Annotated in this window: 179 protein-coding genes, 2 tRNA genes, 2 pseudogenes and 1 riboswitch (1 of these 184 only partly in view); of the genes and pseudogenes, 50 read left to right on the forward strand and 133 right to left on the reverse strand. The window is 71.1% G+C overall.

Annotated features, from left to right (window positions below):
• Window positions 1–1,211, forward strand: the 3' portion of a protein-coding gene (locus QRN30_RS11895; protein WP_017886709.1) for a beta-ketoacyl-[acyl-carrier-protein] synthase family protein. The gene continues 34 nt to the left of window position 1, outside the view; only the last 1,211 of its 1,245 coding nucleotides appear in the window; the start codon falls outside the window, past its left edge; it ends in the stop codon at window positions 1,209–1,211.
• A 222-nt stretch (window positions 1,212–1,433) separates the two neighbouring features.
• On the opposite strand, the gene QRN30_RS11900 is transcribed toward QRN30_RS11895, so the two are convergent.
• The 6 genes from QRN30_RS11900 to QRN30_RS11925 all read right to left on the reverse strand — a co-directional run bounded on the left by QRN30_RS11900 (window position 1,434) and on the right by QRN30_RS11925 (window position 6,412).
• Window positions 1,434–1,934 carry a DUF3145 domain-containing protein gene (locus QRN30_RS11900; protein ID WP_031259468.1) on the reverse strand — a complete coding sequence of 167 codons (501 nt, stop codon included), beginning with the start codon at window positions 1,932–1,934 and terminating at the stop codon, window positions 1,434–1,436.
• 158 nt (window positions 1,935–2,092) lie between these two features.
• Complete coding sequence (locus tag QRN30_RS11905) at window positions 2,093–2,938, reverse strand: DUF1684 domain-containing protein (RefSeq protein ID WP_284761131.1); 846 nt, start codon at window positions 2,936–2,938, stop codon at window positions 2,093–2,095.
• On the reverse strand, window positions 2,935–4,059 hold the full coding sequence (locus QRN30_RS11910; protein WP_017886706.1) for an AI-2E family transporter: 1,125 nt from the start codon (window positions 4,057–4,059) through the stop codon (window positions 2,935–2,937). Before QRN30_RS11910 ends, QRN30_RS11905 begins: the two co-directional genes overlap by 4 nt.
• Before the next feature lie 7 nt (window positions 4,060–4,066).
• Window positions 4,067–4,141 (reverse strand) — tRNA-Ile (locus tag QRN30_RS11915).
• A gap of 13 nt (window positions 4,142–4,154) precedes the next feature.
• Window positions 4,155–5,366 (reverse strand): glycosyltransferase, encoded by a 1,212-nt coding sequence (locus tag QRN30_RS11920; RefSeq protein ID WP_284761132.1) that lies wholly within the window; start codon window positions 5,364–5,366, stop codon window positions 4,155–4,157.
• A gap of 131 nt (window positions 5,367–5,497) precedes the next feature.
• The gene (locus tag QRN30_RS11925; RefSeq protein ID WP_017886704.1) at window positions 5,498–6,412 is read right to left on the reverse strand and encodes a DMT family protein; all 915 of its coding nucleotides are present in this window, start codon (window positions 6,410–6,412) and stop codon (window positions 5,498–5,500) included.
• 39 nt (window positions 6,413–6,451) lie between these two features.
• Here QRN30_RS11925 and def point away from each other — a divergent pair, with 39 nt between their 5' ends.
• Window positions 6,452–7,027 (forward strand): peptide deformylase, encoded by a 576-nt coding sequence (def, locus tag QRN30_RS11930; protein ID WP_017886703.1) that lies wholly within the window; start codon window positions 6,452–6,454, stop codon window positions 7,025–7,027.
• Between the two features lie 58 nt (window positions 7,028–7,085).
• Here def and QRN30_RS11935 read toward each other — a convergent pair whose 3' ends face one another.
• The 13 genes from QRN30_RS11935 to dusB all read right to left on the reverse strand — a co-directional run bounded on the left by QRN30_RS11935 (window position 7,086) and on the right by dusB (window position 22,884).
• Window positions 7,086–7,574 carry a hypothetical protein gene (locus QRN30_RS11935; RefSeq protein WP_140447958.1) on the reverse strand — a complete coding sequence of 163 codons (489 nt, stop codon included), beginning with the start codon at window positions 7,572–7,574 and terminating at the stop codon, window positions 7,086–7,088.
• A gap of 51 nt (window positions 7,575–7,625) precedes the next feature.
• Window positions 7,626–8,336 carry a pentapeptide repeat-containing protein gene (locus QRN30_RS11940; protein ID WP_259552371.1) on the reverse strand — a complete coding sequence of 237 codons (711 nt, stop codon included), beginning with the start codon at window positions 8,334–8,336 and terminating at the stop codon, window positions 7,626–7,628.
• Window positions 8,333–9,865: a hypothetical protein gene (locus tag QRN30_RS11945; protein ID WP_017886700.1), complete on the reverse strand. Its 1,533-nt coding sequence runs from the start codon at window positions 9,863–9,865 to the stop codon at window positions 8,333–8,335. The genes QRN30_RS11940 and QRN30_RS11945 overlap by 4 nt, the downstream gene beginning before the upstream one ends.
• A 129-nt stretch (window positions 9,866–9,994) precedes the next feature.
• Window positions 9,995–10,067 (reverse strand) — tRNA-Asn (locus tag QRN30_RS11950).
• A 115-nt stretch (window positions 10,068–10,182) separates the two neighbouring features.
• Complete coding sequence (locus QRN30_RS11955) at window positions 10,183–11,193, reverse strand: D-isomer specific 2-hydroxyacid dehydrogenase family protein (RefSeq protein ID WP_254783322.1); 1,011 nt, start codon at window positions 11,191–11,193, stop codon at window positions 10,183–10,185.
• Window positions 11,190–12,119: an ATP-binding cassette domain-containing protein gene (locus QRN30_RS11960; RefSeq protein WP_017886698.1), complete on the reverse strand. Its 930-nt coding sequence runs from the start codon at window positions 12,117–12,119 to the stop codon at window positions 11,190–11,192. The genes QRN30_RS11955 and QRN30_RS11960 overlap by 4 nt, the downstream gene beginning before the upstream one ends.
• A 148-nt stretch (window positions 12,120–12,267) precedes the next feature.
• Window positions 12,268–13,965, reverse strand: coding sequence for an ABC transporter ATP-binding protein (locus tag QRN30_RS11965; protein WP_284761133.1), 1,698 nt, complete (start codon window positions 13,963–13,965; stop codon window positions 12,268–12,270).
• On the reverse strand, window positions 13,962–15,041 hold the full coding sequence (locus QRN30_RS11970) for an ABC transporter permease (RefSeq protein ID WP_042539014.1): 1,080 nt from the start codon (window positions 15,039–15,041) through the stop codon (window positions 13,962–13,964). Before QRN30_RS11970 ends, QRN30_RS11965 begins: the two co-directional genes overlap by 4 nt.
• 2 nt (window positions 15,042–15,043) lie before the next feature.
• Window positions 15,044–16,120, reverse strand: coding sequence for an ABC transporter permease (locus QRN30_RS11975; RefSeq protein WP_082046916.1), 1,077 nt, complete (start codon window positions 16,118–16,120; stop codon window positions 15,044–15,046).
• Between the two features lie 117 nt (window positions 16,121–16,237).
• A complete protein-coding gene (locus QRN30_RS11980) occupies window positions 16,238–17,854 on the reverse strand; it encodes an ABC transporter substrate-binding protein (protein WP_194590594.1) in 1,617 nt (538 codons plus the stop codon).
• A 614-nt stretch (window positions 17,855–18,468) separates the two neighbouring features.
• A complete protein-coding gene (gene dnaG / locus QRN30_RS11985) occupies window positions 18,469–20,385 on the reverse strand; it encodes a DNA primase (RefSeq protein ID WP_017886693.1) in 1,917 nt (638 codons plus the stop codon).
• Between the two features lie 40 nt (window positions 20,386–20,425).
• The gene (locus QRN30_RS11990; RefSeq protein ID WP_017886692.1) at window positions 20,426–21,721 is read right to left on the reverse strand and encodes a deoxyguanosinetriphosphate triphosphohydrolase; all 1,296 of its coding nucleotides are present in this window, start codon (window positions 21,719–21,721) and stop codon (window positions 20,426–20,428) included.
• On the reverse strand, window positions 21,718–22,884 hold the full coding sequence (gene dusB / locus QRN30_RS11995) for a tRNA dihydrouridine synthase DusB (protein WP_017886691.1): 1,167 nt from the start codon (window positions 22,882–22,884) through the stop codon (window positions 21,718–21,720). Before dusB ends, QRN30_RS11990 begins: the two co-directional genes overlap by 4 nt.
• A gap of 47 nt (window positions 22,885–22,931) precedes the next feature.
• On the opposite strand from dusB, the gene QRN30_RS12000 reads away from it, so the two are divergent.
• Window positions 22,932–23,417, forward strand: a complete 486-nt coding sequence (locus QRN30_RS12000) for an aminoacyl-tRNA deacylase (RefSeq protein WP_071251408.1) — start codon at window positions 22,932–22,934, stop codon at window positions 23,415–23,417.
• 119 nt (window positions 23,418–23,536) lie between these two features.
• On the opposite strand, the gene QRN30_RS12005 is transcribed toward QRN30_RS12000, so the two are convergent.
• The 4 genes from QRN30_RS12005 to QRN30_RS12020 form a co-directional block, all read right to left on the reverse strand.
• Complete coding sequence (locus QRN30_RS12005) at window positions 23,537–23,746, reverse strand: hypothetical protein (protein WP_071251407.1); 210 nt, start codon at window positions 23,744–23,746, stop codon at window positions 23,537–23,539.
• On the reverse strand, window positions 23,743–24,477 hold the full coding sequence (locus QRN30_RS12010) for a DsbA family oxidoreductase (protein ID WP_071251406.1): 735 nt from the start codon (window positions 24,475–24,477) through the stop codon (window positions 23,743–23,745). Before QRN30_RS12010 ends, QRN30_RS12005 begins: the two co-directional genes overlap by 4 nt.
• A 149-nt stretch (window positions 24,478–24,626) precedes the next feature.
• Window positions 24,627–26,012, reverse strand: coding sequence for a glycine--tRNA ligase (locus tag QRN30_RS12015; protein ID WP_017886687.1), 1,386 nt, complete (start codon window positions 26,010–26,012; stop codon window positions 24,627–24,629).
• Window positions 26,013–26,119: 107 nt separating this feature from the next.
• Window positions 26,120–27,187, reverse strand: a complete 1,068-nt coding sequence (locus QRN30_RS12020) for an aminotransferase class V-fold PLP-dependent enzyme (RefSeq protein ID WP_071251403.1) — start codon at window positions 27,185–27,187, stop codon at window positions 26,120–26,122.
• Window positions 27,188–27,257: 70 nt separating this feature from the next.
• On the opposite strand from QRN30_RS12020, the gene QRN30_RS12025 reads away from it, so the two are divergent.
• A complete protein-coding gene (locus tag QRN30_RS12025; RefSeq protein WP_284761134.1) occupies window positions 27,258–28,205 on the forward strand; it encodes a LysR family transcriptional regulator in 948 nt (315 codons plus the stop codon).
• A 113-nt stretch (window positions 28,206–28,318) separates the two neighbouring features.
• Here the strand turns inward: QRN30_RS12025 and QRN30_RS12030 are convergent, their stop codons facing one another.
• The 15 genes from QRN30_RS12030 to hrcA all read right to left on the reverse strand — a co-directional run bounded on the left by QRN30_RS12030 (window position 28,319) and on the right by hrcA (window position 43,926).
• Window positions 28,319–29,116 carry an isoprenyl transferase gene (locus tag QRN30_RS12030; RefSeq protein ID WP_017886684.1) on the reverse strand — a complete coding sequence of 266 codons (798 nt, stop codon included), beginning with the start codon at window positions 29,114–29,116 and terminating at the stop codon, window positions 28,319–28,321.
• A complete protein-coding gene (recO, locus tag QRN30_RS12035) occupies window positions 29,113–29,961 on the reverse strand; it encodes a DNA repair protein RecO (RefSeq protein WP_042540155.1) in 849 nt (282 codons plus the stop codon). Before recO ends, QRN30_RS12030 begins: the two co-directional genes overlap by 4 nt.
• A gap of 288 nt (window positions 29,962–30,249) precedes the next feature.
• The gene (gene leuA, locus QRN30_RS12040; RefSeq protein WP_284761135.1) at window positions 30,250–32,025 is read right to left on the reverse strand and encodes a 2-isopropylmalate synthase; all 1,776 of its coding nucleotides are present in this window, start codon (window positions 32,023–32,025) and stop codon (window positions 30,250–30,252) included.
• A gap of 498 nt (window positions 32,026–32,523) precedes the next feature.
• On the reverse strand, window positions 32,524–33,924 hold the full coding sequence (locus QRN30_RS12045) for an ABC transporter permease (protein WP_284761136.1): 1,401 nt from the start codon (window positions 33,922–33,924) through the stop codon (window positions 32,524–32,526).
• Complete coding sequence (locus QRN30_RS12050) at window positions 33,921–34,673, reverse strand: ABC transporter ATP-binding protein (RefSeq protein ID WP_259552365.1); 753 nt, start codon at window positions 34,671–34,673, stop codon at window positions 33,921–33,923. Before QRN30_RS12050 ends, QRN30_RS12045 begins: the two co-directional genes overlap by 4 nt.
• A 112-nt stretch (window positions 34,674–34,785) precedes the next feature.
• On the reverse strand, window positions 34,786–35,475 hold the full coding sequence (locus QRN30_RS12055; protein ID WP_017886679.1) for a response regulator: 690 nt from the start codon (window positions 35,473–35,475) through the stop codon (window positions 34,786–34,788).
• Window positions 35,472–36,710, reverse strand: a complete 1,239-nt coding sequence (locus tag QRN30_RS12060; protein WP_214563133.1) for a sensor histidine kinase — start codon at window positions 36,708–36,710, stop codon at window positions 35,472–35,474. The genes QRN30_RS12055 and QRN30_RS12060 overlap by 4 nt, the downstream gene beginning before the upstream one ends.
• 73 nt (window positions 36,711–36,783) lie before the next feature.
• Entirely contained in the window at window positions 36,784–37,722 is a 939-nt protein-coding gene (gene era, locus QRN30_RS12065) for a GTPase Era (RefSeq protein ID WP_214533367.1), read from the reverse strand.
• Window positions 37,719–39,041: a hemolysin family protein gene (locus tag QRN30_RS12070; protein ID WP_017886676.1), complete on the reverse strand. Its 1,323-nt coding sequence runs from the start codon at window positions 39,039–39,041 to the stop codon at window positions 37,719–37,721. The genes era and QRN30_RS12070 overlap by 4 nt, the downstream gene beginning before the upstream one ends.
• A gap of 3 nt (window positions 39,042–39,044) precedes the next feature.
• Window positions 39,045–39,506, reverse strand: a complete 462-nt coding sequence (gene ybeY / locus QRN30_RS12075; protein WP_017886675.1) for an rRNA maturation RNase YbeY — start codon at window positions 39,504–39,506, stop codon at window positions 39,045–39,047.
• Window positions 39,503–40,645 carry a PhoH family protein gene (locus tag QRN30_RS12080; protein ID WP_042540165.1) on the reverse strand — a complete coding sequence of 381 codons (1,143 nt, stop codon included), beginning with the start codon at window positions 40,643–40,645 and terminating at the stop codon, window positions 39,503–39,505. Before QRN30_RS12080 ends, ybeY begins: the two co-directional genes overlap by 4 nt.
• A complete protein-coding gene (locus tag QRN30_RS12085) occupies window positions 40,635–40,988 on the reverse strand; it encodes a histidine triad nucleotide-binding protein (protein WP_017886673.1) in 354 nt (117 codons plus the stop codon). Before QRN30_RS12085 ends, QRN30_RS12080 begins: the two co-directional genes overlap by 11 nt.
• A gap of 38 nt (window positions 40,989–41,026) precedes the next feature.
• A complete protein-coding gene (locus QRN30_RS12090; protein WP_284761137.1) occupies window positions 41,027–41,761 on the reverse strand; it encodes a 16S rRNA (uracil(1498)-N(3))-methyltransferase in 735 nt (244 codons plus the stop codon).
• Window positions 41,761–42,873, reverse strand: coding sequence for a molecular chaperone DnaJ (dnaJ, locus tag QRN30_RS12095; RefSeq protein ID WP_017886671.1), 1,113 nt, complete (start codon window positions 42,871–42,873; stop codon window positions 41,761–41,763). Before dnaJ ends, QRN30_RS12090 begins: the two co-directional genes overlap by 1 nt.
• A gap of 33 nt (window positions 42,874–42,906) precedes the next feature.
• On the reverse strand, window positions 42,907–43,926 hold the full coding sequence (gene hrcA / locus QRN30_RS12100; protein ID WP_017886670.1) for a heat-inducible transcriptional repressor HrcA: 1,020 nt from the start codon (window positions 43,924–43,926) through the stop codon (window positions 42,907–42,909).
• 109 nt (window positions 43,927–44,035) lie between these two features.
• Between hrcA and QRN30_RS17650 the strand changes: the two genes are divergently transcribed.
• Window positions 44,036–44,563 (forward strand): DUF4870 domain-containing protein, encoded by a 528-nt coding sequence (locus QRN30_RS17650; protein WP_017886669.1) that lies wholly within the window; start codon window positions 44,036–44,038, stop codon window positions 44,561–44,563.
• Between the two features lie 37 nt (window positions 44,564–44,600).
• On the opposite strand, the gene hemW is transcribed toward QRN30_RS17650, so the two are convergent.
• A complete protein-coding gene (gene hemW / locus QRN30_RS12110; RefSeq protein WP_284761138.1) occupies window positions 44,601–45,854 on the reverse strand; it encodes a radical SAM family heme chaperone HemW in 1,254 nt (417 codons plus the stop codon).
• Between the two features lie 29 nt (window positions 45,855–45,883).
• Here hemW and QRN30_RS12115 point away from each other — a divergent pair, with 29 nt between their 5' ends.
• Window positions 45,884–46,576 (forward strand): HAD family hydrolase, encoded by a 693-nt coding sequence (locus QRN30_RS12115; protein WP_284761139.1) that lies wholly within the window; start codon window positions 45,884–45,886, stop codon window positions 46,574–46,576.
• Window positions 46,577–46,674: 98 nt separating this feature from the next.
• On the opposite strand, the gene QRN30_RS12120 is transcribed toward QRN30_RS12115, so the two are convergent.
• Entirely contained in the window at window positions 46,675–47,322 is a 648-nt protein-coding gene (locus QRN30_RS12120) for a DUF1990 domain-containing protein (protein WP_017886666.1), read from the reverse strand.
• Between the two features lie 131 nt (window positions 47,323–47,453).
• Between QRN30_RS12120 and QRN30_RS12125 the strand changes: the two genes are divergently transcribed.
• Window positions 47,454–47,951 carry a hypothetical protein gene (locus tag QRN30_RS12125; protein WP_284761140.1) on the forward strand — a complete coding sequence of 166 codons (498 nt, stop codon included), beginning with the start codon at window positions 47,454–47,456 and terminating at the stop codon, window positions 47,949–47,951.
• A gap of 7 nt (window positions 47,952–47,958) precedes the next feature.
• Here the strand turns inward: QRN30_RS12125 and lepA are convergent, their stop codons facing one another.
• Both lepA and QRN30_RS12135 read right to left on the reverse strand, forming a co-directional pair.
• A complete protein-coding gene (gene lepA / locus QRN30_RS12130) occupies window positions 47,959–49,806 on the reverse strand; it encodes a translation elongation factor 4 (RefSeq protein WP_056068283.1) in 1,848 nt (615 codons plus the stop codon).
• Window positions 49,807–50,095: 289 nt separating this feature from the next.
• Window positions 50,096–51,262, reverse strand: a complete 1,167-nt coding sequence (locus tag QRN30_RS12135) for a pyridoxal phosphate-dependent aminotransferase (protein ID WP_274007238.1) — start codon at window positions 51,260–51,262, stop codon at window positions 50,096–50,098.
• A 222-nt stretch (window positions 51,263–51,484) separates the two neighbouring features.
• Between QRN30_RS12135 and rpsT the strand changes: the two genes are divergently transcribed.
• Window positions 51,485–51,745 (forward strand): 30S ribosomal protein S20, encoded by a 261-nt coding sequence (gene rpsT / locus QRN30_RS12140; protein ID WP_017886662.1) that lies wholly within the window; start codon window positions 51,485–51,487, stop codon window positions 51,743–51,745.
• Window positions 51,746–51,956: 211 nt separating this feature from the next.
• Here rpsT and holA read toward each other — a convergent pair whose 3' ends face one another.
• Both holA and QRN30_RS17655 read right to left on the reverse strand, forming a co-directional pair.
• Complete coding sequence (gene holA, locus QRN30_RS12145) at window positions 51,957–52,976, reverse strand: DNA polymerase III subunit delta (protein WP_214563136.1); 1,020 nt, start codon at window positions 52,974–52,976, stop codon at window positions 51,957–51,959.
• Between the two features lie 301 nt (window positions 52,977–53,277).
• A pseudogene (locus QRN30_RS17655) lies at window positions 53,278–54,672 on the reverse strand (ComEC/Rec2 family competence protein); the annotation flags it as partial.
• A gap of 201 nt (window positions 54,673–54,873) precedes the next feature.
• Here QRN30_RS17655 and QRN30_RS12155 point away from each other — a divergent pair.
• On the forward strand, window positions 54,874–55,158 hold the full coding sequence (locus tag QRN30_RS12155; RefSeq protein WP_284761141.1) for a hypothetical protein: 285 nt from the start codon (window positions 54,874–54,876) through the stop codon (window positions 55,156–55,158).
• 233 nt (window positions 55,159–55,391) lie between these two features.
• Here the strand turns inward: QRN30_RS12155 and QRN30_RS12160 are convergent, their stop codons facing one another.
• The 11 genes from QRN30_RS12160 to QRN30_RS12210 all read right to left on the reverse strand — a co-directional run bounded on the left by QRN30_RS12160 (window position 55,392) and on the right by QRN30_RS12210 (window position 69,012).
• Window positions 55,392–56,144 carry a ComEA family DNA-binding protein gene (locus tag QRN30_RS12160; protein ID WP_042540177.1) on the reverse strand — a complete coding sequence of 251 codons (753 nt, stop codon included), beginning with the start codon at window positions 56,142–56,144 and terminating at the stop codon, window positions 55,392–55,394.
• A 107-nt stretch (window positions 56,145–56,251) separates the two neighbouring features.
• Window positions 56,252–58,813: a leucine--tRNA ligase gene (gene leuS, locus QRN30_RS12165; protein WP_284761142.1), complete on the reverse strand. Its 2,562-nt coding sequence runs from the start codon at window positions 58,811–58,813 to the stop codon at window positions 56,252–56,254.
• A gap of 50 nt (window positions 58,814–58,863) precedes the next feature.
• Entirely contained in the window at window positions 58,864–60,552 is a 1,689-nt protein-coding gene (cydC, locus tag QRN30_RS12170; protein ID WP_284761143.1) for a thiol reductant ABC exporter subunit CydC, read from the reverse strand.
• A complete protein-coding gene (cydD, locus tag QRN30_RS12175; RefSeq protein ID WP_284761144.1) occupies window positions 60,549–62,249 on the reverse strand; it encodes a thiol reductant ABC exporter subunit CydD in 1,701 nt (566 codons plus the stop codon). Before cydD ends, cydC begins: the two co-directional genes overlap by 4 nt.
• Window positions 62,250–62,259: 10 nt before the next feature.
• Window positions 62,260–63,264: a cytochrome d ubiquinol oxidase subunit II gene (cydB, locus tag QRN30_RS12180; RefSeq protein ID WP_017886655.1), complete on the reverse strand. Its 1,005-nt coding sequence runs from the start codon at window positions 63,262–63,264 to the stop codon at window positions 62,260–62,262.
• A gap of 16 nt (window positions 63,265–63,280) precedes the next feature.
• A complete protein-coding gene (locus QRN30_RS12185) occupies window positions 63,281–64,693 on the reverse strand; it encodes a cytochrome ubiquinol oxidase subunit I (protein WP_017886654.1) in 1,413 nt (470 codons plus the stop codon).
• Between the two features lie 273 nt (window positions 64,694–64,966).
• Window positions 64,967–65,890, reverse strand: coding sequence for an ABC transporter substrate-binding protein (locus QRN30_RS12190; RefSeq protein ID WP_017886653.1), 924 nt, complete (start codon window positions 65,888–65,890; stop codon window positions 64,967–64,969).
• A complete protein-coding gene (locus QRN30_RS12195) occupies window positions 65,887–66,615 on the reverse strand; it encodes an ABC transporter permease (RefSeq protein WP_017886652.1) in 729 nt (242 codons plus the stop codon). Before QRN30_RS12195 ends, QRN30_RS12190 begins: the two co-directional genes overlap by 4 nt.
• Entirely contained in the window at window positions 66,612–67,328 is a 717-nt protein-coding gene (locus QRN30_RS12200) for an ABC transporter permease (protein ID WP_017886651.1), read from the reverse strand. Before QRN30_RS12200 ends, QRN30_RS12195 begins: the two co-directional genes overlap by 4 nt.
• Window positions 67,325–68,251, reverse strand: a complete 927-nt coding sequence (locus tag QRN30_RS12205; protein ID WP_017886650.1) for an ABC transporter ATP-binding protein — start codon at window positions 68,249–68,251, stop codon at window positions 67,325–67,327. Before QRN30_RS12205 ends, QRN30_RS12200 begins: the two co-directional genes overlap by 4 nt.
• A 230-nt stretch (window positions 68,252–68,481) precedes the next feature.
• The gene (locus tag QRN30_RS12210; RefSeq protein ID WP_052481628.1) at window positions 68,482–69,012 is read right to left on the reverse strand and encodes a TetR/AcrR family transcriptional regulator; all 531 of its coding nucleotides are present in this window, start codon (window positions 69,010–69,012) and stop codon (window positions 68,482–68,484) included.
• Window positions 69,013–69,282: 270 nt separating this feature from the next.
• Between QRN30_RS12210 and QRN30_RS12215 the strand changes: the two genes are divergently transcribed.
• The gene (locus QRN30_RS12215) at window positions 69,283–70,347 is read left to right on the forward strand and encodes an App1 family protein phosphatidate phosphatase (RefSeq protein ID WP_194590608.1); all 1,065 of its coding nucleotides are present in this window, start codon (window positions 69,283–69,285) and stop codon (window positions 70,345–70,347) included.
• A gap of 78 nt (window positions 70,348–70,425) precedes the next feature.
• Window positions 70,426–72,327: a glycoside hydrolase family 15 protein gene (locus QRN30_RS12220; RefSeq protein ID WP_017886647.1), complete on the forward strand. Its 1,902-nt coding sequence runs from the start codon at window positions 70,426–70,428 to the stop codon at window positions 72,325–72,327.
• Between the two features lie 210 nt (window positions 72,328–72,537).
• Here QRN30_RS12220 and QRN30_RS12225 read toward each other — a convergent pair whose 3' ends face one another.
• The 6 genes from QRN30_RS12225 to QRN30_RS12250 all read right to left on the reverse strand — a co-directional run bounded on the left by QRN30_RS12225 (window position 72,538) and on the right by QRN30_RS12250 (window position 79,313).
• Window positions 72,538–73,911, reverse strand: coding sequence for a glucose-6-phosphate dehydrogenase (locus QRN30_RS12225; RefSeq protein ID WP_017886646.1), 1,374 nt, complete (start codon window positions 73,909–73,911; stop codon window positions 72,538–72,540).
• 158 nt (window positions 73,912–74,069) lie between these two features.
• Window positions 74,070–74,486, reverse strand: a complete 417-nt coding sequence (locus QRN30_RS12230) for a cytochrome c oxidase subunit 4 (RefSeq protein ID WP_017886645.1) — start codon at window positions 74,484–74,486, stop codon at window positions 74,070–74,072.
• 4 nt (window positions 74,487–74,490) lie between these two features.
• Window positions 74,491–76,227: an aa3-type cytochrome oxidase subunit I gene (gene ctaD, locus QRN30_RS12235; RefSeq protein WP_017886644.1), complete on the reverse strand. Its 1,737-nt coding sequence runs from the start codon at window positions 76,225–76,227 to the stop codon at window positions 74,491–74,493.
• A gap of 11 nt (window positions 76,228–76,238) precedes the next feature.
• On the reverse strand, window positions 76,239–77,141 hold the full coding sequence (gene ctaC / locus QRN30_RS12240) for an aa3-type cytochrome oxidase subunit II (RefSeq protein ID WP_031259441.1): 903 nt from the start codon (window positions 77,139–77,141) through the stop codon (window positions 76,239–76,241).
• Window positions 77,142–77,434: 293 nt separating this feature from the next.
• Window positions 77,435–77,803 carry a HesB/IscA family protein gene (locus QRN30_RS12245; RefSeq protein ID WP_017886642.1) on the reverse strand — a complete coding sequence of 123 codons (369 nt, stop codon included), beginning with the start codon at window positions 77,801–77,803 and terminating at the stop codon, window positions 77,435–77,437.
• A gap of 58 nt (window positions 77,804–77,861) precedes the next feature.
• Window positions 77,862–79,313, reverse strand: coding sequence for a dipeptidase (locus QRN30_RS12250; RefSeq protein ID WP_284761145.1), 1,452 nt, complete (start codon window positions 79,311–79,313; stop codon window positions 77,862–77,864).
• 52 nt (window positions 79,314–79,365) lie between these two features.
• On the opposite strand from QRN30_RS12250, the gene QRN30_RS12255 reads away from it, so the two are divergent.
• Window positions 79,366–79,941 carry a DUF3043 domain-containing protein gene (locus QRN30_RS12255; RefSeq protein WP_284761146.1) on the forward strand — a complete coding sequence of 192 codons (576 nt, stop codon included), beginning with the start codon at window positions 79,366–79,368 and terminating at the stop codon, window positions 79,939–79,941.
• 234 nt (window positions 79,942–80,175) lie between these two features.
• Here the strand turns inward: QRN30_RS12255 and QRN30_RS12260 are convergent, their stop codons facing one another.
• The 25 genes from QRN30_RS12260 to QRN30_RS12380 form a co-directional block, all read right to left on the reverse strand.
• A complete protein-coding gene (locus tag QRN30_RS12260; protein ID WP_082046807.1) occupies window positions 80,176–81,252 on the reverse strand; it encodes a quinone-dependent dihydroorotate dehydrogenase in 1,077 nt (358 codons plus the stop codon).
• Complete coding sequence (nrdR, locus tag QRN30_RS12265; RefSeq protein WP_017886638.1) at window positions 81,249–81,749, reverse strand: transcriptional regulator NrdR; 501 nt, start codon at window positions 81,747–81,749, stop codon at window positions 81,249–81,251. The genes QRN30_RS12260 and nrdR overlap by 4 nt, the downstream gene beginning before the upstream one ends.
• Before the next feature lie 13 nt (window positions 81,750–81,762).
• Window positions 81,763–83,070 (reverse strand): histidinol dehydrogenase, encoded by a 1,308-nt coding sequence (gene hisD / locus QRN30_RS12270; protein WP_056068266.1) that lies wholly within the window; start codon window positions 83,068–83,070, stop codon window positions 81,763–81,765.
• Entirely contained in the window at window positions 83,067–83,909 is an 843-nt protein-coding gene (locus tag QRN30_RS12275; RefSeq protein WP_056068265.1) for a hypothetical protein, read from the reverse strand. The genes hisD and QRN30_RS12275 overlap by 4 nt, the downstream gene beginning before the upstream one ends.
• Before the next feature lie 10 nt (window positions 83,910–83,919).
• Entirely contained in the window at window positions 83,920–87,399 is a 3,480-nt protein-coding gene (gene dnaE / locus QRN30_RS12280; RefSeq protein WP_042537439.1) for a DNA polymerase III subunit alpha, read from the reverse strand.
• Between the two features lie 687 nt (window positions 87,400–88,086).
• A complete protein-coding gene (locus QRN30_RS12285; RefSeq protein WP_031259437.1) occupies window positions 88,087–89,016 on the reverse strand; it encodes an RluA family pseudouridine synthase in 930 nt (309 codons plus the stop codon).
• Window positions 89,013–89,624 (reverse strand): signal peptidase II, encoded by a 612-nt coding sequence (gene lspA / locus QRN30_RS12290; RefSeq protein ID WP_284761147.1) that lies wholly within the window; start codon window positions 89,622–89,624, stop codon window positions 89,013–89,015. Before lspA ends, QRN30_RS12285 begins: the two co-directional genes overlap by 4 nt.
• A gap of 77 nt (window positions 89,625–89,701) precedes the next feature.
• A complete protein-coding gene (locus QRN30_RS12295) occupies window positions 89,702–90,382 on the reverse strand; it encodes a DivIVA domain-containing protein (protein WP_031259434.1) in 681 nt (226 codons plus the stop codon).
• 185 nt (window positions 90,383–90,567) lie between these two features.
• Window positions 90,568–90,864 (reverse strand): YggT family protein, encoded by a 297-nt coding sequence (locus QRN30_RS12300; RefSeq protein WP_017886631.1) that lies wholly within the window; start codon window positions 90,862–90,864, stop codon window positions 90,568–90,570.
• A 68-nt stretch (window positions 90,865–90,932) separates the two neighbouring features.
• Complete coding sequence (locus QRN30_RS12305; protein ID WP_056068260.1) at window positions 90,933–91,517, reverse strand: cell division protein SepF; 585 nt, start codon at window positions 91,515–91,517, stop codon at window positions 90,933–90,935.
• A 41-nt stretch (window positions 91,518–91,558) separates the two neighbouring features.
• Window positions 91,559–92,281, reverse strand: a complete 723-nt coding sequence (locus tag QRN30_RS12310; protein WP_284761148.1) for a YggS family pyridoxal phosphate-dependent enzyme — start codon at window positions 92,279–92,281, stop codon at window positions 91,559–91,561.
• Window positions 92,282–92,288: 7 nt separating this feature from the next.
• A complete protein-coding gene (gene ftsZ / locus QRN30_RS12315) occupies window positions 92,289–93,449 on the reverse strand; it encodes a cell division protein FtsZ (RefSeq protein WP_017886628.1) in 1,161 nt (386 codons plus the stop codon).
• A 145-nt stretch (window positions 93,450–93,594) separates the two neighbouring features.
• Window positions 93,595–94,983 carry a cell division protein FtsQ/DivIB gene (locus QRN30_RS12320; protein WP_284761149.1) on the reverse strand — a complete coding sequence of 463 codons (1,389 nt, stop codon included), beginning with the start codon at window positions 94,981–94,983 and terminating at the stop codon, window positions 93,595–93,597.
• The gene (gene murC, locus QRN30_RS12325) at window positions 94,980–96,401 is read right to left on the reverse strand and encodes a UDP-N-acetylmuramate--L-alanine ligase (RefSeq protein ID WP_017886626.1); all 1,422 of its coding nucleotides are present in this window, start codon (window positions 96,399–96,401) and stop codon (window positions 94,980–94,982) included. The genes QRN30_RS12320 and murC overlap by 4 nt, the downstream gene beginning before the upstream one ends.
• Window positions 96,398–97,495 carry an undecaprenyldiphospho-muramoylpentapeptide beta-N-acetylglucosaminyltransferase gene (gene murG / locus QRN30_RS12330; RefSeq protein ID WP_017886625.1) on the reverse strand — a complete coding sequence of 366 codons (1,098 nt, stop codon included), beginning with the start codon at window positions 97,493–97,495 and terminating at the stop codon, window positions 96,398–96,400. Before murG ends, murC begins: the two co-directional genes overlap by 4 nt.
• Window positions 97,492–98,757, reverse strand: coding sequence for a putative lipid II flippase FtsW (ftsW, locus tag QRN30_RS12335; protein WP_017886624.1), 1,266 nt, complete (start codon window positions 98,755–98,757; stop codon window positions 97,492–97,494). The genes murG and ftsW overlap by 4 nt, the downstream gene beginning before the upstream one ends.
• A complete protein-coding gene (gene murD / locus QRN30_RS12340) occupies window positions 98,720–100,255 on the reverse strand; it encodes a UDP-N-acetylmuramoyl-L-alanine--D-glutamate ligase (protein ID WP_274008378.1) in 1,536 nt (511 codons plus the stop codon). Before murD ends, ftsW begins: the two co-directional genes overlap by 38 nt.
• 4 nt (window positions 100,256–100,259) lie before the next feature.
• Window positions 100,260–101,363: a phospho-N-acetylmuramoyl-pentapeptide-transferase gene (gene mraY, locus QRN30_RS12345; protein ID WP_017886622.1), complete on the reverse strand. Its 1,104-nt coding sequence runs from the start codon at window positions 101,361–101,363 to the stop codon at window positions 100,260–100,262.
• Entirely contained in the window at window positions 101,360–102,868 is a 1,509-nt protein-coding gene (locus QRN30_RS12350; RefSeq protein WP_042537340.1) for a UDP-N-acetylmuramoyl-tripeptide--D-alanyl-D-alanine ligase, read from the reverse strand. Before QRN30_RS12350 ends, mraY begins: the two co-directional genes overlap by 4 nt.
• A complete protein-coding gene (locus QRN30_RS12355) occupies window positions 102,865–104,517 on the reverse strand; it encodes a Mur ligase family protein (RefSeq protein ID WP_017886620.1) in 1,653 nt (550 codons plus the stop codon). Before QRN30_RS12355 ends, QRN30_RS12350 begins: the two co-directional genes overlap by 4 nt.
• Window positions 104,518–104,531: 14 nt before the next feature.
• A complete protein-coding gene (locus tag QRN30_RS12360; protein WP_017886619.1) occupies window positions 104,532–106,301 on the reverse strand; it encodes a peptidoglycan D,D-transpeptidase FtsI family protein in 1,770 nt (589 codons plus the stop codon).
• A 49-nt stretch (window positions 106,302–106,350) separates the two neighbouring features.
• Entirely contained in the window at window positions 106,351–107,043 is a 693-nt protein-coding gene (ftsL, locus tag QRN30_RS12365) for a cell division protein FtsL (RefSeq protein WP_284761150.1), read from the reverse strand.
• A gap of 1 nt (window position 107,044) precedes the next feature.
• Window positions 107,045–108,010, reverse strand: a complete 966-nt coding sequence (gene rsmH, locus QRN30_RS12370; protein WP_017886617.1) for a 16S rRNA (cytosine(1402)-N(4))-methyltransferase RsmH — start codon at window positions 108,008–108,010, stop codon at window positions 107,045–107,047.
• Between the two features lie 106 nt (window positions 108,011–108,116).
• Complete coding sequence (gene mraZ / locus QRN30_RS12375) at window positions 108,117–108,548, reverse strand: division/cell wall cluster transcriptional repressor MraZ (RefSeq protein WP_017886616.1); 432 nt, start codon at window positions 108,546–108,548, stop codon at window positions 108,117–108,119.
• 811 nt (window positions 108,549–109,359) lie between these two features.
• Window positions 109,360–109,761 carry an SCO2097 family morphological protein gene (locus QRN30_RS12380; RefSeq protein WP_140447939.1) on the reverse strand — a complete coding sequence of 134 codons (402 nt, stop codon included), beginning with the start codon at window positions 109,759–109,761 and terminating at the stop codon, window positions 109,360–109,362.
• A gap of 96 nt (window positions 109,762–109,857) precedes the next feature.
• Here QRN30_RS12380 and QRN30_RS12385 point away from each other — a divergent pair, with 96 nt between their 5' ends.
• A complete protein-coding gene (locus QRN30_RS12385; RefSeq protein ID WP_031259426.1) occupies window positions 109,858–110,976 on the forward strand; it encodes a polyprenyl synthetase family protein in 1,119 nt (372 codons plus the stop codon).
• A gap of 133 nt (window positions 110,977–111,109) precedes the next feature.
• Here QRN30_RS12385 and QRN30_RS12390 read toward each other — a convergent pair whose 3' ends face one another.
• On the reverse strand, window positions 111,110–111,466 hold the full coding sequence (locus tag QRN30_RS12390) for an Rv2175c family DNA-binding protein (RefSeq protein WP_017886613.1): 357 nt from the start codon (window positions 111,464–111,466) through the stop codon (window positions 111,110–111,112).
• Between the two features lie 172 nt (window positions 111,467–111,638).
• Here QRN30_RS12390 and QRN30_RS12395 point away from each other — a divergent pair, with 172 nt between their 5' ends.
• Window positions 111,639–112,925 (forward strand): LysM peptidoglycan-binding domain-containing protein, encoded by a 1,287-nt coding sequence (locus QRN30_RS12395; protein WP_056068240.1) that lies wholly within the window; start codon window positions 111,639–111,641, stop codon window positions 112,923–112,925.
• Between the two features lie 82 nt (window positions 112,926–113,007).
• Entirely contained in the window at window positions 113,008–115,083 is a 2,076-nt protein-coding gene (pknB, locus tag QRN30_RS12400) for a Stk1 family PASTA domain-containing Ser/Thr kinase (protein ID WP_284761151.1), read from the forward strand.
• Window positions 115,084–115,312: 229 nt separating this feature from the next.
• On the opposite strand, the gene QRN30_RS12405 is transcribed toward pknB, so the two are convergent.
• The 3 genes from QRN30_RS12405 to QRN30_RS12415 form a co-directional block, all read right to left on the reverse strand.
• Window positions 115,313–116,698 (reverse strand): class II 3-deoxy-7-phosphoheptulonate synthase, encoded by a 1,386-nt coding sequence (locus tag QRN30_RS12405; RefSeq protein WP_042537455.1) that lies wholly within the window; start codon window positions 116,696–116,698, stop codon window positions 115,313–115,315.
• Between the two features lie 104 nt (window positions 116,699–116,802).
• Window positions 116,803–117,528, reverse strand: coding sequence for a lysophospholipid acyltransferase family protein (locus tag QRN30_RS12410; RefSeq protein ID WP_017886609.1), 726 nt, complete (start codon window positions 117,526–117,528; stop codon window positions 116,803–116,805).
• Between the two features lie 105 nt (window positions 117,529–117,633).
• Window positions 117,634–118,587 (reverse strand): ROK family glucokinase, encoded by a 954-nt coding sequence (locus QRN30_RS12415; RefSeq protein ID WP_017886608.1) that lies wholly within the window; start codon window positions 118,585–118,587, stop codon window positions 117,634–117,636.
• A gap of 121 nt (window positions 118,588–118,708) precedes the next feature.
• Here QRN30_RS12415 and QRN30_RS12420 point away from each other — a divergent pair, with 121 nt between their 5' ends.
• Window positions 118,709–120,646: an AMP-dependent synthetase/ligase gene (locus QRN30_RS12420; protein WP_159556505.1), complete on the forward strand. Its 1,938-nt coding sequence runs from the start codon at window positions 118,709–118,711 to the stop codon at window positions 120,644–120,646.
• A 178-nt stretch (window positions 120,647–120,824) separates the two neighbouring features.
• Here QRN30_RS12420 and QRN30_RS12425 read toward each other — a convergent pair whose 3' ends face one another.
• The 3 genes from QRN30_RS12425 to QRN30_RS12435 form a co-directional block, all read right to left on the reverse strand.
• On the reverse strand, window positions 120,825–120,956 hold the full coding sequence (locus QRN30_RS12425) for a hypothetical protein (protein WP_017886606.1): 132 nt from the start codon (window positions 120,954–120,956) through the stop codon (window positions 120,825–120,827).
• Between the two features lie 143 nt (window positions 120,957–121,099).
• Entirely contained in the window at window positions 121,100–121,603 is a 504-nt protein-coding gene (locus QRN30_RS12430) for a peptide deformylase (RefSeq protein WP_017886605.1), read from the reverse strand.
• Between the two features lies 1 nt (window position 121,604).
• Complete coding sequence (locus QRN30_RS12435) at window positions 121,605–125,015, reverse strand: pyruvate carboxylase (protein ID WP_071251042.1); 3,411 nt, start codon at window positions 125,013–125,015, stop codon at window positions 121,605–121,607.
• Between the two features lie 60 nt (window positions 125,016–125,075).
• Here QRN30_RS12435 and QRN30_RS12440 point away from each other — a divergent pair, with 60 nt between their 5' ends.
• Window positions 125,076–125,888 carry a ParA family protein gene (locus tag QRN30_RS12440; RefSeq protein WP_027465232.1) on the forward strand — a complete coding sequence of 271 codons (813 nt, stop codon included), beginning with the start codon at window positions 125,076–125,078 and terminating at the stop codon, window positions 125,886–125,888.
• A gap of 675 nt (window positions 125,889–126,563) precedes the next feature.
• On the opposite strand, the gene QRN30_RS12445 is transcribed toward QRN30_RS12440, so the two are convergent.
• The 5 genes from QRN30_RS12445 to QRN30_RS12465 all read right to left on the reverse strand — a co-directional run bounded on the left by QRN30_RS12445 (window position 126,564) and on the right by QRN30_RS12465 (window position 130,726).
• Window positions 126,564–127,124, reverse strand: a complete 561-nt coding sequence (locus tag QRN30_RS12445) for a MerR family transcriptional regulator (RefSeq protein ID WP_027465231.1) — start codon at window positions 127,122–127,124, stop codon at window positions 126,564–126,566.
• Between the two features lie 184 nt (window positions 127,125–127,308).
• A complete protein-coding gene (gene ftsR / locus QRN30_RS12450; protein ID WP_017886601.1) occupies window positions 127,309–128,013 on the reverse strand; it encodes a transcriptional regulator FtsR in 705 nt (234 codons plus the stop codon).
• Complete coding sequence (locus QRN30_RS12455) at window positions 128,013–128,492, reverse strand: FHA domain-containing protein (RefSeq protein WP_042537353.1); 480 nt, start codon at window positions 128,490–128,492, stop codon at window positions 128,013–128,015. Before QRN30_RS12455 ends, ftsR begins: the two co-directional genes overlap by 1 nt.
• 204 nt (window positions 128,493–128,696) lie before the next feature.
• Window positions 128,697–129,695, reverse strand: coding sequence for a FecCD family ABC transporter permease (locus QRN30_RS12460; protein WP_017886599.1), 999 nt, complete (start codon window positions 129,693–129,695; stop codon window positions 128,697–128,699).
• On the reverse strand, window positions 129,692–130,726 hold the full coding sequence (locus QRN30_RS12465) for a FecCD family ABC transporter permease (protein ID WP_140447937.1): 1,035 nt from the start codon (window positions 130,724–130,726) through the stop codon (window positions 129,692–129,694). Before QRN30_RS12465 ends, QRN30_RS12460 begins: the two co-directional genes overlap by 4 nt.
• A gap of 159 nt (window positions 130,727–130,885) precedes the next feature.
• Between QRN30_RS12465 and QRN30_RS12470 the strand changes: the two genes are divergently transcribed.
• Window positions 130,886–132,427, forward strand: a complete 1,542-nt coding sequence (locus tag QRN30_RS12470) for a S1C family serine protease (protein ID WP_284761152.1) — start codon at window positions 130,886–130,888, stop codon at window positions 132,425–132,427.
• A gap of 19 nt (window positions 132,428–132,446) precedes the next feature.
• On the opposite strand, the gene QRN30_RS12475 is transcribed toward QRN30_RS12470, so the two are convergent.
• Together QRN30_RS12475 and QRN30_RS12480 are read right to left on the reverse strand one after the other, a co-directional pair.
• Window positions 132,447–133,604 carry a hypothetical protein gene (locus QRN30_RS12475; protein ID WP_071251031.1) on the reverse strand — a complete coding sequence of 386 codons (1,158 nt, stop codon included), beginning with the start codon at window positions 133,602–133,604 and terminating at the stop codon, window positions 132,447–132,449.
• A gap of 369 nt (window positions 133,605–133,973) precedes the next feature.
• Complete coding sequence (locus tag QRN30_RS12480) at window positions 133,974–134,231, reverse strand: hypothetical protein (RefSeq protein ID WP_017886595.1); 258 nt, start codon at window positions 134,229–134,231, stop codon at window positions 133,974–133,976.
• 33 nt (window positions 134,232–134,264) lie between these two features.
• Here QRN30_RS12480 and QRN30_RS12485 point away from each other — a divergent pair, with 33 nt between their 5' ends.
• Window positions 134,265–134,627: an RNA-binding S4 domain-containing protein gene (locus QRN30_RS12485; RefSeq protein WP_017886594.1), complete on the forward strand. Its 363-nt coding sequence runs from the start codon at window positions 134,265–134,267 to the stop codon at window positions 134,625–134,627.
• Here QRN30_RS12485 and QRN30_RS12490 read toward each other — a convergent pair.
• The 4 genes from QRN30_RS12490 to QRN30_RS12505 all read right to left on the reverse strand — a co-directional run bounded on the left by QRN30_RS12490 (window position 134,621) and on the right by QRN30_RS12505 (window position 137,962).
• On the reverse strand, window positions 134,621–134,998 hold the full coding sequence (locus QRN30_RS12490) for a hypothetical protein (protein ID WP_214533379.1): 378 nt from the start codon (window positions 134,996–134,998) through the stop codon (window positions 134,621–134,623). The two genes, QRN30_RS12485 and QRN30_RS12490, sit on opposite strands and share 7 nt — an antisense overlap.
• A 66-nt stretch (window positions 134,999–135,064) precedes the next feature.
• Window positions 135,065–136,003 carry a J domain-containing protein gene (locus QRN30_RS12495; RefSeq protein WP_017886592.1) on the reverse strand — a complete coding sequence of 313 codons (939 nt, stop codon included), beginning with the start codon at window positions 136,001–136,003 and terminating at the stop codon, window positions 135,065–135,067.
• 119 nt (window positions 136,004–136,122) lie between these two features.
• The gene (locus tag QRN30_RS12500; RefSeq protein WP_284761153.1) at window positions 136,123–136,869 is read right to left on the reverse strand and encodes a phosphotransferase enzyme family protein; all 747 of its coding nucleotides are present in this window, start codon (window positions 136,867–136,869) and stop codon (window positions 136,123–136,125) included.
• Between the two features lie 118 nt (window positions 136,870–136,987).
• Window positions 136,988–137,962, reverse strand: a complete 975-nt coding sequence (locus QRN30_RS12505; protein WP_284761154.1) for an NUDIX domain-containing protein — start codon at window positions 137,960–137,962, stop codon at window positions 136,988–136,990.
• A gap of 68 nt (window positions 137,963–138,030) precedes the next feature.
• Window positions 138,031–138,126, forward strand: a riboswitch (TPP riboswitch).
• Here QRN30_RS12505 and thiM point away from each other — a divergent pair.
• The 3 genes from thiM to thiD all read left to right on the forward strand — a co-directional run bounded on the left by thiM (window position 138,115) and on the right by thiD (window position 141,214).
• A complete protein-coding gene (gene thiM, locus QRN30_RS12510; protein ID WP_042537461.1) occupies window positions 138,115–138,981 on the forward strand; it encodes a hydroxyethylthiazole kinase in 867 nt (288 codons plus the stop codon). It overlaps the preceding riboswitch by 12 nt.
• Window positions 138,978–139,724: a thiamine phosphate synthase gene (thiE, locus tag QRN30_RS12515; protein ID WP_284761155.1), complete on the forward strand. Its 747-nt coding sequence runs from the start codon at window positions 138,978–138,980 to the stop codon at window positions 139,722–139,724. Before thiM ends, thiE begins: the two co-directional genes overlap by 4 nt.
• Complete coding sequence (gene thiD / locus QRN30_RS12520) at window positions 139,721–141,214, forward strand: bifunctional hydroxymethylpyrimidine kinase/phosphomethylpyrimidine kinase (protein WP_284761156.1); 1,494 nt, start codon at window positions 139,721–139,723, stop codon at window positions 141,212–141,214. The genes thiE and thiD overlap by 4 nt, the downstream gene beginning before the upstream one ends.
• Before the next feature lie 59 nt (window positions 141,215–141,273).
• On the opposite strand, the gene QRN30_RS12525 is transcribed toward thiD, so the two are convergent.
• The 4 genes from QRN30_RS12525 to QRN30_RS12540 all read right to left on the reverse strand — a co-directional run bounded on the left by QRN30_RS12525 (window position 141,274) and on the right by QRN30_RS12540 (window position 143,113).
• Entirely contained in the window at window positions 141,274–141,783 is a 510-nt protein-coding gene (locus QRN30_RS12525) for a metallophosphoesterase family protein (protein ID WP_284761157.1), read from the reverse strand.
• Complete coding sequence (locus tag QRN30_RS12530; protein WP_284761158.1) at window positions 141,780–142,250, reverse strand: MarR family winged helix-turn-helix transcriptional regulator; 471 nt, start codon at window positions 142,248–142,250, stop codon at window positions 141,780–141,782. The genes QRN30_RS12525 and QRN30_RS12530 overlap by 4 nt, the downstream gene beginning before the upstream one ends.
• An 83-nt stretch (window positions 142,251–142,333) precedes the next feature.
• Window positions 142,334–142,795: a VOC family protein gene (locus QRN30_RS12535; protein ID WP_194590624.1), complete on the reverse strand. Its 462-nt coding sequence runs from the start codon at window positions 142,793–142,795 to the stop codon at window positions 142,334–142,336.
• 21 nt (window positions 142,796–142,816) lie between these two features.
• Entirely contained in the window at window positions 142,817–143,113 is a 297-nt protein-coding gene (locus QRN30_RS12540) for a GNAT family N-acetyltransferase (RefSeq protein WP_042537463.1), read from the reverse strand.
• 77 nt (window positions 143,114–143,190) lie between these two features.
• Here QRN30_RS12540 and QRN30_RS12545 point away from each other — a divergent pair, with 77 nt between their 5' ends.
• Window positions 143,191–143,826, forward strand: a complete 636-nt coding sequence (locus QRN30_RS12545) for an NADPH-dependent F420 reductase (protein WP_017886582.1) — start codon at window positions 143,191–143,193, stop codon at window positions 143,824–143,826.
• A 172-nt stretch (window positions 143,827–143,998) separates the two neighbouring features.
• On the opposite strand, the gene QRN30_RS12550 is transcribed toward QRN30_RS12545, so the two are convergent.
• A complete protein-coding gene (locus QRN30_RS12550) occupies window positions 143,999–144,967 on the reverse strand; it encodes an aldo/keto reductase (RefSeq protein ID WP_284761159.1) in 969 nt (322 codons plus the stop codon).
• A gap of 525 nt (window positions 144,968–145,492) precedes the next feature.
• Here QRN30_RS12550 and QRN30_RS12555 point away from each other — a divergent pair.
• Window positions 145,493–145,849: a hypothetical protein gene (locus tag QRN30_RS12555; protein WP_152427211.1), complete on the forward strand. Its 357-nt coding sequence runs from the start codon at window positions 145,493–145,495 to the stop codon at window positions 145,847–145,849.
• Window positions 145,850–146,028: 179 nt separating this feature from the next.
• Here QRN30_RS12555 and QRN30_RS12560 read toward each other — a convergent pair whose 3' ends face one another.
• Window positions 146,029–146,886: a LysR substrate-binding domain-containing protein gene (locus QRN30_RS12560; protein WP_017886578.1), complete on the reverse strand. Its 858-nt coding sequence runs from the start codon at window positions 146,884–146,886 to the stop codon at window positions 146,029–146,031.
• A gap of 184 nt (window positions 146,887–147,070) precedes the next feature.
• Between QRN30_RS12560 and QRN30_RS12565 the strand changes: the two genes are divergently transcribed.
• The gene (locus tag QRN30_RS12565) at window positions 147,071–148,393 is read left to right on the forward strand and encodes an MFS transporter (RefSeq protein WP_017886577.1); all 1,323 of its coding nucleotides are present in this window, start codon (window positions 147,071–147,073) and stop codon (window positions 148,391–148,393) included.
• A 177-nt stretch (window positions 148,394–148,570) separates the two neighbouring features.
• Here the strand turns inward: QRN30_RS12565 and QRN30_RS12570 are convergent, their stop codons facing one another.
• The gene (locus tag QRN30_RS12570; protein WP_250891750.1) at window positions 148,571–149,218 is read right to left on the reverse strand and encodes an NAD(P)-dependent oxidoreductase; all 648 of its coding nucleotides are present in this window, start codon (window positions 149,216–149,218) and stop codon (window positions 148,571–148,573) included.
• Window positions 149,219–149,326: 108 nt separating this feature from the next.
• On the opposite strand from QRN30_RS12570, the gene QRN30_RS12575 reads away from it, so the two are divergent.
• Window positions 149,327–149,689, forward strand: coding sequence for a winged helix-turn-helix transcriptional regulator (locus QRN30_RS12575; RefSeq protein WP_017886575.1), 363 nt, complete (start codon window positions 149,327–149,329; stop codon window positions 149,687–149,689).
• A 67-nt stretch (window positions 149,690–149,756) separates the two neighbouring features.
• The gene (locus QRN30_RS12580) at window positions 149,757–150,788 is read left to right on the forward strand and encodes an NADPH:quinone reductase (RefSeq protein ID WP_263137322.1); all 1,032 of its coding nucleotides are present in this window, start codon (window positions 149,757–149,759) and stop codon (window positions 150,786–150,788) included.
• A gap of 103 nt (window positions 150,789–150,891) precedes the next feature.
• On the opposite strand, the gene QRN30_RS12585 is transcribed toward QRN30_RS12580, so the two are convergent.
• Together QRN30_RS12585 and QRN30_RS12590 are read right to left on the reverse strand one after the other, a co-directional pair.
• On the reverse strand, window positions 150,892–151,077 hold the full coding sequence (locus QRN30_RS12585) for a hypothetical protein (RefSeq protein WP_017886573.1): 186 nt from the start codon (window positions 151,075–151,077) through the stop codon (window positions 150,892–150,894).
• Between the two features lie 41 nt (window positions 151,078–151,118).
• Window positions 151,119–151,928, reverse strand: a complete 810-nt coding sequence (locus QRN30_RS12590; RefSeq protein ID WP_284761160.1) for a hypothetical protein — start codon at window positions 151,926–151,928, stop codon at window positions 151,119–151,121.
• Window positions 151,929–152,041: 113 nt separating this feature from the next.
• Between QRN30_RS12590 and QRN30_RS12595 the strand changes: the two genes are divergently transcribed.
• Entirely contained in the window at window positions 152,042–152,938 is an 897-nt protein-coding gene (locus QRN30_RS12595) for a patatin-like phospholipase family protein (RefSeq protein ID WP_284761161.1), read from the forward strand.
• On the forward strand, window positions 152,935–154,968 hold the full coding sequence (locus tag QRN30_RS12600) for a S9 family peptidase (protein ID WP_284761162.1): 2,034 nt from the start codon (window positions 152,935–152,937) through the stop codon (window positions 154,966–154,968). Before QRN30_RS12595 ends, QRN30_RS12600 begins: the two co-directional genes overlap by 4 nt.
• A 61-nt stretch (window positions 154,969–155,029) precedes the next feature.
• Here the strand turns inward: QRN30_RS12600 and QRN30_RS12605 are convergent, their stop codons facing one another.
• Window positions 155,030–156,235, reverse strand: a complete 1,206-nt coding sequence (locus tag QRN30_RS12605; RefSeq protein WP_284761163.1) for a glycosyltransferase — start codon at window positions 156,233–156,235, stop codon at window positions 155,030–155,032.
• 62 nt (window positions 156,236–156,297) lie between these two features.
• Between QRN30_RS12605 and QRN30_RS12610 the strand changes: the two genes are divergently transcribed.
• Together QRN30_RS12610 and QRN30_RS12615 are read left to right on the forward strand one after the other, a co-directional pair.
• The gene (locus QRN30_RS12610; RefSeq protein ID WP_017886568.1) at window positions 156,298–157,194 is read left to right on the forward strand and encodes a UbiA family prenyltransferase; all 897 of its coding nucleotides are present in this window, start codon (window positions 156,298–156,300) and stop codon (window positions 157,192–157,194) included.
• A complete protein-coding gene (locus QRN30_RS12615; RefSeq protein WP_284761164.1) occupies window positions 157,191–158,630 on the forward strand; it encodes a phytoene desaturase family protein in 1,440 nt (479 codons plus the stop codon). The genes QRN30_RS12610 and QRN30_RS12615 overlap by 4 nt, the downstream gene beginning before the upstream one ends.
• 60 nt (window positions 158,631–158,690) lie before the next feature.
• Here QRN30_RS12615 and QRN30_RS12620 read toward each other — a convergent pair whose 3' ends face one another.
• On the reverse strand, window positions 158,691–159,884 hold the full coding sequence (locus QRN30_RS12620; RefSeq protein ID WP_420920895.1) for an acyl-CoA dehydrogenase family protein: 1,194 nt from the start codon (window positions 159,882–159,884) through the stop codon (window positions 158,691–158,693).
• 47 nt (window positions 159,885–159,931) lie between these two features.
• On the opposite strand from QRN30_RS12620, the gene QRN30_RS12625 reads away from it, so the two are divergent.
• Both QRN30_RS12625 and QRN30_RS12630 read left to right on the forward strand, forming a co-directional pair.
• Window positions 159,932–160,540, forward strand: a complete 609-nt coding sequence (locus QRN30_RS12625) for a QsdR family transcriptional regulator (RefSeq protein WP_017886565.1) — start codon at window positions 159,932–159,934, stop codon at window positions 160,538–160,540.
• The gene (locus QRN30_RS12630; protein WP_017886564.1) at window positions 160,537–160,980 is read left to right on the forward strand and encodes an acyl-CoA thioesterase; all 444 of its coding nucleotides are present in this window, start codon (window positions 160,537–160,539) and stop codon (window positions 160,978–160,980) included. The genes QRN30_RS12625 and QRN30_RS12630 overlap by 4 nt, the downstream gene beginning before the upstream one ends.
• Window positions 160,981–160,985: 5 nt before the next feature.
• Here QRN30_RS12630 and QRN30_RS12635 read toward each other — a convergent pair whose 3' ends face one another.
• Both QRN30_RS12635 and QRN30_RS12640 read right to left on the reverse strand, forming a co-directional pair.
• Window positions 160,986–161,426, reverse strand: a complete 441-nt coding sequence (locus tag QRN30_RS12635; protein WP_017886563.1) for a VOC family protein — start codon at window positions 161,424–161,426, stop codon at window positions 160,986–160,988.
• 753 nt (window positions 161,427–162,179) lie between these two features.
• Window positions 162,180–162,359, reverse strand: a complete 180-nt coding sequence (locus QRN30_RS12640; RefSeq protein WP_284761165.1) for a hypothetical protein — start codon at window positions 162,357–162,359, stop codon at window positions 162,180–162,182.
• Window positions 162,360–162,444: 85 nt separating this feature from the next.
• Here QRN30_RS12640 and QRN30_RS12645 point away from each other — a divergent pair, with 85 nt between their 5' ends.
• Window positions 162,445–163,008, forward strand: a complete 564-nt coding sequence (locus QRN30_RS12645) for a hypothetical protein (protein ID WP_284761166.1) — start codon at window positions 162,445–162,447, stop codon at window positions 163,006–163,008.
• Window positions 163,009–163,130: 122 nt separating this feature from the next.
• On the opposite strand, the gene QRN30_RS12650 is transcribed toward QRN30_RS12645, so the two are convergent.
• From QRN30_RS12650 to QRN30_RS12665, 4 genes are all read right to left on the reverse strand, one after another.
• On the reverse strand, window positions 163,131–163,277 hold the full coding sequence (locus QRN30_RS12650; protein WP_284761167.1) for a hypothetical protein: 147 nt from the start codon (window positions 163,275–163,277) through the stop codon (window positions 163,131–163,133).
• A gap of 87 nt (window positions 163,278–163,364) precedes the next feature.
• Complete coding sequence (locus tag QRN30_RS12655; protein WP_284761168.1) at window positions 163,365–164,021, reverse strand: MAE_28990/MAE_18760 family HEPN-like nuclease; 657 nt, start codon at window positions 164,019–164,021, stop codon at window positions 163,365–163,367.
• A gap of 1 nt (window position 164,022) precedes the next feature.
• Complete coding sequence (locus QRN30_RS12660; RefSeq protein ID WP_284761169.1) at window positions 164,023–165,123, reverse strand: DUF262 domain-containing protein; 1,101 nt, start codon at window positions 165,121–165,123, stop codon at window positions 164,023–164,025.
• Between the two features lie 100 nt (window positions 165,124–165,223).
• The gene (locus QRN30_RS12665) at window positions 165,224–168,700 is read right to left on the reverse strand and encodes a proline dehydrogenase family protein (RefSeq protein ID WP_284761170.1); all 3,477 of its coding nucleotides are present in this window, start codon (window positions 168,698–168,700) and stop codon (window positions 165,224–165,226) included.
• 105 nt (window positions 168,701–168,805) lie between these two features.
• On the opposite strand from QRN30_RS12665, the gene QRN30_RS12670 reads away from it, so the two are divergent.
• From QRN30_RS12670 to QRN30_RS12690, 5 genes are all read left to right on the forward strand, one after another.
• Window positions 168,806–169,708, forward strand: coding sequence for a LysR substrate-binding domain-containing protein (locus QRN30_RS12670; protein WP_017886561.1), 903 nt, complete (start codon window positions 168,806–168,808; stop codon window positions 169,706–169,708).
• Window positions 169,709–169,874: 166 nt separating this feature from the next.
• Complete coding sequence (locus QRN30_RS12675; RefSeq protein WP_284761171.1) at window positions 169,875–171,299, forward strand: hypothetical protein; 1,425 nt, start codon at window positions 169,875–169,877, stop codon at window positions 171,297–171,299.
• A 227-nt stretch (window positions 171,300–171,526) separates the two neighbouring features.
• Window positions 171,527–172,858, forward strand: a complete 1,332-nt coding sequence (locus QRN30_RS12680) for a hypothetical protein (RefSeq protein ID WP_284761172.1) — start codon at window positions 171,527–171,529, stop codon at window positions 172,856–172,858.
• A 255-nt stretch (window positions 172,859–173,113) separates the two neighbouring features.
• On the forward strand, window positions 173,114–174,691 hold the full coding sequence (locus QRN30_RS12685; protein ID WP_017886559.1) for a hypothetical protein: 1,578 nt from the start codon (window positions 173,114–173,116) through the stop codon (window positions 174,689–174,691).
• Between the two features lie 140 nt (window positions 174,692–174,831).
• Complete coding sequence (locus QRN30_RS12690) at window positions 174,832–175,464, forward strand: FMN-dependent NADH-azoreductase (RefSeq protein ID WP_017886558.1); 633 nt, start codon at window positions 174,832–174,834, stop codon at window positions 175,462–175,464.
• Between the two features lie 25 nt (window positions 175,465–175,489).
• Here QRN30_RS12690 and QRN30_RS12695 read toward each other — a convergent pair whose 3' ends face one another.
• The gene (locus tag QRN30_RS12695; protein WP_175470748.1) at window positions 175,490–176,533 is read right to left on the reverse strand and encodes an MBL fold metallo-hydrolase; all 1,044 of its coding nucleotides are present in this window, start codon (window positions 176,531–176,533) and stop codon (window positions 175,490–175,492) included.
• Window positions 176,534–176,742: 209 nt separating this feature from the next.
• Between QRN30_RS12695 and QRN30_RS12700 the strand changes: the two genes are divergently transcribed.
• The 3 genes from QRN30_RS12700 to QRN30_RS12710 all read left to right on the forward strand — a co-directional run bounded on the left by QRN30_RS12700 (window position 176,743) and on the right by QRN30_RS12710 (window position 178,274).
• Window positions 176,743–177,786 carry an ATP-dependent DNA ligase gene (locus QRN30_RS12700; RefSeq protein WP_284761173.1) on the forward strand — a complete coding sequence of 348 codons (1,044 nt, stop codon included), beginning with the start codon at window positions 176,743–176,745 and terminating at the stop codon, window positions 177,784–177,786.
• A 186-nt stretch (window positions 177,787–177,972) separates the two neighbouring features.
• Window positions 177,973–178,134, forward strand: coding sequence for a hypothetical protein (locus QRN30_RS12705; protein WP_156155271.1), 162 nt, complete (start codon window positions 177,973–177,975; stop codon window positions 178,132–178,134).
• Entirely contained in the window at window positions 178,131–178,274 is a 144-nt protein-coding gene (locus tag QRN30_RS12710) for a hypothetical protein (RefSeq protein ID WP_017886554.1), read from the forward strand. The genes QRN30_RS12705 and QRN30_RS12710 overlap by 4 nt, the downstream gene beginning before the upstream one ends.
• Window positions 178,275–178,314: 40 nt before the next feature.
• On the opposite strand, the gene ligD is transcribed toward QRN30_RS12710, so the two are convergent.
• Window positions 178,315–179,337 (reverse strand): non-homologous end-joining DNA ligase, encoded by a 1,023-nt coding sequence (gene ligD, locus QRN30_RS12715; protein ID WP_284761174.1) that lies wholly within the window; start codon window positions 179,335–179,337, stop codon window positions 178,315–178,317.
• Between the two features lie 409 nt (window positions 179,338–179,746).
• Window positions 179,747–179,869, reverse strand: coding sequence for a hypothetical protein (locus tag QRN30_RS12720; RefSeq protein WP_284761175.1), 123 nt, complete (start codon window positions 179,867–179,869; stop codon window positions 179,747–179,749).
• Between the two features lie 467 nt (window positions 179,870–180,336).
• On the opposite strand from QRN30_RS12720, the gene QRN30_RS12725 reads away from it, so the two are divergent.
• Window positions 180,337–181,539, forward strand: coding sequence for a glycosyltransferase (locus QRN30_RS12725; RefSeq protein ID WP_017886551.1), 1,203 nt, complete (start codon window positions 180,337–180,339; stop codon window positions 181,537–181,539).
• Window positions 181,536–182,162 (forward strand): uracil-DNA glycosylase, encoded by a 627-nt coding sequence (locus QRN30_RS12730; RefSeq protein WP_214519840.1) that lies wholly within the window; start codon window positions 181,536–181,538, stop codon window positions 182,160–182,162. Before QRN30_RS12725 ends, QRN30_RS12730 begins: the two co-directional genes overlap by 4 nt.
• Before the next feature lie 39 nt (window positions 182,163–182,201).
• On the opposite strand, the gene QRN30_RS12735 is transcribed toward QRN30_RS12730, so the two are convergent.
• Window positions 182,202–182,630, reverse strand: a complete 429-nt coding sequence (locus tag QRN30_RS12735) for a DUF6892 domain-containing protein (protein WP_052481637.1) — start codon at window positions 182,628–182,630, stop codon at window positions 182,202–182,204.
• Window positions 182,631–182,728: 98 nt separating this feature from the next.
• On the opposite strand from QRN30_RS12735, the gene QRN30_RS12740 reads away from it, so the two are divergent.
• The 3 genes from QRN30_RS12740 (at window position 182,729) to QRN30_RS12750 (ending at window position 185,225) form a co-directional block, all read left to right on the forward strand.
• A complete protein-coding gene (locus QRN30_RS12740) occupies window positions 182,729–184,183 on the forward strand; it encodes an APC family permease (protein ID WP_017886548.1) in 1,455 nt (484 codons plus the stop codon).
• The gene (locus tag QRN30_RS12745) at window positions 184,183–184,311 is read left to right on the forward strand and encodes a hypothetical protein (RefSeq protein ID WP_263137313.1); all 129 of its coding nucleotides are present in this window, start codon (window positions 184,183–184,185) and stop codon (window positions 184,309–184,311) included. Before QRN30_RS12740 ends, QRN30_RS12745 begins: the two co-directional genes overlap by 1 nt.
• Before the next feature lie 293 nt (window positions 184,312–184,604).
• Window positions 184,605–185,225, forward strand: a complete 621-nt coding sequence (locus QRN30_RS12750) for a hypothetical protein (RefSeq protein WP_017886546.1) — start codon at window positions 184,605–184,607, stop codon at window positions 185,223–185,225.
• A gap of 4 nt (window positions 185,226–185,229) precedes the next feature.
• Here QRN30_RS12750 and QRN30_RS12755 read toward each other — a convergent pair whose 3' ends face one another.
• The 3 genes and pseudogenes from QRN30_RS12755 to QRN30_RS12765 all read right to left on the reverse strand — a co-directional run bounded on the left by QRN30_RS12755 (window position 185,230) and on the right by QRN30_RS12765 (window position 186,610).
• Window positions 185,230–185,664, reverse strand: a complete 435-nt coding sequence (locus tag QRN30_RS12755) for a hypothetical protein (protein WP_259575433.1) — start codon at window positions 185,662–185,664, stop codon at window positions 185,230–185,232.
• 95 nt (window positions 185,665–185,759) lie between these two features.
• Window positions 185,760–186,260, reverse strand: a pseudogene (locus QRN30_RS12760) (DUF6264 family protein); the annotation flags it as partial.
• Window positions 186,230–186,610 (reverse strand): DoxX family protein, encoded by a 381-nt coding sequence (locus tag QRN30_RS12765; protein ID WP_056068184.1) that lies wholly within the window; start codon window positions 186,608–186,610, stop codon window positions 186,230–186,232. The gene QRN30_RS12765 and the pseudogene QRN30_RS12760, both read right to left, overlap by 31 nt.
• 90 nt (window positions 186,611–186,700) lie before the next feature.
• Here QRN30_RS12765 and QRN30_RS12770 point away from each other — a divergent pair, with 90 nt between their 5' ends.
• Window positions 186,701–187,033 carry a hypothetical protein gene (locus QRN30_RS12770; protein ID WP_017886542.1) on the forward strand — a complete coding sequence of 111 codons (333 nt, stop codon included), beginning with the start codon at window positions 186,701–186,703 and terminating at the stop codon, window positions 187,031–187,033.
• A gap of 93 nt (window positions 187,034–187,126) precedes the next feature.
• Here QRN30_RS12770 and QRN30_RS12775 read toward each other — a convergent pair whose 3' ends face one another.
• Window positions 187,127–187,627 (reverse strand): DUF427 domain-containing protein, encoded by a 501-nt coding sequence (locus QRN30_RS12775; protein WP_042537405.1) that lies wholly within the window; start codon window positions 187,625–187,627, stop codon window positions 187,127–187,129.
• A 76-nt stretch (window positions 187,628–187,703) separates the two neighbouring features.
• Between QRN30_RS12775 and QRN30_RS12780 the strand changes: the two genes are divergently transcribed.
• Window positions 187,704–189,116, forward strand: coding sequence for an amino acid permease (locus tag QRN30_RS12780; protein WP_017886540.1), 1,413 nt, complete (start codon window positions 187,704–187,706; stop codon window positions 189,114–189,116).
• 18 nt (window positions 189,117–189,134) lie between these two features.
• Here QRN30_RS12780 and QRN30_RS12785 read toward each other — a convergent pair whose 3' ends face one another.
• The 4 genes from QRN30_RS12785 to QRN30_RS12800 all read right to left on the reverse strand — a co-directional run bounded on the left by QRN30_RS12785 (window position 189,135) and on the right by QRN30_RS12800 (window position 190,681).
• Complete coding sequence (locus QRN30_RS12785; RefSeq protein WP_056068179.1) at window positions 189,135–189,320, reverse strand: hypothetical protein; 186 nt, start codon at window positions 189,318–189,320, stop codon at window positions 189,135–189,137.
• A 116-nt stretch (window positions 189,321–189,436) separates the two neighbouring features.
• Complete coding sequence (locus QRN30_RS12790) at window positions 189,437–189,616, reverse strand: helix-turn-helix domain-containing protein (RefSeq protein WP_284761176.1); 180 nt, start codon at window positions 189,614–189,616, stop codon at window positions 189,437–189,439.
• Window positions 189,613–190,437: an AraC-like ligand-binding domain-containing protein gene (locus QRN30_RS12795; RefSeq protein WP_284761177.1), complete on the reverse strand. Its 825-nt coding sequence runs from the start codon at window positions 190,435–190,437 to the stop codon at window positions 189,613–189,615. The genes QRN30_RS12790 and QRN30_RS12795 overlap by 4 nt, the downstream gene beginning before the upstream one ends.
• Before the next feature lie 115 nt (window positions 190,438–190,552).
• On the reverse strand, window positions 190,553–190,681 hold the full coding sequence (locus QRN30_RS12800; RefSeq protein ID WP_258375068.1) for a hypothetical protein: 129 nt from the start codon (window positions 190,679–190,681) through the stop codon (window positions 190,553–190,555).
• Window positions 190,682–190,872: 191 nt separating this feature from the next.
• Here QRN30_RS12800 and QRN30_RS12805 point away from each other — a divergent pair, with 191 nt between their 5' ends.
• A complete protein-coding gene (locus QRN30_RS12805) occupies window positions 190,873–194,304 on the forward strand; it encodes a DEAD/DEAH box helicase (protein ID WP_284761178.1) in 3,432 nt (1,143 codons plus the stop codon).
• Window positions 194,305–194,642 lie beyond the last annotated feature (338 nt).

Raw genomic sequence — 194,642 nt, forward strand, 5'->3', positions numbered from 1 at the left:
GTGCGATCTCACCCCTCGCCGCGACCGCCCCGGACACCTGGGACGCGCTGCTCGCCGGCAAGTCCGGCATCACCCGCATCGAGGACCCCCGCTACGCCGACCTCGAACTCCCCGTGGAGTTCGCCGGCCAGGCGCGCACCTTCCTCACCGACCAGCTCACCCGCCCCGAGTCGAAGCGCCTCGACCCCTCGTCGCAGCTGTCGCTCGTCGCAGCGCGCGAAGCATGGGCCGACGCCGGCATCGACGACGAGTCGGTCGTCCCCGAGCGCTTGATCGTCGACTGGGCAACGGGCATCGGTGGCGTGAACACGCTGCTCGACGCCTGGGACACCCTGCGCGAGAAGGGCCCGCGTCGCGTCCTGCCGATGACGGTCCCGATGCTCATGGCGAACGGTCCCGCCGCCGCCATCGAGATGGAGTTCGGCGCCCGTGGCGGCGCCCGCACCTACCTGTCGGCGTGCGCCTCGTCGACCGAGTCGCTGGCCGAGGCCTACCGGCACATCGCCGACGGCGACGCCGACATCGTCATCACCGGTGGCGCCGAGGCCGCGCTGCACCCGCTCCCGCTGGCCGCGTTCGCCGCCATGCAGGCCCTGTCGCGCCGCAACGACTCCCCCGAGACCGCGTCGCGCCCCTACGACGTCACGCGTGACGGCTTCGTCCTCGGTGACGGCGCCGCGGCGCTCATCCTCGAGTCGAAGGAGCACGCCGAGGCCCGCGGCGCGACCATCTACGCCGAGGTCGCCGGCTCCGGCATCACCTCGGACGCCTTCCACATCACCGCGCCGGACCCCGAGGGCAGCGCCGCCGCCCGTGCGGTCCTGCAGGCCCTCGAGCACGCCGACGCGAGCATCGAGGACGTCGTGCACGTCAACGCGCACGCCACCTCGACCCCCGTCGGGGACGTCGCCGAGTACCACGCGATGCGTCGGGTCTTCGGCGACCACCTGGACAACGTCGTGGTGTCGGCCACCAAGGCGTCCACGGGCCACCTGCTCGGTGGTGCCGGTGCGATCGAGGCGGTCTTCACCGTCCTCGCGCTGCACAACCGCGTCGCGCCGCCGACGATCAACCTGCACGACCAGGACCCGGAGATCGTCATGGACGTCGCCCGCGAACCGCGTGCGCTGCCCGAAGGCGACCTGCTCGCCGTCAGCAACTCGTTCGGCTTCGGCGGACACAACGCCGTGGTCGCGTTCCGCAGCGTCTAGTCACGGCAGCACCTGCCAGGAGGCCCGTCCCGCGTCATCGGGGCGGGCTTCCGTCGTTCCGGTGCCCGGGTCAGCCCCCCGTCCACACGCCGTCGTGTCGCTGCCGCGCCCTGGGAACGACGAGACGCCGCCGTATTCGGCGGCGTCTCGAGTCTGTGGCGGTGTCCGGGCGACACGCCGGCGTCCGGCGCACCCGACACGCCGGCGTGTGGCGAGTCCGGGTCAGCCGACGCGGTGCAGCCAGACGACCGGGTTGCCCTCGGCGGCGTGGCGGAAGGGCTCGAGCTCGTCGTCCCAGGCCTGCCCGAGGGCCAGTCGCAACTCACGGTGCAGTTCGAGGGCGTTGCTGCCCGCGACCTCCATCGCGTAGCGCACCCGGTCCTCGGGGATGACCATGTTGCCCGTGACGTCGGTCTGCGCGTAGAACACCCCGAGGTCGGGCGTGTGCATCCAGCGACCACCGTCCGAGGCGCTCGTCGGCTCCTCGGTGACCTCGTACCGCAGGTGCTCCCACCCGCGCAGGGCAGAGGCGATCGCGGCACCGGCACCGACCGCACCGGTCCACGTGAACTCGGTCCGACGCGCACCGTCCTGTGCGGGCTGGTCGAGCCACGAGAAGTTCACGGCGCGGTTCATCGCGCGACCTGCTGCCCATTCGACGTGCGGGCAGAGCGCGCGGGGTGAGGAGTGCACGTAGAGCACTCCTGTCGTCGTTCCGTTCACGGTTCCTCCGATACGTCAGGTGCGACTTCCCCATCGACCTGGTGCGGAGGATCCTGACCCGAGGGGCCACGGAACCATCGGTATGCGATTGTGATGTCCCGACGGGACACGCCCATTATGCAGCGCCACGCCTGGGAACGGCAAGGACCCGACCGGGTTCAGTGCAGGACGGCACCGCTCGCGTCGACCGGGTGCCGCTCCCCCGCCGTGATCGGCACGGGGACACGGTTCTCCTCCGGAGGGATCGGGCAGGCGTACTGGTACGAGAACGCGCACGGCGGCAGGACCAGCAGGTTCCAGTCGAGCTCGACCGTGGACTCGGCGCCGGGGTCGTCGAGGTACAGGAACCGACCCATCGAGTAGCTGCTGCTCGGGTCGTCCTCGGCCAGGGCACTCGTGGCGTCCTGCACGATGAGCTGCAGTCTCGCGACTCCGCGGAACGCGGCCGACCGGACAGCGACGAACCGCACCGTGGCGCCGTCCACGACGGTCTCGACGTGTCCGGCAACCGGCAGGGCGTCGCCGGCGGCGTCGCGGACGCTGCCACGGGCCTCCTGACCGTCGTCCACCAGCGGGACGTACGTGCCGGACGTCACCCGGTCGCCGGACCGCGCGAAGCGGGCGATGTGCGCGAAGCGGGCGATCGCCTCGGACGACGGGTCCCAGACACGCAGGGTGTCGCCGGTGACGGTGCCGGCGAAGCCGTCCGGCAACGCGACGGTGGACGGGACGACGGCGGTGTCCCCCGCGACCAGGACCGTCCCGTCGACCGGCACGCCGTCCACGATGACGCCGTCGGACGCCTCGGCCGTGACGGTGAGTCCGCCGGGCGCCGGAGCCCAGGTGCCGGGGACCGGCCAGACCGGCTGCGGGTGGTCGACGTGTTGCGCGTTCACCAGGGCGAGCGGTCCGCGAGCACTGCGCGCCCAGCGGTCACGTTCGTCGACGTGCTCGGCGAAGGCGGCGACCGCGGCGTCGGCGGTCGCGCCGTCGCCGCGCGTCACGACTGTTCCTGGCGGGGGTAGATGACCTTCTGCACGATGATGATGACCGACGCCGCGACGGGCAGGGCCACGAGTGCGCCGAGCACACCGCCGATGGTGCCGCCCGCGACGGCGGCGATGACCACGAGCGCACCGGGTACCTGGACCGCTCGCGACATGATGCGCGGCGAGATCAGGTAGGCCTCGACCTGCATGTACACCAGGTAGTAGATCGCCGCGGCGAGGGCGGTCGCCGGTGACGCGAAGAAGCAGAGCAACGAGATCACGATCGCGGCGGCCAACGTGCCGACGAGCGGGATGAGCGAACCGAGGAACGCGAACGACGCGAGCAGCACCGGCAGCGGCGCCCCGATGATGAGCAGGAAGAAGAAGCTGAGGATGCCGTTGATGAGCGCCTGGGACACCTGCCCGACGACGTAGCGACCGACCGCCTGCGTGATCTGCTCGCTCACGTCGATGAAGTTCTGACGACGCGACGCCGGGACGAACCGGTACGCCGCACGCTTCATGCCCCGCATCGACGCGAGGAAGTAGAGCATCAGGATGATGACGATGAGCGCCCCGGTGACCCCGGACAGGATCCCGCTGCCGACCGCCAGGATCCCGCCGCCGACACTGAGCAGGTTGCCCGGCTTCTCGACGAAGGACTGCAGCGACTGCAGCGCGTGGTCGATGTCGAACGATCCGGCGAACTGCTTCGACAGGTCCTGCACCCACTGCTGCTGCGAGATGTCCTGCACGATCTCGGGGAAGTTCTGGATCAGGTTCGACGCCTGGTCCACCAGGATCGGCACCACGGCGAACACGATGCCGGCGAAGGCCCCGAGCACCCCGACCACGACGATCGTGATGGCCGCCCACCGCGGGATGATCCGCTCGAGGAACGACACGAGCGGGTCGATGCCGAGCGCCAGGAACAGCGCGACCCCGATGTAGACCAGGACCGTGCTCAGCTCGTTGATGATCGACCCGGCGAGCAGGGCGACGAGGACCCCGATGGCGCCCATGAACCCCAGGCGGAAGGCGTTCACGCGCACGCCGGTACCGCCACGGGTCACCTCGAAGGTGACGTTCGGTGTCGGTGCGTGGTCGTCCTGCGACGTGTCGCGCTTCCTTGGCATGTGCACGTAGGGCGGGCGGGACTCGAACCCGCGGATCGTTCGGTTATGAGCCGACTGCCTTGACCAGCTTGGCTACCGCCCCTCGCCGGAGGCCCTCAGGCCACCGGCTCACCACGATACAGCGACTCGAACGTCGACAGCGTGCGGTTGATGTCGTGCGCCTCGATCATGGCCAGACTGCGTTCCCGCATCGCGACGTAGTCGGACTCCGGGGCGGTGAGCACCGTCGTGAGCTTCGCCGCCAGGTCGTCCACGTCACCCGGGGTGAACAGGTACCCGTTGCCGTCGATCAGGTGCGGGAGCGCCATCGAGTCGGCGGCGACCACGGGGAGCCCGGACGCCATCCCCTCGAGCGAGGAGATGCTCTGCAGCTCGGCCGTCGACGGCATCGCGAACACCGTCGCGTTGGTCAGGGCCTCCTGCTTGCGCTCGTCCGAGACGAAGCCCAGGAACCGCACGCGGTCCTCGAGCCCGAGCTCCTTCGCCAGTGCGCTGAGCTTCGGGATCATCTCGCCGTCGCCGACGATGGTCAGGGTCGTGGCCAGCTCGGCCGGCAGCAGCGCCACGGCACGGACCAGGACGTCGAGGTTCTTCTCCGGGGCGACCCGGCCCACGAAGACGATGTCGTTGTTGACCGGGCGCCCCTCGCGCGCGACGTAGCGGGACGCGTCGATGCCGCACGAGATCGCCAGGACCTGCTGGCCGGCGATGGCCTTCCGCAGGTAGTCGGCGGCCAGGTTGGTCGGCGTCGTGATCGTGTCGGCCAGCCGGTAGGTCTTGGCGGCGTCGCTCCACGCGATCTTCAGCGCGAGGGGCAGCGTCCACTTGCCGAACGGCGTGTACTCGAGCAGGTTCTCCGGCATGAAGTGGTTCGTCGCGATGACCCGGATGCCGCGGTCGTTCGCCTCGTGCACGATGCCACGACCGATGACCACGTGCGACTGGATGTGCAGCACGTCGGGCTTGACCGCGTCGAGGATCGGGGCGGTCCACTTCCGGACGCTCCACGGCCACACGAAGCGCAGCCACGGGTGCAGCGGCCACTTGTACGACTTCAGGCGGTGCACGACGAGGGTGACGCCGTGGTGCTCCTCGTCGAAGGTGCCGTAGTGGCGGCTCGACGCCGGGGCCACGATGTGCACCTCGTGCCCGCGCTCGGCCAGTCCGACGGCGAGCTGCTCGGCGAAGGTCGCGGCGCCGTTGACGTCGGGGGCGAAGGTGTCCGCTGCGATCAGCACGCGCAGCGGTCGGTGACCGCCCGTCGCACCCGTCGGTCCGGCGGTGGCGGTGGTGGCGTCTCCTGACACGGCTGAGTTCGTCCTCTCGTGGGCGATGGCTGGTCGGCTGTGACGCTATCGCACCAGGATCGACGGTCGCGTCAGCCGCGCGGATGAGCGCCGCGACCACCGGGCGCCGAGCGCCGAGCGCGCCGCGGCCGTCAGGTCCGGGTCTGGGGGTGGTGCTTGGCGAGCAGGAACACCCCGGTGATGGCGATGCCCGCGGCGACCACGAACCCCGCCACCGCGAACCACGGCGCCCCCGTTGCCTCGCCGAGCACGATCACGCCGATGCCGACCGCGACGATCGGGTCGATGACGGTCAGCCCCGCGATCACCAGGTCGGCCGAGCCGCTGGAGTACGCGTTCTGCACGAAGTACCCGCCGAGCGACGCCGCGACGACCACGCCGACGATGGCGAGCACGGTCAACCAGTCGAAGGTGTGGTTCACGAACCGGTTCAGCACCACCTTGGCCAGCGTCGCCACGAAGCCGTAGAGCACGCCGGCGCCGACGATGTAGTACAGGGCGTTCCGGCGCTTGGCGACCAGGCGGAACGACACGAGCACCAGCACCAGCACGACCGCCAGGATCACCAGCACGGTGACGAGCTGCTGGCGGGTGATCGCGCTCTCGTGCCCGACGAACGCCGCGATCCCGACGAAGATGCCGACACCGATGATGCACGTCCACACGGCACGACGAGCACGACGTCCGAGCGGGATCCCCGACGCACGCGACGAGAACCACGTCGTGATCACCAGCGCCACGGCACCCAGCGGCTGCACGACGATCAGCGGCGCGAACGTGATGCTGATGAGCTGCAGCACCACCGCGATGCCGAGCATGAGCGTGCCGAGCACCCAGTAGCCGCTCGAGACGAGCCCCACCACGTGGCGGACGCTCAGCCCCTTCGACTGCCGACCGAGACGCGCTTCGACCCGCTGCACCCCACGGCTCTGGAACTGCGCCCCGAGCGACAGGAACACGGCACCGACCAGGGCCACCGGGATCATCAGCGCCTGGAACGGCGTGAGGTTGCTCACGGCGTCGGGCAGCTGGAGGTCCGTCGTCACGCGTCGAGGCTACCGTCCCCCGCCGGATAACCTGGGTGAATGGCCGTTCTCCCGATCCGCATCACCGGCGAACCCGTCCTGCACGAGCGTGCAGCCGAGGTCACCGCGTTCGATGACGACCTCCGTTCCCTCGTCGCCGACATGCTCGAGACCATGGACCTGGCACCGGGCGTCGGCCTGGCCGGACCGCAGGTGGGCGTCGGCAAGCGCCTGTTCGTGTACTCCTACACCGACGACGACGACGTGCTGCACCGGGGCGCCGCCGTGAACCCCGTCCTGTGGACCACGCCCCCGGTCCCCGAGTCCGTCGAGGAGCTCGACGAGGACGAGGAGTCCGAGGGCTGCCTGTCGATCCCGGGCGAGCGCTTCCCGCTCCGCCGCTCCGAGGGCGCCCTGCTGCGCGCCTCCGACGAGCACGGCACCCCGTTCGAGGTCGAGGCGCACGGCTGGCTGGCCCGCATCTTCCAGCACGAGTACGACCACCTGGACGGCTGGCTCTACGCCGACCGTCTCGTGCACCCCTACGGCAAGCAGGTCGCCAAGGCGATCCGCAAGAGCAGCTGGGGCGGCCCCGGCCAGTCCTGGCTGCCCGGTCGCGACCACCCCGAGGGCTGACGCCCGTCCCGCGGCCGTCGGTCGGTCGCGGGTCAGGCGGTCGGCCTGGAGGCCCGGGTCAGCCCCGGTACGCCGCCAGCGCGTCCCGCAGGCGGTCGGTCTCCGGGTGGCCCGGGCAGTACCGCAGGAGCCCCTCGGCCACGTGGGCACCGCGCTCGTCGGCGACCGCCGACGTCCACGGCGCCGAGTCCCGCACCGCGCAGGCGCTCGCGAGCTCGACCAGGGTCGCGTCACCGCGCGCCGCCGTCACCGCGGACTGCTGCTGGCTCGACGGCACCGAGCCGGTCAGCCGCTTCGCCGAGCAGTCGGCACGCGCGGCTTCCCACACCGCTGCGTAGGTCGTGTAGCTCGCGCGGTCAGCGCCGTCCCCGCCGCAGACGAACGCGAAGACGACCGGTGACGCGCCTGAACCCAGCCCGGTGTCCGAGCTCGTCGGGTCCTCGGACGCATCGGTGTCAGGGCCGACGCTGCTGCAGCCGGTGAGCACCGCCGTCACCGCCACGACGACGCCCAGCAGGGCGGATCGAGGGGAACGAGAACGGTGCACCTGTGAACGCTAACAGCATCCGCCGGGTACCAGCCGCACGAGCGACGTCGGTCAGGGTGTCGGGCCGGTGACCGTGATCGTCGCGCGCTGGTCGAGCCGACCACCGCGGTCGGCATCGGTGCTCATCCGGCAGCGCACCTGGGTGGTGCCGACCGGAGCCTGCACGTCCTGTCGGACGCAGCTCGTCGACGACACCCCGCGCGGCAGGTCGAGCCGGATGGGCACGGTCACCGGGTTGCCGTCGGGGCTCTGCAGCGTCCGGTCGGCGAGTTCCAGTGGCGTCCCCGTGACGGTCAGACCGGCCAGCTTCGCCTTGCTCAGGTCGATGCCGTCGATCTGCGCCCCGCTGATGTCGGCGACCGTCAGGTCCGCGCTGCCCAGGTCGGCGTCACGCAGGTCCGCCCCCCGCAGGTCCGCGCTGTACAGGTCGACACCACGCAGGTCCGCTCCGCGCAGGTTCGCCCCCTGCAGGTCGGCGCCGTAGAGCACGCTGTCACGCAGGTCCGAACCGCGCAGGTCCGCGCCGTGCAGGTCGGCCAGACGCAGGTCGACGGTGGCGAAGCGCACACCGGCGAGGTCCTGTTCCGGGCAGGTCGTGACGGCACCCGGCTCGGGCGCCGTGCGGACCGTGCACGAACCGATCTGGCGTTCCCCGGCGCTGGTCCCCCCGGTGCGCGCGAAGGCCGCGACGCCGATGACGACGAAGAACAGGATGGTCAGGGCAGCCACGACGACGCCGCGGAACCGTGCGGCGCGGTTCACGAGCGCACCCCCGTGAGCCACTGGGGCAGGACGTCGCGGGCCCAGCTCGAGTACCAGGCCGCCGAGTTGGCGTACGGGAAGAAGGCGCTGATCGGGTTGTAGAAGACGAAGAGCACGACACCCACCACGATCACGACGACCCACGCCACGGTGGCTGCGCGTCCGTGCAGCCGTCGGATCCACGAGGCGAGACCGAGCAGCACCACGGCCGCGATCATCGGCAGCACCGGCAACAGGTAGCGGCCCGAGAACGCGAAGTCCTGCCGGAGGTTCACCGCGGTCGCGGCGTTGAAGCACAGCACCGCCACCGTGTAGGCGACGGGGACGGCTGCCAGCCACCACATGGCCGCGTTCCGGAGCACCCGGCGCATCTGGGTCACCGCGATCGCCACGGCACCGACGCTGGCGACGGCGCCGAACAGCACGACGGCGGTGTTCGGGCGCCAGGGCAGCGACGGACCCCAGAAGAAGAAGAGCGACCGGAAGTAGGTGGTGATCCACATCCAGAGGAAGGAGACCGGCCGGAACGGTTCGAGCGTGCCGGCGGCGACCTCGAGGTCGTGGGTCCGGACCGCGTTGTAGTTCCGACGGAAGATGCCGAAGTTCATGCACGCGTCGCGGCTGTGGATCTCGGCGCAGTCGGGGTTGAGTGCCCGGTAGACGAGCAGGTTCACACCGAAGCGCTCGAGCACCAGGGCGAGCAACGCGCCGCCGATCACCACCAGGACGACGGACCGCCACGGCCGCTCGCGGAAGCCCGAGACGGCTCGACGCACGGGGTGCCGGAGCCACGAGAAACCGTCGACGCGGTACCGGAACAGCACGGCGAAGAAGGCTCCGGCCAGCACGAGCGGCGCCTGGGAGTACTTGAACATGAGCGCCAGCATCGCGGTGACGACCAGCCACGCGAGCGTTCGCAGTCCACCGCCACGGGCGACCTTGACCGCGACGGCGGCGAAGAGGAAGAAGGCGGCCATCGACGGCGCGTCGTAACTGATGGTGGCGGCCTGCCAGGCGTAGCGGCCGGTGGAAGCGGTCACCACGGTGGCGAGCAGGCCGATCGCCGTCGGGACCCCGGCGTTCCGGAACATCGCACGGAGGGCGTACAGACCGGCCCCGGCAGCCAGGACGTCGATGCTCCGCAGCACCATCACGGTCTGTTCCAGGTGGAGCCCGAGCGCCTGCGTCCCCTTCGCCGGGAACGACATCAGGTAGTAGTAGAGGTACGCCGGGAACCGCGTGACCTCGCCGAGCCACAGCTTCGACGCGTCGACGTCCTGCAGGAACGGGCCGGCGTTCCACGGGCGAGCCGCGTAGAGCATGATGTTGCCGATGTGCCGACGCTCGTCCGGGGCCGCCGAAGCAGGGACGTGGATCGTGACGGCGAACAGGAAGCCGACGAGCAGGAACGCCACGAGCACGACCACGAACGCGGTGCGGGAGGAGAGCACGCGGTTGGCCCGGTCCAGCAGACCCGTGGACCGGTCACCGGTCACACGTCCGGTGGCGGACTCGTGGGTCAACGACATCGAACAGTGGCCTTCCGTGGTTCTGGGTGCGCCCGCCCAGGCTAGCAGCGCGCCCCGCTGGGCCCGACGAGGGCATTCGGACCGTCGGGAACACAAAAGGTCCTCACCCCGAGGGGTGAGGACCTGTCGCTCCCCGAGTTGGACTCGAACCAACAACCTGCCGGTTAACAGCCGGCTGCTCTGCCAATTGAGCTATCGAGGATCACTGTCCGCTGGCGAATGACGTGCGAACAACGGGTAACAGCATAGCAGGACCCTGAGGCCCGCCACCGCATCGGACACGCCGCCCGGGCGCGCCGCGCGGCCGACCCCCGGAGTCAGTACCCGGCGACCGGGTCGACGACGCCGACGAAGCCCTCGCCGGCACCCCCGAGGAAGGCGGTGGTGTTGAGCCGGACGCGCTCGGCGAGCAGGGGCGCGACCATCTCCGGGGTGTCGGCCTGGTGCGGGGTGATGACCGCGCCGGGCTCGGACCAGAGCGGGTGGCCGTCGGGCAGCGGCTCCGGGTCGGTGACGTCGAGTCCCGCCGCGGCGATCTCCCCGGCACGCAACGCGGCGACCAGGGCATCGGTGTCGACGAGTCCGCCGCGCGCGATGTTCACGAGCCGAGCGGACGGCTTCATGATCCGGAATTGCCGCTCGCCGAAGAGCTTCGCGGTGCCCGAGGTCATCGCCGCCGCGATCATCACGACGTCGGCGTCGGGCAGGACCTGGTCGAGTTCGTCGGTGGTGACGGTCCGAGCGGCTCCCGGTACGGGGTCGGGCGAGCGACGCACCACGGTGGCCTCGACGTCGAACGGCGCGAGCAGCCGGAGGTACTCGAGCGCGATCCCGCCGGCACCGATGACGACGACGTTCCGCCCGTACAGCGAGACGCCCTCGGGCTCGGTCGCCCACGACGACGCACGGGCACGCTGCTGCAGGACCCGGAGCGTGCCGAGGGTCAGTGCCAGTGCGTGCTCGGCGACGGGCTCCGCGTAGGCGCCCTTCGCCGAGGTGAACAGCACGCGGTCGCCGTGCTCCTGGATCAGGTGCGCGAAGGCGTCGACGCCGGCGAACGGCAGCTGGACCCAACCGACCCCGGGCACGGACGACAGGGCGTCGGCCAGGCCGGACGGGTCGTGGGGGTCGAGCCAGACGATCCCGCGGGTGTCGGCGTCGAGCGGCGCGACGGTCCCACCGGCCGCGGTGACGGCGTCCACGTGCAGGTCGGTCGGCTCGGGCAGCACGGCGACGGGACCGGCCTGCGGGGCCTCGACCGGCAGCGGCGCACCCGAGGTGGGGACGACGGCACGGTGGCCGCGCGGGCCCTGGGTCGGGGTGCTCATGCGTTCTCCTGACGGTCGGTGCGCGGGCCGGTGCCGGCGGCGAGCGGACGGCGCGGCGCGGACGAGCGGCGGGCCGTCGTCGGCGCCGGACGGCGCTTCACACCACGCGCCGCGGTCGACGCGAGGGTCTTCACGTAGGGGTCGACGGGGTTGTCGAGGACCTCGTCGAAGGTGCCGAGCCCGACGAGCCGGGCATCGGCCATCACGGCGACGCGGTCGGCCAGCGCACGGGCCTCGCGCAGGTCGCTCGACACGACGACGGCGGAGAACTGTCGTCCGCGCTGCAGGGTCGCCAGGGCCTCGAGCACCGACTGCCGCACCAGGACGTCGACGCCGCGCGCGGGCTCGTCGGCGACCAGCAGCTGGGGTTCGAGCACGAGCGCCTTCGCCAGCGCCACCCGCTGGCGCTGACCGCTCGAGAGCTCCCACGTGTTCAGGCGCATCGTCCCGAGCGGCAGGTGCACGGCGTCGAGCAGCCGAGCCACGATGAGCCCTGCTTCACGCCGGTCGAACCGGCGGTCGCGTGCGTAGATCGGTTCGGCGACGGCCTCGCCGACGGTGAGGTCCGGGCTGAGCCGGTCTGCGCCGTCCTGCGGCAGGTAGCCGATCCGGCCGCTCAGCCGTTCGAGCTTGCGCGACGAGGGACGCAGGCCCCGGGTCTTCTGCCCGAGCACGGTCAGCTCGCCGCCGACGATGTGTCGGCGCAGCGCACCCTCGCCCTCGCCGTGGGATCCGAGCTGACCGGCGATGGCGGCGGCGAAGGTCGACTTGCCCGACCCCGACTCGCCGAGCAGGGCGAGGATCTCCCCCTGCCGCACCGATAGGCTCACGCCGTCGACGGCCCGGATGGACTCGCCCCCGCGTCCGCCCCGGTACTCGATCGACACGTCGTCCGCGACGACCGCCGGTCCGTTGACCGCGATCATGGGTCCCCTTCCACGCCGCCCCCTGGCGACGGTTCGCGACGGGCCGCCCTGGCAGGCCCGTCGTGCGTACAGCAGTGGAGGTGACCACCCTGGAGGCACGGCGTGCGTCGACGACGTCGGCCGGGCCTCCGGGGTGGGTCACGTCGGGTCAGGACCCGACGTTCTCCAGTCGCTCCAGCGTACGCCGTCGCTCCGCCTGCTCCGCTGGGTCGGGCACCGGCAGCGACGCGAGGAGTCGCTGCGTGTACGGGTGCTGCGGGGCGCCGAGGACCTCGGCCGTCGTGCCCGTCTCGACAAGGTCACCGCGGTAGAGCACGGCGATCCGGTCGGACAGCGCGCCCACGACCGCGAGGTCGTGGCTGATGAACAGCGACGCGAAGCCGAGGTCCTGCTGCAGTTCGAGGAAGAGCTCGAGCACCCGAGCCTGCACCGAGACGTCGAGCGCGCTCGTCGGCTCGTCGGCGATGAGCAGCTTCGGCCGGAGCGCCAGCGACCGGGCGAGCGACGCGCGCTGGCGCTGCCCACCGGAGAGCTCGTGCGGGTAGCGGTCGCCGTACGCTGCCGGCAGCTGGACGGCCTCGAGCAGCTCGTCGACCCGCTTGCGCGCGGCGCGGGGGCTCGAGACCTCCTTGTGCACGACCAGCGGCTCGGCGACGCACTCGGCGATCGTCAGCAGCGGGTTGAACGAGGTCGCCGGGTCCTGGAACACGAACCCGATGTCCTTGCGCAGGTGCTTGAAGTCGCGTTCGCGGTACCCGAGCATCTCCGCGCCGAGGACCGTGAGCGAGCCGCCCGTGACCTTCGTCAGACCGGCCATGGCGCGGCCGATGGTGGTCTTGCCCGAACCGGACTCCCCCACCAGGCCGAGGACCTCACCGGGACGGATCGCCAGGTCGACGCCCTTGACGGCCTTGAACGCCGGCGAGCCGAGCCGGCCGGGGTACTCGATCTCGAGCCCCTTCGCCTCGACCAGGGGCGTGACGTCCTCGGAGATCGCGGCACGCCGGGCCACCCCGGTCGACGCTTCGAGCCGCGGCACCGCTGCGAGCAGCCGCTTGGTGTAGTCGGCCTGCGGCGTCGCGAAGAGCGCCGTCGCCGTCGCCTCCTCGACGATCTCGCCCTGGTACATCACGGCGACGCGGTCGGCCAGGTCGGCGACGACGCCCATGTTGTGCGTGATGACGACGATCGCCGTGCCGAACTCGTCGCGGCACCGGCGCAGCAGGTCGAGGATCTCGGCCTGCACCGTGACGTCGAGCGCGGTCGTGGGCTCGTCGGCGATGATGACGCTCGGCTCGAGGGCCAGTGCGCTCGCGATGACCACGCGCTGCTTCTGCCCGCCGGAGAACTGGTGCGGGTAGTGGTCGACGCGGGTCTCGGGGTCCGGGATGCCGACGCGGCCGAGGTAGTCGATGGCCTTCGCCCGTGCTTCCTTCTTGGACACGCCGCCGTGGGCACGGAGCCCCTCGGCGATCTGCCACCCGACGGTGAAGACCGGGTTGAGCGCGGTCGACGGCTCCTGGAACACCATCGCCCCGGCCGTTCCGCGCAGGCTGCGGAGCTTCTGCGCGCCGACGCTCACCACGTCGGTGCCGTCGAGCAGCACCGCGCCGCCGAGTGTCGCCGTCTCCGGCATGAGCCGCAGCATGCTGCGGGCCGTGACGGACTTGCCGGAGCCGGACTCGCCGACCAGGGCGAGGACCTCGCCGGGGCGGACGTCGAGGCTGACGCCCTTGACCGCGTCGACGGCGCCGCCGTCGGTCGCGAAGGTGACGGTCAGGTCGTCGACGACGACGACCGGCTCGGTGGTGGTGTCGCCCGGTTGCAGGCGGGTGGTCGGTGTCATGCGCCCGTCCCTTCCGTGTCGTTCCGCGTGTCGGGCGCTGCGTCGGCGTCGGGCGATGCCTTGCCGTCGGGGGTGTGGCGCGCGTCGCGCGCTGCCTCGGTGCCGCGCGCGTCGCTCGTCGACACCAGCTGCTTCAGCCGTCGGCGTGCACGCAGGCGGGGGTCGGAGATGTCGTTCAGGCTCTCGCCGATGAAGGTCACGCCGAGCACGAGCACCACGATCGCGACACCCGGGTACACCCCGGTCCACCAGACGCCGCTCGCGACGTCGGAGAGCGCGCGGCTGAGGTCGTAGCCCCACTCGGCGCCGGACGTCGGGCCGATGCCGAACCCCAGGAAGCCGAGCCCGGCCAGGGTCAGGATCGCGTCGCTCGCGTTGAGCGTCAGGATGAGCGGCAGGGAACGCGTCGAGTTCCGCAGGACGTGGCGCGTCATGATGCGCCACGGGTTCGTGCCCATCACGCGCGCCGACTCGACGAAGGCGTCGTTCTTCAGCCGGACGGCCTCGGCACGGACCACGCGGAAGTACTGCGGCACGTAGACGACGGTGATCGAGATCGCCGCGGCGATGATGCCGCCCGAGTAGCTCGAGTTGCCGCCGGAGATCACGATGGACACGATGATCGCGAGCAGCAGCGACGGGAACGCGTAGATGGCGTCGGCCACGACCACCAGGACGCGGTCGAGCCAGCCGCCCAGGTACCCGGAGACCATGCCGAGCAGGACGCCGACGATGATCGAGACGATCACGGCGACGATGACGACGAGTACGGCCGTGCGGGCGCCGTAGAGCACGCGGCTGAACACGTCGAAGCCGCCGACCGTGGTGCCCCAGATGTGCTCGGCGCTCGGTTCGCCAGTGCGGGGGAAGCTCTCGCCGTCCGCGCCCTGCAGCTGGCCGAAGCCGTACGGGGCGAGGAGCGGGGCGAACACCGCGACGAGCAGGTACAGGGCGCAGATGACGACGCCGACGATGAGCATCGCGCGCTGCCAACCGGTGCTCTTGCGGAGCTGGACCACCACCGGGAGCCGCTTCCAGAGCGGCTCGTGGCGGTCGACGAGGGTGGTGTCGGCCATCGTCAGAACCTCACTCTCGGGTCGATCAGGGCGGCGACGACGTCGACGATGAAGTTGGTCACCGCGACGATCACCGCCAGCATCGCGACGATGCCCTGCACCGCGACGAAGTCACGGGCCGACAGGTACTGGTTGAGTTCGAAGCCCAGGCCGCGCCACCCGAAGGTCGTCTCCGTGAGCACCGAGCCGCCCAGGAGCATCGCGATCTGCAGCCCCATCACGGTGATGATCGGCACGAGCGCCGGACGGAACGCGTGGGTGCGCACCAAGCGCGACTCGCGCACACCGCGGGACCGGGCGGCGTCGACGTACTCGGAGCCGAGCGACCCGATCATGTTCGCGCGCACCAGGCGCAGGAAGATGCCGGCGGTGAGCAGGCCGAGCGTCAGCGCGGGCAGGACGGCGTGCTGGAGCACGTCCCCGATGACCTCGGCGTTGCCGGTGCGGAGCGCGTCGACGATGTAGATCCCGCTCGCGCCGGGGATGCCGTCGAGGATGAGCGACACCCGGGTCGACGCGCGGTCGCCCAGGGGCAACCAGTCGAGCCACACCGAGAAGACGAGCTTGAGCAGCAGGCCGCCGAAGAACACCGGGGTGGCGTAGGTCAGGATCGCCAGCGCACGGAGCAGCACGTCCGGCCACTTGTCGCGGGTGTACGCGGCGAGCATGCCGAGCGGGATGCCGAGCACCAGCGCGACGATGAGCGCGTAGAACACGAGCTCCGCGGTCGCGCCGCCGTACGTGACGATGATGTCGGTGATCGGACGGTTGTCCGTCGACGAGGTGCCGAAGTCACCGCGCAGGATGTTGCCGAGGTACTCGAAGTACTGCACGAGCACCGGTCGGTCGTACCCGGCGGCGTGCAGGCGTTCCTGCAGCTGGCTCGGCGTGAGCCGGCCGCCGACCGACGCGGTGATCGGGTTCCCGATGACGCGCATCAGGAAGAACACGAGCGTCACCAGGATGAAGACGGTCGGGATGATGAGGAGGAACCTGACGAGGATGTACCGGCCGAGTCCGCCGCCACTGTTCTTGGCACTGCGTTGTGCCTGTGGCTTGGTGGGATCGGTGCCGTTCACGTCCTGCGTTGCCTCGGGAGTGCTGAGGGTCACGGGGTGGGTGCCTTTCGTCGCCGTTGCACAGGCACGCGGGCGTCCCTCGTGGGAACGCCCGCGGCCTGCACGTGGGGCTTGGTGCTACTTGCTCAGGGTGGCGTACCGGAACTTGAACGAGGCGTCGAGGGTCAGGCCCTTGACGTCCTTGCCGGCGACCGCGACGGACTTGCCCTGCAGCAGCGGCAGCGTCGAGATCTGGGTGGCCTCGCGTTCCTGGGCCTGCTCGATCAGGTCAGCACGCTTGTCCGGGTCGGACTCGGCCTGCTCCTTCGCGATGAGGTCCTGGATCTCCGGGTCGTCGTAGTGGTTCTGGACGAAGTTCTCCTTGGTGAAGAACGGCGACAGGTAGTTGTCGGCGTCGGAGAAGTCCGGGAACCAGCCGAGCTGGTAGACGGGGTAGGCGTCCTTGGTGCGCTCCTGGGCGTAGGTCGTGTAGACCGTGGACTGGATGTTGACGGTGAACAGGCCGGAGTCCTCGAGCTGCTGCTTGAGCAGCGCGTACTCGTCGTCCGACGCCGAACCGTAGTGGTCGGGCGCGTACTGGATGTCGAGCTGCACCTTGCCCGTGACACCGGCGTCCGACAGCGTCTTCTTCGCCTTGGACACGTCTGCGCCGCCGTCGCCGTCGCCGTACATCTCCTTGAACGGCTGGACCGCGCCGGTCAGGCCGTCCGGGACCATCGAGTACAGCGGGGTGAAGGTGTCGTTGTAGACCTCCTTCGCGAGCTGGGCACGGTCGACGACGTCGGCAGCGGCCTGACGCACGGCCAGGGCCTTCGCCTCGTCGGCGTCGTCCTGCCCGGTGCCGAACGGCTGCGTCTTGAAGTTGAAGACCACGTAGCGGATCTCGCCGCCGGGGCCGTCGGTGACCTTGAGGGAGTCGTCTCCCCGCAGGTCAGAGATGTCGGTCGGCGTCAGGGAGCGGTACGCCACGTCGACGTCGCCCTTCTGCACGGCGAGCTTGAGGTCGGTCTCCTTGGTGTAGTAGCTGGCGGTGACCTCGTCGGTCTTCGCCTTGCCGAGCAGGCCGTCGTACTTCGGGTTCGTCTTGTACTGGATCGTGTCGTTCTCCTTGTAGGAGCTGATCTGGTACTGCCCGGCGAAGGCCTTGCCCTTGACGATGTCGTCGGCGCTGGTGAGCTTCGTGGCGCTGAAGACGTCCTCGTCGACGATCGGACCCGCGGGGCTCGAGAGCACCTGCGGCCAGGTCTGGTCGGCGTGGTCGAGGGTGAACACCACGGTGGTGTCGTCCGGGGTGTCGATGCTCTTGAGGTTGGCCAGCAGCGACTGCGGACCGTTCTCGTTGTTGATCTTCAGTTCGCGGTCGAACGAGAACTTCACGTCGCTCGACGTGAGCTTGTTGCCGTTGGCGAACTCGAGCCCGTCCTTGAGGGTGACCTCGTAGGTGGTCGGGTTCGTGAACTCCGCCTTCGTGGCGATGTCCGGCTCGACGTCCGGGCTCCCCACGGGTGTGTTCATCAGGAACGGGAACACCTGGTTCTGCACGGCGAAGGAGCCGTTGTCGTAGGAACCGGCCGGGTCGAGGGACGTGATCTTGTCCGTCGTCCCGATGCTCAGGCCGTTCAGTTCGGTGTCACTCACGCTGCTGCTCGCGCAGCCGGTCAGTACCAGCGCCGTCGCTGCTGCACCGGCGCCGAGCGCGATGCCGCGCTTGCCCCACTTGGTCACGGATGCCATGTCCGCTGCCTCTCTGGTCATGATTGCAAGAGTCCTGTGCCGGAGGGTGGAACGTCTGTGTGCCCGGCCAGGAACGCTCATTGGTATCACCCTGTCACGGAACAGAACGAACCGGGGGCGATTTGTTTACACCGCTGTAATGCACGGGCTGATCGCGTGATGCATGATTCCGCCGGAGTCGAGCGGCGCGTCACGCACGAAAGTTGCGTGGTGCAACCTGGGTGTTCGGGCGATCGAGGTCGCACGGACTGCCGGTTGTTGGTCCGTCGTGCACCGGTTCGCGCGACCTCGTCGAGGTGCCCGCCCCGCCCGGAGGCTCGTCCCCCTCCCGCCACGCCCCGCATCCCCGCCAACCGGTCACGACTCGCCACCCGCCCCGCCCCGCGCGGTCACGTCCCGTCGGCCGGACCCCGCCCAGCCGACGGTCTGCGACCACTCGACGCCTCACGCACGGCACGTCCTGACCACGCGCGGACCCCCCGGGGCCGCACGGACCGCCGCCCGCGGGCCCGCCGCACGACAGTTCACGCGCCCCCGGCGACGCACGCGCGGCGTGTCGTGCGCCGGACGCGGGCACGCCCGCTCACCCCGGCCACAAGCGGCACGACGAGCGGCTAGGACGCCTCGGCGTCAGCGCGCAACCGCATCCGCTGCCCGTCGATGTCGACGAGCTGCCGCTGGATCTCGGCGCGACGCTCGGCCTGCTCGTGCGGGTCGGCACGCTGCAGCTGCCCCAGCAACGAGGCCTTGCGGGCGAGCAGGTCGCGCTCGACCAGGGCCACGACGATGCTCCGGCAGTAGGCCGCCAGGTCCTCCGCGTTGCGCGCAGGGATCGGCGCGAGAGCGAGCTCGTGGGTCAGGGTGCGCAGCGGCGCCGGCACGTCGGCGAGCAGCCGGTCGAGCCAGTCCCCCGCACCGATGACGTCGACGTTCGCGACGACGGCGTCCCGCACCGCGGCGAGCATCGGGGTCGAGAACGTGGCCGACGCGGCGAGTCCGAGCATCGGTGCCCCGACGGACGTGGGCTGCTGCACCATCGCCATCACGGCGTCGCGCTCCATGCGGCTGATGGGGTCGTTCGGCAGCGAGCGGATCCCGGCGACGGGCTCGTCGGGGGTGTCGGCTGCGTCGGTGCCGGTTCCGGCACGGCCGTCGCGCCCCGAGCCTGCGGACCGGTCGTCCTGCCCGGACCCCGCACGGCGTCGGGCGGTCTCGACCGACCGACGGACCTCGGGGATCTCCATGCCGAGCCACCCGGCGAGTTCGCGCACGTAGCCCTGCGTCAGCGAGCGGTCACGGATACCGGCGAGCACGGGCGCGGCCGCACGCAGGGCACCGACGCGCCCCTCGACGGTCTCGAGGTCGTGGCCGTCCAGGGTGCGGCGGATCATGAACTCGAACATCGGGCGCTTGTTCGTGACCAGTCGGCGGATGGCGTCGTCACCGCGCGCCAACCGGAGGTCGCACGGGTCGAGTCCGCCGGGCGCGACGGCGACGTAGGTCTGCGCCGCGAAGCGCTGTTCCTCCGCGAAGGCACGCGAGGCGGCACGCTGCCCGGCTTCGTCCGGGTCGAACGTGAACACGACCTCGCCGTTGGCGTTCGGGTCGGCGCCCGCCAGGTCACCGAGCATCGGCCGCAGCACCTTGATGTGGTCGACCCCGAACGACGTGCCGCAGGTGGCGACCGCGGTCGTGACGCCCGCGACGTGGCAGGCCATCACGTCGGTGTAGCCCTCGACGATGACGACCTGTTTCTGCTTCGAGATGTCGCGGCGGGCGAGGTCGAGCCCGTAGAGCACCTGGCTCTTGTGGTAGATCGGGGTTTCGGGCGTGTTGAGGTACTTGGGGCCCTTGTCGTCCTCGAGCAGGCGGCGCGCGCCGAACCCGATGGTGGCTCCGGTGACGTCGCGGATCGGCCACATCAGGCGCCCGCGGAACCGGTCGTACGGCGAGCGGTCGCCCTGGCTGACGAGACCGCCGGAGACGAGTTCTTCCATCGTGAAGCCGCGCCCGCGCAGGTGGTCCTTGAGCATGTCGTAGGACTTCGGGGCGAAGCCGACGCCGAAGTGCTGGGCGGCCGAGGGGTCGAACCCGCGCTCCCCCAGGAACCGGCGGGCGGGGTCGGCGGCAGCCGTGGTGAGCTGCCCCGTGAAGTACTCGAGCGCGGCTTCGTTCGCGGCGATCAGCCGTGCGCGGGTGTTGTAGTCGGTGCGCGGCCCGTCGCCCTCTTCGTAGTGCAGGGTGTAGCCGATCTTCGCGGCCATGCGCTCGACGGCCTCGGCGAAGGTGGTGTGGTCCTGCGCCATGATGAAGCTGAAGACGTCGCCGTCCTCGCCACAACCGAAGCAGTGGTAGCGGCCGACCTGGGGCCGGACGTGGAACGACGGGGAGCGTTCGTCGTGGAAGGGGCAGAGGCCCTTCATCGACCCGACGCCCGCGTGCTTCAGCGTGACGTAGTCGCCCACGACGTCGGCGATGTTGACACGCGAGCGGACCTCGTCGATGTCGTTCCGCGCGATCCTGCCAGCCACCCCTCGATCCTAGTTCGTGGGACCGACGTCGGCGGACCGGTCAGACGGCGATGTGGACCGGTTCACGGTCACCCACCACCAGACGTCGGTGCCAGGCGAAGGCGCCCTGGTCGGTCAGGCTCGCGACCTGGTCGACGACGGCGCGCAGTCGGCCGGCGTCGTCGTCCGCGGCGTGCCAGTCGGCGGCGAACCCCGGCTCCAGGTCGGACGCACCGGTGGCCGCCAGTGCGTCGAGCAGTTCGGTGAGCACGCGGCGCTGGTCCTCGTACACGGGCTGACGGTCGCCCTGGGTCATCACGAAGGCCGCGACGATGCCCTTGAGCACCGCGATCTCCCCGATGATCTCGGGTGGGGTGACGACCGACGCGGCGAAGCGCACGAGCGACCCCGAGGCGTAGGACTCGCGGGTGGCGGCCGTCGCGGTGCGCGCGAAGCGTCCGATCAGCTGCGACGTCAGGTTCTTCAGGCGTGCGGCGTCACGGCGGGAGCCGTCGTACGCGGTCATCCACAGGGGCAACGCACGCAGGCGGTCGAACGCCTCGAGCAGCTCGTCGCGGCTCAGGTCGTCGCCGACCCAGGCGTGCATGGCGGTCACGATGTCGTTCTCGCCGACGCGGTCCCCCAGGGCCGCGACGTCGATGAACCCGGCGACGACGGCGTCCTCGAAGTCGTGCACGGAGTACGCGATGTCGTCGGCGAGGTCCATGACCTGCGCCTCGATGCACCGCTGACGACGCGGAGCACCGGCGCGGAGCCACTCGAAGGCGTCGTGGTCGTCGTCGTAGAAGCCGAACTTGGTGCGCCCGGACGACGACTCCGACACCCCCTGCGCAGCGGGCCACGGGTACTTGCAGCTGGCGTCCAACGATGCGCGGGTCAGGTTGAGCCCGAACGGACGGTCGACGTCGGCGCCGGGCCGGACGCCGTAGACCTTCGGCTCGAGCCGCGTGAGCAACCGGAGCGTCTGCGCGTTGCCCTCGAACCCACCGATGCCGCTCGCCCAGGCGTTCACCGCGGTCTCGCCGTTGTGCCCGAAGGGCGGGTGCCCGATGTCGTGCGCCAGGCAGGCGGTGTCGACCACGTCGGGGTCGAGCCCGAGCGAGTCGGCGAGCTCGCGGCCGACCTGCGCGACCTCGAGCGAGTGGGTCAGCCGGTTGCGGGCGAAGTCGAGCCCCGCGGTCGGGCTGAGCACCTGGGTCTTGGCGGCCAGACGCCGGAGCGCGCTGGAGTGCAGCAGTCGGGCGCGGTCACGGGCGAAGTCCGAGCGGCGGTTGCCGTGCTCCTCGGGGAGCCAGCGCTCCGCGTCGGCCGGGCCGTACGAGGCGGTGGCGCTCATCCGCCGCTGTGGTGCAGTTCGGCGGCGGCCAGGACCTTGCGGAACTCGGAGTCGACGTCGCGGCTCTCGAGCCAGCGGTCGGGCAGGGCGGTGCGCTTGGGGTGACCGGCACGACCGCGCGGCCCCTCGGCGTCGGCACCCGGGTACGGCGCGTCGTGGTCGAGCTGGCCGAGGAAGTCGTCGATCTCCTGCAGGCTCGACGCCATCGCCAGGCCGGACCGGACGTCGCTGCCGATCGGGTACCCCTTGAAGTACCAGGCCACGTGCTTGCGGATGTCGCGGCAGGCGTGCTCTTCGTCGCCGAAGAACTCGACGAGCAGCTCGGCGTGCCGGCGGAACCCGTCGGCGACCTCGCCCAGGGACGGCATGTAGCGCAGGCCCTCGCCACGGAACGCCGCGGCCAGGTCGCCGAACAGCCACGGGCGGCCGAGGCAGCCACGCCCGACGACCACGCCGTCGGCGCCGGTCTCGTCGATCATCCGGAGGGCGTCGGCGGCCGACCAGATGTCCCCGTTGCCGAGGATCGGGATGTCGGTCACCGTCTCCTTCAGCGTGGCGATCGCCGACCAGTCGGCGTGCCCGGAGTAGTGCTCGTTCGCGGTGCGGGCGTGCAGCGAGACCGCGGCGACCCCGGCGTCACGCGCGATGCGGGCGGCGTCGAGGTAGGTCAGGTGGTCCTCGTCGATGCCCTTGCGCATCTTGACGGTGACGGGGACGTCGCCCGCGGCGCGCACGGTCTTGGTGACGAGTTCGCGGAACAGGTCGAGCTTCCAGGGCAGGGCCGCGCCGCCGCCCTTGCGGGTGACCTTGGGCACCGGGCACCCGAAGTTCAGGTCGATGTGGTCGGCACGGTCCTCGCCCACCAGGATCGACGCCGCTTCGGCCACGGTGTTCGGCTCGACGCCGTACAGCTGGATCGACCGCGGAGTCTCGGACTCGTGGTGCTGGATGAGCTGCATCGACACGGGGGTGCGTTCGACGAGCGCCCGCGAGGTGATCATCTCGCACACGTAGAGCCCGGCGCCGTACTCGCGGCACAGCCGGCGGTACGCCATGTTCGTGATCCCGGCCATCGGCGCGAGCACGACCGGCACGTCGACCTCGATCGGGCCGATGCGCAGGGGGCCGCCGACTCGCGAGGCGGGTGCTTGTGTGATCGTCATACCTGACCCATCTTCCCACGTCGGTGCGCGCCGGTAGCGTTCTCCACATGACGACCGACGCCAGCACCCGGTTCGACGCCGACGCCCAGGCCCGCCGCCTGCCGGTCGAGGTGGTCGAGCGACCGGCCGCGGACTCCCTGCACCAGGCCGCCGAACTGCTCGGCATCGAACCCGGCGACATCGTCAAGACCCTGGTGGTGAAGCGCCACGACGGCGGGTTCCTGCTCGCCCTGGTGCCGGGCGGGCGCAGCATCGCCTGGAAGAAGCTGCGCACCGTCGTCGGGGTCAACAAGCTCTCGATGCCCGACGCTGCCACCGCGCTCGGCGCGTCCGGCTACGAACGCGGGACCATCACGCCGATCGGCGCCACGGGTGACCTGCCGGTGTACGCCGACGAGCGCATCGTCGGACGCAGGGTCGCCCTGGGCGCCGGACGCCACGGCGCGAGCGCCTTCGTGGACGCGGACGCACTCGTCGCCGCCTACGGCGCAACCGTCGCCGACATCACCGACGAAGAACCGCAGCGCGACTGATCGGCCTGGCGACCGACGGATCGCGCCCCCGCACAGCCGTCGCGCCCCGCAGGGTCGGGTCGCAACGACCGCACGGGGGCGCGGGACCACCGGCGCGCGACGCGCGACCGACGGAAGCGTCAGTCCGGCACCTCGGTCCAGTCGCCCTCGGCACCGGCGAACGATCCGGCGTCGATCAGGCACGAATCACCGTCGCAGACCGGCGCACCGCCGGCCGTGACCAGCGTGAGCAGGCCGGGGCGCGCCTCCAGACCGGAGATCGCATCCGGGACCGACGGGGCGGACGGGAGGCCCGCCCCACCCCCGACGGTGGCCGTCGCGTCCGTCATCGGGTCGCCGCCACGTCCGCGCTCGCGTCGTCCGCAGCGCGCTCGGCCGCCGAGGCGACCTCCTCCGGCGTGGTCTCGCGGAGCGCGACCACCTGGCGGAGCACCTGCTCGAACGCCGAGGGGTCCTGGGCACCGGAGACGCCGTACTTGCCGTCGATCACGAAGAACGGCACGCCGTTGATCCCGTAGGCCTGCGCCTGGGCCTGGTCGGCACGGACGGCGGCGAGCTGGGCGTCGTCGCGCAGGGTGCTGAGGACCTCGTCGCGGTCCAGGCCGATCTCCGCCGCCAGGTCGGCCAGCGAGGACTCCTGGCCGACGTGCTCGCCGCGCTCGAAGTAGGCGGTGAACAGGCGCTCGACCATCTCGAGCTGCTTGCCGTGCTGCTTGGCGAGGTGGATGACCTGGTGGGCCTTCACGGTGTTGGTGTGGTGCATCGCCTCGAAGTCGTAGTCGAGCCCCACGCCTGCGGCGATGCCCGTGACCTGGTCGAGCATCTGCTGCGCCTGGTCGACGGGCATGCCCTTGTGGCCGGACAGGAACTCGGCCTCGGTCCCCTCGAAGTCGACGGGGGTGTCCGGACTCAGCTCGAAGGAGTGGTACTCGACCTCGACCGGACGGCCCTCGGTCGAGGCGCCGAACGCGGCCACACCGGCCTCGAACTTGCGCTTGCCGATGTAGCACCAGGGGCAGGCGATGTCCGACCAGACATCGACCTTCACGGAGTCGTTCATGCTGACCCCAACGCGCTCGTGCGCCGCGCATTCCCGTCGCCGGCAGCAGAACACCGGTGTTCGCAGGTCGAACACCCGATTGCGGGTGTGCAACGCACGAACACCGGTGTCGTGCGGAACCGGAACCCCTCCGCGCGGAACCGGAACCCCTACGCGCCGAGCAACCGCTGCGCCAGGTAGCCCTGCAGCTGGTCGAGCGAGACGCGCTCCTGGCCCATGGTGTCGCGCTCGCGCACCGTGACGGCCTTGTCCTCGAGCGTGTCGAAGTCGACCGTGATGCAGAACGGCGTGCCGATCTCGTCGTGGCGACGGTAGCGACGGCCGATCGCGCCGGCGTCGTCGAAGTCCACGTTCCAGTTCTTGCGCAGGTCGTCGGCCAGGCCGCGGGCGACGGGCGAGAGCTGCTCGTTGCGCGACAGCGGCAGGACGGCGGCCTTCACCGGGGCCAGGCGCGGGTCGAGGCGCAGGACGGTGCGCTTGTCGACGCCGCCCTTCGCGTTGGGCGCTTCGTCCTCGTGGTAGGAGTCGAGCAGGAACGCCATGAGCGCACGGGTCAGGCCGAACGACGGCTCGATGACGTAGGGCACGTACTTCTCGTTGGCGGCCTGGTCGAAGAACCGGAGGTCCTGGCCGGACGACTCGATGTGGTTGTTCAGGTCGAAGTCGGTGCGGTTCGCGACGCCCATCAGCTCACCCCACTCCGAGCCGGTGAAGCCGAAGCGGTACTCGATGTCGGCGGTGGCGTCGGAGTAGTGCGCCCGCTCGCCGTCCGGCACGTCGAAGCGACGCAGGTTCTCGGGGTCGATGCCGAGGTCGGTGTAGAACGCGACCGAGTCGGCGATCCACTGCTCGTAGTGCTCCCCCGCCTCGGCCGGCGGCACGAAGTACTCGATCTCCATCTGCTCGAACTCCCGCGTGCGGAAGATGAAGTTGCCGGGCGTGATCTCGTTGCGGAACGCCTTGCCGACCTGGCCGATGCCGAACGGGGGCTTCATGCGGCTGGTCGTGACGACCTGCGCGAAGTCGACGAAGATGCCCTGGGCGGTCTCGGGGCGCAGGAAGTTCAGGCCCTCTTCGGACTCGACCGGGCCGAGGTAGGTCTTGAGCATCCCGGAGAACTCGCGGGGCTCGGTCCACTCGCCGCGGGTGCCGCAGTTCGGGCAGGCGATCTCGGCCATGCGGCCCTCGGGGTCGCGGCCCTTCTTGGCGACGAACGCCTCGATCAGGTGGTCCTCGCGGAACCGGTGGTGGCAGTGCAGGCACTCCACCAGCGGGTCGGTGAAGGTCGCGACGTGGCCGGAGGCCTCCCACACCTTGCGGGGCAGGATCACCGCGGAGTCGAGGCCGACCATGTCCCCGCGGCCGCGGACGAACCGCTGCCACCACTGGCGCTTGATGTTCTCCTTGAGCTCCACACCGAGGGGCCCGTAGTCCCACGCGGAGCGGGAGCCTCCGTAGATCTCACCCGACTGGAAGACGAAGCCGCGGCGCTTGGCCAGGGCGATGACGCTGTCGAGACGGGAGGGCTGTGCCAAAGGGTGCTCCAGAGGTCGCCGAGCTGGGTGCTCGGTGCGGAAACGGTCCGGGCAAGACTACCGGCGATCGTCGGCCGGGAGGCCCGCCCCGCGTCCGCCCGCCGCGCTCACCTGGCCGACGTGGTCGGCCCCACGCCGCCGAGCGCGGCCGCGACGTCGGTCACGTCCGACTCGTCGTTCCACAGGTGGAACGCGATGCGCAGCCGACCGGCACGCCCCGAGGCGGTGAGCCCGGCGGCGGTGAGGGCCCGCAGGGCCGACCCGTCGGCGTCCGCGAACGTCACGATCGCCTGCCCGTCGCCCTGCCCGTCGCCCTGCCGAGGCGACCCGAGGGCGTCGCACAGCCGATCCGCGAGACCGGTGGCGTGCCTCCAGACCGCATGCTGGTCGAGCGCGACCGCGTGCTCGAGCGCGGCCACGGCGCCGGGCCAAGCTTGCCAGGCCGGGGAGACGTCGAAGCGGCGGGCGTCGTCGGCCAGGTGCATGGCGGGTCCGTAGCAGGAGGACCACACGTCCGCTCCCGCGTACCAGCCGGCCTGCACCGGGCGGAGCCGACCGAGGGCGGTGTCGGAGAGCGTCATGAAGGCGACGCCGCGCGGTGCGCAGAGCCACTTGTAGGTGTGCGTGAGCGTCACGTCGAACGGTGCGGCGTCGACGGGCAGGACGCCGGCGGCCTGCGTGAGGTCGCAGAGGGTCAGGGCACCGACGCGTCGCGCGGCGGCGACGACCGGGTCGGGGTCCGTGACCACACCGGTGGCGGACTGCACCGCGGACCACGCGACCAGGGCCGTGTCGGGTCCGACCGAGGCGGCGAGCCGGTCCAGCGGGACGCTCCGGACCCGGATGCCGCGGTGCGCCTGCGCGAGGAACGGGAAGACGACCGAGCTGAAGTCGCCGTCGGGGACGACCACCTCGGCACCGTCCGGCAGCGCGTCGGCGACGACGGCGGCCATCACCGAGGTCTGCGAACCGGTCGCGACGCGCTCCGCGGGGACGCCGACCAGCGCGGCGAAGAGCGTGCGGCCTTCCTCGACCAGGGCCCCGTACCGGGCCGGTGAGGTCTCCGCACGGGACCACGCGTCGAGGTCGGCTCGCTGGGCGGCGAGGGTGCCGCGGGTCGGCAGGCCAGCGGTGCACGCCGCCAGGTAGCCACGGCCGGCCGGGAAGGAGTCCATGCGGACAGCGTCCCGGTTCCCGCCCCATCACACCAGGGCCGGCTCGTTGTGCCACCGATAACATTGCGTGATGGACGAGATCGATCCCCAGCTGCTCCGGATCCTGCGCGCCGTGGCCGACGGCGGGTCGATCACCCGCGCCGCCGCCGCGATCGGGTCGAGTCAGCCCGCCGTCAGCCAGCTAGTGGCCCGGGCCGAGCAACGCCTCGGGCACGCGCTGGTGCTGCGGGGCGGACGCGGGGCCACACTCACCCACGCCGGCCAGGTGCTCGCGGACCACGCCCTGCACGTCCAGGCCGCACTCACCGCCGCGCGCGAGGACCTGGACGCCGTCGGCGGGCTCAGCCGCGGTCGGGTGCGCCTCGCCGGGTTCCCGAGCGCGTCCTCGGCGCTCGTGCCCGCCGTGCTCGCCCGGCTGGCGGCGACGGCACCGGGCGTGACGACCTCGTACGTCGAGGTCGAACCGCCCGAGGCGCTCGACCTGCTGCGCGGCGGTGCGGTCGACGTCGCCCTCACGTTCACCTACGTCGGGGACGAGATCGGGTCGGCGCCGGACCCCGGGCTCGTCACCCGGGCGCTCGGGCGCGATCCGCTCGCCCTGGTGACGCCGGTCGAGCCGGGAGGCGCGGAACGACGCCGCCCCGTCGGCTCCACCGTCGTGGACCTCGCGTCCCACCACGACGCCCGGTGGATCGGGGGCTGCCCGCGCTGCCGAGGCCACCTGCTCGCCTCGTGTGCGAGCGCGGGGTTCACGCCGGACATCGTGCTCGAGACGGACAACGCGGCCGCGGTGGTGGGACTCGTCGCCGCGGGGCTCGGGGTGGCGCTGCTCCCCCGGCTGGCACTCGCGACGACGGTCATCCCCGCGGGTGTCGCGATCGATCCGGTGGACGACGACCTGGCCCGACGCGTCGAGGTCGTCGTGGCGCGCGGGGCCGAGCGGGTCCCCAGCGTGCTGGCCGCGCTGGACGCCGTGCGGTCGGCGGCGCACCTGCTCGACGGGCCGTTGCCGGGTTGAGGAGTGGCGCGCAGCCGAGTCTCGGCTGCGCGGACATTCCGCGCCGCTCAGACGGCGCAGCCTGTCCGCGGATCCGAGACTCGGCCCCGGCCCGGCGTCCGCCTCGGCTCGGACTACGCCGTCGGGGCGTCGACCGCGCCGCCGTAGCGGCGGTCGCGGCTGGCGTACTCCTCGATCGCACCCCACAGGTCGGTGCGGCGGAAGTCCGGCCAGAGCCGGTCGAGGAACACCATCTCGGCGTAGGCGGACTGCCAGAGCAGGAAGTTGCTCGTGCGCTGCTCGCCGGAGCTCCGGAGGAACAGGTCGACGTCGGGCATCTCGGGCACGTAGAGCCGCTTCGCCAGGGCCTTCTCGGTGACCTGGCTCGGCTTCAGGCGCCCGGCGGCGACGTCCTCGGCCATGCCCCGCACCGCGTCGACGATCTCGTTCCGGCCGCCGTAGTTCACGCACATCGTCAGCGTCAGGACGTCGTTGCCCGCGGTCATCCGCTCGGCGGTCTCGAGCTCGTCGATGACGCTCCGCCACAGTCGCGGACGCCGACCGGCCCACCGCACCTTGACGCCCCACTGGTGCAGTTGGTCGCGGCGCCGACGGATGACGTCGCGGTTGAAGCCCATCAAGAACCGGACCTCTTCCGGGGAGCGCTTCCAGTTCTCCGTCGAGAACGCGTACGCCGACACGTGCCCGACGCCGATCTGGATGGCGCCCGCGACGACGTCGAGCAACGACGCCTCGCCCGCCTTGTGCCCCTCGATCCGCGTCAGACCGCGGCCGTTCGCCCACCGGCCGTTGCCGTCCATGACGATGGCCACGTGCTCCGGCACGAACCGGGCCGGGATCGCCGGGGGCGTCTCGCCGGTCCAGTCGATCGGGCGGAACGGTTCGACGTCGTCGGGGCGGCGTGGGCTCATGCGGTGGGGGCTCCTTCGACAGCGGGATCGGGGTCGGGCACGGCGGGTGCCGGGGTCGAGGCCACCGCGCGCGCTGTCGCCTCAGGTCCGCCGTGGGTCTGGGGCACGGGCATCGGGTGCTCGGAGCGGTCGACGTGCGGCAGGGACCGGAGCGATCGTTCCAGGTGCCACTGGGCGTAGGCCGCGACCACGCCGGAGGCCCGCGAACGCGTCCGCTCGTCGGTGGCGTCCACCGTCGCCCAGTCACCCGCCAGCAGGGAGCCGAGCACACCGAGCGTCGCCGGGTCGAGCCGGGGAGTCCCCGGGGGCGCCGCACGGTCGGCGACGACACCACCGAGCTGCACCACGAAGGCCGAGTGCGGGCCGGGCTCCCCCGTCACCGCACAGTCGCTGAACGAGGGCGCCCACCCTGCGATGCTCATCGCGCGGAGCAGGTACGAGTCGAGGGTCGCGCTGGACTGGTGTTCGCCGCGGGACAACGAGCGGAGCGCCCCGACGAGCAACAGGTACTGCTGCAGCCCGGCGTCGGCCTCGCTCAGTCGGTCGGCGGTCTCGACCATGGCGCTGGCCGCCGTGTACGCGCCGTAGTCGGCGACGATCTGGGCCCCGTACGCACCGAGGGACTCCGCCTGGGTGACGATGTCGAGCGACCGGCCCTCGTAGAACTGGGCGTCCACGACCATGAACGGCTCGAGCCGGCTGCCGAACTTCGACGCCGTCCGCCGCACGCCCTTGGCCACCGCGCGGATCTTGCCGTGCTGCCGCGAGAGCATCGTGACGATGCGGTCGGCTTCACCGAGCTTGTGGGTGCGCAACACGACGCACTCGTCCCGGTACAGCGGCATGACCCCAGTATCCCCCGCCCCGCCGACAGCCGCGTGCGGTGCGGGGCGGGGGCACTGCGACAAGACGCCGTCGTCTTCGCCGGACGCCGCGCACTCGTCGAGACGCCGCGACTTTCGGAGGCGCCTCGGCAACACGACGGCGTCTTGCGTCAGGCAGTGAACGTGCGCACAGACGGGAGGCGCGGTGCGGGACGGACCCACACCTGGGCCCACACCGGCCGGTACCTGGTCGACGCGCCAGCGGCGATCAGGCCGTGCCCGGTGGGGAGCCTCCTGTCTGGTTGCGTCTCAGGCGGAGACGAGCTCCGGCGCATCTGCTCCGGCCGCGGCACCCGCGCGCACCGCGCGGTTCACCGCGGACACGATCGCCTTGAGCGACGCCGTCGAGATGTCGGCGTCGATGCCGACGCCCCACAGGCGCACGCCGTCGACGTCGAGCTCGACGTAGGACGCGGCCTTGGCGTCACCGGAGGCGCTCATCGTGTGCTCGGAGTAGTCGTACAGGGTGACCTGGACGCCCTGCTCGGCGAGCACCTTCAGGAACGCGTCGATGGGACCGGTGCCGACGGCCTCGGCCGTGACCGCGCCCTCGTCGACCCGGAGAGCCACGGACAGCGAGGTCGTGCCCTCGAAGTCGCTCGACGTCGCCGTCTTGGTGAGCTCGTAGCGGCCCCACTTCTCGTCGTCGATCGACGCGGGCAGGTACTCGTCCTGGAACACGTCCCAGATGCGCTGCGACGAGAACTCGCCACCCTCGGTGTCGGTGTGCCGCTGGACGACGCCGGAGAACTCGATCTGCAGCTTGCGGGGCAGGTCGAGGGCGTGGTCGGTCTTGAGCAGGTACGCCACACCGCCCTTGCCGGACTGCGAGTTGACGCGGATGACGGCCTCGTACGACCGGCCGATGTCCTTCGGGTCGACGGGCAGGTACGGCACCGCCCACGCGATCTCGTCGATGTCCTTGCCCGCGGCGGCGGCCTTCGCCTTCATCGCCTCGAAGCCCTTGTTGATGGCGTCCTGGTGCGAGCCGCTGAACGCCGTGTACACCAGGTCACCCGCCCACGGCTGGCGCTCGGGCACCGGCAGCTGGTTGCAGTACTCGACGGTGCGCTTCACCTGGTCGATGTCGGCGAACGAGATCTCCGGGTCGATGCCCTGCGTGAACAGGTTCATCCCGAGGGCGACCAGGTCCACGTTGCCGGTGCGCTCACCGTTGCCGAACAGGCAGCCCTCGATCCGGTCGGCGCCGGCCAGGTAGCCGAGCTCGGCGGCGGCGACCGCGGTGCCGCGGTCGTTGTGCGGGTGCAGCGACAGGATGACGTCCTGGCGGTGGGCGAGGCGGCGCGACATCCACTCGATCGAGTCGGCGTAGACGTTCGGCGTGGCCATCTCGACGGTGGCGGGCAGGTTGATGATGACCTTGCGCTCGGGCGTCGGCTCGAAGACCTCGAGCACGGCGTTGCAGATCTCCAGCGCGACCTCGAGCTCGGTGCCCGTGTAGGACTCCGGCGAGTACTCGTAGTAGATCGCCGTGTCGTGCTGCAGCGTCGCCTCGGCCGCCTTGCAGAGCTTCGCACCGGCGACCGCGATGTCCACGACACCCTGCACGTCGGTGCGGAAGACGACCTCGCGCTGCACGATGCTAGTGGAGTTGTACAGGTGGACGATGGCCTGCTTCGCGCCGTCGATCGCCTCGTAGGTGCGCTGGATGAGGTGCTCGCGCGCCTGGGTCAGCACCTGGATCGTGACGTCGTCGGGGATCGCGCCCTCGTCGATCAGCGACCGGACGAAGTCGAAGTCGGTCTGCGAGGCGCTCGGGAACCCGACCTCGATCTCCTTGTAGCCCATCCGGACGAGGAGGTCGAACATCGCCCGCTTGCGCTCGGCGTCCATCGGGTCGATGAGCGCCTGGTTGCCGTCACGCAGGTCGACGGCACACCAGCGCGGCGCCTTGTCGATGCGCTTCGTGGGCCACGTGCGGTCCGGCAGCTCGACGGCGATCTGCTCGTGGAAGGGGACGTACTTGTGGATCGGCATCCCGGAGGGCTGCTGCGTGTTCTGCATCGTTCTTCGCTTTCGTCGCGTGTTCGTGAGCCGGTGTTCGTGGGCTCTGGTCAGTGCGGCCACGACGGACTCCGCGACGAGGTGGGCCGGAGTGTCAGGCCTCGTCGCGGCAGCGAAGGAGGAGCAGTGCGGAGTACATCGGGACCCACGGTAGCACCGGATCAGCGGGCTGGCGCAAGCGTGTGACGCAGGACCTCGGCGCGCTCGAGCGGGGATGCAGGCTGGCGTGCCGAGCGGGGTGCCGAGCGGCTCCGAGCGGCCCCGAGAAGCTCCGAGCGGCTCCGAGCGGTCACGACATGCCGCGGGTCGGTCGCCGAGTGGTCACGTTCTGTCGCCCGGACCGCGTTCAGACGACAGATCGAGACCACTCGGCGGACGTGAGCGGCGTGGCCGCGCCGTGCAGAGGACGTCGGCGTGACGCCACGACGACACGGGAGGCCCGGTGCCAGCTGGCACCGGGCCTCCCGTCTCGTCGTGTGGTGCGCCGAGGGCGCCGGGTCAGTCGACCGCGAGCGCCTCGGTCGGCGGGACGCGCATCGCGCGGCGCACCGGGGCGATGGTCGCGACGACCGCCAGGACCAGCGCGCCGACCACCACGATGCCGATCGTCAGCGGCGGGAGCACCGGCGACACGGGGGTCCCGAGCGACCCGAGGAGCGTCTGCCCGCCGACCCAGCCGTACAGGGTGCCGAGCGCGAGACCCGAGACGACTGCCGCGACGACCATCTGCACCGCCTCGGTGACGATCATCCGGCGCACCTGGGCACCGGTCAGGCCGAGCACGCGGAGCAGCCCGAGTTCGCGTCGACGCTGGAGCACCCCGAGTGCCAGGGCGTTCACGACCCCGACGGCCGCGATCACGGCGGAGAACCCGACGATCACGCTGACGACGGCGTTGATCTGCACGAACAGGTCACGCTGCGCCTCGATCATCGCCGGTGTGGCACTCCCCTCGCTCAACGCGCGCATCTGGGTCTCGAGCACGTGCTGCATGATCCCGAGCGCCACCGCGAAGGTGACGAGCAGGGTGACACCGATGACGAGCCCGATGGTCGCCCGCGAGGACCGCCCCGGCGCCCGCATCGCGTTGCGCCCGGCGAGCAGGACCACCGGGTCGTGCGAGCCGATGCGCCCGATGAGCTGCAGCACGGGCGGCATCACGATCGTCGCCCCGACCGCGACCCCGGCGAAGGAGACGAACCCGCCCAGCGCCGCCGGCAGGACCGCGACCGGGGACACCGAGCTGACGGCGAACCCGAGCGCCATCAGCAGCGCACCGCCGGCCATGAGCACGATCGCCCAGACCTTGCGGGCGGTACCGGACCGGACGTCGTCGTGGCTGGGCTCGACGGACGACGAGAGCGCTTCGAGCGGGGTGACGGTGAGCACGCGACGCGACCCGGAGGCGAAGGCGCCCCAGGTGGCGAGGACGACGGCAACGACCGGCAGGACGAGCTCCCACGGCACGTACGTGTACTCGGTGTCGGGCAGGACACCGTTGCCCCGCAGGACGGCGACGAAGAGTGCCGAGAGTGCGGTCCCGACGACGGCACCGATGACCCCGCCGAGCACGCCGACGACCAGACCGGTCCGGGTGATCCGCGCACGGAGCGTGGCTCCGGTCGCCCCGATGAGCCGCTGCAGCGCGATGATCCGGGTCTGCCCGGCGATCAGGGTGGCGCAGGTGTTCGCGGTGACGATCGCGCCGACGTAGAGCGCGATGCCGAGGAACAACCACCCGACCACGGACAGGATCGCCTTGATCGGCCCGAGGTCGGCGACGCCGGCTGCTCGGAGCGCTTCGGTGACGATGCCCGGTGCGATGACCAGGGCGGAACCGAACGTGGTGCCGAGGGCGGCGACCAGGACGGTGGGAGCGAAGGAGCGGACGCCGTTCACGCTGCCGCCTCCATCCCGAGCATCGTGGTGGAGATCGCGCCGGCGTCCATCGCCGGGCGGTCGGCGACGATCCGGCCGTCGGCCAGGAACAGGATGCGGTCGGCGTTCGCGGCGGCCACCGGGTCGTGCGTGACCATGACGACGCTCTGGCCCCATTCCTGCACGGCACCGCGCAGGATCGACAGGACGTCGCGACCCGTGCGGGAGTCGAGGGCACCGGTCGGCTCGTCGGCGACGACCACCGCCGGTCGCGAGGCGAGGGCCCGCGCGATGGCGACGCGCTGCTGCTGCCCGCCGGAGAGCTGGTGCGGCCGGTGGGTCAGCCGGTTGCCGAGTCCGAGCATCTCGACCAGACGGTCGATCCAGGCGGTCTCCTCGCGCGAGGGCTTGTGCCCACCGAGCAGGAACGGCAGCCGGATGTTCTCGCTGACGTCGAGCGTCGGGACGAGGTTGAACGACTGGAAGACGAAGCCCAGTCGGCGACGGCGCAGCTCGGTGAGGTCCTTGTCGCCCAGCGCCGTGATGTCGACGCCGTCGATGTGGATCCGGCCGGTGGTCACGGCGTCGAGGCCGGCCGCGACGTGCATGAGCGTCGACTTGCCGGACCCGGACGGCCCCATCACCGCGGTGAACTCCCCCACGCCGATGTCGACGCTGACGTCGTCGAGCGCGGTGACGCGTCGGGCGTCGTCGCCGTAGTGCTTGGACACGTGGTCGAGGCGGATGATCGGAGCGTGGCTGGTGGTCATGCATCCACGATGGCCGCCGCCGGCCCCGTCACGCGTCGCTCGGACGGCTCCTGTGGATCGTCCGCTCGGCTCGGTTGTCTGTGGAGGGGTCATCCGTCGGGATGACCCGGCGTCACTCGGCCTTGGTGACGAGCCCGTGTTCGTGGGCGAAGACGACGAGACGGACCCGGTCGCGGAGCTCGAGCTTCGTCAGGACCCGCGAGATGTGCGTCTTCACGGTCGCCTCGCTGACGTACTCGTGCTGGGCGATCTCGCTGTTGCTGAATCCGCGGGCGGCCAGGTCGAAGATCTCGCGCTCACGCGGGGTGAGGTCGGAGAAGGCTGCGGGCACCGCAGCGGCGCGTCCGACCGAGTCGTCGTACCGTCGCAGGAGCTCACGGGTCGCCGAGGCGGCGAACACCGCGGTGCCGGCGTGCACGGTGCGGACCGCGGCGAGCAGGAACTCGGGGTCGGCGTCCTTGAGCACGAACCCGCTCGCTCCGGCACGGATGGCCTTGGCGGCGGCTTCGTCGAAGTCGAACGTCGTCAGCACGAGGACCTTCGCGCCGTCGGTGCCGGACTGCTCGACGATGTGGCCGGTCGCCGTGATGCCGTCCATCACGGGCATCCGGACGTCCATCAGCACCACGTCGGGGCGGGTCCGGCGGACGAGCTCGACCCCCTCGGCCCCGTCGCCGGCCTCGCCGACGAACCGCAGGTCGGGCTGCGAGTCGATGAGCATCCGGATGCCGGTGCGGAAGAGCGCTTGGTCGTCGACGAGGGCGACGCGGATCGCATGATCGTCGGTCGGGGTCGTGGTCATCGGGCGCTGCGCTCCTGCTCGGTGGGGGTGATGCGACCGCGGGGCATCTGCCCACTGGCCGGGACGGTCGGCATCCGGACGGCGACCGCGAAGTCGTCGCCCCGGGCTCCTGCGGTCATCGTGCCACCGGTCATCACGGCGCGCTCGCGCATGCCGACCAGTCCGTGGCCCGTGCCCGGGCCGCGGACACCGTCGTCGGCTCGGCGGTTCACGACGGCGATCTCGACCGTGTCCGGTCGGTAGGTCAGGGCGGCGTGCACCGGACAGCCCGGCTCGCCGTGCTTGTACGCGTTCGTCAGGCTCTCCTGCACGATCCGGTACACCGCGAGCTGCGTGGTGGTCGGCAACCCGCCGGGGTCGCCCTCGCGCTCCACCCGGACGTCGAGCCCGAGTTGGCGCATCTCGTCGACGAGCCGGTCGATGTCGTCGATCTCGGGCGTCGGCGCGGTCCCCTGCTCGTGCCGGAGCGCGCCGAGGAGTTCACGGACGTCACCGAGCGCCCGCCGGGCCGTCGTCGAGATGGTGCTGAGCGCTTGATCGGCGACGGCGGGGTCGGCCTTCAGCGCGTACCGGGCGCCGTCGGACTGCGCGATGACGACCGCGAGCGAGTGGGCGACGATGTCGTGCATGTCGCGGGCGATCCGGACACGCTCCTGCTCGACGGCCACGGCCCGGTCGGCCCGCGCGGCGTCACGCTCGGCGAGCAGCTGGGCTTCGCGGCTCATGCTCGCCGACCGACGGGTCCGGACCACGAGCCCGGCGAGCCAGGGCAACAGGAGCAGGAGCAGGACGACGGCGAAGAACGAGAACGTGACCTGCAGCGACTCCTGCAGCGGGGTCGAGGCGGTCTCGTACGTGAGCCGGTTCTGGTAGTCGTCGAAGCCCAGGTAGGCCGCCGCGGTCACCGAACCGACGATCGCCGACACGAGTCCGGCCAGCCGCACACGACGGCTGCCGTACGCACTCGTCGTGTACATCACGCCCGCGACGAACGCGTTCGAGACGTCCGGCACCTGCAGCGTGACCATCTCGAAGACCGCGAACACCCACGCCACGGCCAGTGCCAGCCCCGGTGACGACCGACGGAGCGCCAGGGCGGCGGTCATGCCGACGACCGTGATCACCGACAGCGGACCATCGATGCCGCGCCCGCTGGCGATCAGCACGAGGCCGCCGAGCAGCACGGCGATCACCAGGTCGGTGATGACCTGCGCACGGAGCATCGGACGGAACACCCGTCCACGGTACGGCGGACCGCTCACCAGCGCGTCCCTCGCCCGGATGACCCGGGCTGCAGGGGTCCGACGATCAGAAGCCGAGGCGTCCGAGCTGCTTCGGGTCACGCTGCCACTCCTTGGCCACCTTCACGCGGATGTTCAGGTAGACGTGCCGGCCACCGAGCAGCGACTCGATCTCGACGCGGGCCCGCGAGCCGACGTCCTTGAGACGCTCGCCCTTGTGCCCGATGACGATCGCCTTCTGACTGTCGCGCTCGACGAACAGGTTCGCGAAGATGCGCAGTGGCCCGTCGGCGTCGTCGTCCTCGTCGGGTTCGACGACGTCCTCGATGACGACGGCCAGCGAGTGCGGCAGCTCGTCACGGACACCTTCGAGCGCCGCCTCACGGATGAGTTCGCCGATGCGCTCCTCGTCGGTCTCCTCGGTCACCGCGCTCGAGTCGTACAGCTGCGGAGACTCGGGCAAGAGGCTCGTGACGACGCCCAGCAGGTCTTCGAGCTGCATGCCCCGTGTGCCCGAGGTCGGCACCACGGCGTCCCAGTCGCGGAGCTTCGAGACGGCCAGCAGCTGCTCGCCGACGCGGTCCTTCGAGGTGCTGTCGATCTTGGTGACGATCGCGATCTTCTTGGCGCGCGGGTACTGGTCGAGCGTGTCGTTGATGAACCGGTCGCCGGGACCGACGGGTTCGTTCGCCGGCACGCAGAACCCGATCACGTCCACGTCGCCCAGCGTGGACTGGACGAGGTCGTTCAGCCGTTCGCCGAGCAGCGTGCGCGGACGGTGCACGCCCGGCGTGTCCACGATGATGACCTGCCCGTCGGGCCGGTGCACGATCCCGCGGATGGCACGCCTGGTGGTCTGCGGCTTCGACGACGTGATCGCGACCTTCTCGCCCACCAGGGCGTTGGTCAGCGTCGACTTGCCGACGTTCGGACGGCCGACGAACGAGACGAAGCCCGCGCGGTAGGGCTTGTCCGAGCCGGCTGGGGTGGTGTCGGGGTCGGTCATGCGTGCGTGGTTCCCGTCGTGGTGGTTTCGGCGTCGTCGAAGGCGTCCTCGACGTCGGCCAGGGCATGGGTGCGCTCGGCGAGCACGGTGATCAGGTGGCGGCGCTTGCCCTCGACACGGTCGGCGGTCAGGACGACGCCGGACACGGTGACGGTCTCGCCGGAGACGGCCAGGTGTCCGAGCTCCTTGGTGAGCAGCCCACCGGCGGTGTCGACGTCGTCGTCGTCGAGCTCGATGCCGAACAGGTCGCCGAGCTCGTCGACCGGCAGTCGGGCGGAGATCCGCCACACACCCGGTTCGACCTCGGTGCGGTCGACGACGGCGCGGTCGTACTCGTCGGAGATGTCGCCGACGAGCTCCTCGATGAGGTCCTCCATGGTCACGAGTCCGGCGACTCCGCCGTACTCGTCGACCACCAGCACCAGGTGGTTCTTGGCGAGCTGCATGTGCCGCAGGGTGTCGTCGGCGTGCTTCGACTCCGGCACGAACTCGGCGGGGCGGAGCAGCCGGCTGACCCGCTCGCCACGGGACGCGGGCCGCTCGTACAGCGACCGCGCGACGTCGCGGAGGTACAGGACACCGCGCACGTCGTCGCTGTCCTTGCCCGTGACCGGCATGCGGGAGACACCGGCGGCGAGGAACTGCTCCATGGCCACACCGAGTGTGTCCGCGCCGTCGACGGTGAGCATGTCCGTCCGCGGCACCATGACCTCACGCACCAGGGTGTCGCTGAACTCGAACACCGAGTGGATGAGCTCGCGGTCCTCGTCCTCGAGCACGTTGCTCTCGGTGGCCTCGTCGACCAGGGAGAGCAGCTGTTCCTCGCTCGACACCGTGGACGCGCTCCGGCCTCGGCCGGGGGTGACCCGGTCGCCGATGTGGACGAGCAGCCCGGCGAGCGGTCCGAGCACGATGCGCACCCCGCGGACGATGCCGCCGGTGGCACCGATGAGCCGCTCGGCGTGGGCCCGCCCGACACTCCGCGGGCTCGACCCGACCAGCACGAACGACACCGCGGTCATGATCGCGGCGGAGACGACGAGCGCCACCCACCAGCTGTCGAAGGCACGCACCAGGGCGATCGTGACGAGCACAGCGGCGGCCGTCTCGGCCAGCACCCGGAAGAAGTTCAGCGCGTTCACGTGCGCGCCGACGTCGTCCGCGATCGCCTCGATCGACCGACGGCGCTTGTTGCCCCTGGCGATCTCCTCGAGGTCGGCACGGGACACCACGGAGAGCGCGGCGTCGCTCGCGGCGAGGAGCCCGCCGAGCACGACGAGCCCCAGCGCCACCGCGAGGAGTCCGGCGACGACGACCATCGGCTACCGCCCTCGGTGCTGGGCGGCGAACGCGGTGAGGATCTCGCCCTGGATGCCGAACATCTCGGCCTTCTCGTCGGGTTCGGCGTGGTCGAAGCCGAGCAGGTGCAGGATGCCGTGGCAGGTGAGCAGGAGCATCTCGTCGGTGCTCGAGTGCCCGGCGGTCTTCGCCTGCTCCTCGGCCACCTGCGGGCAGAGCACGATGTCGCCGAGCAGTCCGGCCGGCGTCGGGTCGTCCTCGGTGCCGGGCCGCAGTTCGTCCATCGGGAAGCTCAGGACGTCCGTCGGGCCGGGCTCGTCCATCCACCGCACGTGCAACTGCTCCATCGCGCCCTCGTCGACCAGCACGATCGCGAGCTCCGCGTCGGCGTGGACGTGCATGGCGTCCAGGGCGAACGCGGCGAGCCGCTGGATCGCGGCCTCGTCCACCTCGACGCCGGACTCGTTGTTGAGCTCGATGCTCACCGGTTGCCTCCTCGGGCATCGTTCTGGGGGTACGGGGGCCGTGCGCGGTCCTGCGGCGGGCGCCCACGACGCTCGGCGCGGTTGGCGCCGTCGGGGTTGCCGACCGGAGCGGTTCCGCGGCCGCCGGGGCGCTGGCCGGCCTGCTCGGCGAGGCGCTCTTCGTCGTAGACCGTGTAGGCGTCGACGATCCGACCGACGAGGGTGTGGCGGACCACGTCCTCGCTGCCGAGACGGGCGAAGTGGATGTCCTCGACCTGGTCGAGGATGCGGGTCACGAGCCGGAGACCGGACACGTTGCCCGGCAGGTCGACCTGGGTGATGTCACCCGTGATGACCATCTTCGAACCGAACCCGAGACGGGTCAGGAACATCTTCATCTGCTCGGGCGTGGTGTTCTGCGCCTCGTCGAGCACGACGAACGAGTCGTTCAGGGTCCGACCACGCATGTACGCCAGCGGGGCGACCTCGACGGTGCCGGCCGCCAGGAGCTTCGGGACGAGCTCCGGGTCCATCATCTCGTTCAGGGCGTCGTAGAGCGGCCGCAGGTAGGGGTCGATCTTGTCGGTGAGCGTGCCCGGCAGGAAGCCGAGCCGCTCGCCGGCCTCGACCGCGGGACGCGTCAGGATGATCCTGTTGACCTCGCGCCGCTGCAGCGCCTGCACGGCCTTCGCCATCGCCAGGTAGGTCTTGCCGGTCCCGGCCGGGCCGATGCCGAACGTGATCGTGTGCTCGTCGATGGCGTCGACGTAGGCACGCTGCCCGTCGGTCTTCGGCCGGACGGACTTGCCGCGGCTCGAGACGATGGGGGTGCCGAAGGTGTCGGACGGCTTGCGGTCGTCGTCGAGGATCCGTGCGGACATCGGGATGTCGGACGGGCCGATCTCCTGCCCGCGCTTGACCATGCCGACGAGCTCGTCGACGAGCGCCTTCGCGCGGGCGACGTCGCGTTCGGGGCCGGTCAGCGTCACCTCGTTGCCACGGACGACCACCCGGACACCCGGGTACTGGCGCTCGACGGTCTTGAGCAGTCGGTCCTGGGGGCCGAGCAGCTGCACCATGGCGATGCCGTCGACCTGGAGCGAGACGGAGACGGGCTGTTCGTCGGCGGCGGTGGGCTGTGCTGGTTCGTTATCCGGCAAGGGTGCCTTCCTGCAGTTCACCTGCGAGTACGTGCGCGTGCACGTGGAACACGGTCTGACCGGCGGCTTCGCCGGTGTTGAAGACGAGTCGGAACTGGCCGTCGGCGCGCTCGTCGGCGATGCGCTGCGCCGTGGCGACCACGTGGGCCAGGAGGTCGGGGTCCCCCGCGGCGAGCTCCGCGACGTTCGCGTACTGCTCCGTCTTGGGCACGACGAGCACGTGGACGGGGGCCTTGGGGGCGATGTCCTCGATCGCGATGACACGGTCGTCCTCGGCGACGATGGTCGCCGGGATCTCGCGCGCGATGATCTTGGAGAAGACGCTGGGCGTGCTGGTGCTCATGGCTCCATCGTAGGACGCGTCCGACGGCGGGGTCCGGCTCACCAGCGACCCAGTCGCGCCTGCAGGACAGCGAGTGCCGCCGGTCCTGCGGTGGAGGTGCGGAGCACGCTGTCGCCGAGTCGGACACGCACCGCACCGGCGGCCTCGAGCCGGTCGAGCTCGGCACCGTCGATGCCGCCTTCGGGTCCGACGACGAGCGCGATGTCCTCGGCGTCCGTCGGTGGTTCCCAGGTGGCGAGCCGCACGGTCGCGGTGGGGTCGAGCACGACGAGTGCGGTCCCTGCTCCGAGAGCCGACACGAGCTGGCCCGTCGTCGCGAGCGGTGCCACCACAGGGACGCGCGGACGGATCGCCTGCTTCGCCGCCTCGTGCGCGATGGCGGCCCACCGCGCACGACCCTTCTCGACCTTCGCGCCGTCCCACCGGGAGACACTGCGCGCAGCCGACCACGGCACCACCCGGTCGACACCGATCTCGGTCGCCGCCTGCACGGCCATCTCATCGCGGCCGCCCTTCGCCAGTGCCTGCACCAGCGTCAGCGACGGACGCGGTGCGTCGTGGTGCTCGAGGGTCTCGACCGCGAGCTCCAGCGTGTCCTTGCCGAGTGCCGTGACCGGCCCGGACACCACGGTGCCCCGACCGTCGGCGATCCGCAGGACCTCGCCGACCCGGACCCGCGCGACGGAGACCGCGTGCCGGCCCTCGGCGCCGTCGAGCGACACCGTGTCGCCGACGACGACGTCGAGCGAGTCGACGAGGTACAGCGACGCCATCAGTGGTTGAAGAACCGGTCGCGGAGCTTGCCGAACATGCCCTGCTGGAACCGGGCGAGCTGCGGAGCCGTCGTCTTGTGCGACTTCGCCAGCTGCTCGACCAGCTGCCGTTCCTTGTGGGACAGCTTGGTCGGGGTGACGACCTGCACGCCGACCCGCAGGTCGCCGCGCCCGTTCCCGCGCAGCTTCGTGATGCCGCGGTCCTTGATGACGAGGACGTCGGCGCTCTGCACACCGGGTCGGATCTCGAGCTCGACCGGACCGTCGAGGCCGTCGATGGTGGTGGTCGTGCCGAGGACGGCGTCGGTCATGCCGACCTCGAGCGTGGCCAGCAGGTCGTCACCGTCGCGGCTGAAGACGTCGTCGTGGCGCACGCGGATCTCGAGGTACAGGTCACCGGACGGGCCACCGGCCGGACCGACCTCGCCCTGGCCCGGCATCTGCAGCCGCAGTCCGGAGTCGACGCCGGCGGGGACGTCCACCGGTACGGTGCGACGGGCGCGGACGCGGCCCTGGCCCTGGCAGGTCGGGCAGGGGCTCGGGATGACGGTGCCGTACCCGCGGCAGGTGCCGCACGGGGCGCTCGTCACGACGTTGCCGAGGAGCGACCGGACCTGGCGCTGGATGTGCCCGGACCCGCCGCAGATGTCGCACGTGCGCGGGCTGGTGCCCGGTGCGCAGCAGGAGCCGTGGCACGTCTCGCACAACACGGCCGTGTCGACCTCGACGTCCTTGTGGGTGCCGAAGACGACCTCGTCGAGGTCGACCTCGATGCGGAGCAGGGCGTCCTGCCCCCGTTCGGCACGGCTGCGGGGGCCGGAGCCACGTCCGCCGCCACCGCCACCACCGAAGAAGGCGTCGAAGATGTCGCTGAAGCCGCCAGCACCGCCTCCGAAGGGGCTGTCGGCCTGCGGTCCGGCGTCGTACCGGCGTCGCTGCTCGGGGTCGCTCAGCACGTCGTACGCGTGCGTCACGTCCTTGAAGCGCTCGGCGGCGTCGGGTGCCGGGTTCACGTCCGGGTGGAGCTCACGCGCCAGGCGGCGGTAGGCCTTCTTGATGTCGGCATCGGAGGCGTCTCGCTGGACGCCGAGGACGTCGTAGTGGTCTGCCACGTATCCCTCAGTCGGTTGGGTTCGGTCGGTTGGTCAATGTTCGCCCAGGAGTTTGGACAGGTACCGGGCGACGGCCCGGACGGCCGCCATGTTCGTGCCGTAGTCCATCCGGGTCGGTCCGAGGACGCCCAGTCGGGCCACCTCGCCACCGGCCAGGTAGCCGCCGGCGACGATGCTCGTGGCGTCGAGCCCGTACTCGGCGTTCTCGACGCCGATGCTGGCCGCCACCGCGATGTCGTCCACCTGCATCTCCCCGAACAAGCGGAGCAGGGTGACTTGTTCCTCGATCGCTTCGAGCACGGGGAAGAGGCCGCCGGAGAAGTCCTGCTCGCTCTTCGCCAGGTTCGCCGCACCGGCCATCAGCAGGCGGTCCTGCCGGTTCGCAGCGACCTGCTCGATGAGCGTGGCGACGACGACCCCGCCGAGCGTCTGGGCGTCGGGGCGGAGCTGCTGCGGCACGGCCCGGAGTGCGGTCGGGACGTCCTGCAGCAGGAGCCCCACCGTCGCGCCGTTCACCACGGTGCGGAGTTCGCCGAGCGAGTCCTCGTCGAGCGCGACGTCGGTCTCGACCACGCGCTGCTCGACCCGGGCGGTGTCGGTGATGAGCACCACCATCAGCCGGGCGTCACCGAGCCGCACCAGCTCGACGTGCTGCACCCGGGCGCGCACCATCGACGGGTACTGCACCAGGGCGACCTGGTTCGTGAGCTGGCTGAGCAACCGGACGGTGCGCCCGAGGACTTCGTCGAGGTCGTTCGGGGCGCCGAGGAAGGTCTCGATGGCGTGCCGCTGCGCGCTGGAGAGCGGACGGGCACCGGCGAGGTGGTCCACGAAGAGGCGGTAGCCCTTGTCGGTCGGCACGCGACCGGACGAGGTGTGCGGGGCCGCGATGAGCTGTTCGTCCTCGAGCAGGGCCATGTCGTTGCGGATCGTCGCGGCGCTGACCCCGAAGGCGTGCCGCTCGACGATGGTCTTCGACCCGACGGGTTCACGCGACGCCACGTAGTCGCGCACGATGGCCTTGAGGACCTCGAGGCTGCGTTCACTGACCACGAGCGTCTCCTTCCCGATCGACCTGGCACTCGGACGTGTCGACTGCTGATCCTACGCCCGACCGCTGACGGCCCGGGACTTCCGGGCGGCCGGCCGATACGCTTCCGCCATGACCTACGGACAGCAGCCCGGCGGCCCTTCCGACCAGCAGCCCGGCGGGCCGCAGCAGCCCGGCGGGCCCCAGCAGCCCAGTGGCCCCCAGCAGCCCGGGGGCCAGTACGGCCCCGGCCCCGGCGGGCCGCAGCAGCCCGGCGGCCCCCAGTACCCCGGCGGGCCCCAGTACCCCTCCGGGTACACCCCGCCCCAGCCGATGAGCCCCGAGGACCAGCGCCTCTGGGCGACGCTGACGCACATCGGCGGCATCTTCTTCACCGTGGTCGCACCGCTGGTGGCCTACCTGGTCCTGCGCGACCGCGGCGGCTTTATCCGCGAGCACACCCGGGTCGCCCTGAACTTCCACATCACGATGGCGATCGCCTACGTGGTCGGTTCCCTCACCTCGGTGTTCGGGGTCGGGCTCCTGATCATCTTCGCCGCGGGCATCGTGTCGCTGATCTTCAGCATCATGGCCGCGATCGCCGCGAACCAGGGCCAGTTCTACCGCTACCCGCTCTCGATCGAGTTCATCAAGCAGTAAGCGGCACGCACTCGGCAGCAAGCAGTGCGCACGCCCCTCAGTCGAGCAGCTCCCGCACCACCGCGTCGGCGAGCAGCCGACCCTGCAGGGTCAGGTCGATGCGTCCCCGCACCGCGGCCGACCCGTCCACGAGCCCGCGTGCGATGAGGCCGGCGACCCGGCCACGGGCCTCCTGGCGGATCTCGCTCGTGGCGAGCTCCCCGCGGACCCGCGCGGCGAGCAGCAGGCGCTCGACGTACCGCGTCTCGTCGTCGATGGTCTCGCGGCCGGCGGCCGGCGACTCCCCCGACAGCACCCGGTTCGCGTAGGCGGCCGGGTGCTTGACGTTCCACCAGCGGGTACCGGCGACGGCGGAGTGCGCACCGGGGCCGACGCCCCACCAGTCGTGGCCCTTCCAGTAGGACAGGTTGTGGCGACTCGCGTGCCCGTCGCCGCGCGCCCAGTTCGAGACCTCGTACCAGGAGTAGCCGGCGTCGCCGAGCACCTGGTCGGCGAGCTCGTACATGTCGGCGGCCAGGTCGTCGTCGGGGGCGGGGAGCTCACCGCGGGCGACCATGCGGCCCATCGCGGTGCCGTCCTCGACGATGAGCGAGTAGGCCGACACGTGGTCGGGCTCGCACGCGATCGCGGCGTCGAGCGAGATCCGCCAGTCGGCGAGCGACTCCCCCGGCGTGGAGTAGATCAGGTCGAGCGAGACGTCGAGCCCCTGCTGCTTCGCGAGGTCGACGACGACGGGGACCCGCAGGGGGTCGTGCGTTCGGTCGAGCGTGGCGAGCACGTGCGGCACCGCGGACTGCATCCCGTAGCTGATCCGGTTGAACCCGCCAGCCCGCAGGGTCTCGAGCGACGCCGCGTCGACGGAGTCGGGGTTCGCCTCGGTGGTGACCTCGGCCCCGGGCAGGATGCCCCACGTGTCGTCGATCGCCCGCAGGATCATCGCCAGGTCGGACGCCGGCAGCATGGTCGGGGTCCCGCCGCCGAAGAACACGGTCGACACAGGGCGCCGCGGCACGCCGGAACGGTCGAGCACGGTCGCGGCCCACTCGATCTCGCGCACGGCGTGGCCGGCGTAGTCGTCGCGACGGACGCCGCGGAGCTCGGAGGCCGTGTAGGTGTTGAAGTCGCAGTAGCCACAGCGCACACGGCAGAACGGGACGTGCACGTAGACGCCGAACGGGACGTCACCGGCGGCGGGAGCAGCGCCGGGGCCGGTGGCGGGGCCCGCTGCCGCCCACGGCGTGATCAGGCCGTCCGCGGGTGCTGGATCGGCGATCGGGAGAGCACTCGGCATGGAGTCCATTGTCCGTCATGATGGGAGCCATGGAGCACCATCCCGTCCCCACCACGGTCCTGTGGGACATCGACGGCACCCTCGTGATGAACGCGTCGTCCCCGGGCAACCTCTACCACCTGGCCCTCGAGCGGGCGGTGGGCCGCGACCTCACCCTGCGGGTGGGGCACCAGCACGGCCGGACCGACGCCGGACTCATCGCCGAGCACGTGCGCGCCCACGCGTTCGAGGACACCCTGATCCCCACGGTCAGTCGGCACCTGCACGACCTGACCGCCGAACGGCACGCCTCCGGCGACCACCGCAGCCCCGTCCCCGGAGCGAAGGCGCTCCTGACCCGGTTCGCCGAGCTCGGGTGGCGCAACGGGCTGCTCACCGGCAACTCGGAGTACCGCGCCCGGGTGAAGCTCACCGGCGCCGGGTTCGACCCCGACGGCTTCGACTGGGAGCACTCGTACTTCGGCGACACCGAGGTCGAGCGGGCGGGGGTCACCCACCGTGCCGCCGCCGACCTGGTCGGCACCCGGGCGGTGATCGTCGGCGACACCCCGCGTGACGGCGAGGCCGCGGACGCCGCGGGCATCCCCTTCCTGGCCGTGGCGACGGGTGTCTACGACGTCGATGCGCTGCGGCACACGAACGCCGTGACCGTCGCACGCGACTGCCAGCAGGACGCCGCCCTCATCGAGGACGCGATCGCCGCGCTCCCACCGCTGCGCTGAGCAGTGGCCGGACGCGCCCGGCGCGACGGCCACGACCCACGCGCGTCGCGCCCGGCGCGACGGCGACGACCCCCGCGCGACAGGCGCGGCCCCGGCGCCTAGTCGCCCCGCAGCGCCGCCAGGTACTTCTCCGCCATGACCTTCTGCTGCCGGCGCACGAACGGCGCGACGAAACGCCACTTCGCGCTCGACGGCTGCGAGAACTGCCGGATCTGCAGCCACACCGAGCCGTCCTGGGTGCGCTCGACGACGAACGACTCCTCGCCGGAGAGGGGATGCCCCTCGAGCGTGCCGTACGCGAAGCCCTTGCGGTCGTGCTCGTCGATGATCGACACGACCCGCACCGGTGCCAGCACGGTCTGCCCGAAGGCGTGGATCGTCAGGGTCGCGCTCGTGCCCGCCGTCAGCAGCGGTGTGCCGTCCGGTGCGAACTTCTCGACCCGGGGCGTCCCGATGGACGCCGGAGCGATCGGCACGCCGTCGTCGTCGAAGGTCACCGGGTTGTACCGGACCTCGTCGTCGTCGGGCTGCTCCTCGACGCGGACCCGCACGCCGCTGCGCTCCTGGATCTGCCACGTCAGTGCCTGCACCACGGCGGTCTCGAACCGCTGGTCGCCGTGTCCGATCCGCGCGCGCGACTCGGCCGGGGTGAAGCCCTCGGGCGGGTAGGTCATGAGGTCCGACGCCTGGGTCGCCCCCACCGCGCCGTACGTCAGGGCGGTCCGGTAGCTCCCGCGGATGCTCATGCCGCCATGCTACTTGGGCGGGCCGCCCCGGATCGAACCGATCCCCTCTCAGCTCCGCCCGACCGGCGCGGCGCCGGTGCGCCCCGAACTGGAGGCCCGACAAGCGCCCGCCACGCGGCTATCGTCAGCAGGTGCCCCACACCACCCCCGCCCGCCCGCGGTCCGTCGACCGCCGGACCGCTGCCCTCGCCGTGCTCACGCTCGTCGCGTTCGGCCTGGCGGCCGCCGCCCGGGTGCTGGTGGACGTGACGACCTCGGCTGCGGCGTCCCCCGCCCGGTACGCCGCCGTCGCACTCGCCCCCGAGGCGTGGACCGGCTTCGACACCGCGAACCTCATCGCCGCCGTCGGGGCCAGCTGTGCCGGCGCCGGGGTGCTGCTGTTCGGTGCCGCACTGGTGTCCGCGGTGCGTCGTCACCCCGGGCGACGGCTCCCGCTCGCCCTCGCGGTGGTGACCCTCGCGATGGTGGTCGGCGCCGTGGCCGCCGGGGTCGCCTCGGGCCGACAGACCGACTTCGACGCGGCTGCCCACTGGGCCATCCTGCGGACCGCACTGGCGGGACTGGCTGCGGCGAGCCTCCCGGCTCTCGGCCTGGCCGCCCTGCGGGCCCGCGCCCGCCGCACCGGCTGAACCGGCGCTACTTCTTCTTCTCTTCGACGTCGCCGGAGAGCGCCGCGATGAAGGCTTCCTGCGGGACCTCGACCCGACCGATGGTCTTCATGCGCTTCTTGCCCTCCTTCTGCTTCTCGAGGAGCTTGCGCTTGCGGGTGATGTCACCGCCGTAGCACTTGGCCAGGACGTCCTTGCGCATGGCGCGGATGCTCTCGCGGGCGATGATGCGGGCGCCGATGGCGGCCTGGATCGGCACCTCGAACTGCTGGCGCGGGATGAGCTTGCGCAGCCGCTCGGTCATGAGCGTGCCGTAGGCGTACGCCTTGTCGCGGTGCACGATCGCACTGAACGCGTCGACCTGGTCGCCCTGCAGCAGGATGTCGACCTTGACGAGGTCGGCGGCCTGGTCGCCGGTGGGCTCGTAGTCGAGCGATGCGTACCCCTGCGTCTTGCTCTTCAGCTGGTCGAAGAAGTCGAAGACGATCTCGCCGAGGGGCATCTCGTAGCGGATCTCGACGCGGTCCTCGCCGAGGTACTCCATGCCGAGCAGGGAGCCACGGCGCTGCTGGCAGAGCTCCATGATCGCGCCGACGTAGTCCTTCGGTGCCAGGATCGCGGCGCGCACCATCGGCTCGCGGACCTCGACGATGCGCCCGGTCGGGAACTCCGAGGGGTTCGTGACCTCGGTCACGGCGTTGTCCTCGGTCGTGACCTCGTAGATCACGCTCGGGGCGGTGGTGATGAGGTCGAGGCCGAACTCGCGGGACAGCCGCTCGGTGATGATCTCGAGGTGCAGCAGCCCGAGGAACCCGCAGCGGAACCCGAAGCCGAGCGCGACCGAGGTCTCCGGCTCGTAGACCAGTGCGGCGTCGGAGAGCTTGAGCTTGTCGAGCGCTTCACGGAGCACCGGGTAGTCGCTGCCGTCGATCGGGTACAGGCCCGAGAACACCATCGGCTTCGGGTCGGTGTAGCCGGGCAGTGCCTGGGTCGCCGGCTTCTGCGCGCTGGTGACGGTGTCGCCGACCTTCGACTGGCGGACGTCCTTCACGCCGGTGATCAGGTAGCCGACCTCGCCGACCGACAGGCCCTTGGTGGGCTTCGGCTCCGGGCTCGAGACGCCGATCTCCAGGATCTCGTGCGTCGACTTGGTCGACATCATCTGGACCTTCTCGCGGGGCGAGATGGTGCCGTCGATCATGCGGACGTATGTGACGACGCCGCGGTAGCTGTCGTAGACCGAGTCGAAGATCATCGCGCGGGGCGCGGCCTCGGCGTCGCCGACGGGGGCCGGCACGCGGCGGACCACCAGGTCGAGGAGCTCGGACACGCCGACGCCCGTCTTGCCGGAGACCCGGAGGACGTCCTCGGGCTTGCCACCGATGAGCTGCGCGAGCTCGGCGGCGTACTTGTCCGGCTCGGCCGCGGGCAGGTCGATCTTGTTGAGGACCGGGATGATCTCGAGGTCGTTCTCGAGCGCCAGGTACAGGTTCGCGAGCGTCTGCGCCTCGATGCCCTGCGCGGCGTCGACGAGCAGGATCGCGCCCTCGCACGCCGCCAGGGACCGCGAGACCTCGTACGAGAAGTCGACGTGCCCCGGGGTGTCGATCATGTTCAACGCGAAGGTCTCACCGTCGAGTTCCCACGGCATGCGGACGGCCTGCGACTTGATCGTGATGCCGCGCTCGCGCTCGATGTCCATGCGGTCGAGGTACTGCGCACGCATCGCGCGGTCCTCGACGATGCCGGTGATCGACAGCATGCGGTCGGCCAGCGTCGACTTGCCGTGGTCGATGTGCGCGATGATGCAGAAGTTGCGGATCGCGTCGGCCGGGGTCGCTGCGGGCTCCAGCGGAGCGGATGCTTGTGGGCTCACGGTTCCTCAGGTGGGTCGGACGGTCGCAACAGTCTCCCACGCTTCACCCGCCCTGGAGGCACGGCGCGCATCCGCCACGCACGGTGCGCGGTTGATCCGCTTCCGGTGCGCTCTCGCGTCGGCGTGCTGGACCCCGCACGGTGCGAGGTCGGCGGGTCCGTGCGCCGTTGACCGCCCGGTGACCGGATGCTGCTCGGCACGGGGCGAGCATCCTCGCACCAGGTGGAGGACCGCGCACCGTGCGCCGACCTGCCGACCGGCACCGGGCCTCCCCGCCGCGTGAACCGCGTCAGACGGCCGCGTGCGCCGGAGCCGGCAGCGCGCCCAGGCCGCGCCGCAGGTCGTCCGCGGTGGCGGCGAGGCAGACGCGGATCCACCCCTCGCCGGAGCGTCCGAAGGCGCTGCCCGGCGCGACGGCGACCCGTGCACGCTGCAGGAACCCGAGCGCCCACTCCGCGATGTCGCCGTCGGAGGCGTGCGACATGTCGATCCACAGGTAGAACGCCCCGCGCGGGTCGAGGTACCGGATGCCCGCGGCGTCGAGCGTCTCCTTCGCGACCTCGAGGTTCGCGCGGTAGTGCTCCCGGGCGTCGCGCACCGCGGAGTGGTCCCCCACGATCGCCGCGAGGGCCGCGTACTGGTCGGGTTCGGCGACGCAGCTGATCATCGCTTCCTGCGTGGTCCGCATCGTCGCGCCGAGGCCCTTCGGGGTGACGAGGTACCCGACACGGACACCGGTCATCGCGTACGTCTTGCTCAGCGAGAACGCCGAGAACACGCGGTCGTCCTCGTCGAGTGCGGCCAGGCTAACGTGGCGGGTGCCGTAGGTGAAGTACTCGTAGACCTCGTCGCTGATCACCCACAGGTCGTGCCGCTTCGCGAAGGCGAGGAGCGCACGGAGGGTCTCTTCGCCGAACACCGAACCGAGCGGGTTCGAGGGCGAGTTCACGACGAGCACCCGGGTGCGTTCGGTGACGCTCGCCTCGAGGGCCGGCAGGTCGGGCTCGAACCCGTGCTGCGGCTCCAGCCGGTACGGCACCGGCGTCGCCCCGATGATGTGGGCGTTCATCGTGAACGTCGTGTAGCCGGGCTCCGGCACGAGCACCTCGTCACCCGGGCTCAGGGTCAGCGTCATCGCCTGGAACAGCGCCTGCGTCGCGCCGATCGTCATCCAGATCTGCTCGAGGTCGGCCTCGATCCGGTTCTCACGGCGGAGCTTGTCGCGGACGGCCTCGCGGAGCGGCGCGATCCCGCCGTTCGGGGTGTACCCGGTGCGGTCCTCGGTCCACGCACGACGGGCCGCCTCGCCGATGTGCGGCGCCACCGGGACGTCCGGCTCGCCGATCACGAGCATCGTGACGTCGGTGCCGCTCGACTGCAGCAGGGCCGCCTGCTCGAAGACCCTCCGGATGCCGGAGGCGGGCACGGTGTCGATGCGCGGTGCGAGGGAGGGCATGTCCGTCACGCTATCCGCTGCGTGTTGCCACGGCGTTTCGGCGCGGTCGGCCGCGGGCTTCCGCCGATCCGGCGGTGTTTCGTGCTTTGGTGGCGGCCCCGCGGCCTGGTAGTGTTGGTGGCTGGCTTCCGCGTTCCCCGCCCACGGGTGGAACGCGATGCGACCAAGGGCCCCTCTACCCTGCGGTCGCGCCCACCCGTACGAGACGAGCAGGAGCAATTCATGGCGAACATCAAGTCGCAGATCAAGCGCATCAAGACCAACCTCAAGGCCACCGAGCGCAACAAGGCGTACAAGTCGGAGCTCAAGACGCACATCCGTCGTGCCAACGACGCCGTCGCCGCCGGTGACAAGGACAAGGCCGTCGCGGCCCTGGCCCTGGCGTCGAAGAAGCTCGACAAGGCCGTGAGCAAGGGTGTCATCCACAAGAACCAGGCCGCGAACCGCAAGTCGGCCATCGCGAAGAAGGTCTCGTCGCTCTGACGCCCTGACCCTTCTGGTCCGAAGGCCCCGCACCGTTGGTGCGGGGCCTTCGTCGTGCGTGGGGCGCTGTGCGTTGGGTGCGTGCGCGGTGTGGGGTGCGTTGGGTTCGTTTCGTGAGCAGAAAGGGTCGGGTCGCGATGGCGGACCCGACCCCTTCTGCTCACGAAACGCCGGCTGATCGGCGCGGGAAATCCGGGAGGCGCGACTCGCCTCAGCGGGGCTCGCCGCGTCGCGCGATGGTGCGGACCATGACCTCGAGCGCGTAGTGCGCGTCGCGCGAGCCGCCCTTCACCGCGGTGTCCGCCTCGGCGATGCTGATGATCGCGTTCGCCAACCCGGACTCGCTCCAGCCGGCGACGTCACGCTGTGCGCGCTGCACCTGCCACGGCGCCATGCCGAGCGCCGAGGCCGCCTGCCCACTCGGGCCCCGGAACGCGCTGACCTTCGCCATCGTGCGGATCTTGCTCGCGAACGCGGCGACGATCGGCACGGGGGCTTCGCCGGTGGCCAGGGCGTGTCGCAGCTCGACGATCGCCGGTGCCGAACGACCCGCGAGCGCGATGTCGGCGACCTTGAACGCGTTCGTCTCGACGCGGCCGCCGTAGTACTTGTCGACGACCTTGTCGGTGATCTCCTCGGCCTCGTCCGCCAGGAGCTGCCGGCACGCCGCGGCCAGTTCGGCGAGGTCGTCGGCGAACGCGGTCACCAGGGTACGGACGGCGGACAGGGCGATCCGGCGTCGTGCGGCCCGGAACTCGGCGTTCACGAAGTCGATGCGGTCGGTCTCGCGCTTGAGCTCGTCGCAGAGCACCTCGACCCCGCCGCCGACGCCGCTGCGGATCGTGTCGAGGAGCTTCTTGCCGCGCATGCCGCCGCCGTGCCGGAGCACCAGGGTGACGTCGTCGGCGGGGGCCTGCAGGTACGAGATCGTCTCGGTGATGAAGGCGTCGGTGCACTTCTCGACGTTGGTCACCTGCACCAGTCGCGGCTCGCCGAACAGCGACGGGCTGGCGAGGGTGGCGAGCAGCCCGGGGGCGTACTGGTCGGCTTCGAGGTCGTGCACCTCGAGCGCGGGGTCCTCGCCCTGCAGCAGGTCCTTCAGCACACCGCGGGCGCGGTCGGCGAGGAACGCTTCGGGCCCGGTGATGAGCACGACCGGCGCCGGACGGATCCCCGACCAGGGCACCTGGTCGATCTTCGCTGCGGCGCGCGCGGGCTTCTTGGCGGCCATGTGGTCCTTCCGGTGGTGCCGGCCCGGACGGTGCCGGGTCGAGTGGTGCACCGTCGATCCTACGGGCGGCCGCCGACGGCGAGCGTTCCGTCCACACCCGCACCTCGTTGGTGCCGGACCGAGCGAGCACGACGGTTCCGCGCTGATCGGTGCGGAGCGGCAGCGTGCCGGCGGCATCGAGCACGTCGAGGGCCGACGCGGTCGGGTGCCCGTACGTGTTGTCCGCACCGACCCCGATCAGCCCGACGCGCGCGGCGAGCCCCCGGTAGAGCTGCGGGTCCTGGTCCGCCGAGCCGTGGTGCGCCACCTTCACGACGTCGATCGGCCCCGCCGGCAGTCCCCCGGAGCTCCGGAGCCGGCGTTGCGACGACTCCCCCAGGTCACCGAGGAAGACCCCGGTCAGACACACGGCGCAGGCACTGCCGTCCGCCGGCCCGGTGACCAGCACGATGCTCGCGTCGTTGCCGGCGTCACGGCTGCCGGCCAGGGGCCAGGCGACCCGCCAGACGAGCGGCCCGAGGGTGCCGGAGACCCGGTCGTCGGCGGACCGGACGTCCACACCCGCGCGCCGCAGGTCGTCGACCACCCGGCCGTCCGACGCGCGTCCGACGGGTCCGACCAGGGCAGTCTCGACCGTGTCCGCCACGGCTCCCACCGCGCCGACGTGGTCGCGGTCGAAGTGCGTCAGGACGAGCAGGTCGATCCGGCTGATCCCGAGCAGGTCCAGGCACGCCAGGAGCCGTTCCTCGTCGTCGCCGGTGTCCACGAGGGCAACGGCGTCGTCGCCGCGGAGCAGCACGGCGTCGCCCTGCCCGACGTCGCACGCGGCCACCGACCAGTCGCCGGGGACGGAGCCGCGCACCACGAGCACCGGGACGGTGACCGCTGCGACACCGACCACGAGCACGGACCCTGCGGCGAGCAGCAACCGGGAGCCGATCCGGCCCCGGACCAGCACGGCCGTCGCGATGCAGCCGCACACCAGCACGGCGGCGGCCACGCCGAGCACTCCGGCCGGCCACGGCGCCGAGGCGTGCGGCAGGGCGGCCGCCCCGTGCGCGATGCCCCCGACGGCAGCAGCGGGCACCCACGCGACGGCCGCGAGCGCCTGGGCACCCGCCGGCCACACCGGTGCGACGGTGCACGCGGCGAGTCCGATCACCGTGACGACCGGCGCGAACGGCTCCGCCAGCAGGTTCGCCGGCACCGCGTAGGTCGGGAGCGCCGCCGACAGTGGGATCGTCGCGGGCCAGCACGCCACCTGGGCCGCCACCGGGATCGCCAGTGCGGCGGCGACCGGCGGCCACACACGACGCGCCAGCAGCTCGGTGAGCGGTGGGCCGAGCACCACGATGCCGCTCGTGGCGAGCACGGACAGGGCGAACGCGAACGACCGCGCGAACCAAGGGTCCGCCACGAGCATGCCGATCGCGGCGAGTGCGATGAGCGGCACGCCCCGCACGGGTCTGCCGGCGAGGTGCACGACCAGCACCACGATCGCCATCACCGTCGCCCGGACGATCGAGGGGTCGGGCCGCACCAGGACGACGAACGCCAGGAGCACCACGACGGCCACCGCGGCCCGGAGCCCGCGCGGCAGCCCGCAGGCGCGGCCGAGGACGACCACCAGCCCGACCACCACGGCGCAGTTCGCCCCGGACACCGCCGTCAGGTGCGTCAGCGCCGAGGTCTCCATCGCCGCCTCGGTCCCCGGGTCGAGGCCGGAGCGGTCGCCGATCGCCAGCCCCCGCAGCAGTGCCGCCCCCGGCTGCGGCAGATCGGCCGTGGCCCGGACGAACGCCTGTCGGGCGGTGTCGGTGGCGCCGAGCAGCCCGGTGGGGGGCTCCGATGACGGTGTCCCGCGCAGGAACGCCACGAAGGCGGTCGCCGATCCCGGTTGGTCGGGCTGCACGGCGGCGGACCCGGTGACCCGAGCCCCGGCCGCCAGCACGGCACCGGGTGCGTCACCGTGCAGGTCGGGCACGAGCCGGACGGGCGCTCGGAGTCCGTCGAGCCCGTCGGCACGCACGAGCGTCGCGGTGACGGAGCGGTCCCCCGGCACGAGGTCGCGGGACAGCACCGCCTCGACCTCGACGTGCCCGGCGTCCGGACCGGCGACGAGGGCACGCAGTCCCTCCGGAGCCCGACGGGACTCCCCCACGGTGACCGACACCGCGAGTAGCGTGGCCAGCGCCCCGGCGACGAGCACCAGCCCGGCGACGACCCGCACGGCCCCGCCGCAGCGTCGCGTGCGGAGCACGATGCCGCTCACACCGGTCACGAGCACGGCGACCCCGGCGGCCACCGGGGCGACGTGGGGCGCTCCGGTGAGCAAGGGCGGTCACGATCCACACGACGGCGACGGGCGCCGCGACCCGCAGGTCGATCGCGCTCGGTGCGAGCTGCACGCGCGCCTCAGACCCGCACGCGATCGCGCAGCTCGGCGAACCGCACGTCACCGATCCCGCTGACGTCGAGCAGGTCCTCGACCGAACCGAACAGACCGTGCTCGTCCCGCCAGGCGATGATCCGTCCGGCCAGCCCGGGGCCGATGCCGGGCAGGGTCTCGAGGGCGGCCTGGTCGGCGGTGTTCAGATCGACGACCGACCCCTCGGCCCCGGTCTCGCCAGCCCCGGTGGCGGCGTCGGCGTCACCTGCTGACCCGGCGGCGCCACCGCCCGTCACCGGTCCGAGCGCCTCGGGCACCTCCTGCTGGCCGACCCGCGGAACGTACAACCGCTCGCCGTCCGTCAGCACCCGGGCCAGGTTGAGGCGGTCGAGGTCGGCGTCGTCCGTCGCCCCACCGGCACGTCGGACGGCGTCACCGACACGACTCGCTGCCGGCAGCTCGACCACACCGCTCCGCCGCACCGCACCGAGCACGTGCACCACGACGCGCCCGGCACCCGGAGCGGACGGAGCAGCACCGGCAGACGCACCGGCAGACGGTGACGGCGCGCCTGACTCCCCACCCGCGTCGGCCGTCTGCGCCCCACGCACGACGACCCCACCGGTTCCCCCGGTCCCCTCGCCGCCACCCGACACCAGCGCCCCGACGAGCACCACGACGACGGCGACCACCACCACGACCGCCGCCAACACCACGGCTGCCCGTGGTGACAGCGCAAGGCGGGACCACCAGGGTCCGGAGGGCGACGGGGACGACATGCCCCGAACGCTACGGAGCCCGGCCGGTCGGCCGGGCTCCGGAGGTCACACCCGTGGACGGGTGCCGCGAACGCCCCTGCTGTGAGGGACGACGCCAGCGACGGTCGCTACCCCTTGATGGCGATGTTCACGAGCTTCGGAGCCCGGACGATCACCTTCACGATCTCGCGGTCGCCGATGTACCGCTGCACGTTCGCCGAGGACCGCGCCAGCTGCTCGAGCTCGTCCGCCTCGATCGACTTCGACACCTCGAACGAGTCACGCACCTTGCCGTTGACCTGCACGACGGCCGTCAGGGTCTCCTGCACGAGCAGCGTCGGGTCGGCCTTCCGCCAGCCGTACGTGGCGACGGTGGCCTCGTAGCCCAGCCGCTCCCACATCTCTTCGCCGGTGTAGGGCGCGAAGACGCTCAACGCGAGGGCGATGGTCTCGACGGCCTCACGCACGGCGGGGTCACCGGCGCCGGGGCCGCTGTCGATCGCCTTGCGGGTGACGTTCACCAGGTCCATCAGTCGTGCGATCACGACGTTGAACTTGAACGCCTCCATCATGCCGGGGGCGTCGGCGAGGAACCGGTGGGTGACCTGGCGGAGTGCCCGGTCCCCGTCGGCCCACACGGCGTCGCGCGACGACGTGACGTCGAGCGCCAGCCGGTACGCGCGCGCCAGGAACCGTGCCGATGCGGACGGGGAGACGTCCTCCCAGTTGATGTCGTCCTCGGGCGGACCGGCGAAGCCCATCACGAGGCGGATCGCGTCGACGCCGTTCGTGTCGAGCTCGTCACCGAGCGAGACGCCACCCTTCGACTTCGACATCTTCGAGCCGCCGGACAGCACCATGCCCTGGTTGAGGAGCGCCGAGAACGGCTCGGTGAAGTCGAGGTACCCGAGGTCGAACAGGACCTTCGTGACGAAGCGGGCGTAGAGCAGGTGCAGGATCGCGTGCTCGATGCCGCCGATGTACTGGTCGACCGGGGCCCAGCGCCGCGCGGCAGCCGGGTCGAACGCCTGGGTGTCGTCCTGCGCCGACAGGAACCGCAGGAAGTACCACGACGAGTCGACGAAGGTGTCCATCGTGTCGGTGTCGCGGAGGGCCGGGGTGCCGTCGACGGGGTTCGGGACGTTCACCCAGTCGGTCGCGCCGCCGAGGGGCGAGGTGCCCTTCGGCTTGAGGTCGAGGCCCTCGGTGTCGGGCAACACGATCGGCAGCTGGTCCTCGGGCACCGGGTGCTCCGTGCCGTCGGCGCCGTGGATGATCGGGATCGGGGTGCCCCAGAAACGCTGGCGCGAGATGAGCCAGTCGCGCAGGCGGTAGGTCTTGGCGGCACGGCCGGTGCCGCGCTCCTCGAGCAGGGCGATGGCCGCGGTGATGGCGTGCTGCTTCGACATGCCGTCGAGCGGCCCGGAGTTGATCATCCGGCCCTGGCCGGTCAGCGCTTCGCCGGTGGCGACCGGGTCGAGGGTCGGCACGTCGAAGTCGTCGAGCGTCGCACCCTCGGGGATGACCGGGATCGCGCCGGTGACGGCGGCGTTGGTGTCGACGACGACCTTGACGGGCAGGTCGAACGCCCGCGCGAAGTCGAGGTCGCGCTGGTCGTGTGCGGGCACGGCCATCACGGCGCCGTGCCCGTAGTCGGCGAGCACGTAGTCGGCGGCCCAGATCGGCAGGCGCTCCCCCGTCAGCGGGTGGACCGCGGAACGGCCGAGCGGCACACCGGTCTTCGGGCGGTCGGCGTTCTGCCGGTCGATCTCGGACGTCTTCTGCGTCGCCGTCAGGTAGGCGTCGAAGTCGTCACGGACGGAGGACGGCACCGACGGGTCGGCGACCAGCTCAGCCGCCAGGTCGGAGTCCGGTGCGACGACCAGGAACGTGGCCCCGTGGATCGTGTCCGGGCGGGTGGTGAAGACCGTGACCGGCTCGTCACGGCCCTCGATCACGAAGTCGACGTCCGCGCCGACCGAGCGTCCGATCCAGTTGCGCTGCTGCGCGATGACCTTCGCCGGCCACCGCCCCTCGAGCTGGTTCAGGTCGTCGAGCAGCCGGTCGGCGTACTCGGTGATCTTGAAGTACCACTGCGTGAGCTTCTTCTTGACGACGACGGCGCCGGAGCGGTCCGAGGTGCCGTCGGCGAGGACCTGCTCGTTCGCGAGCACGGTCTGGTCCACCGGGTCCCAGTTGACCCAGCTGTCCTTGCGGTAGGCCAGGCCCTTCTCGTACATCTTCAGGAACAGCCACTGGTTCCACTTGTAGTACTCGGGGTCCGAGGTGTGGATCTCGGTGGTCCAGTCGAACGACGGCGCGTAGCGCTTGAAGGACGCCTTCTGCTGCTCGATGTTCGCGTAGGTCCAGTCCTTCGGGTCCACCCCGCGCTTGATCGCCGCGTTCTCGGCGGGCAGCCCGAACGAGTCCCATCCGATCGGGTGCAGCACGTTGAAGCCCTGCTGGCGCCAGTAGCGCGCAACGAAGTCACCGAGCGCCCAGTTCTCGGCGTGCCCCATGTGCAGGTCGCCGGACGGGTACGGGAACATCTCGAGGATGTACTTGCGCGGACGGGTGTCGTCGAGGTCCGTGGTGAAGAGCCCGAGCGCTTCCCAGCGGGGCTGCCACTTCTCCTGGATACGACGGAAGTCGTAGGCGTTCGGGTCCTCGGCGTGCTGGTCGGTGGTCACGGTCGTCAACGATACAAGCCGGGAGGCCCGTCCCGCGTCCGCCCGTCGGCTCACCCGGCGAGCAGGCGTCCGTCCCGCATCCGCAGGGTGCGGTCGACCAGGTCCGGCGCCACCGGGACGTGCGACACGATGACGACCGACCGACCCGCTGCACGGGCGGTGGTGACGAGGTCGCGGAGCACCGAGTCGCCGAGGTCGGGGTCGACGTCGGCGGTCGGTTCGTCGAGCACCAGCACCGGGAACGCGTGCAGCAGTGCTCGGGCCAGGGCGAGCCGGTGCGCCTGCCCGCCGGACACGAGCACGCCGCGTTCCCCCACCGAGGCGTCGAGCCCACCCCGTCGGACGACCCAGTCCCCCAGGCCGACCCGGTCGAGCACGGCGAGGAGCTCGTCGTCGGTGGCGGTCTCGCGGGCGAAGAGCAGGTTCTGCCGCACCGACTGGTCGAACACGAACGGGTCCTGTTCGATCAGGCCGACACGGGCCCGCACGGCGTCCGGGTGCATCGTCCGCGCCTCGACGCCGTCGAGCGTGTAGGAGCCGTCGTGCTCCACGAACCGGACGAGCGCGTCGACGAGCGTGGACTTGCCGGCGCCGCTCGGCCCCTGCAGGACGACGACCTCGCCGGGGGTGAGCGTGAACGAGACCCCGTCGACCGCCGGCTCGGCGGCCCCGGGCCAGCGGACGGTCAGGTCCTGCACGGCGAGCGTGACCGACCCCTCGACCACGAGCGACGCCGGGTCGGCGTCCTCGTCGGGCTCGGGGACGATGCCGGCGGGCACCTCGGCGGGCACCACCTGCTCGACCCGGTCGGCGGCAGCACGCACCCGGCGGAGCGTCAGGACGGCGAGCGGGACGGTCCCGACGACCTCGAAGAGCGCGAGCGGCACGAAGACCGCCAGGGCCCAGAGCGGACCGTCGAGCGCACCCGACACGACGGCAGGGGCACCGACGGCGAGGATCCCGATCACCGCACCGCCACCGACCAGTCCGACCAGGGCACCGACGAGCGACTCGACCGTGCCGCGGCGCCGGACGGCCCGGGTGACGCCGGCATCGAGCCGGGCGATGTGCGCGAGCCGTTCGTCGAGCGTGCCGTAGGCGGCGAAGACGTCGAGCGTGCGGACGGTGTCGAGCACGAGGTCGGCGACACGACCACGATCGGCGGCGGTCTCGCGGTCCGAGCGCTCGGCGATCGACCGGGTGACGATCGTGCCGACCAGGGCAGCGACCGCCAGCGCGAGGACGAGCACGAGCGCGGCCGGCACCGACACGAGCGCCACGGCGACGACCGACAGCACCGCGACGACCCCGGCGGACACGAGCGGGCCGACGACGCGGATCGGCAGGTCCTGCAGCCGGTCGGTGTCGGTCACCAGGCGCGTCATGAGGTCTCCGCGACCGGTGCGGCCGAGCCCGGCGGGCGCGATCGACGCGAGCCGCCGGTACATCTCGGTCCGCACCACGGCCAGTTGCCGGAACGAGGCGTCGTGCCCGGCGAGCCGGTCGACGTAGCGCAGCACGGCGCGCCCCAGCGCGAACGCACGCACGCCGACCATCACGAGCGTCAGGTACAGGATCGGCGGGTGCTCGGCGGCGCGCGTGATCAGGTAGCCACTGGCGGCGAGGAGCGCGACGGCGCAGACGGCGCTGAGCGAGCCGGCGGCGACCGCCTTCGCCCAACCCGACCCGTGCGGCATCGCGAGCCGCAGGACGGAGCCGCCACGGGCCTCCCGGCTCATGCGCGCACCCCCCTGCGGACCGTCACGGATCCGCCGACCGCGATGTCGACGCGGACGTCGGCCGCGGCGACGACCGCCGGTCGGTGGCTGGCGACCACGACGACGGCGCCGCCGGCCGCCAGGCCACGGACGGCGGCGACGACGCGCGCCTCGGCCTCGGCGTCCAGTGCGGACGTCGGCTCGTCGAGCAGCACGAGGGGTGTGGCGGCGCGGCGTACGCGGTACAGCGCGCGGGCGACGGCGACGCGCTGCGCCTGGCCACCGGACAGTCCGCTGCCACCGGCGCCGACCGGGAGGCCCGGGTCGAGTCCCAGCCCCGCGTCGCCCAGGGCGGTGCGCACGTCGGCGTCGTCCGGGGTCGCGCTGAGCGCGACGTTCTCGGCGATCGTCCCGCGCACGAGACGTGGCCGCTGGTCGGCCCAGGTGGTGCGCTCGGCGACGGATGCGCTGGCCTGGCCGGGCACGGTGACGGTGCCGTCGTGGGGCAGGACACCGCGGAGTGCGGCGATGATGCTGGACTTGCCGGAGCCGCTCGGGCCGGCGAGCACGACGACGGTGCCCGGTTCGGCGTGCAGGTCGAACGGCCCGATCACGACGTCGGGGCGGCGGACGGTGAGCCCGCGGACGTCCAGGGCGGTGGCGGCTTCGGCGCCGTCGGTGTCGGTCTCGCTCCCGCCGCTGTGCACCCGGATGCTGCGGCCCGGGGCCGGGGCCGGGGCGTCACCGTCGTCGGCGTCGTCCGCCAGGACGTCGAGCACCGCGGCCGACGCCTCGACGCCGTCCTGGGCGGCGTGGAAGTCGGCGCCGACCTGGCGGATGGGGGCGAAGGCCTCGGGTGCCAGGACGAGCACGAACATCGCGGCGCCGAGGCCGAGCGAGCCGTCCACCAGGCGGATGCCGATCGAGACGGCGACCAGTGCGACGGACAGGCTCGCGGCGAGCTCGAGCGCGAAGCCGCTCACGAACGACAGCCGGAGCACGCCGATCGTGCCGCGGCGGTACTCGTCGGTGACCGCCCCGATGCGACCGACCTGGCGGCGCGCACGACCGAAGACCTTGAGCGTGGCGAGTCCCTCGACCGCCTCGGTGAAGGCGCCACCCAGCTTCGCGAGGGCGTCCGACTGCTTCCGCTGCAGCGACTGCGTGGCCAGGCCGATCAGGATCATGAAGACCGGGATCACCGGCAGGGCGAACAGGATGATGAGCCCGCTGGTCAGGTCGCCCACGCCGATCGCGACCAGGAGCACCGGCGTCGCGATCGCGGTGAGCGCGAGCTGCGGCAGGTACCGGCCGAAGTAGGCGTCGAGGGCGTCGAGTCCGGGGCCGAGCGTGGTGGCGAAGCCAGCGCTCGACCGGCCGGCGAGCCACGACGGACCGCGCTCGGCGGCACGGGCGAGCACCGTCGTGCGCATCTCGCTCTTCACCTTCGCCGCGGCGCGGGCTGCCAGGTCGTCGGTGGCCCACGCCGCCACTGCCCGCAGGACGAACGCCCCGCCGAGCAGGGCGAGTGCCTGCCCGAACGCGGCCGGCACCGTGCCGTCGTGCACGGCGTCGACCCCGAGGGTGACGGCCGCGGCGATCCCCCACGCGATCCCGATGGTCGCGAGCGTGCGCAGGACCCCCGTGCCGGCGGCCGCGACGATGAAGCCGCGCGCGGTCCGGGACAGCCGCAGGAGTCGGGGGTCGAGGGGCTTCATCGTCGGATGCCTAGTGCGCTGCCGCGGTGATCTGGGCGCGGGAGACGCGCTTGCGGAAGATCCAGTAGGTCCAGGCCTGGTAGGCGAAGACCAGCGGCACGAAGATCAGCGCGACCCAGCTCATCACGCTCAGCGTGTACGACCCGGACGAGGCGTTGTACACGTTCAGGCTGTTCGCGACGTCGTTCGAAGCGGGCATCACGTCGGGGAAGATCGCCGTGAACATCGCGAGCACGATCGCGGCGATGGTGACCGCCATCAGGGTGAAGGCGCGTCCCTCCTTGCCCCAGGCGTTGCAGAGCACCGCGAGCACCAGGGCCAGGGCGGCGACCACGGAGAGCACCAGCGAGGCCGGGGTGGCGCGGACGAAGGCCATCGACACCAGGAACGTGGCGCCGACGACGATCGTGACGATGCCGGCCCGGGTCGCCAGGCGCTTGGCGCGTTCGCGGATCTCGCCCTCGGTCTTCAGCGCGACGAAGACGACACCGTGGGTGAAGAACACCAGCAGCGTCGCGGCACCGGTCAGCAGGGCGAACGGGTTGAGCAGGTCGAAGAACGTGCCGGTGTAGTTGTGCCCGGCGTCCATCGGGATGCCACGGACGACGTTGCCGAACGCGACGCCCCACAGGAACGACGGCACGGCGCTGCCGACGATGATCATCAGGTCGAAGCGGCGCTTCCACTCGAGGTGCTTGTTCTGGTGCCGGTACTCGAACGACACCCCTCGGGCGATGAGCGCGGCGAGGATGAGCAACAGCGCCAGGTAGAACCCGGAGAACATCGTGGCGTACCACTCCGGGAACGCCGCGAACAGGCAGGCGCCGGCCACGATGACCCAGGTCTCGTTGAGGTCCCAGACCGGGCCGATGGTGTTGATCAGGACCCGACGGTCGGTGTCGTCCTTGCCGAGGAACGGCAGGGACATGCCGACACCGAAGTCGAATCCGTCGAGGACGAAGTAGCCGACGAAGAAGACGCCGACGATCGCGAACCAGAGAACGGGGAGATCCATCAGGCAGCGTCCATTTCTAGTAGACCGTCACTTCGTGCTTGACCTCGCCGGTCTCCTCGTCGACCTCGTCCGGGTCGGCGGGGCCTTCTTGCGCGACCTTCTTGATGAGCTTGAACTCGACGACGGCCAGCGTGCCGTAGATCGCGGTGAAGACCAGCAGCGAGATGAGGACCTCGAGTCCGGTCACGTTCGGGGAGACGCCGTCCTTCGTCCGGAGCAGCCCGAACACGAGCCACGGCTGGCGGCCCATCTCCGTGAAGACCCAGCCGACGATCATCGCGGCCATCGGCAGCGGCGCCGTCCAGGTGGCGATGCGCCACACCCAGCGCTGCGTCGGGAACCGGCCCTTGCGGGTCAGCCAGAGTCCGACGAGCGAGACCATGACCGCACCGACGCCCAGGGCGATCATCCAGCGGAACGACCAGTAGGTGACCCAGATGATCGGCTTGTAGTCGCCGGGGCCGTAGACCTGGGTGTACTGCGCCTGCAGGTCGTTGATGCCCTCGACCGTGCCGTTGAACGTGTGCGTCGACAGGAACGACAGCAGGTACGGCACCCGGATCGAGAACAGCTCGTGGACGCCGTCGGGGGTGCCCAGCGTGAAGATCGAGAACGATGCGTCCTTGCCGGTGGCCGTGTTGTACAGCGCCTCGGCCGACGCCATCTTCATCGGCTGCGTGTCGACCATGGTCAGACCGAGCTGGTCGCCGGTCAGGACGGTGAGCGCCCCGGCCGCGAGCATGGTCCACATGCCGAACTTCAGCGCCGGCATCATCGTCTCGAGGTTCTGGTTGCGGGCCAGGTGGTAGGCAGCGACCGAGATGATGACCGCCGCGGCGACCATGAAGCAGGCGAAGAGCGTGTGCGGGAACGCGGCCAGCGCGACCTTGTTGCCGAGCACCGCCCAGATGTCGGTGAGCTCGGCGCGCCCCTTGGCCTCGTTCATCGCGAAGCCGACCGGGTGCTGCATGAACGCGTTCGCCGCGATGATGAAGTACGCCGACATGATCGTGCCCGCGCTGACGCACCAGATGCTGGCCAGGTGCAGGGCCTTCGGCAGGCGGTCCCAACCGAAGATCCAGATGCCGATGAACGCCGCCTCGAAGAAGAACGCCAGGATGCCCTCGAGCGCGAGCGGTGCGCCGAAGACGTCACCGACGAAGCGCGAGTAGTTCGACCAGTTCATGCCGAACTGGAACTCCTGCACGATGCCCGTCACGACGCCCATGGCGAAGTTGATGAGGAAGATCCGCCCGAAGAACCGCGTGAGCTGCAGGTAGTGCGCACGGCCGGTGCGGTACCAGGCGGTCTGGAACACGGCCACCACGGCCGCCATGCCGATCGTCAACGGGACGAAGAGGAAGTGGTAGATGGTCGTCAGACCGAACTGCCACCGCGACAAGAGGAGCGGATCGAGGAGGTCGTTCATGCGGCGTTTCCGAGACGGGTGGCCGCGCGCTGTTCGTGCACGTCAGTTGCTTCCTGTGGAACGGATACATCAGGTGTCACAGCCCTTGGGACACCCCAACGCTATCGCGACGTCCGTCGATTCGACAACTTGTAGAACCCTCGCGTGCACAAACGTGCAAAGCCCCTGCACGGCACAACCGTGCGGCACGGATGTTCGCTTCGCCCGGTCCGGAAACGACGACAGGCGCCGGGTGGACACCCGACGCCTGTCGCTTCGTTCGTGGAGCTGTGGCTACAGCAGACCCTCGGCCTTGAGCCAGTCCTCGGCGATGGTGGACGCCTTCTCCTTGTCGGCCGTGCTCTTGGTGTTGAGCTCGATCAGGGCATCCGTCGTGAGCTTCTCGTTGACCGAGTCGATCGCGTCGGCAGCCTTCTCGTTGACCTTCTTCGAGACGACCGGCACCACGTTCTGCGGCAGGATCAGGTTCTCCGGGTCCTTCAGCGTGACGAAGCCGTTCGCCTTGATGCTCGGGTCGGCCGTGTAGATGTCAGCCAGCTGGACGGTGTCGTCCTTGAGCGCCTTGACGGTCAGGGCGCCACCGCCGTCCTCGATCGCCTTGAAGTCGACGTCGACGCCGTAGACCGACTTGAGCCCCTTCGGCCCGTACGGCCGGGTCTGGTTCTCAGAGTTGGCACCCACGGTGAGCTTCTCGTCGACGTTCTTCAGGTCGGCCAGGCTCGTGACGTCGTTGTCCTCGGAGAACTTCTTCGTGACGGTGTAGCTGTCCTGGTCGGTCGCCTCGGCCTCGTCGAGGACGCGGAGGCCCTTCGGCAGGGCCTTGTCGAGTCCGTCGTCGATCTGGTCGGCGGTCTTCGCGTCGGAGTCCTTGTCGAAGTACTGCAGCAGGTTGCCGCTGTACTCGGGCATGACGTCGATGGCGCCCTTCTCGAGCTGCGGGATGTAGACCTCGCGCTGCCCGATGTTGAAGTTGCGCTTGACCTCGAAGCCGTCCTTCTCGAGGACCTGGGCGTAGAGCTCGGCGATGATCTCGTTCGAGTAGTACTGCTGCGAGCCGACGACGATGGTCTTCGAGTCGGACGAGTTGCTGGAGCCGCTGTCGAGCGGGTCGCTCGACGCGCAGCCGGCGAGGGCGGCGACGACGCCCACCGCCATCGCGGCGGCGACTCCGGCGCGGATCTTGGGTGCTGTGATCACGAGGGATTTCCTTCCGGGAGTGGATTGCGGGCTCGCTCTCGCGACCCCTGACGCTGTCGGGCCGACGGGTCCGCGGTGCCCTTCGGCACCGCCGCCCGCTGCAGCACGGCGAACACGATCTCGAACGCGATCGCGAGGGCGATCACGAGGATGGAGGCGCCGAGCATCTCGGCGTAGTCCTGGGTCTTCAGGCCGAGGAAGAAGTAGCCGCCGAGGCCACCGGCCCCGACGTACGCGGCGAGCGTGGCGGTCGCGACGACCTGCAGCACCGCTGCGCGGATCCCACCGATCAGGAGCGGGAGCCCGAGTGGGATCTCGACCTTCCACAGGATCTGCCACCCGGTCATGCCCTGGGCCTTCGCGGCGTCGACGACACCGGGGTCGACGGACTCGATGCCGGAGTAGGCACCGGCGAGCACCGACGGGATCGCCAGGATGACGAGCGCGAGCAAGGGTGCCTGCAGCCCGATGCCGAGCAGCAGGCCGAAGAGCGAGAGCACACCGAGCGTCGGGAGCGCACGCACCCCGCCGGAGACGGCGATCGAGACGCCGCGTGCTCGGCGGGTGTGCCCGATCGCGTAGCCGACCGGCACCGCGATGACCGCCGCGATGAGCACCGCGAGCAGGGTGATCCACACGTGCTCCCACACGCGCGTGGGGATGCCGTTGTAGCCGCCGTAGTTCGTGGGGTCGAACACCCACGCGAAGGCCTGTCCGATGATCACGAGGAGACCTCCGCTGCTTGCAGGACCCGACGGGACTGACGACGCGACACCGAGCTCGTGCGGGTCCACGGCATCACCAGTCGCCCGAGCAGCACCAGCAGGCCGTCGATGGCGAACGCGAGCACGAGCACCATGACGATGCCGGAGAGGATCTCTTCGTAGATCCCGCGCCCCAGGCCGTCGGTGAAGAGCAGGCCGAGGCTCGGGATCCCGAGGACCGCGCCGACCGTGGTCAGCGAGATCGTGGAGACCGCGACGACCCGGAGCCCGGCCAGCAGCACCGGACCGGCGAGCGGGAGTTCCACCCGGAAGAAGCGCTGCGCCGGCGAGTAGCCCATGGCGGTCGAGGCGGACTTGGTCTCGGCGTCGACCGAGGTCAGCCCGTCGACCGTGGACCGCACCATGAGTGCGAGGCCGTACAGGGTCAGGCCGATGACGACGTTGATCGGGCTCTGCAGGCCGGTGCCGATGATGCCCGGCAGCGCCACGAACAGGGCGAGCGACGGGATCGCGTACAGCAGACCGGCGAGGGTCACGATGCTGCTCCCCACCCCGGACGCGAAGCGCGACCCACCGGGCCGCTGCAGTCGGACGACCAGCCACCCGATGGGGATCGACAGCAGGAACGCCACGATGATCGGCGGGATCGCGATCGCGAGGTGGGAGACCGTGTTGTCCCAGATCGTGTCGAGGTTCGCCAGCACCCACTTCACCGGGTGCCCCCACCCTGCGCCGGAGCACCCGGTGCGTCGTGCGACGCTCCGGCCTCTGCTGCTCGGGTGTCGGACTGGGGCACGGCCTGGGCGGCGTCGACGACCCCGACGGGGCCCGTCAGCACACCGGCTGCACGCCCTTCGCCGTCGACGACGATCGGACCGGTCGGGGTCTGCTCGACCCGCAGCGCACGGCGCCCGCGGCCTGCGCCGATGAACGTCGCGACGAAGTCGTCAGCGGGTGCGGCGAGGATCTCGGCCGGCGTCCCCTGCTGGGCGATCTCGCCGCCCTTCTTGAGGATGACGACCTGGTCGCCGAGCTTGAACGCCTCGTCGATGTCGTGCGTCACGAACACGACGGTCTTGCCGAGCTCGCGCTGCAGCCGGATGAGTTCGTCCTGCAGGTCGTTGCGCACCAGGGGGTCGACGGCCCCGAACGGCTCGTCCATGAGCAGGATGTTCGGGTCGACGGCGAGCCCGCGGGCGACCCCGACGCGCTGCTGCTGGCCGCCGGAGAGCTGCGACGGGTAGCGGTCGGCGAACGCGCGGTCGAGTCCGACGGTGTCCATGAGTTCGAGGGCACGCTTGCGGGCATCGGCCTTGGAGACGCCGGTCAGCAGCGGGACCGTCGCGATGTTGTCGACGACCTTGCGGTGCGGCAGCAGTCCGGAGTTCTGCATGACGTACCCGATGTGGCGACGGAGCTCGACGGGGTTGATCCCGGCGACGTCCGACCCGTCGATCTCGACGGTGCCGGAGGTGGGGTCGACCATGCGGTTGATCATGCGGAGCAGCGTGGTCTTGCCACAGCCGCTGGATCCGACGAAGACGGTGGTGGTCCGGGACGGGATGACCAGATCGAAGTGCTCGACCGCAGTCGTGCCGTCCGGGTAGGTCTTGCGCACCGAGCGGAACTCGATCATGGGGTGCCCTTCTGTTCGGAGGTAGCCCGACTTCGGATGAGAGTACCCGGGGGTGCCGACATCGGTTCGGTCACGACGCCGCGTGACGGGTTCCGGACGACCGGGAGATCGTGGGACCACCACCGGTTCAGCGCGATGTGTCGGGGGACGACGACGCCCGCGCCTCCTGTTCGGAGGACACGGGCGGGTCGGTTCGGTCACCGGCGTGTCGCGCCGGTTCGACGGGGTCGTCAGGAGGCGGCGATCACCGATTCGAGGTGGGCGCGGTTCATCCGGCGGTACTCCTCGATCAGCTCGGTGTCGGGGTGCTCACGGTCGCGGTGTGCCCGCGCCAGCACCGCGTGACCGGACTCGGCGAGGACGACCCAGGCACGGGTGACGTGCTCGTCGTCCGGCAGACCGAAACGGTCGCGCATGATCTGGCCCACGGCTGCGCCGAGCGCACCCATGCGGTCTTCCGCGTCACCGGTCCCGGTGTCCGCCGGGTCGCCGAACCGGATCGCCCGGAAGCCGGGCTCGGTGCGGTACATCTCGGCGGTCAGGTCGATGAGCGCGTCGTTGGCGTCCTGCCAGGTCTCGGCGCCGCTGGCGTCGAGCGCCTCGACGAAGCGGGCGGCGAGCCGCTGGGTGCAGCGGATCGCGAGCGCCTCGACCACGGCGATGCGGTCCGGGAAGTACCGGTAGACGGTGCCGATCGACGCCCCCGCGCGCTCGGCCACCATGGCGGTCGTGAGCCGCTCGAACCCGATCTCGTCGATCACCGCGGCAGCGGCATCGAGGAGGCCGGCGAGGCGCGCCGAACTGCGGGCTTGGACCGGCTCGTTCCTGAGCAGTGATGATCCCCCCGGCAGAGCGTTCGTTACCTCGGTGACGAGCACGTGTTCTCCTCTTGCGCTCCAGCGCGGTTCGTTGGCGTGACGGGGACAACTTTCGCAGAACGGACCTGGAACGTGGCTGCGACTCACCAGTTGCGACGCACCAGTTCTGTCCAGCGCGCGGGTTTCGTCAGCCGCCCGTGGGAGGATGACGCCATGCCCGACCCGACGCCCCACGAGCCGTCGTTGGCCGAGCCGCTCCTGCACCGCGCGGCCCGCATCGAGGACGCCGTCCAGGAGTTCCGCGAGCACCGTGCACGCCGCCGCGGCCTGGTCCCCACGGTGGTCCCGTACACCGGCTACGGCGCACCCGGATGGGTCCGCATCCTCTGCCGCGTGCTGCTGACGCGCCGCGGTCTCGCCTCCGACGTCTCCTACGCCGGCGTCCGCGGCTGGAAGAGCTTCACGAGCGTCGCCGTCGACCACGCCGAGGTCACCGTCACCGCCGGCGGGGTTTCGCACGTGGTGCAGACCGACCGTGGCGGCGTCGTCGACACTATCGTCCCGATCGACCTCGAGCCCGGCTGGCGCACGGTGCGACTCTCGGCGGGTGGCGGGCGTGACGTCGAGGCCGACGTGTTCGTGGTGCACCCGGACACCCGCTTCGGGCTGCTGTCCGACATCGACGACACCGTGATGGTCACCTCGCTCCCCCGCCCCATGCTGGCCGCCTGGAACTCCTTCGTGCTCACCGAGCACGCCCGCCGCCCGGTACCCGGCATGTCCGTGCTCTACGAGCGGATCCTGGCGCAGCACCCCGGTTCGCCGACCGTGTACCTGTCGACCGGGGCGTGGAACGTCGCGCCGACGCTGCAGCGCTTCCTGTCGCGCAACATGTACCCGTCCGGCACGCTGCTGCTCACCGACTGGGGCCCCACCCACGACCGGTTCTTCCGCAGCGGCCAGCTGCACAAGCAGCAGAACCTCCGGCGGCTCGCCCAGGACTTCCCGGACATCCGCTGGCTCCTGGTCGGCGACGACGGGCAGCACGACGAGAGCCTCTACGGCGACTTCTCGCGGGAGCACCCGCACAACGTCGCGGGCGTCGCCATCCGGCAGCTGTCCACGAGCGAAGCGGTCCTGGCCGGTGGTCGTTCGCGGGCGCAGGAACGCTCCCGCGACTCCTCGGCGCCGTGGGTCTACGCCCCGGACGGCGCCGGACTCTGGAGCGAGCTCGCACGCATCGGCATCATCGATTCCGACGCCTCCGAACCGGCCTGAGCGACCCCTCACAACGGTCTCGGCCAGGGCCACCCGTCGCGGACCGCGGCGCACGGCCAGCGGGTGTTCGATCGGTCCATGAGCACCGAGCCGGAAGCACCGCCCACCCCGCCGAACCGCATCGAGGACCACGCCCTGATCGGCGACACCGGGACCGCTGCCCTGGTCGGCCGGGACGGCACGATCGACTGGGCCTGCCTGCCGCGCTTCGACAGCTCGTCCACGTTCGCCTCGCTGCTCGGCACCGAGGACCACGGACACTGGACCCTGCGCCCCGTCGACGGTGACGCCACCGCGCGGTGGCGGTACCGCGGGGACACGCTCGTGCTCTCCACCGTCTGGACCACCCGTGACGGCGTGGTCGAGGTCACCGAGTTCATGCCCGTCGGGGCGCACCGGCCGTCGATCGTGCGCCGCGTCCGCGGCCTCCGCGGCACCGTCGAGATGCGCCAGACCCTGCGCATCCGGTTCGACTACTCACGCGCCCTGCCGTGGATCCGGCAGATCGGGGACGACGACGAACCGGCGCTCCTCGCGACGGCCGGCCCCGGCTCGGTGATCGTGCGCGGGCCGCGGTTCCGTGCCGACGACCACCGGCACACCGCCGTCACGACGATCCACGACGGCGAGGTGCTCGACACCGTGCTCACCTGGTACCCGTCGCACCGCGAACCGCCGGAACCCCTCGACGTCGACGCGGCCCTCGCCCACACCCTGTCGTGGTGGACGGGATGGACCGCGCCCGCACAGACCACCGGCCGGTACGCGGCCGCCACCCGCCGGTCGCTGGTGTTCCTCCGCGCGATGACCCACGGTGAGACCGGTGGCGTCGTCGCCGCAGCGACCACGGGCCTGCCCGAGGACCCCGGCGGCGAACGCAACTGGGACTACCGCTACGTGTGGCTCCGCGACGCGTCCCTCGCGCTCGCCTCGCTCATCGCCCACGGGTACCGGGACGAGGCCACGCACTGGCGGGGCTGGCTGCTGCGGGCCATCGCGGGCGACCCCGCGGACGTGCAGATCATGTACGGGATCGCCGGCGAACGCGAACTGCCCGAACGCGAGATCCCCGAGTTGCCCGGGTACCTCGGGTCGACCCCGGTCCGCATCGGCAACGGCGCCTCGACGCAGTACCAGGGCGACGTCTTCGGCGAGGTCCTGTCCGCGCTGCACGACGCCCGCGAGCTCGGGGTCGAGGAGAACGCCGACTCGTGGGCGCTGCAGCGGGCCCTGCTCGGCTACGTCGAGGAGCACTGGCAGGAGCCGGACAACGGCATCTGGGAGATGCGCGGTCCGCGCCGCAGCTTCACACACTCACGGGTGATGATCTGGGCCGCCTTCGACCGTGGGGTCGCCGCGGTCGAGGAGTTCGGCCTCGAGGGTCCCGTCGACCGTTGGCGGACGTTGCGCGACACGGTGCGCGCCGAGATCGAGGAGCACGGCTGGAACGCCGAGCGCGGATCGTTCCGCCAGCACTACGACACCGACGAGGTCGACGCCAGCCTGCTCGTCCTGCCGCAGGTCGGCTTCTGCCGCGCCGACGACCCCCGGATGACCGGCACGGTGCGCGCGATCGAGGAGGACCTGCGGGTCGGGGACGACGGCCTCGTGCTCCGCTACCGCACGACCGCGGGCTTCGACGGCCTGTCGGGCGCTGAGCACCCGTTCCTGGCGTGCTCGTTCTGGCTGGTTGAGCAGTACGCCGCCTCGGGCCGCGTGGACGACGCCGAGCGCCTGATGGACGTGCTGGTCGGGTACGCGAACGACGTCGGCATGCTCTCCGAGGAGATCGACGTCGCCACGGGCCACCACATCGGCAACACCCCGCAGGTGCTGTCGCACCTCACCCTGGTGTCGGCGGCCGACGCCATCGAGCGCGCCCGGGGAGCCGCCGTCGGACACCGCACACGGTTGTCCGTGCACGACGGGGGCACCCGCTCGTGGACCGGCGAGGGTGAGCGAGCCGGCTCCCCCGCGTGACGCCTCGCTCCACCCCGCGAAGACGCCGTCGTCTTCGCACCACGCCTCGACAACGTCGAGACGCCGCCGGATCTGGCGGCGTCTCGCCGACACGACGGCGTCTCGCGGTGCTCTGCACGCGACCCACAGACGGACGGGAGGCCCGGTGCCAGCTGGCACCGGGCCTCCCGTCCGTCAGGGCGTCCGTTCAGGACGTCGAGAACGCATCCGTCAGGACGACGACTCCCAGTCCGCCGGGCCGCGCGAACCGGCGCGGTACTCCTCGAGCGGGACCTCGTCGGCCTTCCAGGCGGCGACGACCGGCTCGACGATCTCCCAGCAGCGCTCGGCCACGTCGCCGCGGATGGAGAGCAGCGGGTCGTCGTGGAAGATGCCGTTCAGGACCTCGCCGTACGGGGTGAGCTCGCCGTCGCTGAACGACGACGACAGGGTGACCTGCCCCATCTCGAACGGGTTGCCGCCACCGTTGGCCGACACCGTCAGCTCGATCTCGTCCGGGTTCAGGACGATGCGGAGCGTGTCGGTCTTCGGGCGACCACTCAGGCCGGAGGGCAGGCGCGTGACCGGCTTGAAGGTGATCAGCACCTCCTTGCGGCTGGCGCCGAGGGCCTTGCCGGAGCGCAGCGTGAAGGGGACGCCGGCCCAGCGGGCGGTGTCGACCTCGACCGAGATCTCGGCGAGGGTCTCCGTCTGGCGCGACGGGTCGACGCCGTCCTCTTCCTGGTACGAGGGCAGTTCCTTGCCGTCGATGGTGCCGGCCGTGTAGACCGCACGGCGGGACGCGATCTTCGCGTCGTCGCCCTTCAGACGCGTGGAGCGCAGGACCCGGGCGAGCGACGAGCGGAACTCGACCGCGTCGATCGCGGACGGGGCGTCCATCGTGACCAGGCCGAGGATCTGCAGCAGGTGCGACTGGATCATGTCGACCATCGCGCCGGCCTCGTCGTAGTACTGGGCGCGGTTCTCGAGACCGAGGGTCTCGTCGTAGAAGACGTCGACCTTCTCGATGTTCTCGGCGTTCCAGATCGGCTCGAACAGGCGGTTCGCGAAGCGCAGGCCGATGATGTTCAGCACCGTGGTGCGGCCGAGGAAGTGGTCGGTGCGGTGCACGCGGTCCTCGGGGACGAGCTTGAGCACCGTCTCGTTGAGGGCCTGGGCACTCGCGACGTCGGTGCCGAAGGGCTTCTCGAAGGCCAGGGTCGTGCCCTCGGGGAGCTCGACGTGCTGGAGCGCCTCGCAGATGTCGGAGGCGATCTGCGGCGGGAGCGCGAAGTACAGGATCGGCTCGGAGTCGGCCGCGGCCAACAGCGCCTCGAGGTGCTTCGGGTCGGTGGGGTCGCCCTGGATGAACTGCGTCGACTCGATGGTCGCGTCGACCTCCGGCCCCTTGACGTCCTGCGACGCGAAGGACTGCGTGACGATGTCCTTCCACTTCTCGGGGCTGCGCTCGCTGCGGCCCGTGCCGATCAGCTGCACGGGGACGGCACGGCCGCTCTGCAGGAACGTGCCGAGGCCCGGCAGGAGCAGGCGGGAGGCGAGGTCGCCCGTCGCGCCGAAGATGATGAGGGTGCGCTTGTCGGTCACCTGAGGTGACTCCTTTCGCTGTGGTGGGAGGTCCGCTCCAGTCAAGTCGCGGGCGGGCCCGTTTGTTCCGGATCCGAACCGGAGATCTGTGCCCGGACGCACTTCGGGCGGCACCGTTCTGGTGCCGCCCGAAGTGTCAGGTGCGCTGCAGCGCCGGGTCAGTGCCCGAAGTTGCCGCGGTAGTACTCGTAGACCCAGCCGACCAGGGTGATCGCCACGAGGACGAGACCGATCGGGACGATCCAGAGGCCGGCTGCCACGCCGAGGAAGCACACGGCGACCGCGGCGGCCAGCAGGATGGGCCACCAAGACCAGGGGCTGAAGTGCCCGAGTTCGGCGTCGCCGTCCTCGATGTTGGCGTCCGGGCGGTCCTCGGGCAGGACGCCGCCCTGCGACGACATCACCTTGCCGAGGTAGAAGGCGATGAACGCCGACATGATGCCCGTCAGGCCGATCGCCACGGTGCCGACCCACTCCGGGTGACCGTAGTAGAGCATCGCCCAGATCGTGTACGCGGCGTCCGCGAGGATGAAGAACCCGAAGAGGATCCAGAACAGGTTGGTGTTCGCGCGCATAGCGTTACTTCACCTCGCCCTTCGCGGCGTCGTAGGTCGGGGCATCGGGGGCGTCCTTCGCGGGACCGACACCGATCGGCACACCGGCCTCGGGGTGGTTCAGGTCGAACGCCGGGGACTCCGAACGGATGCGCGGGATCGACGTGAAGTTGTGGCGCGGCGGCGGGCAGGAGGTCGCCCACTCGAGCGAGCGGCCGTAGCCCCACGGGTCGTTCACAGCGACCTTCGGTGCGTTCCGAGCGGTCACGTAGACGTTGAAGATGAACGGCAGGAACGAGATCGCGAGGATCATCGAGCCGATCGTCGACAGCTGGTTCATCCACGTGAAGCCGTCGTTCGGCAGGTAGGTCGCGTACCGACGTGGCATGCCGATGACGCCCAGCCAGTGCTGGATGAGGAACGTGGTGTGGAACCCGATGAACAGGAGCCAGAAGTGGATCTTGCCGAGACGCTCGTTGAGCATCTTGCCGGTCCACTTCGGCCACCAGAAGTAGAAGCCGGAGAACATCGCGAACACGACGGTGCCGAAGACCACGTAGTGGAAGTGCGCGACGACGAAGTACGAGTCGGACACGTGGAAGTCGAGCGGCGGCGACGCCAGGATGACACCGGTCAGACCACCGAACGTGAAGGTGATCAGGAACCCGAGGGCCCAGAGCAGCGGGGTCTCGAACGTGACAGAACCGCGCCACATCGTGCCGACCCAGTTGAAGATCTTCACGCCGGTCGGGACCGCGATGAGCATCGTCATGAGCGAGAACCACGGAAGCAGGACGCCACCGGTGACGTACATGTGGTGTGCCCACACCGTGACCGACAGGGCCGCGATCGAGATGGTCGCGTACACCAGGGTCTTGTAGCCGAAGATCGGCTTGCGGCTGAACACCGGGAAGACCTCGGACACGATGCCGAAGAACGGCAGCGCGATGATGTACACCTCGGGGTGCCCGAAGAACCAGAACAGGTGCTGCCAGAGCAGGGCCCCGCCGTTGGCCGGGTTGAAGATCTGGGCGTTGAACACACGGTCGAGACCGAGGCCGAAGAGCGCCGTCGCGAGGACCGGGAAGGCCATCAGGACGAGGAGCGCGGTCACGAGGGTGTTCCACGTGAAGATCGACATGCGGAACATGGTCAGACCCGGGGCACGCATCGTGATGATCGTGGTGATGAAGTTCACCGCACCGAGGATCGTCGAGAAGCCGGTCATGCCCAGGCCGAAGACCCAGAGTGTCCCGCCGAGCCCTGGTGTGAACGTCGTGTCACTCAGTGGCGCGTAGGCGAACCAGCCGAACGAGGCAGCGCCCTGCGGGGTGAGGAAGCCACCGACCGCGATGAGCGAACCGAACAGGTAGAGCCAGAAGGCGAACCCGTTGAGTCGCGGGAAGGCGACGTCGGGCGCACCGATCTGGAGCGGCATGATCGCGTTCGCGAAGCCCGAGAACAGCGGCGTCGCGAACATCAGCAGCATGATCGTGCCGTGCATCGTGAACAGCTGGTTGTACTGCTCCTTCGTCGCGACCACGTGCAGGCCGGGTTCGAAGAGCTGGGCACGGATCACGAGGGCCATCACACCTGCGAGCAGGAAGAAGACGAACGACGCGATCAGGTACATGTACCCGATGGTCTTGTGGTCGGTGGAGGTGATCCACCGGACGACGATGTTGCCCTTCCGGCCCACCTTCGACGCCTGGAAGTCCGGCGAAGCGGTCTGGGTCGGTTGGCCGACGAGTGACGTTGTCATCTGACGAGCCCCTACTTGTTCTCGCTGGACGCCTCGACCGGCGCCTTGTTGTTCGGTTCGTTGGTGTTGGTGTTGTACTCGTTGCCGAGCAGGCCGACCTTGCCCTGGTCCTTCAGGGTGCCGAGGTACGCCTCGTACTGGGCCGGCGTGACGACCTTCACCTGGAAGAGCATCAGCGAGTGGTACTCACCGCAGAGCTCCGCGCACTTGCCCTGGTACGTGCCGAGCTTCTCCGGGATGAAGTACTCCCAGTTGGTCTTGCCCGGGAGCATGTCCTTCTTGTACAGGAAGTCGATGACCCAGAAGGAGTGGTCGACGTCGCGCGACGAGAGCTCGATCGCGACCTTCTTGCCCTTGGGCAGGTAGAGGGTCGGCAGCTGCGACTCGTCGATCGCCCCCTTGGCGTTCTCTTCTTCCTGGGCCTGGATGCCCTGGTAGTAGACGCTCTCTTCGGGGTTGTCCTTGTTGATGTAGTTGAAGTCCCACGCCCAGCGCTTGCCGTACACGTGCACGGTGGCGTCGGGGTCGGCGAAGGGCTTCTCGATCGCGGCCTGGTCCTTCGCGGTGAAGGCGAAGAAGCCGAGCACCAGGATCAGCGGCACGATCGTGTAGAAGATCTCGAGCGGCATGTTGTACCGCATCTGCACGGGCAGGCCGGTCTGGCCCTTCCGGCGGCGGTAGACGATCGCGGCCCAGATGATCAGGCCCCACACGATCAGACCGACGGCGAGGAGCACGACCCAGCTGGTGGTCCACAGGCCGACGATGCGGCTCGTGTGGTTGGTGACGTTCTTCGTCTCCTCCGTGCCGGGGAGCCATCCGTTCATCTGCTGCTGCGTGCAGCCAGCCAGTGCGATGACCAGACCGACGGCCACCGGGACGGCCGCCCAACGTATACGGCGATTCGAACGCACTGTTACCTCTCGCAAAAGACGTGAGCTTCGGAAGGTCAGCCCGTCGTGTCCGACGGCGAGCCGCACGAAGGCGGCGCTTGGCTGGCTCCCAGCTTGATTGGAACACTCCTAGCTTACTCGCAGCTCGCCACCGCTCGCGCACACACGCCACGGTTCTGGCCTCGATCCGCACGTCGGCGGGCACGATTCCCCCCGGCTCCGCCGCGCCCCGGCGCGCCACGTCCGGTCACACGAACGCGAACGGGGAGCGACCGTTCCGGTCGCTCCCCGCTCGCGTGTCGGATCGCTGGCGATCAGTGGAAGCTGTCACCGCAGGCGCAGCTGCCCTGCGCGTTCGGGTTGTCGATCGTGAAGCCCTGCTTCTGGATCGTGTCCTCGAAGTCGATCGTCGCGCCGTCGAGGTACGGGACGCTCATCTTGTCGACGACGACCTCGACCCCGTCGAACTCGGCGGTGACGTCACCGTCGAGCATGCGCTCGTCGAAGTACAGCTGGTAGATCAGGCCCGAGCAGCCACCGGGCTGGACGGCGAGGCGCAGGCGCAGGTCGTCGCGGCCCTCTTGCTCGAGCAGGCTCGCCACCTTGCCGGCAGCGGCGTCGCTCAGGAGGACGCCGTGCGACGGGGTCTCGGTCGCCGGTGCTTCGGTGATGGTGTCGCTCATCGCGCGTCTCCCTCCGGGCGGTGCTGGTCACCGCGCCTGGCCTCGATTGTAAGCACCCTCAGCTGCGCGTCGCGAGCCTGGCGAGCAGGATCGTCTCCGACGCGATGGCACGGTGCAGGACGCCGAGGTGCTGCGACTCGTTCGGGCTGTGCGCGCGGGTGTCCGGGTCCTCGACGCCGGTGACCAGGATCTGCGCCTCCGGGAACTCCGCAGCCAGGTCCGACACGAACGGGATCGACCCGCCGATGCCCTGCTCGACCGCCTCGGCACCCCAGCCCTCGCGCATGGCCGTGCGGGCCTCCTGCACGGCCCAGCCGGCGGTGTCGACGAGGAACCCGTCGCCGCTGTCCGGCTCGGTGACCTCCATCCGTGCGCCGAACGGGACGTGCTCGCGCAGGTGCCGTTCGACGGCAGCGGCGGCCTCGCGGGCGTCCTGGCCGGGGGCGACGCGGACCGAGACCCGTGCCGAGACCGTGGGCAGCAGGGTGTTCGAGGCGTTCGCGACGCTCGGCACGTCCATGCCCGTCACCGTGATCGACGGCTGGAACCACATGCGGGACAGCACGGCGCCGGTGCCGATCGGGCGCACACCGGGAACGAGTGCGGCGTCGACGGCGAGTTCGTCCTCGGTGCGCTCCGGCACGTCGGCTTCGTACGAGGCCAGCCCCTCGACGGCGACCGACCCGTCGGCGTCGTGCAGCGAGGCGAGCAGCCGCACCATCGGGATCATCGCGTCCGGGGCCGCTCCCCCGAACATGCCGCTGTGGCTGGCGTGCTCGAGCGTGGTCAGGGTGAGCTTGAAGGTGACGTTGCCGCGCAGCGACACCGTGATCGACGGCACCTCGGTCGACCAGTTGTCGCTGTCCGCCACGACGATGACGTCGGCGGCCAGGTGCTCCTTCTGCTCGCGCAGGAAGGTGCGGAACGAGCGGGAGCCGAACTCCTCCTCGCCCTCGACGAACAACACGATCCCGAGGTCGAGGTCATCGCCGAACTGGGCGTGCACCGCGCGGAGCGAGGCGATGTGGGTCATCACGCCGGCCTTGTCGTCCGAGGCGCCGCGACCGTACAGGCGGTCACCGCGGAGCGTCGGCTCGAACGGCGGGGTCTCCCACAGGACCTCGTCGCCCTGCGGCTGCACGTCGTGGTGGGCGTAGAGCATCACCGTCGGCTTGCCGTTCCGCGCCGGGCGCACCGCGAGCACCGCCGGCTGGCCGAGCTCGGTCTCGGCGTCCGCCTCGGCGACGTCGGCGGTCGAGCCGGACACTGCCGACCGCACGATCCGGACGTCGTCCGGGCCGAAGACCCCGGTCGACCGCGCCAGGTCCGCGACGGCCTCGGCGCTCGCGCGCACGTTCGACGGGTCGAAGGCCGACCAGGAGACCGACGGCAGGCGCACCAGGGCGGACAGGTCGGCGATCGTCGTGGGCAGGGCCCCCTGGACGTGTTCGCGCAGGGCGTCGAGGAGCGCGGGGTCGGTCGCGGGGCTGTGCTGTTGGCTGTCGGTCATGCCCGGTAATCTAGAGGAGATCCCGCACGCACACCGCCGTTAGGAACGCACCGTGGCGAAGGCAGCCCCCAAGACCAACACGACCGTCAACCCGACCGAGGCCGAGCTCTTCGAGCAGGGCAAGGGCCGCCCGACGCCGTCCCGCCGCGAGCGAGAGGCAGCGAACCGCCGCCCCCTCGTCGGCAACACGCCGGTCGACAAGAAGGCAGCCCGCGCACGCCTCAACTCCGAGCGCGAGCGTGCCCGGGTCGGCATGGCCAACGGCGAGGAGCGCTACCTGCCGGCGAAGGACCGCGGTGAGCAGCGACGCTTCGTCCGCGACTGGATCGACGCCCGCTGGAACGTCGGCGAGGTCATGATGCCCGTGCTCGTGCTGTTCCTCATCGTCGGGTTCGCCGCCGCGCAGACCGTGGTCGCGTCCTACTCGCTCCTGCTGGTGTGGGCGTTCGTGGCGCTGTTCGTCATCGACTGCGTGGTGCTCTGGCTGTCGCTCCGCCGCAAGCTCACCACCAAGTTCGGCGAGTTCCAGCGCGGCACGTTCCTCTACATCCTGACGCGGGCGTGGCAGCTGCGGTTCCTGCGGCTGCCGAAGCCCCAGGTCCGGCGCGGCGAGTACCCCACGCTCTAGCCACACGCACACGAACGAAGCGCCGCCCGGCCTGCCGGGCGGCGCTTCGTTCGTTCCCGCTCCCCTGTTCCCCGCTCCCCCGCTCCCCATCGGTGATCGAGTGAGCAGAACACGACGGGTCGACTGGCGAGCCACAGCGTGTTCTGCTCACCCGATGGCGCAGGCGCGCCCCAGGACGGACGGGAGGCCCGTGGCGGCGTCGCCACGGGCCTTCCGTCCGGATGGTGGTCGCGACTAGCGCGCCGCGCGACGCAGCCGACGTCGGCGCAGCCGGTTGATGCGCGCCGCCCAGGTCGGCCCCTCGTAGAGGAACGCCGTGTAGCCCTGCACGAGCGTCGCCCCGGCGTCGATGCGGTCCTGCACGTCCTGCTCGGTGGTCACGCCACCGACGGCGATGACGCAGAAGTCCGCCGGCACGGCGGCGCGGACCCGACGCAGGACCTCGAGCGAACGCGCGGCGACCGGCGCACCGGAGAGTCCACCGGCACCCATCGCCTCGACGTCGGACGGGTCGGCCGTCAGTCCCTCGCGCGCGGTGGTCGTGTTGTTCGCGATCACGCCGGACAGGCCGAGCTCGACCGCCAGGCCCGCGATCGCGTCGATCTGCTCGTCGGTCAGGTCCGGTGCGATCTTGACGAGCACCGGGGTGCGCCCCGCGCCGTCGCGCACCGCGGAGAGCAGCGGTCGGAGCTGGTCGAGTTCCTGCAGTCCGCGCAGACCGGGCGTGTTCGGCGAGCTGACGTTGACCGCCAGGTAGTCCGCGAACGTCGCCAGGCGGCGGGTGGACTCGAGGTAGTCGTCGATGGCGTCCTCGACCGAGACGACCCGGCTCTTGCCGATGTTCACGCCGATCACGGGCCGGCCCGGGTTGCGGCGGGCGCGCTCGAGACGTCGGGCGGCCGCAGCCGCGCCGTGGTTGTTGAAGCCCATGCGGTTGATCAGGGCGCGGTCGCCGATCAGTCGGAACAGGCGCGGGCGCTCGTTGCCGGGCTGCGGCTTGGCGGTGATGGTGCCGACCTCGACGTGGCCGAAGCCGAGCAGGCCGAGCCCGGCGATGCCGCGGGCGTCCTTGTCGAAGCCCGCCGCCAGGCCGAAGCGCGACGGGAAGTGGATGCCCATCGTGGTGATGCCGTCGGCTGCCGACGGGCGGCAGTACCGCTCGACGACCCCGCTCAGGAACGGCACGCGAGGCAGCCCAGCGATGACGGCGAAGGCCAGGTGGTGGGCGCGTTCCGGGTCCATGTTCGCGAACACGGAGCGGAACACGACGCGGTACCCGCCGCGCACGATCCGTTCGGCGATGCCGCTCACGCGCGTGTGCCGGACGGTGCGGACGAGCCGGCGGCGCTGTCGGCCGTCCCGTGGTGGTCGCGACGGAGCTGGCCGATGGCGTCCTCGAAGTCCTCGAGCGAGTCGAACGCCTGGTAGACGCTCGCGAAGCGCAGGTACGCGACCTCGTCGAGCTCCCGCAGGGGCGCGAGGATCGCGAGGCCGATGTCGTTCGCGTCGATCTGGCTGGACCCGGAGGAACGCACGGTCTCCTCGACGCGCTGCGCGAGGACGGCCAGGTCGCCGTCGGTGACCGGGCGCCCCTGGCACGCCTTGCGCACACCGGAGACGATCTTGTCGCGGCTGAACGGCTCGGTGACGCCGTTGCGCTTCACGACGTTGAGCGATGCGGTCTCGGTGGTCGAGAACCGTCGACCGCAGTTGGGGCACTGTCGACGGCGGCGGATGGAGGTTCCGTCGTCGCTCGTCCGTGAGTCGACGACGCGGGAGTCCGGGTGGCGGCAGAAGGGGCAGAACATGTCGTTCCCCAGGCTATCGGTTCGTGCGCTCCGTCACGGCGGCCCCGTGCGCGGGGAGCTGCTCCTCGGTGGACAGGGCGACGATGTGCGGCGCCACCTCGGCCAGGGCCTCGGGCGTGTACCGGACGATCTGCTGGGGTCGCAGGAACGTCGACGCGGACAGTCCGGACCCGAAGCGGGCCTGGCCGCCGGTCGGCAGCACGTGGTTCGACCCGGCCAGGTAGTCCCCCAGGCTCACCGGCGTGCTCGGTCCGACGAACACCGCACCGGCGGCGTCGATGTCGGCCAGCACGGCGTCGTCGTCGACCGTCTGGATCTCCAGGTGCTCCGGACCGTAGGCGTTGCTCACGGTCGCGGCGTCGGTCAGCGAGTCCACCAGGACGATCGCGGACTGCGGCCCGTCCAGGGCGGTCTGGAGGCGCGCAGCCGTCCCGAGCACCGCCGTGCGTTCCGGGATGACGGCTTCCACCGCGTCGGCGAACGCCGCGGACGTCGTCACCAGCACGCTGCCGGCCTGCTCGTCGTGCTCGGCCTGGCTGATCAGGTCGGCGGCCACGAACCCCGCGTCGGCGGTGTCGTCCGCGATCACGAGGATCTCGGTCGCCCCGGCCTCGGAGTCGATGCCCACCACACCGCGCACCAGGCGCTTGGCGGCGGCGACGTAGTTGTTGCCCGGCCCGGTGACCAGGTCGACGGGCTCGAGGTCGAGCTCGGCGACGCCGTACGCCAGCGCGCCGACGGCTCCGGCACCACCCATCGCGTAGACCTCGTCGATGCCGAGCAGCCCCGCCGCGGCGAGGATCGTCGGGTGCACCGCGCCGCCGTGGTCGCGCTGCGGCGGCGACACGAGGGCGATCGAGGGCACGCCCGCGACCTGGGCGGCGACCACGTTCATCACGACGCTGGACGGGTAGACGGCCTTGCCGCCGGGCACGTAGAGCCCGACACGGCGCATCGGCTGCCAGCGCTGGTGGACCTCGGCGCCGTCGGCCAGGGTCGTCACGGACGGAGCGGGGATCTGCGCGGCACTCGCGGCACGGACGCGGCGGATCGCCTCGTCGAGGGCCGCCCGGACCTCGGGGGTGAGCCCGGCCACCGCGGCGGTGATCTCGGCGGTGGGCACCCGTACGTTCGCGGGGGCCCCACCGTCGAAGCGCTCGGCCTGGTCGCGCAGGGCCGCGGCCCCACGGTGTCGGACGTCCTCGATCAACTCGCGCGCGGCGTCGACCGCGTGCGACACGTCACCCGCGGCACGGGGCATGAGTCGGAGGAGTTCGGCACGGGCGGGGAGGCCGCCGCGGAGGTCGATTCGCTGCATCATGAGGCCTCCAGCGTACCGGCGGCGTGCTGCACGACCGCGTCGACCACGGGCCGGTGGTGGGCGACCTGGTCGGTGTCCCACGCGTCGAGCAGGTGCAGCGTGGCGATCCGGAACGCCAGCGCACGGACGAGCAGCTGCGGCCACTCCGGCACGCCGGTCCCGAGCACGCCGAGCCGGCCGACGGCGACCCGGTGCCAGGTCACGGCGTCGACCGCCGCGATCGCGGCACCGAGGCCCGCCGGACGCCAGTACGGCGCCCAGTCGAACACCGTGGGTGGCTCCCCCGGCGTGAAGAGCACGTTGCCGAGCAGGTCACCGTGGACGAGCTGGGACGGGGACGTCACCGGCCGGAACGTCGCCGCCAGGCGGTCCAGCGTCGGATCGTCCGGCAGGGGTGCGTTGCCCCAGACCATCCGGTCCGCCCGGCTCCAGGGGTCCTCACGCTGATCGAGGACTTCGGGACGCGGCAGGTCCGCGACGGCCCGGTGGAAGGCAGCGCCCGCGGCGATGACGTCGTCCACGCGGGTCGGGTCGGTCGAGCCGTCGACCCATCCCCAGGCCTCCCACCCGCCGTCGCCGGTGCCGGTGCCGGAGCCCACGATCCAGTCCCCGGACTCGGCGGCGACCGGACGCGGGGTCCGGAACCCGGCCGTGTGGACGAGCCGGGCCAGCGTGGCGGACCGCCACCGGGCCTCCAGGGGGTCGCCGGACGGCCGGAGCACGACGTCCCCGGCGCGCCACGTCAGCCCGCGGCCGCCGCCGAGCCGCTCGAGCGGGCGGTCGTGCACGCCGAACGCCCGCAGCACGTCCGGGCCCGGCGGCAGCGGCGGACCAGCCATCGCGACGCTCCTAGACCAGGCAGCGGGGTCCGAGCAGGCTCTTCAGCTCGCCGAACAGGTCCGGGGTGAGGTTCACCGGGAACGGCAGCTCGAAGGTGCGCGCCACGTCGTCCTTCAGCAGCTTCAGCCGGACCTCGGTGTCGCCCTGGTGACGGCCGAGCACGGCGGCGAGTTCCGTCACCGTGGTCGTCGTGGCCTGCCGTTCGGGCAGTGACAGGGTGAGCGGGCCGGAACCCATCGCGTCGCCGACGTTCGGCTGGAACATGCTCACCGCGTGCAGGGCCTTGCCGTCGTCGCGGACGTTGACGCGGCCGCGCAGGACGACGATCGAGTCGGCCACCAGGGACGGGCCGAACTCCTGGTACGTCTTGCCCAGGAACATCACCCCGATCTGCCCGCCGAAGTCCTCGATGTCGACGATGCCGTACGGGTTGCCGCTCGTCTTCGCCACCCGGTGCTGCACGCTCGTCAGCAGGCCGGCGACGGTGACCGTCTCACCCTCGATCGAGTCGTCGGCGGTCAGCAGGTCGGCGATGGTGATCGACTGGTGCTTCGCGAGTTCGATCTCGAGCCCGGCGAGCGGGTGGTCGGACACGTAGAGCCCGAGCATGTCCCGCTCGAACGCCAGCTTGTCGCGCTTGGACCACTCCGGCCGGTCCGGCACCTGGGACACCGCGGCGCTCGGGGTGTCCTCGGCGGCCTCGGCGAAGAGCGAGTCGAAGTCGAACCCGACGTTGCCGTGGGCCTCGTCACGCTTGACCTTCACCGCGCCCTCGACGGCGCCCTCGTGGATCTCCACCAGGGCACGGCGGGTGTCCCCGAACTCGTCGAACGCACCGGCCTTGATGAGCGACTCGACCGTGCGCTTGTTCGCCGACGAGATCGGGATCTTGCGCAGGAAGTCGTGGAAGGACTCGAACGCGCCCTTCTCGGTCCGGGCCTTGACGATGTCGTCGACCACGTTGAACCCGACGTTGCGGATGGCACCCATGCCGAAGCGGATGTCGTCACCGACTGCAGCGAAGAAGCCGATCGACTCGTTGACGTCCGGCGGCATGACCTTGATGCCCATGCGCCGGCACTCGTTCAGGTACAGGGCGAGCTTGTCACGGGCGTCACCGACGCTCGTCAGCAGGGCCGCCATGTACTCAGCCGGGTAGTGCGCCTTGAGGTACGCGGTCCAGAAGGACACCACACCGTAGGCCGCCGAGTGCGCCTTGTTGAACGCGTAGTCGGAGAAGGGCAGCAGGATGTCCCACAGCGTCTTGATCGCCGCGTCGGAGTAGCCGTTGTCCTTCATGCCCTGCTGGAAGCCCGCGTACTGCTTGTCGAGCTCGGACTTCTTCTTCTTGCCCATCGCGCGGCGGAGGATGTCCGCCTGGCCGAGGGAGAACCCGGCGACCTTCTGCGCGATGGCCATGACCTGCTCCTGGTAGATGATCAGGCCGTAGGTCGTGCCGATGATGTCCTTCAGGGGCTCTTCGAGCTCCGGGTGGATCGGGGTGATCGGCTGCTCGCCGTTCTTGCGGAGCGCGTAGTTCGTGTGCGAGTTCGCACCCATGGGCCCCGGACGGTACAGGGCGATGAGCGCGGAGATGTCCTCGAAGTTGTCGGGCTTCATCAGCCGCAGCAGGCCGCGCATGGGCCCGCCGTCGAGCTGGAACACGCCGAGGGTGTCACCGCGCTGCAGGAGCGCGTACGCCTCGGGGTCCTCGAGCCCCATGTTCTCGAGGTCGAGCTCGGTCCCCCGGTTCGTCTTGATGTTGTCGAGGGCGTCGCTGATGATCGTGAGGTTGCGGAGCCCCAGGAAGTCCATCTTGATCAGGCCGAGCGACTCCGCCGCCGGGTAGTCGAACTGCGTGACGATCTGGCCGTCCTGCTCCCGCTTCATGATCGGGATGATGTCGATCAGCGGGTCGCTCGACATGATGACGCCGGCCGCGTGCACGCCCCACTGGCGCTTCAGCCCCTCGAGCCCGAGCGCCGTGTCGAAGACGGTCTTCGCCTCGGGGTCGGTCTCGACCACGGTGCGGACGTCGACGGCTTCCTTGTAGCGCGGGTGGTCCTTGTCGAAGATCCCGGTGAGCGGGATGTCCTTGCCCATCACGGGCGGTGGCATCGCCTTGGTGAGCTTCTCGCCCATGCCGAACGGGAACCCGAGGACGCGCGAGGAGTCCTTGAGCGCCTGCTTCGCCTTGATCGTGCCGTACGTGACGATCTGCGCCACGCGCTCCGACCCGTACTTCTCGGTGACGTACTTGATCGCCTCACCGCGGCGCCGGTCGTCGAAGTCGACGTCGAAGTCGGGCATCGAGACGCGGTCCGGGTTGAGGAACCGCTCGAAGATCAGACCGTGCCGGATCGGATCGAGGTCGGTGATGCGCATCGCGTACGCCACCATCGAGCCGGCACCGGAGCCACGCCCCGGACCGACGCGGATGCCGTTGTTCTTGGACCAGTTGATGAAGTCCGCGACCACCAGGAAGTAGCCAGGGAACCCCATCTGGTTGATGATGCCGACCTCGTAGTCGGCGCGGTCCTGGACCTCTTTCGAGATGCCGCCCGGGTACCGGTACTCCAGCCCCTTCGCGACCTCTTTCTCGAACCAGGAGTGCTCGGTCTCGCCCTCGGGCACCGGGAACTTCGGCATGTAGTTCGCCGAGGTGTCGAACTCGACGTTGCAGCGTTCGGCGATGAGCAGCGTGTTGTCACAGGCCTCGAGGTTGTCGCGGAAGACGTGTCGCATCTGCGCCGGGGTCTTCAGGTAGAACTCGTCGGCATCGAACTTGAAGCGGTTCGGGTCGTTCAGGGTCGAACCGGACTGCACGCAGAGCAGTGCCGCGTGCGACTTGGCGTCGTGGGCGTGCGTGTAGTGCAGGTCGTTCGTGCCGACCAGCGGGATGTCGAGGTCCTTCGCCAGGCGGATCAGGTCGCTCATGATCCGGCGCTCGATCTCGAGCCCGTGGTCCATGACCTCGGCGAAGTAGTTCTCCTTGCCGAAGATGTCGCGGTAGTCGGCGGCGGCCTGCACCGCTTCGTCGTACTGGCCGAGGCGCAGGCGCGTCTGGATCTCCCCCGAGGGGCAGCCCGTCGTGGCGATGATGCCCTGGTGGTACTCCTGCAGGAGTTCGATGTCCATGCGGGGCTTGAAGTAGTAGCCCTCGAGCGACGCCTTGGACGACAACCGGAACAGGTTGTGCATGCCGGTGGTGTTCTCGGCGAACATCGTCATGTGCGTGTACGAGCCCGCACCGGACACGTCGTCGCCGCCGCCGTCACCCCAGCGGACACGGGTCTTGTCGGAGCGGTGCGTGCGGGGCGTGATGTACGCCTCGGTCCCGATGATGGGCTTGACGCCACCGGCCTTGGCGGCCTTCCAGAACTCGAAGGCGCCGAACATGTTGCCGTGGTCGGTCACCGCCACGGCGGGCATCCCCTGCGCGGCGGTCTCCGCCACGAGGTCGGAGAGCCTGGCGGCACCGTCGAGCATCGAGTACTCGCTGTGCACGTGCAGGTGGACGAAGGAGTCGGAATCCGACACGGAACCTCCGGTTCGTACGGTGTGCTGCGGGGTGGGAACAGCCTAACTGCGGCCGCCCACATTCCCGCGCGCGTCGTGGCGGACGGGAGGCTCGGGGCGGGGCCGCACCGCGCCTCCAGACCGGCATCCGGTCGCGACACGCACGGCGGGGGCCGCCGAGGGCGCAGGACACGCCGCACGCGCGCCGCCGCGGGTGCAGAACGCGTCGCCTGGCGGCGCCGCAGCCGACAGTTCGCGACCCCTCGGCGAAAGAGACCGGGCGGGGCGTACGGGAGGCTCGGGGCGGGCCCGCACCGCGCCTCCAGACCGGCATCGGGTCGCGACACGCACGGCGCGCGCCGCCGCAGGCGCAAGACACGCCGCACGCGAGCCGCCGCGGGTGCAGCAGGCGTCGCCTGGCGACTCCGCAGCCCACACTTCGTGACCCCGCGGCGAAAGAGACCGGGCGGGGCGGACGGGAGGCTCGGGGCGGGCCCGCACCGCGCCTCCAGACCGGCATCGGATCGCGACACACGCGGCGCGCGCCGCCGAGCGGGCAGGACACGCCGCACGCGGGCCGCCGCGGGTGCAGAACGCGTCGCCTGACGGCTCCGCAGCCGACAGTTCGTGACCCCTCGGAACGAGCGGCCGGGTGTGTCAGAGCGACGCGCTCCGGATCTGCTCCAGCGCTGCCTGCAGGTCGTCCGGGTACTGCGCCTCGAACGACACCCACTCGCCCGTGCGGGGGTGGTCGAAGCCCAGCCGGACGGCGTCGAGCCACTGGCGGGTCAGCCCGAGCTCGGCCGCCAGCACCGGGTCGGCACCGTACATCGTGTCGCCGACGAGCGGGTGGCGGGTCGCGGCCATGTGCACCCGGATCTGGTGCGTGCGCCCGGTCTCCAGGTGCACCTCGAGCAGGGTCGCGGAGCGGAAGGCCTCGAGCGTCTCGTAGTGGGTGACGCTCGGCTTGCCCTCCGACGTGACCGCGAACTTCCAGTCGCTCGACGGGTGCCGACCGATCGGGGCGTCGATCGTGCCGGAGGTCGGGTCGGGGTGGCCCTGCGCGAGCGCGTGGTAGACCTTCTCGACCGTGCGCTCCTTGAACGCCCGCTTGAGGTGTGTGTACGCCAGCTCGGTCTTCGCGACGACCATCAGGCCCGAGGTCCCGACGTCCAGCCGGTGCACGATCCCGGCGCGTTCGGCGGCCCCGGAGGTCGCGATGGTGAACCCGGCGGCGGCGAGGCCCCCGGGCACGGTCGGCCCGTCCCACCCCGGCGAGGGGTGCGCGGCGACCCCGACGGGCTTGTCCACGACGACGATGTCCTCGTCGTCGTGCACGATCGTCATGCCCGGCACGGCTGCCGGCACGATGCGCGGCGGCTCCTTCGGGGTCCACTCGACCTCGAGCCAGGAGTCGGCGTGCAGCCGGTCCGACTTGTCGACGGGAACACCGTCGACGCGGACGCCGCCCGCGGCGACGACGTCGGCCGCGAACGAACGGCTGAAGCCGAGGAGCTTCGCGATGGCGGCGTCGACGCGCTCACCGGCGAGCCCGTCGGGCACGGGAAGAGAACGCGATTCGGTCACGTGGCGTCGTGGCCCAGCGTGTCGCGACGGTCGCCGTCGTTCGGCCTGGAGGCGCGGGTCGGCTCGTCGAGAGCAGCGTCGGTCGACGACAACGCGGCCCCACCGTCGAGCGGCTGCGCCGGGTCGGCCGGCTCCGCCGCGTCGAGCTGCGCCTGGCGTTTGGCCGAGAGCGTACGGGTGCCGTCGAGGTTCACCCCGAGGATCACCAGCAGCACGAAGACCACCATGCTGATGCAGATGAAGGAGTCGGCGACGTTGTAGATCGCCGGCATCATCCAGGGGGTCGAGATGAAGTCGACCACGTGCCCCCGACCGAAGCCGGGTTCACGGAAGAGCCGGTCGAGCAGGTTGCCCAGCGCGCCGCCGAGCAGCATGCCGAGCACGATCGCCCACCACATCGACCGGATGCGACGCGAGTACACGATGATCGCGACGACGACCGCGGCCGAGATGACCGAGAACACCCAGGTCATGTTCACCGCGAACGAGAACGCGGCCCCCGGATTCCGGACGTACAAGAACTGCAACGCCCCGCCCAGGACCGGCACGGGGGTGCCGTACGGCAGGTTCGCGACGACCAGCGTCTTGGCGACCTGATCGAACGCCACCACCACGACAGCGGCGAAGGCCAGTGCCGCGATAGCGCGGACACTGACCTTCGCTCGTGATGCTGGTCGCGACAACGTCAGTTGCCGAAGCCCTGCGCCGAAGCCGGCGCCGGGGTGAGACCGGACTGCTCGCCCGAGGAGTCGAGCTCGGAGAGCTGCCCCTGGATGTAGCTCTTGAGCTGCGCACGGTAGTCGCGCTCGAAGGTCCGGAGCTCGTCGATCTTGCCCTCGAGCTGGCGCTGCTCCTGCTCGAGCACCGCGACACGCTGACGGTTCGTGTTCTCGGTGTCGGCGATGATCTGGCGCTGCTTCGCCTCGGCCTCGGAGACCAGGCGAGCCGCCTGGGCGGTGCCCTCGGCGATGAGCGCGTCGCGCTTCTCGATGCCCTCGCGCACGTGCTCCTCGTGGAGGCGACGCGCCAGGGTCAGGAGGTTCGTGGTGCCCTCGGTGTCCTCGTCGGCGGGGACCGTCGTGACCGGAGCGGCCGCGGCGACCGGAGCGGGCTCCGGTGCTGCCTCGACCGGTGCCGGCGTGGGCTCCGGTTCCGCTGCGGGAGCGGGCTGCTCGGCCTGCGCCGACTGCGGGGCCGACTCGGCCGCCTGCAGGCGCTGGCGGAGCTCGTCGTTCTCCGCGGTCAGGCGACGGAGCTCGACCACGACCTCGTCGAGGAAGTCATCGACCTCGTCCTGGTCGTAGCCCTCGCGGAACTTCGTCGGCTGGAACCGCTTGTTGACTACGTCTTCCGGCGTCAAAGCCATTGCCGTCACCTCAATAGAACTGCTGAACGTGTGGAACCGCATGCGGTGCGACCGAACTTACCAGTCGTACCGTGCGGTGCGGATGCGCCACCGGAGCGGGCATCGATCCCGACCACCGTACACCGACGATGGGGCGGAACCGTGCCGCGCGCCTGGCGTGGCGCGTGTCGCGGACGGGATTCCGCTCAGATACCGCGTGCCAGAGCGGCGACCACGAACCGGGCGATGATGACGACGAGCATCACGATCGTCCAGCCGAAGTCGAGCGCGACCGGCCCCAGGCGGAGCGGCGGGAGGACCCGTCGCACCGCTCGGATGGGCGGATCCGTGATCGTGTAGACGAACTCGGACACCACGAGCATGCCCCCGCGCGGACGCCAGGATCGGTTGAAGCTCTGCACGAGGTCGAGCGCGAAGCGCCCCCACATCACGAAGAAGTACAGGAGCAACGCGAGGGAGATGATCCCTAGGATCACGGACACGATGGGGCTCGCTCGTCTCGGGCGAGCGTCGTCAGACGACGCTCAGGGGCGGGTGTGCCGGGTACGGCTCAGGACTGGGCGAAGAAGTTCGCCTCGATGTCGGACTCTACCTCAGCAGGCTCACCGCTCACTGCGACGTGCGCCGGCGACAGGAGGAAGACCTTGTTGGTGACGCGCTCGATCTTGCCGAACAGCCCGAGCGACAGACCGGAGGCGAAGTCGATCATGCGTCGAGCGTCACCCTCGGTCATCTGCGAGAGGTTGATGATGACGGGGATGCCGTCGCGGAAGCTCTCGGCGATGGACTGGGCGTCCTTGTACTCGCGCGGGTGGACGGTGAGGATCTCGTTCATTTCCTGGACCGGGGTCGCCTTCTGTGCGGTCGTGTGCGAGCGGCGGAGCGGAGTGACCTGGGCGCCGCGCTGGTGGGTGTGCGTCTTGGTGGGAGCCGGCGCCGCTGCGGGAACGGCCACCGGGGCTGCTGCCGCGGCGGGGGTCTCCTGCGGTTCGGCGGCCGCCGGAGCAGCCGCTGCGGCCTGGCGAGCAGGGGCTGCCTGCTGGCGCGCGGGCTCGGCCTGCTGCTCGTCCTCGTAGTCGAGTTCCTCGTCGGCGAGGCCGAGGTAGACCATCGTCTTCTTCAGCGGGTTGGCCATGGTTCCTCCGGGGTTCGTGCTCGTGGTGCCCTGCAACGAGGCTAGGGTGCGAGCGGCCGGTTTCCCGTGATTGCGGTGCCGATCCGCAGGTGTGTCGCGCCCTCGAGGATCGCCTCGGCGTAGTCCCCGCTCATGCCGGCCGAGATGTCGGTGGCACCGGGCTCGAGCGCCACGACCCGCTCGGAGATCGAACGGAGCCGGGCGAAGGCTGGACGGGGTTCCTCGTCGAGGGGTGCGACGGCCATCACACCCCGCAACCGGATCGTCCCGGTGGCCAGCACGCGCTCCACCATCGCCTCGACGTCGTCCGGCTGCACCCCACCACGGCCGGGGTCGTCGGTCAGGTTCACCTGCACGAACCCGTCGATGACCGGCGGTTCCGGCTCGGCCTCGGTCGGGGCGAACGCGTCGACGACGGACCCGCGGTCGAGCGACTGCACGACGTGGGCGTACCGCCGGGCCTGCCGGGCCTTCTTCGACTGCAGCTGCCCGATGAAGTGCCAGGTCAGGTCGAGGTCGGCGAGTTCCGCAGCCTTGGCCTGTGCCTCCTGGTGGCGGTTCTCCCCCACGTCCGTCACGCCGAGTGCGGCCAGCTCGCGCACGAGGGACGCCGGGCGGTACTTCGTGACGACGACGAGCGTGAGTTCGTCGGGCGAGCGCCCTGCGGCTCGCGCCGCGTCGGCGATGCCCCTCCGGACGGACGCAACGCGCGCCTCCGGTCCGTCGTCGTGAGACGAGGCCTGGAGGCGCGTGTCGGCTACCACGGGTGGGTTACTTCAGGAAGTCGGGGACGTCGAGCTCGTCGTCGTCGTCGAACGCCGGGTCGGCGGCGCGCTGCACCGGCGGCTGGTGTTCCTGCGAGGCCCAGGACGGGCTCGACGTGGTGGAGTCCTCGATCGCGCCGGTCGAAGCGGCGACGGGTGCCGAGACACTCGACTCCGGGTCGACGTAGCTGGAGCGACGCTCCTTCTGCTGCTGCGCCGGCTCGCCACCGTCGAAGCCCGCGGCGATGACGGTGACGCGGACCTCGTCACCCAGGGTGTCGTCGATGACCGCACCGAAGATGATGTTCGCCTCGGGGTGCACGGCTTCCTGCACCAGACGAGCGGCGTCGTTGATCTCGAAGATGCCGAGGTTCGAGCCGCCCTGGATCGAGAGCAACACGCCGTGCGCACCGTCGATCGAGGCCTCGAGCAGCGGCGACGCGACGGCGAGCTCGGCCGCCTTGATCGCACGGTCGGCACCGCGCGACGAACCGATGCCCATGAGCGCGGAACCCGCACCCTGCATGACGCTCTTCACGTCGGCGAAGTCGAGGTTGATCAGGCCGGGGGTGGTGATGAGGTCGGTGATGCCCTGCACGCCGGCCAGGAGCACCTGGTCGGCCGTGGCGAACGCCTCGACCATGGAGATGCCACGGTCGCTGATCTCGAGCAAGCGGTCGTTCGGCACGACGATGAGCGTGTCGACCTCGTCCTTGAGGCCAGCGACGCCGTTCTCGGCCTGGGACTGGCGGCGCTTGCCCTCGAAGCTGAACGGCTTCGTGACGACACCGATGGTCAGTGCGCCGATGGACTTCGCGATGCGCGCGACGACCGGAGCACCACCGGTGCCGGTGCCGCCGCCCTCGCCCGCGGTGACGAACACCATGTCGGCGCCGGCCAGGGCCTCTTCGATCTCCTCGGCGTGGTCCTCGGCGGCACGACGGCCGACCTCGGGGTCCGCGCCGGCGCCGAGCCCGCGGGTGATCTCGCGGCCGACGTCGAGCTTGACGTCGGCGTCGCTGAGCAGCAGTGCCTGGGCGTCGGTGTTGATCGCGATGAACTCGACCCCACGGAGACCGAGCTCGATCATGCGGTTGACGGCGTTGACGCCGCCGCCGCCGACACCGACGACCTTGATGACGGCGAGGTAGTTGTGGTTCGTGGTCACGTCAGTCAGGCCTCCGGTAGAACCCTCAACCTCTACTTGAAGTTCAGGGGCAATGCTGGTAGATGTGGTGCTGGCTTCGACGCTACGGGTGCGTTCGGCGCACTGTCGCCCCGCCACGCCGCGTGTCGCCGATCAGGTCGGCAATTCAGTCCTTCGCGCGGATCACGCCGTTGTCCGGTGCCGACACGTCGTACTCGACGACGACGCCCGGGTTCCGCGCCTCGTGGTCCTTGACCAACGCGGCGAGCAGCGCGGCCTTCGCGTCCGAGTCGTCCGGGCTCCCCCACACGACGGTCGAGCCGTCCTTGAGGGTCAGGGTGACGTCGTCGGCGGTGGACCCGGCGACGCGGGTGACCTGGGACCGGACCGTCGACGGCAACGCCAGCACGACCTCGGTCATCGTGCGGAAGCTCGAGGAGCCCAGGCGTGCACGGGCGATGTCGGCGAGCGGCATCGTGGCCGGACGCTTCGGCGACGACTGCACGACGATGCCGGCGGGGTCGACGAGGTCGAACGTGCTGCCGGACCGCACGGCGACCACCGGCGTGCGCTCGGTGACCGTGACGACGAGCGTGTGCGGCGGCGCCTCTTCGGTCACGTAGCTCTCGATCAGCGGGAACCCGGCGACGTCGCGCTTGATCGCGTCGAAGTCGAGCCGGGCCAGGGGGGTGCCGATCTGGTCGGACAGCGCCTGGCGCAGGGCCGTCTCGTCGACGCGGTTGGTCCCCTTGACCTCGATCGTGCGGAGCGCCATCAGCGGCGAGAACACCGCGACCAGGATCGAGACCCCGAGCACCAGGACGACGCTCGCCGCCGTGATCCAGGCGGCGCGACGGTGCCGGCTGCGCCGGGTGAACCGGCGGACCTCGGCACGCTCGAGCAGGCGACGGCGACGCTTCGCGATGCGCGCCTCGCGGGCGGTCTCCGCGGCGCGCACCCGCGCCCCGATGGGCGCCTCGGCGTGCTGCTCCGTCCGGGAGGCACCGCTCGCGTCGAGGACGTCGGTCACGGTCGCGTCGTGGTCGCGTGCACTGCCCGCCGCGCCCCCGGACGGTCGTCGCGCCCCGTCTCCTCGGGGCGCGTTGCCCGCGTCGGGGCGCGGGTCGCGGTGGTCCTCGTCCGGTGTGTACTCGCGCAGGCGGTCGGCGACGGCCCCGAAGCCGGCGCCGACGCGGCGGCCGGCCGCGCCCGCGAGGGCGCCGACGCGGTCGCGCGTCGAGTCGGCGGCAGCGGTGGTCGGATCTGCGCCCGCGGACGGCCGTCGCGCCCCGACACTCGGGGGCGCACCGACCGCTGGGGGGCGCGTGCCGGAGGCACCGGGTGCCGGAGTGCTGCCCGGGGTGGTGGGGGCGGGGGTTTCGACGGCCGCAGCCGACTCGTCGGACGCGGGACGGGCCTCCCGGGCGTCGGCGACGCGGCCGCGGAACGGCAGCCGCGGCTTCGAGGGACCACGACGCTGCCGGGGCGCTTCCGCAGCCTCGGCCGGGGCGTCCTGGCGGGCGTCCCCCTCGTCGAACCCCTCGGGGCGCTTCACCGGGACGACGCTCCGTCGGTGCCCAGGGCGTCGAGCACCTGCGGGATGATCCGGTACACGTCGCCGCAGCTGAGCGTCATGATGATGTCGCCGTCCCGGGCGACCGCGGCCGCACGGGCCGCAGCGTCGTCCCAGTCGGGCAGGAACTCGACGCGCGACTGGTCGGCGAAGCGCTCCTGCACCAGGGCACCGGTCACGCCGGGCTCCGGGTCCTCGCGGGCGCCGTAGACGTCGAGCACGACCGTGTGGTCGGCGAGTTCCTCGTACACCTTGGCGAAGTCGCCGGCCATCAGACGGGTGCGGGAGTACAGGTGCGGCTGGTGGATCGCGATGATGCGGCCGTCCCCGACCACGTTGCGGGCGGCCTTGAGCGCGGCGGCCACCTCGGTCGGGTGGTGCGCGTAGTCGTCGTAGACCGAGACCCCGCGCTCGACCCCGTGCAGCTCGAAGCGGCGCTGGGTGCCGCCGAACGCCTCGAGCCCGCGGATCGCGTCGACCGGGGCGACGCCGAGACCGGTCAGCACCGCGAAGGCACCGACGGCGTTGATCGCGTTGTGCCGGCCGGGCACGCGGAGGGTCAGGTGGTATGCCTGACCACCGGCGCGGAAGTCGACCTCGACGCCGGCGGACTCGGTGATGCCCTCGATGCGGACGTCCGCGTCGGCGGCCTCGCCGAAGGTGACGATCTCGGGGGCGTCCGGGCGCTGGCGGATGCCGGCCGTGACCGTCTTCGCACCGGCGTCGTCGCTCGAGATGACGACGCGCTGGCTCGCCTTCGCGGCGAACTCGACGAAGGCCTCGGTGAAGGCCTCTTCGCTGCCGTAGTGGTCCAGGTGGTCGGCGTCGACGTTCGTGACGAGGGCCACCGCGACGTCGTAGAGCAGGAACGAGCCGTCGGACTCGTCGGCCTCGACGACGAACAGGTCGCTGGACCCCGGGGCCGAGCTGGTGCCGAGGGACTGGATGACGCCGCCGTTGACGAAGCTCGGGTCGAGACCGAGCTCGACCATGGCGGTGACGATCATGCCGGTCGAGGTGGTCTTGCCGTGCGCACCGGCGACCGCGACCAGGCGGTGCTCGGCGATCAGGGCGGCGAGGGCCTGCGACCGGTGCAGGACCGGCAGGCCGCGGCGCTGGGCCTCGAGGAGCTCGGGGTTGTCCGGCCACAGTGCGCTCGTGACGACGATGCTGTCCGCCTCGCCGACGTTCGCGGCGTCGTGCCCGATGTGCACCGTCGCACCGAGGTCGCGCATCGTGCCGGTGGTCTCCGTCTCGCGGGAGTCACTGCCGGTCACGCGGTGGCCGGCCGCGAGGAACATCCGGGCGATCCCGCTCATGCCCGAGCCGCCGATGCCGACGAAGTGCACCGTGCCGAGGTCGTCCGGGATCGGCTGGGTCAGGTCCGGCTTGATGGTCATCGTTCCTCCGTGGTGCTGGGGGCCGCCTTCGCGGCGTCGAGGACCAGGTCCGTCATCCGGTCGGCGCCGTCGCGGTGGCCCACGCTGCCCGCCCGCACGGTCATGTCCGCGATGCGGGAGCGGTCCTGCAGGATGCTCAGCAACTGGAACGTCACCCAGTCGCGGTCGAATTCCCCGTCGGCCACCAGGACGGCTCCCCCGGCGTCGACGACGTCCTTCGCGTTGTGACGCTGCTCGCCGTTGCCCACCGGGTACGGCACGAGCACGCTCGGCAGTCCGACGGCCGTGAGCTCGCAGACCATGCCGGCGCCGGCGCGCGACACGACGAAGTCGCTCGCCGCGTAGGCCAGGTCCATCCGGTCGCAGTACGGCAGCACGTGGTAGCCCTCGAGGTCGCTCGGGCCGATGTCCGACGCGGCGCCCACGACGTGCAGGACCTGCCAGCCGGCACCGACGATCGCGGCGGCCGACTGGTTGATCGTCCGGTTGATGCTCCGCGCGCCCGAGGACCCACCGGTGACGAGCAGGACCGGCCGGTCCGGGTCCAGCCCGAACTCGGCGAGCCCCTCGGCACGGGAGGCACGGCGGTCGAGTGACTCGATCTCGCGACGGAGCGGCATGCCCACGACGCGGCCGTGGCGCAGGCGCGTGTTCGAGAAGGTCAGGCCGACGTGCTCGGTGAGGAACGCGGCGAGGCGGTTCGCCAGCCCGGGCTTCGCGTTCTGCTCGTGCACGACGATCGGGGTGCCGGTGCGGCGGGCGGCGATGTACGCCGGAGCGGCCGCGTAGCCACCCACACCGAGCACCACCTCGATCTCGTGGTCGCGGATGATCTGCTCGGTCCGCTTGACCGCCGCCGCGAAGCGCTGCGGGAAGCGCAGGGCCGCACTGTTCAGCTTCCGCGGGAACGGCAGGCGCGGGATCGTCAGCAGCTCGTAGCCGCGCATCGGGACGAGGCGGGACTCCAGGCCCTCGGCGGTGCCCAGCACGAGGACCTCGGCGCCGGGCTCCCGCTCGGTCAGCCGGTCGGCGACCGCGAGCAGGGGGTTGACGTGGCCGGCGGTGCCGCCGCCGGCGAAGAGGTACTTGCTCACCGCAGTGATCCGTTCGTGGAGGTCCGGCCGAGTGGGGCGTTCGTCAGGCCGGGGTCGTTCTTGCCGGGCAGGTCGCGGGCGAAGGAGAGCACGACGCCGATCGCCACCAGGGTCATGATGAGGGCCGAACCACCGGCCGAGATGAGTGGCAGGGGCACACCGAGCACCGGCAGCAGGCCGAGCACGACCGCGATGTTGATGAGTGCCTGGCCGATGATCCACGCGAGGATGCCGCCGGTGACCGTCTTGACGAAGGGGTCGCGGGACTGCCGGATGATCTTGATCATGCCGACGGCGAGCACGACGAACAGGCTCAGCACCACGACGGCACCGATCAGGCCGAGCTCCTCGCCGATGATCGCGAAGATGTAGTCGTTGTCCGCCTCGGGCAGCCACGACCACTTGGCCTTCGAGTTGCCGAGGCCCACGCCGAACACCCCGCCGGACGCGAGCGCCCACATGCCGTGCACGGGCTGCCAGCAGATGTCCTGGTACTGGCTGGAGTCGGTGCACCCGGACAGCCATGCGCTGATGCGCGTCGACCGCGAGGCCGACGCCATCGTGACGAAGGGCAGCATCACGGCGAACGCGGCCAGGCCGACGAGCAGGTGCCGGGCGCGGACGCCGCCGATGTACAGGGCGCCGAAGACCAGGATGAGCATGACCATCGCCGTGCCCTGGTCGCCACCCAGGACCACGAGCCCGAGCGACAGCATCGAGGCGATCCCGATCGGGATGAAGACCTCTTTCCAGTCGTCGAGCTTCTCCCGCTTGACGTAGAGGATCGCGCCGATGCCGAGCACCAGGCCGAGCTTGACGACCTCGGACGGCTGCGCGGTGAACGACCCGAGCTTGATCCAGTTCCGGTTGCCCTGGATGTCGAGACCGAGCGGGGTGAACACGAGCAGCTGCAGCACGAGCGCCGCGCCGAGCAGCCGCATCGCCCACTTCCGCCAGATCCTGGTCGGGACCCGGCTCGCGATGAGCATGAGCGGCACGCCGAGCACGGCGTACAGGCCCTGGCGGGAAGCCGCCCCGAAGAAGTCGTGGGTCGCCGCGTACTCCTCGACGCTCGACGAGGACAGCACCATGACGACGCCGAAGACGACGAGGAACAGCGTGACGCCGAGGATCGTGTAGAAGGTGCTGGACTCCGCGACGAAGACGTTCTTGACGGCGACGATCGCGCCGTTCGTCCGTCGTGGGGTCGACGCGGTCCGGCCGTTACGGCTGTTCGGAAGATCCGTCGGTGTCGTCGCCATCGACTTCTCCTCCCAGGTGTTCGTTGACCGCGGCAGCGAAACGCTGCCCCCGGTCGGCGTAGGAGCCGAACTGGTCGAACGACGCCGCCGCCGGGGCGAGGAGGACCGTGTCGCCCGGCCTCGCGACCGATGCGGCATGCCGGACCGCCTCGCGCATGACCTGATCAGTGTCCGTCGTCTCGACCTGGAGCACGGGGACCGCGGACGCGTGTCGCGCGAATGCCTCGAGCACCGGGGCCCGGTCGGTCCCGATGACGACGACGGCGCGGACGTCCGGACCGAAGCGCTCGACCAGGCCGTCGATGTCGACGCCCTTGAACAGGCCCCCGACGATCCACACGACGGTGTCGAAGGACGCCAGGGACGCGGTGGCGGCGTGCGGGTTCGTGGCCTTGGAGTCGTCGACCCAGGCGATGCCCGCGGACTCTGCGACGAGCTCGGTGCGGTGGTGGTCGGCACGGAAGGCCCGGACGGCCGTCTGGATGGCGCTCGGCTGGACGGTGCCGGCACGCGCCAGCGCAGCGGCGGCCAGGACGTTCATGGTCATGTGCGGGCTGGCGAGCCCGGCGGCCTCGAGGTCGGCGACCGTCGAGAGCTCGAGTGCGCTGTTGCGGCGGTCCTCGTTGAAGGCCCGGTCGCACAGGACGTCCTCGACGATGCCGACGTCACCGGGGGCGGGGACACCGGGGGTGAAGCCGACCGCTCGGCAGCCCTCCACCACGTCGGCCTCCTGCACCATCTGCCGGGTGACCTCGTCCGAGGTGTTGTAGACGCACGCCATCACGGTGCGCTCGTAGACCTTGGCCTTCGCCGCGCGGTACGCCTCGGCGGAACCGTGCCACTCCAGGTGGTCGTCGGCGATGTTCAGGCAGGCACTCGCGAGGGGCACCACGGCACCGTCGCCGGATGTCGCCATGTAGTGCAGCTGGTGACTCGACAGCTCGACGACGAGCACGTCGTACCCGACCGGGTCGCGGACGACATCGAGCACCGGCACGCCGATGTTCCCGCACGCCACGGCCCGCAGTCCGCCGGCCTCGTACATCGCGGTCGTCAGCTGCGTCGTCGTGGTCTTGCCGTTCGTGCCGGTGATCGTGATCCACGGGGCCGCGACCGGGCCGCGGACGACCTTGTCGCGGACACGCCAGGCGAGCTCGATGTCACCCCAGACGGTGCTGTTCACCACCGACCACTGCACGGTGGCGTTGTGCGGGGGCAGCCCCGGCGACACGACCACGACGTCGGGCGCCTGCGCGACGAGCGCGTCCGGCACGGTGTCGAGCGGCGTCTGCAGGAACCGGGCACCGATGACGTCGAGCAGCTCGACGCTGTCGGCCGGGGCGTCGGACGAGTAGACCGTCACCTCGCTGCCGAGCTCGACGAGGGTGTCGGCGACCGAGAACCCGGTGGCACCCAGGCCGAGGACGGCGACGTTCAGCCCCTTCCACCCTTCGGCGTGCCAGCTGTCGAGGGACTCGAGACGGGACGACGAGGACACCGGGTCAACCAACGCTTGCGATCCATTCGAGGTAGAAGAGCCCGACCCCCGCCGCGACGAAGAGTCCGGCGATGATCCAGAAGCGGACGACGACCGTCACCTCGGCCCACCCCTTCAGTTCGAAGTGGTGGTGCAGCGGACTCATCAGGAAGATGCGCTTGCCGTGGGTGATCTTGAAGTACGCACGCTGCAGGATGACCGAACCGGTGACGATGAAGAACAGGCCACCGATGAGGACCAGCAGCAGCTCGGTGCGGCTGAGGATCGCGAGGCCGGCCAGGGCACCGCCGAGGCCGAGCGAACCGGTGTCGCCGAGGAAGATCTGTGCCGGCGAGGTGTTGTACCAGAGGAACCCGATGAGCCCACCGCAGACCGCGGCCGCGACCACGGCGAGGTCGAGCGGGTTCGCGACGGTGTAGCAGGCGTGTGCGGTGTCCGAGTCGAGCCGGGTCCCGCCGCAGATCTGGTTCGACTGCCAGAAACCGATGATGACGTACGAGCCGATCGCCAGGATGCTCGATCCCGTCGCCAGGCCGTCGAGGCCGTCGGCGACGTTCACGCCGTTCGACGTGGACACCGTCAGCAGGACGATCCAGCCGAGGAACAGCACCGTGCCGATGACGGTGCCGAGCGCCATGAAGTCGAGCCACGGCACGTCGCGGACGGCCGAGATCATCGTGGATGCCGGGGGCTTGCCGTTCGACGTGGGCACGACCAGTGCGATCGTGGCGAAGATGACGCCGACGATGACCTGGCCGAGGATCTTCGCCCAGCCACCGAGCCCGAGGCTCCGCTGACGCCGGACCTTGAGGAAGTCGTCGATGAAGCCGACGAACCCGAGCCCGACCATCAGGAACAGCACGAGCAGGCCGGACAGCGTGATCGAGTCGCCTCCGATCAGGTGGCCCACGAAGTACCCGATCACCGCACCGATGATGAGGACGATGCCACCCATCGTGGCGGTGCCGCGCTTGGTGTGGTGGGACTGTGGGCCGTCGTCACGGATGAACTGCCCCCACCCGAGACGGTGGAAGAGCTTGATGAAGAACGGGGTGAGCAGCAACGTGAACACCAGCGACGTGGCGCCGGCGATGAGGAGCGCGATCATTCGGTGACACCTCCGAGGCGGTCGCCGAGGAATCGCAGTTCGGCAGACTTCGAGGACTTGACGAGGACGACGTCGCCGGGGCGGAGCATCTCCTGCATGGCACGGACGGCGTCGTCGACGTCCTCGATGTACACGGACTCGCCGTCCCACGATCCCTCGAGGGTGGCGGCCTGGTGGATGGGCATCGCGCCGCGGCCGACGACCACGAGCTGTCCGATGCCGAGGCGGACGACGAGCCGACCGATGCGGTCGTGCTCCTCGACGGAGAACTCACCGAGCTCGGCCATCTCACCGAGCACGGCGACGGTCCGCTCGCCCGGGCGCACGATCTGCGCCAGGGTCCGCAGCGCCGCCGCGGTGGAGTCGGGCGACGCGTTGTACGCGTCGTTGATCACGGTGACGCCCTCGGGGCCGCCCTGGAGCAGCTCCATGCGCCAGCGCTCGGCGCGCGTCATCGACGCGAGCGCCGCGGCGCCGTCGGCGAGCGGGACGCCCCACAGGTGGGCGACGGTGAGCGCGGCGGACGCGTTCATCGCGTGGTGCTCACCCAGGATCGCGAGGCGCACGTCGACGTGATCCGGGCCTCCAGACAGGGTTGCGTCCGTCGGACGGTCGCCTTCGGGGCGGACGGGAGGAACGGTGAGGGTGAAGCGGGTGCCGCTGCGGTCCGTCTCGATGCCGGTGATGCGGTAGTCGGCCTCGGCCGACGTGCCGAAGCCCACCACGCGCGCGGCCGTCAGGTCGCGCATCGACGCGACGCGGTCGTCGTCGACGTTGAGCAGGGCCGTGGCGGTCTCGGGCAGGTCGGTGACCATCTCGGACTTCGCGCGCTGCGTCGCCTCGATGCCGCCGAACTCGCCGGCGTGCGCGAGGCCCACCTTGAGGACGACACCGAGGTCGGGCTCGGCGATCGACACGAGCTTGGCGATGTGGCCGACGCCGCTCGCGCCCATCTCGACCACCAGGTACCGGGTGTCGTACGTGACGCGGAGCATCGAGATCGGTGCGCCGACGTGGTTGTTGAACGAGCCCTCGGGTGCGATCGTCGCGCCGTGCTGCTCGAGGATCGTGCGGAGCATGTTCTTCGTGCTCGTCTTGCCGTTCGAGCCGGTGATGCCGACGACCCGCAGGGGTGCCGGGCGACCGTCGGCATCGACGCGGTCCGCGCCGCTCATGCGGACACGGGTGACGACCTCGTGCGCGAGCGCAGCGAGGGCCTCGTAGCCGTCCGTGACGACGATCTGCGGCGCGGTGGTGTCGACACGCTCCGGCGTGATCACCAGGACGGCACCGGCGTCGACCGCGGCGGGCACGAAGCGCCGGCCGTCGGTGACCTCGCCGGGCAGGGCGAAGAAGACGCTGCCGGGACGGACCAGGCGGGAGTCGGTCTCGACCGAGCCCTCGACGACCAGGTCGCCGGGCTCGGCGACGTCGGTTGCCTGGGCGCCGCCGATCAGCTCGCCGCTGACCGCGGTGGCGATCTCGGCGAGGGTCATGGCGATCATCGGACGTCCTCCGCCGGACCGGAGTTCGGCTCCCAGCCGGCCTCGCGGAGGGCCGCACGGGCCTCGTCGCGGGCGGAGTACGGCGTTCGGACACCCTGGATGTCGCGGTAGTCCTGGTGGCCCGGGCCGGCCCAGAGGATCGAGTCCCCTTCACCGAGCAGGCCCACCGCGGTGCGGATCGCGGCCTCGGGCGGGCTGACCTCGTGGATCTCGTGGTCCGGGTAGGCGGCGCGTGCGGCGTCGACCAGGGTCTTCCGGATCGACGCGGCGTCCTCGAAGCGGGGGTGGTGGTCGGTGACGACGAGGATGTCGCTGCCGGCGGCGGCCACGCGGGCCATGTCGCCACGCTTCGTGGTGTCGCGGTCACCGTCGGCGCCGAACAGCATCAGCACCTTGCCGGCGGTGAACTGCCGGACCGCGGCGAGCGTGTTCTCGAAGGCGTCGGCGCTGTGGCCGAAGTCGACGTAGACGCTCGGCCCGTGCTCGCCGGAGACCCGCTCGGTGCGACCGGGCAGGTAGCACTCGATGGCGGAGACGCGCTCGGACGCACCGTCACGCTCACGGTCGCCCGATCCGTCCTCGTCGGGGTAACGGCGGTGGTTGCTCTCGAGCGCGTGCGCGATGGCACCGAGCTCGAAGCCGCCCTCGACCAGCATGACGATCGCCAGTGCGGCGTTCGCGGCCATGTGCCAGCCGATCAGGGGCACACGGGTCGTGAGCTCGCGACCCTCGGGACCCGTCAGGCGGAACTCGGTGTAGGCGGCGTGTGCCTCGACGATGTCGACGTGCCACTCGGCCTCGACGTCGGGGTGCACCGTGATGGTGGTGACCGGGATGCGGGAGTCCTGCACCACGCGGTGGCCCCAGTCGGTGTCCAGCGAGACGACGCCGCGGCGGGCGTGCTCGGGCTGGAACAGCGGGAGCTTCGCCTGGTAGTACTCCTCCATGTCGGCGTAGTCGTCGAGGTGGTCGTGCGACAGGTTCGTGAAGGCCGCGACGTCGAAGACGATGCCGTCGACGCGGTGACGGCTCAGGGCCTGGGCACTGACCTCGACGGCGACGGCGCGGACCTCGCTCTCGCGCATGCGGGCGAGGAGCGCGTGCATCTCGCTGGCCTCGGGCGTGGTCAGGCGGCTCGTCACGCTGAGCGAACCGATGTGGCGCTCGGCGGTCGAGCTCAGGCCGGTCACCAGGCCGAGCTGCTTGAGGATGCCCTCGAGGATGTAGGACGTGCTCGTCTTGCCGTTCGTGCCGGTGACGGCGAACAGCTGCGGCAGGTCGGTGGCCTCGTCGGGGTGGGTGCGGTAGACCCACGCGGCGACGTCGCCCAGGGCTGCGCGGGGATCGTCGACGACGAGCACCGGCAGGCCGGACGGCTCGACGAGTGCGACGCCGTCCTGGTCGGTCAGGACGGCGACCGCGCCGCGCTCGGCGGCCTCGGTCGCGAACTGGGCGCCGTGCCGGTTCGCGCCGTGCACGCCGACGAACAGGTCACCCGGCTGCACCTCGGTGGCACTCAGCGTGACGCCGGTGGTCTCGAGGGTGTCGACCGAGCCGACGACACGCAGACCGAACGCGTTCGCGAGTTCGGCGACGGCCCTCGGGGTCGGGTGTTCGGGTCGGAGGACCGGGGGGATCCGTGCGGACAAGTGTTCCTTCTTCCTCACCACGTGGACGGGTAGAGCTTCGCCTCGGACGCGGAGGGGGCTACTCGGTACTTCTCGAGCACCTGGGACATGAGTGTGCGGAACGCCGGAGCCGCTCCGCTGGACCACTTGTTGGTCTGCGGCTTCGTGAACGTCACCGTGACAACATACTGGGGGTCTTCGGCGGGTGCCATTCCGGCCACCGACGTGATGCGCTGACCGCCGTAGCCCTGCGACCCCTCGGCCACCTCGGCGGTGCCGGTCTTCGCGGCGATGTTGTAGCCCGAGATCGGCTTCATGCCCACCAGCGTGCCGCCCGTGACGACGCTCTGCAGCATGTCGGTGACCTGCGTGGCGGCGGCTGCGGACACGACGCGCTGCTTCTGCACGTCGGGCGCGTCGATCGTCTTGCCGTCGGCCGTGGTGCAGCCCTTGACGAAGTGCAGCGGGATCCGGACGCCGTCGTTCGCGATCGTCTGGAACACGCTCGCGACCTGCACGGCCGTCGTCGAGATGCCCTGGCCGAACATCGAGTTGATGTTCGTCTGCTGGTCCCAGTTCGGGCTCGTGCCGTAGTCCATCGAGGGCTGGCCCGGGTAGTCGATGGCCGTCTCCGGCTCGAACAGCCCGAACTTCTTCATGTAGTCGAAGCGCTGCTGGGCCGTCAGCCGTGCCCCGAGCTCGGTGATGCCGACGTTCGACGAGTTCTGCAGGATGCCGGTCAGCGTCAGGTTCTCGGTGGGGTGGAACTCCGAGTCGTGGATCGTGCCGCCCCAGGGGAACGTGCGCGAGTACGGCACGACGGCCTGGTCGGTGGGAGTCGACTTGCCCTGGTCGATCAGCGCGGCGGCGATCGCGGCCTTGATCGTGGAACCCGGCTCGTACGACGCCGTCAGGGCCCGGGAGCCGAAGGCACCCTTGTCGGTCGTGGCGTCGACGTCGTTCGGGTCCACGGTCGGGTAGTCGGCGACCGCCAGCAACTCGCCCGTCTTGACGCTCGTGACGGTGGCCGTCGCGGACTCCGCCTGCAGGGTCTTGGCGGCGGACGCGATGGTCTGCTGCGCCATGTACTGCAGGTCGCTGTCGATCGTCGTCTCGAGCGTGCCGCCGTCCTTGGCCTTCTTCGTGGTCACGGTGCTGCCGGGCAGCTGGACGCCGTCCTCGCCACGCTCGTAGGTCTCCGAGCCGTTGGTGCCGGCCAGGCACTGGTCGTAGGCGTACTCCAGGCCGGCCTGGGCGCCGTCGGTCCCCATGAACCCGGTCAGGTTGCCCGTCGTCGCAGCGGTCGGGTAGACCCGCGACGCCTGCTGTTCCTTGTAGATCCACGGGATGCCGAGGTCGACCACGGCCTCGTAGTGCCGGACGTCGAGGCCCTTGATCAGGTACGCGAAGTCGGACTTCGGGTTCGCGGCGATGTTCTTCCGCATGGTCGCGACGTCACCGCCGGAGGCCTTCGCCAGGGCGTCGAGTGCGGTGCTGACGCTGACGTCCTTGATGCGGGTGCCGCCGAGCTTGCCCTTGAACTGCTTGACCAGGCGCGGCGAGGTCGTGATGTTGTACCGGGTCACGCTGTCGGCGAGTTCGGTGCCGTTGCGGTCCACGATCGCGCCACGGGTGCCGTAGATCGTCACGGGGATGCTGCGCTTCTGGGCCGACGCCTCGTTCAGCACCGATGCCTGGACGACCTGGATGTCGACGAGCCGGACCACGAACACCCCGACCAGGGCGATCACGGCGAGCATCACGATGCTGTAGCGCAGGCGTCGGTTGCGGATCGTCTTCGTCACGCGGTGCGGTCCTTCCCGGGCGGTGCTGAGGGTGCGGCGGACCCGCCGGTCACCGGGTGGAGGGTGCCTGGAGCGGGTTCGCGTCGGACTCTACGGACGACTTCGCCGTCCCCTGGTCCGACGCGCTGGCGCCGCTGGTCTTCTCAGACGCGGCAGGTGCGGACGTGTCCGCGGCGGTGCTGCCTGCGGCGGCACTGCCTGCGGCGGGGTCGCCGGGGTTGCCCGTTTCCTTGCTCGTCGACGTGGCGCCCGGCTGGGTGGCCAGCGGCACGTCGTTCAGCAGAGAGTTCGGCACCTGGTTCTCGGTGGACGCGGTTGCCTCGTCGGGCTTCGCCGGGGTCGGCGTGCCGTACACCCGGCCGGTCTTCGGGTCCAGGTACACCGGCGTGGAGTTCGCGATCATCCCGAGCGCCTGCGCGTTGCGGGCCAGGTTCTGCGGCGAGTCCAGCACCCGGAGTTCCTCGGACAGCGACTGCTGCGTGCGGGACAGGTTGGTCTGCTCCGTCGACAGCGAGTTGAGCGTGTAAGCGCCCTGGCTGAGCACCATGCTGATGCCGAGCTGGGCCAGCAGCAGGATCGCGAGCGCGGCGACGGCCACGACGGCGTACCCGATGCGGGGACGGGCCCGGCGCTGGGCCGCGGTGGGGGTGACCTCGACCAGCTCGGGGCGGTGCTGACGGTCGGGGCGCGGGGCCCGCGACGGGACGACCGCAGGGTCGACGAGTGCGAGGTTCGTGCTCATGTCAGTTCCGGATCCGCTCGGCCGCGCGCAGTCGCACGGGGGTTGCTCGGGGGTTGGCGGCGCGTTCGGCCTCGTCGGCCAGCTCGGCGCCCTTGACGATCAGGGAGAAGGTGGGGGCGTGCTCGGGCAGCTCCACCGGCAGGTCGGCGGGGGCGCTCGACTTCGTGCGCTCCACCAGGGCCCGCTTGACGATGCGGTCCTCGAGGGACTGGTAGGACTCGACGACGATGCGGCCACCGACCGCGATGGCGTCGAGGGCCGCCGGGATCGCCCGCTCGAGCACGCTCAGTTCGGCGTTCACCTCGATGCGGAGCGCCTGGAAGACGCGCTTGGCCGGGTGCCCCTGGCGCTGGACGGCGACCGGGGTCGCGTCGTGCAGCACCTGGACCAGGTCGCCGGACATCTCGAACGGCTTCGTCGCCCGCCGCTCCACGATGGCTCGTGCGTAGCGGCCGGCGAGCTTCTCCTCGCCGTAGCGCTGGAAGATGCGACGCAGTTCGCCCTCGTCGTAGGTGGCCAGGACGTCGGCGGCGGTCTGCCCCTCGGTCCGGTCCATCCGCATGTCGAGCGGGGCGTCCTGGCTGTACGCGAACCCGCGCTCGGCCCGGTCGAGCTGCAGCGAGCTCACACCGAGGTCGAACAGCACGCCGTCGACCTTCGTGAAGCCCTCGCCCTGGATCGCGTCGACGATGCCGTCGTACACGGTGTGCACGAGCCGGACGCGGTCACCGAAGCGGGACAGACGGTCCCCCGCGATGCCGAGGGCGTCGGTGTCGCGGTCGAGTCCGATGAGCGTGAGCTCCGGGAAACGCTCGAGCAAGCCCTCGGAGTGGCCACCCATGCCGAGCGTGGCATCGACGACGACCTTGCCCGGGCCCTCGAGCGTCGGCGTGAAGAGGTCGACGATGCGCTGGAGCATCACCGGCGTGTGCGGGAAGCGTGGCGTCTCGTTGTCGTTGTCGGCCATGTGCAGCCCCTCGTCTCCTGGGCCGTGGGTCCGGATCCCCATCCATGCGACCTGACACCGGGGAAGTGATGTCAGGGCTTCACGGCTGGGAGTCCCGATCCGCGGATCAGAAGATCCCCGGGATCACCTCCTCGTCGTTGTCGGCGAATGCCTCTTCGGCTTCGGCGTAGTAGGCCTCCCACGCGGGGGTGGACCAGATCTCGGCACGGTCACCGCTGCCGATGACCGTGAGGTCCCGCTCGAGCCCCGCGTACTCGCGGAGGTTCTGCGGGATCGTCACGCGGTTCTGCTTGTCGGGCTGTTCCGCGCTGGCCCCCGAGAGGAACAGGCGCATGTAGTCCCGGGTGCGCTTCGACGTCATCGGGGCGGTCCGGATGCGCTCGTGGAGTTCCTCGAACGTCCGGGCGCTGAAGACCACGACGCAGCGTTCCTGGCCGCGGGTCATGACGAGCCCGCCGGACAGTTCGTCCCGGAACTTGGCGGGGAGGATCACGCGACCCTTCTCGTCGAGCTTCGGGGCATGAGTACCGAGCAGCACGTCGGGCCTCCCCTCCGCTCCACCGGACCGTTGCAAGCCCCACTTTACTCCACTCCCCTCCCCCAGACCAGGATTCCGCTGCCTTTTCGGCCCTCGACACCCCTACTGGGGGCATGCGTCCAGGAATGCATCCCGCACATGCAGCCCGAAAAGCCCGGATCCATGCGGTTCCGGGCGGCAGGAGCGGGCGTGGAGGAAAGTGGAGGACTTTCGCAGCCGGTGGAGCACGTCGGGGCGCGCCGCGGTCGCACGGTCGGCTCCACCACGCCCGGCCGCCGGTCGGCGTGTGGTCGCGACGTGCCGCCGCCGCGACGCCGAGTGGTCACGAACCGTCGCTCACGCGCTCCCCGGCCGACAGTTCGTGACCCCCCGGCGACCTCCGCACGGCATGTCGTGACCACTCGCGCGCACACCCCGCGTGCGGCGTCGGTCCACCCGGCCGGGAGGCCCGCCCCACCTCCACCGCGGTGCTCCCGTGGGCGCACCGCGGCTCCACCACGCCCGGCCGCCGGTCGGCGCGTGGTCACGACGTGCCGCCGCCGCGACGCCGAGTGGTCACGAACCGTCGCTCGCGCGCCCCCCAGCCGACAGTTCGTGACCCCCCGGCGACCTCCACGCGGCATGTCGTGACCAACCGCGCGCACACCCCGCGCGCACACCCCGCGCGCACACCCCGCGGCTCCGGCTCCGCCCCGCGGCCCCGGCCCCGGCCCCGGCCCGAACCCGCCCGCCCCCGGGAACACGAAACGGGGCCGGCCCGAAGGCCGACCCCGTGGAGGAGTGTGGAGGGAGCCCGACCGGCTCCGGTCAGCTACTGACCCTGGTCGTTCCGCTTGTCCCAGCGGTCGTTCATGCGGTCCATGAAGGACCCGCCACCACCACCACTGGCAGACGGACGCGCCGACCCACCGGATGCGGGCTTGCCCGGCCGAGCGGGCTTCGCCTTCGGGGCACGCATGCCCGGGCGCAGCGCGAACAGGACACCGGCGAGCATCACGACGAAGCCGAGGATGCCCAGCAGCGGCGCCTTGATGACCAGGCCGACGATGACGACGGCGATCCCGGCGAGTGCGCCGAGGACCCCGAGGGTGATGGCTGTGTACGTCGGACGACCCTGTCGACGTGTGACACGAGCCACGAAATCGGAATCGTTCTGGTAGAGGCTGCGCTCCATCTCTTCGAGAAGGCGCTGCTCCTGTTCCGAGAGCGGCATCTTGGTTCCCTCTGTTCCTGGGATCGACGCGGGGTTGAAAAACGCGGGTTGGGTGGACCGATTCTATGCCTCGACCACTCCACTAGGGTAGGGATCGTGGCTGAGAGTACGCGATTAGTGGACCTCGTATCGGCGCGTATCGACCGGGCACTCGACGAGCAGCGTGAGCGGCTCCTCGCGATCAGCCCCGACCTCGCGCCGTTCGACCGGTACGCCCGAGACCTGTTGTCCGGCGGCAAGCGCTTCCGGGCCCTGTTCTGCTACTGGGGATGGCAGTCGGTGGCGGGCCGTTCCGGTTCGTTCGACCCGCTGGCCGAGGGGTCCCGGCAGACCACCGCCGAAGCGATCGTCACGGTCGCCGCCGCGCTCGAGGTCTTCCACGCCGCCGCCCTGGTGCACGACGACATCATGGACCGCTCGGACACCCGTCGTGGGCGTCCGGCCGCGCACCGCCGCTTCGAGTCCCTGCACGAGGAGTCCGGTTTCGTCGGCGACCGCGGGCAGTACGGCACGAACTCGGCGCTGCTCCTCGGCGACCTGCTGCTCTCGCTGAGCGACTCCGTGTTCGACGAGGGCCTCGCGCTCCTCGACCCGGTGCGGGCCCGCATCGTCCGCCAGGAGTTCCACGCGATGCGCCTCGACGTCACGGCGGGGCAGTACCTCGACGTGCACGAGGAGACCGCCTGGCCCGTCATCGACGAGTCCGAGCACCTGCTCCGCGCCCAGCGCGTCATCGTCTTCAAGTCGGCGAAGTACTCGATCGAGGCACCCCTGGTCATCGGTGCCCTGGTCGCCGGCGCGAGTGACTCCCAGCTCGAGGGCCTCCGCGCCTTCGGACTCCCCCTCGGCGTGGCCTACCAGCTGCGCGACGACATGCTCGGCGTGTTCGGTGACCCCGAGGTCACCGGCAAGCCCGCGGGCGACGACCTGCGCGAGGGCAAGCGCACCGTCCTCATCGCCTCTGCGCGCAAGACCCTGGCGAGTGGCCCGCGGCAGCTCCTGGACGAGCTCCTCGGCGACCCGGACCTCGACGAGGAGCAGGTGCGGATGCTCCGGGCGACCCTCACCGAGTCCGGCGCCGTGGCCGCCGTGGAACGGTCGATCGATCGGCACGTGCAGCGCGCCAAGGCGGCGCTCGACGCGTCGCCGCTGACGCCGTCGGCACGCGAACAGCTCGCGTCGCTGGCCGACACGGTCAGCCGCCGGTCGTCCTAGACACCTCTCGATCCACCGGCCTCGCAGGCTCGCCCGGCGCTGGCGCCGCGCGCCGCTGGCGCGTCGCACATGCGGGGCGCGCGGGAGGCCCGGTGCCAGCTGGCACCGGGCCTCCTGTCCGACCGGAACGCGTCTAGAGCAGCGACTGGGCGACGCGACGCACCTCGGCCTTGCGACCGGCGCGCAGCGCCGCGATCGGCGTGGTGCCCATCGCGTCGTCGACGGTGAGCATCCAGCGCACCGCCTCGTCGTCGGTGAAGCCGTTGTCGCCGAGCACGATGAGCGTGCCGCGGAGTTCGGGCATCGGCTCGCCGTCCTCGAGGAACTCGACCGGCACGCGCAGCACACCGCCGACACGGGCGGCGAGGAGGGTCTTCTGCTCGAAGAGTCGGTGGATCCGTCCGGGGCTCGTGCTGAACATGTCCACGAGCTCGGGGACGGTCAGCCAGCGTTCGGAGAGGGTCAGGTCGTCGGCGGGTGCGGCACTCACACGCCCATGGTGCCAGAGTGACCGCCCGAGTGAATCCGTAACGTTCGTCACATTCGTCACATCCACCACATCTGACTCTCTGGTTGACTTGGGAATCAGGCCATGCCAGCGTTGTGGCACCTGTGAGTGCGCGCACGCGTGCGCACGCCTCAGTCGAGATCAGGAGAGACCCGTGGACCACGCTGCAGACGAAGTCGCCCGGCGCGCACGATCCGCCCGGTTCGCCACCATGCCCATCGTCCTCGCGGGCACGATCGCCGTGACCGCCGGCCTGACCGGTCCGGTCGCACACGCCGAGCCGCGGCACGACGACGCCGACGCGAACCACAAGCGCCACGTCGACCAGGACCGCGTCATCACCGACCGCCCGGTGTTCGGCACCGCGGTCGCACGGCCGTCGCAGACCGTCGTCCGGACGGTCGCCGCCACCACGAAGGCCCCCACGACCGCTGTGCCCACGAACTACACCGTCCACCACGGCGACACGGTCTCGGGCATCGCCGCCCGGTTCGGCCTGTCGGCGCAGGAGATCCTCGTGCGCAACGGCCTCGGCTGGAACACGATCATCCACCCGGGCCAGACGCTGCACCTGGCGTCGACCCCCGCCGTCACCACCGCTGCCGTGCGGACGTCCGGGGCCACGAGCGGCTCCGGGTCGAACACCTCGAGCTACCACGTGAAGCAGGGCGACACGGTCTCCGCCATCGCCTCCCGCGTCGGCGTGTCGACCACGGCGCTCCTCCGCGCGAACGACCTGTCACAGCGCAGCGTCATCTACCCGGGGCAGACGCTGCGGGTACCGCACGGCACGTCCTCGTCGACGTCGGTGTCCACGGCGTCGGCGCCGTCGACCCGGTCGAGCGTCAGGATCAGCGCCGGTGACACGGTCGCCTCGATCGCCGCCGCCCACCACGTCTCCGTCAAGTCGCTCCTGTCGGCGAACGGCCTGTCGTACACCAGCACCATCTACGCCGGCAAGACACTCGTCATCCCGTCGTCGAACGCCACTGCCGCACCGGCGGTCGCCGCCAGCGCAGCCGTCAGCGGTGCCGTGGGCCTGAGCGCCGAGCAGCGACAGAACGCGGCGACCATCGTCGCCGTCGGTCGCTCCCTGGGCGTCCCCGACCGCGGCATCGTCGTCGCCCTCGCCGCCGCGATGCAGGAGTCCAGCCTGCGGAACATCCCACACGGCGACCGCGACTCGGTCGGTCTGTTCCAGCAGCGCCCGAGCCAGGGGTGGGGCCCCGCGGCGACGCTGCAGGACCCGGTGCACGCCACCAAGCTGTTCTTCGGTGGTCGGGACAACCCGAACGCCGGCAAGACGAGTGGGCTGCTCGACGTGCGCGGCTGGTCCTCGATGAGCATCACCGATGCGGCCCAGGCCGTGCAGCTCTCCGCCTACCCGAAGGCCTACGCCAACTGGGCGACGGCCGCCGAGGGCTGGCTGGCGACCCTCTGAGCCTCATCCGGAAGATCGAGATTGGGTCACGACCGGTGCGCCGGTGCGTCCGGCTGCCGTCTCGATTCGTAGAATGCCGCCGATGACCACCAACGCCGCCACGGACCCCATGATCGGTCGCATGATCGATCAGCGGTACCGCGTCCGCTCGCGCATCGCGCGCGGGGGCATGGCGACCGTCTACCTCGCGACCGACGTGCGCCTCGAGCGACGCGTCGCCATCAAGATCATGCACGGGCACCTGGCCGACGACCAGGCCTTCCGTGAGCGCTTCATCCAGGAGGCCCGGTCGGCCGCCCGGCTGTCGCACCCGAACCTGGTGGGCGTCTACGACCAGGGCGCCGAGGGCGAGACCGCCTACATCGTCATGGAGTACATCCCCGGCATCACGCTGCGGGACCTGCTGCAGGAACACCACGCCCTGACGCCCGAGCAGGCGACGGACATCCTGCGCGCCGTGCTGGCGGGCCTGGCGTCCGCGCACCGCGCGGGGATCGTGCACCGCGACCTGAAGCCCGAGAACGTCCTGCTCGCCGACGACGGTCGCATCAAGCTCGGCGACTTCGGCCTGGCCCGGGCCACGACCGCGAACACGGCGACCGGCGCGGCCCTGCTCGGCACGATCGCCTACCTGTCCCCCGAGCTCGTGACCCGCGGCGCCGCCGACTCGCGCAGCGACATCTACGCGCTCGGCATCATGCTCTACGAGATGCTGACCGGCGAGCAGCCCTACAAGGGCGAGCAGCCGATGCAGATCGCGTACCAGCACGCCAACGACTCCGTCCCGGCCCCGAGCGCCGCCGTGTCCGGGGTGCCGCCGGAGCTCGACGAGCTGGTCGCCTGGTCGACCGCGCGCGACCCCGAGGACCGTCCCCGCGACGCCCGCGAGATGCTCGACCACATGTCGGGCAACCAGCAGCGGGCGACCGGTCAGTACCGCACCGCCGTGCTCCGCCCCGAGAACGGGACCGCGATCCTGCCCTCCGGCGGCGGGGGAACGCTCGGCGCCGCAGCGGCCGCCGCCTCGGTCGGAGCCGCAGGTGCCGGTGCTGCCGACGAGACCGCCGACATCGACCGGGCGGGTGACCGCGACACCGGTGACCGCGTTCGGACGCCCGCGCGGGCCCGCACCAACGCCCCGGGGCCCCGTCGCACCGGTGCCCAGCCCGGTGTCCTGTCCCCCGCCGGCCAGCGGCTCGCCGACCAGTCGGCGAAGCGTCGGAAGCGCGGCTGGATCGCCCTGTCCGTGGTCGTCGTGCTCGCGCTGATCGGAGCCGGCTTCGGCTGGTACTTCGGCCCGGGGCCCGGTGGCAACGTGCGCATCCCGGAAGTCGCGGGCAAGTCGGTCTCGCAGGCCCGACAGCTGCTCGAAGCACAGGGCCTGCAGGCGGCGTCGAAGACCGGGACACGGTTCGACGCCGTCGTCGCGAAGGGGCAGGTCTCCACGACCGAGCCGGCTGCGAGGCGCGAGGTGCAGAAGGGCACGGCGGTGCAGATCGTCGTCTCGAACGGCCCCCGGATGATCCCGCTGCCGGCGATCGTCGGGCAGCCGCTCTCCACCGTGACGGCCGCGCTCGACGACGACTTCGAGCTGCAGGACGACCGGTACCAGTTCTCCGCCGACGCGCCGAAGGACACCGTGATCGCGGCGACCGGTCGGGCGTCCGGGGGCAAGGCGCTCGACCTGACGACGGTGAAGGCGTACGGCGAGACCGGTCGGATCACCCTGACGGTGTCGCTCGGCCCCGTGCCCGACGTGGTCGGGAAGACCGTCGACGAGGCCTCCGCCGCACTCGACGACGTCGGGCTCGTCCTCGGCGCCCGGACCGAGGAGTACAGCGAGACCGTCCCGACGGGGCAGATCGTCTCCGCCGCCGTGCAGGAGTCCCCCGCCGTGCGCGGGTCGGCGGTGGACGTCGTCGTGTCGAAGGGCCCGACGCCGATCACCGTGCCGAAGGACGGAGTGGTCGGCAAGACCATCAACGAGGCGACGAAGACCCTCGAGGACCTCGGCCTCAAGGTCTCCGTGCCCGACTGCACGAACATCCTCTGCGGCTTCTACGACTGGAAGTCGACGCTGCCCGTCACCGGCACCGATCCGGGCTCCGGCGCGACCGTGTACCGCGGCGACACGGTCACCCTGTCCTACGACCAGTAGGGCCGGCGCAGGCGCTGCATGGGCGGTGTGTGTCGCCAGAGCGACACTGTCTCGCCCGATCGCGCCGACACCGTCGCGAGGGCGACGCTCCGCGGCCGTGGACGGGACCCCGGGACGGACGGGAGGCCCGTGGCGGCGCCGTCACGGGCCTCCCGTCCGACACGCGAAAGCGACAGAACCCCGCGAACGTGCCGCGGGGTTCTGTCGCTTCGTCGAGATGGTTCCTGCCCTACGAGCGGTCGGGCTGGTGCGCGCCGAGTTCCTCGGCCACCAGGAAGGCGAGCTCAAGGGACTGCATGTGGTTGAGGCGCGGGTCGCACAGCGACTCGTAGCGGGTGGCGAGGGTGGCCTCGTCGATGTGTTCCGAGCCACCGAGGCACTCGGTGACGTCGTCACCGGTGAGCTCGACGTGCATGCCACCGGGGTACGTGCCGACCTGGCGGTGCGCCTCGAAGAAGCCGAGGACCTCGTCCACGACGTCGTCGAACCGGCGGGTCTTGTAGCCCGTCGGCGTGGTCAGGCCGTTGCCGTGCATCGGGTCGGTGACCCACAGCGGGTTGGCGTCCATGCCCTTGATCGCCTCGAGCAGCTTGGGCAGCTCGTCGCGGATCTTCCCGGCACCCATCCGCGTGATGAAGGTCAGGCGACCCGGCTCACGGTTCGGGTCGAGCTTGTCGACGAGCGCCTTCATGTCGTCAACGGTCGTCGTCGGGCCGAGCTTCACGCCGATCGGGTTGCGCACCCGCGACAGGAAGTCCACGTGGGCACCGTCGATGTCACGCGTGCGCTCACCGATCCAGATGAAGTGGCCGGACGTGTCGTACGCCAGGCCCGAGCGGGAGTCGATGCGGGTCATCGGGCGCTCGTAGTCCATCAGCAGCCCCTCGTGCGAGGCGTAGAACTCGACGTGCTTGAGCGCTTCGAAGTCGGCACCGCAGGCGGCCATGAACCGGATCGCGCGGTCGATCTCCTTGGCGAGGTGCTCGTACCGGGCGTTCGCCGGGTTCGAGGCGAAGCCCTTGTTCCACGAGTGCACCTGCCGCAGGTCGGCGAAGCCCCCTTGCGTGAACGCTCGGACCAGGTTCAGCGTCGACGCAGCGGTGTGGTAGCCCTGCACCAGACGACGCGGGTCCGCTTCGCGGCTCTCCGGCGTGAAGTCGTAGCCGTTCACGATGTCGCCGCGGTAGGCGGGCAGCGTGACGTCGCCGCGGGTCTCGAAGTCGCTCGAGCGGGGCTTGGCGAACTGTCCGGCCATCCGGCCCATCTTGATGACGGGCGTCGAGGCGCCGTAGGTCAGCACGACGGCCATCTGCAGGATCGTCTTGACCCGGTCGCGGATGGAGTCGGCGGTGGCACCGGCGAAGGTCTCGGCGCAGTCACCGCCCTGCAGCAGGAAGGCCTTGCCCTGGGCGGCCGCGGCGAGCCGTGCGCGCAGCTCGTCGACCTCGCCCGCGAACACGAGCGGCGGGAGCGTGGCGATCTCGGCCGACGCCGCCTCGGCAGCGGCGGCGTCCGGCCAGGTCGGCTGCTGCTTGATCGGGAGCGTCCGCCAATAGTCGAGCCCCTCGATGACGTCCGGATCCTGCAGGGCGACGAAGTCGGTCGACTCGGGCAAGGGCGTTACCTCGGTGTTCTGTGCGGGCGGCCCGGCGACGCTGACCGGCACGTGGCCGCGCGTCGGCGATGGGCGTCCTGGCGGGGTGCCGGGACCATCAGAGCCTAACGTGCAGGCGTCGACTTCCGTTCCCGCATGACGGCCTCGCGCGCAGAGCTCGCGCGCTCCTTCACGCTGGTGGCGTAGACGTCGACGTACTCCTGACGGCTCAGCCCGGCGAGCTCGTGCATGACCTCGTCCGTGACGCTGCGCAGGATGAAGCGGTCCGTCTCGAAGCCCTGGAACCGCGAGAAGTCGAGCGGCTTGCCGAACACGACCCCGACGCGCTTGATCTTCGGGAACCGCTGCCCGATCTGCTGCACCTCGCGCGTGCCGACCATGGCCACCGGGACGACGAGCACGCGCCCCTCGAGGATCATCCGGGCGATGCCGGTGCGTCCGCGGTAGAGCTTGCCGTCGGGGCTGCGCGTGCCCTCCGGGTAGATGCCGAGCTGCTCACCGCGCGCCAGGACCTGCAGCCCGGTGCGCAGCGACGCTTCGGACGCCTTGCCACCGGAGCGGTCGATCGGCAGCTGGCCGATGGCGTTGAAGAACGTCTTCGTCGCCCAGCCCTTCAGCCCGCGGCCGGTGAAGTAGTCGCTCTTCGCCAGGAACGACAGTCGACGATCGAGCACCGCTGGCAGGATCACCGAGTCGATGAACGAGATGTGGTTCGAGGCGAAGATGACCGGGCCCGTCGTGGGGACGTGTTCGCGCCCGACGACCCACGGCCGGAACAGGGTGAGGATGAGCGGTCCGAGCACGAAGTTCTTCAGCAGCCAGTAGGTCATCGACGACTCCAGGTGGTGAGAAGGTCCGGGTGGTGCACGGGTGTTCGCGTTTGCTTTTGCGTTTGCGTTTGCGTTTGCGTTTGCGTTTGCGTTTGCGCGCCGACCCTACGCCGTCCGGGCGTGGATGCGAGCGAGGTCGGCAGCACCGACGACGCCCGCGTCGTTGACGAGTTCGGCGATGACGAAGTCGGGCTCCGGGTGGTACCCGCGGGCCGGCAGGTTGTTGAGGTACGCCTGCTTGATCGGGTCGAGCAGCCGGTCCCCCGCGCTGGCGACGCCGCCGCCGAACACGAAGAGCTGCGGGTCGAGCACGGCGGAGAGCGACGCGCACGCCTCGCCGAGGTGCCGACCGAGCCGACGGAGTGCCGCGAGGGCACCCGGGTCGTCGGCCAGGATCAGGTCGCCGACGATCTTGCCGTCGAGCTGGCCACCGTTGTCGGCGCGGGCGTCGGCCAGGGCCGAACCGATCCCGCCGGCGTCGGCGACGTCGTTGGCCATGCGCTGCAGGGCGCGGCCGGAGCCGTACTGCTCGATGCAGCCACGGGCGCCGCACCCGCAGGGCAGGCCGTTCGGGACGATGCGCAGGTGCCCGATCTCGCCACCGGTGCCGAAGCCGCCGCGGAACAGCCGGTCCTCGGTCACGATGGCGCCGCCGACCCCCGTGCCGATGGTGAGCATCGTCATGTCGGACACGAGCCGACCGGCACCGAACCGGAACTCCGCCCAGCCAGCGGCGTTCGCGTCGTTGTCGACCGTGATGTGCAGATCGCCGAGGCGCTGCTGCAGCTTCTGCCGGAGTGGTTCGTTCCGCCACCGGATGTTGGGCGTGTAGTAGACGATCGACTGCGAAGCGTCGATGAACCCGGGGGCGGCGACCCCCACGGCGCCGACCTGGTGGAGCGAGCTGAGTCGCTCGACCATCGAGACGACGTCGTCGAGCATGGCGTTCGGGTCCGCAGCGTTGGTGGCCACGCGGTCCTCGGCGACGATCTCGCCCAGTTCCGTCACGACCGCACCCGCGATCTTGGTGCCCCCGATGTCGATTCCGATGGCGTGCACGAGCAACGAGCCTACCGGTTCGCCGCGAAGTCGAGGAACGCCCGGAGACGCGCCCTATGCTGGCGGTGTCGCCTCGGTGTTGAGGCGCACTCGAGTCGAACCGGCAGACAAGGGAGTCACCGTGAACGATCAGCGTCCTGCACGCAGCAGCGCCTCCACCGACACGTCCACCGCTGGCAGCGCCGCCACCGGGAGCACACCGTCGGCCGGGGAGCACCCCACCAGCCCCGACGCCGGCCCCGTCGCCCCGGACCACGGCTCGGCAGCGCGGCTCCTCGGCGACCGCGTCCGTCTGACGCCGGAACGTCCGATCCTCGCCCAGCGCCACGGCGACACCTGGACGACCTTCACCGCGGCCGAGACCCTGGCCCGGGTCCGGGGCATCGCGAAGGGCTTCGTCGCCGCCGGGCTCGAACCGGGCGCGCACGTCGCGATCCTGTCGCGCACCCGGCTCGAGTGGACCCTGGTCGACTTCGCCGTGTGGACCGCCGGCCTGGTGTCCGTGCCCGTGTACGAGACGAGCTCCCCCGACCAGGTGCGGTGGATCCTGTCCGACTCCGAGTCGGTCGCCATCGTCGTCGAGCAGGAGGAGCACGCGCGCCGCGTCGCCTCCATCGCACCCGACCTGCCCGCCCTGGGCCAGCACTGGACGATCGACGGCGGCGGCCTCGACGACCTGACCCGGCTCGGCGAGGACGTCACCGACGACGAACTCGACGCCCGCACCGCCCACGTGCACGGCCACGACGACGCCACGATCATCTACACCTCGGGCAGCACCGGCCGGCCGAAGGGGTGCGTCCTGCGGCACGACAACTTCACCGCCACGGTCGAGGGCGCGAGCGAGGCGATGCCCGAGGTGGTCGCCGACGGCGCCTCGACCCTGCTGTTCATCCCGCTCGCCCACGTCTTCGCGCGGTTCATCGCCGCGATGTCGGTCTCCGCGGGTGTCCTCGTCGGCCACGAGCCGGACACCAAGGACCTCATGCGGGCGGTGTCGACCTTCCAGCCGACGTTCCTGCTCGCGGTCCCCCGGGTGTTCGAGAAGATCTACAACTCCGCCGAGCAGAAGGCCGACCTCGGCGGCAAGGGCAGGATCTTCCGCGCTGCCGCCGACACCGCGGTCGCCCACTCCGAAGCCCTCGCCGCCGGCCGGGTGCCGTTCCTGCTCGGCCTGAAGTTCAGGCTGTTCGACCGGCTCGTGTACGCGAAGCTCCGCGATGCCCTGGGCGGCCGGGTCGAGTACGCCATCAGTGGTTCGGCGCCCCTCTCCCCGCGGCTCTCGCACTTCTTCCGCTCGATCGGGGTGCTCATCCTCGAGGGCTACGGCCTGACCGAGACCACGGCACCCGCCACGGTCAACCGTGCCCGTGAACTCCGCATCGGCACGGTGGGTCGCGCCCTGCCCGGCATCGAGGTCCGGATCGCCGACGACGGCGAGATCCTGATCCGCGGCGTCGACGTCTTCGACCGGTACTGGCGGAACGACGAGGCGACCGAGCACGCCTTCGCCGACGGCTGGTTCCGCACCGGTGACCTCGGCCGGCTCGACGGCGACGGGATCCTCACGGTCACCGGACGCGCCAAGGAGCTCATCGTCACCGCGAGCGGCAAGAACGTCGCACCGGCACCGCTCGAGGACGGCATCCGCGAGCACCCGCTCATCGGCCAGGTGGTCGTCGTCGGCGAGGGCAAGCCGTTCGTCGCCGCGCTCGTGACGCTCGACCGCGAGATGCTGCCCGGCTGGTGCGAGTCCCGCGGGATCGCCCCGGCGCTGAGCGCACACGAGGCCGCCTACGACGAACGCGTGCTGTCCGCCGTCCAGGAGGCCATCGACACCGCGAACAGCCGCGTCTCCCGCGCCGAGTCGGTCCGGTCGTTCACGATCCTCGACACCGACCTGACCGAGGCGTCCGGGCACCTCACGCCCAAGCTGACGATCAAGCGGTCGGTGATCCTGCAGGACTTCGCCGCCGACGTCGACCACATCTACTCCGGGTCGAAGGTGCAGACGACGGCGACCCCGGTGGTCGAGGGGCGGCGCCGAGGCCGCTCCTAGCGCCCGCCGGGCGTACCTGGTCACTTCGGGCGTACCGGGTCGGTTCTTCCGACCAGGGACGCCCGATCCCGCCAGGTGCGCGCGGTTGTGGACGCAACGGTCTGGAGGCCCGGATCGCGTCCGTCGGACGTGATCCGGGCCTCCAGGCGGTCCAGCGGGCGCCGGGGCGCCTGCGGGGTCAGGCCTCCTGCGGCTGCTCCGTCGCGGGGGCGTCGAGGACGGCGGTCGAACCGGTCGTGACGGTGGCCTCGGCCGGTCGACGGTTGGTGCGGGTGCGGTGCGAGCTCAGCTCGTCGTTCTGACTGGTCATGCGGGAGTCCTGGGGGGATCGGATGGGCCGTCGGTGGGAGGCCGACAGCAGCACGGTACCCCCTCGTCAGGACAAAGCGACAATCCCCCGTGGGGGTGTCACACCCGAGTTCACAGCCCGCGAACGCGGGCCTGTGGGACCGCTCAGTGGAACCAGTCCTGGGCGCGGATGTCGCGCAGCGCCTGACGGCGGATCTCGGGGTCGAGCGTCATCACGTAGACCGTGCCGTCGAGGTGGTCGCACTCGTGCTGGAGCGCCTCGGCCATCAGTCCGGTGCCCTCGAGGACGACCTCGGCGCCGTCGACGTCGACACCCCGGACCTTGGCGTACGGGTACCGACGCGTCGGGTAGCCGAGGCCGGGGACGGAGAGGCAGCCCTCTTCCATGAGCTCGGGCTCCCCGGAGACCTCGACGACCTCGGGGTTCAGGACGTAGCCGACCTCGCCGTCGACGTTGTACGAGAACGCACGGAGCCCCACGCCGATCTGCGGCGCGGCCACCCCGGCACGTCCGGGTTCCTTGACGGTGTCGACGAGGTCCTGCACCAGGTCACGGACTCCGGTGCTCCCGAGCAGTTCGGGTCGGATCGGATCGGCCGGCGATCGGAGGACGGGGTCGCCGAACAGGCGGATGGGACGAACGGTCAATTTACTGCAGCACCACCAGGAGGTCGCCGGCGTCCACCTGCTGGGTCACCGGGATCGCGAGTCGGCCGACGGTGCCCGACACGGGCGCCGTGATGGCCGCTTCCATCTTCATCGCCTCGATGCTCGCCACCGGCGTACCGGCCTCGACGACGTCACCGACGGCGACCTTGAGCGTCACCACACCGGAGAACGGCGCGGCCACGTGCTTCGGGTCGGACGCATCGGCCTTCTCGGCCGCCTTCGTCTCGACCTCGACCGAACGGTCGCGGACGGCGACCGGGCGGAGCTGCCCGTTCATCGTCGCCATGACCGTGCGGATGCCCTTGGCGTCCACCTCGCCGATCGCCTCGAGCCCGACGAACAGGTCGACGCCCTTGCCGAGCGGGACACTGTGCTCCTGCCCCGGGCGCAGCCCGTACAGGTAGTCGACGGTCGGGACGACGGACAGGTCGCCGTACTGCTCCCGCACACGCTGGAACTGCTGCGTCGGCTGCGGGAAGAGCAGGCGGTTGAGTGCCTGCTGCCGCTCGGGTCCGGGGGTCTCGAGGTGCGCACGCTCGTCCGCGGGCACCGGGGTGATCTCGAGTCGGACGTCACGCCCGGCCAAGACCTTCGAGCGGAACGGCTCCGGCCAGCCGCCGGGCAGGTCGCCCAGTTCGCCGGCCATGAACCCGACCACGGAGTCCGGGATGTCGTACTTGTCGGGGTTCTGCTCGAAGTCGACCGGGTCGGCACCGACGGCGGCGAGCTGCAGCGCGAGGTCACCGACGACCTTCGACGACGGCGTGACCTTGGTCGGGCGCCCGAGGATCCGGTTCGCCTCGGCGTACCAGTCCTCGACCTGCTCGAACCGGTCGCCGAGCCCGAGGGCGATCGCCTGCTGCCGGAGGTTCGACAGCTGACCGCCGGGGATCTCGTGCTTGTAGACACGCCCGGTCGGACCGGCGAGCCCGGACTCGAACGGGGCGTACACGCGACGGACCGACTCCCAGTAGGGCTCGAGGTCACCGACGGCGTCGAGGGACAGACCGGTGTCGCGCTCGGTGTGCGCCAGGGCGGCGACCAGGGCGGACATGCTCGGCTGGCTGGTCGTGCCGGCCATGGGTGCTGCGGCCACGTCGACGGCGTCGGCCCCGGCGCGCGAGGCGGCGAGCAGGGTCGCGAGCTGCCCGCCGGCGGTGTCGTGGGTGTGCACGTGCACGGGCTGGTCGAAGCGCTCGCGCAGCGCGGTGACGAGCTTCTCGGCCGCACCGGCACGGAGGAGCCCCGCCATGTCCTTGATGCCGATGACGTGCGCGCCGGCCTCGACCATCTGCTCCGCCAGGCGGAGGTAGTAGTCGAGCGTGTAGAGGTCCTCGGCGGGGTCGAGGAGGTCGGCGGTGTAGCAGAGCGCCGCCTCGGCGACCGCCGTGCCGGTCGCGAGCACTGCCTCCAGCGCCGGACGCAGCTGGCTGACGTCGTTCAGCGCGTCGAACACGCGGAAGACGTCGACGCCGGACCGAGCGGCCTCGTCGACGAAGGCGTCGGTGACCTCGGTCGGGTAGGGCGTGTACCCGACCGTGTTGCGGCCACGGAGCAGCATCTGGATCGGGATGTTCGGCATCGCTTCGCGCAGCGAGGACAGGCGCTCCCAGGGGTCTTCCCCGAGGAACCGGAGGGCGACGTCGTAGGTCGCACCTCCCCAGGCCTCGACGCTGAGCAGCTGCGGGGTGAGCCGCGCGACGTGCGGTGCGACGGCGACGAGGTCCTTCGTGCGGACCCGGGTGGCCAGGAGCGACTGGTGGGCGTCCCGCATCGTCGTCTCGGTCACCGCCAGGGCGGTCTGGGCGCGGAGGGCCCTCGACCACTCGGCCGGGCCCATCGCCAGCAGGCGGTCGCGCTGTCCCTCGGGCACCGGCGTCGTCAGGTCGGTGGCCGGGAGCTTGTCGGCCGGGTCGGTGACGAGCGGCGACCGCTCACCGTTCGGCTTGTTGACCGTGACGTCGGCGAGCCAGGTGAGCACCTTCGTGCCGCGGTCCTTCGAGACGTGGCCGCCGAAGAGCTGGGGGCGTTCCTCGATGAACTTCGTCGAGACGTCGCCGCGGGCGAAGTCCGGGTCCTCGAGCACGGCCTGCAGGAACGGGATGTTCGTGCTGACGCCGCGGATGCGGAACTCGGCGAGGGCGCGCTTCGCCCGGGACACCGCCGCCGGGAAGTCCCGGCCGCGGCACGTCATCTTCGCGAGCATCGAGTCGAAGTGCGGGCTGATCTGCGCGCCGGTGGCGACCGTGCCGCCGTCGAGCCGGACGCCCGCGCCGCCGGGGCTGCGGTAGGTGCTGATCCGGCCGGTGTCCGGACGGAAGCCCTGCGTCGGGTCCTCGGTCGTGATGCGGGTCTGCAGCGCCGCGCCGTGCACGTGGACGGCGTCCTGCGACAGGCCGAGGTCGGCGAGGGTCTCCCCCGCCGCGATGCGCATCTGCGACTGCACCAGGTCGACGTCGGTGACCTCTTCGGTGACTGTGTGCTCGACCTGGATGCGCGGGTTCATCTCGATGAAGACGTGCTGGCCGACGCGTTCGCCTTCGGTGTCGAGCAGGAACTCCACGGTGCCGGCGTTGACGTACCCGATCGACCGGGCGAAGGCCACGGCGTCGCGGTGCAGTGCCTGCGCGATCGCGGGGTCGAGGTTCGGCGCCGGCGCGATCTCGACGACCTTCTGGTTGCGCCGCTGCACCGAGCAGTCCCGCTCGAACAGGTGGATCGTGCCGGCGTCGGTGCCGGTCGCGTCGGCGAGGATCTGCACCTCGATGTGGCGCGGACGGATGACGGCCTGCTCGAGGAACATCGTCGGGTCGCCGAACGCACTGTCGGCCTCGCGCATCGCGGCTTCGAGGGCGTCGCGCAGCTCGGGCTTCGTCTCCACCCGGCGCATGCCACGGCCACCACCGCCGGCGACGGCCTTGGCGAACACCGGGAACCCGATCGCGTCCGCGCCGGCGATGAGCTCGTCGATGTCGCGGCTCGCCGGGGTGCTCGCGAGGACCGGGACGCCGGCCGCGATCGCGTGCTCCTTCGCGGTGACCTTGTTGCCGGCCATCTCGAGCACGTGCTCGCCCGGGCCGATGAAGGTGATGCCGTTCGCGGCTGCTGCCGCGGCGAGCTCGGGGTTCTCAGACAGGAACCCGTACCCCGGGTAGATCGCGTCGGCCCCCGACTCGCGGGCGACGCGGATGATCTCGGAGACGTCCAGGTACGCCCGGACCGGGTGGCCCCGCTCCCCGATCAGGTAGGCCTCGTCGGCCTTGAGCCGGTGCAGGGAGTTCCGGTCTTCGTACGGGTAGACGGCCACTGTACGGGCCCCCAACTCGTAGGCGGCACGGAACGCGCGGATGGCGATCTCGCCACGGTTCGCAACGAGGATCTTCGTGAACACGACGTCCCTTTCAGCCCGGGTTGAGGTGAGACAACCCTAGTGGCGGTAACGTTGCTCAACGTGCATGTACTCAGCGTGAGCTCCCTCAAGGGTGGTGTCGGCAAGACGACGGTGACGCTCGGCCTGACCTCGGCCGCGTTCGCCAAGGGACTGCGCACGCTGGTGGTGGATCTGGACCCGCAGTCCGACGTCTCGACGGGCCTCGACATCAACCTCGCCGGCCACCTCAACGTGGCCGACGTCCTCGAGAACCCGAAGGAGAAGATCGTCCGTCAGGCGATCGCCCCCTCGGGCTGGACGAAGGGGTCGCAGGGCAAGATCGACGTCATGGTCGGGTCGCCCTCCGCCATCAACTTCGACGGGCCGCACCCGTCCATCCGCGACATCTGGAAGCTCGAAGAGGCCCTGGCCAACGTCGAGCAGGACTACGAGCTCGTCCTCATCGACTGCGCGCCGTCGCTGAACGCCCTGACCCGCACCGCGTGGGCCGCGTCCGACCGCGTCACCGTCGTCACCGAGCCCGGCCTGTTCTCCGTCGCCGCCGCCGACCGTGCGCTGCGCGCCATCGAGGAGATCCGCCGCGGACTCTCCCCCCGGCTGCAGCCCCTCGGCATCATCGTGAACCGTGCCCGGGTGCAGTCGCTCGAGCACCAGTTCCGCATCAAGGAACTCCGCGACATGTTCGGCCCGCTCGTGCTCTCCCCGCAGCTGCCGGAGCGCACGTCGCTGCAGCAGGCGCAGGGTGCGGCGAAGCCGCTGCACGTCTGGCCCGGCGAGTCCGCGCAGGAGATGGCGAAGAACTTCGACCAGCTGCTCGAGCGCATCATGCGCACCGGCAAGATCGGTCCGTACGCCGAGGGCGGCGCCGCCTAGGTCGGAGTCGGCACGCCGACGGGTCACAACACCCCGCTCACGTCCGCCGACTGGTCACCAACCGTCGGCTCGGGCGCGCGCAGCCGACAGTTCGTGACCACTCGGCGACCCGCACACGACGGTTCGTGACCTCGCCGCGACGGCCTGGAGGCGCGCCCCGTCCCCGCGGACACGCCCGGCGCCGGCATGCCCAGCGGTCACAACACCCCGCTCACGTCCGCCGACTGGTCACCAACCGTCGGCCGAAGACCGCGCAGACAACAGTTCGTGACCACTCGGCGACCCGCACGCGACGGTTCGCGACCTCGCCGCGACGGCCTGGAGGCGCGACCCGCCCGGGCAGACACGCCCGGCCCCGGCACGCCCAGCGGTCACGACACCCCGCTCACGTCCACCGACTGGTCACCAACCGTCGGCCGAAGCCCGCGCAGACAACAGTTCGTGACCGCTCGGTGCCGCGCACACGACGGTTCGCCACCACCCGCGAAGGGCCTGGAGGCACGCCCCCGCCCCAGCGGACACGCCCGGCCCCGGCACGCCAAGCGGTCACACCACCCCGCTCACGTCCGCCGACTGGTCACCAACCGTCGGCCGGCAACGTCACAGCCGACAGTTCGTGACCACACGGCGACTCACACGCGACGGTTCGGGACCACAGGGCCCGAACGCGGGTGGTCAGGAAGCGCGAGAAGCGCGACGAGCGGCGAGCTCGTCGGAGGGGTCGGCCGCAGCGGTGGCGTCGAGCTCGACCAGGGAGCTCTCGACCTCGCGCAGGACCTTGCCGACCGCGATGCCGAAGACGCCCTGGCCGCGGGACACGAGGTCGATGACCTCGTCGTCGGAGGTGCACAGGTACACCGAGGCACCGTCGGACATCAGCGTGGTCTGCGCCAAGTCGGAGACGCCGGACTCACGGAGCTGGTTGACGGCGGTGCGGATCTGCTGCAACGAGATGCCGGTGTCGAGCAGGCGCTTCACGAGCTTGAGCACCAGGATGTCGCGGAACCCGTACAGGCGCTGCGAACCGGAGCCAGCGGCGCCGCGGATCGTCGGCTGCACGAGCTCGGTGCGGGCCCAGTAGTCGAGCTGTCGGTACGAGATGCCGGCTGCCCGTGCGGCGACGGTGCCGCGGTAGCCGTTCTGCTCGTCGTGCTCGGGCAGACCATCGGTGAAGAGCAGCCCGAGGTCGTACCGGGTCACATCAGACTCGGTGCCAGGGGTGTCGTTCCCACTCATGAGCTTGCCTTCCACGACGATCGAGCTCCCACCCGAAGCTTCAACGACGGGTTGAGAGTTGTTCCGAGGTCCACGGTAGCGACTCCGACCGCTCCCGCGCGGGACATCCGACCCGGCGCGTCCGGCGTGTCGAGGATACGCCCCGACCACTGACACACAAGCCCTGTCGGAGCACCGGACGGCGTCATGCGTCGAGACGACCGATGGCCTGGCGGATGAGGTTCGACCGGATGATCTCGAGGTGTCCCGCTATCTCGCGGGCGAGCTCGGTGGCCTTCGCGCGCGAGGTGGCGTCGCCCCGGCGGGAGACCGGCATGAGGGCGGACTCGATGAGACCGACCTCACGCTCCGCAGTACTGCGGAGCGTGCGCAGGTGCCGCGGCTCGATGCCGGTGCGCTGCAGTTCGACCAGGGCCTTCAACACGGAGACGCCGTCGTCGCCGTAGGTGTCGGTGGGCGGCAGGAGCGAGGCCGAGACCGCGTCGGCCAACAGCATCGGCGAGGCACCGGCCGCGCGGACGGTCTCGTCGCGGGTGTACCGACGTTCACGACCGAGGATCGACGGCTTCGGCGCGTCTCCGCCCCCGGGCAGGACCGGTTCGCGCCCGGCGTCGAGGTCGGCGAGGTACTCCTTGATGACCTTGAGCGGCAGGTAGTGGTCGCGCTGCAGTCCGAGGATCACCCGGAGACGCTCGAGGTCGGCGGCGGAGAACTTGCGGTACCCGCTGGCCGTGCGGATCGGGGTGACGAGCTCGCGCTCTTCGAGGAACCGCAGCTTGGAGCTCGACAGGTCCGGGAACTCGGGCTTGAGGCGAGCGAGGACCTGCCCGATCGTGAGCAGGTCCGGTGCCGCGGACCCCGCCCGGGCCGCAGCGGACCGTGCGGCCACTACGCGTTCGCCAGGCGCGCCAGGTCGACCCGAGATGCGTAGAACGTCAGGCGGAACTTGCCGACCTGGACTTCGGCCCCGTCGGTGAGCAGCGCTTCGTCGATGCGGACACCGTCGAAGTACGTACCGTTCAGGGAACCGTTGTCCTTGACGCTGAAGCTCGTGCCGTGGCGCAGGAACTGCGCGTGCTTGCGCGACACGGTGACGTCGTCGAGGAAGATGCCGGCGTCGGGGTGGCGGCCGGCCGTCGTGACGTCGGAGTCGAGGAGGAACCGCGCACCCACGTTGGGGCCACGACGGACCACGAGCAACGCCGACCCGGAGGGCAGGGCGTTGACGGCTTCACGTTCTTCGGTCGAGACACCGGACTCGGCGGTGAGCGCCGCTCCCATGTCCATGCTGAAGGTCAGCGTGGTGTCGACCAGCCGCTGTTCCGGGGACTTCTGACCGCCCGGCTGCGGGACCACTGGATCTGGCATCGGTGGACCTCCTCCTCTTGGCCTACCAGCGTATCGGAAACGAAGCCCCGAGCGGCAGCCCCGATCTGGGACTGTGGAGAGACTTCCGCGATGCGCGAACGCACGACCGGCGTCAGCGAACCAGCATGACCCACGTCAGCGAACCAGCTCGACCAGCGTCAACGAACCAGCTCGACCAGCGTCAACGAACCAGCACGACCCGCGTCAACGCCCCCGCGCGAGCAACCAGAGCAGGTACGGCGCGCCCACGACACCCGTCACGACCCCCACCGGCAGCGCGTTGCCGGGGATCGCGAACTGGGCGAGCAGGTCGCTGCCGAGCGTGATCGCGGCGCCGACGGCTGCCGCCGGCGCGAGGGCGACCCGTCCGCCGCCGACCAGGCGTCGAGCGATCGGGGCTGCCATCAGCGCCACGAACGACACCGGACCCGCGGTGGCGACGGCTGCGGCGGTCAGGCACACGGCGGTGAGGAGCAGGAGCACCTTCGCGCGGTCCGGTCGGAGCCCCAGGGCGGCGGCGACCTCGTCCCCGAGGCTCAGCACCTGCAGCCGAGCGGACTGCAGCAGTGCGAGCACGCCGAGCACGACGAACGCGACACCGAGCACCCCGACCAGGTCACGGTCGACGGCGTTCAGGCTGCCGGAGAGCCACAGCAGTGCGGTTCCGGCCTGGGTGACGGTGCCGCTCGTGAGCATCCACCCGGTGATGCTCAGGCAAATCGCCGCGACACCGATGCCGACGAGGACGACCCGGTTCCCGGTGATCCCCCTCCGCCAAGCGAGCCCGGCGATGGCGATCGCGACCACCACGGCGCCGACGAGCACGACCGAGAACAGCGTGCCGCCGCTCGCGCCGAACAGCACGATGGCGGTGAGCCCGGCGGCGCTGGCCCCCGAGGTGATCCCGATGACGTCGGGACTCGCGATGGGGTTCCGCACGACGCTCTGCACGATCGCGCCGGCGACACCGAGGCTGGCGCCGACGAGGACCGCGCCGAGCACCCTGGGGCCGCGGAGCTGCCCGATCACGAAGTCCGAGATGCGGTCCCCCTGGCCGAACAGGCTGGCCAGCACCTGACCGGGCGTGAGCGGGATCGACCCCGCGCCGAGCCCGATCAGGACGAGCACCGAGATGACCACCACCACGGCGACGAGCACCGCGACCTCACGGCGCAGCCCGACGGAACGGAACAGCGGCTTCACAGTCCCCGCACCGCCCTCGACCGCACGAGCGCGATGAACACCGGCGCCCCGATGAGTGCGGTGACGATGCCGACCTGCAGCTCCCCCGGGTACGCGACGACGCGGCCGATGACGTCCGCCACGAGCAGGAGTGCGGGGGCGACGATCGCCGACAGCAGGATGGTCCACCGGTGGTCCGGGCCGCTCAGGCGACGGACCGCGTGCGGCACGGCGAGGCCGACGAACGCGATCGGCCCGGCGGCGGCCACCGCGGACCCGGCCAGCAGGACGGCGACCAGACCACCCACGGCACGGACGAGCACGACCCGCTGCCCGAGCGACGCCGCGAGCTCGTCCCCGAGCGCCAGGGTGTTGAGCGACCGACCGAGGCCGAACGCGATCACCAGCCCGACGAGCACCGGTGCCGTGATGACCCCAGCCGTGCCGAGGTCCTTGCCGGCGAGGGCTCCGACCTGCCAGAACCGCAGCTGGTCGAGCAGGCTCTGGTCGGTCACGAGCACCGCGGTGGTGACCGACGACAGGGCAGCGGCGACGACGGCTCCGGCGAGGGCGAGCCCGACGGGCGAGAGCCCGCGCCGGGCGACGGCCGCGATCCCGTAGACGAGCAGGGCCGCGAAGGCGGCCCCGACGAACGCGAAGGGCAGGTACGCGGCCGTCCCGCTCACGCCGAAGAGCGCGATCCCGGTGACGACGGCCAGGGTGGCGCCGGAGTTGATGCCGAGGACGCTGGGGTCGGCGAGCGGGTTCCGGGTCACGCCCTGCATGACCGCCCCGGCCACGCCGAGTGCTGCTCCGGCGAGCAGACCGACGACGGTGCGCGGCACGCGGTTGCCGAGGACGATCAGCCCGATCTCGTCGTTCCTGCCGGGGTGCAGCACCGTGTCGAGGACGGTCCCGAGCGGGATCGGCCGTGAGCCGTACGCGATCGACAGGGCACACGCCACGGCGAGGACGACGACCGCCAGCACGGTCGCACCGACGAGTCGGGGGACGGAGCTGGGAGCCGGGGGCGGGGACGTCGACGGAGGCATGGAGGTAAGGCCACCCTAACGCCGGAGCCCTGTTCGGCGTCCCCCGAGCAAGCCCGGAGCGTGCGCAGGGTTCGTTCATAGGCTCGTCATGGGGAAGCCCTCTGTACTGGTCTCCATCGACGCCCGACCGGGCCGTCGAGGGACGACCGGAGAGCACCGATGAACGAGACCCCGAACCCCGCCGCCGCCGACCACGACGAGAACGGCACCCCCGCCGCGCAGCAGCAGGCTCCCGGGATGCACTGGGAGGCACCGCACGCCGACCCGGCTTCCCTGCGCCCGGCGTACGCGTTCGACGGATCCGGCCCGTACCTGTACGGCCCGGACGGCACCGGCCCCTACGCCTACACGCCCGACGGCCGCGGCCCCTACCTGATCGGCAGCCCCGCCCTCGCCGGCGCGAACCACGCCTGGGCCTCCTCGGCGGCGACCGCGAACCACTACGGTGCCGCGACCCACTCCGGCGCCGCGAACCACCCCGGTCTGACGAAGCGCCCCCGCCGGCTCGGGCTGATGATCGGCTCCGGCATCGCTGCCCTCGCGATCGTCGGCGCTGCGGGCGGCACCGCACTCGGACTGTCCTCGCAGGGCACCACCACCACGTCGAGCCAGTCGCAGGGCACCACCACGCTGCCCGGCACCGGCACCGGCACCGGTACCGGCAGCAGCAGCGACGGCACGAACGGCTTCACGGTGCCCGGCGACGGCAGCGGCATCGGCAGCGGCAGCGGCAGCGGCACCGACGGCAGCAGCGACGGCAGTGGGACGAGCACGCAGTCCCCCGCCACTGCGGCGACGGCCGCCGACAAGAAGGGCGTCGTGACCATCAACACCGTCCTGAACTACGACGAGTCGTCACAGGCGGCCGGCACCGGCATGGTCCTGACCTCCGACGGCACGATCCTGACGAACAACCACGTGATCCAGGGCGCGACGAGCATCACCGTCACCGACGAGACCACCGGCAAGCAGTACAAGGCCGACGTGGTCGGGGCCGACGCCACGAACGACGTCGCCGTGCTGAAGCTCGAGAACGCCTCCGGGCTGTCCACGGTCACGCTCGACGACGACGGCGAGCCGAGCACCGGTGACACCGTGAAGGACGTCGGCAACGCCGAGGGCACCGGCAACCTCGTCTCCGCCGAGGGCACGGTCACGGCGACCGACCAGGACATCCAGGTGCAGAGCGAGTCCGGCACCGGCACCGAGTCGCTGAGCGGCCTGCTCGAGATCTCGGCGGACATCGTCTCCGGTGACTCCGGCGGGCCGGTCCTGGACAGCGAGGGCGAGGTCGTCGGCATGGCCACGGCGGCGTCCTCGGGCACGGCCGACGTCACCGGCTACGCCATCCCGATCAGCACCGCGAAGACGATCGCCCAGAAGATCCTCGCCGGGGAGTCGTCGAGCACGATCACCATCGGGCTGCCCGCGTTCCTCGGCGTCGAGGTCAGCAACACCACCACCACCACGGGCGGCGTCGCGGTCGCCGGCACGGTCGAGGGCTCCGGTGCCGCCAGCGCCGGCCTCGGTGCGGGTGACACGATCACGAGCGTCGACGGCACCGCGGTCACGAGCTCGGACCAGCTGACCAAGGTCGTGCAGTCGCACTCGGTGGGCGACAAGGTCAGCGTCCGGTACACCGACAGCGCCGGCACCGCGAAGACGGTCACGATCACCCTGACCGCCGGCCCCGCCGCGTAGCGGCAGAACCCGGGCGCGCTCAGCCCAGCAGCGCCCGCACCACCGACCGGTACACGTTCGCCGGGGAGTCCGTCCGGAAGGCGGTCTCCCCGGCCTTCGTCGTCCCCACGCGCGCGAACCCGTGTCCCTCGGCCCGCACGATCGTGACCGGTTTCGGCTTGCCCGGTCGACGCAGGTGCGAGACCGTCCACGGCGCAGCCCAGAACCGCGCGAGGCGCGGGTCGGCCTCGGCCAGGGCCTCCGGCAGGTCCGGCACGTCCGGACCGCCGGCCAGCTTGCGGCCGAGCAGGTGCCCTGGGAGCGACCCCGTGCGGAACGGGAAGGTCCACGTCGGACCGATGCCGAGCCTCCCGGCCAGCAGCGCGACGGCCCGGTCCGGCGTGACGGAGGCGACCACGGCGCCCGCCGCGTCGGTCCCGTCGACGACGGTCTGCGACCAGGCCTGGAGGCGCGACTCGCCCCCGTCGGGCAGGTGCTGTTCCAGCGTGACCGGCTGGGCATCGCCCTGCCAGGGCTCGAGGAGGGTCTGGGTCGACTCCGGCAGGGTGCCGAGCCGGCCGACGAGGCCCGCTTCGATGAGTTCGCGGCCCGCGGCGGTGCGGAGGAGCGTCGGGTTCCACCGGCGTCCGGCGAGGCTCCGCAGGGTGCCGATCGCGTTCGCGCTGAGCCGGGGGCCGTCGAGCGACGGTGCCGGGGCGGGGGCCGGCAGGTGTTCGAGGTCACGCTCGGGGCGGACCGGGACCGTCTCGGTGGCGCGGACGCTCTCGAGGACTGCGAGCACCAGGTCGTCGGTCTCGAGCAGCCGGGCGAGCGGGCGTTCGATCGTCAGGTCGACGCGGTGCCGACCGGTGACGAAGAGCAGGTGGGTGCCGGCGACGTCGCCGTGTTCGTCGGGCCGGACGTACTCCACGAGCCGAGCCGGGGCACCTGCGGCCGTCCAGGGGTCGCAGCCGACGAGCAGCAGCCCCTCGACGGAGCCGGGCAGCCGTGCGAGCAGACCGGTGTTCTCGTCGCCGATCGCGCGGTCGCTGGGACGGGATCGGACGGTGAGGACGACGTCGTCGCCGGTGACGCGCAGGTCCGCCTGGGCTGCGTCCTCGCGGCGCCAGGAGTCCGGGCGGCGGAGGGTGAGGCGGGCGGTGCGGTCCTCGGTGCCGAGCGGGACGGGGACTGCCATGGGATGAGCGTATGTCGGGAGCGGGGCGTGGGGGCCTGCGGCTCGCCGGGGTGGGCGGGGTGCGTCGGGTTCGCACGGAGGTGCTGGTTCGCACGGTGCGAGGTTCGTCAGCTGGTGCGAGGCTGGTGGCTCCGTGCGGCACCACAACCCCGCACCGAGCCCCCGACGGCGCACCCGCGGACGACGTCCGCACCGTGCAACCCCGGCTCCGCGAATCCAGCACGGTGCCGGCCGCGCCACACCGTGCGGAGCTGGTGGCTCCGTGCGGCACCACAACCCCGCACCGAGCCTCCGGCCACGCACCCACCGATGACGTCCGCACCGTGCAACCCCCGCTCCGCGAATCCAGCACGGCGCGAGCCGAGCGCGTCAGCGCCGCGCGGGCCGCGCGGGTGGGGGCGGCGGGACGGGCTTCGCGGCGACGACGTCGACGAGCCGGACCTCGACCGGGCCCCGGCGGGTCGAGATCGTCACGGCGTCGGACGTCCGGGTCACCAGGTCCCCGAGCGCGTCCTGCGCGCCGTCCCCGTGGTGTGCGCGGACCACCAGGCGGTCCCCGATGGCGGCGTCGCGGAGCACTCCGAGCGCACGGGCCCGCGCGATGGCCGCCTGTTCGTCCGCCTGCACCGCCCCAGGGTACGGGCCGCCTAGAGTGTCGACATGGAGAAGGCCCGGGTCGACAGCTGGATCTGGGCCGTCCGGATCACGAAGACCCGGTCGGCCGCGACCGCCGCGTGCAAGGCCGGTCACGTCCGGGTGAACGGGGAACGCGCGAAGCCGGCGCAGCCGATCGGTCCCGGCGACGAGGTGCGGGTGCGGCAGAACGGCTTCGACCGGATCGTCATGGTGACGGGCATCATCCTGAAGCGCACGAGCGCCCCCGAGGCCGCGAAGCACTTCGAGGACAAGACCCCGCCGCGGCTGTCGAAGGAAGAGGCCGGGTTCGTCCCGATGCGGGAGCGCGGTGCCGGACGGCCGAGCAAGCGGGAGCGCCGCGACCTCGAGAAGCTCCGCGGCTACTGACGCTTCCCGGACCCGGACCCGGGCACGTAGACATCGACCACGATCTCGAACGTGTCGGACTCGACCTCGATCCGTTCTCCGGTCCACGGAGCCTCGAGGTGCCCGTCGTCGTCCGGGTCCGATCCGCCCAGCGCACGACCGGACGGGACGCGGTGGACGGGGATGCGGGTGCCGTCCTCGGCGATGACGAACAGGTCGGCCACCCGACCACGGAACTGCGTGATGCCGAACGGGTCGTCGTGGTGCCGGGACTCGGCGAACCGCTGCGTCCTGCCGTACGCGGAGAAGGCCGCCGTGGTCTCCCGTTCGTACGCGGGCCCGCAGCAGTCGTGCTCCCACCCGCCGACCACGACGACGACCTCTTCGCGCATGCCGTGATCGTACGACGCGTCGGACGGTGACGGTCGGAACCCGGGGTCGGGGCCAGCGGTCGGGGGTCAGACGAAGCGGACGGTCTGCTGCAGACGGTCGCGGATCTCGAACACGTCGACCGAACCGACCGGCGACCAGACGCCGTTCAGCACCTGGGGCAGCGCGCTCCGGCGGACGACGAGCGCCGTGGGCTTCTTCGGGGAGCCGACGAGCTGCACGTCCTCGGTGACGGCGGTGTCCGGCACGACGAGCAGCCGGCCGGAGAACCGCACCCGGGTCTGCTTCTGCACGGCACGGGCGGCGCGGACGAGTTCCTTGACGGGTCGCTCCCCCGGTGCGAGCGTCTCGCCGACGATCTCGCCGTGCTCGACGTGGACCGGCGCACCCCAGTCGATGGACTCGACGGCCCAGAGTCCGCTCGGGGTCAGGACGGCGTGGTCGAGCTTGCCCTCGGCCCCGGCGTCGAGGTCGTGCCACACCGTGACGCCGATCCCCATGTCGGAGACGATCAGGGCGGTCGCCTCTTCGGCCAGGGCCTCGGCGAGCAGCCGCCGGATGTGGCGGGGCGCGGAGCGGATGAGGGTGGGGTCGTAGGGGTCCTCGATGGGGTCGCCGAGGCCGACCCACTCGCGCTCGGCCTGCAGGAAGACCTCCCGTGACCGACCGCCGGGGTGTCCGTGGGACCGGGCCCGGGGGCGTGTGTCGCGACGCGCTGCCGGGGGCGCGTAGGCGTCGCGACCGGTGTCACCCCTGCCGGCGGTCGCCCCGGACGGACCGGACGCGCCGTACGCGCGGGACCCGATGTCGTACGCGCGCCGGGCTGCCGGCGTGCCGATGCGCTCCCATGCGAGCTGGACCTGGCGGAAGCGCTGGGCGTCGCCGCCGAGGTCGGGGTGCGTCTCGCGGGCCGCCCGTCGGTAGGCGCGGCGGAGCGCTTCGTCGTCAGCCGTCGCGGGGACGCCGAGGACTTCGTAGGGGGTGGCGTCGGCCGGGCTGTCCGTCATGGCCCTGCGACATTACCGGAGGCAGTGTCGGAGTCCGCCGCATGGTTGCTGGGTACGGTCTGGGCCCGTGCCGCTGGTCCTGCACCAACGCGCCAGCGGCGGATCGGCCGTGCCGGTGGTCACGCGACGGCGGCGGTGATGGCTGCTGCGTGCTGCTCCAGGTAGGCGACGTCGGCGCGGTACAGGTCGGCGTGGCCGTGCTGCAGGTCGCTGACGAACTTCGGGTTGCCGGCCGCGGCTTCGTGCTCGATCGTCGTGACGAGGGCGACCAGGGAAGCGATCATCGTCTCGGCGAGGACTCCGCGGGAGCGGTCGTCGAGGGCGTAGGCGCGGCAGAACTCCGCGGCCCGAGCGAGCCGCTCGTCGAGGTCGGGGGTGGTCGAGCCCTCGACCGTGCCGGTGGTGAACGGTGCGAACCGGTAGACGGCACTCGCGACGTCCCAGACGCGGGGGCCGGGGTGCGCGGTGTCGAAGTCGATCAGGCCGACGGCGGCGATGCCGTCGTAGACGCAGTTGTACGGGGCGAAGTCGCCGTGCACGACCGTCTCGACCGGGGCCCGGTCGGCTTGGGACCAGAGGTCGTCCTCGGCGCTGCGCGGGAAGCTGGCGGCGGCGTCGTGGAACTGGCGGAGCAGGCGGGCGCTGGTGACGAGGGCGGCCTCGCTGGCGATGTCTTCTGTCCAGGGGTACTCCCCCGCGACGCCGGGGACGAACGAGACCGTCTCGAGGGTGTCACCGAGGGCGATCGGTTCCGGGGCGGCGACGAACCCCTGCTCGTGCAGGTGGGCGAGCAGCCGGTGCACCGTGGGTGTCCACGGCCCTGCGGGGCGGTGGACTCGGTCGTCGGCCCTGGTGATGCGCTCCAAGGGGAACCTCCTGCTGTTGCGTCTCCGTTGACGGAGGGCCAGCGTACCGGCAAGCGAGCGACGGGCGCTCCGTCGACATCCGGAACACGGCGCGTCGGTCCCCGCGGCCGAGCTGGCCTCAGAGCTGGTCGCGCAACCAGGACGGCCCGTGGACGGTCGCGCCGAGGGCCTCGACGCGGTCACGGAGCTCGCGGTCGGCCGTCACGACGACGACCGGCCCGTCACCGGCCCGGACCGCTGCCCGGGCGGACTCGACGATCGCGTCGTCGCCGGAGGCAGGGGCACGGACGACGTCGACAGCACCGGTGGCGGCGCCGGTGCCGGTGGCCGTGCCAAGGCCGGTGGCGGTGCCGGTGGCGGCGCCGGTGCCGTGGTCTGGGTCCGCGGGCTCCGCGGAACCAGCGGCACGGGCCTCACCCTCGAGCACCACGGTCCACCGGGGCCACCACCGTGCGAACGGCAGGTCGAGCAAGGTCGCGGACACCCCGCCCGCGGCGAGCGCCGACACCTGTGCCAGCAGCCGTGACGCGGCACCGGCTCGGTCCTTCCACCAGCCGTCGGGCACGCTGCCGACGACGTTCGCCGCGTCGACGACGACGTGCGGGGTGGTCGCGACGGTGGCGCGGAGCGCCGGCCACGACCTGCCGAAGCCGGGGTGCAGGGTCAGGTCGTCGACCTGGTCGATCGGGATCCAGGACAGGGCGAGGCTCTCGCGGTCGGCGATGACGGGTTCGAAGGGCCGGGAGGCGCGTGCCACGACGGTCGTGTAGGTCCAGAACCCCAGGTCGAGCAGTGCGGTGTGGCGCAGGGCGATCGCGTCGTCGGGGACGCCGGCTTCTTCGGCGGACTCGCGGAGGGCTGCGGTCACGGCGGCTTCGCCCTGGTGGCGTGCGCCGCCGGGGATGCCCCAGGTGCCGCCGTGGTGGCTCCACTCGACGCGGTGCTGCAGGAGCACGCGTCCGGCGCCGTCGTCGATGAGCAGGCCGGCGGCGCCGAAGCGTCCCCACGCCTTGGTGCCGTCGGGGCCGACCGCCCAGGCGTCACCGGGGTCGCGGGGGCCGGTTGGGGGCCCGGGTGGCGTTGCATCTGGCACGGTCCAACCCTGGCACACCGTGCCCGGAGCGGGCCTCGAAGTGGTCACCGGGGGTCGTGTACGGTGTCGCTCGAGACACGGGGTGCCGCATCCAGCGGCTGAGATCACACCCGTCGAACCTGCTCGAGCTCGTACTCGCGAAGGGATCGTCCATGGAAACCGTTGCGCCCTCCCCTGATTGGGCCCACCGAACCGCCGAACTGCTCGAGGCCGTGCGTGCCCGGGCCCCGCTGGTGCAGTGCATCACGAACACCGTCGTGCAGAACGTCACGGCGAACGTGTTGCTCGCGCTCGGGGCTTCGCCCGCGATGGTGGACGTGGCGACTGAGGCCGGGCCGTTCGCGCGGGTCGCCGACGCCCTGCTGGTGAACACCGGCACCCCGCACGCCGAACCGCGGGTCGCTGCGCTCGAGGCCGTGCACGCGGCCCGTGACGCCGGCACCCCGTGGGTGCTCGACCCGGTGGCCGTCGGCTCGCTGCCGGTGCGGACGGCCCTGGCGCGTGACCTGCTCGCGCTGCGCCCGACGGTGCTGCGGGGCAACGCCTCCGAGGTGCTCGCCCTGCTCGGTGACTCGGCCGGTGGCCGCGGGGTCGACAGCACCGTGCGCACGGAGGACGCCCGGGTCGCGTCCGTCGCTGCTGCGGACGGGAGGCTCGTGGCCGCGGTGGCGGTGTCGGGTGCGGTCGACCTGCTGGTCGCGCCGGGCATCGGTGTGGTGCGTGTCGCGAACGGCACCGACCTGTTGACGCGGATCACCGGTGGTGGGTGTGCGCTCGGCGCGGTCGTCGCCGCGTTCACGTCGGTCGCGCCGGAGGACGCGGGCGCCGCTGCCGTCGCCGCCACGGCCGTGCACACCGTCGCTGCGGAGCTCGCAGCACGGGACGCGGGTGGGCCGGGGACGTTCCAACCGCTGTTCCTCGACCGGTTGGCGTCGCTGACCCCGGAGGACGTCGTCCGCGAGGCGCGGATCACGGTCGAGACGATGCCCGAGGCCGACACCCGGGCGGTGTCGGCATGAGCGCGTCGCACCCTGCGGGGTTCGGCGTCTACCTGGTGACCGACGGCGCGCTGGCCGACCGGCACGGCATCGGGGTGCTCGGGGTCGTCCGCGCTGCCGTGCACGCCGGGGTCCGGATCGTGCAGGTGCGGGACAAGGACGCCTCGGCGCGTGACCTGTTGGCGCTCACCGCCGCGGTCGCAGACGCCGTCGGGGACCGTGCGACCGTGGTCGTCGACGACCGGCTCGACGTGGCCCTCGCCGCTCGGCACGCCGGACACCGGGTCGCGGGCGTGCACCTCGGCCAGTCCGACGTCCCCGTGGCCGTCGCCCGCGCCCTGCTCGGAGCGGACGCCCACGTGGGCCTCACGGCGAACACGCTCGCGCACCTGGCCGTCGTCGAGCGGCTCCCCCGCGGCACCGTCGACCTGCTCGGTGTCGGGGTCGTGCACCCCACGGCGACGAAGGCCGACCACCCGCCGGCCCTCGGCCACGACGGGTTCGCCCGGCTGGCCGCCGCGACCGACGTGCCGTGCGTGGCGATCGGTGGGGTGACCCTCGACGACGTCGTGCCGCTCCGGGCAGCCGGTGCCGCGGGCGTCGCGATCGTGTCGGGCATCTGCGCCGCGGCCGACCCGGGGTCCGCGGCGGCGGCGTACGTGGCCGCCTGGGGCCCTGGAACCGGCCACGGGGCGGAGGCGGGGCGGCTCGCAGAAGGTGTACCGGTCCTCCCGGTCTTCACGCGGCGCGGGGCGGACGCATGAGCGTCCCGCGGGTGCTGAGCATCGCCGGGACCGACCCGACGGGCGGGGCCGGGATGCAGGCGGACCTCAAGGGGATCGCCGCACACGACGGGTACGGCATGGGCGTCGTGACGGCGCTCGTCGCGCAGAACACGCACGGGGTGCGGTCGGTGCACGTGCCGGACGTCGGGTTCCTGCGGGAGCAGCTCGACGCGGTGTCGGACGACGTGGTGGTCGACGCGGTGAAGATCGGGATGCTCGGCACCGTCGACGTCGTGCGGGTCGTGACGGACTGGCTGCGGGAGCACCGGCCGCCGGTGGTCGTCGTCGACCCGGTGATGGTGGCGACGAGCGGGGACCGGCTGCTCGACGAGGACGCGGCCGCAGCCATGGGGGCGCTGTTCGCGCTCGCCGACCTGGTGACCCCGAACCGGGCCGAGCTGGCGGTGCTGGCGGAGCTGGCCGGGTCCGGTGCGGCTGGTCCTGGTGCGGCTTCGTCGGCGGCTTCGTCGGCGTCGTCGCTGGATGCCGCGCGTGCCGTGGCGGCGCGGTGGGACGTCCTCGTGCTGGCGAAGGGGGGCCACGACGAGGGACCGACGTCGGACGACGTGCTCGTGGCGCCGGACGGCACCGTGCGGGTGTTCACGGGTCCCCGGGTCGCGACGACGAACACGCACGGCACCGGGTGCTCGCTGTCCAGTGCGATCGCGACGCTCGCCGCGCGGCACGGCGACTGGGAACTCGCGCTCGGGGTGGCGAAGGAGTGGCTGACGGCGGCGCTCCGCGGAGCCGACGCCCTGTCGGTGGGCAGCGGCAACGGTCCGATCGACCACGGCGCGCTGACTCGAGCCGCCCTGCCGGCGCTGTCGTACACGGACGTGTGGTGGGCGGACGCGGCGACGGTGCTGCAGGAGACGATCGACTGCGCGTTCCTGGTGGGGCTCCGGGACGGGACGCTCGAGCCGGAGGTGTTCGCCGGGTACCTGGCGCAGGACGTCCACTACCTGCGGGCGTACGAACGGCACCTGGCGGCGCTCGGGGTCGGTGCTACCGCTGCCGGTGCTGCTGCGTTCTGGGCGGCGGCGGCGCAGGGGTGTGCCGACGAGGCGCGCGACCTGCACCACCGTCGCCTGGCCGGCTCGCACGCCGACGATCCCGTGCACCCCACGTGCGCCGGGTACCTCGCGCACCTGCAGGAGGCCGCCGACGCCGGCTCTCAGGCGGTGCTGGCCGCCGCGGTGCTGCCGTGCTTCCGGGTCTACGCGTGGGTCGGCTCGCAGCTCGGGGTCGCGCAGGACGGGCACGCCTTCGCCGACTGGATCACGGCGTACGGGGACCCGGGGTTCGCGGCGTCGAGCGCCGAGGCGACCCGGCTCGTCGAGGAGCTCGCCCGTGCGGCGACGCCCGACGAGCGGGGGCGGATGGCGCGGGCGTTCCGGCAGTCGACAGCATGGGAGCTCGCCTTCTTCCGGATGCCGACGGCCGCACACGACGCCCGGGTCTCGCGCTGACGGATTCTCCTCGGGCGACTTCCCCGAGGACACGCCTCGGGGCCGGGTCTCGGGTGGGACTAGCGGGCGACCGGGGGCAGCCGCACCAGCTCGACGGACAGCACGGCACCGCTGACCGTGCCGCGCATCCACGTGTGGTCGGGCTGGCGACGGCGGTCGGTCGGCGAGCCCGGGTTCAGCAGGCGCATCCCCGACGGCGCCACGGTGTCCCACGGGATGTGCGAGTGGCCGAAGACGAGCACGTCGGTGTCGGGGTACTCGGCGTCCATCCGGCGTTCCCGGCCGGTCGACGCGCCGGTCTCGTGCACCAGGGCGAACCGCAGGTCCTCGACACCGAAGCGGGCGACGAGCGACAGGCGGTCGTCGAACTCCGGGCCGTCGTTGTTGCCCCGCACACACTCGAACCGTCGGGACCGCGCCTGCACGGCGTCGAGGGTGGCCAGGTCGACCCAGTCCCCCGCGTGCACCACCAGGTCGGCGGCGTCGATGTCGTCCCACAACCCGGACGGCAGGTCCTTCGCGCGCTTCGGCAGGTGGGTGTCGGACAGCAGGACGAACGACGTCGTCACGGCTCGGTGGGTGCCGGCATCGGGAGCCCGGCCTCGTCCGCGGCGCCGAGGCGCTCCAGCAGCCCGGCGAGGAGCGCGATGTCGTCGTCCGACCAGTCGGCGAGCCGTTCGTCGAGCGCGTCGCGGTGCAGCTGCACGGACCGCTCGAGCGCCGCGCGGCCGGCGTCGGTCACCTCGAGGGGCTTCGCGTTGCCGCTGCCGCCGTCGGTCGTCCGCACCAGCCCGGTCGCCAGGAGCCCGGACAGCTGCCGCGAGATCGTCGAACGGTTCAGCCGCAGGTACCGGGCGATGTCGATGGCCATGCAACCCGGGTGCTGCACCACGAAGTCGACGAGGGACTGGTCGACGACGCTCAGCACCTGGTCCGAGCCCCGGGCACGGATGCTCGCCCGACGGGTGATGCGGGCGAGTTCGGTGTACGCAAGGCTGATGTCGCTGTTCCGGACCTTGGAGCTCGGGTGGTCCATGGTGGCTCCAGCCTGTCGGTGCCGGCGCCGGCCGGCGGTCTTCTCGTCCGGTCACCATACCGGCGGGTCGGCCTGGAGTGCGGTCAGTGACCGGCGGCCGCGGCCTGCAGCGCCGGGATGTCCAGCTTGACCATCTGCATCATGGCCTCGAAGACCCGGGCGTTGGCATCGGGGTCACCCGATCCGCTCATCAGCTCCCCCAGCATCGACGGGGTCACCTGCCACGCCAGACCCCAGCGGTCGGTGAGCCATCCGCACGCCATCGGGCTCCCGCCGTCGGCGAGCAGCGCGTCCCACAGGCGGTCGAGCTCGTCCTGGGTGTCAACGTCGATCTGGAACGAGACCGCGTCGGTGTGCGGGTGGCCGGGACCGCCGTTCATCGCGCGGTACGGGGTGCCGAGCAGGGTGAACTCGACGACGAGGGCGCGGCCGTCCGGCATCCGGCTGACGCTGTCGACGCGGCTGTCGGGGAACAGTCCGACGTAGTACTCGGCGGCTTGTTCGGCCTGGTCGTCGTACCACAGGAACGGTGTGATGGCGGGCACGGGAGCCCCTTCGTTCGGTGCTCAGTCCGCGGCGCTGCGGCTGAGCAGTTCGGCCTTCTCAGGGTGGTCGTCGAACCACTTGCCGACGAACCAGCACATCGGGACGATGCGCTTCGTGGTCGTCGACTCGACGTCGGCGACCGCGTACTCGACGAGCTGCGCCGCGTAGCCGTGGCCGCGGTGCTTCGGGACCGTGTACGTGTGCGGGAACGCCACGGCGTCACCGTTCACCCGGTAGTCGAGCACGCTCACGAGCTCGCCGCCGACGTACATCGCGTAGCGGTCCTGATCGGTCTCGTCGCGGAACTCGTGGTCCATGCCCGCCATCATGCTCCGAGCGGGCGCGGCGTGCCGTCAGGGGAATGGGCGGCGTCCGGCAGACGTTGCCCGGACACATGACAACCATCGGAATCATCGGCGCCGGCAACATCGGATCCCAGCTCGCACGACTCGCGGTACGGAACGGCCACCAGGTCGTCATCGCGAACTCCCGCGGCCCGGAGACCCTGACCGACCTGGTCACGGAACTCGGCGACTCGGCACGTGCGGCGACCCGCGACGAAGCAGCTGCAGCGGGCGAGATCGTCGTCGTGACGGTCCCCCTCGCCGCGATCGAGACTATCCCCGTCGAACCCCTGGACGGCAAGGTCGTCATCGACACGAACAACTACTACTGGGAGCGCGACGGCCACATCCCCGCACTCGACGACCAGTCCACCACCACCGCGGAGATGCTGCAGGACCACCTGCCCGGTGCCCTGGTCGTCAAGGCGTTCAACCACATCGCCGCCGACGACCTGACCGGCCACGCGACGCCCGCCGGCACCCCGGACCGCCGTGCCCTCGTCATCGCCGGCGACGACGACACCGCCAAGCAGACCGTCACCGAACTCATCGACGCGTTCGGCTTCGACGTCGTCGACGCCGGGCCCCTCGCCGAGGGCTGGCGCATCCAGCGGGACACCCCCGGCTACGGCCCGCGGCTGACCGTCGCCGAGATGCGCGACGCCCTGGCCGCCGCCACCCGCTAGTCCCGCTGGTCCACGGCTCGGCGCAGCAGCATCACCACCGCCGCCGCGCAGCCGCCGTTTCGCGCTGAGCGACACCTCACTGGCCCCACCGCCCGTGAGCGGTCGCTCAGCGCGAAACACCCAGCGCTAGGTACCCAGCGCGAAACACCCAGCGCGACCCGACCGCGCCCGCTCAGGCCCGGTCGAAGATCGTCGTCATGTCGGCGATGTCGTCCTCGGTCGGCGTCCGGGTGGTCCCCGCTTCGACGTTCTGCGTGATCTGCTCCGGCTTCGTCGCCCCCGCGATGACGCTCGACAGCCCCGGCTGCGCCAGGAGCCACGCGAACGTCGCCTGCAGCATCGTGACGCCACGGTCGTCGCAGAACCGCTGGTAGTCGTCGAGCACGTCCCACGGGGCGTCCTCGAGCACCTGCGGCTTCGAGGTCGTCAGCCGTCCGTCGGCCGGGCCGCCCGCCTTCGTGTACTTGCCGGTGAGCAGCCCGTTGTACAGCGGGAAGAACGGCAGGAACCCGAGCGCGTACGCCCGCACGGCCGGCAGGACCTCGGCCTCGGCAGCCCGGGCGAGCGGGCTGTACTCGTTCTGCGCGGACACGAACGCCGTGGTGCCGGCGATCGACGCCGTGAGCTCCGCCTCGGCGATCTGCCACCCCGCGAAGTTCGAGTGGCCGACGTACCGGATCTTGCCCTCGCGGACCAGGTCGTCGAGGACCGACAGGGTCTCCTCGATCGGCGTCACGTCGTCGGGCCGGTGCATCTGGTACAGGTCGATCCAGTCCGTCCCGAGGCGCCGGAGCGACGACTCGACGGCGAGCCGCACGTACCGGCGGGATCCGCGGACGCCCCAGTCCGGACCGTTCGCGCCCTGCATGTCCATGCCGAACTTCGTGGCGAGGACGATCTCGTCGCGCCGACCGCGGATCGAGCGCCCGAGCATCTCCTCGGACATGCCCGGTGCACCGCCGTAGATGTCGGCGGTGTCGAAGAGCGACACCCCGGCGTCGAGGGCCGCGGACACGACGGCGTCGGTGCCCTCCTGCGACTCGGACGCGGTGCCCCGCCGCCCGAAGTTGTTGCAGCCGAGGCCGACGGTGGAGACGACGAGCCCGGAGGGGCCCAGGGGACGGTGTTCGATTCCGGTCATGCCCCGAACGTACCGGCGACCCCGAACCGGGGCTGCGACCCCCACAGCGGTTGCCGCTCCGGCTGAGCACGGATCAGTCGACGGAGAGGAGCACCGCAGTGGCAGCGCATCGCATGCCCGAATCGGACCGTCCCGGTCGGCCCGTCCCGGCTTGGGTGATCGCGCCGCCCGTCGACGAGGTCGCCCCCGAGCGGGTCGCCGCCGCCGGCCACGTGAACGCCTCCGGCCGGGAGGCCCGCCCCACCCCCGCCTCGTCGCGCGCCGCCCACGCGGCGCCGGTCCGACCGACCACGGTCGCCCGGGTCGGCCCGATCGGCTCCCGGACGCACCGACGCTTCGCCCACCAGCAGGCCGCCGCACGGTCGGCCGACCCCGCCCCCGCACAGGTGCTCGGCCCCGCTCCCGCCCGGTCGTTCGACACCGTGCTGCACGCCGCGGTGTCCCCCGCCGACGCGACCATGGTCGTGGCCGCAGCGTGGTGGCGGGGGCGATGCGTGCCTCCCGACCGAACTGCTGGACCAGCCCGTGCCCGGAGCCGCCGCACCGGAGCCGCGCCGTGCACTCGGCGTGACCGCCGGGGCGGGGCTCGGTGCCGTCGCCGGCATCGCGACGATCGGTCTGGCCGCCTGGTGGTTCACCGCGCCGTCGACTGTGCACGGCGTCGGCGTGGTGCTCGGACTGCTCGCGCTGGTGGTCTCGATCGTGGCGCTGCGCGACCGGACGTCCACGTGGCAGCGGCCGGTCGCGCTGCTCGGCGCCGTGCTCGGTGGTGTCGGCACCGTCGTGCTGCTGTGGGCGGTCGCCGCGGCGTTGCTGCCGCTCGCGGGGGTGACGCTGCCGGACGTCACCGGAACCGGCGTGACCCCGACGCTCGCCCCGTAGCGCCGCGACCGCTCAGACGCCGGCGTCTCGGTGCGACGCCCCGGGGACGTCGAGACGCCCCCGAAAGCCGCGGCGTATCGATGACTCTGCGGCGTCGATGGAACACGCCGGCGTCTCGCAGCACGCACCGGGGGCGACACACCGGCGTCTGAGCGCTGGCGGACGCAGGTCGCAACCGCTCAGACGGCGCGGACGACCCCGCGCGACAGGATCGCGTTCGTCAGGGCGTCGATCGGCTCCCGCTGCACCGTCGGGTTCGCGATGAGGACGTAGTCGACCGCGGGCAGGTCGGGCAGCCCGAGCCGCTGCGACACCTTCACCAGGTCCGCCGGGATGAGCGAGTGCGGGAACACCGCGACGCCGATGCCCGCGCGCACCGCGGCCAGCACCCCGTTCACGTCGCGGGTGTTGCAGGTGATCCGCCAGGTGCGGCCGGCGGCCTCGAGCGCGTCGATCGCCATCTGCCGGCTGATGCTCGGCGCCTGGTACGCGATGAGCGGCACGGGTTCGCCGGGTTCCAGGGCGATGCCGTCCTGCGCCATCCACACCATCTGGTCGGTGGCGACCCGGGTACCCTCGGCCGACTCCCCCGCCGTCTGCTTGATGAACACCAGGTCGAGCTGACCGGCGTGCACCCGCCGGAGCAGCGGCGACGACTGGTTCACCGTGAGCTCGAGGTTGACCTGCGGGTGCAGCCGCCGGAAGTCCCGCAGGATCCGGGGCAGCTGGGTGATGGCGAGGTCGTCCGCAGCGCCGAACCGGAGTCGTCCGCGGGTTGCCGCGCCGGAGAAGTAGGCGTCGGCGGTGGCGTGTGCGGCGAGGATCGTCCGCGCGAACCCCGCCATCGCGTCCCCGTTGTCGGTGAGCGCGACGCCACGGGTGTCCCGGGCGACCAGGGTGCGTGCCACCGCGGTCTCCAGACGCCGGACGTGCTGCGACACCGTCGGCTGGCTGATGCCGAGCCGGGTGCCGGCCTGCGTGAAGCTGCCGGTCTCCGCCACGGCAAGGAACGTCTGCAACAGGACCGGATCGAGCACAGGGCACCTCGTTCGTTCGCGCGGGCGTTCGAGCTGTCGTTCGAGCAGCCACCCATGCGGGCGTTCGCGCGGTCATTCGACATCGCAATGGACTGATAGCCACCATAGGGGTATCGAATGGCTCGGCACCACGTAGTTTCGTTGGGGTACCAGATCCACACCGACGTCCGGAGAACCCCGCACCGTGAGCGCGTCACCGACGACCCTCCCCCCGCCCACCGAACCGCTCCCGATCCAGGCCACGCGACCGCCGTGGCGCCACACGCTCATCGCCCTGTCCGTGCCGAACTTCCGGCTGTTCACGGCGACGAACCTGGTCGCGATGACCGCCGGCTGGATGCAGCGCATCGCCCAGGACTGGCTCGTGCTGCAGCTGACCGGCTCGGTCGCGCAGGTCGGCATCACGGTCGCCTGCCAGTTCGCGCCGATGCTGCTGTTCGGCCTGCTCGGCGGCGTGCTGGTCGACCGGTTCTCGAAGCGCGCGCTCATGATGATCACGCAGGGCGTCTTCGCCGTGCTGTCCGCTCTGCTCGCCGTGCTGACGCTCGCCGGCGTCGTCGAGGCGTGGCACATCTGGGTGATCGCGTTCCTGGTGGGCATGGTCACCGTGATCGACAACCCGGCCCGGCAGGTGTTCGTCACCGAGATCGTCGGGCACAAGCACCTGCGGAACGCCATCAGCGTGAACTCGTCGGTGTTCCAGCTCGGCGGCATGATCGGTCCGGCACTGTCGGGGGCTCTGCTCGTCGCGGTCGGTGCCGGCTGGTCGTTCGGCGTGAACGCGATCGCCTGTGTCGCCGTCGTCGTGACGCTCGGGTTCCTGAAGGTCTCCGAACTGCACCGCACGCCCCCGGCACCGCGGGGCAAGGGGCAGCTCGTGGAGGGCCTCCGCTACGCCGTCAACAAGCCGACGATCATCGTGCCGGTGATCCTCGTGGCGTTCTTCTCGGTGTTCGCGTTGACGATGCCGGTGCTGCTGTCCGCCTTCGCGTCACAGGTGTACGACGTCGGCGCCGGTGGCTACGGGGTGTTCAACTCCGCCGTCGCGATCGGCGCCCTGGTCGGCGCGCTGCTGTCCACCCGTCGGGCCGTCGTGCGGCTCCGCACCATCGTCGGCGGGGTGTTCTGGACGGGCGTGCTGCTCGTGGTGTCGGGGTCGATCCCCGCGATCGCGCCGTTCACCGTCGCGCTCGTGGCCGTGGGGATGTCGCAGCTGCTGTTCCAGACCGCGTCGAACTCGCTCGTGCAGCTGTCGTCGAACGTGGCGATCCGCGGCCGGGTGATGTCGCTCTACGTCCTGGTGCTGCTCGGTGGACAGGCGATCGGCGGCCCGCTGATGGGCCAGGTCGTCGACCGCTTCGGTGCGCACGTGGGGATGATGGTCGCCGGTGGCGTGCCGGCTGCGGCCGCCGCGGTGATCGCGCTCGTGCTCGCCCGCCGAGGGGGCCTGCACCTGGCGGTGCGGATGCGACACCACCTGCCGGTGCCGGCGATCGTCGCGCACTGACGCGGGACTTCGCGGTGACCACCCGCCGGCCTGGAGGCCCGTGGCGGCCCCGCCCCGCGCCTCCCGTCCGCCCCTTGGTCGCGCCAGGCCGTACGCAAAACACCGGTGTCCACGCTCGACGCCGCGGAATCCCGCGGTGTGTTGCGCGAACACCGGTGTCCCTCGAGGGGCAGTGCCTCAGTAGGCGACGCCGAAGCGCGTCTGGTGGTGCGCCGGGGTGACGATCTCGTCGACGAACGCGATCGCGTAGTCGGCGCCGGAGATGTCCGAGTTGCCCGCGGCGTCGGCGAGCAGGACCTCGTCCGAGGCGCGGTAGGTGCCGCGGCGCTCGCCCGGGTTGTAGCTGCCGAAGGCCGCGGCGGGGCTCACGTAGAACCAGTCGACCTGGGTGTCCGAGACGCGGAGGGCGTCGAGGATCTGCGCGTGGCTCTTCGCCTCGCCCTTGAAGGCGTCCGGGAAGCCGTCGGTGTCGAAGAGGCGGGGGCCGTCCTCGGACACGCGCATCGAGCCGGCACCGCCGACGATGCCGAGCCGCGCGCCAGCCGCGGCGGCGGCGTCGACGAAGTGCTGGAACTTGTCCTTCAGCTCGCTGCCGTCGGCCTGCACGGCGTGGAGCGAGACGACGACGACGTCGGCACCCTTGGTGACCTCGGACACGAAGTCGGCGTCGAACGCGTCGCCCTGCGCCAGGGTGAGGCCCTCGGCCGGCTCGAGCTTGCTCGTGTCGCGGGCGACCGCGGTGACGGTGAGGCCGCGGGAGAGGGCCTCGTGGGTGATGGCGGAGCCGGCGTAGCCGGTGCCTCCGAAGACGACGATGTTGGTCATGGTGTTCCCTTCGTGGACGTTCTGGGCGTCGGTGACGTTGACAGTCACCGTACAAGAGTTACTCTCTTTGAGTAAGTAGGCACCTGACGGTGCGTTGCGGAGGACACCATGTCAGCACTCGAGTACAGCCCCTACGCGGCGGACTGCCCCAGTCGGCAGCTGCTCGACCGCATCGGCGACCGCTGGAGCGTGCTGACGATCGGCGTCCTCGCCGACGGTCCCGCACGGTACTCGGCGGTGGCGGCCCGGGTGCAGGGGGTCTCGCAGAAGATGCTCACCCAGACCCTGCGGGCACTCGAACGCGACGGCATGGTCACGCGCACGGTGTTCCCCGAGATCCCGCCGCACGTGGAGTACGAGCTGACCGATCTCGGACGGTCCCTGCGCACGGTCCTCGTGCCGCTGGAGGACTGGGCGACCTCGCACATGCCCGACGTCGCGGTGGCGCGCGAGGGGTACGACGCGCGCTGAGCTCCGGCGCGCGCAGCGCTCCGGCGCGCTCGGAATCCCCGACGGTGACGAGTGGTTGCCTGGGGACATGCGATCGATCGTCTACACGAAGCCCGGTGCCAGCAGCGTCCTCGAACTCGTCGAGCGGGAGATCCCGGAACCCGGCGCGGGCGAGGTCCGCGTCCGCGTCGTCGTCTCCGGCGTCAACCCGACCGACTGGAAGGCCCGCGCCGGCGGCACGTACGGCGACGGCCTGCCCTTCCCCGAGATCACGCCGAACCAGGACGGCGCCGGTGTGGTCGACGCCGTGGGCCCCGGTGTCGAGGGACTGGCCGTCGGTGACCGCGTCTGGCTGTTCATGGCGGCGGCGTCACGGCCGACCGGCACCGCGCAGGAGTACACCGTCGTCCCCGAGTCCCGCGTGGTCCCGCTGCCCGACGGGGTCTCGTTCGACGTCGGCGCCGCGCTCGGGGTCCCCGCGATGACGGCGCACCGAGCCCTCACCACCCACGAGGACGGCCCCGCCCGACTCGGCCCCGGTGCCCTGGACGGCTTCACCGTGCTCGTCGCTGGCGGTGCCGGTGCCGTGGGGCACGCCGCGATCCAGCTCGCCCGCTGGGCCGGAGCGACCGTCATCACGACGATCAGCTCGGACGCGAAGGCAGCGCTGGCGACGGCGGCCGGCGCGCACCACATCGTCAACTACCGCGAGGAGGACGCCGCAGAGCGCATCCGGTCGATCGCGCCCGACGGCGTCGACATCGTCGTCGAGGTCTCGATCCCGCAGAACGCCGCACTCGTCGCGGACGTGCTGGCGAACCACGGCGTCGTGTCGATCTACGCGAACAACGGCGGGGACGAGGCGAGCCTGCCGATCCGGCCGAACATGACCGTGAACGCCCGCTACCAGTTCCTGCTGCTCTACACGATCGGTGACGAGGCGCTGTCCGCTGCGGCCGGGGACGTCACCGAGGCGCTGCACGACGGCGTGCTGCCGGTCGGCGAGGACGCCGGTCTGCCGCTCACCCGGTTCGCGCTCGAGGAGACCGCCCGGGCGCACGACGCGGTCGAGCAGGACACGGTCGGCAAGGTGCTCATCGACGTGACCGAGGCGCCGTAGCCGCGACACCGGATCCCACTCCGGCTCCGGCTGCGGATCGCCGGACGACGAACGGCTCCCACGCATGCGTGGGAGCCGTTCGTGGTGGACGATGCGGGAGGGGTCAGCGACCCAGACGCGCAGCGATGGCAGCGGTGACCCGGATCCGGGCTGCTGCGCGCTCGCGCTCGATGTTGGCGGCGATGACGTCGAGGTCTTCGTAGTCGGCGTCGGTGGTGGTGTCGTTCCAGTTCGGTGAGGAGATCCGGGCACGCCCGAACGACGGCGGAGCAGGGTTCACGGTCGTCATGGGGGCATCGTACGTCGAGCGTCCGACAGAGCGTGTGAGCATCACGGGCCTTTCCTTGGATTGCGGTCGCGCTCGGGGAACGAGTAGGTCAGCGAGAACGCGACGGCCATGAACGACGCCATCATCGCGATGTTCTTGGCGTCGAGTTCGGTGAAGGCGTCGGGGACCGGGGAGTCGACGGTGAGCATGCCGAACGAGTACTGGTCGGACCGGATCACCACCGACACGTACGAGGAGTACCGCGGTTCGAAGCCCGGCACGTCCTGGTCGACGTCGACGTCGGCGGAGCGGTCGCCGACGATCCGGGGTGATCCCCCGACCAACACCCACTCGAGGTTGCGGTCGCCGTAGGGCGTGCCCGCGCGGAAGACACCGGCGGTGTCGCCGGCGCCGGCGTGACCGATCGGCTCGAGCGCCCGCAGATCGGTGGACAGCTGGTAGACGTTGGCGCGGACGTCGGGCACCTTCGGCAGCAGGTAGAACGCCAGGGCCACGGCGACGCGGTCGGCGACGACGGAGAGTTCGCCGTGGCGCTCGGACCGGCGCAGTTCGGTGAGCCGGACGAGCCGGGTGGCGATCTGACCGAACGCGTACCGGACGGCCGTCGACTGCTCGAGCTCCGCCGCGGTGGCGTTGTCCTCGGCCACCGAGCGCGCGGCGTCGCTGCGCCGGGTCCGGACCACCTGCACCGTCACCGCGGCGACGAGCACGACGAGCCCGAACGCGACGAGCGAGAGTCGGACCGCCGGGGCGACGAACAGGTTGGGCAGCTGGAACGCGGCGGTGGGCGCAGCAGCCACCACGATCGGCCACACGACCGTGCCGACCCGTCCTGAACGCTGATGCCCCATGACGACGACGCTAGGTCACGCCACCGACTCGGACGGAGTTGTCCACAGGTCGGTTCTCCACAGGATCCGACGGCCTCCACCAGCCCGTCGCACGCAGCTGGTAAGCAGGACCCATGACCGACGTCAGCACGCCCGTTCCCGGATCCAGAGCCCTCGTCCTCGGTGGCGGAGGTGTCGCCGGCATCGCCTGGGAAGTCGGCGTCCTCGTCGCCCTGCAGGAAGCCGGCGTCGACCTCGACGCCGCCGATCTGGTCGTCGGCACGAGCGCCGGCAGCGTCGTCGGCGCCTTCGTCCGGAACGGTGCCGTCCAGCAGGCCCACGACCAGCAGCACAGCCCGGCCCCCACGACCTACGAAGAGCCGGCACCGATCGACGTCGAAGCCGTGCAGCAGCACATCGGCGCAGCACTGCAGGGCGCGACCGACGAACAGGACGCCCGCGCTCGACTCGGCCAGGCCGCCCAGCAGGTCGTCGGCGGGCAGAGCGACGACGAGCGCATCGTGACCTTCGGCGAGACGCTCCCGTCCACCGAGTGGCCGGAGAAGCCCCTCGCCGTCACCGCGGTCGACGCCACCGACGGCACCTTCCGCCTGCTGACCGCAGCGGACGGCGTCCCGCTCCCCCGCGCGGTCGCCGCCAGCTGCTCGGTGCCCTTCGTGTGGACCCCCGTCAGCATCGACGGCCGCCCCTACGTCGACGGCGGTGTCCGCTCCGGCACCAACGCCGATGCCGCCGCCGGGTACGAGCGGGTCCTCGTCATCGCCTGCGGACCCGAAGGGCCGTCACCGTGCGGACCCTGGCTCGACGTCGCGGTCGAGGCCCTGCGCGCCGGTGGCTCGTCGGTCGAGGTCGTCGTGGCCGACAGCGCGTCCCAGCAGGCCTTCGGCACGAACTCGCTCTCGCTCGCCACCCAGGCGCCGTCGGCCGAGGCCGGCCACGCCCAGGGCACCGCGGTCGCCGAGCATATCGCCGCCTTCTGGGCCGAGGACCTGGCGAGCGTGCACGCATGAGCGCCCCGTTCTCCGACCTCGACCAGTACATCGCGCTCCCCCGCGTCGACGGCATCGACGTCAGTCCGGACGGCACTCGCGTCGCCCTGACGGTCAGTGCACTCGATCCGGACGGCACCGGTTCCCGCCGGTCCATCTGGCAGGTGCCCACGTCGTCGACCGACGACAGCCGGTCCGCTGCGCGCCCGGTCCGCCTCACCCGTTCCGCCAAGGGCGAGGGCGGCATCGCCTTCACCCGCACCGGCGACCTGCTCTTCGTCTCCGCCCGGCCAGACGCGGACGCCAGCGACCTCGAGGCGGCACAGCTCTGGGTGCTGCCCGCCGCGGGTGGCGAGGCCCGCCCGCTCACCCGTCTCGCCGGGGGTGTCGGTGGCGTCCTGGCCACCGCGTCGTCGTCGGACGTCGTCGCGCTGACCGCCGACCTGCTGCCGGGGGCCGGTTCCGACCCGTCGACGGTGCTCGAGGCCGACGCCGGGCTCCGGAATACCCGCAAGGACAAGCACGTCCGCGCGATCCTGCACGAGACCTACCCGGTGCGGTACTGGGACCACGACCTTGGTCCGGCCCAGACCCATGTCCTGACGCTCGACACGGCCGGCGGCGCGGACGAAGTCGCTCAGCCCGTGGACCGCACGCCGTCCCCCGGCCGCTCCCTCGACCACGTCAGCGGAGCGCTCACCCCCGACGGATCGGTCCTGCTTGCAGCCGTGGGTGTCCGGGAGGCCCGTGGACACCGCTCGACGCTCGTCACCATCGACCTGTCCAGCGGCCACCGCACGGTGCTGTTCGACGACGTCGACGTCGACCACGAGATGCCGGCGCTCAGCCACGACGGTCGGGCGATCGCCTGGGTCCGCACCGTCCGCTCCACCCCCGCCGGTGCGAACCAGCAGGAGGTCTGGTCGGCCGGCATCGACGGCTCCGACGCCCGCCGCATCGCGACCGACTGGGACCGTTGGCCAAGCGAGCTCGTGTTCGAGCACGGCGACGGGGCGCTCCTGGCGGTCGCCGACCAGGACGGCCGCGCGCCGGTCTTCCGCATCCCGCTCGACGGCGGCGCCGTCGAGCAGCTGACGCACGACGACTGGGCGTACTCGAGCCTGCGCGTGGCGGAGGCGACGGGCGTGGTCGTGGCACTCCGGGCCTCCTGGGCGGCGCCGCTGCACCCCGTGCGGATCGCGACGGACGGTACGGTGACCGCGCTGGCGACGCCGGCGCCCCTGCCGGACGTGCCCGCCCACCTGGAAGAGGTCGAGACGACCGCTGCCGACGGTGCCCGTGTGCGCGGCTGGCTGGTCGTACCCGAAGGCGACGGGCCGCACCCGCTCGTCCTGTGGATCCACGGTGGGCCGCTCAACTCCTGGAACCAGTGGTCGTGGCGGTGGAACCCGATGCTGCTCGCGGCACGCGGGTACGCCGTGCTGCTGCCGGACCCCGCGCTGTCCACCGGTTACGGGCTCGACTTCGTGAACCGCGGCTGGAACGCCTGGGGGCAGGCGCCGTACACCGACCTGATGGCGATCACCGACGTGGTCGAGGCCCGAGCCGACATCGACGCCTCCCGAACCGCGGCGATGGGCGGGTCGTTCGGCGGGTACATGGCGAACTGGGTCGCCGGGCACACCGACCGGTTCCGGGCGATCGTCACCCACGCCAGCCTGTGGGCGCTCGACCAGTTCAACGGCACGACGGACTCGTCGCAGTACTGGTCGTCGATCTTCGACGCCGACGGGATCGCGGCGAACGACCCGCACCGGTTCGTGGGCGACATCACGTCACCGATGCTCGTCATCCACGGCGACAAGGACTACCGGGTGCCGATCGGCGAGGGGCTGCGGCTGTGGTCCGAGCTCGCGGAGCACCACGCGGCGCCGGACGGCTCGATGCCGCACCGGTTCCTGTACTTCCCGGACGAGAACCACTGGGTGCTCTCCCCGCAGCACGCCGTGGTCTGGTACGAGACGGTGTTCGCGTTCCTCGGGCAGCACGTGCTCGACCAGGAGTGGGAGCGACCCGAGCTGCTCGGCTGAGCGACACGTCCGGACCGAAGGAGCAGCCGCCGACGATCCCTGCCCGCGCCGCGACCACGGCTCAGAGGGCTTCGAGCACGTCGAGCGCCCGCTCGACCCCCTGCTCTGCCCGCATCCGTCGACCCACGTCGGCGGCACGGTCGCGGCGGGTCAGGGCATCGCGCATCGCGGGTTCGAGCGTGCCCGCCGACACGCGACGCAGCGGAACCGGAGCGGCGGCCACGCCCTGTCGGTGCAGCTGCGCGGCCCAGAACGGCTGGTCCGCGGTGACGGGCACGACGACCGCGGGCACGCCGGCGCGGGCAACGGCGTGCGCGGTACCGGCCCCGCCGTGGTGCAGGGCGAGCGTCGCGCCCGGCAGCACCGCGTCGAACGGCGTCGACCCCACCGCCAGCACGTCGGGGCCACGGAGCTCAGCCGGCAGCGCGAGGCCGCCCGCCCCGGTGACGAGCAGCACCCGGAGGCCGTGGGAACGGGCAGCCGTGACGATCGCAGACCCTCGAGCCGCTGCGTCCCGCGCCGTCCCCGTCGCCATGGACCCGAACGAGGCGACGATGAAGCGACCGGCCCGCAGGAAGTCGCCGACCTCGGGGTCGAGTGACGCCGACGGTGTCGCCTCGTACCAGGCCCCCGTCTGGTGCACCCGCTCGGGCCAGTCGTCGGGCCGCGGGAGCAACGCGGGACTCACAGCCATGAGCGTCGCACGCGACGGCGACCGCCGCGCGGGACGACGGCCGCCCGGCAACTCGGCGGCGGCGCGCACCACGTCGGCGTCGAAGAGACGGGCGACGGCGCGGGGGACGGCGTAGGTGGACCGGTTGCGCGGGCCGAGGTCTCGGGTCGCCGTCGGGCCTCCGGCGGCGGGGAAGCGCTCGCTCGGGGTCGCCACGGGTGCGAACTCCACCAGCACGCGGGGGACGCCGAGCGCGTCCGCCACCATCGGAGCGCTCAGGATCAGCGGGTGGTGCACCACCACGCCGGGGCCGAAGTCGACGCTCTCCCGCACCGCGGCCGCGAGCATCCGGCGCATCGCAGGACGCACCTCGGTGCGCAGGTGGTGCGCGAGCCCTCGAGGGGTGCGCCGGACGGGGAACAGCACCCGGTGCGCGTCCAGGCCGAGGCGCACGGTGTCGACACCGTCAGGCGCGACCGCGTCGTCCGGCAGCGCCAGCCGCACCTGGTGTCCGCGGGACAGGGCACGTCGTGCCAGTGCGGCGAAGGGCTCGACGTCGCCACGGGTGCCGGCGGTGAGCAGCATCATGCGCATCCGACCAGTGTGGCGGGGAAGCCGGCGCCCGGCGTCACCGTCGGCCGGGTACGCTCGGGCCCGTGACTGACGGACTCGAGCGGATCCCGCGAACCGCGCTGTCCGGGATCGGACCGGCCGTGCGCCGGCTCCTGCTCATCTCGCGACCGGTGCTGTGGATCAACACCATCGGCTCCGGGCTCGTTGCCGTGTGGCTCACCGGCGCGCTGTTCGACGTGCGGGCGTTGCCGCTCATCCTGTGGCTCACCCTGCCGTTCAACCTGCTCATCTACGGCGTCAACGACATCTACGACCAGGACACCGACGCGGCCAACCCCCGCAAGGGGTCGATCGAGGGTGCCAGGATCCGACAGTCCGAGGTGCGACTGATCGCCTGGGCCGTCGCGGTCGTGAACGTCCCGTTCCTCGTCTACTTCTCCATCGCACTGCCGCCGCTCGCGAACGCGGTGATCCTGCTCTACGCGGGTGTCTTCGTCTTCTACTCCGCACCGCCGCTGCGGTTCAAGGCGCGGCCGTTCCTCGACTCGCTGAGCAACGCCGCGTACGCGCTGCCGCTGGTCATCGTCCCCGCGGCGCTCTCGGTCACCCCGGTGTGGCCGGCTGCCCTCGGCCTGATGGCGTGGAGCGTGGCCAAGCACGCCTTCGACGCGGTGCAGGACATCGAGGAGGACCGCCGTGCGGGCATCACCACCACCGCGGTCCGGCTCGGCGCGCGCGGGACGGCATGGTGGAGCGGGTCCTGGTGGATCGCCTCGACGGCACTCTTCGCCGTGGTGAGCGTGCCCGTGGCCGCAGTCAACCTGCTCATCGCCGGCATCCTGGTGGTGTCCCTGCTTCGTGATCCGACGCCGGAGACCGGTCACCGCCTGTACCGTCTGTCGGTCGCCTTCCCGTACATCGCGGGGTCGTTCGTCGGGGTGCTCCTCATGGTGTCGATCGTGTTGGGAGGCCGCTCGTGAGCCGCATCGTCGTGGTCGGGGGCGGGATCGGCGGCCTGACCGCCGCCGCGCTGCTCGCACGTGCTGGCCATCGGGTCACCCTGCTCGAATCCTCCGCAGAGCTCGGCGGCAAGAGCCGGCGCATCCACCTGGGTGCGGACCGGATCGACACCGGCCCGTCGTTGATGACGTTCCCCGCCGTGTGGGACGAGTTGCTGCGGCGACTCGGCGACGGCGCGGACGCGGGCGCACCCGAGCGCACTCGCGATGCCGGTCACCTCGACCTGGTGCGGATGCCCGAGGTCGGTCGCTACTACCACGACGGCGAGGAGACCTCGCTGCCGGTGGCGCCCGACCACCCGTGGTACCCCGCCTGGCGCCGGTTCTCGGACCTGCACGCACCCCTCGCCGACGACGTGACCGAGCTGCTGCTCGCCGACCCCCTCGACCGCGCGGCCCTCCCGGCGCTCCGTCGGCTCCTGGCCGTCTACGGTTCGCGACTCACGACGCGCGCCTACCTGGACGGCCTGCCGTGGCTGCCGGACGGGCTGCGCGAGATCATCGCGATCCACACCCTCAACGCGGGCGTCTCGCCGGCACGCACCCCGGCCCTCTACGCGAGCATGCCGGCGATCATGGCGGAGACCGGTGCCTGGGTGCCGCGCGGCGGGATCTACGAGATCGTGCTCGCGCTGGGCCGGCTGGCCGAGGCCGCCGGAGCCGAGGTGCGCACCGGCGAGGCCGTCACCCGCATCGAGCGCGGGTGGGTCACCACCGAGGTCGGGCGGTACCCGGCCGACCTCGTCGTCAGCGCCGTGGACGCCGACCGCCTCACCACACTGACGGGCCCGTCGCGGATCCCACCGCTCCCCCGTCTGCGTCCGCGCACCCTCTCCTGCTCGGCCGTCGCGGTGTACGGCGTCCTCCGCCAGGAGTTGCCGGCGGACCTCGCGGCGCACAGCGTGGTGCTCCCGACGAAGCCGGCGGCACTGCACCGCAGCCTGGAGGCCGGCGACGAGCCGGCGGACACCATGGTGTTCGTCAACCAGTACCGCGCGGGCGAGGTGTACCCGAACGGGCGCAGCACCGCAGGGATCCTGCTCACCGCGCCCGCCGACGGCGGTCACTACACGGCGGAGCACCCCTTCGTGCGGCGCGAGGTCGACCGTGTCTCCCGCGCGATGGGACTCGACGGGCCCCTCACCGACCTGCTCGACGAGCAGGTCGTGCTCGATCCGCAGTACTACGGCGAGGGCGGCGAACCACACGGGGCGCTCTACGGAGCGGCACGTCCGCCGTGGCTGAGCGGGCCGTTCCACCGTCCCTCGTACAACGACCCCTGGCGGCCCTGGCTGTGGCGGGTCGGTGCGTCGGTCCACCCCGGCGGCGGCGTCCCGGCGGTGGTGGGTGGCGCGATGATCGCGGTGAACCGGCTGCTCAAGTCGACACCGGCCTGACACGAACGAGCGAACCGGCGAACCAGCGAACCGGCGAACCGCTCCACACCAGCCGGGCAGTTACACGAACGCGGCCTGCCCGGTGATCGCCCGGCCGACGATCAGGGTGTTGACCTCGCGCGTGCCCTCGTACGAGTAGATCGCCTCGGCATCGGAGAAGAACCGAGCGACGCCCTTGTCGAGCACGATGCCGTTGCCGCCCTGCACCTCGCGGCACCAGGCGACGGTCTCGCGCATCTTCGAAGTGGCGAACGCCTTGGCCATCGCGGAGTGCTCGTCGCCACCGACCCCGGCGTCCTGCATGGCCGAGGCCTGCGTGCAGAGTGCGATCGAGGCCGTGATGTTCGACAGCGACTTGACGAGCAGGTCCTGCACGAGCTGGTGCGCGGCGATCGGCTTGCCGAACTGGACCCGCTCGCGGGCGTAGGCCAGGGCGGCCTCGTACGCGCCGATCGCGATGCCGACCGCCTGCCAGGCGACCTCGGTGCGGGTCAGTCGGAGCACCTCGGCGGTCGAGCGGAACGACGTGGCGTTCTGCAGCCGACGCGACTCGGGGACACGGACGTCCCGCATGACGATGTCGGCGTTCTGCACGCCGCGCAGCGCGATCTTGTCCTCGATCTTCGTCGCGGTGAAGCCAGCGGTGTCGGTGGTGACCAGGAAGCCCTTGACCTGGCCGTCGGCGACGTCCTTCGCCCAGATCACGACGACGTCGGCGAAGGTGGCGTTGCCGATCCAGCGCTTCTCGCCGTCGAGCACCCACTCGTCGCCCTCGCGCCGCGCGGTCGTGCGCAGGCCCTTGGCGGAGTCGCTGCCGGAGTACGGCTCGGTGAGTCCGAAGGCCCCGATGACCTCGCCGGCGGCCATCCGTGGCAGCCACTCCCGCTGCTGCTCGTCACTGCCGGCGACCGCGATGGAGTTCATCGCCAGGCCGGACTGCACACCGATGAAGGTGGCGACGCTGGCGTCGACCCGGCCGAGCTCGAGTGCTGTCCACCCGCGGTAGACGGCCGAGTTCTCGAACCGGCGCACCATCGGGACGCCCGGCCCGTACATGCCGAGCTCGGCGAGCGGCGCGATGACCTGCATCGGGAACTCGGCGCGCGCCCAGTACTCGTCGGCGATCGGCCGGACCTCTTGCTCGAGGTACTGCCGGAGCTGCCCGAGCGACGCACGCTCCTGCTCGGTGAGCTGCTGCTGGAAGCCGTAGAAGTCCGATTCGAGCAGGGCCGTGGCGGGCATGGTCGTTGACATGGGAACCACGATGCATCATTCTCGAAAACGTTGCAAGAGAGGATCGCGTGTACACATCAGACTCTGCGCTGCGCGCCTTCCGGGAGGCCCGTCACACCTTCATCGCCGGGTCGCGGATCGACATGGGGGCGTTGGCTGCCGCACTCGGCGTCGATCGCACGTCACTGTTCCGCTGGGTCGGCAACCGTGACCGGTTGCTGTCCGAGATCCTGTGGTCCCTCGCCGTCCCGACGCTCGACGGGGCAACCCACGCCGCCGACGAGATCGGAGCGACCGGGGCAGCCCGGCTCGTCGTCGTGCTCGACCGGTTCACCGCGGACCTGATCGACGCCCCGTACTTCCGGGCGTTCCTGACCCGCGAACCGGCTCGGGCGATGCGTCTGCTGACCACCTCGGAGAGCGACGTGCAGAGCCGGTTCGTCGCCCGGGTCACCGCACTCATCGAGCAGCAGGAGTCGTCCGGTACGTTCGATCCGGCACCGTTGTCGGCTGAGGAGCTCGCACGGCTGCTCGTCCGGATCTCCGAGTCGTTCACCTACGCCGAGTTCATCTCCGGTGAGACCCCTGATCCCGACCGGGCACGTGCGGCGTTCGAGTACGTCCTGCGGCCCGACGCGGTGCACGCCACACCCGCACCACCGATCGGAGACCGATGACCATCGACGAGTACCCGTTCCGCCGCTCCTACCCCACCAGGTGGAACGACAACGACATGTTCGGGCACGTCAACAACACGATCTACTACTCGGCGATGGACAACGCGTCGACGTACTGGTTCCGCGAGTTCGCCGGGCTCGACCCGTTCTCGTCGGAGTGGATCGCCGTGCTGGTGTCGTCGAGCTGCCGGTTCGTGGAGTCCGCCGTCTGGCCGGACGTCATCGAGGTCGGGATGCGCTCGAAGCACCTCGGCACCACGAGCCTGTCGTGGGAGTTCGGCCTGTTCCGGCAGTCCGACGGGGCGCTGCTCGCCACGGGTGAGTTCGTGCACGTCATCATCGACCGTGAAGGTGCCCGTCGTCCGATCCCGCTGCCCGCCGAACTCCGCGAGCTCGTCACGGGTTCGATGGTCGCGCAGCAGCCCGCCGTCGCCGACTGAGGACCTCAGCCCTTCAGCGCAGCCAGCTCGAGGTTGATGTCGTCGGGGTCCTGCACGGACAGGATCACCATGCCGGCGTCGCCGAGGTCGGTGACCTCGCCGTGCTCGACCCCTGCGGCGTCGAGGCGTGCAGCCGCCTGGTGCAGCTCGTCGACCGACCCCACGACGAAGCTCACGTGGTCGAGGCCGACGGTGTCAGGGTCGAACGTCTGCCCCGCCGGGGCGACCGGACGGAGCCCGAACACCTGGTCGCCGAGCCGGAACACGGAGCCGCCGTAGAAGCGCTCACGGTCCTCGCGCACGCCGGGCTCGTCGACCTGGTCGCTGAAGTCGATCGCCGGGTCGGTGCCGAGCAGCTGCTGGTAGAACGCCTTGCTGCGGTGGATGTCGGTCACGGTGACACGGACGTGGGCCAGGGCGGTCGGGCGTGCGAACGGCTCGGTCATGGTGGAGCTCCTCAGGGTTGCGCGCCGTGGTTGCGACGCGCACCCGAGGCAACCCTCGGTGCCTCCGAAGCACCCGAGGCCGTGCGGCGACCGGACAGCCGCGCGCACGACGTTCCGCACGCCGCACAACCAGAGCGCCCCCGAACCACGCGATCGCACGGTTCGGGGGCACTTCGGCTGTGCAAGCGGCGCTGGACCCGAACGCCAGCGCCGCAGTCCGGGGTCAGATCAGGTCGTCGGTCAGGTGGTTGGGCGTGCCCAATCGAACCTGATGCGCCATGAAAGCTGGTGCCACGGCAGCACGCGGGGCAAGTTCCGCCGCAAACCTGCCCCGCCCAGATCCGCGTAGTTCCGGGGATGGGATAGAGGCCAGGAACAAACTGGGCCGGAACGACCAGTGTTCTTAGGTCTTTTGGGAAGCGTGTACCCACTTTGCCCCCTCCTCCGCAGCACCATGGGGATCGGGGGCCGACTCAACTGCCACCCCGCGTCACGGCGACCGCTTCACCCCGGCCGCCGAGTCCCCCGATGCCCTCCACCGCCGGGCGCTGGTCGCGGAGTCCGCGGAACTGAACCGCCGCACGGGCAAGCTGGACCACGCCCTGTCGAGCACCTCGAACCCGCCGACTGATCCGCGCCGCCGCCTCCTCGAGGATCTGCGCGCCCGGCAAGCCGAGATCCTGGCCCAGCTCGAGGACTGAAGCGGGCAGCACGAAGGGACGGACATTCGAGTCGCCCGGCCTCCGCGTCGGACTACTTCTCCGTGACGACGCCGCCCGGCTGCGGACCGCCTGCCAGGTAGCGGTAGGCGAGCGCCAGTTCGGAGACCGAGCTGGGCGTGGAGCCGCCGATCGCTCCGGCCTTCTCGATCCGCTTGAGCAATGCCAGCTTCGCGGCGTTGAGTGCCTCGAGCACTTCGTCCCTGTCGGTCATCGTGGTTCCTCTCTGTAGGTGAATAGGTCTCACAGAGTACGGAGCGCCACCGACATTCACGCCAGCCCCGCTCTACATTGGAGGCGTGCCCGAACAACACTCGGAGAATGAGGAGCGCTACTTCAAGAGCGCCGACCAGCTCCGCACCGCCCTGCTTGACGTGTACGACAACTTCCGCGAGGACCTGGTGGATAGCGGCGGAGAGGTAGAGGTGTACGCCTCGGTCGAGAACGCTGTGCAGTGGCAACTGGCGGAGCACGGCTTGGACTTGCACGCCGCTCTAGAACGCCTCGAACGCACAGGAGCTGCCCCGAAGTCCGCGTACGCCTCAATCGAGCGACGAGCGCTGGGTAGCAGGCGACGCATGCATGTTGAGGGCACGCTGTTCCTTTACGCCGACTGGCAGGGGCCAGACGGGCTTTCCCTGTCTGCCGAGTACGTAGGTGCCGATGCGGACGACGTGCTGCGTGTGCACGCAGCGATAGAGCGGCTGTTGACTCACCACGGGCGCGCGGAGCCGTACCACCCGCTTAAACTGAAGTCAGAGACCACGCCCGCTCGCTGGTTCGAGAGTCAGTGGTTCGGAGGTCTGATTGGAGCCATCGGCGGATCGGTGCTGACGTACTTCCTACCCAAGCTCTTCGGCTGACACGACGTCCCCCGATCCGCCCGGCCCGCCCAGCGCTGCGCGTGGCCCCGGCCGCTGGACGCGGGGTCTCGCGTGCTGGCGGCGCGTCCGCGGGTCGCTGGCAGGCTCCGGGCTGATCCGCACTAGTAGCTGCCGGACTTGCCGTTGTCCTCGAAGCGGGCGACGACGACCCAGCGCTCCTGGTGGGCGAGCACATCCAGATCCGAGTGCCGGCCCGCGATCGACGTGGAGCGCTGGTTCTCCTCTGAAAGTCGGACGGAGAGAACCACTCGTGACTTCCTGCCTCAGATCATGGCGCTAACGGACGGGTTCGGTGTCCCGAACGGTGCGGAGTACGCCGCTCCGGACGCCAGCACCTAGGCAACGTCCGACCTGTAGGACCTTTGAGCGATCGAATTCGACAGCTGGGTCCCGACTTCGCCCATCATCTGCAGCACGATCACAATCAACTCAAGCACGCTGTCCGGATCCGGTACAACCGCACCGCCGTGGGCGATGTCGTTGCGCGCATCGCAAAGCCTGGTATCGATCAGGTGCTGACGCGTCTCAAACGGCGCGATGTCCAATCCTAGGGATGTGAATATCGAAGACAATCTATCGAACCGGAGATTCGATCCGGTCTCGACAACACCCCGCTTTGGGAGTTGAGCACGCTTCGCGCTAAGAGCCAGGAGGTCTTCCACGAAGTCCGCAGCGAAAGCGGGATCAACCGCCATCCTTTCGAACTTGTGCCGGACCGCCGTCACCAGCAGGGGTTTATCCAACTCACCGTACGTGAGCCTTCGCTTCGCCACAAAGTCCAAGTAAGCTTGCAGAACCTGTTTACTAAAACCCTCCCAGTGGGCGTATAGGAGTGCCACAGAGGATCGCAGTATCATACGAGCGAATGGCCGACTTAGTTGCTCAGGATTCAGTCGTTCCACCTCGGTGCGCATGGCTTCGATTTCCATTCGACGCCATCCGAAAGCATCATCGATACTGTCCGCAAATGCCTCCGCGGTTGGAGCGGCCATCTCAGGCGAAGTATTCGCGGCCGAAGTGCACCAGACGCGGCATTCTCCGGCGAGCACTAACGCCGGTACCACTGTTGTCGCGGAAGGCCGGCTCGTTCCACATCGACTTAATTCTGTCGGCCAAGTCGGCAGGCGTTCGCTTGGCCCACTTTGCGTGCGAACCCGCAAGCCCCGACACAATTGCTTCGAAGGCCGAGATTGAGAACGCCCCAAGGAAGCGCAGCTTCTCGGCGTCGTAGCGCCGGAAAGCATCCTCTCCAAGAGCCGCGTCGAGCAATTCGAAGGCCTCGTTGAAGGAGTTTTCGTGCGCCGCGAGGTCAAAGTTTCCAGCCTCAGCCGCTTCACGCATCCAGGCTGTCAGGTACTCACCAAACTCCTGCGGCAGTTCACCTCGCCCGCCGTCGAAATCCTTGTAAAGGTGGAAGCGAAGGACTAGTTCCTGTCGGAAACCTTCATCTTCCTTCCTGCTCGTCAACGGGACGGTGTTTTTGAATTGCACCCCTGTGCTGAGATTCACAAGCCACCGATACATCGGAGCGTTCAGCATCACGAGAAGACAGTTCCGCGCTTCTTGCGCAGACAATTCGGTACCAGAATTCAACCTTTGGAAGAGGTCGTATTTCGCATCTTTGTCGCTTTCCTTCTTGATGATGCGGAAATCAAGCTTCGCGCGCTTGAAGTCGCGTCGCTGAACCTCGTCGAACGAGAGGATAGCGTCGTTACCACTTTCCCACACATAGCCCTCGAGAGAAGGAAGGTATTCCGTGGCACGCAGCGGCTCTGCCTCGACCGCGTTGCCATCTTCATCTGCGTAGACTCCGACGAATTGGAGCAGGGTAGAAAGGCGCTGCACGCCGTCGATCACGTCCCACACTCCATCCGAACGCTGGGAAACGAAGATGGTCGGGACCGGAATGCCGAGCAAGATCGACTCGACTAAACGCGCTTTTTGCTCCTCTGTCCAGCGGAAAATCCGCTGAAACTCGGGATGCACGTCCAAATCGCCATCTCGATACAGCGACATCATTTCGCCGATTGACATCGAATATCCATCGGTCTTGATCTCACGCGAGCGCGTTTCGATCTCATCTACGAGAGCCACGTCGATACTCTAGGTGATCTCGCGCAGAAGCGCTCGACAGGGTCTACCCGCGTTCTAGGGTCATCGGGTTAGAGCGACCCCGGCCCGCTAGTCAAGCGAGTCAGATGAGACCAGAGCTTAAATAGTTCGGCGTGCCGAAGCGGTGCGCCGTGATCGACACCGCCTGCTCGCGGACGAACGGCAGGATCTCGAGCCGCCCGGCCTCGGTCACCGGGCCGCCGTACACCGCGACGTCCGGACGACCACCGACGGCGGAGTACAGCGCCGAGGTGTCCCCACCGATGAGCCGCACGCGGGTCGAGGGACCCGAGGCGACCGAACTCGCGAAGGCCCCGTCGGACACCGTCTGCGACAGCGAGCGCACGATCGGCAGCGACCGGATCGCCGAGGCGACGGACGACGGCAGCGTCGCGGCCGTGGAGACCTCGATCGTCGTGCCAGCCCGGAGTGCGGCTGCGACGACGCGGACGAGCTCGATCACCGAGGCGTCAGCGTCCGCGTCGGCGACCGCGGCCAGCCGCACCTGCACCGACGGGAACGGCAGGTACCGGGCGATGTTCCGCTCGGCGGAGAGCGCCGAGACGTCCGTCGCGGTGCCGAACAGCGTCGACCAGGCCTGCTCGTCGGACGCCAGCGCGCGGTCGAGCATCGGCGAAGCGACCTCGGCAGCCCGGGCGAACGCCGAGACCGGACCCGACACGGCGACACCGGACGCACCGGCCGCCGGCGCCGACGTCCACGACCCGAGCCCGAGCAGGTAGTTCAGCCCACCGGCCTTCGTGCCCGCACCGACTGCCGACTTCTTCCACCCGCCGAACGGCTGCCGCCGGACGATGGCGCCCGTGATGCCACGGTTGACGTAGAGGTTGCCCGCCTGGATCCGCGACAACCACGTGCCGATCTCGGCCGGGTCGAGCGAGTGCAGTCCCGAGGTCAGGCCGTAGTCGACCTCGTTCACGATGTCGATCGCCTCGTCGAGGGAGTCGGCGGTCATCATGCCGAGGATCGGGCCGAAGTACTCGGTGCGGTGGAACTCCGAGCCACGGCGGACGCCCTGTCGGACACCCGGGCTCCAGAGCTTGCCGGTCTCGTCGAGCTGCTTCGGCTCGACGGCCCAGGACTCCCCCGCCCCGAGCGTCGTCAGGCCGTCGAGCAGCTTGCCCGAGGCCGGCTCGATGACCGGACCCATCTGCGTCGCCGCGTCGGTCGGGTACCCCACCGTGAGCGAGGCCACCGCGTCGAGCAGCTGGTTCCGGAACCGCTTGGACTTCGCGACCGAGCCCACCATGACGACGAGGGACGCTGCCGAGCACTTCTGGCCGGCGTGCCCGAACGCGGACGCGACGACGTCCTTCACGGCGAGGTCGAGGTCGGACGACGGCGTGACGATCACGGCGTTCTTGCCCGAGGTCTCGGCGAGCAGCGGCAGGTCCGGGCGGAACGAGCGGAACAGCTCGGCCGTCTCGTACGCACCGGTGAGGATGACCTGGTCGACCATCGGCGACGCGATGAGCTGCTGCCCGAGGTCGTCCTCGGACACCTGCAGGAACGCGAGCACGTCGGCCGGTGCCCCGTGGGCGTCCAGCGCGGTCTCGATGATCGAGGCGAGCACGGCGCCGGAGCGCTCGGCGGGCGGCGCGGGCTTCAGGACGACGGCCGACCCGGCGGCCAGTGCGGCGAGGGTGGACCCGGCGGGGATCGCGACGGGGAAGTTCCACGGCGGCGCGACGAGGGTCAGCGCTGCGGGCGTGAAGGTCGCACCGTCGACGTCGTCGAGCGAGGACGCCAGGGTGCCGTAGAAGTGCGCGAAGTCGATCGCCTCGGACACCTCGGGGTCGGCCTGGTCGATGGTCTTGCCGGTCTCCGACGCCATGACCTCGATGAGGGCGGCACGGTTCGCCTCGAGTGCGTCGCCGACGGCGTGCAGCACGGCGCCACGGGCACCACCGGACCAGGTCCCCCAGACCGCACCGGCGGCCTTGGCGCGACCGAGCGCGGAGTCGAGCGCCGTCGCGGAGTCGACCCGGGCCTCCTGGACGGCACGGACGCCGAGCGTCGACGAGGCGACCCGTGCGGTGATGGCGTCGCCCCAGGCGCGGACGGCGCCGACCGAGGGGTCGCTGTCCGGGGTGTTCTCGAAGTGGCCGGGGCCGGGGCGGCCGACGGCGGCGTACCGGTCTGCGACCCGGTGGGATGCCGGCGCTTCGAGCCCCTCGGGCGTCGCGAGCGGCACCAGGGAGGCGCGGAAGCGCTCTTCTTCGCGGGCGAACAGCCGCGGCGAGGACACCAGCGAGAAGACCGCGGACATGAAGTTGTCCTGCGACGCGCCTTCTTCGAGACGGCGGATCAGGTAGGCGATCGCGACGTCGAACTCGCCCGGGTGGACGACCGGCGTGTAGAGCAGGAGCGAACCGACGGTGTTCTTCACGGCCGACGCCTGCCCCTGCGCCATGCCGAGCAGCATCTCGAACTCGATGCCGTCCCGCACGCCGCGCTCACCGGCGAGCAGCCAGGCGTGGGCGACGTCGAACAGGTTGTGCCCGGCGACACCGACGCGGACGTTGTCGACGCGCGATGGGGTGAGCGCCCAGTCGAGCACCCGCTTGTAGTTGGTGTCCGAGTCCTGCTTGGTGTGCCAGGTGGCGAGCGGCCAGCCGTGCACCGAGGCCTCGACCTGCTCCATCGGCAGGTTCGCGCCCTTGACCAGCCGGACCTTGATGCCGGCACCGCCGCGGGCACGGCGGGCGGCGGACCACTCCTGCAGCTCCTGCATCGCGGCGAGCGCGTCGGGCAGGTACGCCTGCAGCACGATGCCGGCTTCGAGGCCCAGGAACTCGGGCTCGTCGAGGAGCTTCGTGAAGACCGCGATGGTGAGGTCGAGGTCCTTGTACTCCTCCATGTCGAGGTTGATGAACTTGGCGGGGCTGGCGGCTGCGGCGCGCTGGAAGAGCGGTCGGAGCTGCTCGACGATGTCGTCGACGGCGTGGTCGAACGCCCACGGGGAGTGCGGGTGCACGGTGGACGACACCTTGATGGAGACGTAGTCGACGTCGTCGCGGGCCAGGAGCTTGTGGGTGCCCTCGAGCCGGCGGGCGGCTTCGCGTTCGCCGAGCACGGCCTCGCCGAGCAGGTTGACGTTGAGGCGGACGCCGTCGCGCTTGATGCCGGCGATGGCCGGGCCGAGCCTGGAGTCGGTGGCGTCGACGATCAGGTGGCCGACCATGTTCCGGAGGACGCGGCGGGCGATGGGGACGACGACGTTCGGCAGGACCGGGGCCATGCCGCCGCCGAGTCGGACGAGTCCGCGGAGCGCGGCGGGCAGGAACCCGGGGGCGTCCGGGGCGATCTGGCGGAGCTTGCGGGCGGCGACGGCGAGGTCTTCCGGTCGCACGACGCCGTCGACGAACCCGACGGCGAAGTCGAGGCCGGCGGGGTCGGCGAGCACCCCGGCGAGCTGCTTCGCGGAGCCGTCGACGGGGTACGACTCGGCCTCGGCGAGCCACTGTCGGACGAGCGCGACGGACTGGTCCGCCAGGGCGTCGTGGTCGATGGCGGAGTCCTCGTGCAGCGTCGTCATGGGTTCAGTGTGGAGGTCCGGGATGCGGTAGCGGAAGTGAGCGTTCCTGATGGATACCGTTCAGTTGCGCTACCGTTCCGGTCGCGCTCCGGCTAGCGTCGGACCATGCTCGACGTCCGCCGTCTCGTGCTCCTCCGTGAGCTGTCCATCCGTGGCACGATCGCGGCCGTCGCCGAGGCGGTGAACTTCACCCCGTCGGCGGTCTCGCAGCAGCTCAGCGCCCTGGAGCGGGAGGCCGGTGTGCAGCTGTTCCGCAAGGCCGGCCGACGGCTGCAGCTCACCCCGCAGGCCGAGGTGCTGGTCACCGCGGCGGGCCAGGTGCTCGACGTCCTCGAGCACGCGCAGTCCCAGGTCGAGGAGACCCTGTCGTCCGTGCAGGGCCGGGTGCGGGTTGCCGTGTTCCAGTCCGCGGCCCTGGCCCTGATGCCGAGCGCCCTGCACGAGATGGCGACGGAACACCCCGACGTCCGGGTCGAGATGGTGCAGCGGGAGCCGGAGACCGCACTGAACGAGACGTGGGCTCGTGACTTCGACATGGTGATCGCCGAGCAGTACCCGGCACATGCCGCACCGCACCTGCCCGGGCTCGACCGATCGGACCTGACGACCGACGCGGTGCGGCTCGCCCTGCCCCCGCTCGACACCGCGCTGCGCCCGGTGTCGTCGCTCGAGGACGCGCGCACCATGCCCTGGGTGATGGAGCCCCGCGGCACCGCGTCGCGGCACTTCGCCGAGCAGGTCTGTCGGCGCTGGGGTTTCGAGCCAGACGTCCGGTACGAGACCGCCGACCTGCAGACGCAGATCCGCCTGGTCGAGTCCGGCAACGCGGTGAGCCTGATGCCGGACCTGATGTGGACCGGCCGGACGACGACCTGTCGACTGCTCGAGCTGCCGGAGGGTCCGCGACGGACGATCTTCACGGTGGTCCGCGCCGCTGGCGCGTCGTCGCCAGCGGTGCGTGCTCTCCGCGCCGCGCTCGAACGTGCCGCGTCCGTCGTCGGAGCGTGACACGGCGGTCTGGAGGCGCGGCTCGGGTCGGCACGACGGCTGCGGAGCTCCGTTGCCGTTGTGATCATTCTGTGATCGAGCGATCGTCAGGACTGGCCAGCGGGCGACATTCCCTGAGTAGAGGACGCTGATCCGGCGTCCCGTCCAGGCATCCGAGGGGGATCCCGTGAACCAGTCCTGCAAGTACACCTTCCGCCGCAGCGCGGCGATCGGAGCGGCGATCGCGATCGTCACCGCTTCGTCGGCGTTCGGCATCGGGGCGAGCGCCGCCTCCGCAGCGACCGACGAGACCGCTGCGCCGAGCACCACCGCGACGTCGGCTCCGCAGGGCACGACCGCCGCGGGCACCGCGCCGACGCCCCCCGCCGCCGCAGAACAGGCTGCCCCCGAGGCATCGACACCCGTCACCTGGGCGGAGCCGTCGAGCAAGGACGCGCCGATCGTCCTCACCGTGACCGCCGGCCAGCCGTTCTCGCACACCTTCACCGCCCAGGGCGGCGACGGCCCGTTGGAGTACCTGTTCAACCCGTTGAACTTCGACCCGACCAACGACGTCAACGGCTGGTCCTGGAACGAGCAGACCGGTGTCCTGAGCGCCACCCCGAAGAGCACGTTCGACGGACCCGCACTGTTCCAGGTCACCGCGACCGACCTGCACCAGACCGCCGTGCAGTACGTCCAGGTCGACATCGAGCCCGGCGCCCCGGTGGGTGTCACGTTCGGCGTCGACAGCTCGGACTCCGACGTCAGCTGGCAGATCGACGCCGACGGGACGATCCGGGAGTACGCGCCGGGTGGCACCGGTGACACCGTGGTGTCGGAGGTCCCCGCCACGGTCGGCTCCTCCGTGACCCTCGCGGGGCTGGCCGTCGACGCGCTGGGCAACCGCACCACCCCGGGCGACGAGTACCCGCGCTCGACCGTCACGAGCACCACCGCGTCCGACGGCGTGGTCTGGGACCCGAACTGGTCGGCGAACACGGTGACGTTCTCGGAGCCGGGCACCCGCACACTGACGGTGTCCGAGGGCGGCGTCTCGACCTCGTTCACGGTCCGCGTCTCCGAGGCCCCCGCTGCCGTCACCGGCATCACCATCGGGGTGCTCCCCGCGGACGGGACCTCCGGCGACCGGTGGGGCGTCGATGGCGACGTGATCACCTACTACCCGGCGGACGGCGACCCGCAGCAGGTCGACGCGATCCCGGCCCGACAGGGTGACCGGGTGCAGATCCGCGCCCTGGCCGTGGATGCCGACGGGCAGCCGGTCGGCGACCACACCGACCTCACATTCACGAGCGACGTGGCCAGTGACCGCACCGAGTACGACCCCGAGGCCGTGGCCACGTGGGTGACCTTCGAGCACGCGTCGCCGCACACGATCACCGTCGCGTCCGGAGACGTGACGAGCACCATCCGCTTCGAGGTGCAGCCGACGGCGACGACCACGGTCACGACCACCCACACGCCGACCGCGTCGGGCACCCTCGCGTACACCGGTGCCGACGAGTCCGGCCCGCTCGCGTGGGCCCTCGGTCTCCTGGCATCGGGCGCCGGCCTGCTCGTCTGGCGCCTGCGTCGCCGACTCGGCTGAGGCACGTCACGGCAACCGCCTGACGGACCAGAGGTGCGCGGCGGGACCGCCCCGCACCTCCGGCCCGTCGTCGCGCGTTTCTGTGAAAAACCCCAGATGAGAGCCGGTAGTACCGAGACGAAACCGTGATCTCCGGCAGGGGTCGGAACGGGTCTGTGAACCGTAACGTCAGCACAGAGGAGCGCGCGGGCACCGTGTGCTCACCACCAGACTCCCGAGGGGGAACCATGCACCAGTCCACCAAGCCGCCCGTCCGCCGCGCGGCGACGATCGGCATCGTCGTCGCGGCGACCGCCATCGGCTCGGTCATCGGCGTCAGCGCGCCCGCGACGGCGGCGACGCCGACGCGGACGACGACACCGACGAGCACCACGGCGACCGCGACACCGGGTGCCAGCCTGACGCACGCCGCCAGCCCCGCCGCGAAGGCCACGGACAGCGCCACCCCGGCGGCAGCACCGGGTGACGGCAGCGACCTCGCGTTCACCGAGCCGTCGACCCAGGCCGCCCCGATCGCCCTCACCGCGACGGTCGGCACGCCGTTCAGTCACACGTTCACCACCACGGGCGGCAACGGCACCGTCGGGTACGCCATCCAGGACGCCCCGTCGGCGGACTACACGGTGAACGTCGAGACCGGCGTGCTGAGCGGCACGCCGACGACCGCCGGCACGTTCGACTTCGAGGTCGTGGCGCTCAGCGGCTCGACACAGGTGACCGAGTACGTCCGCCTGACCGTCTCGCCGTCGCCGGTCGTCTTCACCGAGCCCTCGACGAAGGCGAAGCCGCTCGCCCTCACCGCCACCGCCGGCGCGACGTTCACGCACACGTTCCGTACCACGGGCGGCACGGGTTCGCTGGCGTACGCGATCCAGGACGCACCCTCGTCCGACCTGACCGTCAACGTCGAGACCGGGGTGCTCACCAGCACCGTGACCACCGCTGGCACGTACGACTTCGAGGTCGTCGCCCTCCGCGGCACCGCGACCGCCACGGAGTACGTGCGCCTGACCGTCCTGCCGGCCGCACCCGTCGGGGTCCGGGCGATCGTCGACACCGGCACACCCGGCGCAACGGTCTGGTCGGTCGCACCCGGTGGCGTCATCAGCGCGTTCTCCGGCGGGGGCGACCCCCTCGGCACCGTCACTTCGATCCCCGTCCAGCAGGGCGGCTCGCTGGTGGTGTCCGGCCTCGCCGTCGACCGGTTCGGCAACCCGACCGCGCCGGCTTCCGTGAGCACCGGGTTCGGCGCGACGGTGACGAGCTCGGTCGCGTCGGACAAGATCGCCACCGATCCCCGGGGCGACGCCTCGAAGGTGACGTTCCCGCACGCCTCGGACCACCGCCTCACCATCACCCAGGGCGGCGCCTCGACCACGTTCGTCGTCGCCGTCCGTCCCGTCGCCACGGCCGCGGTCGCGACCACCACGAGCGGCACCCCCGGCACCCTCGCCTACACCGGCGCCGACGAGACCACGCCGTTGGCGTGGGCGCTCGGCCTGCTCGCCGCCGGCGGCGGCGGCCTGCTGGTCCACCGTCTGCGGCGCCGTCGCGCCTGAGACGCGACCGACGAACGGACGGGAGGCCCGGTGCCAGCTGGCACCGGGCCTCCCGTCCGTCCTTCCGCACCTCCGCAGCCGCGCCGCGGCTGCGGAAGTCAGGCGGTTTCCCGCACACACCCCCAACCCGGGTCACATTCCGGTGAATCGTCACAGCCCCAGGACCTGATCCCGCTACGATCCGAGAACGCCGACATTCTCGGCAAATTCACATGATCCGGGCCAGTGGCCCGGACCGATTCCCTGGGGGAACCCGTGCACCGCAGCACCTCCACAGTCCGTCGCGCCTGCGCCGTCGGCACCACCGTCGCCCTGGTCGGCCTGACCACCGGCCTCGGCATCATGACCGCGACGGCCGCCAACGCCGAGACGCTCGACACCACGCAGCCGATCTCGGCCGTCGAGACCCCGGCCCCGGCCGAGGGCAGCGAGACGTCCACGCCGACGGATCCGCCCGCCGACACCACGCCCGAGACCCCGGCTCCCGCCGAGGAGACCCCGGCTGCACCGGCCCCGGAGGCCACCGACGAGCCCGTCGCTCCGGAGACCACCGCGCCGACGGCCACCGAGGCGCCGACGCCGACCGAGACCCCGAAGCCGGACGTCACCGCCGAGGCCGCCGACGCCACCGTCGCCATCGAGGGCGCTGCGAAGGTCGGCACCCGACTCGTCGCCGTCGTCACCGGCTTCGACGACGAAGCAGGCTACAAGTACTCGTGGACCGACCAGGACGGCAACGTCCTGTCGAAGGCCGCGAGCTACGTCGTCGACCCCACCGACGTCCGCAAGACCATCACGGTCGCCGTGACGGGCACGCTGCCCGGCGCGACCGAGACGTCGACCGTCACCTCGGCCGCGACCGCGGCCGTGACGCAGACCCCGGCGTTCCTCGGCGCGGACGGCCAGCCCACCAAGGCCGGCGCGACGCAGGACAACCCGCTCGCGCTGAGCACCGTCGCCGGTGACGCCTTCTCGCACACCTTCCGTGCGCAGGGCTTCCCGGAGCCGAAGTACAGCCTCACCTGGTTCTCCGAAGAGGACGCCGACTACGCCGAGGAGTTCCCCGAGGACGAGTCGTCCCCCGAGGAACAGCTCCCCTTCGACCTGACCTTCGACGCCTCGACCGGTGAACTCAGCGGGACCGCCACCTTCGCGATGGACTACGACTTCGCCGTCACCGCGACCAGCGGCACCGAGTCCGTCACGCAGTACGTGTCGATGACCGTCGAGGCCGCAGCCCCGATCGGCGTCATGGTCTACACGACCGACCGCGCTGGCCTCTTCGATGACAGCGACCAGGAACGGACGAGCTGGATCATCGAGCCCGACGGCAGCGTCTTCACGCTCGGTGAGGACGACTTCCAGATCGGCGGCCGTCCGACCATCGAGCAGGGTGGCACGCTCGTGGTCCAGGGCGGTCTCGTGGACCGCTTCGGCAACCCCGAGGGCGGCTTCGACAGCGAGACGCGCGAGCTGCCGACGGTGACGTCGGACATCGCCAGCGACGTCATCGCGCCCGACCCCGAGCTCGGTGACTTCGGCATCGTCGGCGTCACGTTCCCGCACGCGTCGATCCACAACCTGACCGTCGCCGCCGGCGACTTCAGCACGTCGTTCGCCGTCGACGTCCGGCCGACCGTCGCCGCCGGCATCGCCGACCCGACCCCCGTCGCACCCGCAGCGGCCCCGGTCGCCCCGGTCAACACCGGCGGCCAGCTCGCCTACACCGGCTCGGACACCACCGACGCACTGCCGTGGGCCCTCGGCCTGCTGGTCGCCGGTGCCGGGCTGATCGGCGCCCGCTTCGCGCGCCGTCGTCGCGCCCAGCGCTGACACCCGGAGACGTCTCCCGTCCGTCGCGTGCCCGCGCGGCGGACGGGAGGCCCGCCACGGCCCCGCCTGCTCCCCACCGGAGCAGCGGGGCCGTTCCCGCATCAGCACCCGGGTGGGTCCGCGCCGGTAGCGTTGGCGACATGCCCACGCTGCTGCACATCGACTCCTCGGCCGACCTCTCCCACTCGCGCTCGCGCGCGCTGACCGCAGCCTTCGCCGATGCCTGGCGCGCCCGCGGCCCGGAGTACACGGTCGTCCGGCGCGACCTGCACGTCGACCAGCTCCCCCACCTGGAGAGCTCCGCGCTGCACTGGGCCGCCGCCGACCGCACCGCCGACGAGACCGTCGCGCCCGAAGCCGACGCACTGCGGCAGGAGGTCATCGACGAGCTCCTGGCCGCCGACGTCGTCGTGGTCGGTGCGCCGCTGTACAACTACACGGTGCCCTCGACCCTGAAGGCCTGGATCGACCGCATCCACGTGCCCGGCATCCTGACCGGCGGCGTGCAGCCCCTGGCCGGGCGACCCGTCGTGACCGTGGTGAGCCGTGGCGCGACCTACGACGCCGGCACCCCGACCGAGGGCTGGGACCACGGCTCCCCCGTCCTGCACATCGTGCTCGGCACCGCGCTCGGCATGAAGCTGTACCCGATCACCGTCAGCGCCACCCTGGCCGACCGGCTGCCGGACCTCGCCGCCCTGGCCGAGCACGCCGCCGCCGAGTTCGCCGACGCGAAGACGACGATCGAACGCCTCGCGACGACGCTCGGCTGACCCGCGCGGCCGCGGACGGCTGAGGTCAGGCGGGCCGCACCTCGTCAGCCCGCCCGAGCAGGTCTGCGTGGAAGGCCGTCTGCGTCAGTGCGCTCGCGAGCAGGAACCCGGTCATCGACTCGATCCCGCCGCTGAACGGCACCCGGGCGGCGACCTCGAACAGCGTCGGACGGTCCAGTGCGTCGAGGGCCGCGGCGACACGGCGGGAGCGTTCCTCCCGGTGCCGGGCCAGGGTCCGCGCACGGGTGACGACGTCGCGGAACCGGTACTCGTGCCCCGGGCAGACCTCGAGCTCGGCGTACGGGTCGAGCCGGGCCAAGGACGCCAGGTAGTCCCCCAGTGGGTTCGTCCCGGCCCGTCCACCGAGCCCGATGCCGGAGTTGATCCGCGGCAGCACGTGGTCGCCGGAGAACAGCAGCCCGTCGGCCTCGTCGAGGAAGCACACGTGCCCGCCCGTGTGCCCCGGGGTCCAGAGCGTGCGGATCGTCCGACCGGGGATCGGCAGCAGGTCGCCGTCCTCCAGCGACACGTCGGCGTACGGCGCCTCGATCCGGCCCATCCCGATCCGACGGCCGCTGCCCCATGCCTCGACGACCCCGGCCCGCAGGTGTTCGGGCAGCCCCCACGTCGCGATGTCCGCGTCGTTCCGCTCGGCGTCGGCGCGCTCCCGTTCGAGCGCTCCGACCTCGAGGCCGTGCATCGCCACACGTGCACCCGTCGCCCGGCGGATCGCAGCTGCGGCGCCCAGGTGGTCGGCGTGCAGGTGCGTCACGGCGACGAGCGACACGTCGTCCAGGTCCCGTCCGATCGCGGCGAGGCCGTCCCGCAGCTCGTCGAGACGGCCGTCGGCCGACCACCCGGGGTCGATCACCGCGAGCGAGCCGTCCGCCCCCTCGACGACGTAGACCAGGGTGGCGTCGGGCACCCCGAACCGGAACGGCACCGCGAGGGTCCAGATGCCCGGCCGGACCTGCTCGACGGGCGGCAGGACTCCGTCGCGGAGCGCGGCGGCCTGCACGGGGCTGATCGGTTCCGGGGCAGGCGCTGCCGGCGGGGGCACGGTCGTCACGCTCGCCACCATACCGACGCGTGTCTGGCCGGCGATGGCCCTGCTCCCGACGCATGGTGAGCAGAAAGGGTCGGGTGCGGGCCGTGGACCCGACCATTCCTGCTCACCGAACGCACGCGCCGGGCGGAGCACGGGCCTCCAGGCAGACGGCGCAGGCTGCGCAGCACCGCGCCGACAGCGCCGACGACGCGCGCGAGTAGACAGGACGCATGGAGATCGCACCGATGCTCGCCAAGGCCGTCGCCACCGTGCCCGACCCGGACAGCACGAAGGGCGGGCTGCGGTACGAGCCGAAGTGGGACGGCTTCCGCGGCATCGTGACCATCGACGGCGACGACGTCGAGATCGGCAGCCGCGGCGCCAAGCCGCTCACCCGGTACTTCCCCGAACTCGTCGAGGCGTTCCGCGCGCAGTTCGGCGGACGCGACCACCCGGTCGTCCTCGACGGCGAGGTGATCCTGCGGTCCGGCGAGCCCGGTGCCGAGCGGCTCGACTGGGAGGCCCTGTCGCAGCGCATCCACCCGGCGGCCTCACGGATCGCCAAGCTCAGCGTCGAGACCCCGGCGCAGTTCGTGGCGTTCGACCTGCTGGCGGTCGACGGGCAGGAACTGCTCGACCTGCCGTTCGACGAGCGCCGCGAGCGCCTGGAACGGCTCGGCGACGCGATGACCGCCCCGCTCTTCGTCACCCGCACCACGCTCGACGTCGAGCAGGCCCGCGAATGGCTCACCACCTTCGAGGGCGCCGGGCTCGACGGTGTCGTCGCGAAGCCCCGCGCGCGGCCGTACGAACCGAACAAGCGCACCATGCTCAAGATCAAGCACCACCGCACCGCCGACGTCGTCGCCATCGGCTACCGCGTGCACAAGAGCGGCTCCGGTGTCGGGTCGCTGCTGGTCGGCCTGTACGACGCAGACGGCGAGCTCCGCCAGGTGGGCGGCGTCTCCGCCTTCACGGACAAGCGACGGGCCGCGTTGGTCGAAGAACTCGAGCCCGCCGTGCTCCGCGATGCGGACGGGAGGCCCGTGACCGGTGACGGGGAACGGTCGCGGTTCTCGTCGGGTCGCGACACGTCGTTCGTCCGGCTGGCGCCGGAACTGGTGCTCGAGGTCCGGTACGACCAGATGGAGGGCGACCGGTTCCGGCACACCGTGCAGTTCGAGCGGTGGCGGCCCGACCGTGACGCGACGTCGTGCGGGTTCGAGCAGCTCGAGGTGCCGAGTGCGTACGACCTGCACGACGTGCTGTCCTGAGGCGTTCGCCATCGCCCCTGTGCGTTCCTCCGGGTCGTGGAACGCACTGCGGTGTCCGTTTGTCGCTGTTCGGTCACGTTTCCGGATGAGTAGTTAGCCGAACTAGCGAAGTCGTGTGAGGATGTTCCCAGCAGCACGAGGCGTCCATTCCGGAGCCGCGGATGCCTGGATCGAATGGGGATCGACATGAGCACCAGCACGCTTGTCCGCCACCCTCAGCGGAGCCCCTTCACCGAAGTCCGAGAAGCACGGCGTCAGCGCGTCCTGCAGCTCAGCGCGGTCATCAGTGCCATCGCCGGCGTCACCGCCACGGCGCTCGCACTCGTCACGATCGGACTCGGCGCGTGATCGTCGACGGCATCACCGACGCGCACCGCGGCACCTGGTCGCGACTGACCCGCCTGCACACCGCGAGCGTCGGGCTGCCGACGCACACCACCCGCGTCGAGGACCCGGACCGCCAGCGGGACGTCTCCTCCGCAGCCTGAGGTTCGGCTCGGCTGGGCCCGTCTGCTCGACCGCTGGGCCTCAGCTCGGCTTCTTCGCCCGTGAGGGCTGCACGCGCGGCGGTTCCCCCGGCATCTTCGGGAAGTCCGGCGGAAACGGCAGCTCCCCCTCGCCGTTCGCCAGGTCACGCTTCCACCACTCCAGCAGCGGTGCGATGCTGCCCGGCTGCTCCCCCATCGACTCCCACGGGTCGCCGGTGGTCCGCAGCCGCTCCGGAACCGTCCGGATCGTGAAGGTCGTCGGGTCAGCGGTCGGCAGTTCGTCCCAGGTGATCGGCGTCGACACCGAGGCGTGCGCCAGGGCCCGGGGGCTGTAGGCACCGGCCATCGTGCGGTCGCGGTTCGCCTGGTTGAAGTCGACGAAGATCCGCTGTCCCCGTTCCTCCTTCCACCACGCGGTCGTCACCTGGTCGGGCATCCGGCGTTCGAGTTCACGCGCTGCGGCGATCACCGCGTGCCGCACGTCGAGGAACTCGTGCTCGGGGTGGATCGGCGCGAACACGTGCAGGCCACGGTTGCCGCTCGTCTTGATCCACGTGGTCAACCCGACCTCGTCGAGGACCTTCCGGAGCTCCTCGGCCACGGGCACCGTGTCACCGAAGTCGGTGCCGGGCTGCGGGTCGAGGTCGATGCGGAGCTGGTCCGGGTGGTCGCTGTCCTCGGCGCGTGAGGCCCACGGGTGGAACACCACCGTGTTCATCTGGGCGGCCCACACGGCCACGGCCGGCTCGTCGATCACGAGCTGCGGGTGCGACCGGGCACTCGGGTAGGTCACCGTCACCGACCGGACGTAGTCGGGGGCCCCCTTCGGCGGGTTCTTGGAGAAGAACTGCTCGCCGTCGACACCATCGGGGAACCGCTGCAGCGAGATCGGCCGGTCGCCGTTCGCCCGGACGAAGGCATCGCCCACCGTCACGAGGTACTCCGCCAGGTCGAGCTTCGTGATCCCCGCCTCGGGCCAGAGCACCCGCGAGGGGCTGCTGATCCGGACCTCGCGGTCGCCGTCAGGCCCGGGCACACGCACCATCGTCGCTTCGCTCGCCATGCAGCGGACCGTACACGCGTGCCCGCCGCGCGCCCGCAGCCCGGTGTGCGTGTGCCTCCGCGCTCCCGCTGGACACCGGTGTTCCCGGGTCGAACACGCGCACACCGGTGTTCAGCGCACGAACACCGGTGTCGTGCGGGCACGGCAGGATGGGGCGGGTGAACGCGTACCTCGGCATCGACCTCGCGTGGGGACTCGGCTCGGATCGGAAGGCCGCGAACGAGACCGGGCTGGTCGCGATGGACTCCGACGGCACGATCACCGACGCCGGGTGGGCCCGCGGGGTCGACGCCGTCACCGACTGGATCGCCGCGCACCTCGGGCAACGGTCCCTCATCGCGGTGGACGCCTCGCTCGTCGTGACGAACCCGACGGGGATCCGCGAGTCCGAACGACAGGTCGGGCAGCGCTACGGCCGGTGGAAGGTCGCGGCGAACCCGACGAACCAGGCATCTGCGGCGAGCGCCGGGTCAGCGCTGCTCGACCGGCTGACCGCACTCGGCGTCGGGTACGTCTCCGACACGGACGCCATGCGGGCACGGACCGGTCCGGCGATGTTCGAGTGCTACCCGTACACGACGCTGGTGGGGGTGGAGGAGCTCGGGTACGACGTCGAACGCCCCCGCTACAAGCGACTCGACCTGCGGATCCCTGCCGCCGAGGCTCGTGCCCTTCGCGCCGAGGCCTTCGACGAACTGGTCCGGCGGCTGCGCGAGACCCCGCTCGACCCACCGCTGCTGCTCGACTCGCACCCGCTGACGCAGCGGCTCGCCGATCCGTCGGTGCTGCACGGTCCGACGCACAAGCACCGCGAGGACCTGCTCGACGGGGCGCTGTGCGCGTGGACGGCGTCGTTCTGGGAGCGACACGGCGACGAGCGCGTGCAGATCCTGGGAGGTGATCCTCCCCACCGACACGCCAGACGAGGCGGGCCGCCAGCCCGTCGTGGTGGCGCCCGCACGCCCGTCGCAGCGGGGGCAGCGCGGCTAGGGTTGAGCGGTGAGCTCGACGACCGAACCCCTGCACATCGGGCTGGTGTCGCTGCACACCTCCCCCGGAGACGAACCCGGTTCGGGCGAGGTCGGCGGCATGAACGTCGTCGTCCGGCACCAGGCCGAGGCGCTGGCCGACCTGGGCCACCACGTGGACATCATCACGCGCCGGTCCGCCCCGACGCAGCCGGACTCGGTCTCGCTGGTGCCGGGCGTGTGTCTGCGGTTCCTGTCCGCGGGACCGGCCCAGCCGGTGCCGAAGGGCGAGCACGACGCGTTCATCGAGCCGTTCCGCCACGAGCTCGAGCAGCTCGGGCAGTTCGACGTCCTGCACTCGCACCACTGGTTCTCCGGAGCGGCCGCGCTGCCCGTCGCCCGCGAGCGCGGCATCCCCCACGTGCAGTCCTTCCACTCCATCGCTGCCGACCCGGCGACGCCGCTGTCCGAGGGCGAGCGCCCCGAGTCCGCCGGTCGCATTGCGGGCGAAGAACTGCTGGCCCGCGAGTCCGACGCCGTCGTCGTGGTGTCCGAGGCCGAAGCGTCGACCGTGCGCTCGCGGCTCGGTGGCGACGACGCCCGCATCTGGATCGTGCCGCCGGGGGTCGACGGTTCCGTCTTCCGTCCCGCTGCCGTCGGTGCGCGCCGCGCCGCCTCGCCCTACGTGGTCGCGGCGGCGCGCGTGCAGCCGCTGAAGGGCCTGGACCTGGCGATCGAGGCGATCGCCGACATCAGCCTGGAGGCCCGCCCCACCCTGGTCATCGCGGGCGACGTCTCGAGTGAGGCGGGCGACTACGTGGACGAACTGCGTCGGCTCGCCGACGCGCGTGGCATCGCCGACCACGTCACCTTCATCGGGCCGCAGTCGCGTGCCGACCTGGCGTTCCTGTTCCGTGGCGCGGCAGCCGTGCTCGTTCCGTCCCACTCCGAGACGTACGGCCTCGTCGCGCTCGAGGGGTCCGCTTCCGGGGTGCCGGTCGTGGCCGCCGCTGCCGGGGGCCTTCGTGAGGCCGTGGTCGACGGGGAGACGGGTGTCGTGCTCGAGTCCCGCGACCCGCAGGACTGGGCGAACGAGATCGAGCGGATCCTGACGGATGCGCCCTACGCCGCCGGGCTCGCTGCTGCGGGCCGGGAGCACGCGGAGCGGCTCAGCTGGGAGCGGTCGGCCGCGGGGCTCGAGGACGTCTACCGCCGGGTGCTCGGACGCTCGTGAGCAGGTCGGGTGCCCCGGACACGGGCGATCGGTTCGCGGCCTTCTGGGCCGCGATCGACGCCGTGCCCGTGGAGTCCGACGCCGAGGCGCTCTACGACGTCGGATCGGCCGAGGGGCGGCTGCGTCGGGCGAACCTGACGCGGTACCTGGAGCAGTCCGGGCCGGGTGCCGACACGCTGCTCGTGGCCGAGGCCCCGGGGTGGCGCGGCATGACGAACACGGGTGTGCCGTTCACGAGCATGCGTGAACTCGGGTCCGAGTACCTCGTGCCGCCGGACCCGACCGCCCCGTGGGAAGCGTCGTCCCGCGTCGTGCACGCCGCACTCGAGGGGTGGCACGGCGCGCTCCCCGTCGCGTGGGCGATCTTCCCGCACCATCCGTTCGTGGCACCGGACCGGCTGACGAACCGCACGCCCCGGCCCGCCGAGGTCCGCTCGGGAGCGCCCGTCGCGCTCGCGCTGCTGGAGGCCCTCGGCGGCGCGGACCGGGTCCGGGTGGTCGCCGTCGGTCGGAAGGCGCAGGGAGCGCTCGCGCTGGCCGGCATCGAGGCGGTCGCCGTGCGGCACCCGGCGCAGGGTGGCGCGAAGCAGTTCACCGAGCAGGTGCGGGCGCTCGACCGCTAGCCGTCGGCCCGTCCCGGTCGGGTGCCGGTTGCGTCCCGCTCAGGCGGAGCGGACCTCGACACCCTTCGTCGCCAGCCGCTCGGCGACGTGGGCGGGCAACGGTGCGGCGGCGTACACGGTGCGGAGCTCCGGCAGGTCGAGCAGGTCGTCCCAGTTCTGCGGGTCGAAGCGGTCGTCCGAGCCGTCCCAGCCGGGGTGGACGTCCTGCAGGACCTCGAGGTCGGAGTCCACCGTGATCTCCGTGACGAGCGACAGGTGCGACGGCAGCAGGTCGAGGTCGTCGTAGTACTCGCGCGCCCGGTCGTCCTGCCCGTCGACGTCGAGGTCCTCGTCGGTCTCGTCCTCGGCGTCCGGGTCGTAGGGGTCGAGGACGTCGAGGTCGTAGCAGAGGACATCGAGCACCAGGAGCTTCGCGTTGAAGTCCGCGAACTCGATGGGCTCCTCGGTGGTGTTCGACTGCTGGTCCATGGCCCGGAGCGTATCCGTCGCCGCGGGACCGTGTTGCGATCGCGAGAAACCTTCCTGTGGGACTGGACAGCAAGGTGTTCCGCGCGCAAGGGTGACGCATGGCCACCACCAAGACGGACCGCCCACAGCAGGAGCAGCACGAGCTCCGCCGGGTCATCGGTCCCAAGCTCCTGCTGCTGTTCATCGTCGGCGACATCCTCGGTACGGGTGTCTACGCGCTCACCGGCCAGGTCGCGGCCGAGGTCGGTGGGGCAGCGTGGCTCCCGTTCCTCATCGCGTTCGCGGTCGCCCTGCTGACGGCGTTCTCGTACCTCGAGCTCGTGACGAAGTACCCGCAGACCGCCGGCGCCGCGCTCTACGTGCACAAGGCGTTCGGCATCCACTTCGTCACGTTCATCGTGACGTTCATCGTGATGTGTTCCGGGATCACGTCGGCGTCGACCGCGTCGCGGGCGTTCGCGGCGAACCTCGGCGCGGGGTTCGGCATCGAACTGCCGAACGGCGTGGTGATGCTCATCGCGATGGGCTTCATGCTCGCGGTGATGTTCATCAACTTCCGCGGGGTGAGCGAGAGCGTCAAGACGAACGTCGTGCTGACGCTGGTCGAGCTGTCCGGTCTCGTCATGGTGATCCTGATCGGGTTCTGGGCGATCGCGGGCGGCAACGCGGACTTCTCGCGGGTCGTGATGTTCGAGACGCCGGAGGACAAGTCCCTGCTGCTGTCGATCAGCACCGCGACGTCGTTGGCGTTCTTCGCGATGGTCGGGTTCGAGGACTCGGTCAACATGGCCGAGGAGACGAAGGACCCCTCGCGCATCTTCCCGAAGATCATGCTCACCGGCCTCGGCATCACCGCCGTGATCTACGTGCTCGTGTCGATCTGCGCCGTCGCCGTGGTGCCGATCGGTGAGCTCGCCGGCAACGAGACGCCGCTGGTGACGGTGGTGCAGACCGCGGCGCCGGACTTCCCCATCGCCGACCTGCTGCCGTTCATCTCGATGTTCGCCGTCGCCAACACGGCCCTGATCAACATGATGATGGCGTCGCGTCTGCTCTACGGCATGAGCAAGCAGGGCGTGCTGCCGGGCTTCCTGTCCCGCATCTCCCCCGCCCGTCGCACCCCGTCGACCGCGATCGTCTTCACCACGCTCATCTCGCTCCTGCTGATCGGGTGGGTCTCGCTCGACCCCGACTCCCCCATCGTCGTGGTCCTCGGTGGCACCACCTCGTTGTTGCTGCTGACGGTGTTCGCCGTCGTCAACGTGACCGTGCTCGTGCTGCGCCGCGACAAGGTCGACCACAAGCACTTCCGTGCCGGTGTGGTCATCCCGATCATCGGCATCGTCACGTGCCTGTGGCTCGTCATGCCGTTCTCGTCCGGTCGTGACCCGCAGCAGTACCAGATCGCCGGCGCCCTGCTGGCCCTGGGGGTGCTGCTCTGGGTCCTGACGTGGTTCACCCACGGACGGAAGCAGGCCGAGAAGGCCCCGACCGGACTCGTCACGGAACCGACGAAGGTGCAGCGCCCGCCGCACGACCAGCGCGACGCCTGATGGAAGCGACGAGCGTCATCTGGACCGTCGTCATCGCGGTGCTCGCCGCGCTGTCGCTGTCCGCCGGAGGCTGGCACCTGCGTCGGGCTCGGGGTCGGGGTCGAGGGGTCGGCCGACGCGACCGCTGACCGCCGCGCACGGATGACCGTGACGGTTCTGGTTCACGAAGCCCTGCGCTTCGTGAACCAGAACCGTCACTCGTTGTTGGGGATGCACCTTCCCCGCGGCGAGCAACCGGCGGCGGACCGCGGACTCCGAACTCCGAACCGCGAACCCGAACCCCAACCCCAACCCCAACCCCAACCCCGATCGTGCGACCACGGCGGGCCGCCGCAGGCTTCCCAGGAGGCGCCCGTACGCTCGTGCTGCTCTTCCCGCTCCGTCCGCCCAGCACTCGCCCAGCCCGTCGAGAGGTCCCGTCATGCGCCGTGTCGGCATCACCCTGGCCTCGGTGTTCGGCGCCGGGATCGTGGCGGTCGGCATCGGCGTGGTCGTCCTCGTGGTGATCGCGGTCAACTCGCTCGCCGGGGTCGCCAAGTCGAGCGCCGCGACACCGGAGCCCGCGTGCCCGGCCGTCGCTTCGAAGACGATCGGCGGCATGGTCGTGCCGGCCGGACCCGTCGCCGGCTTCTGCCAGGACCGCCTGGTGAACGCCGCGCACGTGATCGAAGCCGCCCAGGCACTCGGGATCGGCCCGCACACGCAGGCCGTCGGCGTGATGACCGCGATCGGTGAGTCGAGCCTGGTCAACCTGGACCACGGCGACGCCGCCGGCCCGGACAGCCGCGGACTGTTCCAGCAGCGCGACAACGGCGCCTGGGGCACGTACGAGCAGCGGATGGACCCGTACACGGCCGCGACGATGTTCTACACGAAGCTCGTGAAGGTACCGGGCTGGAAGACGATGACGCCGACGCAGATGGCACACGCGGTGCAGATCAACTCGGACCCGGACCACTACGCGAAGTCGTGGCCCGAGGCGAAGGTGATCGTCGAGGAGCTCACCGGCCAGACCGTGCCGGACACCGCTCCCCAGGGCTGACCCGTCACGAGGCCACCACCTGCGTTTCCTCGTCGAACTCGACGATGGCCGCTCCACCGGAGTGCACGAGGACCTGCGCGCGGAGCCGGACGGACTGCTCGTCGAGGGCGCACGCGCAGGCGTCGACCCACTCCCAGTCCACCGGGTAGAGGCGATCGGCGCCGGGGCGTTCCCACGCGAGCACGACGTCGGCGGCACCGAGCTGCGCGACGATGTCGGCGATCAGGGCGGCGAAGTCGTCGACGTGTTCGTCCGGCGAGTACGGCAGGTCGGCGATCGGCAGCAGGAACGGGATCGACATCCCACGGTCGTCGAGGAACAGCACCCAGCACTGCCGGCGCAGCGGGCGTTCGACGACGGCTTCGACGAGTGCGACGACGTCGTCGTCGGTGCGGACGGGTTCACGGGTCAGGCGGTCGAGCATCTCGGTGTCAGGCATGGCCCCAGCGTGGCGGCCCAGCATCCACCCCCGGGGCGACGACCAGCTTCTGTGGAGAGACGCTCGACGAGCCCGGCCTGTGGAGGAAGAACCGCTCAGATGCCGTGCGTGACCGAGCTGTCGACGAGCAACAGCGAGGCGAAGAACACCGCGACGATCGCTGCCATACCGACGAGCACCACCGGCCAGGTCAACCGTCGGCGCACGAGCCGCAGCACGCACACCACGATCGTCGCGACGAGCACCACCGCCACGATGATCGGCCCCATGACGACCACGGAGTCACCCAGCGTCTCGTTGCAGGTGTTGCCCGGTGCCGCACACGACACGAACGCCAGCGACATGAGCTTGATCCCCCACCCCGCTGCCAACGCACCCACCGTGAGCACCACGAGCAGGGCGGTGGAGGCGACCACGTCCGCGACGCGAGCGCGTCCTGCCAGGGGGTGCCGGGCCTCCCGACCGAAGCGCGCCGGGCCGGACCCGAGCGGATCGGGACCCGACGCAGGACCCGACCCGGGGCCCACGCCGGGGGCCGGCCCGGTCTGCCGCGCGGGCGCGCCCATCAGGAGCGCCGGCCGCGCGTCGACCAGAGGGCGAGCGCGATGAGGACGGGCTGGCCGAACAGGCGACCGAAGCGCTTCTCGTCGCTGTCCAGGCCGAAGGCGTCGCGACGGTTGACCCACTGCGACAGGTTGCCGGGGAAGATCACTGTGAAGAACAGGGCAGCGACCGAGCCGACGAAGCGACGCGCCGACTTCGGCGCGAGCACCAGGGCCGAGCCGAGCGTGATCTCCGCGACCCCGGACGCGAGCACCGTCGTGTCGTCGTCGAGCGGCACGAAGTCGGGCACCTGCGCCGTGAACTCCTTGCGCGCGAAGGTGAGGTGGCTCGTGCCCGCGACGACGAGGGCCAGGCCGAGCAGGACGCGGAAGAAGGAACGCATGCCTCCATGGTGCCCGTTCCCACGGCCGGATGCCCGCGCTGCGCGACCCGGACGTACCCGAAGCGAGGTTCACTCGCTACCATGCCGTCCATGGGAGCAGTCGCTCGGGACCACGAACCGCCGGCAGCTCCGGCGACCTTCGCGGTGTTGCTCGGACCGGTCGCGTTCTACCTGGGCATCATCGTGCCCGCGCAGTCCACCATCCGCCACGTCCTGCTCGCTGCCGTGTTCGGGCTGGTCTGCGTGCTGAGCGGCTGGCGGGCGATCCGGATCGCCGGCCGTCGCCGAGCCGTGCAGGTGTGGTCGTGGATCGGCATCGTCATCGGCACCGCCGGACTCGTCATGCTCGTCTGGCAGGTACTCGTGATCGTGAGCGGCGGCACGTTCCCGCCGCCGTTCTGGTCGCCGTACGCCAACCGCTGACGCGGTCCGGCCGGGAGGCCCGGGTCGGGTCCGCCCCGCCGCCCACGAAACGGGTCGGTCCGGGTCAGGGCCGCCCCACCTGACGACGCCGGGTCACCAGCCGAGCGTGCCGGGCGCGCCCTTGAACGGGCCGACGATGTCCGCCGTGATCCAGCCGCCGTAGAAGTCGCCGTCCTGCGCCTGGACGCGTTCGCCGCCGACCTCGCACGAGTCCATCGCCGACGGGTAGATGGCGACGCGTTCCCGCAGCGACTCGTAGCCGGGGACCGGTGTCGGGTAGTTCCAGGCGGCACGGCTCGCGACCGTGCCATCGCCGCCGACGACGTCGAAGTAGCGCGCCAGGCCCTTGAACTCGCACATGCTCGATCCCGACGCCTTGACGAGCGCGCCCTCGGCCAGATCGGACATCGGCAGGTAGTAGACCGGCGGGTGCGAGGTCTCGAGCACGCGGACGGCGTCGGTCGTGTCGGCGACGACCGTGCCGCCCAGACGGACGACGACGCGGGCGGTGACCCGCTCGACGGCGGGTGGGCGGGGGTAGTCCCAGACGGATTCCTGGCCGGGGCCGGGCTCGGTCCTCTTCGGGTGACGCATGCTCCAGGTGTACGCCCGGAGCCTGCGGTGCAGCCGCGTGCGTGCGCGGAATCGTCTCCGGGTGCACCATGGGCGGGTGACGACGACGACACGCACCCTGTTCCGACGGAAGCCCATCGAGACGATCGATGACGAGGCCGGGGGCGAGGGCGGCCTGAAACGGCACCTCGGCCTGTGGCAGCTCACCGCGATCGGCATCGGCGGCATCATCGGCGCCGGCATCTTCACCCTCGCCGGCACCGTCGCGAACGGCGTCGCCGGACCCGCGGTGCTGATCAGCTTCCTGGTCGCCGGCGTCGCGAGCGCCGCCGCCGCCCTGTCCTACGCCGAGTTCGCCGGGCTCATCCCGAAGGCCGGCAGTGCGTACACGTACGGCTACGCGGTGCTCGGCGAGATCGTCGGGTGGTTCATCGGCTGGGACCTGCTGCTCGAGTACACGGCGATCGTGGCGGTGGTCGCGATCGGGATCTCCGGCTACGTCGGGTTCCTGGTCGGCCAGTTCGGCATCGACCTGCCTGCGTGGATGCTCGGCGCACCGGGTACCGGTGACGGCCACGTCATCGACGTCTTCGCGATCGCGCTGTGCCTGCTCACCGCGTTCGTGCTCACCCGCGGCATCCGCAGCGCCGCCCGGTTCGAGTTCGTCGCCGTCGGCATCAAGGTGGCGCTCGTCGTGCTCATCGTCGTGCTCGGGGTGTTCCACATCAACAGCGCGAACTACTCCCCGTACTTCCCGTTCGGGTTCGGCGGCGTGATGACCGGCGCCGCGACCGTGTTCTTCGCCGTGTTCGGCTACGACGCCATGTCCACGGCGGCCGAGGAGTCCACCGACGCCCGCAAGCACATGCCGAAGGCGATCCTGCTGTCCCTCGGCATCTCGATGGTCCTCTACGTCCTGGCGACGCTCGTGCTCACCGGGATGCAGAAGTACACCGACATCGACCCGGCGTCGGGCTTCTCGTCGGCGTTCGCGTCGGTCGGGCTCGGCGGTGTCGCCAACGTCATCGCGATCGGTGCCATCGTCGGCATCGTCACGGTGCTGGTGACGTTCATGCTCGGTGCCTCGCGCGTCTGGTTCTCGATGAGCCGCGACGGTCTGATGCCGAAGTGGTTCGCGAAGACCGACCCGAAGCGGCACGTGCCGACACGGGTGACCTGGATCCTCGGCATCGCGTCGGCGATCCTGGCCGGGGTGCTGCCGATCGGTGTCGTCGCGGAGCTCACGAACATCGGGATCCTGCTCGCGTTCGTCGTGGTCTGCTCGGCCGTGGTGGTGCTGCGCTACCGGCAGCCCGACCTGGACCGCCAGTTCCGGCTGCCGTTCATGCCCGTCATCCCGATCATCGGCGTCATCGCGTCGCTGTGGCTCGTCACGTTCCTGCAGTGGGAGACGTGGGTGCGGTTCGCGATCTGGTTCGCGATCGGGCTCGGTGTGTACTTCGGGTACTCGCGGAAGCACAGCAAGCTGGCCGAGCCGGCGAAGCGCTGACCCCGAGCCCCTGCGCGGCTACCGCGACGGAGACCGTCGGCGTCTCAGCACGGCCCAGACGACGGCGACCACCACGCCCGCTGCGAACCACAGCCACGAGTTCGGCTGCCCGGCGAGCGCACCGGCCGCGCTGCCGATCAGCCCCAGCACGAGGGCGGTCAGCGGCAGCCACTGCTTGGTCGTTCGTGTGGGTCGGGATGCCATGGGCGAGACCTTCGTGACAGGGGTGCGGACAGCGCCGAGCCGCAACTGCACATCGACGGATCCGGCTCGGAGTGGAGCCAGTGTACGGCTGGGTCGTCGACGACGATCGACGCCGCTCAGCGCCGCAACGTCTCCCGCGGGTACTCCCCGAACCTGGCCGCGTACACCGACGCGAACCGCCCCATGTGCGCGAAGCCCCAGCGCCGCGCGACGTCCGCCACCGAGGTAGCGTGCGGCTCGAGGACCCGCAGTTCCTCGTGCACGCGCCCGAGCCGCACCTCGCGCAGGTACGTCATCGGCGAGCGCTCGAACGCCCGCTGGAACGACTCCTGGATCCCGCGGAGCTGAGTCCCGCGGCCTGTGCGACGTCGGCGACGGTCAGCGGCTCGTGGGCGTGTGCCTGGATGAACTCGACCGCGGCACGGAGTCGTCCGTCGCTGCGGGTGCCGTAGCCGGAGGGGAACCGCTCGGCCTGCAGCGGGTACATCCGGAACAGGGCGCGGGCGACGTCGCGCTGCGCTTCGTGCCAGGCGAGCGACTCCTCGCCCTCCTCGCGCAACGCGTGGAGGGCACCCGACACGGCGGTGCGCCAGAGTGCGACGGCGGACGGGTCCGGGGCGGCGGTCGTGTCGAACGCCACGGTGCCGTCGACCAGGTGGTTCTCGGCAGCGACGTCGAGCACCAGGTCCCGGCGCAGGTGCACCAGGCGCTGGTCCCAGTCCTGGTACTCCATCTCGAACCGGCGCTCGACGGGGAACATCGTCGGGACGCCGGGCTGCATGCGGACCTCGTCGTGGCCGACGTCGACGCGGGCTTCGCCGCGTTCGAGCCACTGCACGACGACCTCGCCCTCGGTGGCGACGTCGCCCCGCAGGTACCCGTGCATCTGGGAACGGCGGATGCTGAGCCGTTCGTCACCGACGCCGACGTACTTGAACCAGTAGTCCTGGTCGAGGGCCCGGGAGTACCAGGCCTTTCCCGCGTACATGCCGGCGAGTGAGCTGATGGCGGAGTCGGTGTCCTGCCCGGCCACGGCGACGAGTGAACGCGGCGGCGTGGGACGCGCAGCGGGGTCGGAGCCCGGAGCGGGCGACTTCGACTCGGTCGTGTCGGTCATGGGGCCACCTCTCTCTCCTGGAAGCAGAGCGGTGTGATCACGTGCGGTGGTGCCGACCTGCCCCCTCACGCTAAGGAGCGGCGGGTGGTCCTACAACCAGGTTGCGTTCCGTGGCCTAACGGCCGGTCCAGCGCACCCAACCGTGCACCTGGGCGGCGGCGCTCTCGAACGACGAGTGCCCGCCGGTCAACGAGTGGTCCGGTGAATCGACCGTGTACGTGTCGGTCCGGGTGATGTCGCACACGACTTCCGAGCCGAGCCACCCGTTCCAGTGGTCGGCTGAGTCGCGTACCCACCGCAGTCGGTCCGGCATGCGTTTCCAATCGGTTCCGTGGACCGCAGTCGTCGCGCTCCGGTGTCGACGGTAGCCCTGCCCGATGTGGGGCGCCCAGGGTGGCGGCGCGGATCGTCGGTGGCGACTGGCACGATGGACCCGTGCCAGCAGCCCCGATGATCGACGCCGTCGACGTCATCCGATTCGTCGGGCCGCAGACCTTCGGCCGTGCACGCGACGTCGTCCGCGCCGGACTGGTCGACGACGCCACCTGGCACGACGACGACGGCACGGTCACCGCGGTCGTGTCCGGCACCGCCGACGACCCGTACGAACTGCGCGTCGACACCACCCCGGCGCGCGGCGACTTCGTCCGCCCGGTCCGCAGCAGCTGCAGCTGCCCGCTCGGCGGCGACTGCAAGCACGTCGCGGCTGCACTCCTCACCATCAACGCCCGCGCCCTCGCCGCGAACGCCGGCCCACGTCCGGACGCGCCGGCTCCGCCGCCCTCTGACTGGAGGCACGACCTCGCCCGCCTCGCCGGTGACGACGAGCAGGCGCCCACCCCGCAGGGCACGCGGATGGGGCTGCAGTTCGAGTTGCGTGACGCGGTCCCCGCCAAGCTCGCCTCGCGAGCCCGTGCCGCGGGCCGTGCGCTGCCGACGGCGTCCCGCAGCGTGCGGCTCGGCGTCCGCCCGGTGACCCGAAGCGACGCCGGCAACTGGGTGCGTGGGCAGCTGACCTGGGGCACGCTCCCCTACTCGCAGAACCGGCTCGGCGTCGGTGCCGAGCAGCACGCCTGGTTCCTGCAGCTCGCCGCCCTGCACCGTGCCGGGCAGCTCGCCGGGTTGCCGGGTGAGAGCGACTGGCTGCACCTCGACGACTTCCGGAGTCCCCTGCTCTGGCCGCTCCTGCAGCAGGCCGCGACGCTCGACATCGCGTTCGTCACCGGCAAGCGCGAGGGCGGCGCGGTGCTCGGCACGCAGGCCCAGGTGCTGCTCGACGTCGGCCGGCACGACGACGCCGTGGTGATCGGCGCGAGTGCGGTGCTCGACGGCCGACCAGTGGTGCCCAGTGCGGCGCGGATGATCGGCGACCACGGCGTCTACGTGTTCCGCGAGAGCCCGGAGTTCACGGTCGCCGTCGCCCCGACCCCCGCGCCGGTGCCCGAGGACCAGCGCCGCATGCTCGTCGAGGGCACCCGCATCACCGTGCCGACGGCCGAGGTCGACGAGTTCCTGGCGGACTGGTCGCCCCGGTTGCGCGGTGCCCTCGGGCTGGTCAGCTCGGACGGCTCGGTGGAGCTGCCCGAGCGCACCCCGCCCGAACTCGTGCTCACCGCGACCTTCGAGCCGGCCCGGGCGCCGCGCACCGACGACCGCGTGCACCTGCACTGGCGCTGGCACGTCGACGGCCGGAAGGACCCGGTGTCCCTGCACGGTCCGCTCCCCGACCTGTCCGGGCTCCGTGCCGCCGACGATCCGGCCGGCACCGACGAAACTCCCGTCTCGGACCCGGCCGCGGCGGTGGAGCCGGCCACGGCGACGACGGCAGCCGACGACGCGACGCGGGCCGGGCCTCCCGTCCGCACTGCCGGACCCGGTGGCGGACTGGACTGGTTCCAGGACGGCACCATCGACGGCGCCGACGTCGCGGTGTTCGCGAACGAGTTCCTGCCGGAGCTGCCGTCGCTCGGCGTCCGCACCGTCGTGCAGGGCGAGCGGCTCGACTACGAGCGGCTGAGCGGGCGACCGCACATCCGCGTCACGACGATGCCGTCGGACAAGCACGACTGGTTCGACCTCGGCATCATCGTCAGCGTCAACGGCAAGCAGATCCCGTTCACGCCGCTGCTCACCGCGCTCGCGGGTCGGCAGCGGCGCCTGAAGCTCGTCGACAACTCGTACCTGTCCCTGGCCGACCCCGCGTTCGACCGGCTCAAGGAACTCATCGACGAGGCCCGCGACCTGGACGAGTGGGAGCCCGACCAGCCGATCGCCGTGACGCCGCTGCACGCCGGGCTGTGGACCGAGTTCGACCTGCTGGCCGACGAGACCTCGCACGACGAACGCTGGCAGGCGATCACCGCGGGGCTGCTCGGGGCGACTCCCCCGGGTGACGTCCCCGTGCCGGACACCGTGCACGCCGACCTGCGGCCCTACCAGCACGCCGGGTACGCGTGGCTGTCGTTCCTGGTGACGCACGGCATCGGCGGGGTGCTCGCCGACGACATGGGTCTCGGCAAGACGCTGCAGGTGCTCGCGATGGTGGCCGCCCGTCGTGCCGCGGAGCCCGACGCTCCCCCGTTCCTGGTCGTCGCACCGACCTCGGTGGTGGGCAACTGGGCGGCCGAGGCGGCGAAGTTCGTGCCGTCGCTGCGGGTCGCGACGGTGACCTCGACGTCGCTGAAGGACCCGGGGCTCGTCGCACGGACCGCCGCCGCGTCGGACGTCGTCGTCACGTCCTACGCGCTGCTCCGGCTCGATGCCCAGGCCTGGACCGACCTGCCGTGGTCGGCGCTGGTGCTCGACGAGGCCCAGTTCGTGAAGAACCCACAGTCGCAGACCCACCGCGTCGCCTCGGAGCTGCAGGCACCGGTGAAGTTCGCGATCACCGGCACCCCGCTCGAGAACGGGCTGACCGACCTGTGGGCACTGTTCCACATCGTCGCGCCCGGGCTGCTGTCGACCTGGACCCGGTTCGGCGACGACTACGTGAAGCCCCTCGCCTCGCCCGAGCTCCGGGGCGAAGCCCGCCAGGAGCTCACCGGGCGGCTGCGTCGACGGATCCGGCCGCTCATGCTCCGGCGCACGAAGGAAGCCGTCGCGTCCGACCTGCCCCCGAAGCAAGAACAAGTGGTCCGGGTCACGCTCGACCCCGCGCACCGTGCGCTGTACGAACGCACGCTCAACCGGGAGCGGCTGAAGGTCCTCGACCTGATCGACGACCTTTCCAAGAACCGGATGATCGTGTTCCGGTCGCTGACGCTGCTGCGGATGCTCGCGCTGTCGCCGGCGCTGGTGTCCGTCGGAGCGTCCGGGTCGGCGTCGGCGGACTCTGACGTCACGTCCGGCTCGGCCCCGATCCCCTCGGCCAAGCTCGACCTGCTGCTCGACGAACTCGAACAGCTCGCGGCAGAGGGGCGACGCGCCCTGGTGTTCAGCCAGTTCACCTCGTTCCTGCGGATGGTGTCCGACGCCCTCGACGCCCGCGGCATCGGCTACGAGTACCTCGACGGCTCCACCCGCAAGCGTCCCGAGGTCATCGAACGCTTCCGGCAGGGCACAGCCCCGGCGTTCCTCATCTCGTTGAAGGCCGGCGGCTTCGGACTCACCCTGACCGAGGCGGACACCGTGTTCGTGCTCGACCCGTGGTGGAACCCCGCCGCCGAGTCCCAGGCCGTCGACCGGACGCACCGCATCGGCCAGACCCGGTCGGTGAGCGTCCAGCGGTTCATCGCCGAGGACACCATCGAGGAGAAGGTCCTCGCCCTCGCCGCCCGCAAGGCCGAGCTGTTCGCCACGATGATCGACGACGACGCGCTGTTCGCCGACGACCTGACCGCCGACGACATCCGTTCCCTGCTGACCTGACCCGCCGCCTGCCGGCTCCCCCGCTGTTCGCCCGCCGCCGCGCTGCCCGCCGCCGCGCTGCCCCGCTGCCCCGCTGCCGTGCCAGATCCGCACCGTGCGAGATCCGCCAACCCGTGCGAGATTGCCCGCCCCGTGCCACCCCACAACTCCGCACCGAACAACACCGACCGCACACACCGAACAACACCGACCGCACACACCGACCAACCCCGCACCGTGCCCACCACGCTGCCCCGCCGCCGCGCCAGATCCGCACCGTGCGAGATCCGCCAACCGGTGCGACATTGCCCGCCCCGTGCCACCCCACAACTCCGCACCGAACAACACCGACCGCACAC

Source organism: Curtobacterium sp. MEB011, from assembly GCF_030209655.1.
Taxonomy (GTDB): domain Bacteria; phylum Actinomycetota; class Actinomycetes; order Actinomycetales; family Microbacteriaceae; genus Curtobacterium; species Curtobacterium poinsettiae.

Coding starts and splice junctions, on each gene's coding strand:
- QRN30_RS11910 (WP_017886706.1), bottom strand. CDS start 4,059: ATGCCAAGGAAGCGCGACACGTCGCAGGACGACCACGCACCGACACCG.
- def (WP_017886703.1), top strand. CDS start 6,452: ATGGCCGTTCTCCCGATCCGCATCACCGGCGAACCCGTCCTGCACGAG.
- QRN30_RS11945 (WP_017886700.1), bottom strand. CDS start 9,865: ATGTCGTTGACCCACGAGTCCGCCACCGGACGTGTGACCGGTGACCGG.
- QRN30_RS11955 (WP_254783322.1), bottom strand. CDS start 11,193: ATGAGCACCCCGACCCAGGGCCCGCGCGGCCACCGTGCCGTCGTCCCC.
- QRN30_RS11960 (WP_017886698.1), bottom strand. CDS start 12,119: ATGATCGCGGTCAACGGACCGGCGGTCGTCGCGGACGACGTGTCGATC.
- QRN30_RS11965 (WP_284761133.1), bottom strand. CDS start 13,965: ATGACACCGACCACCCGCCTGCAACCGGGCGACACCACCACCGAGCCG.
- QRN30_RS11970 (WP_042539014.1), bottom strand. CDS start 15,041: ATGGCCGACACCACCCTCGTCGACCGCCACGAGCCGCTCTGGAAGCGG.
- QRN30_RS11980 (WP_194590594.1), bottom strand. CDS start 17,854: ATGGCATCCGTGACCAAGTGGGGCAAGCGCGGCATCGCGCTCGGCGCC.
- QRN30_RS11990 (WP_017886692.1), bottom strand. CDS start 21,721: ATGAGCGCCACCGCCTCGTACGGCCCGGCCGACGCGGAGCGCTGGCTC.
- dusB (WP_017886691.1), bottom strand. CDS start 22,884: ATGACGATCACACAAGCACCCGCCTCGCGAGTCGGCGGCCCCCTGCGC.
- QRN30_RS12000 (WP_071251408.1), top strand. CDS start 22,932: ATGACGACCGACGCCAGCACCCGGTTCGACGCCGACGCCCAGGCCCGC.
- QRN30_RS12005 (WP_071251407.1), bottom strand. CDS start 23,746: ATGACGGACGCGACGGCCACCGTCGGGGGTGGGGCGGGCCTCCCGTCC.
- QRN30_RS12010 (WP_071251406.1), bottom strand. CDS start 24,477: ATGAACGACTCCGTGAAGGTCGATGTCTGGTCGGACATCGCCTGCCCC.
- QRN30_RS12020 (WP_071251403.1), bottom strand. CDS start 27,187: ATGGACTCCTTCCCGGCCGGCCGTGGCTACCTGGCGGCGTGCACCGCT.
- QRN30_RS12025 (WP_284761134.1), top strand. CDS start 27,258: ATGGACGAGATCGATCCCCAGCTGCTCCGGATCCTGCGCGCCGTGGCC.
- QRN30_RS12030 (WP_017886684.1), bottom strand. CDS start 29,116: ATGAGCCCACGCCGCCCCGACGACGTCGAACCGTTCCGCCCGATCGAC.
- recO (WP_042540155.1), bottom strand. CDS start 29,961: ATGCCGCTGTACCGGGACGAGTGCGTCGTGTTGCGCACCCACAAGCTC.
- leuA (WP_284761135.1), bottom strand. CDS start 32,025: ATGCAGAACACGCAGCAGCCCTCCGGGATGCCGATCCACAAGTACGTC.
- QRN30_RS12050 (WP_259552365.1), bottom strand. CDS start 34,673: ATGACCACCAGCCACGCTCCGATCATCCGCCTCGACCACGTGTCCAAG.
- QRN30_RS12055 (WP_017886679.1), bottom strand. CDS start 35,475: ATGACCACGACCCCGACCGACGATCATGCGATCCGCGTCGCCCTCGTC.
- era (WP_214533367.1), bottom strand. CDS start 37,722: ATGACCGACCCCGACACCACCCCAGCCGGCTCGGACAAGCCCTACCGC.
- QRN30_RS12070 (WP_017886676.1), bottom strand. CDS start 39,041: ATGGTCGTCGTCGCCGGACTCCTCGCGGTGGCGCTGGGGCTCGTCGTG.
- QRN30_RS12085 (WP_017886673.1), bottom strand. CDS start 40,988: ATGAGCACCAGCACGCCCAGCGTCTTCTCCAAGATCATCGCGCGCGAG.
- QRN30_RS12090 (WP_284761137.1), bottom strand. CDS start 41,761: ATGGCGTCGCTGTACCTCGTCGACTCGCTCGACGTCGTCGTCGGCGAC.
- QRN30_RS17650 (WP_017886669.1), top strand. CDS start 44,036: ATGACCTACGGACAGCAGCCCGGCGGCCCTTCCGACCAGCAGCCCGGC.
- hemW (WP_284761138.1), bottom strand. CDS start 45,854: ATGCCGAGTGCTCTCCCGATCGCCGATCCAGCACCCGCGGACGGCCTG.
- QRN30_RS12115 (WP_284761139.1), top strand. CDS start 45,884: ATGGAGCACCATCCCGTCCCCACCACGGTCCTGTGGGACATCGACGGC.
- QRN30_RS12120 (WP_017886666.1), bottom strand. CDS start 47,322: ATGAGCATCCGCGGGAGCTACCGGACCGCCCTGACGTACGGCGCGGTG.
- QRN30_RS12135 (WP_274007238.1), bottom strand. CDS start 51,262: ATGCCCTCCCTCGCACCGCGCATCGACACCGTGCCCGCCTCCGGCATC.
- rpsT (WP_017886662.1), top strand. CDS start 51,485: ATGGCGAACATCAAGTCGCAGATCAAGCGCATCAAGACCAACCTCAAG.
- holA (WP_214563136.1), bottom strand. CDS start 52,976: ATGGCCGCCAAGAAGCCCGCGCGCGCCGCAGCGAAGATCGACCAGGTG.
- QRN30_RS12160 (WP_042540177.1), bottom strand. CDS start 56,144: ATGTCGTCCCCGTCGCCCTCCGGACCCTGGTGGTCCCGCCTTGCGCTG.
- cydC (WP_284761143.1), bottom strand. CDS start 60,552: ATGAGCCGGGAGGCCCGTGGCGGCTCCGTCCTGCGGCTCGCGATGCCG.
- cydD (WP_284761144.1), bottom strand. CDS start 62,249: ATGAAGCCCCTCGACCCCCGACTCCTGCGGCTGTCCCGGACCGCGCGC.
- cydB (WP_017886655.1), bottom strand. CDS start 63,264: ATGGATCTCCCCGTTCTCTGGTTCGCGATCGTCGGCGTCTTCTTCGTC.
- QRN30_RS12185 (WP_017886654.1), bottom strand. CDS start 64,693: ATGAACGACCTCCTCGATCCGCTCCTCTTGTCGCGGTGGCAGTTCGGT.
- QRN30_RS12205 (WP_017886650.1), bottom strand. CDS start 68,251: ATGATCGAGTTCCGCTCGGTGCGCAAGACCTACCCGGACGGCACGACT.
- QRN30_RS12215 (WP_194590608.1), top strand. CDS start 69,283: ATGCCCGACCCGACGCCCCACGAGCCGTCGTTGGCCGAGCCGCTCCTG.
- QRN30_RS12220 (WP_017886647.1), top strand. CDS start 70,426: ATGAGCACCGAGCCGGAAGCACCGCCCACCCCGCCGAACCGCATCGAG.
- QRN30_RS12230 (WP_017886645.1), bottom strand. CDS start 74,486: ATGCGCGCGAACACCAACCTGTTCTGGATCCTCTTCGGGTTCTTCATC.
- ctaD (WP_017886644.1), bottom strand. CDS start 76,227: ATGACAACGTCACTCGTCGGCCAACCGACCCAGACCGCTTCGCCGGAC.
- QRN30_RS12245 (WP_017886642.1), bottom strand. CDS start 77,803: ATGAGCGACACCATCACCGAAGCACCGGCGACCGAGACCCCGTCGCAC.
- QRN30_RS12250 (WP_284761145.1), bottom strand. CDS start 79,313: ATGACCGACAGCCAACAGCACAGCCCCGCGACCGACCCCGCGCTCCTC.
- nrdR (WP_017886638.1), bottom strand. CDS start 81,749: ATGTTCTGCCCCTTCTGCCGCCACCCGGACTCCCGCGTCGTCGACTCA.
- hisD (WP_056068266.1), bottom strand. CDS start 83,070: ATGATGCAGCGAATCGACCTCCGCGGCGGCCTCCCCGCCCGTGCCGAA.
- QRN30_RS12275 (WP_056068265.1), bottom strand. CDS start 83,909: ATGGCTGGTCCGCCGCTGCCGCCGGGCCCGGACGTGCTGCGGGCGTTC.
- dnaE (WP_042537439.1), bottom strand. CDS start 87,399: ATGCTCGACGGTGCCGCCAGGCTCTCCGACCTCGTGGCGGAGACCGCC.
- QRN30_RS12295 (WP_031259434.1), bottom strand. CDS start 90,382: ATGGCTTTGACGCCGGAAGACGTAGTCAACAAGCGGTTCCAGCCGACG.
- QRN30_RS12305 (WP_056068260.1), bottom strand. CDS start 91,517: ATGGCCAACCCGCTGAAGAAGACGATGGTCTACCTCGGCCTCGCCGAC.
- murC (WP_017886626.1), bottom strand. CDS start 96,401: ATGACCATCAAGCCGGACCTGACCCAGCCGATCCCGGACGACCTCGGC.
- ftsW (WP_017886624.1), bottom strand. CDS start 98,757: ATGGCGACGACACCGACGGATCTTCCGAACAGCCGTAACGGCCGGACC.
- mraY (WP_017886622.1), bottom strand. CDS start 101,363: ATGATCGCGCTCCTCATCGCCGGCGCCACGTCGCTGGTGTTCACGTTG.
- QRN30_RS12350 (WP_042537340.1), bottom strand. CDS start 102,868: ATGATCGCCATGACCCTCGCCGAGATCGCCACCGCGGTCAGCGGCGAG.
- ftsL (WP_284761150.1), bottom strand. CDS start 107,043: ATGAGCACGAACCTCGCACTCGTCGACCCTGCGGTCGTCCCGTCGCGG.
- rsmH (WP_017886617.1), bottom strand. CDS start 108,010: ATGGCCGACAACGACAACGAGACGCCACGCTTCCCGCACACGCCGGTG.
- QRN30_RS12380 (WP_140447939.1), bottom strand. CDS start 109,761: ATGCCGCTCTCGGAACAGGAGCAGCGCCTTCTCGAAGAGATGGAGCGC.
- pknB (WP_284761151.1), top strand. CDS start 113,008: ATGACCACCAACGCCGCCACGGACCCCATGATCGGTCGCATGATCGAT.
- QRN30_RS12410 (WP_017886609.1), bottom strand. CDS start 117,528: ATGACCTACTGGCTGCTGAAGAACTTCGTGCTCGGACCGCTCATCCTC.
- QRN30_RS12425 (WP_017886606.1), bottom strand. CDS start 120,956: ATGACCAGTCAGAACGACGAGCTGAGCTCGCACCGCACCCGCACCAAC.
- QRN30_RS12445 (WP_027465231.1), bottom strand. CDS start 127,124: ATGAGTGGGAACGACACCCCTGGCACCGAGTCTGATGTGACCCGGTAC.
- QRN30_RS12455 (WP_042537353.1), bottom strand. CDS start 128,492: ATGCCAGATCCAGTGGTCCCGCAGCCGGGCGGTCAGAAGTCCCCGGAA.
- QRN30_RS12465 (WP_140447937.1), bottom strand. CDS start 130,726: ATGCCTCCGTCGACGTCCCCGCCCCCGGCTCCCAGCTCCGTCCCCCGA.
- QRN30_RS12470 (WP_284761152.1), top strand. CDS start 130,886: ATGAACGAGACCCCGAACCCCGCCGCCGCCGACCACGACGAGAACGGC.
- QRN30_RS12475 (WP_071251031.1), bottom strand. CDS start 133,604: ATGGCAGTCCCCGTCCCGCTCGGCACCGAGGACCGCACCGCCCGCCTC.
- QRN30_RS12485 (WP_017886594.1), top strand. CDS start 134,265: ATGGAGAAGGCCCGGGTCGACAGCTGGATCTGGGCCGTCCGGATCACG.
- QRN30_RS12490 (WP_214533379.1), bottom strand. CDS start 134,998: ATGCGCGAAGAGGTCGTCGTCGTGGTCGGCGGGTGGGAGCACGACTGC.
- QRN30_RS12495 (WP_017886592.1), bottom strand. CDS start 136,003: ATGACGGACAGCCCGGCCGACGCCACCCCCTACGAAGTCCTCGGCGTC.
- thiM (WP_042537461.1), top strand. CDS start 138,115: ATGGAAACCGTTGCGCCCTCCCCTGATTGGGCCCACCGAACCGCCGAA.
- thiE (WP_284761155.1), top strand. CDS start 138,978: ATGAGCGCGTCGCACCCTGCGGGGTTCGGCGTCTACCTGGTGACCGAC.
- thiD (WP_284761156.1), top strand. CDS start 139,721: ATGAGCGTCCCGCGGGTGCTGAGCATCGCCGGGACCGACCCGACGGGC.
- QRN30_RS12530 (WP_284761158.1), bottom strand. CDS start 142,250: ATGGACCACCCGAGCTCCAAGGTCCGGAACAGCGACATCAGCCTTGCG.
- QRN30_RS12540 (WP_042537463.1), bottom strand. CDS start 143,113: ATGGACCACGAGTTCCGCGACGAGACCGATCAGGACCGCTACGCGATG.
- QRN30_RS12545 (WP_017886582.1), top strand. CDS start 143,191: ATGACAACCATCGGAATCATCGGCGCCGGCAACATCGGATCCCAGCTC.
- QRN30_RS12550 (WP_284761159.1), bottom strand. CDS start 144,967: ATGACCGGAATCGAACACCGTCCCCTGGGCCCCTCCGGGCTCGTCGTC.
- QRN30_RS12570 (WP_250891750.1), bottom strand. CDS start 149,218: ATGACCAACATCGTCGTCTTCGGAGGCACCGGCTACGCCGGCTCCGCC.
- QRN30_RS12575 (WP_017886575.1), top strand. CDS start 149,327: ATGTCAGCACTCGAGTACAGCCCCTACGCGGCGGACTGCCCCAGTCGG.
- QRN30_RS12580 (WP_263137322.1), top strand. CDS start 149,757: ATGCGATCGATCGTCTACACGAAGCCCGGTGCCAGCAGCGTCCTCGAA.
- QRN30_RS12585 (WP_017886573.1), bottom strand. CDS start 151,077: ATGACGACCGTGAACCCTGCTCCGCCGTCGTTCGGGCGTGCCCGGATC.
- QRN30_RS12590 (WP_284761160.1), bottom strand. CDS start 151,928: ATGGGGCATCAGCGTTCAGGACGGGTCGGCACGGTCGTGTGGCCGATC.
- QRN30_RS12595 (WP_284761161.1), top strand. CDS start 152,042: ATGACCGACGTCAGCACGCCCGTTCCCGGATCCAGAGCCCTCGTCCTC.
- QRN30_RS12600 (WP_284761162.1), top strand. CDS start 152,935: ATGAGCGCCCCGTTCTCCGACCTCGACCAGTACATCGCGCTCCCCCGC.
- QRN30_RS12605 (WP_284761163.1), bottom strand. CDS start 156,235: ATGCGCATGATGCTGCTCACCGCCGGCACCCGTGGCGACGTCGAGCCC.
- QRN30_RS12620 (WP_420920895.1), bottom strand. CDS start 159,884: ATGTCAACGACCATGCCCGCCACGGCCCTGCTCGAATCGGACTTCTAC.
- QRN30_RS12630 (WP_017886564.1), top strand. CDS start 160,537: ATGACCATCGACGAGTACCCGTTCCGCCGCTCCTACCCCACCAGGTGG.
- QRN30_RS12635 (WP_017886563.1), bottom strand. CDS start 161,426: ATGACCGAGCCGTTCGCACGCCCGACCGCCCTGGCCCACGTCCGTGTC.
- QRN30_RS12640 (WP_284761165.1), bottom strand. CDS start 162,359: ATGACCGACAGGGACGAAGTGCTCGAGGCACTCAACGCCGCGAAGCTG.
- QRN30_RS12655 (WP_284761168.1), bottom strand. CDS start 164,021: ATGGCCGCTCCAACCGCGGAGGCATTTGCGGACAGTATCGATGATGCT.
- QRN30_RS12665 (WP_284761170.1), bottom strand. CDS start 168,700: ATGACGACGCTGCACGAGGACTCCGCCATCGACCACGACGCCCTGGCG.
- QRN30_RS12670 (WP_017886561.1), top strand. CDS start 168,806: ATGCTCGACGTCCGCCGTCTCGTGCTCCTCCGTGAGCTGTCCATCCGT.
- QRN30_RS12680 (WP_284761172.1), top strand. CDS start 171,527: ATGCACCAGTCCACCAAGCCGCCCGTCCGCCGCGCGGCGACGATCGGC.
- QRN30_RS12690 (WP_017886558.1), top strand. CDS start 174,832: ATGCCCACGCTGCTGCACATCGACTCCTCGGCCGACCTCTCCCACTCG.
- QRN30_RS12700 (WP_284761173.1), top strand. CDS start 176,743: ATGGAGATCGCACCGATGCTCGCCAAGGCCGTCGCCACCGTGCCCGAC.
- QRN30_RS12705 (WP_156155271.1), top strand. CDS start 177,973: ATGAGCACCAGCACGCTTGTCCGCCACCCTCAGCGGAGCCCCTTCACC.
- ligD (WP_284761174.1), bottom strand. CDS start 179,337: ATGGCGAGCGAAGCGACGATGGTGCGTGTGCCCGGGCCTGACGGCGAC.
- QRN30_RS12720 (WP_284761175.1), bottom strand. CDS start 179,869: ATGGCGTCCGTGTCGGAGACGTACCCGACGCCGAGTGCGGTCAGCCGG.
- QRN30_RS12735 (WP_052481637.1), bottom strand. CDS start 182,630: ATGGACCAGCAGTCGAACACCACCGAGGAGCCCATCGAGTTCGCGGAC.
- QRN30_RS12740 (WP_017886548.1), top strand. CDS start 182,729: ATGGCCACCACCAAGACGGACCGCCCACAGCAGGAGCAGCACGAGCTC.
- QRN30_RS12745 (WP_263137313.1), top strand. CDS start 184,183: ATGGAAGCGACGAGCGTCATCTGGACCGTCGTCATCGCGGTGCTCGCC.
- QRN30_RS12750 (WP_017886546.1), top strand. CDS start 184,605: ATGCGCCGTGTCGGCATCACCCTGGCCTCGGTGTTCGGCGCCGGGATC.
- QRN30_RS12755 (WP_259575433.1), bottom strand. CDS start 185,664: ATGCCTGACACCGAGATGCTCGACCGCCTGACCCGTGAACCCGTCCGC.
- QRN30_RS12765 (WP_056068184.1), bottom strand. CDS start 186,610: ATGCGTTCCTTCTTCCGCGTCCTGCTCGGCCTGGCCCTCGTCGTCGCG.
- QRN30_RS12770 (WP_017886542.1), top strand. CDS start 186,701: ATGGGAGCAGTCGCTCGGGACCACGAACCGCCGGCAGCTCCGGCGACC.
- QRN30_RS12775 (WP_042537405.1), bottom strand. CDS start 187,627: ATGCGTCACCCGAAGAGGACCGAGCCCGGCCCCGGCCAGGAATCCGTC.
- QRN30_RS12785 (WP_056068179.1), bottom strand. CDS start 189,320: ATGGCATCCCGACCCACACGAACGACCAAGCAGTGGCTGCCGCTGACC.
- QRN30_RS12790 (WP_284761176.1), bottom strand. CDS start 189,616: ATGACGTACCTGCGCGAGGTGCGGCTCGGGCGCGTGCACGAGGAACTG.
- QRN30_RS12795 (WP_284761177.1), bottom strand. CDS start 190,437: ATGACCGACACGACCGAGTCGAAGTCGCCCGCTCCGGGCTCCGACCCC.